At 63.6% G+C, this 183,193-nt stretch carries 174 protein-coding genes, 1 tRNA gene and 1 pseudogene; 89 read left to right on the forward strand and 87 right to left on the reverse strand.

From position 1 onward, the window contains the following. The 4 genes and pseudogenes from N430_RS15300 to N430_RS15315 all read right to left on the reverse strand — a co-directional run. The coding region (locus tag N430_RS15300) for a transposase (RefSeq protein ID WP_133248855.1) at window positions 1-267 on the reverse strand (267 nt) is incomplete at its 3' end. Between the two features lie 109 nt (window positions 268-376). Next, window positions 377-1,159, reverse strand: a complete 783-nt coding sequence (locus N430_RS15305; RefSeq protein WP_110637830.1) for a hypothetical protein — start codon at window positions 1,157-1,159, stop codon at window positions 377-379. Between the two features lie 44 nt (window positions 1,160-1,203). Continuing rightward, a pseudogene (locus N430_RS15310) lies at window positions 1,204-1,664 on the reverse strand (HipA domain-containing protein); the annotation flags it as partial. A 64-nt stretch (window positions 1,665-1,728) separates the two neighbouring features. Further along, window positions 1,729-1,980: a helix-turn-helix transcriptional regulator gene (locus N430_RS15315; protein ID WP_110637831.1), complete on the reverse strand. Its 252-nt coding sequence runs from the start codon at window positions 1,978-1,980 to the stop codon at window positions 1,729-1,731. 278 nt (window positions 1,981-2,258) lie between these two features. Between N430_RS15315 and N430_RS15320 the strand changes: the two genes are divergently transcribed. Further along, window positions 2,259-2,450: a hypothetical protein gene (locus tag N430_RS15320; RefSeq protein ID WP_054885888.1), complete on the forward strand. Its 192-nt coding sequence runs from the start codon at window positions 2,259-2,261 to the stop codon at window positions 2,448-2,450. A 211-nt stretch (window positions 2,451-2,661) separates the two neighbouring features. Here N430_RS15320 and N430_RS15330 read toward each other — a convergent pair whose 3' ends face one another. Next, entirely contained in the window at window positions 2,662-4,941 is a 2,280-nt protein-coding gene (locus tag N430_RS15330) for a TonB-dependent siderophore receptor (RefSeq protein WP_371922778.1), read from the reverse strand. A gap of 157 nt (window positions 4,942-5,098) precedes the next feature. Between N430_RS15330 and N430_RS15335 the strand changes: the two genes are divergently transcribed. From N430_RS15335 to N430_RS15345, 3 genes are all read left to right on the forward strand, one after another. After that, window positions 5,099-5,818 carry a response regulator gene (locus N430_RS15335; RefSeq protein WP_110637833.1) on the forward strand — a complete coding sequence of 240 codons (720 nt, stop codon included), beginning with the start codon at window positions 5,099-5,101 and terminating at the stop codon, window positions 5,816-5,818. A gap of 1 nt (window position 5,819) precedes the next feature. Continuing rightward, complete coding sequence (locus N430_RS15340; RefSeq protein WP_110637834.1) at window positions 5,820-7,187, forward strand: ATP-binding protein; 1,368 nt, start codon at window positions 5,820-5,822, stop codon at window positions 7,185-7,187. Between the two features lie 104 nt (window positions 7,188-7,291). Further along, the gene (locus N430_RS15345; RefSeq protein ID WP_110637835.1) at window positions 7,292-8,962 is read left to right on the forward strand and encodes an FMN-binding glutamate synthase family protein; all 1,671 of its coding nucleotides are present in this window, start codon (window positions 7,292-7,294) and stop codon (window positions 8,960-8,962) included. A 30-nt stretch (window positions 8,963-8,992) separates the two neighbouring features. Here the strand turns inward: N430_RS15345 and N430_RS15350 are convergent, their stop codons facing one another. Further along, a complete protein-coding gene (locus N430_RS15350; RefSeq protein WP_110637836.1) occupies window positions 8,993-10,282 on the reverse strand; it encodes an OprD family porin in 1,290 nt (429 codons plus the stop codon). Window positions 10,283-10,726: 444 nt separating this feature from the next. Here N430_RS15350 and N430_RS15355 point away from each other — a divergent pair, with 444 nt between their 5' ends. After that, a complete protein-coding gene (locus tag N430_RS15355) occupies window positions 10,727-12,829 on the forward strand; it encodes a TonB-dependent siderophore receptor (RefSeq protein ID WP_110637837.1) in 2,103 nt (700 codons plus the stop codon). Between the two features lie 506 nt (window positions 12,830-13,335). Here the strand turns inward: N430_RS15355 and aguA are convergent. Beyond that, window positions 13,336-14,442 (reverse strand): agmatine deiminase, encoded by a 1,107-nt coding sequence (gene aguA, locus N430_RS15365; protein ID WP_110637839.1) that lies wholly within the window; start codon window positions 14,440-14,442, stop codon window positions 13,336-13,338. 453 nt (window positions 14,443-14,895) lie between these two features. On the opposite strand from aguA, the gene rfbC reads away from it, so the two are divergent. The 5 genes from rfbC to N430_RS15390 are packed head-to-tail and all read left to right on the forward strand — an operon-like array spanning window position 14,896 to window position 20,006. Next, on the forward strand, window positions 14,896-15,438 hold the full coding sequence (gene rfbC, locus N430_RS15370; RefSeq protein ID WP_110637840.1) for a dTDP-4-dehydrorhamnose 3,5-epimerase: 543 nt from the start codon (window positions 14,896-14,898) through the stop codon (window positions 15,436-15,438). Next, the gene (rfbD, locus tag N430_RS15375; protein WP_110637841.1) at window positions 15,435-16,295 is read left to right on the forward strand and encodes a dTDP-4-dehydrorhamnose reductase; all 861 of its coding nucleotides are present in this window, start codon (window positions 15,435-15,437) and stop codon (window positions 16,293-16,295) included. Before rfbC ends, rfbD begins: the two co-directional genes overlap by 4 nt. A gap of 38 nt (window positions 16,296-16,333) precedes the next feature. Continuing rightward, entirely contained in the window at window positions 16,334-18,148 is a 1,815-nt protein-coding gene (locus N430_RS15380; protein WP_110637842.1) for an ATP-binding protein, read from the forward strand. Beyond that, window positions 18,145-19,554, forward strand: coding sequence for a sigma-54 dependent transcriptional regulator (locus N430_RS15385; RefSeq protein WP_110637843.1), 1,410 nt, complete (start codon window positions 18,145-18,147; stop codon window positions 19,552-19,554). The genes N430_RS15380 and N430_RS15385 overlap by 4 nt, the downstream gene beginning before the upstream one ends. Further along, window positions 19,551-20,006 (forward strand): YiiD C-terminal domain-containing protein, encoded by a 456-nt coding sequence (locus N430_RS15390; protein WP_110637844.1) that lies wholly within the window; start codon window positions 19,551-19,553, stop codon window positions 20,004-20,006. Before N430_RS15385 ends, N430_RS15390 begins: the two co-directional genes overlap by 4 nt. A gap of 156 nt (window positions 20,007-20,162) precedes the next feature. Here N430_RS15390 and cysQ read toward each other — a convergent pair whose 3' ends face one another. Then, entirely contained in the window at window positions 20,163-20,981 is an 819-nt protein-coding gene (gene cysQ, locus N430_RS15395; protein WP_110637845.1) for a 3'(2'),5'-bisphosphate nucleotidase CysQ, read from the reverse strand. Then, the gene (nudE, locus tag N430_RS15400; RefSeq protein WP_110637846.1) at window positions 20,978-21,544 is read right to left on the reverse strand and encodes an ADP compounds hydrolase NudE; all 567 of its coding nucleotides are present in this window, start codon (window positions 21,542-21,544) and stop codon (window positions 20,978-20,980) included. The genes cysQ and nudE overlap by 4 nt, the downstream gene beginning before the upstream one ends. A gap of 64 nt (window positions 21,545-21,608) precedes the next feature. Between nudE and yrfG the strand changes: the two genes are divergently transcribed. Beyond that, window positions 21,609-22,271, forward strand: coding sequence for a GMP/IMP nucleotidase (gene yrfG / locus N430_RS15405; protein WP_110637847.1), 663 nt, complete (start codon window positions 21,609-21,611; stop codon window positions 22,269-22,271). Between the two features lie 84 nt (window positions 22,272-22,355). On the opposite strand, the gene lysM is transcribed toward yrfG, so the two are convergent. Continuing rightward, entirely contained in the window at window positions 22,356-22,793 is a 438-nt protein-coding gene (gene lysM / locus N430_RS15415; protein WP_110637849.1) for a peptidoglycan-binding protein LysM, read from the reverse strand. Between the two features lie 178 nt (window positions 22,794-22,971). On the opposite strand from lysM, the gene fdhD reads away from it, so the two are divergent. The 3 genes from fdhD (at window position 22,972) to N430_RS15430 (ending at window position 26,843) form a co-directional block, all read left to right on the forward strand. Beyond that, a complete protein-coding gene (fdhD, locus tag N430_RS15420) occupies window positions 22,972-23,802 on the forward strand; it encodes a formate dehydrogenase accessory sulfurtransferase FdhD (protein WP_110637850.1) in 831 nt (276 codons plus the stop codon). A 5-nt stretch (window positions 23,803-23,807) separates the two neighbouring features. After that, window positions 23,808-26,153, forward strand: a complete 2,346-nt coding sequence (locus N430_RS15425; RefSeq protein ID WP_110637851.1) for an FdhF/YdeP family oxidoreductase — start codon at window positions 23,808-23,810, stop codon at window positions 26,151-26,153. Between the two features lie 213 nt (window positions 26,154-26,366). Continuing rightward, entirely contained in the window at window positions 26,367-26,843 is a 477-nt protein-coding gene (locus N430_RS15430; protein WP_110637852.1) for a glycine zipper domain-containing protein, read from the forward strand. A 56-nt stretch (window positions 26,844-26,899) separates the two neighbouring features. Here the strand turns inward: N430_RS15430 and N430_RS15435 are convergent, their stop codons facing one another. The 3 genes from N430_RS15435 to hslO all read right to left on the reverse strand — a co-directional run bounded on the left by N430_RS15435 (window position 26,900) and on the right by hslO (window position 30,192). After that, window positions 26,900-27,340: a thioesterase family protein gene (locus tag N430_RS15435; RefSeq protein WP_110637853.1), complete on the reverse strand. Its 441-nt coding sequence runs from the start codon at window positions 27,338-27,340 to the stop codon at window positions 26,900-26,902. Window positions 27,341-27,571: 231 nt separating this feature from the next. After that, the gene (locus N430_RS15445) at window positions 27,572-29,113 is read right to left on the reverse strand and encodes a phosphoenolpyruvate carboxykinase (protein WP_110637854.1); all 1,542 of its coding nucleotides are present in this window, start codon (window positions 29,111-29,113) and stop codon (window positions 27,572-27,574) included. Window positions 29,114-29,292: 179 nt separating this feature from the next. Next, window positions 29,293-30,192 (reverse strand): Hsp33 family molecular chaperone HslO, encoded by a 900-nt coding sequence (gene hslO, locus N430_RS15450; RefSeq protein WP_085678662.1) that lies wholly within the window; start codon window positions 30,190-30,192, stop codon window positions 29,293-29,295. Window positions 30,193-30,311: 119 nt separating this feature from the next. Here hslO and N430_RS15455 point away from each other — a divergent pair, with 119 nt between their 5' ends. Beyond that, complete coding sequence (locus tag N430_RS15455) at window positions 30,312-31,106, forward strand: phosphatase PAP2 family protein (RefSeq protein WP_110637855.1); 795 nt, start codon at window positions 30,312-30,314, stop codon at window positions 31,104-31,106. 112 nt (window positions 31,107-31,218) lie between these two features. Here the strand turns inward: N430_RS15455 and N430_RS15460 are convergent, their stop codons facing one another. Next, complete coding sequence (locus N430_RS15460; protein WP_110637856.1) at window positions 31,219-31,620, reverse strand: RNA-binding S4 domain-containing protein; 402 nt, start codon at window positions 31,618-31,620, stop codon at window positions 31,219-31,221. 109 nt (window positions 31,621-31,729) lie between these two features. Here N430_RS15460 and N430_RS15465 point away from each other — a divergent pair, with 109 nt between their 5' ends. Further along, window positions 31,730-32,212 (forward strand): ATP-dependent zinc protease, encoded by a 483-nt coding sequence (locus N430_RS15465; protein ID WP_110637857.1) that lies wholly within the window; start codon window positions 31,730-31,732, stop codon window positions 32,210-32,212. After that, entirely contained in the window at window positions 32,209-33,114 is a 906-nt protein-coding gene (gene rimK, locus N430_RS15470) for a 30S ribosomal protein S6--L-glutamate ligase (RefSeq protein WP_103448592.1), read from the forward strand. Before N430_RS15465 ends, rimK begins: the two co-directional genes overlap by 4 nt. A 58-nt stretch (window positions 33,115-33,172) precedes the next feature. Here the strand turns inward: rimK and N430_RS15475 are convergent, their stop codons facing one another. Both N430_RS15475 and ompR read right to left on the reverse strand, forming a co-directional pair. Beyond that, the gene (locus N430_RS15475) at window positions 33,173-34,486 is read right to left on the reverse strand and encodes an ATP-binding protein (protein ID WP_103448591.1); all 1,314 of its coding nucleotides are present in this window, start codon (window positions 34,484-34,486) and stop codon (window positions 33,173-33,175) included. Between the two features lie 13 nt (window positions 34,487-34,499). Next, on the reverse strand, window positions 34,500-35,240 hold the full coding sequence (gene ompR, locus N430_RS15480) for a two-component system response regulator OmpR (protein WP_085273867.1): 741 nt from the start codon (window positions 35,238-35,240) through the stop codon (window positions 34,500-34,502). Window positions 35,241-35,457: 217 nt separating this feature from the next. On the opposite strand from ompR, the gene N430_RS15485 reads away from it, so the two are divergent. From N430_RS15485 to N430_RS15500, 4 genes are all read left to right on the forward strand, one after another. Beyond that, the gene (locus N430_RS15485; protein WP_110637858.1) at window positions 35,458-37,782 is read left to right on the forward strand and encodes a Tex family protein; all 2,325 of its coding nucleotides are present in this window, start codon (window positions 35,458-35,460) and stop codon (window positions 37,780-37,782) included. Then, on the forward strand, window positions 37,782-38,165 hold the full coding sequence (locus N430_RS15490; protein ID WP_110637859.1) for a PaaI family thioesterase: 384 nt from the start codon (window positions 37,782-37,784) through the stop codon (window positions 38,163-38,165). Before N430_RS15485 ends, N430_RS15490 begins: the two co-directional genes overlap by 1 nt. 154 nt (window positions 38,166-38,319) lie before the next feature. Beyond that, a complete protein-coding gene (gene gshA, locus N430_RS15495) occupies window positions 38,320-39,897 on the forward strand; it encodes a glutamate--cysteine ligase (protein WP_165837360.1) in 1,578 nt (525 codons plus the stop codon). Continuing rightward, window positions 39,897-40,529 carry a TetR/AcrR family transcriptional regulator gene (locus N430_RS15500; RefSeq protein ID WP_110637861.1) on the forward strand — a complete coding sequence of 211 codons (633 nt, stop codon included), beginning with the start codon at window positions 39,897-39,899 and terminating at the stop codon, window positions 40,527-40,529. Before gshA ends, N430_RS15500 begins: the two co-directional genes overlap by 1 nt. Before the next feature lie 142 nt (window positions 40,530-40,671). Here N430_RS15500 and N430_RS15505 read toward each other — a convergent pair whose 3' ends face one another. From N430_RS15505 to N430_RS15535, 7 genes are all read right to left on the reverse strand, one after another. Continuing rightward, complete coding sequence (locus N430_RS15505; protein ID WP_008095172.1) at window positions 40,672-40,887, reverse strand: molybdopterin-binding protein; 216 nt, start codon at window positions 40,885-40,887, stop codon at window positions 40,672-40,674. A gap of 23 nt (window positions 40,888-40,910) precedes the next feature. Next, on the reverse strand, window positions 40,911-41,723 hold the full coding sequence (ssuB, locus tag N430_RS15510) for an aliphatic sulfonates ABC transporter ATP-binding protein (protein ID WP_110637862.1): 813 nt from the start codon (window positions 41,721-41,723) through the stop codon (window positions 40,911-40,913). After that, a complete protein-coding gene (gene ssuC / locus N430_RS15515) occupies window positions 41,720-42,517 on the reverse strand; it encodes an aliphatic sulfonate ABC transporter permease SsuC (RefSeq protein WP_110637863.1) in 798 nt (265 codons plus the stop codon). Before ssuC ends, ssuB begins: the two co-directional genes overlap by 4 nt. Before the next feature lie 10 nt (window positions 42,518-42,527). Continuing rightward, window positions 42,528-43,676 (reverse strand): FMNH2-dependent alkanesulfonate monooxygenase, encoded by a 1,149-nt coding sequence (gene ssuD, locus N430_RS15520; protein ID WP_103448583.1) that lies wholly within the window; start codon window positions 43,674-43,676, stop codon window positions 42,528-42,530. Window positions 43,677-43,704: 28 nt separating this feature from the next. Further along, complete coding sequence (locus N430_RS15525; protein WP_110637864.1) at window positions 43,705-44,670, reverse strand: sulfonate ABC transporter substrate-binding protein; 966 nt, start codon at window positions 44,668-44,670, stop codon at window positions 43,705-43,707. 285 nt (window positions 44,671-44,955) lie between these two features. Continuing rightward, entirely contained in the window at window positions 44,956-45,594 is a 639-nt protein-coding gene (locus N430_RS15530; RefSeq protein ID WP_110637865.1) for a peroxiredoxin, read from the reverse strand. 163 nt (window positions 45,595-45,757) lie between these two features. Then, entirely contained in the window at window positions 45,758-47,089 is a 1,332-nt protein-coding gene (locus N430_RS15535) for an OprD family porin (protein WP_110637866.1), read from the reverse strand. 500 nt (window positions 47,090-47,589) lie between these two features. Here N430_RS15535 and tauA point away from each other — a divergent pair, with 500 nt between their 5' ends. The 4 genes from tauA to tauD are packed head-to-tail and all read left to right on the forward strand — an operon-like array spanning window position 47,590 to window position 51,093. After that, the gene (gene tauA / locus N430_RS15540; protein ID WP_110637867.1) at window positions 47,590-48,561 is read left to right on the forward strand and encodes a taurine ABC transporter substrate-binding protein; all 972 of its coding nucleotides are present in this window, start codon (window positions 47,590-47,592) and stop codon (window positions 48,559-48,561) included. A gap of 24 nt (window positions 48,562-48,585) precedes the next feature. Continuing rightward, complete coding sequence (gene tauB, locus N430_RS15545) at window positions 48,586-49,374, forward strand: taurine ABC transporter ATP-binding subunit (protein WP_110637868.1); 789 nt, start codon at window positions 48,586-48,588, stop codon at window positions 49,372-49,374. Beyond that, on the forward strand, window positions 49,371-50,210 hold the full coding sequence (gene tauC / locus N430_RS15550; protein ID WP_110637869.1) for a taurine ABC transporter permease TauC: 840 nt from the start codon (window positions 49,371-49,373) through the stop codon (window positions 50,208-50,210). The genes tauB and tauC overlap by 4 nt, the downstream gene beginning before the upstream one ends. Before the next feature lie 49 nt (window positions 50,211-50,259). Next, window positions 50,260-51,093: a taurine dioxygenase gene (gene tauD, locus N430_RS15555; RefSeq protein WP_110637983.1), complete on the forward strand. Its 834-nt coding sequence runs from the start codon at window positions 50,260-50,262 to the stop codon at window positions 51,091-51,093. Window positions 51,094-51,212: 119 nt separating this feature from the next. On the opposite strand, the gene betT is transcribed toward tauD, so the two are convergent. Both betT and epsC read right to left on the reverse strand, forming a co-directional pair. Beyond that, window positions 51,213-53,174, reverse strand: coding sequence for a choline transporter BetT (betT, locus tag N430_RS15560; protein WP_178083393.1), 1,962 nt, complete (start codon window positions 53,172-53,174; stop codon window positions 51,213-51,215). 213 nt (window positions 53,175-53,387) lie between these two features. After that, complete coding sequence (epsC, locus tag N430_RS15565; RefSeq protein WP_110637871.1) at window positions 53,388-54,320, reverse strand: serine O-acetyltransferase EpsC; 933 nt, start codon at window positions 54,318-54,320, stop codon at window positions 53,388-53,390. Window positions 54,321-54,593: 273 nt separating this feature from the next. Between epsC and tcyJ the strand changes: the two genes are divergently transcribed. From tcyJ to N430_RS15610, 9 genes are all read left to right on the forward strand, one after another. Further along, on the forward strand, window positions 54,594-55,388 hold the full coding sequence (tcyJ, locus tag N430_RS15570) for a cystine ABC transporter substrate-binding protein (protein ID WP_110637872.1): 795 nt from the start codon (window positions 54,594-54,596) through the stop codon (window positions 55,386-55,388). Beyond that, window positions 55,385-56,053, forward strand: a complete 669-nt coding sequence (tcyL, locus tag N430_RS15575) for a cystine ABC transporter permease (protein ID WP_060507574.1) — start codon at window positions 55,385-55,387, stop codon at window positions 56,051-56,053. The genes tcyJ and tcyL overlap by 4 nt, the downstream gene beginning before the upstream one ends. A 1-nt stretch (window position 56,054) precedes the next feature. Continuing rightward, entirely contained in the window at window positions 56,055-56,816 is a 762-nt protein-coding gene (tcyN, locus tag N430_RS15580) for an L-cystine ABC transporter ATP-binding protein TcyN (RefSeq protein ID WP_110637873.1), read from the forward strand. Window positions 56,817-57,053: 237 nt separating this feature from the next. Then, complete coding sequence (locus N430_RS15585) at window positions 57,054-58,295, forward strand: SfnB family sulfur acquisition oxidoreductase (protein WP_110637874.1); 1,242 nt, start codon at window positions 57,054-57,056, stop codon at window positions 58,293-58,295. Window positions 58,296-58,437: 142 nt separating this feature from the next. Beyond that, the gene (locus tag N430_RS15590; protein WP_110637875.1) at window positions 58,438-59,619 is read left to right on the forward strand and encodes an SfnB family sulfur acquisition oxidoreductase; all 1,182 of its coding nucleotides are present in this window, start codon (window positions 58,438-58,440) and stop codon (window positions 59,617-59,619) included. Further along, window positions 59,619-61,010, forward strand: a complete 1,392-nt coding sequence (locus N430_RS15595; protein ID WP_110637876.1) for an LLM class flavin-dependent oxidoreductase — start codon at window positions 59,619-59,621, stop codon at window positions 61,008-61,010. Before N430_RS15590 ends, N430_RS15595 begins: the two co-directional genes overlap by 1 nt. Continuing rightward, window positions 61,003-61,803 carry a MetQ/NlpA family ABC transporter substrate-binding protein gene (locus N430_RS15600; protein WP_110637877.1) on the forward strand — a complete coding sequence of 267 codons (801 nt, stop codon included), beginning with the start codon at window positions 61,003-61,005 and terminating at the stop codon, window positions 61,801-61,803. Before N430_RS15595 ends, N430_RS15600 begins: the two co-directional genes overlap by 8 nt. A gap of 1 nt (window position 61,804) precedes the next feature. After that, window positions 61,805-62,914, forward strand: a complete 1,110-nt coding sequence (locus tag N430_RS15605) for a methionine ABC transporter ATP-binding protein (RefSeq protein ID WP_110637878.1) — start codon at window positions 61,805-61,807, stop codon at window positions 62,912-62,914. Next, entirely contained in the window at window positions 62,904-63,548 is a 645-nt protein-coding gene (locus N430_RS15610) for a methionine ABC transporter permease (protein ID WP_110637879.1), read from the forward strand. The genes N430_RS15605 and N430_RS15610 overlap by 11 nt, the downstream gene beginning before the upstream one ends. 32 nt (window positions 63,549-63,580) lie before the next feature. Here the strand turns inward: N430_RS15610 and dibA are convergent, their stop codons facing one another. Then, entirely contained in the window at window positions 63,581-65,476 is a 1,896-nt protein-coding gene (gene dibA / locus N430_RS15615) for a phosphodiesterase DibA (protein ID WP_110637880.1), read from the reverse strand. Between the two features lie 149 nt (window positions 65,477-65,625). Here dibA and desA point away from each other — a divergent pair, with 149 nt between their 5' ends. Both desA and N430_RS15625 read left to right on the forward strand, forming a co-directional pair. Next, window positions 65,626-66,810, forward strand: coding sequence for a delta-9 fatty acid desaturase DesA (desA, locus tag N430_RS15620; RefSeq protein WP_110637881.1), 1,185 nt, complete (start codon window positions 65,626-65,628; stop codon window positions 66,808-66,810). A 140-nt stretch (window positions 66,811-66,950) separates the two neighbouring features. Further along, a complete protein-coding gene (locus N430_RS15625; protein ID WP_110637984.1) occupies window positions 66,951-67,937 on the forward strand; it encodes a sensor domain-containing diguanylate cyclase in 987 nt (328 codons plus the stop codon). Window positions 67,938-68,049: 112 nt separating this feature from the next. Here N430_RS15625 and N430_RS15630 read toward each other — a convergent pair whose 3' ends face one another. The 5 genes from N430_RS15630 to N430_RS15650 form a co-directional block, all read right to left on the reverse strand. Next, complete coding sequence (locus N430_RS15630) at window positions 68,050-69,309, reverse strand: response regulator (protein ID WP_110637882.1); 1,260 nt, start codon at window positions 69,307-69,309, stop codon at window positions 68,050-68,052. A 137-nt stretch (window positions 69,310-69,446) separates the two neighbouring features. Beyond that, the gene (gabT, locus tag N430_RS15635; protein WP_110637883.1) at window positions 69,447-70,724 is read right to left on the reverse strand and encodes a 4-aminobutyrate--2-oxoglutarate transaminase; all 1,278 of its coding nucleotides are present in this window, start codon (window positions 70,722-70,724) and stop codon (window positions 69,447-69,449) included. 182 nt (window positions 70,725-70,906) lie between these two features. Continuing rightward, window positions 70,907-72,349, reverse strand: a complete 1,443-nt coding sequence (gene gabD / locus N430_RS15640) for an NADP-dependent succinate-semialdehyde dehydrogenase (protein WP_110637884.1) — start codon at window positions 72,347-72,349, stop codon at window positions 70,907-70,909. Between the two features lie 307 nt (window positions 72,350-72,656). Beyond that, window positions 72,657-74,333: an aryl-sulfate sulfotransferase gene (locus N430_RS15645; RefSeq protein ID WP_110637885.1), complete on the reverse strand. Its 1,677-nt coding sequence runs from the start codon at window positions 74,331-74,333 to the stop codon at window positions 72,657-72,659. 18 nt (window positions 74,334-74,351) lie between these two features. Next, entirely contained in the window at window positions 74,352-76,688 is a 2,337-nt protein-coding gene (locus N430_RS15650; protein ID WP_110637886.1) for a TonB-dependent receptor, read from the reverse strand. A 193-nt stretch (window positions 76,689-76,881) separates the two neighbouring features. Here N430_RS15650 and N430_RS15655 point away from each other — a divergent pair, with 193 nt between their 5' ends. After that, entirely contained in the window at window positions 76,882-77,796 is a 915-nt protein-coding gene (locus N430_RS15655) for a LysR family transcriptional regulator (protein ID WP_110637887.1), read from the forward strand. 123 nt (window positions 77,797-77,919) lie between these two features. Here N430_RS15655 and N430_RS15660 read toward each other — a convergent pair whose 3' ends face one another. Both N430_RS15660 and N430_RS15665 read right to left on the reverse strand, forming a co-directional pair. Further along, on the reverse strand, window positions 77,920-78,825 hold the full coding sequence (locus N430_RS15660) for a TauD/TfdA family dioxygenase (protein ID WP_110637888.1): 906 nt from the start codon (window positions 78,823-78,825) through the stop codon (window positions 77,920-77,922). A 35-nt stretch (window positions 78,826-78,860) separates the two neighbouring features. Continuing rightward, complete coding sequence (locus N430_RS15665; RefSeq protein ID WP_110637889.1) at window positions 78,861-79,898, reverse strand: ABC transporter substrate-binding protein; 1,038 nt, start codon at window positions 79,896-79,898, stop codon at window positions 78,861-78,863. Window positions 79,899-80,195: 297 nt separating this feature from the next. Between N430_RS15665 and N430_RS15670 the strand changes: the two genes are divergently transcribed. Beyond that, on the forward strand, window positions 80,196-81,791 hold the full coding sequence (locus N430_RS15670; RefSeq protein WP_110637890.1) for an ABC transporter permease: 1,596 nt from the start codon (window positions 80,196-80,198) through the stop codon (window positions 81,789-81,791). Beyond that, window positions 81,788-82,651 (forward strand): ABC transporter ATP-binding protein, encoded by an 864-nt coding sequence (locus N430_RS15675; protein ID WP_110637891.1) that lies wholly within the window; start codon window positions 81,788-81,790, stop codon window positions 82,649-82,651. The genes N430_RS15670 and N430_RS15675 overlap by 4 nt, the downstream gene beginning before the upstream one ends. Here N430_RS15675 and N430_RS15680 read toward each other — a convergent pair. The 6 genes from N430_RS15680 to N430_RS15705 all read right to left on the reverse strand — a co-directional run bounded on the left by N430_RS15680 (window position 82,648) and on the right by N430_RS15705 (window position 89,020). Continuing rightward, window positions 82,648-84,819 carry a dermonecrotic toxin domain-containing protein gene (locus N430_RS15680; protein WP_110637892.1) on the reverse strand — a complete coding sequence of 724 codons (2,172 nt, stop codon included), beginning with the start codon at window positions 84,817-84,819 and terminating at the stop codon, window positions 82,648-82,650. The two genes, N430_RS15675 and N430_RS15680, sit on opposite strands and share 4 nt — an antisense overlap. A gap of 64 nt (window positions 84,820-84,883) precedes the next feature. Next, window positions 84,884-85,165, reverse strand: coding sequence for a gamma-butyrobetaine hydroxylase-like domain-containing protein (locus N430_RS15685; protein WP_110637893.1), 282 nt, complete (start codon window positions 85,163-85,165; stop codon window positions 84,884-84,886). Then, window positions 85,165-86,142, reverse strand: coding sequence for a HEAT repeat domain-containing protein (locus N430_RS15690; RefSeq protein WP_110637894.1), 978 nt, complete (start codon window positions 86,140-86,142; stop codon window positions 85,165-85,167). The genes N430_RS15685 and N430_RS15690 overlap by 1 nt, the downstream gene beginning before the upstream one ends. Before the next feature lie 123 nt (window positions 86,143-86,265). Then, window positions 86,266-86,511 (reverse strand): ferredoxin family protein, encoded by a 246-nt coding sequence (locus N430_RS15695; RefSeq protein ID WP_008096634.1) that lies wholly within the window; start codon window positions 86,509-86,511, stop codon window positions 86,266-86,268. Between the two features lie 38 nt (window positions 86,512-86,549). Next, the gene (locus tag N430_RS15700) at window positions 86,550-88,274 is read right to left on the reverse strand and encodes a fumarate reductase/succinate dehydrogenase flavoprotein subunit (RefSeq protein WP_110637895.1); all 1,725 of its coding nucleotides are present in this window, start codon (window positions 88,272-88,274) and stop codon (window positions 86,550-86,552) included. After that, complete coding sequence (locus tag N430_RS15705; protein WP_110637896.1) at window positions 88,271-89,020, reverse strand: GntR family transcriptional regulator; 750 nt, start codon at window positions 89,018-89,020, stop codon at window positions 88,271-88,273. The genes N430_RS15700 and N430_RS15705 overlap by 4 nt, the downstream gene beginning before the upstream one ends. Window positions 89,021-89,217: 197 nt before the next feature. Here N430_RS15705 and N430_RS15710 point away from each other — a divergent pair. Together N430_RS15710 and N430_RS15715 are read left to right on the forward strand one after the other, a co-directional pair. Beyond that, window positions 89,218-89,294, forward strand: a tRNA-Arg gene (locus N430_RS15710). Window positions 89,295-89,477: 183 nt separating this feature from the next. After that, window positions 89,478-90,050 carry an RNA 2'-phosphotransferase gene (locus tag N430_RS15715; protein ID WP_110637897.1) on the forward strand — a complete coding sequence of 191 codons (573 nt, stop codon included), beginning with the start codon at window positions 89,478-89,480 and terminating at the stop codon, window positions 90,048-90,050. Here N430_RS15715 and N430_RS15720 read toward each other — a convergent pair. Together N430_RS15720 and N430_RS15725 are read right to left on the reverse strand one after the other, a co-directional pair. Continuing rightward, the gene (locus tag N430_RS15720) at window positions 90,026-90,424 is read right to left on the reverse strand and encodes a hypothetical protein (protein WP_110637898.1); all 399 of its coding nucleotides are present in this window, start codon (window positions 90,422-90,424) and stop codon (window positions 90,026-90,028) included. The two genes, N430_RS15715 and N430_RS15720, sit on opposite strands and share 25 nt — an antisense overlap. 6 nt (window positions 90,425-90,430) lie before the next feature. Next, a complete protein-coding gene (locus tag N430_RS15725) occupies window positions 90,431-91,768 on the reverse strand; it encodes a DUF6861 domain-containing protein (RefSeq protein WP_110637899.1) in 1,338 nt (445 codons plus the stop codon). Window positions 91,769-91,988: 220 nt separating this feature from the next. On the opposite strand from N430_RS15725, the gene N430_RS15730 reads away from it, so the two are divergent. Beyond that, a complete protein-coding gene (locus tag N430_RS15730; protein WP_110637900.1) occupies window positions 91,989-93,719 on the forward strand; it encodes a dipeptidase in 1,731 nt (576 codons plus the stop codon). A gap of 185 nt (window positions 93,720-93,904) precedes the next feature. On the opposite strand, the gene N430_RS15735 is transcribed toward N430_RS15730, so the two are convergent. Continuing rightward, window positions 93,905-94,417, reverse strand: a complete 513-nt coding sequence (locus tag N430_RS15735; protein WP_110637901.1) for a hypothetical protein — start codon at window positions 94,415-94,417, stop codon at window positions 93,905-93,907. Window positions 94,418-94,775: 358 nt separating this feature from the next. On the opposite strand from N430_RS15735, the gene N430_RS15740 reads away from it, so the two are divergent. Further along, entirely contained in the window at window positions 94,776-95,213 is a 438-nt protein-coding gene (locus N430_RS15740) for a CBS domain-containing protein (protein WP_110637902.1), read from the forward strand. 7 nt (window positions 95,214-95,220) lie between these two features. On the opposite strand, the gene N430_RS15745 is transcribed toward N430_RS15740, so the two are convergent. The 3 genes from N430_RS15745 to N430_RS15755 all read right to left on the reverse strand — a co-directional run bounded on the left by N430_RS15745 (window position 95,221) and on the right by N430_RS15755 (window position 96,691). Further along, on the reverse strand, window positions 95,221-95,859 hold the full coding sequence (locus tag N430_RS15745; protein WP_110637903.1) for an NADH:ubiquinone oxidoreductase subunit N: 639 nt from the start codon (window positions 95,857-95,859) through the stop codon (window positions 95,221-95,223). A gap of 69 nt (window positions 95,860-95,928) precedes the next feature. After that, on the reverse strand, window positions 95,929-96,171 hold the full coding sequence (locus N430_RS15750) for a DUF2789 domain-containing protein (protein ID WP_110637904.1): 243 nt from the start codon (window positions 96,169-96,171) through the stop codon (window positions 95,929-95,931). A gap of 61 nt (window positions 96,172-96,232) precedes the next feature. After that, entirely contained in the window at window positions 96,233-96,691 is a 459-nt protein-coding gene (locus N430_RS15755; RefSeq protein ID WP_027916942.1) for an aminoacyl-tRNA deacylase, read from the reverse strand. 98 nt (window positions 96,692-96,789) lie between these two features. Between N430_RS15755 and N430_RS15760 the strand changes: the two genes are divergently transcribed. Both N430_RS15760 and N430_RS15765 read left to right on the forward strand, forming a co-directional pair. Next, window positions 96,790-98,139: a nodulation protein NfeD gene (locus N430_RS15760; protein WP_110637905.1), complete on the forward strand. Its 1,350-nt coding sequence runs from the start codon at window positions 96,790-96,792 to the stop codon at window positions 98,137-98,139. Between the two features lie 2 nt (window positions 98,140-98,141). Next, the gene (locus tag N430_RS15765) at window positions 98,142-98,894 is read left to right on the forward strand and encodes a slipin family protein (protein ID WP_110637906.1); all 753 of its coding nucleotides are present in this window, start codon (window positions 98,142-98,144) and stop codon (window positions 98,892-98,894) included. 115 nt (window positions 98,895-99,009) lie between these two features. Here the strand turns inward: N430_RS15765 and N430_RS15770 are convergent, their stop codons facing one another. Together N430_RS15770 and N430_RS15775 are read right to left on the reverse strand one after the other, a co-directional pair. After that, a complete protein-coding gene (locus N430_RS15770) occupies window positions 99,010-99,642 on the reverse strand; it encodes a LysE family transporter (RefSeq protein WP_110637907.1) in 633 nt (210 codons plus the stop codon). Window positions 99,643-99,852: 210 nt separating this feature from the next. Further along, on the reverse strand, window positions 99,853-101,763 hold the full coding sequence (locus N430_RS15775) for an ATP-binding cassette domain-containing protein (RefSeq protein ID WP_110637908.1): 1,911 nt from the start codon (window positions 101,761-101,763) through the stop codon (window positions 99,853-99,855). Window positions 101,764-101,813: 50 nt separating this feature from the next. Here N430_RS15775 and N430_RS15780 point away from each other — a divergent pair, with 50 nt between their 5' ends. Beyond that, complete coding sequence (locus tag N430_RS15780; protein ID WP_110637909.1) at window positions 101,814-102,296, forward strand: TIGR02444 family protein; 483 nt, start codon at window positions 101,814-101,816, stop codon at window positions 102,294-102,296. On the opposite strand, the gene N430_RS15785 is transcribed toward N430_RS15780, so the two are convergent. Continuing rightward, the gene (locus tag N430_RS15785) at window positions 102,272-103,294 is read right to left on the reverse strand and encodes an AlgP family protein (protein WP_110637910.1); all 1,023 of its coding nucleotides are present in this window, start codon (window positions 103,292-103,294) and stop codon (window positions 102,272-102,274) included. The two genes, N430_RS15780 and N430_RS15785, sit on opposite strands and share 25 nt — an antisense overlap. A gap of 224 nt (window positions 103,295-103,518) precedes the next feature. Between N430_RS15785 and N430_RS15790 the strand changes: the two genes are divergently transcribed. Further along, the gene (locus tag N430_RS15790) at window positions 103,519-104,184 is read left to right on the forward strand and encodes an FKBP-type peptidyl-prolyl cis-trans isomerase (protein WP_110637911.1); all 666 of its coding nucleotides are present in this window, start codon (window positions 103,519-103,521) and stop codon (window positions 104,182-104,184) included. Window positions 104,185-104,193: 9 nt separating this feature from the next. Here the strand turns inward: N430_RS15790 and rsd are convergent, their stop codons facing one another. The 7 genes from rsd to N430_RS15825 all read right to left on the reverse strand — a co-directional run bounded on the left by rsd (window position 104,194) and on the right by N430_RS15825 (window position 110,569). Beyond that, complete coding sequence (gene rsd / locus N430_RS15795; RefSeq protein WP_110637912.1) at window positions 104,194-104,664, reverse strand: sigma D regulator; 471 nt, start codon at window positions 104,662-104,664, stop codon at window positions 104,194-104,196. A 232-nt stretch (window positions 104,665-104,896) separates the two neighbouring features. After that, window positions 104,897-105,403, reverse strand: a complete 507-nt coding sequence (locus N430_RS15800; RefSeq protein WP_110637913.1) for a disulfide bond formation protein B — start codon at window positions 105,401-105,403, stop codon at window positions 104,897-104,899. A 220-nt stretch (window positions 105,404-105,623) separates the two neighbouring features. Next, on the reverse strand, window positions 105,624-106,862 hold the full coding sequence (locus N430_RS15805; protein ID WP_110637914.1) for a heme biosynthesis HemY N-terminal domain-containing protein: 1,239 nt from the start codon (window positions 106,860-106,862) through the stop codon (window positions 105,624-105,626). Next, entirely contained in the window at window positions 106,859-107,959 is a 1,101-nt protein-coding gene (locus N430_RS15810; protein WP_110637915.1) for a uroporphyrinogen-III C-methyltransferase, read from the reverse strand. The genes N430_RS15805 and N430_RS15810 overlap by 4 nt, the downstream gene beginning before the upstream one ends. A 31-nt stretch (window positions 107,960-107,990) precedes the next feature. Beyond that, on the reverse strand, window positions 107,991-108,773 hold the full coding sequence (locus N430_RS15815; RefSeq protein ID WP_110637916.1) for a uroporphyrinogen-III synthase: 783 nt from the start codon (window positions 108,771-108,773) through the stop codon (window positions 107,991-107,993). Then, on the reverse strand, window positions 108,770-109,711 hold the full coding sequence (gene hemC / locus N430_RS15820) for a hydroxymethylbilane synthase (RefSeq protein WP_110637917.1): 942 nt from the start codon (window positions 109,709-109,711) through the stop codon (window positions 108,770-108,772). Before hemC ends, N430_RS15815 begins: the two co-directional genes overlap by 4 nt. A gap of 114 nt (window positions 109,712-109,825) precedes the next feature. Next, window positions 109,826-110,569 (reverse strand): LytTR family DNA-binding domain-containing protein, encoded by a 744-nt coding sequence (locus tag N430_RS15825; RefSeq protein ID WP_110637918.1) that lies wholly within the window; start codon window positions 110,567-110,569, stop codon window positions 109,826-109,828. A gap of 309 nt (window positions 110,570-110,878) precedes the next feature. On the opposite strand from N430_RS15825, the gene argH reads away from it, so the two are divergent. Next, on the forward strand, window positions 110,879-112,273 hold the full coding sequence (gene argH / locus N430_RS15830) for an argininosuccinate lyase (protein ID WP_027916957.1): 1,395 nt from the start codon (window positions 110,879-110,881) through the stop codon (window positions 112,271-112,273). A 35-nt stretch (window positions 112,274-112,308) separates the two neighbouring features. Here argH and N430_RS15835 read toward each other — a convergent pair whose 3' ends face one another. After that, window positions 112,309-112,971, reverse strand: a complete 663-nt coding sequence (locus N430_RS15835; protein WP_110637919.1) for a glutathione S-transferase — start codon at window positions 112,969-112,971, stop codon at window positions 112,309-112,311. A 147-nt stretch (window positions 112,972-113,118) separates the two neighbouring features. Here N430_RS15835 and N430_RS15840 point away from each other — a divergent pair, with 147 nt between their 5' ends. From N430_RS15840 to N430_RS15855, 3 genes are all read left to right on the forward strand, one after another. Continuing rightward, window positions 113,119-113,418, forward strand: coding sequence for a hypothetical protein (locus N430_RS15840; RefSeq protein WP_103448534.1), 300 nt, complete (start codon window positions 113,119-113,121; stop codon window positions 113,416-113,418). 69 nt (window positions 113,419-113,487) lie between these two features. Continuing rightward, window positions 113,488-113,733 (forward strand): TIGR02647 family protein, encoded by a 246-nt coding sequence (locus N430_RS15845; protein WP_103448533.1) that lies wholly within the window; start codon window positions 113,488-113,490, stop codon window positions 113,731-113,733. A 213-nt stretch (window positions 113,734-113,946) separates the two neighbouring features. Continuing rightward, complete coding sequence (locus N430_RS15855) at window positions 113,947-116,811, forward strand: class I adenylate cyclase (RefSeq protein WP_110637921.1); 2,865 nt, start codon at window positions 113,947-113,949, stop codon at window positions 116,809-116,811. A gap of 4 nt (window positions 116,812-116,815) precedes the next feature. Here the strand turns inward: N430_RS15855 and rnk are convergent, their stop codons facing one another. From rnk to cyaY, 3 genes are all read right to left on the reverse strand, one after another. Beyond that, complete coding sequence (gene rnk, locus N430_RS15860; protein ID WP_110637922.1) at window positions 116,816-117,226, reverse strand: nucleoside diphosphate kinase regulator; 411 nt, start codon at window positions 117,224-117,226, stop codon at window positions 116,816-116,818. 132 nt (window positions 117,227-117,358) lie between these two features. Further along, complete coding sequence (locus tag N430_RS15865) at window positions 117,359-117,571, reverse strand: DUF1289 domain-containing protein (protein ID WP_110637923.1); 213 nt, start codon at window positions 117,569-117,571, stop codon at window positions 117,359-117,361. A 1-nt stretch (window position 117,572) separates the two neighbouring features. Then, on the reverse strand, window positions 117,573-117,905 hold the full coding sequence (gene cyaY / locus N430_RS15870) for an iron donor protein CyaY (RefSeq protein ID WP_054886458.1): 333 nt from the start codon (window positions 117,903-117,905) through the stop codon (window positions 117,573-117,575). Between the two features lie 219 nt (window positions 117,906-118,124). On the opposite strand from cyaY, the gene N430_RS15875 reads away from it, so the two are divergent. Genes N430_RS15875 through N430_RS15900 form a run of 6 tightly spaced genes read left to right on the forward strand, consistent with a single transcriptional unit; the run spans window position 118,125 to window position 122,729 of the window. Next, a complete protein-coding gene (locus N430_RS15875) occupies window positions 118,125-118,328 on the forward strand; it encodes a lipoprotein (RefSeq protein ID WP_060507625.1) in 204 nt (67 codons plus the stop codon). A 9-nt stretch (window positions 118,329-118,337) separates the two neighbouring features. Continuing rightward, window positions 118,338-119,585 carry a diaminopimelate decarboxylase gene (gene lysA, locus N430_RS15880; RefSeq protein WP_110637924.1) on the forward strand — a complete coding sequence of 416 codons (1,248 nt, stop codon included), beginning with the start codon at window positions 118,338-118,340 and terminating at the stop codon, window positions 119,583-119,585. A 4-nt stretch (window positions 119,586-119,589) separates the two neighbouring features. Next, the gene (gene dapF, locus N430_RS15885) at window positions 119,590-120,420 is read left to right on the forward strand and encodes a diaminopimelate epimerase (protein WP_110637925.1); all 831 of its coding nucleotides are present in this window, start codon (window positions 119,590-119,592) and stop codon (window positions 120,418-120,420) included. A gap of 13 nt (window positions 120,421-120,433) precedes the next feature. Then, on the forward strand, window positions 120,434-121,138 hold the full coding sequence (locus tag N430_RS15890; RefSeq protein ID WP_110637926.1) for a DUF484 family protein: 705 nt from the start codon (window positions 120,434-120,436) through the stop codon (window positions 121,136-121,138). Further along, window positions 121,138-122,037 carry a tyrosine recombinase XerC gene (gene xerC, locus N430_RS15895; RefSeq protein WP_110637927.1) on the forward strand — a complete coding sequence of 300 codons (900 nt, stop codon included), beginning with the start codon at window positions 121,138-121,140 and terminating at the stop codon, window positions 122,035-122,037. The genes N430_RS15890 and xerC overlap by 1 nt, the downstream gene beginning before the upstream one ends. After that, window positions 122,034-122,729 (forward strand): HAD family hydrolase, encoded by a 696-nt coding sequence (locus N430_RS15900; protein WP_110637928.1) that lies wholly within the window; start codon window positions 122,034-122,036, stop codon window positions 122,727-122,729. Before xerC ends, N430_RS15900 begins: the two co-directional genes overlap by 4 nt. Window positions 122,730-122,910: 181 nt before the next feature. Here N430_RS15900 and sutA read toward each other — a convergent pair whose 3' ends face one another. The 3 genes from sutA to glnK form a co-directional block, all read right to left on the reverse strand. Continuing rightward, window positions 122,911-123,240 (reverse strand): transcriptional regulator SutA, encoded by a 330-nt coding sequence (gene sutA, locus N430_RS15910; protein WP_056794110.1) that lies wholly within the window; start codon window positions 123,238-123,240, stop codon window positions 122,911-122,913. Window positions 123,241-123,668: 428 nt separating this feature from the next. Then, window positions 123,669-125,003, reverse strand: a complete 1,335-nt coding sequence (locus tag N430_RS15915) for an ammonium transporter (protein ID WP_110637929.1) — start codon at window positions 125,001-125,003, stop codon at window positions 123,669-123,671. 47 nt (window positions 125,004-125,050) lie between these two features. Next, window positions 125,051-125,389: a P-II family nitrogen regulator gene (gene glnK / locus N430_RS15920; protein WP_002555808.1), complete on the reverse strand. Its 339-nt coding sequence runs from the start codon at window positions 125,387-125,389 to the stop codon at window positions 125,051-125,053. A 376-nt stretch (window positions 125,390-125,765) separates the two neighbouring features. Here glnK and N430_RS15925 point away from each other — a divergent pair, with 376 nt between their 5' ends. Together N430_RS15925 and N430_RS15930 are read left to right on the forward strand one after the other, a co-directional pair. Continuing rightward, window positions 125,766-126,029, forward strand: coding sequence for an accessory factor UbiK family protein (locus tag N430_RS15925; protein ID WP_103448521.1), 264 nt, complete (start codon window positions 125,766-125,768; stop codon window positions 126,027-126,029). 22 nt (window positions 126,030-126,051) lie between these two features. Beyond that, window positions 126,052-126,480, forward strand: a complete 429-nt coding sequence (locus tag N430_RS15930) for a molybdopterin-binding protein (RefSeq protein ID WP_110637930.1) — start codon at window positions 126,052-126,054, stop codon at window positions 126,478-126,480. Between the two features lie 106 nt (window positions 126,481-126,586). On the opposite strand, the gene N430_RS15935 is transcribed toward N430_RS15930, so the two are convergent. From N430_RS15935 to flgA, 4 genes are all read right to left on the reverse strand, one after another. Beyond that, window positions 126,587-128,599: a DUF4034 domain-containing protein gene (locus tag N430_RS15935; protein WP_110637931.1), complete on the reverse strand. Its 2,013-nt coding sequence runs from the start codon at window positions 128,597-128,599 to the stop codon at window positions 126,587-126,589. A gap of 152 nt (window positions 128,600-128,751) precedes the next feature. Beyond that, entirely contained in the window at window positions 128,752-129,183 is a 432-nt protein-coding gene (gene flgN / locus N430_RS15940) for a flagellar protein FlgN (protein WP_110637932.1), read from the reverse strand. A 39-nt stretch (window positions 129,184-129,222) separates the two neighbouring features. After that, window positions 129,223-129,519 carry a flagellar biosynthesis anti-sigma factor FlgM gene (locus N430_RS29460; protein ID WP_158288794.1) on the reverse strand — a complete coding sequence of 99 codons (297 nt, stop codon included), beginning with the start codon at window positions 129,517-129,519 and terminating at the stop codon, window positions 129,223-129,225. 88 nt (window positions 129,520-129,607) lie between these two features. After that, on the reverse strand, window positions 129,608-130,297 hold the full coding sequence (gene flgA / locus N430_RS15950) for a flagellar basal body P-ring formation chaperone FlgA (protein WP_110637985.1): 690 nt from the start codon (window positions 130,295-130,297) through the stop codon (window positions 129,608-129,610). A gap of 162 nt (window positions 130,298-130,459) precedes the next feature. On the opposite strand from flgA, the gene flgB reads away from it, so the two are divergent. From flgB to flgL, 11 genes are all read left to right on the forward strand, one after another. Next, window positions 130,460-130,873, forward strand: a complete 414-nt coding sequence (gene flgB / locus N430_RS15955) for a flagellar basal body rod protein FlgB (RefSeq protein WP_110637934.1) — start codon at window positions 130,460-130,462, stop codon at window positions 130,871-130,873. 14 nt (window positions 130,874-130,887) lie between these two features. Continuing rightward, on the forward strand, window positions 130,888-131,295 hold the full coding sequence (gene flgC / locus N430_RS15960; protein WP_110637935.1) for a flagellar basal body rod protein FlgC: 408 nt from the start codon (window positions 130,888-130,890) through the stop codon (window positions 131,293-131,295). A 2-nt stretch (window positions 131,296-131,297) separates the two neighbouring features. Further along, window positions 131,298-131,969, forward strand: a complete 672-nt coding sequence (locus tag N430_RS15965) for a flagellar hook assembly protein FlgD (RefSeq protein WP_110637936.1) — start codon at window positions 131,298-131,300, stop codon at window positions 131,967-131,969. Between the two features lie 22 nt (window positions 131,970-131,991). Then, window positions 131,992-133,140, forward strand: a complete 1,149-nt coding sequence (flgE, locus tag N430_RS15970) for a flagellar hook protein FlgE (RefSeq protein ID WP_110637937.1) — start codon at window positions 131,992-131,994, stop codon at window positions 133,138-133,140. 4 nt (window positions 133,141-133,144) lie between these two features. Further along, window positions 133,145-133,900 carry a flagellar basal body rod protein FlgF gene (locus N430_RS15975; RefSeq protein WP_110637938.1) on the forward strand — a complete coding sequence of 252 codons (756 nt, stop codon included), beginning with the start codon at window positions 133,145-133,147 and terminating at the stop codon, window positions 133,898-133,900. A 33-nt stretch (window positions 133,901-133,933) separates the two neighbouring features. Beyond that, on the forward strand, window positions 133,934-134,716 hold the full coding sequence (gene flgG, locus N430_RS15980; RefSeq protein WP_110637939.1) for a flagellar basal-body rod protein FlgG: 783 nt from the start codon (window positions 133,934-133,936) through the stop codon (window positions 134,714-134,716). A gap of 5 nt (window positions 134,717-134,721) precedes the next feature. Further along, window positions 134,722-135,399 (forward strand): flagellar basal body L-ring protein FlgH, encoded by a 678-nt coding sequence (locus N430_RS15985; RefSeq protein WP_218278059.1) that lies wholly within the window; start codon window positions 134,722-134,724, stop codon window positions 135,397-135,399. A 10-nt stretch (window positions 135,400-135,409) separates the two neighbouring features. After that, window positions 135,410-136,531 (forward strand): flagellar basal body P-ring protein FlgI, encoded by a 1,122-nt coding sequence (locus N430_RS15990; RefSeq protein WP_110637941.1) that lies wholly within the window; start codon window positions 135,410-135,412, stop codon window positions 136,529-136,531. Continuing rightward, window positions 136,531-137,430 carry a flagellar assembly peptidoglycan hydrolase FlgJ gene (flgJ, locus tag N430_RS15995; protein WP_178083390.1) on the forward strand — a complete coding sequence of 300 codons (900 nt, stop codon included), beginning with the start codon at window positions 136,531-136,533 and terminating at the stop codon, window positions 137,428-137,430. The genes N430_RS15990 and flgJ overlap by 1 nt, the downstream gene beginning before the upstream one ends. Before the next feature lie 76 nt (window positions 137,431-137,506). Beyond that, entirely contained in the window at window positions 137,507-139,117 is a 1,611-nt protein-coding gene (gene flgK / locus N430_RS16000) for a flagellar hook-associated protein FlgK (protein ID WP_110637942.1), read from the forward strand. Window positions 139,118-139,140: 23 nt separating this feature from the next. Continuing rightward, a complete protein-coding gene (gene flgL / locus N430_RS16005; RefSeq protein ID WP_110637943.1) occupies window positions 139,141-140,337 on the forward strand; it encodes a flagellar hook-associated protein FlgL in 1,197 nt (398 codons plus the stop codon). A 154-nt stretch (window positions 140,338-140,491) separates the two neighbouring features. Here flgL and fliR read toward each other — a convergent pair whose 3' ends face one another. The 13 genes from fliR to fliF all read right to left on the reverse strand — a co-directional run bounded on the left by fliR (window position 140,492) and on the right by fliF (window position 151,458). Next, window positions 140,492-141,277, reverse strand: coding sequence for a flagellar biosynthetic protein FliR (gene fliR, locus N430_RS16010; protein ID WP_110637944.1), 786 nt, complete (start codon window positions 141,275-141,277; stop codon window positions 140,492-140,494). Window positions 141,278-141,283: 6 nt separating this feature from the next. After that, on the reverse strand, window positions 141,284-141,553 hold the full coding sequence (fliQ, locus tag N430_RS16015; RefSeq protein WP_110637945.1) for a flagellar biosynthesis protein FliQ: 270 nt from the start codon (window positions 141,551-141,553) through the stop codon (window positions 141,284-141,286). 19 nt (window positions 141,554-141,572) lie between these two features. Then, a complete protein-coding gene (gene fliP, locus N430_RS16020; RefSeq protein ID WP_256592138.1) occupies window positions 141,573-142,322 on the reverse strand; it encodes a flagellar type III secretion system pore protein FliP in 750 nt (249 codons plus the stop codon). Next, on the reverse strand, window positions 142,319-142,735 hold the full coding sequence (gene fliO / locus N430_RS16025) for a flagellar biosynthetic protein FliO (protein WP_110637946.1): 417 nt from the start codon (window positions 142,733-142,735) through the stop codon (window positions 142,319-142,321). The genes fliP and fliO overlap by 4 nt, the downstream gene beginning before the upstream one ends. Further along, window positions 142,732-143,196: a flagellar motor switch protein FliN gene (fliN, locus tag N430_RS16030; protein WP_110637947.1), complete on the reverse strand. Its 465-nt coding sequence runs from the start codon at window positions 143,194-143,196 to the stop codon at window positions 142,732-142,734. The genes fliO and fliN overlap by 4 nt, the downstream gene beginning before the upstream one ends. Next, window positions 143,189-144,265 carry a flagellar motor switch protein FliM gene (gene fliM, locus N430_RS16035; RefSeq protein WP_110637948.1) on the reverse strand — a complete coding sequence of 359 codons (1,077 nt, stop codon included), beginning with the start codon at window positions 144,263-144,265 and terminating at the stop codon, window positions 143,189-143,191. The genes fliN and fliM overlap by 8 nt, the downstream gene beginning before the upstream one ends. Window positions 144,266-144,269: 4 nt before the next feature. Then, window positions 144,270-144,731 (reverse strand): flagellar basal body-associated FliL family protein, encoded by a 462-nt coding sequence (locus N430_RS16040; protein WP_110637949.1) that lies wholly within the window; start codon window positions 144,729-144,731, stop codon window positions 144,270-144,272. Between the two features lie 253 nt (window positions 144,732-144,984). Beyond that, entirely contained in the window at window positions 144,985-146,196 is a 1,212-nt protein-coding gene (locus N430_RS16050; protein ID WP_110637951.1) for a flagellar hook-length control protein FliK, read from the reverse strand. 8 nt (window positions 146,197-146,204) lie between these two features. Beyond that, on the reverse strand, window positions 146,205-146,654 hold the full coding sequence (fliJ, locus tag N430_RS16055) for a flagellar export protein FliJ (protein WP_110637952.1): 450 nt from the start codon (window positions 146,652-146,654) through the stop codon (window positions 146,205-146,207). A 12-nt stretch (window positions 146,655-146,666) separates the two neighbouring features. Beyond that, entirely contained in the window at window positions 146,667-148,049 is a 1,383-nt protein-coding gene (gene fliI, locus N430_RS16060) for a flagellar protein export ATPase FliI (protein WP_110637953.1), read from the reverse strand. Next, the gene (locus N430_RS16065) at window positions 148,046-148,753 is read right to left on the reverse strand and encodes a flagellar assembly protein FliH (protein WP_110637954.1); all 708 of its coding nucleotides are present in this window, start codon (window positions 148,751-148,753) and stop codon (window positions 148,046-148,048) included. The genes fliI and N430_RS16065 overlap by 4 nt, the downstream gene beginning before the upstream one ends. After that, window positions 148,746-149,744, reverse strand: a complete 999-nt coding sequence (gene fliG, locus N430_RS16070; RefSeq protein ID WP_110637955.1) for a flagellar motor switch protein FliG — start codon at window positions 149,742-149,744, stop codon at window positions 148,746-148,748. The genes N430_RS16065 and fliG overlap by 8 nt, the downstream gene beginning before the upstream one ends. Beyond that, window positions 149,737-151,458 (reverse strand): flagellar basal-body MS-ring/collar protein FliF, encoded by a 1,722-nt coding sequence (gene fliF / locus N430_RS16075; RefSeq protein WP_178083394.1) that lies wholly within the window; start codon window positions 151,456-151,458, stop codon window positions 149,737-149,739. The genes fliG and fliF overlap by 8 nt, the downstream gene beginning before the upstream one ends. Window positions 151,459-151,707: 249 nt before the next feature. Between fliF and fliE the strand changes: the two genes are divergently transcribed. From fliE to N430_RS16140, 12 genes are all read left to right on the forward strand, one after another. Then, the gene (gene fliE / locus N430_RS16080) at window positions 151,708-152,025 is read left to right on the forward strand and encodes a flagellar hook-basal body complex protein FliE (RefSeq protein ID WP_110637957.1); all 318 of its coding nucleotides are present in this window, start codon (window positions 151,708-151,710) and stop codon (window positions 152,023-152,025) included. A 118-nt stretch (window positions 152,026-152,143) separates the two neighbouring features. Next, window positions 152,144-153,541, forward strand: a complete 1,398-nt coding sequence (gene fliD / locus N430_RS16085) for a flagellar filament capping protein FliD (RefSeq protein WP_110637958.1) — start codon at window positions 152,144-152,146, stop codon at window positions 153,539-153,541. 24 nt (window positions 153,542-153,565) lie between these two features. After that, window positions 153,566-153,961 carry a flagellar export chaperone FliS gene (fliS, locus tag N430_RS16090; RefSeq protein ID WP_110637959.1) on the forward strand — a complete coding sequence of 132 codons (396 nt, stop codon included), beginning with the start codon at window positions 153,566-153,568 and terminating at the stop codon, window positions 153,959-153,961. A gap of 8 nt (window positions 153,962-153,969) precedes the next feature. Then, window positions 153,970-154,335 carry a flagellar protein FliT gene (locus N430_RS16095; protein WP_110637960.1) on the forward strand — a complete coding sequence of 122 codons (366 nt, stop codon included), beginning with the start codon at window positions 153,970-153,972 and terminating at the stop codon, window positions 154,333-154,335. Window positions 154,336-154,563: 228 nt separating this feature from the next. Further along, window positions 154,564-154,899: a flagellar transcriptional regulator FlhD gene (gene flhD / locus N430_RS16100; RefSeq protein WP_110637961.1), complete on the forward strand. Its 336-nt coding sequence runs from the start codon at window positions 154,564-154,566 to the stop codon at window positions 154,897-154,899. A gap of 3 nt (window positions 154,900-154,902) precedes the next feature. Then, the gene (flhC, locus tag N430_RS16105) at window positions 154,903-155,469 is read left to right on the forward strand and encodes a flagellar transcriptional regulator FlhC (RefSeq protein ID WP_110637962.1); all 567 of its coding nucleotides are present in this window, start codon (window positions 154,903-154,905) and stop codon (window positions 155,467-155,469) included. Window positions 155,470-155,554: 85 nt separating this feature from the next. Next, window positions 155,555-156,433: a flagellar motor stator protein MotA gene (gene motA, locus N430_RS16110; RefSeq protein WP_110637963.1), complete on the forward strand. Its 879-nt coding sequence runs from the start codon at window positions 155,555-155,557 to the stop codon at window positions 156,431-156,433. Beyond that, window positions 156,430-157,266 carry a flagellar motor protein MotB gene (gene motB / locus N430_RS16115; protein ID WP_110637964.1) on the forward strand — a complete coding sequence of 279 codons (837 nt, stop codon included), beginning with the start codon at window positions 156,430-156,432 and terminating at the stop codon, window positions 157,264-157,266. Before motA ends, motB begins: the two co-directional genes overlap by 4 nt. Window positions 157,267-157,516: 250 nt before the next feature. Beyond that, on the forward strand, window positions 157,517-158,686 hold the full coding sequence (gene flhB / locus N430_RS16125) for a flagellar biosynthesis protein FlhB (protein WP_110637966.1): 1,170 nt from the start codon (window positions 157,517-157,519) through the stop codon (window positions 158,684-158,686). Beyond that, window positions 158,683-160,782 carry a flagellar biosynthesis protein FlhA gene (flhA, locus tag N430_RS16130; RefSeq protein ID WP_110637967.1) on the forward strand — a complete coding sequence of 700 codons (2,100 nt, stop codon included), beginning with the start codon at window positions 158,683-158,685 and terminating at the stop codon, window positions 160,780-160,782. The genes flhB and flhA overlap by 4 nt, the downstream gene beginning before the upstream one ends. A 114-nt stretch (window positions 160,783-160,896) precedes the next feature. Next, window positions 160,897-161,589 carry an RNA polymerase sigma factor FliA gene (locus tag N430_RS16135; RefSeq protein ID WP_110637968.1) on the forward strand — a complete coding sequence of 231 codons (693 nt, stop codon included), beginning with the start codon at window positions 160,897-160,899 and terminating at the stop codon, window positions 161,587-161,589. A 26-nt stretch (window positions 161,590-161,615) separates the two neighbouring features. Beyond that, window positions 161,616-162,938 (forward strand): UDP-glucose/GDP-mannose dehydrogenase family protein, encoded by a 1,323-nt coding sequence (locus N430_RS16140; protein ID WP_110637969.1) that lies wholly within the window; start codon window positions 161,616-161,618, stop codon window positions 162,936-162,938. Here N430_RS16140 and N430_RS16145 read toward each other — a convergent pair. Both N430_RS16145 and N430_RS16150 read right to left on the reverse strand, forming a co-directional pair. Continuing rightward, window positions 162,914-165,667: a tetratricopeptide repeat protein gene (locus tag N430_RS16145; protein ID WP_110637970.1), complete on the reverse strand. Its 2,754-nt coding sequence runs from the start codon at window positions 165,665-165,667 to the stop codon at window positions 162,914-162,916. The genes N430_RS16140 and N430_RS16145 overlap by 25 nt on opposite strands. A 212-nt stretch (window positions 165,668-165,879) precedes the next feature. After that, window positions 165,880-166,932 carry a flagellin gene (locus tag N430_RS16150; RefSeq protein WP_110637971.1) on the reverse strand — a complete coding sequence of 351 codons (1,053 nt, stop codon included), beginning with the start codon at window positions 166,930-166,932 and terminating at the stop codon, window positions 165,880-165,882. Window positions 166,933-167,160: 228 nt separating this feature from the next. On the opposite strand from N430_RS16150, the gene N430_RS16155 reads away from it, so the two are divergent. Both N430_RS16155 and N430_RS16160 read left to right on the forward strand, forming a co-directional pair. Next, a complete protein-coding gene (locus tag N430_RS16155; RefSeq protein ID WP_110637972.1) occupies window positions 167,161-167,985 on the forward strand; it encodes a motility protein A in 825 nt (274 codons plus the stop codon). Further along, on the forward strand, window positions 167,982-168,848 hold the full coding sequence (locus tag N430_RS16160; RefSeq protein ID WP_110637973.1) for an OmpA family protein: 867 nt from the start codon (window positions 167,982-167,984) through the stop codon (window positions 168,846-168,848). The genes N430_RS16155 and N430_RS16160 overlap by 4 nt, the downstream gene beginning before the upstream one ends. A 15-nt stretch (window positions 168,849-168,863) precedes the next feature. Here N430_RS16160 and N430_RS16165 read toward each other — a convergent pair whose 3' ends face one another. Both N430_RS16165 and N430_RS16170 read right to left on the reverse strand, forming a co-directional pair. Continuing rightward, window positions 168,864-169,898: a nucleotidyl transferase AbiEii/AbiGii toxin family protein gene (locus N430_RS16165; RefSeq protein ID WP_256592139.1), complete on the reverse strand. Its 1,035-nt coding sequence runs from the start codon at window positions 169,896-169,898 to the stop codon at window positions 168,864-168,866. Further along, entirely contained in the window at window positions 169,888-170,307 is a 420-nt protein-coding gene (locus N430_RS16170; RefSeq protein WP_110637975.1) for a DUF6088 family protein, read from the reverse strand. The genes N430_RS16165 and N430_RS16170 overlap by 11 nt, the downstream gene beginning before the upstream one ends. A gap of 229 nt (window positions 170,308-170,536) precedes the next feature. On the opposite strand from N430_RS16170, the gene N430_RS16175 reads away from it, so the two are divergent. Continuing rightward, window positions 170,537-172,027, forward strand: a complete 1,491-nt coding sequence (locus tag N430_RS16175) for a YifB family Mg chelatase-like AAA ATPase (RefSeq protein WP_110637976.1) — start codon at window positions 170,537-170,539, stop codon at window positions 172,025-172,027. Between the two features lie 43 nt (window positions 172,028-172,070). Here the strand turns inward: N430_RS16175 and N430_RS16180 are convergent, their stop codons facing one another. Both N430_RS16180 and N430_RS16185 read right to left on the reverse strand, forming a co-directional pair. Continuing rightward, window positions 172,071-172,436: a response regulator transcription factor gene (locus N430_RS16180; protein WP_178083391.1), complete on the reverse strand. Its 366-nt coding sequence runs from the start codon at window positions 172,434-172,436 to the stop codon at window positions 172,071-172,073. After that, the gene (locus N430_RS16185; protein WP_110637978.1) at window positions 172,433-173,413 is read right to left on the reverse strand and encodes a response regulator; all 981 of its coding nucleotides are present in this window, start codon (window positions 173,411-173,413) and stop codon (window positions 172,433-172,435) included. Before N430_RS16185 ends, N430_RS16180 begins: the two co-directional genes overlap by 4 nt. 240 nt (window positions 173,414-173,653) lie before the next feature. On the opposite strand from N430_RS16185, the gene N430_RS16190 reads away from it, so the two are divergent. Further along, window positions 173,654-178,693, forward strand: coding sequence for an ATP-binding sensor histidine kinase (locus tag N430_RS16190; RefSeq protein ID WP_110637979.1), 5,040 nt, complete (start codon window positions 173,654-173,656; stop codon window positions 178,691-178,693). Between the two features lie 54 nt (window positions 178,694-178,747). On the opposite strand, the gene ycaC is transcribed toward N430_RS16190, so the two are convergent. Both ycaC and N430_RS16200 read right to left on the reverse strand, forming a co-directional pair. Then, window positions 178,748-179,374 (reverse strand): isochorismate family cysteine hydrolase YcaC, encoded by a 627-nt coding sequence (gene ycaC / locus N430_RS16195; RefSeq protein ID WP_004375560.1) that lies wholly within the window; start codon window positions 179,372-179,374, stop codon window positions 178,748-178,750. Between the two features lie 72 nt (window positions 179,375-179,446). Beyond that, the gene (locus tag N430_RS16200; protein WP_110637980.1) at window positions 179,447-179,809 is read right to left on the reverse strand and encodes an AraC family transcriptional regulator; all 363 of its coding nucleotides are present in this window, start codon (window positions 179,807-179,809) and stop codon (window positions 179,447-179,449) included. 132 nt (window positions 179,810-179,941) lie between these two features. Between N430_RS16200 and N430_RS16205 the strand changes: the two genes are divergently transcribed. From N430_RS16205 to N430_RS16215, 3 genes are all read left to right on the forward strand, one after another. Then, window positions 179,942-180,916: a GlxA family transcriptional regulator gene (locus N430_RS16205; RefSeq protein ID WP_110637981.1), complete on the forward strand. Its 975-nt coding sequence runs from the start codon at window positions 179,942-179,944 to the stop codon at window positions 180,914-180,916. Window positions 180,917-181,040: 124 nt separating this feature from the next. Then, window positions 181,041-182,828 carry a monovalent cation:proton antiporter-2 (CPA2) family protein gene (locus N430_RS16210; RefSeq protein ID WP_110637982.1) on the forward strand — a complete coding sequence of 596 codons (1,788 nt, stop codon included), beginning with the start codon at window positions 181,041-181,043 and terminating at the stop codon, window positions 182,826-182,828. A gap of 158 nt (window positions 182,829-182,986) precedes the next feature. Beyond that, window positions 182,987-183,193 (forward strand): transposase domain-containing protein (locus N430_RS16215; RefSeq protein ID WP_256592140.1); only part of this gene is annotated, 207 nt, incomplete at its 3' end.

Here is a 183,193-nt window from a genome sequence, read left to right on the forward strand (position 1 = left end):
AGCCTTTTTTAGTATCGACTTCTCGCGTTCAAGGCGCGTGATGCGAGCTTCCAGCTCTTGGATTTTTTGCTGCTCTGGCGTCAACGCTTTGCTGGCCGGCGTGATGCCGCCGCGCTCTTGCTGAAGCTGATTAACCCACCGGCGCAGGGCTGACTCGACCAAGCCGAGCGAGCGTGCAGCTTCGGCGTGGCTATAGCCTTGGTCGAGCACCAGGCAGGCAGCTTCGCGCTTGAATTCAGGAGTAAAGGTACGGCGTTGCTTGGTCATCAGACACCTCTCTGTGGCGAGCATTCTCGCCTAAATTGGTGTCCGGGGTTAGTAGACCACTACACAAATGGAGGAACAAAGGGTGAGGGGCACAATCACGAGCCGCTCATCAGTCGCTAGGGAGGTGCCGCTTGGGGCCGCTCCAGTTGAAGCAATTAAGTACCCGGATGAGCACGGACTGTAAACGCTCCATCGACTCTGGAGACACATCAACTTCGCCGTAGTGGCCGTCGGCCATGGTCGAGCCGTACTTCGATCCATTCAAGCAGTTCAACATCAGCACCCCGCCCGCGGCTTTTACTAGCGTGTTGTCGATCGGCTTGAGTTCTATTTTAGCCCCTCGCACTCCGAGCCCCCTCGCTCGATCCTCCTGATGCTGAGCTGAATTCCTGACACCTCGCAAATCAGGGAAATGCTCATTCATCTCATTGCTTAGTTGGGTGACCTCTGGGGGGACGCCGGCGGTTTTGCTGAGAACCGTGAGGAATTTGTCGAACGCATCCATTGCGTAGAGGAACGCTCTGGCGTAAATCAAAACGACGTTGTGTTTCAGTTCTCGGGGGATTCGGCCTTGAGACCATTTCTCCCGCTTATGAATCACCTCAGCCTCGAAATAGATCTCCATGTACTGATCTCGACTAAAGCCTCCCCTGGCCTGGGTCAGCGCGTCTTGTATCTCACTGCGGCGCGCCCTGTCCCTCTCCCAATCGTCGGGACTGAACGACGAATTTTGGGAATCGATTAGCCGGGCTTGGTGAAATAGGTTAAGAGCTGTATTGGCCTCAAAAAAACTCCCTTCGAGGTGCCGAAGCAGGCCCTCCAATTCCCAGGATAATTGACGGTCTTCCATCTCAAGGCGAACGCCAGGCACAGTCAACTCAAAAACCCACATACACATGCTCCTCATGCGCGGGAGAGATTGGTGTTCAATTGTAGTTACCTGATTCGCACAATAGTGGTTGCGAACCTTGCGTGCGAACCACCGATGCGAACTGGGCCGCCAAGGGCTATTAGCTGCTGCCTGATAACTTCCGCGGGCTGATCAACTCCACACGTTTCGGCAAACTCCAGCACCCCCAAACGTGAGGCGAAAAGCGATTTGTTTCCGGACAGCGACAAAGCCAGCACATTTTCCGGGATGTAGGTCGTGGTATTTACGATGTCATAGGCGGGAGTCAGGTAGGCATCGCGTTGCGTGGGGCTTGAGTACAGCAAGCCGAAAATCTTGAGGTGTGTATCGACATTACCGACGATGCAGCTGGGTGCCACCATCACGAACAGCTGCCTCAGCGAAGGCTATACCGCTTCTGGTGCGCAGAAAAGGCGATGGCTTTGGCAATTGCTGCGTAGCTTTTGCTGTATTTCGGGTCTGCCGAGAGCCCCATCAAAACAGATAATCACCAGCGCTTTTCAGGATCGTTCCGCTTATACCCTCAGGTGTAGAAACGGTTAGGGAAACACTCATTCAAAAATCCCCTGAATCTCGTCCAACGTAGGCAGCACGGCCGGCACCATTCTTAGCTCACAATCCAAGGCTCCCAAAACCCTTGCATAGGCACCTATCGATACCGAAAGGGCACCCTTTTCTATGGCAATGATTTTTTGCCGGGTCAGGAGCGCTCGATCTGCCAGTTGGCTTTGGGTGAGGCCGAGGTTCAAACGACGTGTTCGAATCTGCTCGCCCAAGCGCTTGGTAATGAGAATGTGGTCCATGTTCCATATTCGTGACAACGGCGGATGAATGTAACGTATACCAGACCATGCAAATGGGCTATCGAAATTTGCCCAGCGCCCAGGAAATCACTTAACCCATCGACGCGGTTCATCGCCACGACAAGCGCGGCTCCCGCATGCCTTGGAACATCGCTTGCCGACGATGGGCGGCACCGTGCGACGAGCGGCGAAGATCGAAAATGAGCAGGTTGGCATAATGGCATCGCGATTTACCCGCCCATCCATTTATCCAATCCGCCGTTGTGAGCCCCTCTGCAATGAATGCCGAAATCCGTTACTCGATCATCCTGGAGCACAACGCTGAAGTGCTGCTTGCCAATGCCTCCATGGCACAGGTCGAGGCATTCTGGGATGCCAACGACTCGCGCTATTTTGGCTTGCACATGGAAGACCCGTGCGGCTCGCATGTGCGCGTCATGGTCACTGATGAAATGCCAGAGGACGAATAGGCTGCACTGTTGCTCAGAGAACAATGCCAGCAAGGCCGCCGTGAATCCTGTGGCAGCGGCTTTAGCTGCGAAGCAGGAGACACGGTGGATGGCACCGGCTTTGCCGGTGTTCGCGGGCAAGCCCGCTCCCACAGGGATCTCGTCAGCTTTTAGAAATTGAGCAAGACAGCCGCTCCAACAAATTGGGGACGCAAAGCGCCCCCCCTATTGATCAGAACGCGGTGCTGACCGTCAGCGACATGTTGCGCGGGTCACCGTAGATCGCCCCGGCATAGAACCCGTACTGGGTGTAGTAGTGCTTGTCGAACAGGTTGTCGACATTGAGGCTCACCGAGGTGTCGTCGGTCAGCTGGTACTTGGCCATGGCATTCCAGATCGCATAACCCGACCAGTTCACGTCGGTCGCTCCAGCACTCACGCCGTTCACCGGCTGCCCCGCCGGGCTGGAAATCGCGCGGATGTTGCTCTGCGCTTTCACACCCGCGCCCAGCGTCAGGCGGTCCAGCGGGCCGGACAGGCGATAGGTGGTCGAAGCCTTGAACAGGTGCGACGGGTCGCTGCGCCCGTCGCTGTCGACGCGGCGGAAATGCAGGTAGGTATAACCGGCATACACATTCCAGTTCGGCGTCAGCGCACCAGCGATCTCCAGGTCGATACCGTCGGTTTCCTGCCCGGTACCGGCCTTGTAGGCGTCACCCCCGGTCGGCGTGGTCAGGCCGTCGTCGAGCACCGCCTTGTTCTGTTGCTTGGTGCGGAAGTACGCCGCCGAGGCGTTCAGGCGCCCGTCCAGCCACTCGCCCTTGATGCCGGTCTCGTAGCTCTGGCCGCGAATCGGCTCGACCTTGGTACCGCTTTCGGTCTCGGCCGTCTGCGGGTTGAAGATGTCGGTGTAACTGGCATACAGCGAGTAAGTGTCGTTGAGGTCGTACACCGCGCCCAGGTACGGGGTGACGATGCCGTTGTTCTGCTGGTTGCTGCGCACGCCGGCGACACTGTTGGTGGTTGCCGAGTAATCGGTGGTGCGCACGCCGACGATGACCGACAGCGGGTCGGTAATGCTCAACCGGGTCGCGGCGTACATGCCCTGCAAGCGGGTGGTGGTCTTGCTGTGGCGGCCGGTGCGCGAGGCAATCATGTCGTAGTCGCTGTCCACGCCGTTGTGCCAGTCGGTGAGCGGGAAACCGTTGTTGGCGCGGAACTGGCAGCCCACCGAAGGCGCGCTGACGCGGTCATCGCTGACCATGGTGCAGCTGTATTCCGGCGACCAGGCCACGGTGCGGCTGTCGTTGTAGCCGACCATCGCCTGGTGGGTGCGACCGAACAGCTGGAACGGGCCGGAAAGGTCGATCTGAGCGGACTGCTGGGTGGTGTCGCTGGAGCTGTGCAGGCCGTTGAGCACCGCGCCGCTGCCATCCTGGTCCCAGTAGCCGCCGTAGCTGCCACGGCCAGCCGAGTTGACCTTGGCCAGGCCACGGTGGTTGAGCACTTCGGCCGTGCTCTGGGCGGCTTTCAGGTCCAGGGTCCAGTCGTTGTCGAAGCGGTGCTCCAGCGAGCCGAAGGCGGTGCGGGTGGTGTACTCGCCAAAGCTCCAGCTCGGCACCACGTTGGTGCTGCGTGGCAAGTCGGTCTTGCTGCCGTCCTTGTACCAGATCGGGATGTTGGCACCCCAGCCGCCACCGACCACCTTGTTGTATTCGTACTGGTAACCGGCGCCAATCGTGGTGGCATCGTCGATATCGAATTCGAAGTTGGCCAGTGCCGCACGCGAGCGTTCGGACTGGTTGTCGCGGAACGAGTTGGCGTCGCCCTGGGTCATCACGAAGCGCGAGCGCAGGCGGCCGTCTTCGGACAGCGGCAGATTGAGGTCGGCGCCCAGGCGGCGTTTGTCCCAGCTGCCATAGGTGGCGTAGGCGCTGCCGCCAAACGTCCGGGTCGGTGCCTTGCGGATCAGGTTGACGGTGGCCGACGGGTCGCCTGTGCCACCGAGCAGGCCGTTGGCACCGCGGACGATGTCGATCCGCTCGTACAGGTCCATGTTCAGCGCGTTGCCGCCGCCGCTGAAGTCGGAGCCACCCTGGAACTGCAGGCCGTCGACCTTCCAGTTGCTGATCGAGTAGCCACGGGCTCGAAAGTCGGTACGCCCACCGACTTCGGACTTGGTCGTGCTCACGCCTGGTGTGGTGTCCAAAGCCTGCTCGATGGAGTGCACATCGCGGTCGTCCATCTGCTGGCGAGTGATGGTGGTCACCGACTGCGGCGTCTGCCGTGGGGTCAGCTTCAGCCCGGTGGAGCTGCGGGTGTTTTCCACCGTGTAGCCGAGCTGCCCGGTCTCATCTGCGGACACAAGTGCACTGTCCTCGATCTGCGTGGCATCCAGCTCCAGTGGCTGGCTTTCGGCAGCCAAGGCGCTGCCACTGATGGCGACGGCAACAAAGAAGGCAAGCGGGTGCAGGCGGCTACCGCCCCGGACAGCTGGAGTGAAGTCGTTCATGGCGCTCTTGTGATTCATTTGGGAAGGTTTCGTATTCGCAGATGATTTTTTGTTACGATTCTAGGGATCCGCCCTTTGGGCTCCATACCCGGCTTGTACGGGGATGTAATTGAACGTAACGAGCGCTGCCGGCCCTCCCCGAACAGGTGTTTTCCCGATGAGCACAACCTTGCTGGTTGTCGACGATGACGACGAAATCCGCGAACTTCTTTGCGATTACCTCACCGATGCCGGCTATACCGTACTGGCGGCAGCAGACGGTGATGGCATGCGCGAGCAACTGGCCGCGAGCAAGGTCGACCTGGTGGTGCTCGACCTGATGCTGCCAGGCGAGGACGGCTTGAGCCTGTGCCGGCAGTTGCAGGCGACGCCGGGCCTGGCGGTGATCATGCTGTCGGCCAAGGGCAGCACGCTGGACCGCATCATCGGCCTGGAAGTGGGTGCCGACGACTACCTGGCCAAGCCATTCGAACCGCGCGAGCTGATCGCCCGCATCAAGGCGGTGCTGCGCCGCCCGCAACGCCTGGATACTCCAGCCGAAGAGCCAGCGGCCGAAGCCCAGCGTTTCGCAGGCTTCAGCCTCGACCACGTCAAGCGCCTGCTGACCCGCCCCGACGGCGAAACCCTCACCCTGCCCCGCTCCGATTACCGGGTGCTGCGTGAACTGCTGGAGGCCAACAATCGGGTGGTCTCGCGTGATCAGCTGACACGCAGTGCGTTTGGCCGCGACCACCACCCCGACGATCGCTCGGTGGACATGTGTATCAGCCGCCTGCGCCAGCAACTGCGCCGTGCACCGGCCGGCGATATCCAGATCCTGACCATCCGCAACGAAGGCTATCTGCTGAGCATCGCCCGTGCCGAGGCCGACAGCTGACATGCGTTGGCTCCGTCGCCTGTGGCCACGCACGCTGTTTGGCCAGCTGTTGCTGATCATGGTCAGCGGCACGCTGGTGATCCAGTTGATGTCGAGCAGCATCTGGTTCGATGTGCGTTTCGCCCAGGTGCTCGAGGCACCGATCCGGCTCATGGCCGCACGCAGTGCTCCACTGATTGCCCAGGCCAATTGCCACACGCAAGACCTGCAGGTGCCCGCGCACTACCAGTTGCGTTGCGCCGAGAACGAACCTGTGCAGCAGGAGGATCAGCGGCGCGGGCGCCGGCGCGTCGAACTGTTGCTGCAACAGGCGCTCAAGTACGAACTGGGCCATGCCCAGGCAGTGCGCCTGCTGAAGGTGCAACTGACCGATGAGCTGGGTCAGCCGATCGTCTGGCGCAGCCTGTTCGGCCTGCGCACCGCCCAGGCGCATATCCAGTTCGCTGTGCCGTTGCCCGATGGCCATTGGTTGAGCATCGACGGGCAGGAGCTGCAGGGCTGGAGCGGCGAGTCGGCGTGGGTGCTGATCAGCGACTACCTGCTGCGGGTCTATGCGCTGCGGATCGTCGCCGTGCTGCTGGTCTGCCTGATCGCGGTGCGCCTGTGCCTGCGCCCGTTGCGGCGCCTGGCCGATGCCGCGCGCGGGCTGGGCAGCAACCTCGAACAGCCTGCGCTGGCCCTGGACGGCCCCGAGGAAGTACGCCAGGCCGCGCTGGCCTTCAACGCCATGCAGCAACGGCTGATCGCCATGGTCAACGACAAGGCCTACTTCCTGGCCGCCGTGTCCCACGACCTGCGCACCCCGTTGACCCGCATGCGCCTGCGCCTGGAGCGGCTGTCGGATGACGAGCAGCGCGAACGCCTGCGGCAGAACATCACCCAGATGGACAACATGATCGGCCAGGTGCTGGATTACCTGCGCGCTGGCGAGCAGCAAAACCTTCAGCAGGTCGACCTCGACCGCCTGGTGGCGCGGCTGTGCGCGGACCTTGCCAGCAGCGCGGAACCACTGCCTGTACATGGCAAGGCTGGTAGCCTGCGGGTCGATGCCCTGTTGTTACAACGCTGCCTGCAGAATCTGGTGGTCAATGCCCTGCGTTACGCCAGGCAGGTTTCGGTGACGCTGGAAACCGCCATCACTGGCGTTTACATCCACATCGACGACCGCGGCCCCGGCATTGCGCCCGGCCTGCTAACCACCATCACCGATCCGTTCGTGCGTGGCGAAGGGTCACGCAACCAGGCATCCGGGGGCTATGGGCTGGGGCTGAGTATCGCCCAGCGTATCGCCAGCAGCCATGGCGGCGAATTGCTGCTGCGCAATCGCGAAGGCGGCGGTTTGCGCGTCAGTGTCTTGCTGCCCAGGTGATCCAGCCCCTCACATTCAGGTAATAGTCTTTTACCAAAACCCCAGGTTTTCCCGACCTGGGGTTTGCCTATCCTAGGCCGCGTCATCCAGCCTGCGATGGACCCATGAAAGATTCGCTCCCCAGCCGTTATGCCTGCCTGGCCCTGTGCCTGGTATTCACTTTCGCCAGTATCCCGTTTCTTGCCCAGCACAGTTGGCTCTGGCCGCTGACGGTGGTCACAGCCCTGCTCAGCCTGGTCGGCCTCAACGACCTGCGCCAGAGCCACCATGCGGTGCGGCGCAACTACCCGATCCTGGGCAACATCCGCTACCTGATCGAGACCATCCGCCCCGAGATCCGCCAGTACCTGATCGAGGGTGACGACGACAAGCTGCCGTTCTCCCGTTCGCAGCGTTCGCTGGTGTACGCCCGGGCCAAGAACGAGAGCGCCGAGAAAGCCTTCGGCACGCTCAACGACGCCTACAAGCCCGGCTTCGAGTTCATCAGCCACTCGATGCTGCCGGTCGCCACACCCGACCCGGCGTCGTTCCGCATTTCCATTGGCGGGCCGCAATGTCGCCTGCCCTACTCCGCCTCGATCTTCAACATCTCGGCCATGAGCTTCGGCGCGCTCAGCGCCAATGCAATTGCCGCGCTCAACCAGGGCGCACGCCTTGGCCGCTTTGCCCATGACACCGGCGAAGGCAGCATCAGCCCTTACCACCGCGAGCATGGCGGCGACCTGATCTGGGAAATCGGCAGCGGCTACTTCGGTTGCCGCACCGAAGACGGTCGTTTCGACGCGCAACGCTTCGCCGAGCAGGCGCGCAGCCCGCAGGTGAAGATGATCGAAATCAAGCTCAGCCAGGGCGCCAAGCCCGGCCACGGCGGGATTCTACCGGCCCACAAGGTCAGCCCGGAAATCGCCGCCACCCGGGGTGTGCGCGTGGGCGAAGACTGCATCTCTCCCGCCGCGCACAGCGCATTCCGCACCCCAGTGGAGCTGCTGCACTTCGTCGCCAGCCTGCGCGAGCTGTCGGGCGGCAAACCGGTGGGGTTCAAGTTCTGCCTGGGCCACCCATGGGAGTTCATGGGCATCGCCAAAGCCATGCTGGTCACCGGCATCACCCCGGACTTCATCGTCGTCGACGGCAAGGAAGGCGGTACCGGCGCTGCGCCCCGGGAGTTCAGCGACAACATGGGCGTGCCGATGCGTGAAGGCCTGATGTTCGTGCACAACACCCTGGTCGGCCTGAACCTGCGTTCGAGCATCCGCATCGGCGCGGCGGGCAAGATCGTCAGTGCCTTCGATATTGCCAGCGTGCTGGCCATCGGTGCCGACTGGGTCAACTCCGCTCGCGGCTTCATGTTCGCCATCGGCTGCATCCAGTCGCAGAGTTGCCACACCAACAAGTGCCCGACCGGCGTTGCTACGCAAGACCCATTGCGTCAGCGTGCGCTGGTGGTGCCCGACAAGGCCGAGCGGGTGGCCAGCTTCCATCGCAACACGCTGCATGCTCTGGCCGAAATGCTCGCTGCCGCAGGCCTGGAGCACCCGTCGGAACTCAAGCCCAAGCACCTGGCGCGGCGTATCAGCACCAGCGAGATCAGCTTGTTTTCCGACCTGCATCAGTTCCTCAAACCCGGCGAATTGCTCAGCGGCTCGATCGAAAGCGAGTTCTATGCGCGGATGTGGCGGATGGCGCGCAGTGACAGCTTTGCGCCGGAGACGGGGGATGTTGCGGTGGCACCGGCAGTCGCCAGCGTGCGCCGCAAAGAAACAGCCCCGGCATAGGCCGGGGCTGCTCGAGACGCTCGGTCAGGATCAGAAGATGCTGATCGGGTACTCGACGAATACGCGGACTTCGTTGCCGTCGTCGTTGTAGCCGTTCTGCTGTACCGCGTTGTTGGTACGCAGCCAGGATCCACGCAACTTGACCGACAGGTCCTTGGCCGGGCCGTCCTGAACGACGTAGCGCAGCTGGTTGAAGATTTCGCGCTCTTTACCTTCGCCGAACCCGTGGGTGTTGATGTTGTCACCCGCCACGTAGGCGATCTTGTAGGTCAGGCCCGGCATGCCGAAGGCGCCGAAGTCCAGGCCGTAGGCGAGCTGCCAGGAGCGCTCGTCTTCGGCGTTGAAGTCGGACCAGTAGGAGTTGGCCAGGTAGATGGTCGAACCACCGTCACCCACGCCGCCACGGTCCTGGTACCAGCCGTAGTTGTAGCCGGTGCTGCCGGTGCTGCGCTGGTGCGCCAGGGTCACCGAGTGCGGGCCGAAGGCGTAGGTGGCCGCCAGGCTCCAGATGGTGTTTTCGTCACCGGTCAGCTCGGCTTTCTGGACGTACTTGCTGTTGATGTCCGACTTGTAGCCGTTGAAGTCCAGGGTCAGGGACTGGTCTGCCGCGATCGGGAAGACGTAGTTCATGCCCAGGTAGTGCTTCTTCATCACGTCTTCAATGTTCGACGTGTAGGCAGAGGCAGTGAAGTTGTCGGTGAACTTGTAGCTACCACCGAACACATCGATCGACTTCAGGTGGCCGCTGTCGCGACCTTCGGCGCTCTTGCGCGCTTCTTCGGTGAAGTGACCGGCGTTCAGCTCCAGGCCTTCGATCTCCTTGGAGGTGATGAAGGTACCGGTGTAGCTCTCGGGCAGCAGGCGGCTGTCGTCGTACTGCAGTACCGGCAGCTCAGGCATCATGTCACCGTACTTGAGCACGGTGTTGGAGACGCGGAACTTGATGGCTGCGCCACCGCGAGCCAGGTTGTGCGGCGAGTTCTTCGGGTCGTTGTCGCTGGCCTTGAAGAAGTCGATGCCGGCAGCGCCGTTGCGGCCTTTGCCGCCATCCAGGCGCATTGCATACAGGCCGAAGGCGTCAACGCCCACGCCGACGGTGCCCTGGGTGAAACCGGAGGAGAATTTGCCGATGAACGCCTGGCCCCATTCGCTCTGGTCGTTCTTGCCGTGCTTCTTGTCGCGGTTGATGAACGCGTTGCGCAGCAGAACGTTGGCGTGGCTGTCTTCGACGAAGCCCTTGCTGTCGGCCTGATCGTTGGCCTGGGCCTGGGTCGCGGCGATCATCGCCAGGGCGACCAGGCTGATCCTGGTTTTCAACATGTTGTTTTCCTTATTTCTAAATCAAAAACGCTTTGCACCATTACGCCAGGAACCAACGCCCCTTCGTAGGTTCGACGCTGTGCGGATCCGAACTGAAAAGCCCGCCGACAGTGGTGTGGCGGGCTTTAAGCAGCAGCATGGCCAGTCGTGGCCAGCAAGCGTTGGCCGAATCCTAGCTGCCCGCGATTACAAATGTCAAAAAGTCGTGAATTGCAGGTTGATATAACCAATTTCACTGCTATGACTGGTGCATTTTCATGCCACTTGAGGCAATCGGCAGTCATTTTGACTTCAAGCGGGCTTTTCTGGATCAAACCGTGGAAAAGCAGAGTTTACAAACTGATACATATGTAAAGACAAGGCTTTACAAATACCTGAGCAGCAGTAAATAACAAGCATTACCATTCGCGCCTGTTTTTCATTTACCCCTGCCCGGATGTTCCGATGCCCGTCCCCAATCGCCTGCCCTTCCTTGGCCTTGGCCTGTCACTGTTGATCAGTCCCAGCCTGGCCAGCGCCACCAGCACCACACTTCCCGAACTCTCGGTGACTGCCGAGAGCGAGCGCGAAAAAGACAACCCACAGGTCAAGGAGGTCAGCACCGCGACGCGTACATCGACGCCGGTGCGCTATGTGCCGCAAGCCATCGACACGGTGAAGACCTCCAACGTCATGGATTACGGCAGCAATACGCTGGGCAAGGCGCTGGAGGGCATTCCCAACGTCAGCAGCGGTGCCGATACGCGTTTCGACAGCATCCGTATTCGTGGCTTCGAGGCCAGCAACGACTTCTATCTGGACGGCATCCGCGACGACAGCCAGTACATTCGCGACCTGCATAACATCGAACGGGTCGAAGTCCTCAAAGGGCCTGCTGCCGTGCTTTATGGCCGTGGCAGCCAGGGTGGCATCGTCAACCGGGTGAGCAAGGCGCCAGAGCATGGGCGGCGCTCGTCAATCGAAGCCCAGGGCGGCAGTGAAGACCTGCGCAGCCTGTATGCGGACCTCAGTGCCGACCCCAGCGACACCATCAGCCTGCGCCTGAACATGGGCAACCAGGACAACAACAGTTTCCGCGATGGCATCGACGGCAGCCGGCAACTGTTCGCGCCGTCGATGAGCTGGCAGCTTTCCCCCGACCTCAACTGGCTGGTGCAGTACGAATACAGCCGCTACAACCGCACGCCTGACCGTGGCATTCCCGGTGTCGACGGGCGCCCGGCGGATGTCGGCCGCAGCACCACCTATGGCGACACCCAGCGCGACTACATCGATGACCGCGCGCAGTCGCTGCGCTCGCGCCTGAACTACCAGCTCAACGAAACCTGGCAATTGCGCCACACCCTCGGCCTGTTCAAGCTCGACAGCGACTTCGACAACACCTACCTGACCGGCTACAACGCCAGCAACCAGACGGTCACCCGCCAGCGTTGGCAACAAGACCTGACCACCCGCAATCTGTTCAACAACCTGGAAGCCGAAGGTGATTTCGCCACCCTCGGCCTTGAGCACAAGCTGTTGGTCGGGCTGGAGTTCGGCAATCAGCGCCGTGACCCGACGCTGTACACCGCCGCGCCGGTATCGGCCGGGGGCAGCCCGGTCCCCCCTTTGAATGTCTACAACCCCGACCGCAGCCTGCAGCACAATGGCCGCATGGTGGTGTCGAGCGACAACCACACCGTGGTCGACAGCCGCGGGCTCTACCTGCAGGACCAGATCCGCCTGAATGACCAATGGCAATTGCTGGCCGGGGTGCGTTTCGACCAGTTCGAGGTAGAGACCACCAACAAGGTCCGCAACCTGTCCGAGAAACAGGACAGCAACACCACCAGTCCGCGCCTGGGCGTGGTCTACACCCCCTGGCGCGACCACTCCTTCTATGCATCGTGGAGCAAGACATTCTCGCCCGTGGGCGGCGGCTTGATCGGCATTACCCCAGGCGCGCCGGGCAACACCAACGACACCAGCCCGGAGCTGACCCGGCAGAAAGAGATCGGGGTGAAGAGCGACTGGCTGGACGAACGCCTGAGCACCACCTTGGCCATCTATGAACTGGAACTCTACAACCGCCGCACCCGCGACCCGAACAACCCGGAGATCACCCTGCTCAGCGGGCTGCAACGCTCACGCGGCATCGAGCTGACTGCTACCGGCAATATCGTCGGCAACTGGTACGTGCGTGGCGGCATTGGCTTGCAGGATGCCACCATCGTCAAGGACAACAATGGCCTGGAAGGCAACCGCATCAACGATGTGGCCAAACGCAACGGCAGCCTGTTCGTGACCTGGAAACCCGAACTGGGCTGGTATGCCGAGACTGGGCTGACGCTGGTTGGCGAGCGCTACGCCGATAACCAGAACACCACGGTATTGCCAGGCTATGGCCGTTGGGATGCGCTGGCGGGGTTCCGCACCCATGACTGGGATGTGCGGGGCGCGCTGAGCAACATCACCGACAAGACCTACTACAGCTCGGCGACCAGCGCCGCGCAGATCCAGGTCGGCGACCCGCGCAGCCTGGTGGTGACCGGTACCTACAGCTTCTGACGCTGGCTGCCTGTACCGGCCTCTTCGCGGCTAAAGCCGCGAAGAGGCCGGTACAGGCTGTCCCTAAACGAAAACGCCACCGCAATTGCGGTGGCGTTTTTCATGGGGCGGGCTCCTGCCCTGGTCAGTGCCAGACCCCCAGCAGCGCATCCAGCTCAGCGTCGCTGATCAGCCCTTGAGGATAGCGGCCGTCAAGCAGACGTCGTGGGTCGGTCGTCCTGACCCGTTTGCCTCCATGGTGTTTCAACCACTGCGCCACAACCCTGAGCGATTGGTGATTGACTGCCGATGGGCGCAAAGCCGTCTCACTTGCTGCGTTCATGTCCACACGTACTCCCTGGGCCCGTGAGCGGCTAATTTACGTCTTGATTGTTACAGAACGGTGTGCCCGGCCTGCCTGGGTAACTCTCTGAAAAACAATACAAAACGTATGCCATCGAGCCTTCCGGATATCGTCGAAGCAAAAAAAAGCCCGTCATCTGACGGGCTTCTTCGCATGGCGGCTATCAGCGCTTGGCCGGTGCCGGCTGCTGCTGGGTCAGGCAGTGGATGTTGCCACCGCCGAGCAGCAGCTCACGGCCCGGGATCATCACCACTTCGTGGTCCGGGAAGACCTTGGCCAGAATCGCTCTGGCCTGGGCATCTGCCGGGTCATTGAAGCTCGGCGCAATGATGCCGCCGTTGACGATCAGGAAGTTCACGTACGAACCGGCCAGACGCACCGACGGGTCGCGCTCCTGGCTACCGGCTACCTGATCAACGCCCGCGCACTCTTCTTCAGTGGCGAACAGCGGGCCCGGGATCGGCATCTTGTGCACCACAAACTCGCGGCCTTTGGCATCACGGGTGTTTTTCAGCACCTCGTAGGCGGCGTGGCAACGGGCGTAGTTGGGGTCGTTGGAATCATCGGTCCAGGCCAGTAACACTTCGCCCGGGCTGACGTAACAGCAGAAGTTGTCGACGTGGCCGTCGGTTTCGTCGTTGTACAGGCCATCGGGCAACCAGACGATGGTTTCCACCGCCAGCTGCTCGCGCAGGATCTCTTCGATCTGCTCGCGGTTCAGGTGCGGGTTGCGGTTGCGGTTGAGCAGGCATTCTTCGGTGGTGATCAGGGTGCCTTCACCATCGACGTGGATCGAACCGCCTTCAAGCACGAAGCCTTCGGTGTGGTAGCGCTGGCAGCGCTCCATTTCCAGCACCTTGGCTGCCAGCTCCTCATCACGGTTCCACGGCGCATACAGGCCACCGTCGAAGCCGCCCCAGGCGTTGAAGCCCCAGTCCACGCCGCGCACTTCACCGTGGTCGTTGATCACGAAGGTCGGGCCGGTGTCGCGCACCCAGGCGTCATCGTTGCTGATTTCCACCACGCGAATGTTCGGCAGGTCGAGCTGACGACGGGCGTTTTCGTACTGAGCAGCGGAAACGGCCACCGTCACCGGCTCGAAGCGGGCGATTGCCTTGGCCAGGGTGACATGGGCCGCCTGCGCTGGCTTGCCGCCCAGGCGCCAGTTGTCCGAACGCTCCGGCCAGACCATCCAGACCTGGCTTTGCGGCGCCCATTCGGCGGGCATGTGGAAACCGTCGGCGCGGGGGGTGGAGTTTAGGGTCTTCATGGGTAACCTCTGCAAAGGCACTGGGCCGATGGTCGATGGATAGCAAGTGAATGTGACATTTCCGACGGTGCATCATGCCCGCCGCAGTTGGCTAATTTATAACCGATACATATCGACTTTAGAAGCCTTATAAACGATTTGAACCCAATAAAAAGTTATTTTTTACCGATATAGATCGACAAACGGTCAACCAGGATCTGTCGGGACTCCACGTTCGATATAATCGCTTGGCGCAGGCTGCATCAGCATGCCAAAAAGCCTCAAGATGAAACCTGTTTCATGTTTCTACTGAGGAAGCCGGGCTTGTGGCCGATAACCCGGTGCGAAGATGAAATCCACAGGTGGGCGCGTGCTGGCTCACCGCCAGCCGATCTAGGCTCAGTTTGCCAAGACGGCGGACGTAGAGCGGACCTTTCAAGGTCGGACCTTCAGCACACTGACCGAAGAATTTCCATGAACATCATAGCGACCGAGATACCCGACGTAGTCATCATCGAACCGAAGGTCTTCGGCGACAGCCGTGGCTTCTTCTTCGAAAGCTTCAATGCCCGCGAATTCAAGAAACAGACCGGGTTCGACGGCCACTTTGTCCAGGACAACCATTCGCGCTCCCAGCGCGGCGTGCTGCGCGGCCTGCATTACCAGATCGACAACCCTCAGGGGAAACTGGTGCGCGTGGTGCAGGGCGAAGTGCTGGACGTGGCCGTGGACATCCGCCGCAGCTCGCCGTACTTCGGTCGCTGGGTAGCCCGCCGCCTTACCGCCACCGACCACCTGCAGTTCTGGATTCCACCCGGGTTCGCCCATGGCTTCCTGGTGCTGAGCGAAACGGCCGACTTCCTGTACAAGACCACCGACTACTACAACCCCGCCGCCGAGCGCTCGATCCGCTGGGACGACCCTGACCTGGGCATTGACTGGGGTGTGGAGTACCCGACCCTGTCAGCCAAGGACCAGGCGGCAGTGCTGCTCAAAGACGCGGACCTGTTCCCATGAGAATTCTCGTCTGTGGCCACCATGGCCAGGTCGCTCAGGCACTGCAGGAGCAGTTGAACGGGCTCGGCGAAGTGCATCTGCTTGGCCGCGACCAATTGAACATGGCCAACCCCGAAGCGCTGCGCGAGCCGCTGCGGCGCCTGGCCCCGCAGCTGATCATCAACGCCGCCGCCCACACCGCGGTGGACCAGGCCGAAACCGAACCGGACCTCGCTTTCGCGATCAACGCAGAAAGCCCACGGATTCTGGCCGAAGAGGCGGTGCGCCTGGGTGCGCCGCTGATCCACTACTCCACCGACTATGTCTTCGATGGCGAAAAGGCCTTGCCCTACACCGAGTTCGACCGCCCCAACCCGCTGGGGGTCTACGGCCGCAGCAAACTGGCCGGGGAGCAAGCCATCAGCGCAGTGGATGGCGAACACCTGATTTTGCGCACCAGCTGGGTCTATTCACTGTACGGGCGCAATTTCCTGCTGACCATGCAACGCCTGCTGCAGGAAAAACCGCAGCTGCGAGTTGTCGACGACCAGATCGGTGCCCCCACCTGGGCCACCACCATCGCCGTCGCCACCCGGGCACTCATCGAGCGCTGGCAAGCCGGGCAGCGCGGCGCCTGGGGCACCTATCACCTGACCGCCCAGGGCGAAACCTCCTGGTTCGGCTTCGCCCAGGCTATTGGCGAACAACTCAAGGCGCACGGCCTGCCTTGCGCCGAACTGCTGCCGATCCCGTCCAGCGAGTACCCGACCCCGGCGCGCCGCCCGGCCAACTCACGCCTGGACTGCTCGCGCCTGGCCCGTGAATGGGACGTCCACCTGCCGCACTGGCAGCAAGCGCTGATCGACTGCCTCAAGTAGCGCATAATTGCGCCAGACCCATCTGGCGCACTTACGCGATGATTGCAAAACCCACGTCCCCTCGCCGTCCCCGCTGGCGCAGCCTGGCCCTGCTGGCCCTGTGCCTGGTGCCACTGCTGTGGCCACTGCACCATCTGGCCGAGCGCTACTACCAGGACGAACTGGCCTCGCAGAACCGCCAGACCCTCGACCTGTACGTCGCCAACCTGCTTGGCACCCTGCACCGCTACGAGACCCTGCCGCAGATCCTCGGCGACCTGCCGGCGCTGCGCGGCGTGCTGGCCGACCCGTTCCGCCTCGAGGCAGTCACCAACGCCAACCGCCTGCTCAAGGACATCGTCCAGCAGACCGGCGCCGAGGTGATGTACCTGATGGACGTCAGCGGCAACACCCTGGCCGCCTCCAACTGGGACAAGCAGGACAGCTTCGTCGGCCGCAATTTCTCCTTCCGCCCTTATTTCATCGAAGCCATGGCCGGCCACCTGGGCCGCTTCTTCGGCCAGGGCACCACCTCGGCCAAGCGCGGCTACTTCTTCGCGGCCGCCGTGCGCGACCGCGAGCGCATCGTTGGTGTGCTGGTGGTCAAGGTCGATCTGGACCATACCGAGACCCTCTGGGGCCGTACCCCCGAGCAACTGCTGCTGACCGACCACAACGGCGTGGTGATCCTCACCTCGCGGCCCGACTGGCGTTTTCGCGCCACCCGCGAGCTGACCGACGCCGAGCGCCAGGCGATCGTCGCCATCCAGCCCTACCCGACCCAGGCCCCGCAACCGCTGGTGCTGAACCAGGACGCCTGGCTCACCCAGACCCGCGACATCAAGGAAACCGGCTGGCAGGTGAGCATCCTCGCCCCGCGCCTGTTGGTCGATCGCTCGGTGCAGACGGTGATGGCCATCGGTGCCGGCGCGCTGCTGGTGCTGATGCTGTTCGCCGGCCTGGTGATGCAGCGGCGGCGCCACTACATCGACCGTATCGACTTCGAGGCCCGTGGCCGGCAGGAGCTGGAATCACGTGTGGCCGAGCGTACCGCCGCCCTCGAAGGCCTCAATACTCGGTTGAAAAGCGCCGTACTGGAGCGTGAAAACGCCCAGCAGGAGCTGGTGCGCGCTCAAGACGAACTGGTGCAGGCCGGCAAGCTGTCGGTGCTCGGCACCATGTCGGCAAGCATCAGCCACGAGCTCAACCAACCCCTGGCGGCGATCCGCAGCTACGCCGAGAACGCCGAAATCCTGCTCGACCACCAGCGCACCGAGGATGCCCGCGGCAACCTCAAGCTGATTGGCGAACTGACCGGGCGCATGGCCTCGATCATCGCCCACTTGCGCGCCTTTGCCCGTCGCGACCGCCACGCCCCGGAAAGCGTGGCCCTGCAACCTGCACTGGATGATGCCCTGGCCCTGCTGGCCAAGCGCCGCCGGGCGATGGCCGTGGAGCTGATCCGCGACCTGCCCGAGGCCACCCTGTGGGTGCAGGCCGGTGAAACCCGCCTGCGCCAAGTGCTCGGCAACCTGCTGGCCAACGCCCTCGACGCCCTGACCGAAAAGGCCAACCCGCGGCGCCTGTGGCTGAGTGCCGAAAAGCACGATGACTGCGTCTACCTGTACATTCGCGACAACGGCCCTGGCTTCAGCCGCCAGGCCCTGGAGCACGCCAAGGAGCCGTTCTTCACCACCAAGACCCGCACCCAGGGCCTGGGCCTGGGCCTGGCCATCTGCGAAAGCCTGATGCGCGCCCTGGGCGGTGAACTGCTGCTGGCCAACCACCCTGAAGGTGGCGCCCTGCTCACCCTGCAACTGCGCGTGGCCGCCCCCGGCGCTACCTTGCCCACTTCGGAGGACCCCTCGGCATGACGACCGAGCCTTACATCGACAGCCAGGCCCAGGTGATCCTGGTCGATGACGACCCGCACCTGCGTCAGGCCCTCAGCCAGACCCTCGACCTGGCCGGGCTCAAGGTGGTCGCCCTGGCTGACGCCCAAGGCCTGGCCGAGCGCATCGAGCCGGACTGGCCGGGCGTGGTGGTCAGCGATATCCGCATGCCTGGCATCGACGGCCTGCAGTTGCTGGAGCAGTTGCACGGCCGCGACAGCGAACTGCCGGTGCTGCTGATTACCGGCCACGGCGATGTGCCGCTGGCGGTGCAAGCCATGCGCGCGGGCGCCTACGACTTCCTCGAAAAACCCTTCGCCAGCGACGCCCTGCTCGACAGCGTGCGCCGCGCCATGGCCCTGCGCCGCTTGGTGCTGGACAACCGCAGCCTGCGCCTGGCCCTGAGCGACCGCCAGCAACTGGCCACCCGCCTGGTCGGCCACTCACCGTCGATGCAGCGTCTGCGCGAGCAGATCGGTGCCCTGGCGGGCACCCGCGCCGATGTGCTGATCCTCGGTGAGACCGGTGCCGGCAAAGAAGTGGTTGCCCGCGCCCTGCACGACCTGTCCAGCCGCCGCGACGGCCCGTTCGTGGCCATCAATGCCGGTGCGCTGGCCGAGTCGGTGGTCGAAAGCGAACTGTTCGGCCACGAGCCGGGCGCCTTTACCGGCGCGCAGAAGCGTCGTATCGGCAAGTTCGAGTTCGCCAATGGCGGCACGCTGTTCCTCGACGAGATCGAGAGCATGAGCCTGGACGTGCAGGTAAAGCTGCTGCGCCTGCTGCAGGAGCGGGTGGTCGAGCGCCTCGGTGGCAACCAGCTGATCCCGCTGGATATCCGCATCATCGCGGCCACCAAGGAAGACCTGCGCACCTCTGCCGACCAGGGGCGCTTCCGTGCCGACCTCTACTACCGCCTGAACGTGGCGCCGCTGCGCATTCCACCTTTGCGCGAACGTGGTGACGACATTCTGGTGCTGTTCCAGCACTTCGCCGATGCCGCCAGCCAGCGCCATGGCCTGGCACCCCACAGCCTGCAACCGGCCCAACGGGCCATGCTGCTGCGCCATGACTGGCCAGGCAACGTGCGCGAACTGCAGAACGCTGCCGAACGTTTTGCCCTGGGCCTGGAGCTGGCCCTCGATGGCCAGGCACCGCCTGCTGCGCCGACCGCGACGCCGATTTTGCTGGGCAACCTCAGCGAGCAGGTCGAGCAGTTCGAACGCTCGCTGATCGCCGCCGAACTGGCCCAGCCCCACAGTTCCATGCGCAGCCTCGCCGAAGCCCTGGGCATTCCGCGCAAAACCCTGCACGACAAGCTGCGCAAGCACGGCCTGCATTTCGAAGGCGGCAGCAGCGGCAACGACGACCACGAGGAAAACCGCCCATGAGCGCCGATAGCCAATACCTGCAGTCCGTACTGCACGGCGACATCCCACTGACCCGTGAGATGGGCCTGGAAGTCATCGATTGGCAAGCCCAGACCCTGCGCCTGCAACTGCCGCTGGCGGCCAACGTCAACCACAAGAGCACCATGTTCGGCGGCAGCCTGTACTGTGCCGCAGTGCTGGTGGGATGGGGCTGGCTGCACCTGCGTCTGCGCGAACTGGGTATCGACGACGGGCATATCGTCATCCAGGAAGGCCAGATCAGCTATCCACTGCCGGTAACCGGCGCGGCGGTGGCGCGTTGTGAGGCACCGGACGAAAAGACCTGGGAGCGGTTCCTGACGATGTACCAGCGCCGTGGCCGGGCCCGGCTGACGCTGGCGACCACGGTCAGCAACGCCGGCAGTGATGAGCCCGCCGTGACCTTCAGCGGGCAGTACGTCCTGCACCGCTGACAAGGCTGGCACGATCCCTGTGGGAGCGGCCTTGTGTCGCGAAAGGGGCGCGTAGCGGCCCCAGGTTTTCAGCTTCGCAGCAGAAATTGCCGGGGCCGCCTTGCGGCCCTTTCGCGACGCAAGGCCGCTCCCACAAGGACAGTGATCGGCTCGAAGTCAGATCAGGCTCAGGAACGCCTGGCGCCAGGCAGCCTTGGCAGGCAACGCCAGGAAGAACGGGTTGAGCAGCGATTCACGGGCCGGGTAGCGGAAAGGCTGGCCATCCACTTCGATTACCTCGCCCCCGGCACCTTCCAGCACACCCTGCGCCGCCGCCGTGTCCCACTGCGAAGTCGGCGCCAGGCGCGGGTAGCAGTCGGCGCTGCCTTCGGCCAGCAGGCAGAATTTCAGCGAGCTGCCGATATTGGCCAATTCCAGTTCACCCACGGCAGCACCCAGGCCAGTCAGCAGCGCCTCCTGTTGCGGGCTGGAATGACGACGGCTGGCCACCACGGTGAAGCGGCCACCGGCAGGCGGCGCATTGCGTACCTGCACAGGCTGCGCCTCGGCCGCCGCTTCAGAGCGCCAGGCGCCGAAGCCGCGGCCACCGAAATAGCAGCGCCCGTTGGTCGGCATAGACACCACGCCGAACACCACCTCGCCATTCTCGACCAGCGCGATGTTGACGGTGAATTCCTCACTGCCGGCAATGAACTCCTTGGTGCCGTCAAGCGGGTCAACCAGCCACCAGCGGCTCCAGCCCTGGCGCTCGGCCAGCGGAATATTGCAGTCCTCTTCGGAGAGCACCGGAATCTGCGGCGCCAGCGCCAGCAAGCCATCGGCGATGACCCGATGCGCCGCCAGGTCAGCGGCCGTCACCGGCGAATCGTCGGCCTTGTTGGTCACCGCCACGTCGGCGCGCCAGAACGGCAGGATGGCTTCGCCTGCCAATTGGGCAAGCTTGACCACTTCGTGCATCAGTTGCAGGTCGTTCATGCTTCGAGCAGCCCCCGCTGGATCAACAGGTCACGGGCCAGGTACAGCGCCGCCAACGCCCGCCCTTCAGTGAACTGCGGGTGCATGGCCAGGGCCGAAAGTTCGCGCAGGTTGACCTTGTCGACCCGCATCGGCTCCGGTTCGTCGCCCTCCAGGCGCTCCTCGTAGAGGTCGCTGGCCAGGACCACCTGGATTTTCTGGCTCATGTATCCAGGCGACAGCGACAGCTCGGTCAGGTGCTCCAGCTGGCGAGCACCAAAGCCCGCTTCTTCCTTGAGTTCGCGATCAGCGGCGGCCAGCACGTCCTCACCCGGTTCGATCAGCCCTTTGGGCAGCGACAGCTCATATTCGTCGGTGCCGCCGCAGTATTCCTCCACCAGCACCGCGTGCTCGGCGTCGAGCATGGCCACGATCATCACCGCGCCGTAGCCGTTGCCACGGCCGACCAGGCGTTCATAGGTGCGCTCGGTGCCATTGCTGAAGCGCAGTTGCACGGCCTCGACCCGGAACAGGCGGCTGCTGGCGACGATCTCGCGACTGAGGACGGTGGGTTTCTGGCGCATGGGGCAGCTCCTTGGCGTGAACGGGTTACTATACCGTGGCTTGCCGACTGATCGAGAGTTTCCCATGCCTGTTCTTCCCTGGTCTGCCATTGATACCGTCCTGTTGGACATGGACGGCACCCTGCTCGACCTGCACTACGACAACCGCTTCTGGCTCGACCACCTGCCCCAGCGCTACGCCGAGCTGCATGGGGTCAGCCGGGCCATGGCGGAAATGGAGCTGCAGCCACTGTTCGAGCGCAACGCTGGCACCCTCAACTGGTACTGCCTGGACTTCTGGAGCCGCGAGCTGAACCTGCCGATTCGCGAACTCAAGCGCGAAATCGCCGACCTGATCGCCCTGCGGCCCGATGCCGACACGTTCCTGGCGGCGATCCGCAAGGCCGGCAAGCGCGTGGTGATGATCACCAATGCCCACCGCGATTCGCTATCGCTGAAGCTGGAGCGGGTGGAACTGGCGCCGTACTTCGAGCGGTTGATCAGCTCGCACGATTACGGCTACCCGAAGGAAAACCCGCAGTTCTGGGACGCCTTGAAGGCAGATATCGGTTTTGACCCGCAGCGCAGCCTGTTCATCGATGACACCCTGGCCATCCTGCGCGGTGCGCGGCGCTTTGGTGTGGGGCATCTGCTGGCGGTGCGCCAGCCGGATAGCAAGGCGCAGCCGCGCGATACCGAGGAGTTCGCGGCGGTCGAGGACTACCGGGCGTTGCTGGTAGGCCTGTGAGGGCCTTTTCGCGGGCACGCCCGCTCCCACAGAGGATCGCAATCTTCTGTGGGAGCGGGCGTGCCCGCGAAGCTGCCATGCAGATCAGTCAGGAATACGCAGCACCTGCCCCGGATAGATCTTGTCCGGATGCTTGAGCATCGGCTTGTTGGCCTCGAATATCTTGTTGTAATCGGCCTTGCCATACGCGACCACAGCAATCGCTGACAGCGTGTCGCCCTTTTTCACGGTGACGAACCTTGCCGCCGCCACGACCGGCCCGGTCACGGTGATCTGGTCATCAACGCCGGCCACCCCTTCGATGTTGCCAGCAGCAAGAATGATCTTCTCTTTCTCCTCCTGGCTGGCCACCTCGCCCTTGAGAATGACCTTGTCACCCTCTACAGTGGCCGAGATGTTCGGGTTGCCCAGGCCGACACTTTCCACGTGTTTCTTCAGCTGCTCCTCGGCATTGGCATTGCCTGGAGTCAGCAGGTCGATCAACTTCTCGCCGGCTTCCTTCACGAAACTGAACAGGCTCATGACGCGCTCCTTGTTGACGTAAACCTCGGAGCCAGGAGTCTAGGCCAGGATTGCCCTGCCCGCCCCTCTGCGACCAATCGACGCGGTCTATCAAGGCATAGACCCTAGCGATTAGACGCGACCGGCCCACAAGCCTAGGCTTGGTGCTATCAAACAGCCGCCGGTAGTCAGCCTCCCGATGCAAAGCAAACCTCCGGTCTGCGCGGCCTCCATGCCTCTGGCCTTGCCCGCCGCCAGCAACACCTACGACTACGTCCAGCTCAGCGATGGCGAACGCGCCTGTACGCCATTGGCCGAAGAAGTCGCCCTGGCCATTGCCTACAACGGCCTGAACCAGGCGGTGATGCTGGTCAGCCCCACCGACCTCGAAGACTTCGCGGTCGGTTTCAGCGTTGGCAGCGGCATCGTCGAAGGCACTGCGGAAATCTATGACCTGAAGCTTTCCGGCAGCGGCTCGGCGATGTATGCCGACCTGGAGATTTCCAGCCGAGCGTTCTGGAACCTGAAGAACCAGCGCCGTCAGCTGGCCGGTACCAGCGGCTGCGGCCTGTGCGGGGTGGAAGCGCTGGAACAGGCGCTGCCGGAACTGGCCGCACTGCCTGGCGCACCGTTGCCGCCAGCGCAGTGGCTGGCGGGCCTGCGCGATCGCATCGATGCGTTCACCCCGCTGGGCCAGCACTGCGGTGCTGTGCACGCCGCGCTGTTCATGAACGCCCAGGGCGAACTGCTGATGGGCCGCGAAGACATCGGCCGGCACAACGCCCTCGACAAACTGATCGGCGCCCTGCTGCGCCAAGGCATCGGCACCGAGGGCGGCCTGGCCATCGTCACCAGCCGCTGCAGCCTGGAGCTGATCCAGAAAGTGCTGCGCGCCGGCATCCAGACCCTGGTCAGCCTTTCGGCACCCACTGGCCTTGCCCTGCAATGGGCGCGCAAGCACAACCTCAACCTCATTCATCTGCCCAAACACAGTGCACCGCGGGTCTACAGCCCAGCGGCGGAGTCGTAACAGTCGTGACCTCGTACCAGCAACTCCCGGACAACGCCCCTGCCTCCACCCCTCGCTACCAGCCCTACCACGGCCCCGCCGGTGGTTGGGGCGCGCTGCGCAGCGTGGCCAAGGCCTGGGTCGGCAGCGACAACGCGCTGAAGAACATCCGCGCCCTGCTCAAGACCAACCAGAACGGCGGCTTCGACTGCCCCGGCTGCGCCTGGGGCGATTCGCCCGAAAGCGGCATGGTCAAGTTCTGCGAGAACGGTGCCAAGGCGGTCAACTGGGAGGCCACCAAACGCCGCGTCGATGCAGCGTTCTTCGCCCGCTACAGCGTCAGCGCTCTGCTGCAGCAGAGTGACTACTGGCTCGAGTACCAGGGCCGCCTGACCGAGCCGATGGTCTACGACCCACAGAGCGATCGCTACCAGCCGATCGCCTGGGATGCCGCCTACGCTCTGATCGCCCGTGAACTGAACAAGCTGGCCACGCCCGACCAGGCGGAGTTCTACACCTCTGGCCGGGCCAGCAACGAAGCGGCCTACCTGTATCAGCTGTTCGTGCGCGCCTACGGCACCAACAACTTCCCCGACTGCTCGAACATGTGCCACGAAGCCAGCGGCGTGGCCCTGGGTCAGAGCGTCGGGGTCGGCAAGGGCACGGTCACCTATGACGACTTCGAGCACGCCGATGCGATCTTCGTCTGGGGCCAGAACCCGGGCACCAACCACCCACGCATGCTCGACCCGTTGCGCGATGCGGTGAAGCGTGGCGCCCAAGTGGTCTGCGTCAACCCGCTCAAGGAGCGTGGCCTGGAACGCTTCCAGCACCCGCAGAACCCGCTGGAGATGCTGACCAACAGCGACCGCCCGACCAACACCGCCTTCTTCCGGCCCGCGCTGGGCGGCGACATGGCCCTGCTGCGTGGCATGGCCAAGTTCGTCGTGCAGTGGGAACGCGAAGCCCAGGCCAACGGCGAGCCGGCAGTCTTCGACCATGTGTTCATCGCCGAGCACGGCCATGGCGTGGAGGAATACCTGGCAGCGGTGGACGCCACCTCCTGGGAGCACATCCAGGCGCAATCCGGCCTGACGCTGGCCGACATCGAGCTGGCTGCGCGCATGTATTGCCGTGGCAAGCGGGTGATCATGTGCTGGGCGATGGGTATCACTCAGCACCGCCACTCGGTGCCGACGATCCAGGAAATCGTCAACCTGCAGATGCTGCGCGGCAACATTGGCGTGCCGGGCGCCGGCCTGTGCCCGGTGCGTGGCCATAGCAACGTGCAGGGCGACCGCACCATGGGCATCAACGAGCGCCCACCGGTGGCCCTGCTCGATGCCATCGAAAAGCGCTTCAACTTCCGGGTGCCACGGCACAACGGCCACAACACCGTCGAGGCGATCCACGCCATGCTCGATGGCCGTTCGAAAGTGTTCATCGGCCTTGGCGGCAACTTCGCCCAGGCCACCCCGGACACCGAACGCACCGCGCAGGCCCTGCGCAACTGCGAGCTCACCGTGCACATCAGCACCAAGCTCAACCGCAGCCATCTGATCCACGGCAAGCAAGCGTTGATCCTGCCATGCCTGGGCCGCACCGACATCGACCTGCAGGCCGACGGGCCGCAGGCCGTCACCGTGGAAGACTCGTTCAGCATGGTCCATGCCTCCAATGGCCAGCTCAAGCCGCTGTCGTCCCAGATGCGCTCGGAGCCTGCCGTGGTCGCCGGTATCGCGGCTGCCACCCTGGGCAAGCACCCAGTGGACTGGCACTGGCTGGTGGCCGATTACGCACGCATCCGCAACCTGATCGGCGACACCATTGCCGGCTTTGCCGACTTCAACCAGCGCCTGGCCCACCCCGGCGGTTTCTACCTGGGCAACAGCGCTGGCAGCCGTCAGTGGAAGACCACCACGGGCCGCGCCAACTTCAAGGCCAACCTGCTGCCCGACACCCTGATCGACGAACGCGTTCGGGCCAGCGGCCAGTTGCCAGACCTGATCATGCAATCGATGCGCTCCCACGATCAGTACAACACCACCATCTATGGCCTGGACGACCGCTACCGCGGCGTGCGCGGCCAACGTGACGTGCTGTTCGCCAACGAGGCCGACATCATCCGCCTGGGCTTCCAGCCTGGGCAGAAGGTCGACATCGTCTCGTTGTGGGGTGATGAACACGTGCGCCGTGTGCAGGGCTTCACATTGCTGGCCTTCGACATCCCTGCCGGGCAGGCGGCGGCGTACTATCCGGAAGTGAACCCGCTGATCCCGCTGGAAAGCATCGGCGACGGCAGCCATACGCCGACGTCCAAGTTCGTTGCCATCAAGCTGGAACGCGCCCGGGACGACGGCCGAATCCTGTAAGTAGAAACGCATCGGCAAATACGAAAAAAGCCCTGAACCGCGAGGTCCAGGGCTTTGTCACAATAAGCTCAGACAAGCGAAAAACGATAAAGTTTCATAGCAAATACAGCAACTTAGAGAATTGTGTACAACTCGTGTTACTCGTCGGATTTTCGTTGCCAGCCGCCCGCCTTCGCTGCAAATTCGCCTCGTCATCCCTATGAGGCTTTCTCGATGAAGAAGTACTCCTCGATTCTGTTGTTGTCTTTCAGCTTGCTCAGCGGCGTTGCCATGGCAGGCGGCACCACCGAGGCCGGCATTGGCGGCGCATTAGGTGGGGTACTGGGCTCTGTCGTGGGCCAGTCCATTGGCGGTAGCACCGGTGGCGCGATTGGCGCCGGCCTGGGTGGCGCCGCAGGCAGTGCCGTAGGCGCCAACAAGCACCAGCGTGGTGAAGCAGCCATCGGCGGTGCCCTGGGCGCTGCGGGCGGTAACGTGGTAGGTCGCTCGATGGGCGGCACCACCGGTAGCTACATCGGTGCGGCCGCAGGCGGCGGCGCTGGTGGCGCGCTGGGTAACTACATGGGCAACAAAGCCGATGAAGACGAACGCCATGACGACCGTCGCTACCGTCGTGACTACGACGACCGTCGCCACTATGACCGTGGCCGCCACTATGGCCACCGCAAGCACCGTCACTGGCGTGACTGATACCTGAGGCCTGGCCTGCGGGCAAAAAGAGCCCTGCCCTCACCGGCAGGGCTTTTTCATGCCTGCGGATTCAGCTGTAGCCCAGCCAGGATCACCCGCAACGCCTCGGGCAAAGGTACCGGCCTGCTGCTGGCGCGCTCAATGAATACCTGCACCACCGTCCCCGCCGCGCACGCATCGGTTTCCCCCGGGCGGTAAAGCGCCAGCCGGTACTCCACGGTACTGCCTGCCAGCCGTGTCACCCCCAGCCCCACCTCCAGCACATCCGGGAAGCCCGGCAAGGCGAAGAAGTCTGCCGCCGAACTCACCACGAACGCTGCCAGTTCACCATCACGCAGGTCCAGGTCGGCCTGTTCGGCGAGGAAGGCCTGGATGGCGGTTTCGAAGAAGCCATGTACGGTGGCACCGGCGATGTGGCCGTTGACGTCGTTGTCCTGGGGGCGGGTGAGGATTGGGTGGAAGTGGGAGAAGGCCGTGCGGCTGGGGGATTCGGTCATCTGGTAGGCCCGTGTCTTGGCAGTGGATGCAGACAGTGAAACAGAAATTCCAGATCTTGGGTGCCTGTAAGGGCCTCTTCGCGGGCAAGCCCGCTCCCACAGGTACCCCGCAAGGTTCGAAACCAACGCTTTCCTGTGGGAGCGGGCTTGCCCGCGAAGAGGCCGGCACAGGCAACAGATAACAAAAAAGCCGCCCAAGGGGGCGGCTTTCTCGTTACGGCTGGGCTCAGCTTACAGCTGTGGGCCAGCAGCCTTGATGGCGTCGGAAACTTCGAACTTCTTGAAGTTTTCGATGAACAGCTTGGCCAGGCCTTGGGCGGCCTCGTCGTAGGCAGCCTTGTCAGCCCAGGTGGCGCGTGGGTTGAGCAGCTCGGTGTCAACGCCCGGAACGGCCTTCGGCACGTCCAGGTTGATGATGTCCAGGTGCTCGGTTTCGGCGCCGACCAGAGCACCGCTCTGGATGGCAGCGATCACGCCACGGGTGGTCGGGATGCTGAAGCGCTTGCCAACGCCGTAGCCACCACCGGTCCAGCCGGTGTTGACCAGGTAGACCTTGGAACCGAAGGCCTTGATGCGTTTGATCAGCAGCTCGGCGTAGACGCCAGCCGGACGCGGGAAGAACGGTGCGCCGAAGCAGGTGGAGAAGGTCGACTTGATGCCGCCGCCCGAACCCATCTCGGTGGAACCAACCAGCGCGGTGTAGCCGGACAGGAAGTGGTAGGCCGCCTGTTCGTTGTTCAGGATCGAAACCGGCGGCAGAACGCCAGTCAGGTCGCAGGTCAGGAAGATGACTGCGTTCGGCTCACCGCCCAGGTTCTTCTCGGAAACCTTGGCGACGTGCTCCAGCGGGTAGGCGGCACGGCTGTTCTGGGTCAGGCTGACATCGGTGTAGTCAGCGTGCTTGGCATCGTTGATGACAACGTTTTCCAGCACTGCGCCATGTTTGATGGCTTTCCAGATGACCGGCTCGTTCTTCTCGGACAAGTCGATGCACTTGGCATAGCAGCCGCCTTCGATGTTGAAGACAACGCCTTCACCCCAACCGTGCTCGTCGTCACCGATCAGGTAACGGCTTTCATCGGCCGACAGGGTGGTCTTGCCAGTGCCGGACAGGCCGAAGAACAGGGTTACGTCGCCGGCTTCGCCGATGTTGGCGGCGCAGTGCATCGGCAGTACGTCGGCAGCCGGCAGCAGGAAGTTCTGCACCGAGAACATGGCTTTCTTCATTTCGCCGGCGTAACGCATGCCAGCGATCAACACCTTCTTCTGGGCGAAGTTGATGATGACGCAGCCATCGGAGTTGGTGCCGTCACGCTCTGGCACGCACTCGAAGTTGGCGACGTTCAGAACCTGCCACTGATCGCGGCCAGCTGGGTTGTACTGCTCCGGGTTGATGAACAGGCAACGGCCGAACAGGTTCTGCCAGGCAGTCTGGGTGGTCATCTTCACCGGCAGGTAGTGCTCGGCAGCGGACCCTACGTGAACGTAGGAAACGAAGTGATCCTGGGCGTTGTTGAACGCCTCGACGCGGTCCCACAGGGCATCGAACTTGTCGGCCGGGAACTTGCGGTTGATCGGGCCCCAGCCAATCTGGTCCTGGGTGGAAGGTTCTTCGACGATGAAACGGTCAGCCGGCGAGCGGCCAGTACGGTGGCCAGTTTCGACTACCAGTGCGCCAGTATCGGCCAGCACGCCTTCACCGCGGGACAGCGCTTCTTTAACCAGCTCATCGACGCTCAGGTCGGTGTACACGGTGTTGTTGGCTTGCGTCATGAGATACCCCATCCGGCCCGAGGCCGAGTGCTCCAAACGTTTTGTAGTTGTCTCGAAAAAACTACTACAGCGAAAAAAGTGGCCGGATTATGCCAGAAACGCCCAAAAAAAGTAGGCCCCTCCTGTCAGAACTGCTCTTTTGCGCAATTCGACAGGAGATTCCCCTGAAATTAAACGTTTCAGTGGCGAGTTTCTGACGCCGCTTCCGTGCCGCCACCGGCAAACAGTTGTGCAACATCACTGGCATCGAAGAAATAGCGCTGGTTACAGAACTGGCAATCGATCTCCACCGTACCACCGCACTCCTCGACCAGCGCCTTGGCATCGTGCTCGCCCAAACTGACCAACGCATTGCCGGAACGTTCGCGCGAGCAGCTGCACTTGAAGCGCAGCGGCTGGATGTCGAACAGGCGCACGGCGTCTTCGTGGTAGAGGCGGTGCAGCAGGGTTTCGTTGTCTTCCGACCACTCTTCGGGCTTGAGCGTCTTGGCCAGAGCAATCACGTGCTGCCAGCTGTCTTCGCGCTCTTCATCGTCCGGCTGGCGATCGCGCGGCAGTTGCTGCAGCAACAGGCCACGGGCCTTGCCGCCTTCGGCGTTGAGCCAGAAACGGGTGTTGAGCTGCTGCGACTGCACGAAGTAATTAGTGAAGCACTCCGACAGGTTGGCACCGTCGAGGTCAACGGTGCCCTGGTAACGCTGGCCTTTGACCGGGTCGATGGTCAGGGTCAGGTGGCCACCTGGCATCAACTGCTCCAGGGTGGCATCGGCCGGGATCTGCTCCGCTTCATAGCGAGCCATTCCGCGGATGTCGCGCTCGCCCGAGCATTCGACCATCAGCAGCGGGATCGGCCCTTCGGACCGCGCCTGCAGAATCAGCAGGCCGTCGAACTTCAGCGCGCCCACCAGCAAGGCGGTGGCGGCCATCAGTTCGCCAAGGAGTGCCTGCACCGGCTGCGGGTACTCATGACGCGCCAGCACCGCCGCGTAGCTGTCATCGAGAGACACCCACTCGCCGCGCACATCGCGCTCGTCGAAGATGAAACGTTGGGTGAAATCGGTATCAGGCAAATCGCTCATAGGTTTTGGCTATCTAAAAATGATGACAAAATGGTTACACGGGATGTCGAACCACTGCGAGATCCCGTGGTAGAGCGCTCACGAGGCGCTCTGATTCCTGTTTGCAATAGAGGTATTCTATGGACAATCGACCACTGTTCCAAGCAAGGTGGTCCTTGGGGCCATTGGCAGCCTGTACGCTGCTTCCCATCGCTCTACTGTGTTTCTGGTTATGGCCTATTGGCCAGATCCTGTGCCTGACTTTCGACGAGTGGCTATTCCATAGCCTCAACACGCCACTGGCCGACCACACGGCCTGGCGCTACATCTGGACCGTCGGCAGCCTGCGCCCCTTCGACATCGTCGTCGGCCTGACCCTTCTGGCCGTGCTGATCCGTGGCAATTGGGTGTTCAAGGCCAGCCAGGTTCGTGAAGCCTTCTTTGGCTTTCTGGTCACGCTGCTCCTATTAGTGGTGATTCGCGCGCTGTTTTCCAAGTGGGTGGATGCAATGGGTTGGCAACATGACAGTCCATCGATGGTGTTCGACCACGTGGTGCACCTCAGCAGCTACTACCCGAACCTGGAAAAAGCCTGGGAGCTGAAGGACCGCTCCAGCAACAGTTTCCCGGGCGATCACGCCTCGGTGCTGCTGATCTGGGCCTTGTTCATGAGCCTGTTCAGCCGCCGCCTGGTGCAGCACCTGGTGATCTGGGGCCTGGCGTTCCTGTTCATGATGCCGCGGCTGGTGGCCGGAGCGCACTGGGGGCAGGACGATTATATCGGCGGCTTGCTGATGGCAGTGCTGGCGTTGGGCTGGAGTTGCCATACCCCGTTGGCGGCCAAGGGCAGTGCCTTGCTGCTGCGCTGGACGGCACCGCTGTTTGCCATTGCCAAGAAGTTACCGTTGGTCGGGCGACTGGCGGTAATCCGCTAGATCGCTGGGGCTGCTTTGCAGCCCTTTCGCGACACAAGGCCGCTCCTACAGGGGTTTGCGCGCACCTGTAGGAGCGGCCTTGTGTCGCGAAAGGGCCGCACAGCGGCCCCGGCTATTCAAAGCCCCCATGCAGCTGGTGAATCTGCCGCCGCTGCTTCTTGTTCGGCCGGCCATCGGTGGTCACCCCCATGGCCCCCGCCTTGCGCATCTCGGCCGCCTGCTCGCGGCGGCGCACACTTTCCTCCGTCTCTTCATACAGCGTCTGCGCTTCCGGCGCCCCACGCCGCACGATCGACAGTGCCTTGACCACCACCGTGCGCTCGTCGAACCCGGTGCGCAACACGAACTCATCGCCCACCCGCGGTTCCTTGCCCGGCTTGCAGCGCTCACCCCGGCAATGCACCTTGCCGCTCTCGATCGCCGCCTTGGCCAGTGCGCGGGTCTTGTAGAACCGCGCCGCCCACAGCCATTTGTCTAGGCGGACCTTGTCGTCGTCCTCGGCTTTTTGTGCCATCTCGTTTCCTCGAATTCTGTCTTTCATCGAACTGTACTACCGTAACTGACGGATGCAAAAAGTCCCCGCCGTGCTTACAGTTCACCACCTTATCCGCAGGGTGTGCTTCGTGAAGAAATTTGACCATCTGACAGTGATCGGCCTGCGTGAGTGGGTCGCCCTGCCCGACCTCGGCGTGGCGGGCCTGCGCGCCAAGATCGACACCGGCGCCAGCACCTCCAGCCTGCATGCCACCGAAGTCGAGCCGTTCGAGCGTGACGGCCAAACCTGGGTACGCTTCACCGCCCACCTCGGCTCGGTGGTGCAACTGCGCCACCGCCGCTGTGAAGCGCCGCTGGTGACCATGAAGACCATCAAGAGCTCCAACGGCCAGGCGCAGACCCGTTACGTGATCCGCACCACGCTGGCCTTGGGCGATGCAGTCTGGCAAGTCGAGTTCACCCTGGCCTGTCGCAAGAACATGCGCTATCGCCTGCTGTTGGGCTCCAAGGCGCTGATACACGGCCAGCTGGTGGTCAACCCCGGCCTGAAATACGTACAAGACAAACCGGCCTATCCGGCCACCCTCTCCCCTGTCACAGGTGCTGCATGAAGATCGCTGTGCTGTCGCGCAATCCGCGTCTGTATTCCACCCGCCGTCTGGTCGAAGCTGGTACCCAGCGGGGCCATGAAATGGTGGTGATCGACACCCTGCGGGCCTACATGAACATCGCCAGCCACAAGCCGCAGATCCACTACCGCGGCAAGCCGCTGGAGGGCTTCGATGCGGTGATCCCGCGCATCGGTGCCTCAGTGACCTTCTACGGCTGCGCGGTGCTGCGCCAGTTCGAAATGATGGGCGTGTACCCGCTCAACGAGTCGGTGGCGATCGCTCGCTCACGTGACAAGCTGCGCTCACTGCAACTGCTGTCGCGTCGCGGTATCGGCCTGCCGATTACCGGTTTCGCCCATTCGCCGGACGACATCCCCGACCTGATCCAGATGGTCAATGGCGCGCCGCTGGTGATCAAGGTGCTGGAAGGCACCCAAGGCATCGGCGTTGTGCTGTGCGAAACCACCAAGGCCGCCGAGTCGGTGATCGAGGCGTTCATGGGGCTGAAGCAGAACATCATGGTTCAGGAGTACATCAAGGAGGCAGGGGGTGCGGATATCCGCTGCTTCGTGGTGGGCGACAAGGTGATTGCCTCGATGAAGCGCCAGGCCAAGCCCGGGGAGTTCCGCTCCAACCTGCACCGCGGCGGGGTGGCCAGCCTGATCAAGATCACCCCCGAAGAGCGCATGACGGCCATTCGTGCCGCCAAGGTGATGGGGCTGAGCGTGGCGGGCGTGGATATCCTGCGCTCGAACCACGGGCCATTGGTGATGGAAGTGAACTCGTCGCCTGGGCTGGAAGGCATCGAAACGACCACCGGCAAGAACGTGGCCGCGATGATCATCGAGCACCTGGAGAAGAATGGCGGACCGAATCAGACCCGCACCAAAGGCAAAGGCTGATTCAAGCCTGCACCGGCCTCTGTGGGAGCGGCTTTAGCCGCGAAGAGGCCGGTGCACCTCACACCGCATTACGCGGCAGCAGCAATCCCAACGGCAAGCGCACTCGCGCCTCGATACCGCCACCGGACCGGTTGCGCAACTCGACATTGCCGCCATGCTGCGCCGCAATCCGCTTGACGATCGCCAAGCCCAACCCGGTCCCCTTGCCCCCACGGGCACGGTCCCCGCGAATGAACGGATTGAAGATGGTTTCCAGCTCCGATTCGTCGATCCCGGTCCCGCGGTCCAGCACGCTTAGCACCACATACGGCGCGCTCTCGTCCCCAGACACATAAGCCGCCACCTCGACGCCCTTGCCTGCGTGATGCAGGGCATTGCCGATCAGGTTGCCGAGCATGCGCTTGAGCGAAACCCTGCGCAGCGGGAACGGCGGAATCGGCTCCAGGCACAGGCGCACTCGTTCTTCCGGTTGGTTATAGGGCGCCACCACTTCGCGCACCAGGTCGGCCAGGTCGACCTCTTCGACCGGCTCGTCCCGCCCATCGCGAATAAAGGCGAGGAACTGGTCGAGAATCGCGTCCATGTCCTCGATGTCGCGGACCATGTCGTCACTCAGTTCGTTGTCGCTGTTCAATAGCGACAGCGACAGCCGAAGGCGTGTCAGCGGTGTACGCAGGTCATGGGAAACCCCTGCCAGCATCAGCTCCCGCTCACGACCGGCCTGTTCGACATCTTCGGCCATCTGGTTGAAGGCGCGATAAACCTCGGTCATCTCGCTGGGCGTGTCGCTGATTGGCAGGCGCACACTGCGCCCCTGGCCTACCTGCCGGGCGGCGAATACCAGGCGCTTCAACGGCTGGTTTAGCTGGCGCACGAAGATCCAAGCCGAGGCGGTGGACAGCAGACCGATGGCCAGGAACCAGCCCAGCACGTTCCAGATTTTCTGCCCACGCAACGGGTGTGGGTACAACGGCACCTTGAGCCAGCCCGGGCCCAGGCTCGGTGCGTTCACCCACAGCGCTGGCGGCGCATGGATGCGCAGGCGTACCTCGGTGTCTTCGCCCAGCTCGGCCTGCATCTGCCGCTGGTAGATCTCGCTGTAAGGCCAGTGCTGCTCACCCTCCGGCACGCCGGAACCGGTAACCCGGATCAGCCCTGCAGCCTCGGCGATCTTGTCGCGGTTTTCTTCATCCGCCGCCCAATAGGCGCGCAGGGTCAGCGCCACACCGTGGCTGTACTGCCGATCGACCAGCACGTCCTCGTTCATCAACAGGTAGACCAGCGTCAGTGCCTTGGAGAACAGGACAACGATCAGCACCAGCCACAGGGTGCGGGCAAAGAAGCTTTGCGGGAACCAGAGCGGCGTTTTCATCGACGACGAGGCATCATTTGCCAGCGTTTCCGTCTGGTACGAACACGTAGCCAACGCCCCAGACCGTCTGGATGTAGCGTGGCTTGGACGGGTCCGGTTCAATCATGCGGCGCAGACGCGAGATCTGTACGTCGATGGAACGCTCAAGCGCATCCCACTCGCGGCCACGGGCCAGGTTCATCAGCTTGTCGCGGGTCAGCGGCTCGCGGGCATGCATCACCAGTGCCTTGAGCACGGCGAACTCGCCGGTGGTGAGCATGTGCACTTCGTCGCCACGCTTGAGTTCGCGGGTAGCCAGCGACAGCTCGTAGTCGCCGAAGGTGACCGACTCGTCCTCGCTGCCCGGGGCACCCGGCACGCTCGGCGCCTGGCGGCGCAGCACGGCCTTGACCCGCGCCATCAGCTCGTCCGGGTTGAACGGCTTGCCCAGGTAGTCGTCAGCGCCCAGCTCAAGGCCCTTGATGCGGCTGAGCTCGTCACCCTTGGCGGTGAGCATGATGATCGGGATCTGGTTGTTCGACTGGCGCAGGCGCTTGCAGGCGGACAGGCCGTCTTCGCCTGGCAGCATCAAATCGAGCACCACCAGGTTGAACACTTCGCGCGCCAGCAGGCGGTCCATCTGTTCGGTGTTGGGCACCGCACGGGCGCGGTAGCCCTTGCTGGTGAAGAAACGTTCCAGCAGGCTGCTGAGCCCCGGATCGTCGTCGACGATGAGAATCTTGTCACCTTCAGCGGTGTTTGCGGTGCCGGTCATGAATAACTCCTCTGATATCGCCGCGCATTATGGCGTAGCCATTGCTGCACGTTGCGTGAGCATTGTTAGCAGATTTTTCCCCGGGCGCCAGTTCCGACTGGCCGGGCGCCATCACCGCAAGCCGTTTGCGATGGGTATAATGCGCGGCTTTCATCCAGCGCCACCGGGCCCAAGGCCCACCGGCGACCCCCGTATTCACAAATGTCAGGTGGTTTACATGGACAGCATCAACAGCCGTATCGCCGAGGAACTGGGCGTACGCCCCCAGCAGGTCGAGGCGGCCGTGGGCCTGTTGGACGAAGGCTCGACCGTGCCCTTCATCGCCCGTTACCGCAAGGAAGTGACCGGTAGCCTCGACGACACTCAGCTGCGCCACCTGGAAGAGCGCCTGCGCTACCTGCGCGAACTCGACGAGCGCCGCGCCAGCATCCTGTCCAGCATCGAGGAACAGGGCAAGCTGACTCCGGAGCTGGCCCGCGAAATCAAGCTGGCCGACACCAAGACCCGCCTCGAAGACCTTTACCTGCCGTACAAGCAGAAGCGCCGCACCAAGGGCCAGATCGCCCTGGAAGCCGGCCTCGGTGAGCTGGCCGACGGCCTGTTCAACGACCCGAACCTGGCCCCGGAAAGCGAAGCCGCGCGCTTCGTCGATGCCGAAAAAGGCGTGGCCGACGTCAAGGCCGCGCTGGAAGGCGCCAAGTACATCCTCATGGAGCGCTTCGCCGAAGACGCCGCCCTGCTCGACAAGCTGCGCAACTTCCTCAAGCAGGAAGCGGTGCTCAGCGCCCGCGTGGTGGCCGGCAAGGAAGAAGAAGGCGCCAAGTTCCGCGACTACTTCGCCCATGACGAACTGCTGCGCACTGCCCCGTCGCACCGTGCCCTGGCGATCTTCCGCGGGCGCAACGAAGGCGTATTGAGCGCCTCGCTCAAGGTCGGCGAAGAGCTGCCTGGCACCCTGCACCCGTGCGAACTGATGATCGGCAACCACGTCGGCATCGAGAACCGCAGCCGCCCGGCCGACAAATGGTTGGGCGAGGTGGTGCGCTGGACCTGGAAGGTCAAGCTCTACACCCACCTGGAAACCGACCTGTTCGGCGAACTGCGCGACAACGCCGAAGGCGAGGCGATCAACGTCTTCGCCCACAACCTGCACGACTTGCTGCTGGCCGCCCCGGCCGGCCCGCGCGCCACCCTGGGCTTCGACCCGGGCCTGCGCACCGGCTGCAAGATCGCCGTGGTCGATGCCACCGGCAAGCTGCTGGACCACACCACGGTCTACCCGCACGCGCCGAAGAACGACTGGGATCGCACCATTTCCATCATGGCCGCCCTGTGCGCCAAGCACTCGGTGGAGCTGATCGCCATCGGCAACGGCACCGCCAGCCGCGAGAGCGACAAGCTGGTGGCCGAGCTGGTCAAGAAGTACCCGGCACTGAAGATCACCAAGATCATGGTCTCCGAGGCAGGCGCTTCGGTGTACTCGGCGTCTGAACTGGCCGCCCGCGAATTCCCGGACCTGGACGTGTCGATCCGTGGCGCCGTGTCGATCGCCCGCCGCCTGCAGGACCCGCTGGCCGAACTGGTGAAGATCGACCCGAAATCCATCGGTGTCGGCCAGTACCAGCACGACGTTTCGCAAATCAAGTTGGCCCGTGGCCTGGACGCCGTGGTCGAAGACTGCGTTAACGCCGTCGGCGTCGACGTGAACACTGCTTCGGTGGCGCTGCTGACCCGAATTTCGGGCCTGAACGCGACCCTGGCGCAGAACATCGTCGCCCACCGCGACGCCAACGGCCCGTTCGCTACCCGTGCAGCGCTGAAAAAGGTCAGCCGCCTCGGTGAGAAGACCTTCGAACAGGCTGCTGGCTTCCTGCGCGTGATGAACGGCGACAACCCGCTCGACGCCTCCGCCGTGCACCCTGAGGCCTACCCGCTGGTGCAGCGCATCGCCGCCGGCACCGACCGCGACATCCGCTCGCTGATCGGCGACAGCGGCTTCCTCAAGCGTCTGGACCCGAAGAAGTTCACCGACGAGACCTTCGGCCTGCCGACCGTCACCGACATCCTCCAGGAACTGGACAAACCCGGCCGTGACCCGCGCCCGGAGTTCAAGACCGCCACCTTCCAGGATGGCGTCGAAGATCTCAAGGACCTGGAACCGGGCATGATCCTCGAAGGCGTGGTGACCAACGTCACCAACTTCGGTGCCTTCGTCGACATCGGCGTGCACCAGGACGGTCTGGTGCACATCTCGGCGCTGTCGGAGAAGTTCGTCAAGGACCCGCGTGAAGCGGTCAAGGCCGGCGACGTGGTCAAGGTCAAGGTCATGGAAGTGGACATCCCGCGCAAGCGTGTCGGCCTGTCCATGCGCATGAGCGACACCCCGGGCGAGAAAGTTGACGGCAACCGTGGCGGCAACCGTGGCAATGGCGGCAATCGCCAGCAGCAGGCGCCGCGCCAGCGTGAAACCGCCACTGCAGCCCCGGCCAACAACGCCATGGCCGCCCTGTTCGCCAACGCCAAGCAGCTGAAGAAGAAGTGATGGACATCCCCAAGGAAGTGGTGCAAAGCGCCTACAGCCAGCTCCTTGGCTGCCGCGTGCAACGCCTGGATACAGGCGTTGCCGAGGTGGCCCTGGCGCTCGAACCGCACCTGCGCAACCGCGGCCAGAAACTCCACGGCGGGGCGATCTTCAGCCTGGTCGATATCGCCATGGGCCTGGCCTGTTCGGCCAGCCACGGTTTCGACCAGCAGAGCGTGACCATCGAATGCAAGATCAACTACATGCGCGCCGTCAGCGACGGTGACGTGCTGTGCACGGCCCGTGTGCTGCACGCCGGGCGCCGTACCCTGGTGGTCGACGCCGACGTAGTTCAAGGCGACAAACTGGTGGCGAAAGCGCAAGGAACCTTCGCGGTTCTCTAGCTCACCAAGGGGTATCTGCGGTATTTTTCGGCAGTGCGCTGGCACTGCCGGAACCGCGTAAACCAGGCGACAACGCCAGTTCCTTTCTTCCTACCCTTGTAGACCGTCTTTGCTACCCCCATATTGGGGCGACTGACGCGTGAAGGAATACATCTTGAGCGACCTCCTCAACCGCCGCCTGAGCCTGCTCGGCGCCAATCTTCCCCTGCTCAAGCAGTGCCTGCACGGTATTGAGCGCGAATGCCTGCGCGTGACCGACGAAGGTCGCCTGGCCCAGACCCCGCACCCCGAGGCACTGGGGTCGGCGCTGACCAACGAGCAGATCACCACCGACTATTCCGAGTCGCTGCTGGAGTTCATCACTCCGGCCCTGGCCGACCCGGCCAAGGTGCTCGAAAGCCTCGAACAGACCCACCGCTTCGTCTACAGCAAGCTTGGCGACGAATACCTGTGGAGCCCGTCGATGCCTTGCACACTGCCGGCCGAGGAGGACATCCCGATCGCCGAGTACGGCACCTCGAACATCGGCAAGCTCAAGCACGTCTACCGCAAGGGCCTGGCCCTGCGTTACGGCCGCACCATGCAGTGCATCGCCGGCATTCATTACAACTTCTCGCTGCCCGAAGCGCTGTGGCCGTTGCTGCGCGATAGCGAAGGCAGCGAGGAAAGCGACCGCGACTTCCAGTCCTCGGCGTACATTGCGCTGATCCGCAACTTCCGCCGCTACAGCTGGCTGCTGATGTACCTGTTCGGCGCCTCGCCAGCCTTGGACAAAGGCTTCCTGCGCGGCCGCCCGCACCAGCTCGAAGAGCTGGACGCCGAAACCCTGTACCTGCCCTACGCCACCAGCCTGCGCATGAGCGACCTGGGCTACCAGAGCAACGCCCAGGCCGGCCTCACGCCCTGCTACAACAACCTCGCCAGCTACACCGACAGCCTGCGCAAGGCGGTGGGCACGCCCTACCCGCCTTATGTCGAGGTCGGTACGCATGTGGATGGCGAATGGGTACAGCTGAACACCAACATCCTGCAGATCGAGAACGAGTACTACTCGAACATCCGCCCGAAACGCGTCACCTATACCGGCGAGCGGCCAATCCAGGCGTTGACCTCACGCGGCGTGCAATACGTCGAAGTGCGCTGCCTGGACATCAACCCGTTCCTGCCGGTGGGCATCGACCTGACCGAAGCACGCTTCCTCGACGCCTTCCTGCTGTTCTGCGCCCTCGAAGAGAGCCCGCAGCTGGACAACGGCGAGTGCGGCCAGTGCACCAGCAACTTCCTTACCGTGGTCAAGGAAGGCCGTCGCCCGGGCCTGGAACTGCAGCGCAACGGCCAGCCTGTCGCCCTGCGCGAATGGGCCAGCGAGCTGATCGGCCGTATCGGCCAGCTGGCCGAGTTGCTCGACCGTGCCCAGGGTGGCGATGAACACGCCAAGGCCTTGGCCACCCAGCAGGCCAAGGTCGATGACGCCTCGCTGACTCCATCGGCCCAGGTATTGGCGCGCATGACCGAGCATGACGAAACCTTCGTGCAGTTCTCCCTGCGCCAGAGCCGCCTGCACGCCGAGACCTTCCGCGAGCAGCCACTGTCGGTCGAGCAGCAACAGGCCTTCGAGACTTTGGCTCGCGAGTCACTGGCCAAGCAGTCCGAGCTGGAACAAGAGGAAGTCGGTGACTTCGACCTGTTCGTCGGCGCCTACCAGGCCAGCATCCTGGCGATCAGCAACTGATGAACCGCACCGCTACCCCTCGCAAGCCTCGCGCCAGCAGCCAGGCCAGGATCGAAGCGATCCTGGCGGCCGCGCGCGAGTTGCTGGCTGGGCAAGGGGTGGCAGCGCTGTCGATTTACAGCGTGGCCGAGCGGGCGCAGATCCCGCCGTCTTCGGTGTATCACTTCTTCGCCAGCGTCCCGGCCTTGCTGGAGGCGCTGACCGCCGATGTGCACCGGGCATTTCGCGAGGCCTTGAGTGCGCCGATCGACAGCAGTGCCTTCGCTACCTGGCATGAGCTGTCGCGGTTGATCGAGCAGCGCATGCTCGACATCTACAACGAGGATGCGGCGGCGCGGCAGTTGATCCTGGCCCAGCATGGGCTCAGTGAAGTGGTGCAGGCCGACCGGCAGCACGACATGGAGCTGGGCGACCTGATGCAAAAGCTGTTCGATCAGCACTTCCACCTGCCGGTAATGCCGACGGATGTGGATGTGTTCGCCCTGGCGATGGAGCTGAGCGACCGGGTGTATGCGCGGTCGGTGCAGTTGCATGAGGCGATCACGCCGCGTATGGCCGAGGAAGGCAAGCGGGTGTTCGAGGCGTATCTGGGGCTTTATCTGCCGCCCTTCCTGGCCAAGCGTCAGGGCTGAAATGATTGGGGCCGCCTTGCGGCCCTTCGCGGGCAAGCCCGCTCCCACAGGGACCGCGCAAACGCTGAATGCTGCGCAGTACCTGTGGGAGCGGGCTTGCCCGCGAAGGGCTGCAAAGCAGCCCCAATATCCAGCAGCACCCTCACAGCTTGGCGATGGACACTTCAGTCGATTTCACAAAGGCAATCACTTCGCTGCCCACCTGCAGCTCCAGCTCTTTCACGGAGCGGGTAGTAATCACTGAAGTGACGATACCGGAGGCGGTCTGCACGTCGATTTCCGACAGTACCGGGCCTTCGAGGATTTCTTTCACGGTGCCTTTGAACTGGTTGCGGACGTTGATGGCTTTGATGGTCATGGCTTGATTCCTTCTCTTTGGCTTCAGTGCGCCCAACGCAGTTGCGTAGGCAAAGGGGCTACAGGGTCCGGCTCGGGCGCAGCGCCCGGTACCGACAGAACACGGTTGAGCACTTCGCTTTCCAGCGCGGCCAGGCGGTGCGAACCTCGCGCCCTTGGCCTTGCCAGGTCTACGGTGAGGTCCAGGCCGACTTCGCCGTCCTCGATCAGGATCACCCGGTCAGCGACGGCCACCGCCTCGTTGACGTCATGGGTGACCAGCAGCACGGTGAAGCCGTGCTGACGCCACAGGCGTTCGATCAGTTGCTGCATCTCAATGCGGGTCAGTGCATCCAGCGCGCCCAGCGGCTCATCCAGCAGCAGCAGGCGAGGTTGGTGGATCAAGGCCCGGGCCAGGGCCACGCGCTGCTTCTGGCCACCGGACAACGCCGCCGGCCATTCATTGGCGCGATCAGCCAGGCCGACCGCCTCCAGGGCGTCCAGTGCCCGCTGGCGCCAGTCCCCCCTGAGGCCCAGGCCGACGTTGTCGATCACCTTCTTCCAGGGCAGCAGACGCGCTTCCTGGAACATCAGCCGCGTTTCCTCGCGGGCCTCGCTCAGCGGTGCAGCACCGGCCAGCAACTGGCCGGCAGTCGGCTGGTCGAGCCCGGCCAGCAGGCGCAGCAAGGTGCTCTTGCCGCAACCGCTGCGGCCGACGATGGCGACGAACTGGCCGGCCGGGATATGCAGGTCGATGCCTTTCAACACTTCCCGCTGGCCGAAGGCCTTGCGCAGGCCGTTGGCGGCCAGCGGGATACCACGCAGCAGGCGTGGCGGCTGTTCCTTGAGCACGGTCATGCGCCCTCCTTCTTCGCCACTTGGTAAGCCGGGTGCCAGCGCAGCCACACCCGTTCCAGGCCGCGGGCGGCGAGGTCGGCGAGCTTGCCGAGCACGGCGTACAGGACGATGGCCAGTACCACCACGTCGGTCTGCAGGAATTCACGGGCGTTCATCGCCAGGTAACCGATGCCGGAGTTGGCCGAAATGGTCTCGGCAACGATCAAGGTCAGCCACATGAAGCCCAAGGCGAAGCGCACGCCGACCAGGATCGAGGGCAGCGCACCGGGCAGGATCACCTGGCGGAACAGGCCGAAACCAGACAGGCCATAGCTGCGCGCCATCTCCACCAGTGCCGGGTCGACATTGCGGATGCCGTGGTAAGTGTTCAGGTAGATCGGGAACAGCGTGCCCAGCGCGACCAGGAAGATCTTCGCCGACTCGTCGATACCGAACCACAGGATCACCAGCGGAATCAGCGCCAGGTGCGGCACGTTGCGGATCATCTGCACCGAGCTGTCGAGCAGGCGTTCGCCCCAGTTCGACAGGCCGGTGATGAAGCCCAGCACCAGGCCGATGCTGCCGCCGATCACGAAGCCCAGCCCGGCCCGCCAGCCACTGATGGCCAGGTGGGTCCAGATTTCACCGCTGCGCACCAGCTCGACACCCGCGCTGACCACCGCGCTCGGCGCCGGCAGGATGCGGGTCGACAGCCAGCCGGCGCTGACCGCCAGCTGCCAGGCTGCCAGCAGCAGCACCGGCAGCGCCCATGGCGCCAGGCGCTGGCTCAGGGTGGTGGAAGTTGCACGACTCATGGCCCGGCCCTCAGCTCTGCGCAACGGACTTGGGCAGGATGTCGTTGGCGACCATTTCGCCGAACGGGCTCACGTAGCCGCCAGCCTTGGCCTGCTCCGGGCGTTGCACGTCCAGATGCGGGAACAGCAGTTCGGCGACCCGGTACGACTCTTCCAGGTGCGGGTAACCGGAGAAGATGAAGGTGTCGATACCCAGCTCGGCGTACTCCTTGACCCGTGCCGCCACGGTCGGGCCATCGCCGACCAGCGCGGTGCCAGCACCGCCACGCACCAGGCCGACTCCGGCCCAGAGGTTGGGGCTGACTTCCAGGTTGTCGCGGTTGCCCTTGTGCAGGGCCGCCATGCGTTGCTGGCCGACCGAGTCGAAACGGGCCAGCGAGGCCTGGGCACGGGCGATGGTGTCGTCGTCCAGGTGCGAGATCAGCTTGTCGGCGGCAGCCCAGGCTTCTTCGTTGGTTTCCCGCACGATCACGTGCAGGCGGATGCCAAAGCGCACTTCACGGCCTTGGGCAGCGGCTTTCTCACGCACCTGGGCGATTTTCTCGGCAACGGCGCTCGGCGGCTCGCCCCAGGTCAGGTACAGCTCGACCTGCTCGGCGGCGAGGTCCTGGGCCGCGTCCGACGAGCCACCGAAATACAACGGTGGGCGCGGTTGCTGAATCGGCGGATAGAGCAGCTTGGCACCCTTCACCTGGATGTGCTTGCCGTCGTAGTCGACGGTTTCGCCTTCCAGCACCTTGCGCCAGATGCGGGTGAACTCGACCGAGGCTTCGTAGCGCTCCTGGTGGTTCAGGTGCAGGCCATCGCCAGCCAGTTCATCCGGGTCGCCCCCGGTCACCAGGTTGAACAGCGCACGGCCGTTGGACAGCCGGTCGAGGGTCGCGGCCTGGCGTGCGGCCACGGTCGGCGAAATGATGCCTGGGCGCAGGGCTACCAGGAACTTCAGGCGCTGGGTCACCGGAATCAGCGACGCCGCCACCAGCCAGGAGTCCTCGCAGGAACGCCCGGTAGGGATCAGCACACCACCGAAACCAAGGCGGTCGGCGGCCTGGGCGATCTGCTGCAGGTAACCGTGATCGACTGCGCGAGCGCCGTCGGAAGTGCCTAGGTACTTGCCGTCACCGTGGGTAGGGAGGAACCAGAAAATGTTAAGGCTCATTGGAGTTGTCTCCTCAAGGGGGGCTCGATCAAGGCGCGCTGGCGACCTTGGCGGGGGGAGTCCAGATCACGTCCTTGATGCTCAGCGGCTTGGGAATCAGCTTGAGCGCCTGAAAGGTGTCGGCGATCTTCTGTTGCGCGGCCACCACTTGCGGGGTGAGCGGCTGAGCACCGTAGCCTTGGCGTTTCACCGAGGTCAGGGTGATGTCGGCGGGCAGGCCGAGCAGTGGCGCGACCTGGTCGGTGACTTCCTGTGGGTTGGCCTGGGACCACTGGCCCACGGCACGCACTTCGTCGATCAGGGTGCTGATCACAGCCGGGTGTTGGGTGGCGTAGTTGCGGGTGGCCAGGTAGAACTGGTGGTTGTCGACCAGATCCTGGCCATCACGCAGGGTACGGGCTTGCAACTGTTGCTCGGCGGCGGCCTGGTACGGGTCCCAGATCACCCAGGCATCGACGCTGCCACGCTCGAAGGCGGCGCGGGCATCGGCAGGTGGCAGGTAGACGGGCTGGATATCGCTGTACTTGAGGCCGGCGTCTTGCAGGGCGCGGACCAGCAGGTAGTGAACGTTGGAGCCTTTGTTGAGGGCGACTTTCTTGCCTTTGAGTTCTTTCACCGACTGGATCGGCGAGCCTTTCGGCACGAGGATGGCTTCGCTGTGCGGCGCCGGTGGCTCGTAGGCCACGTAGAGCAGGTCGGCGCCAGCGGCCTGGGCGAACACGGGCGGGGTCTCGCCGGTGACGCCGAAGTCGATCGAGCCGACGTTCAGCCCTTCGAGCAGCTGCGGGCCGCCGGGGAACTCGGTCCACTGCACTTGTACGCCCTGCTCGGCCAGGCGCTTCTCCAGCGTGCCCTTGGCCTTGAGCAGCACCAGGGTGCCGTATTTCTGGTAACCGATGCGCAGGCTCTCGGCCTGGGCTTGAGTGATGGCGCCGAAGGACACAGCCGCCGCAAACAGGGCGACCAGACCACGACGCAAGAAGACTGTGCGCATGGCGCTCTCCTGTGCGATTGGGGTTCGGGTTGCACCTGCTTGCCTCGTTGGCGGGCGAGTAAGGTGGTGGAGCTTGTTTGCTGTTGAGGTGACATTACCAGTCAGTTTATATATCTAGAAATCATATTTCTTCATTTGTTTATTCCTTTATTGCATTACGTTTTGAAGGCCCTTTCGCGGGCGTGCCCGCGAAGAAGCAAGCACCTTGCAACAGGCATAAAAAAGGGCCGTCGAAACGGCCCGAAAATCCCTGCTATGGCTAAGAGCAATGCAACGAGGTATTCATCAACGGTTGGGTTGCGGGGTCAGCCGCAGATAGGGTTTCACTGCCCGATAACCTTTCGGGAAGCGCTGCCTGATTTCGTCTTCGTCCTTCAGCGAAGGCACGATCACCACCTCGTCACCGTCCTGCCAGTTACCTGGTGTGGCGACCTTGTGGTTGTCGGTGAGCTGCAGCGAGTCGATCACCCGCAGGATTTCGTTGAAGTTGCGCCCGGTACTGGCCGGATAGGTAATGGTCAGGCGCACCTTCTTGTTCGGGTCGATGACGAACAGCGAGCGCACGGTGAGGGTGTCGCTGGCGTTGGGGTGAATCAGGTCGTACAGGTCGGAGACCTTGCGGTCGGCGTCGGCGATGATCGGGAAGTTGACCACGGTGTTCTGGGTCTCGTTGATATCCTCGATCCACTTGTGGTGCGAATCGACCGGATCGACCGACAGGGCGATGGCCTTCACGCCACGCTTGGCGAAATCTTCCTTGAGCTTGGCGGTCAGGCCCAGTTCAGTGGTGCACACCGGCGTGAAGTCCGCCGGGTGGGAGAACAGCACACCCCAGCTGTTGCCCAGCCATTCGTGGAAGCGGATATTGCCTTCACTGGATTCCTGCTCGAAGTCCGGGGCGATGTCGCCGAGTTTGAGGCTCATGGGGTGCGGCTCCTGTGCTGTGTTCTGGCTTATGGGTTCAATGTGCCTGCATTCGCAGAGAAACAAAAAGAATAAATAATGATTTATTTATAACTTTTATGCATACGAAATTGCGGCCACAAAAAAGCCTCGCACTAGGCGAGGCTTTCTGTGTGGCTACGACTTACAGGAAGCTGTAAGTGTAGTTCACGATGAAGCGAGCCTGGTCCTGGTCGGCACTGGCTTCGTTGCTACCACCACGGTAGACGCCCTGGCGCAGGCTGAAGCCCAGGCCTTTGAGGGTGCCTTGCTGAATGGTGTAGTCGATGCGTGCGTCACGCTCCCACTCGTTGTAGGTGCCGTGGCCGCTCTTGTAACGAATGTCGTCACCGCGCAGGTAGGCAACCGAGGCCTTCAGGCCTGGAACGCCCAGCGAGGCGAAGTCATACGAGTACTGACCGAAGTTGGTGTTCTCACCAGCACGGGCAAACTGGTTGATCATGCTGTCGGTGAACAGGTAGAAGCTGGAGCCACCGGCACCTTCAGGACGGTTGTTGCCATCAACCACGTTGCCCTGGTTCAGCCAGACGAAACCGCCGTCATCGCTGACCTGCTGACGACCGAGCAGGAACGCGTGGCCACCGAGGGTGTAGGTGAACATGGCAGACCAGGTCTTGTTGTCGATCTTGCCGGTATTCTTGGCGTAGCCGCCGTTGTTGTTGAAGTTGTAGCCGCCGCCGTGACCGTTGTTGCCGTCGCTGCTGCTGTCAAAGTAGCGCAGGTCGGTCTTGAACGACTGGTCGTCAGCGATCTTGAACACGTGAGTCGCGCCCAGGAAGTGCTGCTTGTAGAAGTCTTCCAGGTTCGAGTAGTAGTACTGCAGGGTCAGGTCTGGAGTGAGCTTGTAGTCCAGGCCACCGAAGCGGAACTTGTTGCTGTCGGCAGTGGCGCCGGCAACGGACAGACCGGTGCGGTTACTCGAAGCACGGCCCATGGCGTGGGTCAGCTGACCGGCGTTGACGGTCAGGTTGTCGATTTCTTTCGACTGGATGGTGCCACCTTCGAAGGTCTGCGGCAGCAGACGACCGTCGTTGGAGACCAGGATCGGCAGGTTTGGCGCCAGGGCGCTACCGAAGTGAACTTCGGTCTTCGAGAAGCGGGCCTTGGCGTTGGCGCCAAAGCGTGCCCACTGGTCTACCGCCGAACCGTCGCTGTCGCTAGGGAAGAAGGTGCCGACGTCAGGGTGCTTGCCACGGCCGCCGTCCAGGTGAATACCCCACAGGGCCTGGGCGTCAACACCGAAGCCTACGGTGCCTGGAGTGAAACCGGAGATGTAGTCGAGCTTGAAGCCCTGACCCGACTCACGGTTGTCGGCACCGCCATCGCGGTTGTCGTTGTTGAAGTACATGGTGCGCGAGCTCAGCGACAGTTTGCTGTCCTCGACGAAACCGGCGGCACCTGCTGCTTGGGCGAAAACCCCCACGGCCACGGCCAGAGCCAGGCTGGACTTGTACATGTTTTGCTCCTCTACGTTCTAATTCTTGTGTATCTCTGGCGGCAGGATCTGTTGCCCCGCTCTACCGTGGATGGGCGATTAGCCCCAAAGCGTGACCATTTAGTCAATCGTTTCTAAACGTTTCTCGACTTTGGTCTAAGACGCCCCCTGCGCTACAGGATAATGACAATCCTATAAATCCAAAATGACCGTTTTATGAATTCGTCAGATTTTTAAGGAATATCGTAGGAACCTTTACTGCAAAAAGTTGTATCGGCGCCGTCAATCATACCTTTAGGTTATTTGCAAACGTTTGCCGACCAGCAACCGGTCACATCCCCTTACGAAGGGAAAAAAGATTAGCAGCGAATCGCCGTTGCGCCAGGTGCCTTTTCCGGCTATGGCCAGCGTTAAAGCGTTTGGCTCCTAAGCTAATTCTAAAAAGTTATTTATTTTCTATTTCTTAGATCATTTAGCCTTCTCGCCATCCAGTACATCGATTGCCTGACGAGAGGTTCACCATGATCCCGCACGCTCCGCTGCGCCTGTTCGCCGCCCTGACCCTCGCCAGCGCCAGCTGGTTGGCCCAGGCCGCCGACCTCACCGTTGCCTACCAGACCACCGTCGACCCGGCCAAGGTGGCCCAGGTCGATGGCAACTACGAAAAAGCCAGCAAGGCCAGCATCGACTGGCGCAAGTTCGATAACGGTGCCGACGTGATCACCGCCGTGGCCAGCGGCGACGTGCAAATCGGCTACCTCGGTTCCAGCCCGCTGGCTGCCGCCGCTACCCGCAAGCTGCCGGTCGAGACCTTCCTCATCGCCACCCAGATCGGTGCCGGCGAGGCCCTGGTCGCCCGCGACAGCATCAAGACCCCGCAGGACCTGGTCGGCAAGAAAGTCGCCGTGCCGTTCGTTTCCACCGGCCACTACAGCCTGCTGGCCGCGCTGAAAAGCTGGAACATCGACCCGTCCAAGGTGCAGATCCTCAACCTCGCACCACCGGCAATCATCGCCGCCTGGAAGCGCGGCGACATTGACGCCACCTACGTCTGGGACCCGGCCTTGGGCGTGGCCAAGGAAAACGGCAAGGTGCTGATCACCTCCGGTGAACTGGCCGAAAAAGGCGCACCGACCTTCGATGCCTGGATCGTGCGCAAGGACTTCGCCGCCAAGCACCCGGACGTGGTCAAGGCCTTCGCCAAGGTCACCCTCGACGCCTACGCCGACTACCGCAAAGACCCGCAAGCCTGGCTGGCCAACCCGGACAACGTCGCCAAGCTGGCCAAGCTGTCCGGCGCCAAGCCGACCGATATCCCGGTGCTGCTGCAGGGCAACGTCTACCCGCTGGCCGCCGACCAGACCAGGGAACTGGGCGCGCCCACCACCCAGGCACTGACCGACACGGCCACCTTCCTCAAACAGCAAGGCAAGGTCGACGCGGTGCTGCCCGACTACTCGCCGTACGTCAGCGCCCAGTACATCCCCAACTAAGACTGCAATCGCACGGAGCCTGCCATGGCCTTGCTCGAACTGGAGCGCATCAGCGCACAGTACCCCGGCGCCACCGCCCCGGTGCTGGCCGACATCAACCTGAGCCTGGGGCCGCGCCAACTGCTGGTGGCCCTGGGGCCATCCGGCAGTGGCAAGACCTCGCTGCTGAACCTGATCGCCGGCTTCGTCGCCCCGAGCGGCGGGCACATCACCCTTGATGGCGTGCCGGTACAGGGCCCGGGGGCCGAGCGTGGCGTGGTGTTCCAGGATGATGCCCTGCTGCCTTGGCAGAACGTGCTGGGCAACGTCGCCTTCGGCCTGGAACTGGCCGGAGTGCCCCGTGCCCAGCGTGAGGCCAAGGCCCGCGAGATGCTGGCCCTGGTCGACCTCGACGGCTTCGGCGAGCGGCGCATCTGGCAACTGTCTGGTGGCCAGAAGCAGCGCGTGGGCCTGGCCCGTGCGCTGGCCGCCGACCCGCGGGTGCTGCTGATGGACGAACCGTTCGGCGCCCTCGATGCCTTCACCCGCGAGCAAATGCAGGAACTGCTGCTGCAAGTCTGGCAACGCACCGCCAAACCGGTGTTCCTGATCACCCACGACATCGAGGAAGCGGTGTTCCTCGCCAGCGAACTGGTGCTGCTGGCGCCTAACCCCGGCCGTGTGGTCGAGCGCCTGCAACTCGATTTCGGCCAGCGCTATGCGGCGGGCGAGTCGGCCCGGGCGATCAAGTCCGATCCACGCTTCATCGAGACCCGCGAGCATGTACTGGCCCGCGTGTTCTCCCAACGCCAAAGCCTGCAGGAGCGCGCATGAGCAGCCTGGACCTGCCGGTCACCGGCAAACGCGTCAATCAAACCCGGCCCGCCCCCCAGGCCCGCCGCCCATTGTCTACCCGCTGGATCAGCGCCCTGACCCTGGCCAGCCTGCTGCTCGCCTGGTGGCTGGTAACGGCCGCCGGCTGGATCGAGCCGCTGTTCCTGCCCTCGCCCAGCGACATCCTGGCCAAGGCCTGGACCCTGCTCACTCAGGGCTACATGGACGCCAGCCTGTGGCAGCACCTGGGCGCCAGCCTGGGCCGTATCGGCCTGGCCCTGGTCGCCGCGACCCTGACCGCCATCCCGGTCGGCATCGCCATCGGTTACAACCGTGTGGCCCGTGGCATCCTCGACCCGCTGATCGAGTTCTACCGGCCGATCCCGCCGCTGGCCTACCTGCCGCTGATCGTCATCTGGTGCGGCATCGGCGAGCTGTCCAAGGTGTTGCTGATCTACCTGGCGATCTTCGCCCCGATCGCCATCGCCACCGCCACCGGCGTGCGCACCGTCGACCCGGCCAAGCTGCGTGCGGCGCAGTCGCTGGGCGCAACCCGGGTGCAGTTGATTCGCCACGTAATCCTGCCCAGCGCCCTGCCCGACATCCTGACTGGCATCCGCATCGGCCTCGGGGTCGGTTGGTCGACCTTGGTCGCCGCCGAGCTGATCGCTGCCACCAGCGGCCTGGGTTTCATGGTGCAGTCGGCGGCGCAGTTCCTGGTCACCGACGTGGTGGTGCTGGGCATCCTGCTGATCGCCTTGATCGCCTTTGCCCTGGAGATGGGCCTGCGCGCCCTGCAACGCAAGCTGGTGCCCTGGCATGGGCAGAGCCACTGAATTCCGACTGACCACGCCAGCAGCCTGGCGCCTGATTGAAGAGACCGACATGAGCCTGACCATCACTCCCCTCAGCCCGGCGCTCGGCGCACAGATCAGCGGCGTGGACCTCAGCCGCGACATCAGCGCCGAACAGCGCGATGCCATCGAGCAAGCGCTGCTCCAGCACCAGGTGCTGTTCTTCCGCGACCAGCCGATCAACCCGGAGCAACAGGCGCGCTTCGCCGCCCGTTTCGGCGACCTGCACATCCACCCGATCTACCCCAACGTGCCAGAGACGCCGCAGGTGCTGATTCTCGACACGGCTGTCACTGACGTGCGCGACAACGCCGTGTGGCACACCGACGTGACCTTCCTGCCGACTCCGGCGCTGGGTGCAGTGCTCAGCGCCAAGCAGCTTCCGGCCTATGGTGGCGACACCTTGTGGGCCAGCGGTATCGCAGCGTTCGAAGCCTTGTCGGCGCCGCTGCGCGAAATGCTCGATGGCCTGACCGCCACCCACGACTTCACCAAGTCGTTCCCGCTGGAGCGTTTTGGCACCACGGCCGAAGACCTGGCGCGCTGGGAAGCGACCCGGCGCAACAACCCGCCGTTGTCGCACCCGGTGGTGCGCACGCATCCGGTGAGCGGGCGCAAGGCGTTGTTCGTCAATGAAGGGTTCACCACGCGCATCAATGAGCTGAGCGAGCTGGAGAGCGAGGCGCTGCTCAAGTTGCTGTTCACCCATGCGACGCGACCGGAATTCAGCATTCGCTGGCGTTGGCAGGAGAATGATGTGGCGTTCTGGGACAACCGCGTGACCCAGCATTTTGCGGTGGATGATTACCGGCCCAATCGGCGGGTGATGCACCGGGCGACCATCCTTGGGGATGCGCCCTTCTGACAGGCCCCTGGGAGGCCTTCGGCCTCCTTTCGCGACACAAGGCCGCTCCTACAGGAGATCGCGTACCCCTGTAGGAGCGGCCTTGTGTCGCGAGAGGGCCGCAAAGCGGCCCCGACGATCTAGCGGACCAGATGCAGGAACTGCATGTGCCGCTCGTACTGGTCGAGGATGTCGTTGATGATCTGCTCCTTGCTGTAGCCCACCAGGTCATAGTTCTGGCTGCCTTCGCTCAGGTGCACCTCGGCGCGGTAGTAACGGCGGTTCTTCAACTCCTGCGTGCCCAGCCCACCCAGCGCGAACGACGGCGTGAAGTAACCACGCATCTGCACCTGGTAGATGAATGGCTGCTCCTCGCCATGGCCAACCTTCAGGCTGACGTTGTCATGGCTCGGGTCGTCCTGGGTCACCAGCACCAGGCCTTTCTGCTCGAACACCTCACGCACATCGGCAATCGCCGGGCGCACCACGTCGTCCATGAAGCGGTACACCTCGTCCCGCGACGGGAAATGCACGGCCTGGCTCAAGCGTTGACGCCAGCCACCGCGACCACGGCGTGACTGGGCGAACGGTGCCAGCGAGTGCATCTGCGCGATCTGCCGCTGGCTCTCCAGGTAGAAGGCCTTGTGCAGCCCCCACATCATGCACAGCAGGATCAGCGAGAACGGCAGCGAGGTCAGCACCACCGCCGACTTCAGCGAGTCGATGCTGCCGGCGAACAGCAGGCCGCTGGTGATCAGCGCAGTCATCGCGCCCCAGAAGATGCGCAACCAGTTCGGCCCGTCTTCATCGGCACCGCCGCCCTTGGCGGACAAGGTCGACAGCACCACGGTGCCGGAGTCGGCTGAAGTAACGAAGAACACAAAGCTGATGAACACCGTCACGGCGATCACCGTCTTGCTCCACGGGTAGGTTTCCAGCAGCAGGTACAGGCTCATCGACGGGTTGTCCAACGCCGATTGGCCGAGCGCAGTCATGCCGTGGTTGATCACCTGGTCCAGCGCGCTGTTGCCGAAGATCGACATCCACGCCAGGGTGAAGCCCAGCGGAATCAGCAGCACGCCGAAGACGAACTCACGGATGGTGCGGCCACGCGAGATGCGCGCAATGAACAAGCCCACGAACGGTGCCCAGGCAATCCACCAGGCCCAGTAGAACACCGTCCAGCCACCCAGCCAGTCACGTTGCTCGCCATAGGCGTACACGTCGAAGCTCTTGCGCGGCAAGGCGCCGAGGTAATCGCCGAGGTTCTGGATCAGGGTATTGAACAGGTGCTGGGTGGGCCCGGCGAACAGCACGAACAACAGCAGCGCACAGGCCAGGAACAGGTTGATGTCGCTCATCACCCGTACGCCCTTCTCCACGCCCGCCACAGCTACCGCCACTGCCGCGCCCATCATCAGCGCGATGAGGATCACCTGCACCCACTGGCTGTGGCTGATACCGAACAGGTAGTCGAGGCCGGCGTTCAGGTGCAGCACACCAAAGCCCATGTCGGCGCCCAGGCCGAACACCGTGGCGATGATGCCGAAGCCGTCCACGGCATAGCCGATAGGGCCGTTGATACGTTTGCCGATCAGCGGATACAGCGCCGAACGCAAGGCCAGCGGCAGGTTGTGGCGGTAGGCGAAGTAGGCCAGCGCCATGCCGACAAAGGCGAATACGCCCCAGCCATGCAGGCCCCAGTGCAGGAACAGGATCTCCATCGCCTGGCGCCCGGCCTCGGCCGTGCCCCCTTCGCCCTGGGGCGGGGTGAGCATGTGGGTCAGCGGTTCGGACACGCAGAAGAAGAACAGCGTGATGCTGATACCGGCGGCGAACAGCATGCCGGCCCAGGACAGGTAACTGAACTCGGGCTCGTCATGGTCGGCACCGAGCTTGATCTTGCCGTAGCCAGACAAGGCCGTGACCACCACGAACACCAGGTACAGGGTCATGGCCAGCATGTAGTACCAGCCGACCGTGTTGGCCGCCCAGTTCTGCGCCGCCAGCAGCCACTCACCGGCAGCCTGCGGGAAGGCGACGACCACGAGGCCAAAGATAAGAATGAAACTAGCCGCGAAGTAGAACACCGGCGGGTTCATGCGGATCTTGCCATTGGCAAGGGATGGGGACGGTGCACTCATGAAACAGGCACCTCGTCGATCGACGTGAGGTTCGGAATGAACGGGTTCAGCAAAGGAATCCTCCTGTTGAACACCGGCAGCGGACCAGCGTTTTTCATTGAACAAGCGTTCAAGTTAAACATGGATCGGCTTTCAAAGCGAACCGGGGCGCCGATTGGCGCCCCGGGTAACTCAGTTCTTGTCCTGGCAGTCCAGCTGCAGGTTGGCCTGGGTGATGTTGCTTTCGGCCGGCACGCTGCGGGTCAGCCAGACATTGCCGCCAATGGTCGAGCCCTTGCCGATGGTGATCCGTCCCAGGATCGTCGCCCCGGCATAGATCACCACGTCGTCCTCGACGATCGGGTGGCGTGGCAGCCCCTTGTGCAGCGTCCCCGACTCATCGCTGGGGAAGCGCTTGGCGCCCAGGGTAACCGCCTGGTAGATGCGCACCCGCTCACCGATGATCGCGGTCTCGCCAATCACCACGCCGGTACCGTGGTCGATGAAGAAGCTCTGGCCGATCTGCGCGCCGGGGTGAATATCGATACCGGTGGCCGAATGCGCCAGCTCCGAGCTGATACGCGCCAGCAGCGGCAGACCCGCCTGATAAAGGTGGTGCGCCAGACGGTGGTGAATGATCGCCAGGATCCCCGGATAGCACAGCAATACCTCGTCTACGCTGCGCGCCGCCGGGTCGCCGTGATAGGCAGCCAGCACATCGGTATCGAGCAACACACGCAGGCCCGGCAAGGCCGCCGCGAAGTCCTGGATCAGGCGCAGGGCCTGGGCGTCGATACCCTCCAGCCCCGTCTTGCTCTGGCGGGCGGCGTAGCGCAGTTCCAGCCGCGCCTGCGCCAGCAATGCCGTCAGCGCCGCGTCGAGGGTATGGCCGACGTAGAAGTCTTCACTTTCTTCACGCAGGTCGACCGGGCCCAGGCGCATCGGAAACAGCGCCCCGCACAGCTGTTCGAGAATCTGCCGCATGGCCTCGCGCGAAGGCAGTTCGCGCCCGCCCTGCTCGCCACTGCTGCGGCCATTGCGGCTGCGCCATTGCTCGCGGGCTCCGCGCAGGCCGCTGACGATGCTGTGCAGTTGCCAGTGCCCAGATGAAGGTTGTTCGCTCACGGTGTTCTCCTGCCGAAGGTGGCCAATCTGTCGTTATGCGATCCACTCTACGGCAAATCTGTCCCTTGGAAAAAACAACGCTTTATTCCATCCTGCGCTAAGTCGGGCATAAGCGGCGATGACGGCGGCACTATCCTGGCCTACCCTCAAAGCAGCCAAAACCTGGCACAGATCAAAACGGAAATAACAAAATAAGTTTTTATTATTTCCTGGCCTATGCAGCCAACTTTATAGTCGCCACCCACTACTTCAACAACAAGCGCGGGGTCTGACATGTCGAAATTCGCCAAACCGCTTCTCAACGCCAGCCTGGCCATCCTGCTGGGTGCCGGCCTGCTCGGCCAGGCCTTCGCCGGCGAGCAACTCAAGACCATCCAGGAAAAAGGCGTGATCAACGTCGGCCTCGAAGGCACCTACCCGCCGTTCAGCTTTCAGGATGAAAACGGCAAGCTGACCGGCTTCGAGGTCGAGCTGTCCGAGTTGCTGGCCAAGGAGCTGGGGGTCAAGGCCAAGATCCAGCCGACCAAATGGGACGGCATCCTTGCCGCGCTGGAATCCAAGCGCCTGGACGTGGTGGTCAACCAGGTGACCATCTCCGAGGAGCGCAAGAAGAAGTACGACTTCTCCGAGCCCTACACCATCTCCGGCATCCAGGCGCTGGTGCTGAAGAAGAAGGCCGAGCAGCTGAACATCAAGAGTGCGCAGGACCTGGCAGGCAAGAAAGTCGGTGTTGGCCTGGGCACCAACTACGAACAGTGGGTGAAGCAGGACGTGCCAAAGGCTGACGTGCGCACCTATGAAGATGACCCGAGCAAATTCGCCGACCTGCGCAACGGCCGCATCGACGCCATCCTGATCGACCGCCTGGCTGCGCTGGAATACGCCCAGAAGGCCAAGGACACCGAGCTGGCTGGCGACGCCTTCTCGCGCCTTGAAAGCGGCGTGGCCCTGCGCAAGGGCGAGCCTGAGCTGCTGGCCGCGATCAACAAGGCCATCGACAAGCTCAAGGCCGACGGCACGCTGGCCAAGCTGTCGGAGAAATACTTCGGTGCCGATGTCACCAAATGATCGCTGAAAGCCTGCAACTCGTTGCCGACTCCACGCCCTTCCTGCTGAAGGGCGCGGGTTATACGGTGCTGCTCAGTGTTGGCGGCATGTTCTTCGGCCTGGTGCTGGGCTTTGCCCTGGCGCTGATGCGGCTGTCGAAGATCCTGCCGCTGAACTGGCTGGCGCGCATCTACGTGTCGTTCTTCCGTGGCACACCGCTGCTGGTACAGCTGTTCGTGATCTACTTCGGCATGCCGCAGATCGGCATCGAGCTCGACCCGATCCCGGCCTCGCTGATCGGCTTGTCACTGAACATGGCAGCCTATATCTGCGAAATCCTGCGTGCGGCGATCTCCTCGATCGACCGCGGCCAGTGGGAAGCCGCAGCCAGCATCGGCATGACCCGTACCCAGGCCATGCGCCGGGCGATCTTGCCCCAGGCGCTGCGTACTGCGCTGCCACCACTGGGCAACAGCTTCATCTCGCTGGTCAAGGACACCGCGCTGGCAGCGACCATCCAGGTGCCCGAGCTGTTCCGCCAGGCCCAGCTGATTACCGCACGCACCTTCGAAGTGTTCACCATGTACCTGGCCGTTGCCGTGATCTACTGGATCCTCTGCAGCATCCTCGCGCACTTCCAGAACCGCATGGAAGCGCGGGTCAACCAGCACGACCAGGAGCAATGAGATGATCGTCGCCAAAGGCCTGACCAAGCAGTTCAAGGGCCAGACCGTGCTCAACGGTATCAACCTGACCGTGCAACCCGGTGAAGTGGTGGCCATCATCGGCCCCAGCGGCTCGGGCAAGACCACCTTCCTGCGTTGCCTCAACCTGCTGGAAACCCCGGATGCCGGGCAGATCCAGATCGGTGACATCAGCATCGATGCCAACCGCCCGCTCGGCGGCCAGCAAAGTGCGATCCGCCGCCTGCGCCAGCAGGCTGGCTTCGTGTTCCAGAACTTCAACCTGTTCCCCCACCGCACCGCGCTGGAAAACGTCATCGAAGGCCCGGTGATCGTCAAGAAGACGCCCCGCGAACAGGCCATCGAGCTGGGTCGGCGGTTGCTGGCCAAGGTTGGCCTGGCGGGCAAGGAAGACGCCTACCCGCGGCGCCTTTCCGGAGGCCAGCAGCAGCGCGTGGCGATTGCCCGTGCGCTGGCCATGGAACCTGAAGTGATCCTGTTCGACGAACCCACCTCGGCCCTCGACCCGGAGCTGGTCGGCGAGGTGCTGGCGACCATCCGCGGCCTGGCCGAGGAGAAGCGCACCATGATCATCGTTACCCACGAGATGAGTTTTGCCCGGGACGTGGCCAACCGGGTGATCTTCTTCGACAAGGGCGTGATCGTGGAACAGGGCGAGGCCAAGGCGCTGTTCGCCAATCCGAAGGAAGAGCGTACCCGCCAGTTCCTGCGCAAGTTCCTCGGGACCACTGCTGCGCAAGACTGAAAATCTCGGCTGGATTCTTCGCGGGCACGCCCGCTCCCACATTGATCGGTGTGGGAGCGGGCGTGCCCGCGAAGAGGCCGGCACATCCAATGCAAATCCCTCGTCTATAAATATTCCAAAAAGTTAGTTCATAAACTTTTAATAAGCCATTAGGGTATATAAACCGGACCACCGGACCAGCAAATGTCTGTCGCCATCAGCTGAAGCGACGCATCCACTTTGTGAGGTTCGGTTCTGATGACCACCCAGCCAAATACCCAATTCCACAGCGACCTCGACAGCTCGCCCTTGCTGCTGCCGGCCAAGGTCCTGCGCAACGACGCCGAGGCCCTGCAAGCCGCCCGCGAGCTGGCCGAAAGTGCCCGTGAGCAGGCCGCCCGCCGCGACCAGCACCGCAAGCTGCCCTGGGCAGAAATCGAACAGTTCACCCGCAGCGGCCTGGGCAGCATCAGCGTGCCCAAGGCCCATGGCGGCCCGGACGTCTCGTTCGCAACCGTCGCCGAAGTGTTCCGCCTGATCAGCGCCGCCGACCCGGCCCTCGGGCAGATCCCGCAAAACCAGTTCGGCATGCTGCAGTTGCTGCGCCTGACCGCTACCGAGGCCCAGCAGGCGCTGATCTTCCGCAATGTGCTGGACGGCTGGCGCATCGGCAACGCCGGCCCCGAGCGCGGCACCAAGGACACCCTGACGCTCAAGGCCAGGATCACCCGCAGCGGTGACGGCTATCGCATCAGCGGTGAGAAGTTCTATTCCACCGGCGCGCTGTTCGCCCACTGGGTAGCGGTCAAGGCCTTGGACGACGAAGGCCGCCAGCGCCTGGCCTTCGTCCGCCGTGGCAGCCCAGGGCTGCGCATCGTCGACGACTGGTCCGGCTTCGGCCAGCGCACTACTGCCAGCGGTACCGTGCTGCTCGACCAGGTACCGGTTGATGCCGAACTGGTCATCGACAACTGGCGCCAGCGCGATATCCCCAATATCCAGGGCGCGGCCTCGCAGCTGATTCAAGCGGCCATCGATGCCGGCATCGCCGAGGCCGCCATCGACGACGCCATCACCTTTGTCCGCGAAAAATCCCGGCCATGGATCGAGGCCAAGGTCGAACGCGCCAGCGATGACCCTTACGTGATTGCCGACATCGGCCGCCTGAAGCTTGAACTGCATGCCGCCGAGGCGCTGCTGCGCAAAGCCGCGCGCGTGCTCGACGAGGTCAATGCCGGGCCGATCGATGCCGCCGCCGCAGCGCGGGCGTCGATTGCCGTGGCCGAGGCCAAGGTGCTGACCACCGAGATCTCGCTGCAGGCCAGCGAGAAGCTGTTCGAGCTGGCGGGCAGCCGCGCAAGCCTGGCCGAGTTCAACCTCGACCGGCACTGGCGCAACGCCCGGGTGCACACCCTGCACGACCCGGTGCGCTGGAAGTACCACGCGGTTGGCGCTTACCACCTCAACGGCACCCTACCCGCCCGGCATTCCTGGATCTGAATTTGTGGCCATTGGGGCCGCTGCGCAGCCCTTCACGGGCACGCCCGCTCCCACAAGAACTGCATAGAACCTGAGATCAACACTGTACCTGTGGGAGCGGGCATGCCCGCGAAGGGCCGCACAGCGGCCCCCGGAGAACACCATGACAACATCGGTTATTACCAGCGACAGCCAGGCCCTGGCAGCCGCCGAACATATTGCCCAGCAACTCAAACGCGACAGCGCCCTGCGCGACCGCGAACGCCGCCTGCCCCACGCCGAACTGGAGCTGTTCACCCGCTCCGGCCTGTGGGCCATCAGCGTCCCCAAAACCTTCGGCGGCGCGGGGGTCTCCAACGTCACCCTGGCCCAGGTCATCGCCCGCATCGCCCAGGCCGATGGCTCCCTCGGCCAGATCCCCCAGAATCACTTCTACGCCCTCGAAGTGCTGCGGGTAAACGGCAGCCCCGAGCAGCAGCGGCGCCTTTACGCCGAAGTGCTGGCAGGCCGCCGCTTCGGTAACGCCCTGGCCGAGCTGGGCACGAAAACCGCCCACGACCGCACCACCCGCCTGACCCACGACGGCGCCGGTTACCGCATCAACGGCCGCAAGTTCTACGCCACCGGCGCGCTCTACGCGCAACGTATCCCGACCTCGGTGATCGACGACCAGGGCCGCCAGCAACTGGCCTTCGTCCCTGCCAACAGCCAGGGCCTGCAGGTGATCGACGACTGGAGCGGCTTTGGCCAGCGCACCACCGGCAGCGGCTCGGTGACCTTCGACAACGTCTGGGTCGATGCCGTCGACGTGGTGCCGTTCCAGAGTGCCTTCGAGCGCCCGACACCGGTCGGCCCGCTGGCGCAGATTCTCCACGCTGCCATCGACACCGGTATCGCCCGCGCCGCACTGGATGATGCCCTGCACTTCGTGCGCACACGCAGCCGGCCGTGGGTCGACTCCGGCCTGGACAAGGCCAGCGACGACCCGCTGACCCTGAAGAGCTTCGGCCACCTGGTTATCCGCCTGCACGCCGCCGAAGCCTTGCTCGAACGCGCCGGCGAATGCCTCGACCGCGCCCAGGCCGACAGCAATGCCGACACCGTGGCTGCTGCCTCCATTGCCGTTGCCGAAGCACGGGCAATCAGCACGGAAGTGTCCCTGGCCGCCGGCACCACGCTGTTCGAGCTTGCCGGTAGCCAGGCCACCCTGGCCGAGCACAACCTCGACCGCCACTGGCGCAACGCCCGCGTGCACACCCTGCACGACCCGGTGCGCTGGAAGTACCACGCCATCGGCAACTACTACCTGAACAACGCAAACCCACCACGCCGGGGGACCATCTGATGGCCAAGCAGATCCTGCTCAATGCCTTCAACATGAACTGCATCGGGCACATCAATCATGGCCTGTGGACCCACCCACGGGACACCTCGACCCGGTACAAGACCCTGGAATACTGGACCGACCTGGCGCGCCTGCTGGAGCGCGGGCTGTTCGACGGCCTGTTCATCGCCGACATCGTCGGCACCTACGACATCTACGGCAACTCCGTGGACGTAACCCTGAAGGAGTCGATCCAGCTACCGGTCAACGACCCGCTGCTGCTGGTCTCGGCCATGGCCGCCGTCACCCGCCACCTGGGCTTCGGCCTAACCGCCAACCTCACCTACGAGGCGCCGTACCTGTTCGCCCGGCGCCTCTCCACCCTCGACCACCTGAGCAATGGCCGGGTCGGCTGGAACATCGTCACCGGTTACCTCGACAGCGCCGCCCGCGCCATGGGCCTGGAGCAACAGCCCGAGCACGACCGCCGCTACGACCAGGCCGACGAATACCTGCAGGTGCTGTACAAGCTGCTGGAAGGCAGCTGGGCCGATGACGCCGTGGTCAACGACCGCCAGCGCCGGGTGTACGCCGAGCCGGGCAAGGTGCGCAAGATCCGCCACCAGGGCGAGTTCTACAAGGTCGAGGGCTACCACCTGTGCGAACCCTCGCCACAGCGCACACCGGTGCTGTTCCAGGCGGGCAGCTCGCCGCGCGGCCTGGCCTTTGCCGGCAACCATGCCGAGTGCGTGTTCATCAGCGGCCAGGACCAGGCCGCCACCCGCGCCCAGGTCGACAAGGTGCGCGCGGCTGCCCGGGCCGCCGGCCGCGACCCACAGGCGGTGAAGGTATTCATGGGCATCACGGTGATCGTCGCGCCCACCGAGCAGCAGGCCCAGGCCAAGTACGCCGAGTACCTGCAGCATGCCAGCGCGGAAGCCGGCGTGGCGCACTTCGCCGCCTCAACCGGCATCGACTTCGCTGCTTATGGACTGGACGACCCGATCGGTGCCAGCAAGGGCAACGCCATCCAGTCGGCCACCCGCCAGTTGCAGGAAAACGCCTGGACCCGCCGCCGCCTGCTGGAGCAGCACGCCCTCGGCGGGCGCTACGTCACCCTGGTCGGCGCGCCCGACCAGGTGGCCGAACAACTGATCGCCTGGGTCGACGAAACCGGCCTGGACGGCTTCAACCTGACCCGCACCGTCACCCCGGAAAGCTACGAAGACTTCATCGAACTGGTGGTCCCGCAACTGCAGCAACGTGGCCGCTACAAGACCGCCTACGCCGACGGCACCCTGCGCGAGAAGCTGTTCGCCAGCGATCACCCGCACCTGCCCGCCGACCACCCAGGTTCCACCTACCGCAACACCTCTACCCCTGCCCCGACTGGAGCCCTGCACCATGCTTGAGAAACTGTTCCGGCCCGTCGCGGCCATCGCCATCACCCTTGCCCTGACCACCAGTGCCTTCGCTGCCGAGCCGCTGAAGATCGGCACCACCGCGGCCTTCGCCATCCCACTGGAAGCCGCGGTGGAAGAAGCCCACAAGCAGGGCCTGGAGGTGAAGCTGATCGAGTTCAGCGACTGGATCGCGCCGAATGTCAGCCTCAACAGCGGCGACATCGACGTGAACTACTTCCAGCACATTCCCTTCCTGGAGAACGCCAAGGCTGCGGCCGGTTTCAACCTGGTGCCCTATGCCCCGGGCATCATCAACAACGTCGGCCTGTACTCGAAAAAGTACAAGAGCTTCGCCGACCTACCTGAAGGCGCCAGCGTGGCCATCGCCAACGACCCGATCAACAGCGGCCGCGGCCTGCAGTTGCTGGCCAAGGCTGGCTTGATCACCCTCAAGCCGGGGGTAGGCTACAAGGCCACCGAAGACGACATCGTCGCCAACCCGAAGCGGCTGAAGATCCTGCAGGTCGAAGCCGTGCAACTGGTGCGTGCCTATGACGACGCCGACCTGGTCCAGGGCTACCCGGCCTACATCCGCCTGGCCAACAGCTTCGATGCCACTTCGGCATTGCTGTTCGATGGCCTGGAAAACAAGGAGTACGTGATCCAGTTCGTCATCCGTCCGCAAAGCAAGGACGACCCGCGCCTGGCCAGGTTCGTCGACATCTACCAACACTCGCCTGCCGTGCGTTCGGCGTTGAACAAGGCCCATGGCAGCCTGTACCAGGCCGGTTGGGAAGGCTGACATGAGCCAGGCCAACGCGCTCCGGGCGCCCACCGCACAACCATTGTCGTCAACGGCCAGGGAGCAGGCCCTGCGCCCGGAGGTCAACGAAGCCCACGTGCGCTTCATCGGCCTCGGCAAGACTTACCCTGGCCAGCAGCAACCCGCACTGCACGGCATCGACCTGAATATTCGGCGTGGCGAGATTTTCGGCATCATCGGCCGCAGTGGTGCAGGCAAGTCATCGCTGCTGCGCACCATCAACCGCCTTGAGCAGCCGAGCCAGGGCCGCGTGCTGATCGACCAGGTGGACATCGCGCCGTTCGACGAAGACCACCTGGTGGCGCTGCGCCGGCGCATCGGCATGATCTTCCAGCACTTCAACCTGATGTCGGCCAAGACCGTGTGGCAGAACGTCGAGCTGCCGTTGAAAGTAGCCGGGGTGGCCAAGGCCGAGCGCCAGCGCAAGGTCCGCGAGCTGCTGGAGCTGGTGGGTTTGCAGGAGAAACATCACGTCTACCCGGCGCAGCTGTCCGGCGGGCAGAAGCAGCGGGTCGGCATCGCCCGGGCGCTGGTGCATGACCCGGAAATCCTGCTGTGCGACGAAGCCACCTCGGCGCTGGACCCCGAGACCACGGCGTCGATCCTCGAACTGCTGCGCGACATCAACCAGCGCCTGGGGCTGACCGTGGTGCTGATCACCCACGAAATGGCGGTGATCCGCGACATCTGCCAGCGTGTGGTGGTGCTGGAACGTGGCGCGATCGTCGAGCAGGGCGAAGTCTGGCGCGTGTTCGGCAGCCCACGCCATGAGGTTACCCGCACCCTGCTGGCACCGTTGCAGACCAAGCTGCCCGCGGCTTTGCAGGCAAACCTGCGCGCCAGCCCGGCGGGCCGTGACAGCGCAGTGGTGCTCAAACTCACCCTGCTCGGCGAGCCGGCGCTGTCCGACCTGTTTGCCGAACTGGGCGGGCGTGTGCGGCTGCTTCAGGGAGGCGTGGAGACCATCGGCGAACATGCCCTCGGGCAGTTGATCCTGTCGATCCAGGGCTCACCGCACGACACGCACCTATTGCTCGAACGCGCCCGCCGCTGGGCCGAAGACGTGGAGGTACTGGGCCATGTGGTTTGATCGCTTGCTCGATGGTCTGCTCGACACCTTGCTGATGGTAGGCGTGTCCTCGCTGGTCGCGCTGCTGGTGGGGGTGCCGATGGCGGTGCTGCTGGTCACCAGCGACAAGGGTGGCATCTTCGAGGCACCGTTGCTGAACCGGGTGCTGGGCGCCTTCGTCAACCTGTTCCGCTCGATCCCGTTCCTGATCCTGATGGTCGCGCTGATCCCCTTCACCCGGCTGGTGGTGGGCACCACCTACGGTGTGTGGGCCGCCGTGGTGCCACTGACCATCGCCGCGACGCCGTTCTTCGCACGGATTGCCGAGGTGAGCCTGCGCGAGGTCGACCATGGCCTGGTGGAGGCGGCGCAGGCCATGGGGTGCCGGCGTTGGCACATCGTCTGGCATGTACTGTTGCCAGAGGCGCTGCCGGGGATCGTGGGCGGGTTCACCATTACCCTGGTGACGCTGATCAATTCTTCGGCGATGGCCGGGGCGATTGGCGCGGGTGGGCTGGGGGATATTGCCTATCGGTATGGGTATCAGCGCTTCGACAGCCAGATCATGTTGACCGTGATTGCCATGCTGGTGGCCTTGGTGGCGCTGATCCAGTTGGGTGGAGACCGGTTGGCGAAAGGTTTGAACAAGCGTTGAAGGCCTGGGGCTGCAAAGCAGCCCCGGCAATCTCAGCCCCAATGCAGATCCGCAGCCGGCACCGGCCGCCCGAACCAGTACCCCTGCCCCAGCTGGCACTGCTGCTCCAGCAGGAAGCGCGCCTGCTCCGCCTGTTCGATCCCCTCGGCATGCACCTGCATGCCCATGCTCCGTGCCAACGCGACGATCACCCGCACGATGGCGATGTCATCGTCATCCTGCGGCAAGCCGGCCACGAAGCCCTGGTCGATCTTCAGTTTCTGCACCGGCAAGCGCTTGAGCCGCAGCAACGACGAGTACCCCGTGCCAAAGTCATCGATGGCCAGGTTCAGCCCCAGTTCGCGAAGGCGGTGCAGTTGCTCCAGCGCCACTTCCGGGTCTTCCATGACCGCACTCTCGGTCACTTCCAGCTCCAGCAGCGTCGGCTCCAACCCCGTCTGATGCAGCACGTCGGCCACCTGCCGGTACAACTCGCGCTGGCCAAACAAGCGACTGGAAATATTGACCGCAACGAACGCCAGCATGCGCCCATCCTCCCGCCACTGGACCATCTGCCGGCAGGCTTCACGCAACACCCAGGCATCGATCTCGGCAATCAGACCGGTGCGTTCGGCGATGGGGATGAAATCGCTCGGCGGCACCAACCCTCGCTGTGGATGCTGCCAGCGGACCAATGCCTCGACCCCGATCATCTTCGCCGTGGCCAGGTCATGCACCGGCTGGAAGAACACCCGCAGTTCGTCTTGGGCCAGCGCCCGGCGCAGCTCGCCCGCGGTTTCCACCCGGTGCTGGGCGTGGGCGGTCAGCTCCTCGGTGTACAGTGCATAGCAGGTGCGGCCATTGCCCTTGGCCTTGAACAGCGCCGAATCGGCATTGCGCAACAGTTGCTCGGCACTCAGGGCGTCATTGGGGAACAGGCTGATACCCACGCTGGCACTGATGAACAGCCGGTGGCCATCGAACTCGAAGGGCTCACGCATGCGCTCGATGATGCCCTGCGCCAGCTTGCCGGCCTGGCCAACGTGCTGGCAGTTCTCGGCCAGCACGCCAAACTCGTCCCCGCCCAGGCGCGCCAGGGTCACGTTGCTGCCCACTGTCTCACGCAGGCGTTCGCCAACCAGCTTGAGCAACTGGTCGCCGATGGTATGGCCAAGGCCATCGTTGATGCTCTGAAAGTGATCCAGGTCGAGCAACAGCAATGCGCAGCCGCGCTTGTTGGCCTGCGCCGAAGCCAGCGCCTGCTCGGCGCGATCATTGAACAACAGGCGGTTGGGCAGGCCGGTGAGCGGGTCATGGTGCGCCAGGTAGGCCAGTTCCTGCTCGGAGTGCTTGATCGCACTGATATCGCTGAACACCGCCACGTAGTGGCTCAGTTCACCGCTGTCATCACGAATGGCGCAGATCGTCTGCCATTGTGGATAGATTTCACCGCTTTTACGGCGGTTCCAGATCTCGCCGCTCCATTCACCCGTTTCGGCCAGCGCCGCAAAGATCTGCTGGTAGAACGGCGCGCCGTGGCGGCCCGACTTGAACTTGCTGGGGCGATGGCCCAGCACCTCATCCTGCTGGTAGCCGGTAATGCGCATGAAGGCGCGATTGACGTGCACGATCAGGCCTTGGCGGTCTGTGACCAAAACGCCCTCCAGGGTGCTGTCGAACACCGCCGCAGCCATGCGCAGGCGCTCGCGGTCCTCGCTGCGCAGGCGCGCGCCGATTCCGATGAAGTTGAGCAAACGGGCACGGGACACGAAGATCAGCAAGGCACTGACCAGAACCCACACCACCACGTTGATCTGCCGGCCCACGGTCAACGCCAGGGGGTCGTCAGACATACTGCGCAGGACCACCTCGGCCAGCACCAACCAGAGGAACGAGAGCACCACATACAGCGCGGCCATGCGCAAGGCGTCGCGAACGGAAACAGACATGTCGGGGGGGAAAGCCCATGAAAAAGGATGGGGCATTATAAGGGCATGAAACATGCCGTGACTTCCTATCTGAAAGGGTGACTGGTTTTATTTCCCCGCCAAGGGATAATCACCCCTTTCTCCCTGCATTCCCGAGGGCTTCTACATCTATGTGGTACAACGGTCTGCTCGACTTGTCGGCCTGGCAACTGGTTGGCGTCACCCTGCTGATGACTCACCTGACCATCGTCAGCGTCACCATCTACCTGCACCGCTACTCCGCCCATCGCGCCCTGGAGCTCAATGGCGCGCTCAAGCACTTCTTCCGTTTCTGGCTGTGGCTGACCACGGCACAGAACACCCGCGAATGGACGGCCGTGCACCGCAAGCACCACGCCAAGTGCGAAACCCCGGACGACCCGCACAGCCCGCTGTACAAGGGCCTGGGCACGGTGCTGCGTAAAGGCGCCGAGCTCTACCGCGAAGAGGCACGCAACCCCGAAACCCTGCGCATCTACGGCAAGAACTGCCCGGAAGACTGGATCGAGCGCAACCTCTACTCACGCTACAAGCTCGGCGGCATCGTGCTGATGGCGGTCATCGACCTGCTGCTGTTCGGCACCATCGGCATCACCATCTGGGCAGTGCAGATGATGTGGATTCCGTTCTGGGCCGCCGGCGTGGTCAACGGACTGGGCCATGCGGTCGGCTACCGCAATTTCGAATGCCGTGACGCCGCCACCAACCTGGTGCCGTGGGGTATCGTCATCGGCGGCGAAGAGCTGCACAACAACCACCACACCTACCCCAACTCGGCCAAGCTGTCGGTCAAGCGCTGGGAGTTCGACATGGGCTGGGCGTGGATCCGCCTGTTCTGCCTGCTGCGCCTGGCCAAGGTACAGCGCGTGGCGCCCATCGCCCACCGCGTCGAGGGCAAGGCCAGCCTGGACATGGACACGGCCATGGCCATCCTCAACAACCGTTTCCAGATCATGGCCCAGTACCGCAAGCTGGTGATCGGCCCGCTAGTCAAGCAGGAGCTGGCCAAGGTCGATGCCTCGGTACGCCACCGCTTCCGCCGTGCCAAGCGCCTGCTGTCGCGTGAAACCAGCCTGCTGGAAGACCGCCACCACGTGCGCATCGAGAGCATGCTGGCCCACAGCCAGGCACTGAAGACGATCTACGAGAAGCGCCTGGCCCTGCAACAGATCTGGGCCCGCACCAGCGCCAACGGCCACGATATGCTGGCCGCCATGAAGGACTGGGTACACGAGGCCGAGGCCAGCGGCATCCATGCCCTGCACGACTTCGCAGCACAGCTGAAAACCTATTCCCTGCGCCCCACCGGCGCCTGATAGCCGCTGATCGGCACGCCCTGCAATGGGGCGTGCCTGCCGGAACTTCCCCCCTGAAAATCCACTCAAACCCGCACATCGCCCGCGTGGCGGGCCGGTTCGTGGCCGCGCGCCTCATCAATGAGAACTGCTCCGTGCTCATGGCCAAAAACCTCCCTCCGTCGTTGTCAGGTACCCCGCCTCCCGAAGCTGCGCAAACCTTGCTGGCCCTGCTCCACGCCCAGGGCGAAGTCGCCCGCCTGAGTGAACGCGAACAGCTCTACAGCTCGCTGCTCGACAGCGTCAACGCCGTGCTCTGGGCCTTCGACTGGGAAACTCGCCAGGTGCTCTACGTCAGCCCCGCCTACGAACGCATCTTCGGTCGCCCGGCCAGCCTGGTGCTGGCCGACTACAACGAATGGCGCGACAGCATCTACCCCGACGACCTGGAATTCGCCGAACGCAGCCTGGCCCAGGTGCTGCTCAAGGGCGCAGTGGAGGACCGCGAGTACCGCATCCTCAACGCCAGCGGCCAGGTGCGCTGGCTCAGCGACAAGTGCTATATCAACCAGCAGAACGACGGTGACCGGGTGATCATCGTCGGCATCGCCGAAGACATCACCGAAAAGAAGCAGCTCGAAGGCGAGCTGCAGCGCCTGGCCACCACCGACGTACTGACCCAGAGCAGCAACCGCCGGCACTTCTTCGAGTGCGCCCAGCAGGCCTTCGACAGTGCCCGTGAAGACGGCACGCCACTGGCCTTCCTGCTGCTGGACATCGACGACTTCAAGCGTATCAATGACAGCTACGGGCACCAGGAAGGCGACCAGGTGCTGCAGCGCATCGCCGACAGCGGCAAGGCCGTGCTACGCCGTGGCGACCTGTTCGGGCGTATCGGCGGTGAGGAGTTCGCGGCTGTATTCCCGGGTTGCAATGCTCAGGTGGCCGAGCAGATTGCCGAGCGGTTGCAGCGGGAGATTCAGCGGCAGGGCTTCAGCCATGGCGATGAGGCGTACAGCGTTACGGTGAGCCAGGGGCTGACCGGGCTGACGGATGAGGACGAGTCGCTGGACAGCTTGTTCGCCCGTGCCGATGCGGCGATGTATCGGGCCAAGCGGCAGGGCAAGAATCAAATAGTCCGAGGCTGACTGGGGCCGCTTCGCGCCCCTTTCGCGACACAAGGCCGCTCCTACAGAAGTACGCGATCTTCTGTAGGAGCGGCCTTGTGTCGCGAAAGGGCCGCAAAGCGGCCCCAGGGTCTCAATTCGATGCAGGCTCTTCGGAAGCTGGCGGTGTCTCCTGTTCCTTATCCTCAGGATTCTCCACCTTGCGCAACCGGCTCAGCTCCGGCAGCCCAACCTTGAGCAAACGCGCGGTCTTGTTGTTGGCGATCTTCTCCAGCCCCTGATCCGCCGGCAGGCGCGCCAGTTGCCCGGCCAGGTTCAAGGCCAGGATCTCCCGCGAATACACTCCGCCACCCAGCTGGTAGATCGCCGCAATCAGCTCGCGCAGGCTCAGCGGCAAACGCCAGCGGGTACGCAGCGCCGAGCCGAACGCTGCGCCGAACTCATTGAGCGACAGCTGTACCCGGTCCTCGTCCAGCTCGCCACCGGCCAGACGCCACTCCTGCAGGCAGCGCAGCACCGCCAGGTCGCCCAGGCAATGCAGCAGGCCGGCACAATAGCAGCGCTCCTGATCCAGTTCGAGCATGCGCGCCAGCGTGCGGGCGTATTCGGCCGTGTGCAGCGACAGGTTCCAGTAATGCGTGGCATGTTGCGTCAGCAGCGGGTCGCTCAGCCGGGCACTGCGCTTGAGGGTAAGGCCGAGAATCAGGTTCATGCTCTGAGTGCTGCCGAGCTTGTTCAGCGCCTGCATCAGCGTCTGCACAGGTGCTTCACGGTGCAGGCCGGCGCTGTTGGCAGCGGCGATGAGCACCGCCGTGATCTGCGGGTCGTCGCGCACTTCCTCTTCAAGCACCTTGAGGTTCAGGCCCTGCGGGTTGAGTGCGCGCTTGATCGCCACCTGCACATCGGCAAACAGTGGCCCGCCGTCGGCAGTGGCCCGGCGCTGTTCGAGGTAAGCCGGCAGGTTGGCGCCCGGCTGCAACGGCGGCACCGGGCAGGCAATCTGCTCGCCCACGGCCAGCAGCAGCTCTTCCAGGCTCTTGCGCAGCTTGTCCAGGTTCAGTGGCTTGCTCAGGTAAGCCGTGGGGTGCAGCGGCAACGCTTCGCGCACGCTGGCGCTATCGCTGCGCTCGCTCATGAGAATGAACGGCAGCCCCGGGCCCTTGGCGCGCACCTTGCGCAGCAGGTCGAGGCCATCGAGCCCCGCCAGTTCCCGGGCCGCGATGATCAGGTCAGGTTTACTGGCCAGCGCCGTGAGCGCCTGCGAGCCGTCGGCGCAGACCTGCAAGCGGGCGTCGCAACGCACGCTGAGCAGCATTTCGCTCAGCATTTCGCGTACCCAAGGGTCGCCTTCGGCGATCAATACGCAAGGTGGGGTGGGGTCTGCAGCACTCATGGCCAACTCCTGGTTATCCCTGACACACAGTCCTTCGCAGCTTCCAAGGCAAATCCTTCCACCACCATAGCTTCACCCGGCTTTTCTGGGCACAAAAAAAACCCGCCTAGGCGGGTTTTTTCATGAAGCGCGTCACATCAGGCGAGTTCAGCGAAGCACTCTTCGATGATGGCCAGGCCTTTGTCCAGCAGCGCGTCTTCGGCGGTCAGCGGAACCAGGATACGCAGGACGTTGCCGTAGGTGCCGCAAGACAGCAGGATCAGACCCTTGTCGCGTGCCTTGGCCACAACCTGGGCAACGGCAGCAGCGTTCGGGGTGTGGGTGCCTTTTTCGAAGACTTCCACAGCGATCATCGAGCCCAGACCACGGACATCGCCGATGATCGGGTGCTTTTCCTGGATCTGGCGCAGGCCAGCGGTCAGGCGCTCACCGACAGCCTTGCTGCGGTCCAGCAGTTTTTCTTCCTCGAACACCTGGATAACGGCCAGAGCCGCGGCGCAGGCGATCGGCGAACCGGCGTAGGTGCCGCCCAGGCCGCCTGGAGCGATGGCGTCCATGATTTCGGCCTTGCCGCACACACCGGCCAGCGGGAAGCCGCCAGCGATGGACTTGGCGAAGGTGGTCAGGTCAGGCGCAACACCCATCTGTTCCATGGCGAAGAAGGTGCCGGTACGGCCAGCGCCGGTCTGCACTTCGTCGGCGATCAGCAGGATGCCGTGCTTGTCGCACAGTTCGCGCAGGCGCTTCATCAGCTCTTTCGGCGCTGGCAAGAAGCCGCCTTCGCCTTGTACTGGCTCGAGGATGATCGCGGCGATGTCGCGTGGCTCGGCGTCGTTCTTGAAGATGCGCTCGACCGAAGCGATGGCGTCGTCAACGCTGACACCGTGCAGTTCGCTCGGGAACAGGGCGCGGAAGATGCCGCCTGGCATCAGGCCCATGCCAGCGGAGTACGGCACGACCTTGCCGGTCAGGCCCAGGGTCATCATGGTACGGCCGTGGTAACCGCCGGTGAAGGCGATCACGCCAGCGCGGCCAGTGGCGGCACGGGCGATCTTGACGGCGTTCTCAACAGCTTCGGAGCCGGTGGAAACCAGCAGGGTCTTCTTGTCGAAGTCACCTGGGACCAGCTTGTTGATCTTTTCGCACAGCTCGACGTAAGGCTCGTAGGCCAGCACCTGGAAGCAGGTGTGGCTGACCTTGGTCAGCTGCTCTTGCACAGCTGCAACCACTTTCGGGTGCAGGTGGCCGGTGTTCAGTACTGCGATGCCGCCAGCGAAGTCGATCAGTTCGCGGCCTTCAACGTCGATCACGGTCGAGTTCTTCGCGGATTCGACGAAGATCGGGTGGATCTGGCCAACGCCACGTGGGACGGCGGCGACACGACGTTGCATCAAGGATTCGTTGGTCTTGCTCATAATGCCCTCATTTGCGCCGATCAGCGGCGCTTTTATTCGGGGGTGGCTGGGAGTGTTCGCGAACAGTATTCGTTGATCGACTGCCGTGAACGCCCTGGCCACCAGGTACTGCGATGTCAAAAAGGCCAGCGAGACGTCGCTCTCGCGCCCCGCTGGCAGAGGTAAAACCGTTTACCCGGCGATCAGACGCTGATGCACAGGTATTTGATTTCGAGGTAGTCCTCGATACCGTATTTGGAACCCTCGCGGCCCAGGCCCGAAGCCTTGATGCCACCGAATGGCGCGACTTCGTTGGAGATCAGGCCGGTGTTGATACCCACCATGCCGTATTCCAGGGCCTCGGCGACACGGAACACACGGCTCATGTCACGGGCGTAGAAGTACGAGGCCAGGCCGAACTCGGTGTCGTTGGACATGGCGATGACTTCGGCTTCGTCTTTGAAGCGGAACAGCGGCGCCAGTGGGCCGAAGGTCTCTTCCTTGGCGACAGCAGCGGTCTTCGGCACGTCGACCAGGATGGTCGGCTCGAAGAAGTTGCCTTCGATCAGCTTGCCACCGGACAGCACCTTGGCGCCTTTGCCAACGGCGTCGTCGATGTGTTCCTGGACCTTGGCGACAGCCTTGCCGTCGATCAGCGGGCCAGTGGTGGTGCCTTCTTCCAGGCCGTTACCGATCTTCAGCTTGGCGACAGCAGCGGCCAGCTTCTGGGCGAACGCGTCGTAGACGCCGTCCTGCACGTAGATACGGTTGGCGCAGACGCAGGTTTGGCCGTTGTTGCGGTACTTGGAGATGATCGCGCCCTCGACCGCCTTGTCCAGGTCGGCGTCGTCGAACACGATGAACGGAGCGTTGCCGCCCAGCTCCAGGGAAACCTTCTTGATGTCCTTGGCGCATTCTTCCATCAGCTGGCGACCGATTTCGGTCGAGCCGGTGAAGGACAGCTTGCGTACCAGGGAGTTGCCGGTCAGCTCGCCGCCGACTTCGCCAGCGCTGCCGGTAACGACGCTCAGCACGCCAGCCGGGATGCCGGCACGGTTGGCCAGCTCGACCAGGGCCAGGGCGGAGTACGGGGTCTGCGACGCAGGCTTGAGCACCATGGTGCAGCCAGCGGCCAGGGCCGGGCCGGCTTTACGGGTGATCATGGCGGCCGGGAAGTTCCACGGGGTGATGGCCGCGGTAACGCCGATCGGCTGCTTGATGACGATCAGACGCTTGTCTGGCTGGTGGCCCGGGATGGTGTCGCCGTAGACGCGCTTGGCTTCTTCGGCGAACCACTCGATGAACGAGGCAGCGTAGGCGATTTCGCCCTTGGCTTCGGCCAGCGGCTTGCCTTGTTCGGTGGTCATCAGGCGAGCCAGGTCGTCCTGGTTCTCGATCATCAGTTCGAACCAGCGACGCAGCTTGTTCGAACGCTCCTTGGCGGTCAGTGCGCGCCAGGCCGGCAGGGCCTTGTCGGCGGCTTCGATGGCGCGGCGGGTTTCCGCAGTGCCCATCTTCGGCACGGTACCGATGACTTCACCAGTGGCCGGGTTGGTCACTTTGATGGTCTGGCCGCTGTCCGCATCCAGCCACTCACCGTTGATGAAGGCTTGCTGGCGGAACAACTGAGCGTCTTTGAGCTGCATGTCGGCTTCCCGAATTGTTGATTGTTTGAAAAGCGCCCAAGGCAGGGCATCGAGCGTTTGAAATCTCAAACGAATGCTAAGCGGCTGCTGGGGTGTTGGACAATAGGCTGTTCGAAAAAAAGAACGAATGGTTGAACACCCCAGCGGAAATTTCACAATTTTGTGCTGTGGCCGCCGGCCTCTTCGCGGGCATGCCCGCTCCCACAGATACCCCACGGAGTTCAAAAGTGGTGAGATCCCTGTGGGAGCGGGCGCGCCCGCGAAGAGGCCAGTACAGGTTAGACGAACGAGCTGAAAATAATGTGAGTCAGAACGCCTTGGCCAGGTCGATCACCAGCGCCCGGTAGCCAACGGAACCCGGCTGGCGGCTGTGCACCTTGAGCTCCACCAACACCTCCTGGCTCCCACGGCGCACCTCATTGAGCACCGTGGTGGTCAGTTTCTCGGGCGTGAGGAAATTCACCGAAGCCGAATAGATGAACTGGGTATCGGTCTCCGGCCGGTAGGCCACCACCGAGGTCACTGGGCTGTACCACTCGTCGCCACGCTCCTTGCCGTACTCCCACACCTGCTCGACGGTGCCCTTGGCTTCGTCGATCTTGTATTCCACCGCCCGGCTGTAGTTGCCACTGAGCTTGGTCGGCTCAAAGTCGCGCCCCCAGCCGTTGTCGAACACGGTCAGCGTGCCTTTGCCGGTGAGCCAGGCGGTGTGCTGGGTCCAGGACCAGTCGAAGCCTTCGCTTGCCACCGGCGTCAGCACCTTCTCGCGCAGGTGCTGCGGCCAGCCTTGCGCAGAAGCGAGAATCCACTTCACCTGCTTGTTACGGCCGATCTTCGCCACCCCCTGATGGCGAGCTGAAACGATAATGCTGTCGTCATCGGCGTCGTAGTCAATGGCATTGACGTGCGCCCAGTTGCGCCCGGTGCCCACGCCCGGGGTATCACCGAATGGCAAGTCGCCTTCTGCCAGTTCGTTGGCCAGCCGATCATCCTGCTTCTGTACACCTGCGGGCAGCTGAATCGCCGCCTTGCCCAGGGTTTCCAGCAAATCGCCACGATAGGGATCGAGAATCTGGTTCAGGTCCCAGAAGTCCAGCACGTCGCCTGCTTCATTGACCTCGATGATGTGGTCACGGATCGAGCGCACCCGCTTGCCATCCGGGCGCCGGTAATCACTGGTGCCGACACGCAGCAGGTAGGTGCCGTTGGCGGTTTCGCGGATCTCGTGGGAGAAGTCGGCGAACTTGTCCGGCAGGTTGCGCTGCCAGATGCGCCGGCCCAGCAGGTCGAACTTGGAGTAGGTCTGGCCCTGCCCCCAGATCAGCTTGCCATCGCGGGTCTGCTGGAAGCCCATGGTCCCGCCTAGGCCGTCGCGGCGGTTGGAATCGTGGATCTGCTCGATATCCAGGTACCAGCGCACGTCGCCGTTGCTGTCAGCGATCCAGTTGTTGCCAACCTGGTCCCATTCGGCAGCGCCGCCCAGGCCGTTCCACTTGAAGGCGCGGCCACCGGGGATGTCACCTTGCAGATGGTTGAACAGGTACAGCCGCTGCTCGAAGCCTGGCGCCACCTTGACCGGCTCCACTTCCGGCAGCGCGGCGGTCTGTTTCGCCACCACCGGCAGGCGCACGGCCGGGGCGTAGATCTGGTACTGCTCACGGACCCGCTCGCCGTCGAGCTTGTAGGTCACTTCCACCTGGTTGACGTGATCCGGGTAGAGGCCGAATACCGGGATGCCGCCATAGGTCCACAGTGAGCGATCCGACACCTCATAGGCGATGTCCACACCGCGCTCGCCCTTGCCACGCACCCGCACATGGGCGGCGCTCAGGCTGCGCCCGCCGTCGCGGATGATCGCGGTCAGCGGCGCCAGGCGGTACGGGTTGACCACCACGTCACCGAGCAGCGCCTCGGCGCGGTCAGGGACCTTGGCCGTGAGGCAGGCACCTTCGGGCAGTACTGGGGTTTCAGTCTTGGCATTCATGGCAAAGCTCCTTTTTACTCAGAAGTCGTAACGGGCAGTGGCGCCGAAGGTGCGCGGCGTACCGAGCACGCCGGCATAACCACCGTTGGCGGAGTTCCACAGGCTGGTGAAATAGGTCTTGTCGCCGGCGTTCTTCACCCACAGCGACAGGTCGACCACGCCGTCGCCCTGGTCCAGGCGCACACCGGCGGAGAGGTTGACCAGCGCGTAGCTGGGGATCTGGCCGAAGTCGGAATCGTCGATGGTGCCCACCGCCCGCGAGCGGAACGCGTAGCTGGCGGTGACGTAGGGCTCGACGTGCTGGCTGGCCTGCCACTTGTATTCGCCGTTGAGGTTGGCGATGTACTTGGAGGCGCCGACCACCTGGTGGCCGGACAGGTCGCAGGTGGCCGTGGCATTGGCCAGGCTCACCTCTGGTGGGCATGGCGCGTCGTCGTACTTCAGGTAGCGCACGTCGTTCCACGAGCCGTTGAAGTTCACCGTCAGGCCTTTGATCGGCAGCGCCGTGGCTTCGAATTCCAGGCCGCGCGAGCGCACGCTGCCGGCGTTGGCCAGGTACTGCACGCGGTTGATCTGGTCGTAGACGTTGGCCTGGTAGCCATGCACCTCGGTCCAGAACAGGTTGGTGTTGAGTTGCAGGCGGTTGTCGAACAGCGTGCTCTTGAGGCCCAACTCGGCGTTGTTGGCCCGCTCGGTGCCGACCAGCAGTGAGTCGGTGCCCAGGCGTGGCGCGGCGCCGACGGTGAGGTTCACGCCACCTGACTTCTCGCCGTGGGTCAGGGTGGCGTAGCCGAGCAATTGCTCGTTGAAGCGGTAACTCAAACCGAGCAGGCCGGAGGGGCTGAAGCTGTACTGGTTGAGGTCACCCGAGTCGTACGCCCCTACCCTGCCCTGGCGCGCAGCAGCGGCAGCACCGGTCACGGCAGCACCGCCGGTTGGCGCGTCGCGGGTCACCCACGCGCTCTTTTCCTCGTAGGTGCCGCGGATGCCGGCGGTGAAGTCCAGGCGATCGGTGACGTGCCAGGTGCCCTGGGCGAACAGCGCGTAGCTGTCGGTATCGATATGGCCGTTGCCGATGGTGTTGACGTTGTTCAGAGCGCCAGCCGGCGTCAGGTTCCAGATGTCGGCCTGTGGCCCGTAATAAGTGAAGGACTTGTTGTCCAGGTCCTGCTTGAAGTAGTACGCGCCCAGCACATAGTCGAAGGGGCCACCGGTAGGCGACGCCAGGCGGATTTCCTGCGAGTACTGCTTGTCGCGCACCGATACCCCGGCGCTGTAGAACACCGGCACGTTGAGGCCGTCGTCGTTACGCGGGGTGAAGTCCCACCAGCGGTAGGCGCTGATCGAGGTCAGGGTGAAGTCGTTGGGCAGGGTCCAGTTGGCCTCCACCGAAGTACCGCCCTGGAATACCGTCACCTGCTGGTCGGCATCGAAGTTGACCTTGCGATCCTTGCCCGACACCAGCGTCGCGCCGGCCTGGGCCGCCAGGCTCTCGTAGCGGTTGACGCCATTGATGGTCGGCCCGGTGCTGTACAGGCTGAGGATGCCGTTGTTGGAGTCTTCTTCGTTGTACTCGCCGATCCAGCGCAGGTTGAAGGTTTCGCTCGGTTGGAACAGCAACTGGGTACGAAAGCCCTGGCGTTTGCCACCGTTGAGCTCGTCGCCGTTGTAGATGTTCTTCACATAGCCGTCGTCTTCGGTGTGGTAGGCGCTGATGCGCCCGGCCAGTGTCTCGGTGATCGGCCCGGAGTAACTGCCCTGGGTCTGCAGGTAGCCGTCCTCGCCAATCGATTGCTGGACGCTGCCTTCCGGGTGGAAGGTCGGCTTGCGCGTGGTGATGTTCAGCACCCCCGCCGTGGTGTTCTTGCCGAACAGCGTGCCCTGCGGGCCGCGCAGCACTTCCAGCTGCTCGACATCGAGCAGGTCGAACACGGCCATGCCCGGGCGGCCGAGGTAGACGTTGTCCAGATAGATGCCGACGCTGCCTTCCAGGCCATCACTGGCCGGGTTGTTGCCCAGGCCACGAATCGAGATGCTCGACTGCCGTGCATGCACGTAGGCGACGTTAGTGCTGGGCACCAGCTGTTGCAGATCCTGCACACGGTAGATGCGCTGGGTTTCCAGGGTTTCGCTGCTGAGCACGCTGATGGGCGTGGGCACGCTCTGCGCGGTTTCTTCGCGGCGGCGGGCATTGACCGTGACCGTGCCGAGCTTGGCTTCCTGCTCCACAGCCGGGGCAGCGCTGACGGGGTCTTCGGCGAAGCTGACGTTGGATGCCGCGAGCAACACGCCGGCGGCCAAGGGTTGCAAGGTGAAACGCGACGCGCGCGCAGGCCAACGGGAAAGTCCGGACATGCAAATGCTCCTTGAGGCATGGGCCCTGGGCGAGCATTTCCGTTGGCGGAACCGAATCGCGGTCAGTCGGGCTTATATTCTTTTAAGAGATATAAATATTTGCAATTCATATTTTGTGGAATAAGTGACTCCCTTTATAAGGGGACTCACCCTTGTCAGCAATTGCATTTGACCGAAGGTTTCAATGTAGAAAATGCATATCGATCTGCGTCAGCTGCGCCACTACATAGCCCTTGTCGAGCACCGCAGTTTTGTCGCCGCAGCCGCGGCGGTGAACCTGTCGCAATCGGCCTTCAGCCGCAGCATCCAGACCTTGGAGCACAACATCGGCTGCCGCCTGGTCGACCGTGCCAGCAAGGAGCTTTCACCCACCCGCCAGGGCCTGCTGGTGCTGGAGCACTCGCGGCGCCTGGTGCACGGGGCGCATAACCTGGTGAACGAGATCCACCAGTTCAATGGTGCCACCACCGGCGTGGTGCGCTTCGGCTCCGGCCCGGCACCCGCGGGAGGCCTGGTGCCACGGGCGGTGGCGCGCTTCGTGGCCGAGTATCCGGCGGCGCGCACCTGCTTCCAGGTGGATAACTGGCAGGTGCTGAATCGCAAGCTGATTGCCGAAGAGATCGAGTTCTTCGTGGCCGACACACGGCAGTTCGAGTCCGACCCGGATTACCGCGTTCACAAGCTGGCACCGCAACGCTGGCACTTCTGCTGCCGGGCCGGGCACCCGTTGACCGAACGGGCCGAGGTACGCGCACAGGATGTGTTCGACTACCCGCTGGCAACCACCTTCCGCCCGCCGAACATCCGCAAGACCCTCAGCGACCTCAGCGGCCGCCAGGACTTTCTGCCGACGGTGGAGTGCGAGCATGGGTATGCGCTGCTGAACGTGGTGATGCATTCGGACACCATTGGCATCGCCTGCAATGCCAACTTGCGGCCTTACCAGATGGAGCGGGGGCTGGTGGCGTTGCAACTGGTGGACCTGGCAGCGGAGCAGGAAGAGGCGTTCTATACCCGCTATGGGGTGGTGAGCCGGGTGGGATATGGCTTGTCGCCGTTAGCGCAGGGTTTGGTCAGGCAGTTGATTGCCTGTGATACCGAGGTTTAGCTGGCGGGGGCTTCGCCCCCGTATCGCGACACGAGGCCGCTCCCACATTTGATTGGCGTACGCCGTGCTTTTTGTGGGAGCGGCCTTGTGTCGCGAAAGGGCCGCAAAGCGGCCCCGGCGATATCAGCCTTTACGCGTGGTCAAGCTCAACTGACCATCAACCCCCACCGGCACTTCACCGGCCAGGGTCACTCGACGAACGATCCGCGGCTGGGTGCCGTAATCATCCACCGCATAATGCTGCGTGGCGCGGTTATCCCAGATCGCCACATCCCCCGCCTCCCAGCGCCAGCGCACGGTGTTTTCCAGCCGCGTCACATGCCCCTGCAGCACCGCGAACAGGTGCTGCGAGTCGGCCAGCGAATAGCCCTTGATGCGCTTCACGAAGTGACCGAGCTGCAATGCACGTTCACCACTGATCGGGTGCACCCGCACCACCGGGTGCTCGGTCTCGTAGACGGTCGAGGTGAACACCTTGCGATAACGCTCAAGCTTCGCCGGGTCGACATCGGGCTTGATGCTCGCGTAGTCATATTCGTTGCTGTGCACCGCCCACAGCTTGTCGGCCAGCTCGCGCAGCGGCTCGGGCAGTTCCTGATAGGCCGCCGCCGTGTTGGCCCAGACGGTGTCGCCGCCGGAAGCCGGCGCCACCACGCTGCGCAGGATCGAGGCCTTGGGGTAGGCATCGACGAAGGTCACGTCGGTGTGCCAGGAGTTGGCCCGCTGGCCTTCGGCACCGTCCAGTTGCAGCAGGTAGCTGGTGCCATCCACCACCGGTACGGTGGGGTGGGCGACCGGCTCGCCGAGCAACTTGGCGAAGCCTTCCTGGCTCAGGTCGTCCAGGTGGGTCTGGCCACGGAAGAAAATCACCTTGTGCTTCACCAGGGCAGCCTGGATGGCATCGATGGTGGCGGCATCGAGGTCGGCGGACAGCTTCACCCCACGGATTTCGGCGCCGATGCGGCCGGCAACCGGGTGGATGTCGAGTTCGAGGGCGTGTGGCGCTAAGGCCTGTGCGGCGTTGCTCATGGTCGTGGTCCTTGCGGTCATGGTCGGGTTTGGGTTCAGCGGGCGGCCTGCGCGGCCTGTTGGTGTTGCAGTGCGGCATCGAGGAAACGCGGTTCGATCCACTCGGAAACCTGGAAGCCACGGCGGATCAGGCGCTCGCGGGCAGCCAGGTCGACGCCCTGCTGCAGCTGGGCAACGAAATCGGCGTCCAGCCGTGGGTCGAAGTAATGGGCGAGGTCTTCCTGGGCCAGGTCATCGCTGAGGATGCTGCGCGGCCAGTTGGCGTTGCTCGCCACCAGGTCGACATAGGCCTCGCGGTTATGCTCGTCGCGCAGCCAGCTGGCGGCCTGCTCCTGGGCATTGACCAGGCGCTGCACCAGCTCGGGGTACTTGCGGATGAAATCGCCGGTGCCGAGCAATACCGCCTGGGTGCTGCCGGCGCCTGCCAGGTCGCGGGAATTGACGGGCAGCTCGACCAGCCCGCGCTCACGCAGCGACAGCAGGTTGGACAAGCCCCAAGTGGCGTCGATCTGCTTGGCGGCCAACGCGGCGTTGGCGGCGTTGAGGTCCAGGTTGATCACTTTCAGGTCACGCTCGGACAGCCCCTGGCTGGCCAGGGCACTGGCGAACGACAGCTGGTTGGCAGTGCCGCGGAACACCGCCACGCGCTTGCCCTTGAGGTCGTGCAGGGTCTTGATGCCGGAACCTGGCACCACCCCCAGATAGCTCTTCACCCCCCGCACACCGGCTGACAGCACGCGGGTATCGAGGCCGTTGGCCTTGCCGACGATCGCCGCCAGGTCGCCCAGGTAGGCGAAATCGGCCTGGCCGTTGGCCAAGGCTTCGTTGACCACCGGGCCTGCGCCCTTGAAGAAATGCCAGTCGATGCGGATGCCGTCTTTGGCAAATTCCTTTTCCAGCAGTTGCTGGTCACGCAGTACATCGACCACACCGCCAGCACTGTGCTTGCTGCCGGCGCTCAGATCGGGCACGGCGATGCGGATGCTGTCCGGCTTGGCCGGCTCGGCTGCGTGGGCGCTCAGGGTAAAGGCCAGACCGAGGGCGGTGATCAGGTGGCGCAGAGGGGTTTTCATGGCAAGGCTCCTTGGCAGGCTGCCACCGGCGATGGCCGGCGCTTTGGCCAGAAGCTAGGCAGGTCTGGTTAGAACCTACAAAGATCAAAACTTCATTTTTTAGTAACTGAAAGACATAAACGAGGATTGATGCGGGGCGCGGGGCGGCTTGCGGGAAACGCATCGAAAATATGAGGAAAACGCAATGGTGAGAGGGTTCCGCCTGCAAGGACTGCATGCTTTTATCTCTTGAAAGCCACTTTTGAGAATTTTTAATTCCATAAGTGAATAACATTGGAACGCTTCGAGAGATGGCCGATGAATGGAGTTCTGAGCAGAGGGCGGGGTTGGCTGCGGGGGCCGCTGCGCGACCCAATCGCGACACAAGGCCGCTCCCACAAAGGCCGCGTCTTGCCATGGGTAGTGCCGGTCCTGATTGCACTGCTGTGGATCGTGGCTAGCCGGCAGCACTGGATGAGCGAGCAGATCCTGCCGGCACCTTCGCTGGTGTGGCAAAGCGCGCTGGAGTTTGGCTCCGGTGAGCTTTGGGGGCACTTGTGGATAAGTCTGCAGCGGCTGTTCTGGGGGCTGCTGGCGGGCGTCGGCAGTGGCTTGCTGCTCGGCACCTGGCTGGGCACCTCACGCCAGGCGCAGACCTTGGTGCTGCCGACCTTCGTGGCCTTGGCACAGATCCCCACCCTGGCCTGGATTCCGCTGTTCATGCTGTTCTTCGGGATCGGCGAACTGCTCAAGCTGGTGGTGCTGGTAAAGGCCGTGGTGGTGCCGGTCACCCTGCACACCCTGGTCGGCGTGCGCGATGCCCAGCCCAAGCTGCGCGAAGCCGCCGCCGCGCTGCGCCTGCCACGTCACCTGCTGTTGCTGCGCCTGCTGCTGCCGGCCGCTCTGCCCGCGTTCCTCACCGGCGTGCGCCTGGCCCTGGCAACAGGCTGGACCTCGTTGCTGGCCGTCGAATTGCTGGCCTCCAGTGAAGGCATCGGCTACCTGATGGTCTGGGGCCGCCAGTTGTTCATGCTCGACCTGGTGCTGTTGTGCATCCTGGTGATCGGCCTGGTCGGTGCGTTACTGGAGCGTGGTTTCTCCACCCTGGAAAAGCGCCTGCTGTACTGGCCGCAACCGGCCACCGGCGAACAACAGCGCGGGCCCATTCCACGGGGCTGGCAAAGCCTGCTGCTACCGGCGGCGCTGGTTGCGCTGTGGCAGGCCAGCAACAGCTTCGGCTGGATCGACCCGAACATCCTCACATCCCCACTGGACGTTCTGCGCACCCTGTTCAGCGGCCTGGCCGATGGCTCGTTGCCAGAAGCCATGCTGCTGAGCCTGCAGCGCACCCTGACCGGCCTGCTCCTGGGTGGCGGCGCCGGCTTGCTGAGCGGGCTGTTGCTGGGGCTTTGCCACAACGCCGAACGCCTGTTCGGGCCAAGCCTCTCGGCCCTGCGGCAAGTGGCGCTATTCGCCTGGGTGCCCTTGCTCACGGCCTGGTTCGGCCTCGGTGAAGGGGCCAAGCATGTGTTCGTCGCGCTGGCGGCATTCTTCCCGCTGCTGATCGCCACCCAGCGCGGCATCGCCAGCCTCTCGCCGCAACTGGGCGAAGCGGCCCGCACACTGCGCCTGAACCTGTGGCAACGCCTGCGCCTGCTGGTGCTGCCGGGTGCAGCTCCGGCCATCTTTGCCGGCCTGCGCCTGTCACTGATCTACGCCTGGCTGGGCACCATCGGTGCCGAATACTTCATGCCCTCGGACGGTGGCATCGCCAGCCTGATGATCGGCGCGCAGCAACTGTTCCGCATGGACCAGGTGATGGCCGCGATGGTCCTGATCGGCCTGGTCGGCGCCCTGCTCGGCACCCTCGGCCAACGCCTCGAATCGCGCGCCACGCGCTGGAGAACCGCATGAATGCTTTCAATGCTTCACACCTGCTCGCGGCCAACCAGGCCGACACCACGCCGCCGCTGGTCAGCTTCGAAGGCGTCGGCAAAGTCTTCAGCGTCGATGGCCAGCCCTTCGAGGCCATCCGCAACTTCAACCTGGCCATCAACGAAGGCGAGTTCATCGCCATCGTCGGCGCCTCGGGCTGCGGCAAGTCGACCCTGTTGCGCCTGCTGGTCGGGCTGGATACCGACTTCAGCGGCAGCATCCGCGTCGATGGCGAGGCGGTCAGCGGCATCGGCGGCGAGCGCGGTATCGTATTCCAGGAGCATCGCCTGTTCCCCTGGCTGACGGTGGAACAGAACATCGCCCTGGGCCTGGTCAACGAACGCCTGACCCAGGGCGAGCGTGCCCGCCGCGTGCACGAGTTCGTGCAACTGGTGGGCCTGGTCGGATTCGAATCGGCCTACCCGCACCAGCTGTCCGGCGGCATGGCCCAGCGCGTGGCGATTGCCCGTGGCCTGGTGGCCAGCCCACGCATCCTGTTGCTCGACGAGCCGTTCGGCGCGCTCGATGCACTGACCCGCCAACAGTTGCAGGACGAATTGCTGGCCATCCGCGAACGTGCCGGCATCACCACGTTGCTGGTGACCCACGATGCCGAGGAAGCCACCTACCTCGCCGACCGGGTGGTGGTGCTGGAGCCACGCCCCGGGCGGATCAAGTCGGTGGTGGAGATCGACCTGCCGCACCCGCGCTTGCGTACCGGTGTGGCCCTGCACGGATTGCGCGAACGGGTTCTGCACCAGATCACCGGTGACGGCGGCTACCTGCCGCCGCCAGCACGTCGGGTGGAAGGATTGCGGCCCGAACTGATCGCCCTCTAGGTCCAATCCGCTGCGGGGAAGAAGCGCTCGACCACAGCGTCATGCTGCACCAGCTGCTGGTAGGCATGACGATCGAACGGCAGGCCGGTGCGCAGGGCGTAGACCGGTTTGCCGGTGGGCTTGGGCACTTCGCGCAAGCGGATGCGCAAAAAGCGGTAATGCGCACCGCTGATCTCGCCGGCGGACTCGATTCGAAAGTAGCGCCCGGGCGTGAATAGCACCTCAGCCTCCTGCCAGTTCAGCGACAGGGATGCCACCGGCACACCACTGGCCTGGCCATCGGCAAGCAGCTCGTACAACACTGTGTTGTCATCGAAATGCTCCGCCACCTGCGCCAACGGCAGGTCGACCGCCGCCTTGGGCAGCATGAACCGTCGGGGGATGTAGGGGCTCTCGGTAAACGACGTGATGTCGGTGCTGACCAGCACATCGCCTTGGCGGATTGCGCCGGCCCGCCAGCGCGCTCCGATGGTCACACGCGGGCCACGGCCTCCACGCCACAGCACCTTGGCGCCGCTGCCAGGGAGTTGCGCCATCGAGTCGAACAGGTTGTCGAGGTAAGCCCGCAACTCGTCTTCAGGTATCGCCGCCAGGCGCTGCCTGCCGATACTGAACACATCGTTGACCTTGGCCATGTGGCCACTGTATTGCTCGATCAGGTTGTTGTGCCCGTCACCTTCGTGCCTGAAGCTGTAGAAGCGCTCGCCTTGGCGCTCCACATGTGGGGTGCCGAATTCGTCCATCGGCGCCATGTGCCCTTCGAACTCAGGCAGGTCGGCCTGGTTCAGCAAGGTTCTGTGACGCTGGCGAACAGCGCGCGACACCAGGTCGCTGGAAGTGTCATCCACCTCCATGTAGGTATCCCACTGCTCAGGCGCCGCTTCCGTCAGCACCGAATATACGGAAAACGCTATCACCAACAGGTCGCACACGGCTGAAGTGAACGCTTCATTGCGCTGGACCTTGTCGGGAGCATTCACCAACGCATCAATATCCAGCCCCAGGCGAACGCTACCCAGCACGAACAGCACCAGGCCAAGAGGCTGCCACCCCAAGGCGAACACACTCAACACGGCGATCGCGATACCCAGCTCATGGCGCCAGTATTGTTTGTGCAGGTCGCTGTTGGAGACCATTATGCGATGGCTGGCCTCGACGTCATCCTTGACCCATTCGCTCATCTGTTCAAACAGCGGCCGAGCCACTTCGACGCCCAGGCCAAACGGCCAGTGTGGCGCCGGCCCGGTACCGCTGCGCTCGCGCAGTCGCTGCAGGCCGGCCTCGCGCTTGGCCTCGTCAACCTCGGCGTAGGGCTTGTGCAGGGCGTCGTACCAGTGCTGGCCATCTTCCCCGTGCAACTGCCTGGAAACCCAGACGCGCAAGGCTGCCACGTCGTCGAATGCCTGCAGTACCACGTCCGCAGTCGGGGTATACAGAAGAAACCGGCCATTGCGCAGAGCGAAGGTCAACAAGTGGCCTCCTCCGTGCATCGGGTAGTGCCGAACCGAGTAATCACCAGTGCCGCCTGGGCCACTCAAACTGGCCAGGCTCAGGCGCTTCCCGGCTTCCAGCCCCATCCACGCCCATAACCGCTGGCGATCCTCGGTGGTGATATGGCCAGCCTCAAGGCTGCTCTCGATGGCAGCGATGAAACTGACCTTGAGCAACACCGGCAGATCCTTGCCTTCATTGCTCCAAAACTGCTCCGTGCGCTCACGCACCCCATTGGCAAAGTTGAGCTCCCAGAAATGTTTCCTGACCTTCACCGGGTCAAGCTTCACTTCGTTCTGCGCATCGAATGCCTGCGCATCCGGCCCGTCACGGTAAAAACCGTTCAGGCGAAAGATCGTATCGGCATCTTCGTCCTGCAACTCGACATCGAGACGCCTGATCCACAGGTCGGTAAAGGTCAGTGAGCTGACCGGTGCGTGATGATGCGTCCAGCCGGTGAAACAGCGCGCTCGCCGGTTGTCCCCCTTACGAAAGTGGTGCCACCAGACCTGGTCCGGGTCGAGCGCCATGCCGGTTTGCATCGACAGGTAAGCGCTTGCCTGTTCATGTGCCAGTGAATGCAGGTCAGGGAATGCCTCACGGTAGCGCCTGGCCATTTCCGCAATGGCCTTGGCGTCCTTGAGCCACTCGAGGCTCTGCGCGTATGGATCGTTCATGCTCATGCTCCTCGGTTCGAAAGCCTTGAAACTGCTCCTGTCCGAGGTGATTAATGAGGTACAGCTATGCCACCCCCAGCCCGCGCAAGTATTTCCAAGGGTAGATACCTCGTTGGTGCCCATCGCTGAACAGCAGTTGCACGCCGTAACCCTGCGGTTCGATGCGCTCTACCCGCACATCGTCCTGCACCACGCCGATCGCACCGCGCAAACGGGCAGCGCGGCACTGCGAGCACGGGCAGGCACCGCGCAAGCGCGCATGGCTGATGACCTGCTCGGCATCCTGCCATTGCACGGTCAGCTGCCCGGCCTCGCGCTGGTTACGTATTGCGCTCGGGCTGTCCATCAAGCCGCTCCGCGCAGCTGCGCCAAGGCGATACGCACGGCCTTGCGCACTTCCGGATCGCTGTCCGCTTCTGCCGCCTGCAACGCCTGCAGGGCGCTGGCCTGGCCCAATTCGCCGAGCGCCAGCGCGGCTTCCTTGCGCAGGTTGGCGATGGCATGGCCCAGCAAGTCGGCCAAGGCATCGAGCGCTTGGGCATGACGCAGGCGGCCCAGTGAACGGGCAGCGCGCAAGCGCACCTGCCAGAAGCCATCACCCAGCGCCGCCACCAGTGCCGGGCCCGCCTGGGCATGGCCCACCTTGCCCAGGGTCGTCGCGGCTTCTTCGCGTACCTGCCAGGCCGGGTCGCGCAAGGCGCCAACCAGCGCCGGCAATACGGCGAGGTCACGCGCAAGGCCCAAGGCGCCAATCGCAGCGCGACGTACCTCGGTGTCGGGCTCGTGCTCGGCCAGCTTCGCCAAGGCAGGCAACGCGGGCGCGTACTTGAGCCAACCGAGCACAGCCACGGCTTCGCGCCGCACGGCTGCGTCCTGATCTTCCAGTGCCCGCAGCGCAAGCTCGGCTGCATCGTCCAGGCGCAGCTCACGCAGGGCACGCAAGGCACTGGCGCGAACGAAGGCATCGGCATGAGTCGTCCACGGCAGAATCCACTGACCGGCTTCCGGGCTCTTCAACTCGCTGAGGCTCTGCGCAGCAGCCAGGCGTACCGCTTCGGCGCCATCCGCCAGTGCGGCGCACAAGGCCTGCACCACTTCAGGTTCCTCCCAGGCTTCCAGCAGGCGCGCGGCCTCGGCGCGCACATCGTCAGCGCCATCGACCAACAGGGCATCGGTCAGCCATGGCAAGGCATCGGGGTCTTCCAGGTCGGCCAGCTCGATCAAGGCAATGCGCCGCACGCCCGCGTCGTCGGCTTCGAGGCGTGGCAGCAGGTCGAGAATCTCGGGGTTGTCGGTGCATCGTTCAGTTGCTACAAGGCGCATGGGTGTTTCCCCTCGAATCGTTTGAGTGCTGGAGTCGTCTCCGCCGCCCGGCGCGGGGGTGGGAAACGAGGGGCAGTGCAGGAAGGCGCGTCCGGTGGTGCTCCGGATGGCGGGGGGGTGGAATCAGCGCAGCAGGTAAGGGATGTCGACCTTGACCGCGCCGGTGGGGCAGTCTTTCTCGCAGGGCATGCAGTACCAGCACTCGTCGAAGGCCATGTAGGCCTTTTGCGTGGCCGGGTTGATCGCCAGCAGGTCCATGGGGCAAACCTCGACACAGACGGTGCAGCCTTTTTCGGCGATGCACTTGTCTTCGTCGATGGTTACCGGGGCGCTGCTGCGAAAGAATATTTCCTGGGGCTGGTAGGCCATTTCACGGGGTCCTTGGGGCCTTTGGCCCTCTGTTTTACTCAGGCGGCGTCGGCTTTCACCCGCAGCCGGTCATAGGCAGTCTGTTCCTGGGCATCCAACGCGATCAGGTACGGCTCGACCGCCTTCTTGAAGCTGGTCATTTCACCGTCTTCGCCCTTCTTCAGATGGCAATGGCAGAACCACTCGCCATCGTTGCGCTCGGGGAAGTCCACCCGGTGGTGGTAAAGGCCCCAGCGGCTCTCCTCACGGAACAGCGAGGCCCGCGCTGCCATTTCGGCACAGTCACGGATCACCGACACTTCCATCGCCCGCATCAGCTCATGCGGGTTAGCGGCTTTCATCTGTTCGAGGTCACGTTCGATTTCGGCAAAGCGCGCCAGGCCGATTTCCATCTTCTTGGTCACCTTCGGCGGCTGCAGGTAATCGTTCACCATGCGCCGTAGCTTGTACTCGACCTGCGCTGGCGGCAGGCCATGCTCACGGTGCAACGGGGCGAACACCCGTGCGCGTTCGCGCTCGACCTGCCCGGCATCGACCTCGGCCAGCTCCCGCCCGGCCACGTACTGCGCGGCGTTGACGCCAGCAAACCAGCCGTAGGTGAACGCGCCGAGCATGTAGTTGTGCGGCACCGCCGCCATGTCACCGGCGGCATAAAGGCCTTTGACGCTGGTCTCGGCTTTCTCGTTGACCCACACCCCCGAGGCCGAATGCCCCGAGCAGAAACCGATCTCGGAGATGTGCATCTCGACCATGTGCTGGCGGTAGTCGGTACCACGCCCGGCATGGAACTGGCCACGGCTGGGGCGCTCGTTGCTGTGCAGGATCTCTTCGATGTTCTGGATGGTTTCCTCGGCCAGGTGGTCGAGCTTGAGGAACACCGGGCCGTTGCCGCCTTCGAGTTCCTGGTGGAACTCCCACATCATCTGCCCGCTCCAGTAGTCGCACTCGATGAAGCGCTCACCCTTGCTGTTGGCGGTGTAGCCGCCCAGCGGACCGGTGACGTAAGCGCAGGCCGGGCCGTTGTAGTCCTTGATCAGTGGGTTGATCTGGAAGCACTCGAGGTTGGCCAGTTCAGCGCCGGCATGGTAGGCCATGGCATAGCCATCGCCAGCATTGGTCGGGTTCTCGTAGGTGCCCATCAGGTAACCCGACGACGGCAGGCCCAGGCGCCCGGCGGCGCCGCAGGCGAGGATCACCGCCTTGGCCCGCACCACACGAAATTCGCCGCTACGGCAATCGAAGCCCAATACACCGGCAGCGGCACCTTCGCCATCGAGCAGCACACGGGTGCAGACCATACGGTTGCTGATCTCGACCCGGGCGCGCTTGAGCTGGCGGTACAGCACCTTCTTGATGTCGTGGCCTTCGGGCATGGGCAGCACGTAGGCGCCCATGTGGTGGACCTTCTTCACCGCGTAGTCGCCGGTTTCGTCTTTCTCGAACTTCACCCCCCAGCGGTCGAGCTGCTCGATGGTTTCGAAGCTGTGAGTCGCGTAGGCATGCACGGCGGCCTGGTTGACGATGCCGTCATTGGCCACGGTGATTTCCTTGGTGTACTGCTCGGGCGTGGCATGGCCGGGGATGATGGCGTTGTTCAGGCCGTCCATGCCCATGCTGATGGCGCCGCTGCGCTTGACGTTGGCCTTGTCCAGCAACAGTACACGCAGGTGCTTGTCGTGCTCCTTGGCCTTGATCGCCGCCATCGGCCCGGCGGTGCCGCCGCCGATGACGATGATGTCGTAGTCCTGGGTCTCGATGCTCATGCCTTGCTCCCTTTCTGGCGGTCGATGCGCAGGCGGTACTGGAAGGCATCGCCACGGTAGTAGAGGTGTTCGAAGTCCAGCGGCGCGCCGTCGGCGGTGTGGGTCAGGCGTTCGATGCGCATGATCGGCGCGCCCTCCTCCACCTCCAGCGCCTGGGTCAGGTCGCTGTCGGCCAGCACCGCGTCGATGGCCAGGTCGGCATGCCCCAGGGCGATGCCGCAGTCGTTTTCCAGCAGCAGGAAGATGTCGCGGGTAACCAGGTCGGCCTTTTCCAGCTTTTCGCCGACGGCCTTGGGTAGCCAGGTCAGCTCCAGCGATACCGGCTCGCGATTGATCAGCCGCACCCGGCGAATCTCGGTGACCAGGCTGCCCTCCTCTACCTGCAGCCGCGCCGCCACCAGGGCATTGGCTGGCACATGGCGGAAGCTGCGCAGGCGGTTGATCACCTCGTAGCCCATCTGCGTCATGGATTCACCCAGGCCTTGCAGGGTGCTGACGTTCTGGAACGCCTTGGGCTTGGCGACGAAGGTACCTTTGCCGTGGATCTTGAAGATCAGCCCTTCTTTCTGCAGATCACCCAGCGCCTGGCGCACGGTGATACGGCTGACGTCGAATGCCTTGCCCAGTTCGCTTTCCGAGGGCATGCGGCTATGCGGTGGATAAGTACCGTCAAGGATGCGCTCGCGCAGCAGTTCCTTGAGCTGGGTGTAGAGCGGTACCGGGGACAGGGGGAGCAGTTCGGCCATGGGTCTCTTCGCTGATCGGTGACTTGTTATAACAAGTTGTGACCAGAGCATAGAGGGCATAAGAACTCGTAAGGAAATACTGATATCGCATATGGATAGATGCATTTCCGTTTCCCGGAGCCGAGCACGGTGGAAAAACTGTCACAGATCAAGGCGATGGACGCCGCCGAATCAGATGGGTATGATGCCTGCGCGTTGCACTCGTAGCTCAGCTGGATAGAGTACTGCCCTCCGAAGGCAGGGGTCGTGGGTTCGAATCCCGCCGAGTGCGCCATCCTCTCCCTCAACTGCACAGCGCATCTGCGATGTGCATAGCGAAAGCTAGCTCCTTCCAGCTCACGCCCGAGCGTACCTATTCTCCCCTACGCCAAGCAAATCGTGTTAAATATCACCTGTTTTGTTCAGTTTTCCGTCCCTGATTGGAAAACGATGAACTTAGGTGAGAGCAAAAATTGGCATGAATAAAAAAGAGTCGGAAGAAATCAGTAAGTTTTTGAGCTATGTGCTGAGGCACGAGCCGCAGTCGATTGGCTTGACGCTGGACGCCGAAGGCTGGGCGAGCATTGACTCACTGCTTGACTCGTCGCAAAAAGCGGGACGAATTCTGGATCTCTCGCTGCTGGAAAAAATAGTTGCTGAAAGCAGCAAAAAACGTTTTTCCATCTCGCCTGACAGGAAATTTATCCGGGCAACACAAGGTCACTCAACGGCAAGTGTATGTATAAAACACTCTGAGTTAACTCCGCCTGATCGTCTTTACCATGGAACAGCAACTCGTTTTCTGCAATCCATTCTGGATAATGGACTTGTCGCAGGGGCACGTCATCACGTTCATTTATCAGAAGACCTGGAAACCGCTAAATCTGTCGGGCAAAGGTATGGCAAGCCCGTGGTATTGGAAGTTGAAGCCCTACTAATGCACAACATGGGCTTCAAGTTTTTCCAAGCGGAAAATGGAGTTTGGCTTGTTTCCAGTGTTCCAGCGGAATTATTGAGCGTGAAGGCTCAACCGAGCACTTCGAAGGACTGAGCAACGACATGTATTGCCATACCTTCTGACTGCAGGTAAAGCCTGAAGTGCTTGTGCGCAGAAGGGCTACCTGCCTTGTTGATGGCCATCAGCAAATCCGAAACTTCATACTCCACAAGGCAGTCCAGCATAGGGTTATCACGGTCATCTGGGCAGTTGAAAAGGCTGTGCCCAGGAAACGGAGTTTTAACAAAGTAACTCGGCCAGACGAACCGAATAACCTTTTTGCTCTCTTCGCCTTCTGCGCTTTCCGACTCGTAATATACATTGACGTCCAACGCATCATCTGCATAAACCATCTCTACCCTGTCTTCACCCTCTGCCGGCAAGAATGATCCCAAGTCCAACCGACACAACGGCTTAAGCAATTTCATTCAACATCACCTTCTGGCTTTTTCAATTGACCCACCGTAGTTTTTTTCCAACTGATCTCTGACAAGCATGTCGAAGGTAATATTGTCATAGGCGATCACACCTGTCTTATTGACACCATACCATTCAGCCTTCGGTATGCCAGCATTAATAAGCGCCGTCGAACTCCGGGTATTTGCGATCACCTTGCGCCCATCAACCATAACGTAATCCAACGGGACTTGGCTAGGTTTCACCACGCCTTGTTGCAGCGCCTTGGTCAGATCATCCACAGTTTTAATCGGGCGCCCGGCGGCGGCTGTGTAGATTTCCCTTCCCTCTCTGCTAAATGCCTTTGTAGGCTTGGCGATAACCTGCGCAAAAACGCTGTCTTCCAGAACCCCACGCTCGCCTCCCCTGGGTGGATGTCTTTCAGACTTCTGTTCCGGTAGCTTTTGTTGTTTAACCTCGCGAGCAATGGGAGGTTCAACTTTAGCGCTGACAACCGGCGCAGTGTCATTCATACGCAAGTCAGGCCTGGCGAGTAATGCTTCTTCATTACGCGCCAACCAACCGGCGATTTGCCTGTTCGACATGCCGGCTTGTAGTTTTGCACTCCTCGCCGCGATACTGTCCAAACCACCCAGAACACCGGACTTGACCTGCCCACGCATTAAATACGCAACGATCGCCATGAGCAACAGCAAGACCAACTGTTCTTGCCCCCTAGCCAGTTGCCGCGCCGCCCGCTCTATATTCTCTTGGTATTCCGCTGAAGCCGCACCAGTGGGATCGAGCCCTGCAGGCCGGCTCCCATCCTCTGCACTCCAGGCAGTGGCCAAGCCTTCGTGCAATAAAGAAAGGCAAGCAGGCAACCCTTGATAGAAATAATCAGCAATTGCCGAAAGTCCTATACCCAAGAGAATTAGATTGCCGACCTGAAGTCCTATACCGGCACCAGCCACTGCCCCTGGCACAGCACCTGCACCCAATACGAATGATCCACCAATGCCGCCAGCAATCGTTCCAACAGCTACGCTGCCGCCGACAACCATCGCTACTTCCTTGACCAGTTGAAGCAAGATCGGAAGTATCTCGGATATGTTGATACTCGCCCATTTTTGCATCAAATCCGACTGGACAATCGGGTAAGACAGCGTCATCGCCAGTCTCACTGATTCAATCCGACTTCCTCCCACCTGCCCATAGGCATGGCTGGCCACGTCACCGATGCGACGGCTAAATCCATTCCAATGATGACTGAACTGATCCCAGCTCGCACCGACGCTCTGATTGAGATGGCTGAATTTTTGTTCGAGATTCCTTTCAACTTCGCCCCACGTCGGGACATTGGCCAATATGTCCATATTCCCTCTTGACTCCTCAAAGAAGGTGCATGCTCAAGTCCTTGAGCTATCCATTCAAGTTAGTCCTCAAACCGCCGCTAACGCAATCGTTGAGTGTTGGGCGCGTGATGACTCGCACAAACCACAGACTTACACTCAGCATTTCATTGGTGTTAGCTTGGATGCTTTCCCGTTCAAGACGGGTACCCAACAACAATGATTCGCGAAGGAATGCGTGCACATGCATCTGAAAAAGCTCACCTCCACCGCCTTGCTGCTGGCCGGCATCGGCCTGTTCACCCAACCGGCCCAGGCCAACCTGACCCAGCAACAATCTGCCGCCATCGTCAAAGCCTTCGACGGCAGCAACCCGGCCGACTTCAAGCAATTCCTCGGCAAACTCAAAGGTAGCGACCTGGCCAAGGCCGACAACCTCACCGCCACCCTCGACGCCTACCTGGCCTGCAAGCCGCTCGCCGCCGAGCAGCAGAACGAGATCAACCGCCTGCTCGGCCTGTACACCCGCATCAAGTACGCCAAGGCCGCCACGGAAAATCTGCGTGAACTGGTGGCCATTCCCACCTTCAGCGTCGACGGCGTGCCGCAGCACGAAAATCCCGAATTCCTGAAGGTCGCCGACAAGATCAAGGCCCTGGCCGAGAGCTTCGGCCTGGTCTTCCGCAACGTCGACAACCGCGTCTACGAGATTACGCTAGGGGAAGGCAAGGAAGTGGTCGGCATCCACGCCCACGCTGACGTGGTACCGGTCAACCCGGACAACTGGAAGCTGGCTGACGGCACCCGCCTCGACCCGTTCAAGGTCACCCAGGTCGGTGACCGCATGTACGGCCGTGGCACCGAGGATGACAAGAACGGCATCATCGTCGCGCTGTATGCGCTGAAAGTGGCCAAGGACGAAAACCTGCCCCTGGCCCGGCAGTTCAAGCTGCTGATCGACACCACCGAAGAAACCAGCGGCGACGCCATCCCCTATTACTTCGAGCGCAACCCGACCCCCGACTACAACCTGGCACTCGACGGCGGCTACCCGGTGGTGATTGCCGAAAAAGGCTACGGCACGGTCATGGCCAGCTTCAGCAAACGCCCGGCCACGGGCAAGGGCGCGGAAATCGTCAACCTGACCGGCGGCCTGGCGACCAACCAGATTCCGACCACGTCGGTGGCGACCCTGGTTGCCGACAACCCGGCAGAGCTGGCCAAGCACCTGGAGAAGGCCGGCGCCGACTACGTGAAGCGCAATGGCAATGATTTCAGCATCGACGCCAAGGTAGACGGCAAGAACGTACTGCTTGCCGTGACCGGCGTTTCTGCCCACTCTTCGGAGCCAGAGTCCGGCGTCAACCCGGTGGCCCGCATGCTCGACTTCCTCAATGGCCTGGGCCAGCAGGTGCCGCTCAAGCACAACCACTTCACCGATGCCGCCCGCTACGCCGCCGACAACTGGGGCCTGGACTACCTGGGCAACAAACTCGGCATCGGTTTCGAAGACAGCTTCATGGGCCCGCTGACCACCTCGCTGACCTTCGTCGGCGTGGATGCCAAGGGCCTGAAGCTGGCCGTGAACCTGCGCATTCCCAAAGGCAAGCCACTGGCCACGCTCAAGGACCAACTGGCCGACAAGCTGGGCAAATGGACCCGCCAGAGCCACACTTCGGTCGCCTTCGACTACAGCCTCGATGAGCCGATGTTCCGCAACCCCGAAGGCGAATGGGTCAAGGCGCTGCTCGATGTGGCCAGCGAAAACCTGGGCATGAAGCACGCGTTCGGCACCTCGGCCGGCGCCACCTCGGTGCACGACCTGCCCAACGGCGTGCAGTTCGGCCTGGCCATGCCGGATGTGAAGTACACCGGGCACAACGACAACGAGTTCAAGACCGTGGAACAGTTCATGCTCGACCTGCAGGTAGTGAGCGAGATGGTGGCGCGGATCGGACAGATGCCGAAGCTTTGAGCAATGCTTGCAGCGGCGTAGCCATCCAACTACCATTGGCCCTGACTACGACGACAGCAGAAAATTTGTCGGCGGTGCTGCGAAGGCCTCGGAATACTGGGGTCATATGAAGGGAGATTGCAGGCAACATGAGTCGTTCCACTTGAGTGTGGGAGATTCGCCTCCAAAGCCGTCCTTCCGCGTAGTCAGCTGATATTCCTGATCTTGGCCTCGGTTGCATGATATGCAGTAACCGGGGCCAAGTACTTTCTACCTCCCTGAACTCGTATCCTGACCACGGCGACTGCATAAAAGCTCGCCTTGCCAATGCGGACTTTCTGTCGCGTATTGAAGACGATCGCTTGTGCATGCTTGGGCTTGTTCAAGCCAACCTGGCTTAGAGGCGAATAGGCCGCAAGCAGAATTTCCAAGACCTCCTCAACCGTACATCGATCTTTGGTCATCCGCGCATCCAAAGGATGAGCGACCGCTTCCAGATCAATGAGAACGCCTCTTTGATTGGGCACATCCCAGCCCTTCTCCTTGCAGATCCTCCTGACACGATCAAACTGCTTAGGCGTGAGCAAGTACGAAAACGCAGGCACACCTTCATCATTTACCCTGTGGTCAGCGGAGCGACGGCGGGCTAGTGCAATTTCAACCAAGGCAATGAAGGCATCTTGCAACGCGCTACGCCTGGGTAATTGTGAGTTCTCCATGACTTCTTGTTTTCCATCGCGAGCATTCTCCACCCCAGAAAGATCAACGCCCGTGTGCGCGGCACCACGGGCGTCAGGATCTCAACTAGTACTGGAAATTAAGCCTTTGATTGCGATGGGTAAATTCGAAGTCCGATGCTGTGGGAGGGCAGCTTTCGTAGGCAAATTCTGAAAAATCTGAAGTCCGCCTATCCCTTTGCCTTCTCCAACGTGAGTACCCGCTCTCTCTTGCCAAAAGCGCCGCTCTAATGACGTTTTTCAATCGACTCCATGCCGTTTCCTGCATTGCCGTGCAAGCTGGCGTGCCGGATGCTTTATTTACTCAAAGCGCTCGTCTTTTCCACCCGCAGAGGCCCGTATGAAGACCGTCGAACAAATCCTCAAGACCAAGTCCCAGCACCAGACCGTGTATACCATCGGCCCGGATGACTCGGTGCTCGACGCCCTGAAACTGCTGGCGGAGAAAAACGTCGGTGCCTTGCCGGTCGTGGAAAACGACCAGGTGGTGGGGATCGTCAGTGAACGCGACTATGCGCGCAAGCTGGTGCTCAAGGGCCGCTCCTCGGCCGCCACGCCGGTGCGCGAGATCATGAGCGCACCCGTGATCACGGTGGAGCCGAAGAAGAACCTGGATTACTGCATGCAGCAAATGACCGACCGCCACCTGCGTCACCTGCCTGTCGTCGAGAACGGCAAGCTGCTCGGGCTGCTGTCGATTGGTGACCTGGTGAAGGAAACCATCGCCGAGCAGGCCAGCCTGATCAAGCAACTGGAGCAGTACATCCGCGGCGAATGATGGCGCCTCAGTGGTAGGCGCGCTCCAGTTCGTCCAGCTGATGGTCGAAACTGCGCAGGCGCGCCGACCAGGTGTACACCAGTACCTCCAGGTCACGGTTGAGCACGGCGGTATTGCCATGGCCGTTGCTCGACGGTTCGCACAAATCCAGCTGATACCGCTCGCGGGCCATGGCCGTGGCCACGCTGGACAGGTCGCGGGCATTGGCCAGCCAGTGATGGTGATGGTCGTGGATTTCTCGGTCGAGCGCCCGGCACTGGCGTTTCAGCGCATCCAGGCTTTGCTCCAGCGGAGTGCCCTTGAGCTCGCCCATCACCTCCTCGAAGGTGCGCCCGGAATGCCAGTAGCTGCCCCAGAAATAGCGGTCGAACACCGTCTCGACGCGACGTAGCGCGACCTTGGTGTTCCAGATGGTCAGCAACGTTCGCCCCTGGATCACCTCACGCTTGTTCAGGCGCAACTGCTGCCAGGCAATCCAGGTCAGCGCCAGCAACGCGACCGCGCCCGTGACGGCGGCGGCAGCGTAAAGGAACTGTATCGCCTGGTTCATCTGCTGGGTGTGGCGGATGCCGTAGAAGTAACCGGCCGTCAGGGTGCCCAGGATCGTCACGGAGCACCAGAAACCTGGTGCGTAGGGATCTTTCATCACGCTAACCCCTCTTGTTTTCCCTGAGCATAGCAACGGCCAATCACACGTCAGGTGCCGCTCGGCACTTTATTTTCGGGGGCGACGCAGCGCTTCGTTGAGTTGATCGAAAGGCACCGCCCAATCGGCATCTTCAATGATGCTTTCCTTCAGGAAGGTGCGCTGGGAGTCGGTCCAGAACGGTGCATCCACCAGCTTGGTCTCGTTCTTCAACGGTGAATGGCTGGTGATGAACTGGTCGATGCTCTGCGCATCGTCGGGTAGGCCCAGTTGCTTGAACAGTTCGGCGAATGGATGGGTCGGTGCGTCCATGGTTCCTCCTGTGTGCCGGGCTGGCCGTCCACGACGCCGGCCCGGCATTGGCTTGAGAACATCAGCACAGCTCGCGTACTTCGGCTTGCGGTACCAGTTTCAGGTACTGCTCCATGCTCATGTGGATCAGGTGATCGTGGTCACCCGCCTCCAGGTAGACATCGCCCTGGCGGGTAAGACTCGAATCGAGCAGCATCTTGATCTGATAGGCGTCACCCATTGCCGGGATGGCACCCCTTTCGCAGTCACCGAACAGCATCGGCAAGGCGCTTTCGCGGGTCAGTTGCCAGGCGCCGGACATGCGCACCTTGCTCATGTCCATGTGCCGGTTGGCCGGTAGCACGGCCATGATGTAATTGCCATGGCGGTCGTCGAGCATGACCGACTTGGCCACCCGCTCGGCAGGTACGCCAGCCGTGCGCGCCGACTCAAGGCTGGTGGCCGAGTGTGGATGGGGAATGATGTCGTAATCGCAGTTGGCCTGGTCCAGGCGCTGCTGCAGGGTCTTGGCCATACGCATGATGCACCTCCGGTTTCGCCCCCCAACTTCCAATTTTAGGCCTTGGGCCGGCAGGCATGGCTAAACTTCAAACAGAGAGGTCAACGAGGTGACGACAGGTGTTCACTCGATGTTGCCGCTGCTTGCTGCTGTTGCTGCTGTTTGGCCTTGCCCCGGCCAGCCAGGCAGCGCCCGGCAGTGTCTGGGTGCTGGGCATCGATGACGCCATCGGTCCGGCCAGCGCCGACTACCTGATTCGCAACCTCGAACAGGCCAAGGCCCAGGGTGCCCAGTTGGTGGTGCTGCGCCTGGACACCCCCGGCGGGCTGGACAGCGCCATGCGCCAGATGATCAAGGCGATTCTCGCAAGCCCGGTGCCGGTCGCCAGCTACGTTGCCCCCAGCGGCGCCCGTGCCGCCAGCGCCGGCACCTACATTCTCTATGCCAGCCACGTCGCCGCCATGGCCCCAGGGACCAACCTCGGCGCCGCTACACCCGTGCAGATCGGTGGCCCGCCCGGGGTGCCGAAGGATGACAAGGCCAAGCCCGGCGACGATGAACAAACCCTGGCCCGCAAACAGGTCAATGATGCCGCTGCCTATATCCGCGGCCTGGCCCAACTGCGCGGACGCAACGCCGACTGGGCGGAACAGGCGGTGCGCGAGGCGGTCAGCCTGTCAGCCAGCGAGGCGCTGCGCCTGAAGGTGATCGACCAGGTGGCCAACGACCTGCCCGACCTGATGCGCCAGCTCGACGGCAAGACGCTGGTTGCCGCTGGCCAGCCGCAGCTCCTGCAAACCCGGGATGCCGCCTTGATCGAGCATCTGCCCGACTGGCGCACGCGCCTGCTGGCCGTCATCACCAACCCCAGCGTGGCGCTCATCCTGATCATGATCGGGGTGTACGGCCTGCTGTTCGAGTTCATGAACCCAGGCTCGGCACTGGGTGGCGTGGTCGGTGGCATCTGCCTGCTGCTGGCACTGTATGCCCTGCAACTGCTACCGGTGAGCTTCGCCGGCGTGGCGCTGATCCTGCTCGGCATCGCCTTCATGATCGCCGAGGCGTTCCTGCCCAGCTTCGGCGTGGTCGGTCTTGGCGGCATCGTCGCCTTCGTGGTCGGCGCCGTGATCCTGATCGACACCGATGCACCGGGGTTCGGTATCCCGCTGGTGCTGATCGGCACCCTCGCCGTGCTCTCGGCGCTGCTGATCGGCGGTGTGCTGGGCATGGCCATCAAGGCGCGACGACGGGCGCTGGTCAGCGGTGACGCTGGCCTGGTCGGCAGCCTGGTGACGGTCACCCAGGTGATGGCGGACAACCCGTTCTGCGGCTCGGTCCAGGCCCAGGGCGAACAATGGCAAGCCCAGTGCGACACGCCGCTGCAGGCCGGGCAGAACGTCCGGGTCATGGCACGCCATGGCGTGATGCTGGAAGTGAGCGCCGCCGCGCCCGCGGCGCAAGGAGGCTGACGATGTTCATGCAAGTGGGTTTCGGTGCCGTGCTGATCGTGCTGGCCATGCTGTTGCTGTCGGCATTCCGCATCCTTCGCGAGTACGAGCGTGGCGTGGTGTTCCAGTTGGGGCGCTTCTGGCAGGTCAAGGGGCCGGGGCTGATCCTGCTGATTCCGGTCATCCAGCAGATGGTCCGGGTCGACTTGCGTACCGTGGTGCTGGATGTGCCGCCACAGGATGTGATCACCCGCGACAATGTGTCGGTGAAGGTCAATGCGGTGCTGTATTTCCGTGTGCTCGACCCGCAGAAGGCGATCATCCAGGTCGAGGACTTCCTCGTCGCCACCAGCCAGTTGGCGCAGACCACCTTGCGTGCAGTGCTGGGCAAGCACGAACTGGACGAACTGCTGGCCGAGCGCGAGCAGCTGAATCTGGATATCCGCCAGGTACTGGACGCACAGACCGATGCCTGGGGCATCAAGGTCGCCAACGTCGAGATCAAGCATGTCGACCTCAACGAGTCGATGGTCCGCGCCATCGCCCGTCAGGCGGAGGCCGAGCGGGAACGGCGGGCCAAGGTGATCCATGCCGAGGGTGAGTTGCAGGCGTCGGAGAAGCTGATGCAGGCCGCGCAGATGCTCAGCAAGGAGCCGGGGGCCATGCAGTTGCGTTACATGCAGACGCTGGGGGCGATTGCCGGGGACAAGAGCTCGACCATCGTCTTTCCGCTGCCGGTCGATTTGCTCAAGGGTCTGGTGGACAAGCAGAAATAGCTGGGGGCGCTCTGCGCCCCTTTCGCGACACAAGGCCGCTCCTACAGGAGATAGCGTTCCCTTGTAGGAGCGGCCTTGTGTCGCGAAAGGGCTGCAAAGCAGCCCCAGGGATTTGTCAGATCGGCGCCCGGCGCAAAGTGGCCAGGAAGGTGGCCGCACCAATGAACAAGCCTGCAAAGGTGCGGTTCAGACGCTTTTGCTGCTTGGGCGTGCGCAGCAGGCGCAACACCCGCGAAGCCAGCCCGGTGTAACCCGCCATCACCAGCATGTCGACGGAGATCATGGTCACGGTGATCGCGATGTACTGCGGCAGCAGCGGCGCGTGCGGGTTGATGAACTGCGGCAGCACCGCGAGCATGAACACCAGCGCCTTGGGGTTGCTGACGTTGACCAGGAAGCCACGGAACACCAGGCTCAGCGGCTTGCCGATCGGGCGCACGCCGGATTCGTCAGCCATGTCCATGGGCAGGGCGCGCCACTGCTTGTAGGCCAGGTAGACCAGGTAGCCCACGCCGAACCACTTGATGACCTGGAAGGCGGTGGCAGAAGCGGCAAGGATGGCGCCGACGCCGGCGGCAATGATGGCGATCTGCACGATCAGGCCCAGTTGCAGGCCCAGGGCATTCCAGTAGCCACGCCAGAAACCGTACTGTAGCCCGCTGGACATCGAGGCAATCGCCCCGGCACCCGGCGACAGGCTGATCACCCAGCACGCGGCAAAGAAGCCCAACCACACTTCCATCGACATCACACACCTCGCTCAACAATTGTTGCAAAACGTTAAGCTAAGGTTTTGGCGAAAAAATAACCAGCAAATTCTGCGGGCATTCTATTGCCGGTGCTGGCCTCTTCGCGGGCACGCCCGCTCCCACAGAAAAATCACCGACTTCAATGCCTGTGAAGTACCTGTGGGAGCGGGCGTGCCCGCGAAGGGGCCAGCACTGGCAACATCAATGGATCAGGACAAAGCCTCAAGCTCAGCCTGCATGCTCTCAAGCGTTTCCAGCGCTTCCATCCAGGCTTCCTCAAGCTCGCCTTCACGCTGCTTCAGCTTGGTCTGCCGAGCCAGCAGGTCGCGCAATTCATCCTTGCGCGCCGCCTCGTACACACCACCGTCACCCAGCGCAGTCTCGATCTCGGCCAACTGCGCATGCACCTGATTCAGCTCGGCCTCCAGCTTGTCGGCCGCCTTCTTGTGCGGTGCCAACTGCTGACGCAAGGCCGCTGCGGCCTGACGCTGGGCCTTCTTGTCGGTCTTGTCCGGGTTGGCCGGGGCGTTGCTGGCCGGCGCACTGCGCTGGCGGTACTCGACCAGCCAGCGGCTGTAGTCGTCGAGGTCGCCATCGAAAGTCTCGACCTTGCCATCGGCGACCAGCAGGAAGTCGTCGGTGGTGCTCTTGAGCAAGTGACGGTCGTGGGACACTACCACCACGGCACCGGCAAACTCCTGCAGGGCCATGGTCAGCGCCAGGCGCATTTCCAGGTCGAGGTGGTTGGTCGGTTCGTCGAGCAGCAGCAGGTTCGGCCGCTCCCAGGCAATCAGCGCCAGGGCCAGGCGGGCCTTCTCGCCACCGGAGAAGTTCACCACCGGCTCGTCGACGCGGTCGCCATGGAAATCGAAGCCACCCAGGAAGTCGCGCAGGGTCTGCTCACGCTCGGTCGGCGCGATGCGCTGCAGGTGCAAGAGCGGGCTGGCCTTGTCGTCCAGCGAGTCGAGCTGGTGCTGGGCAAAGTAGCCGACGGCGAGGTTTTCGCCACGCACCAGGCGGCCCGACAGCGGCTCGAGCTCACCGGCGAGGTTCTTGATCAGGGTCGACTTGCCGGCGCCGTTGGGGCCGAGCAGGCCGATGCGTGCACCCGGGACCAGCTGCAGCTTGACCTTGTCGAGGATCGCCTTGTCGCCATAGCCCAGGCGGCCTTCGGACAGGCTTAGCAGCGGGCTGGAGATTTTCTGCGATTCGCGGAAGACGAAGTCGAACGGCGAATCCACATGCGCCGCCGACAGCTCTTCCATGCGCTCCAGGGCCTTGATCCGGCTCTGCGCCTGGCGGGCCTTGGTGGCCTGGGCCTTGAAGCGGGCGATGTACTTTTCCATGTGCGCGCGCTGCGCCTGCTGCTTCTCGTAGGCCTGCTGCTGCTGCGCCAGGCGCTCGGCACGGGTACGCTCGAAGGCGGTGTAACCACCCTTGTACAGGTTGAGCTTGCGCTGCTCGACGTGCAGCACATGGTCGACCACGGCATCGAGGAAATCGCGGTCGTGGGAGATCAGCAACAGCGTGCCCGGGTAACCCTTGAGCCAGTCTTCCAGCCACAGGATCGCGTCGAGGTCGAGGTGGTTGGTCGGCTCGTCGAGCAGCAGCAGGTCGGACGGGCACATCAACGCCTGGGCCAGGTTCAGGCGCATCCGCCAGCCACCGGAGAAGTCACCGACGCGGCGGTCCATCTGCTCGTTGGTGAAGCCCAGCCCAGCCAGCAATTTACGCGCGCGGGCATCGGCGGTGTAGCCGTCGGCAACTTCCAGCTCACTGTGCAGGCGCGCCAGGGCGGTGCCGTCGTGGGCCTGCTCGGCCACGGCCAGTTCGGCCTGGACCTTGCGCAGGCGGGCGTCACCGTCGAGCACATAGTCCACGGCCAGGCGATCGAGGGTATCGACTTCCTGACGCATATGGGCAATGCGCCAGTCGCCAGGCAGCTGGCAATCGCCGGCATCGGGCGACAGCTCGCCGCGCAGCAGGGCGAACAGGCTGGATTTTCCGGCGCCGTTGGCGCCGATCAGGCCGGCCTTGTGACCGGCGTGCAGGGTCATCTCGGCGCCTTCTAGCAAGCGCTGCGGACCACGCTGTAAAGTGAGGTTGGATAGTCTGATCATAGTGGTCGCGGAGTCTACCAGCTTCCTCGGCCCGCAGCGTGAGTGGAATCATGTACACCGACCTGTGGAATCACGCCCTGGCGCTGTATGCGCGCCCGGGAGTCGAAACGGCTTGCCTGGATATTCAGGCGATGGGGGGCGACGTCTGCCTGCTGCTCTGTGCAACCTGGTTGCAGGCCCATGCAGTCGCCTTCAGTGAAGCGCGCGCCCAGGCACTGCAAGCGATTGCCGAACCGTGGCAAGACGAAGTGGTTATGCCGCTACGCAGCCTGCGCCAGCAATGGCGCACAGTCGCGCAGCACGATCCGCACCTGGCGGCGTTGCGTGAGCAGGTGAAGGGGCTGGAGTTACAAGCAGAGAAGCAGTTGCTGGAACGGCTGCAAACCTGTGCACAACAATGGCTCACAGGCTCGCTCGAGCCCACGGACGATTGGCTGGACCGGCTGGCACCGGACCAGGCCCGCGGCCACGACGCGCTGGTGAGCTTGCGCGTCGCGGCCGCAGCGCTTCAGGAGGCCGAAGACGGCGTCTGAGCTGGGGTGCTGGCGGGTGCCGAGGGAGCGGCTGGAGCTACCGAGTTGGTTGCTGGCGCACTGGCGGCTGGGGTAGCCGGTTTGGCGGCGACAGGTTTTGCTGGAGCCTTCGCTGCAGGTTTGGCTGCTGGCTTGGCGGCTGCAGGTTTGGCCGGCGCTTTGACAGCGGCAGGTCTGGCTGCTGGTTTAGCAGCTGCTGGCTTGGCTGGAGCCTTGGCGGCTGCAGGTTTGGCGGCAACAGGTTTGGCAGCTGGCTTGGCGGCAGCGGTTCTGGCCGGGGCCTTGGCTGCTGCAGACTTGGCGGCCACTGGCTTGGCAGGGGCCTTGGCAGCGGCCGTTTTTGCGGCTGGCTTGGCGGCAGGTTTGGCGGCGGCAGTTCTGGCCGGGGCTTTGGCTGCTGCAGGCTTGGCGGCCGCTGGTTTAGCTGCAGGCTTCGCAGCAGCAGCTTTCGCGGCTGGCTTGGCGGCAGGTTTGGCTGCGGCGGCGCGAGCTGGGGTCTTGGTTGCAGCCGGCTTGGCCGGGGCCTTGGCGGCAGGCTTGGCGGTGCTGCGGGCCGGTGCCTTGGCAGCAGCTGGCTTCGCGGTCTTGGCAGCCACTGCACGCTGATCGAGTGCCTTGCCAGCGGCCTCACGGACCTTGCCGACACCTTGAGCTAGTTTCAGGCTTTCCTGGGCATCGCGCTTGAGTTGCTGAATATAGGTACGCGTCTGGGTCTGGCGTTCCTTGAGCGAGTCGAGCAATGCTTCAAGTTCACCAATAACCTTTTGTGCCTTGTTCTGCGCCTTGGCTTTACCTGCCTTGGCCGAATCCTGCAACTTCAGACGACCGTTATGCAGTTTTTCCTGGGCTTTGCCGCGCTGCTTTTCCAACTTGGCCAGCAATTTCTCCGCATCAGCCAGCGCTTGCGAGCAGGCCTCTTCCAAGTGTTCGAGCAGGCTGCCCGAAAGTTGCTGGAGCAGGTGTAACGGCGTATTTACTGGCTTCTTTTTAGCCGACATGGTTTACCTCCTGGCTGACGAGATTGCGGCTCATACTATGCTTCTGCTGCTACCGCCGCTAGGGCATGTTGACAGTATTGATGGCGCCGCGTTGCATGCCTGGGCAAAGTTGTTGTCTTGCAGCTCCGTGCAAGTGTAGTTGCTTAACAAAACGTTGCTGATATTTACACATGTCGGGACAACAACGCTGGCATACTTCCCCGCTCATCGAGCTGGAGTTAGACATGCCGCGTTATCTTGCTTTCGGCCTGTGCCTGATGGCGCCATTCACCCTGGCCGCCAACGATACCGCCCCTGCCAACGATCAAGACCTGGCCTACAGCCTCGGCGCCAGCCTGGGTGAGCGCCTGCGTCAGGAAGTGCCCGGCCTGCAACTGGATGCGCTGGTCGAAGGCCTGCGCCAGTCCTATCAGGGCCAGCCATTGAAACTCGACAAGGCGCGGATGGAGGCGATTCTGCAGCAGCACGAAGAGCAGGCCGGCGCTGCCGCCGAGCAAGCTGAAGTGGCCAAGTTGCAGGCCGTGGAAACGCGCTTCATGGCCAACGAGCGGGCCCGTGCCGGCGTGCACGAGCTGCCGGAAGGCATTCTGTACAGCGAGCTGAAAGCGGGTAATGGCGCGCAAGCCAAAGCCGGCGGCAAGGTGCAGGTGCGCTATGTCGGCAGGCTGCCGGATGGTTCGGTGTTCGACCAAAACCAGCAACCGCAGTGGTTCAGCCTGGACTCGGTAATCGAAGGCTGGCAGGTCGCACTGCCACGCATGAAAGCGGGTTCGACCTGGCGCCTGGTGATCCCCTCGGCACAGGCCTACGGTGCCGAGGGCGCAGGTGACCTGATCGCGCCCTACACGCCGCTGGTATTTGAAATCGAGTTACTGGCGGTCGGCGACTGACGCCGACCTTCAGGCTTCGACCGCGCCCTCTTCCTTGTGCGCGTTGTGCAGTACCTCGATCAGGCAGTCTTCGAGTTCGAAGCGTTCGTGCAACAGGCTGCCCAACTTGCCGAGCTTCTCGGCGAAGCGCTCGGTGTCCTTGCATTCGCCCTTCTCGCAGTGGTCATTGAAGGCCAGTGCAATCTGGGTAATGTCGTTGATCCGCGGGTTGATCTCTTCGGCCAGCTTGAGCGCCTTCTCATCCCCGAATGCCTTGGCCTCGGTGACCAGCTGCTCACTGACTTCGAAGTGCCAGGCCGACACATAGTCGACCAGCACCGCGCAGAAATCGCGATTCTTGTCCTTGTCGGCAAAAGCCGGCTTGGCGTCGCGCAAGGTGCGGAAAGCCTGAACCAGCTCCTCGCGTTCCTCGAGCCAACGGTCGATCAGCTTGTGAACCCCACCCCAGCGTTCCTGGGCGTTCTGACAACTATCGAGCATGGCGATCTCTTCCCTTCTGGGTAGATGCCGCTGCACCTCGCACTACGACCGTGCAGCACAAAGGTGACATCAGCAGGACGGCATCGAGCAGTTGTGTTTTCGGTATGCGTGCTGGGAGATTATTCCCGCGCGTGCTTAGCATCAAGGTACGCAGAGGACAAAGTTCATACAAGTGTTTAATACCCCGATGCACCACCATTGGTCGCGCTATCGGCCGCCAGCCTGCGCCAGGTCAAGGATTGCCAAGCGAGCGGAAACGATACGCCAGCAGGCAGCTCAAGGGCAGCGCCGCCAGCAGCAGAAACGCCAGCAGGCTCCACTCCGGCAAGGTCAGGTCGAGGAAGCTCCAGGTCAGCGAGCGGCAATCGGGGCCGCCTAGCAGCAGTTGCCGCAAAGCTTCACGCCAGGACAGTTCGAACATGCGCCCGATGGGCAACGGGCACAGGTGACTCGCATCATTCGCGCCCTGCAACCACACATGCCGCGCCGCCAACACGGCACCGCTGGCCGCGCACAGCATTGCCGTTCGCGCGTAATGCCGAACCCCGGCAATACCCGGTGCATGCAGCGCCGCGCACAGGCAGACCAGCGCATAGACCCCCAACAATACCCGCTGGCTGAAACACAGCGGGCAAGGCACAAGCCCAAGGATACTTTCGAGATAGAAGGACGCGCCCAGCACCGCCAGCGAAGCAAGGCATGCCGGAATGAAAAGCGTGCGCAGACTGGCCGTCGGCATGGGAAGAAAGGTCCCGGGAAAGTTGAAGTGGCTTGGAACGGTAGAGGAAAGGCCGGGCTTTTTTCAAGGCACTACTGGAGTGACAAGTCGCTGTATTGCAAGGAAAGTCTCCATCCAAGCTGTAGGAAACTTCCGAAGAAGAGACTGTAGATCTAACTTATGACGCAGAACAAGTTACCAGGCCCATGAGCCCGCGCCCCTGCGCGGGCTCATGGAGCGCTTAGGCGCGTACGCCCTCTGGCAGTGGCAGTGCCAGAAGACGCTCATCGAGCAGGCCAAGGCCTTCCTCGAACAGCTGATTGCTGCGTTCGGTTTCGCCCAGGCTGGCAAGCAGGCGCGCAAGCTCGGCACAGGCTTCCGGATTGCGCTCCATGCGCAGGCTGCTTTCGAGATAGTCGCGCGCCTTGCCCCACAGGCGGTTCTGCAGGCTCAGGCGGCCGAGTGTCAGCAACAGGCTCGGGTCTTCTGGGTGGGCCTTCAGCCAGCCTTCGGCGGTCTGTAGCTGACGCGCCGGGTCATCACCACGCACCAGGCCATACAGGCGCGCCAGGTGGCTTTCGTACTCACGCTTGAGCGCAGTACGCAGTACCTGCTCGGCTTCGCCCTGGGCACCCACCTGGCGCAGCTGTTCGGCATAGGCCAGCACTAGTTGCGGCTCCTGGCGCTGGGCCGCTGTCAGCTGCTGCCAGGCGCGTTCAAGGGCCTGCCGGGCACTTTGCGAATCCTCGCCACGGGTGGTCGCCAGGCCAAGGTTCTGGCCCCAGGCGCGCTTCTCCAATGCGGCAAGCTCGTCGGCCGGCAACACTTTGCCCTTGCGCAAGTCTGGTAGCAGGCGGATCAGCGCCGACCAATCACCTTGCTCCAGGTGCAGGCGCTGCAACAGGCGAAGGACCTGGGTGTTGTGGGGATGGCGCTCCCGCATGGCCAGCAGCGTCTCCAGGGCAGCATCGCGCTCGCCACGGTCCATCTGCAGTTGCGCATGGGTCAGGGCAATGGCCAGCTCAGCCTGGGGCTGGCGTTCCAACGCGCGCTCCAGCAGGTTGTCGCTGTCTTCCTTGCGCCCCTGCTCGTTGGCGGCGCGAGCGGCACCGAGGTAATACAGCAGCGGCTGGCGCTCGGCCTCGGCGGCACGATGCAGGTGGCGCTGGGCACTGGCCCAGCGGCCCTCGGCCAGGTCCAGTTGGCCCTGCTCGATGGCGATCCGCACGCGTCGGCTGCGGTTGCGACGCGACCATGGGTTGACCACGCCACTGGAGGTCAGCACCAGGCCAACCAGGTAACGCAGCAGCAATAGCAACACGATTACGCCAGCCAGCGCTCCGAGCGCCGCCCACAATCCGGACTGGTACCGGAAACCACCGTAGGAGATCAGCACGTAACCACTGTGCTTGGCTACCGCGATGCCCAAGGCCGCGGCAATCACGATCGCCAGTACGGCCAGCAAGTAGACACGCTTCATGGCTTGCCCCCTTCTGCCTCGGCTGGCAGATGGCGGCGCTGGATGTATGCCTGCACCGCCGCCAGGCTTTCGCTCAGGTCCGGCGTCACTACCGAGACGGGCTGTTCAGCCAGCGCGTTGAGGCTGTCGAGCATCGCCTTGCTTTGCGGGTTGTCGGCATTGAAGTTGGCAAGCAGCACGCTGCGGGCATCATCCAGGGCCTGGCTGTAGACCTTGGCCTCACCATTGAGCGCAGCCCACTGCGCCTGCTCGATGGTCAGGCTCAGGGCCAGGCGCAGCTGGTTCAGCTGCTGGCCGGCCAGCAACGGCCGCACATTGTCGTCAGCGTTGAAGTCGATCTGGAAGTACTTGGAGATTTCTGCCCACCACTGCGACAGGCGACTGGCCCCATCACCCTCGGCAGTCAGCGCACCGAGCGCATCGGCGTTGCTGGCGAACTCGGGCGACTGGGCGCTGAGTTGCTGAACCAGTTCACGCTGGGCGGCGAGCTTGAGGAACAAACCGGTGCGGTCCGGCTGCTGGGTGCTGTTGAGCGTGGCCAGGCTGCGCGCCAGTTGCTCGCGGGCAGCAAAGGCGCCCGGGTCGCTCTGTTCGCGGAGGATTTCGTCGGCGCCTTCGACCAGGGCCTTGGCGCTGGTGATGTCCTGCAGCGCCGACAAGCGCAGGGTAGCCAGGCGCAGCAGGTGCTCGGCCTCGGCCAGGCGCCACTCCTTGCGGCTTTCGCCGAGTACGGTTTCCAGACGCTGGCTGAGACGCTGCTGGTCGCCTTGCAGCTGCGCCACCAGGCGGCGGCGGTCTTCCAGCTCGCTGGCGGCCGGCAGGCTGGCCAGTTGTGCACTGATCTGCTGCTCACGCTGCTGCAATGCCGCAGCGCGCTGGCTGAGGGCTTCAAGGTGCTGGCCCTGGTTCACTTCACTGCCTTGCAGCTGCCGCACCTGCCAGACACCCCAACCCCCTACCGCAACCCCGGCCGCACCCAGCAACAGCGCCAGCACGGCCAGACCACTGCCAGAGCGCTTTACAGGCTTGTCGGTGACGGGTTGCGTCGGCGCTTGCGCCGACGGCTGATCATTGTTGGACAAGACAGTTTCGCTCACGTATCCATCCTTTGCATGGGGGCGCCTCGCGCTAGTGCGAAGCGCCTTGAGAGGCAGGTGCAGCGCTGCGCTGCACGGCTGCCAGCAAGGCCGTGGCACTCGCGCCACGGCAATCCACAACCTGTTGGGCCCCGGCGGCCCGGGCCTGTTCGGCGACCCGCGGGCTGGGCACGAACAACGGCAGGCTGGCTACCCGCGGCCAGTCGGCGGCGGCCATCTGCTGCAAATGTTCAAGACCCTGCCCACTGCTGACCACCAGGCCATTGAGGCGTTCCGCTTCTATGCGGCGCATCAGCGTGCCCGCCGGGTACTCCGGCAGACAGCGGCGATACAGTTCCAGATATTCGACACTAGCACCTTGCTCTGCAAGACGCTCGGCCAGCAGTTCGCGACCTCCGACGCCACGCACGATCAGCACGCGCGCTCCAGGCGCCGCAATAGCCTGGCGCAGGGCCGGGAGCGCGAGCAAGGCCTCGCTATCGTCACCCAGCCCGGGAAATGTCACCTGAAGGCCCGCGCCCTGCAACACCGCCGCCGTTGCCTCGCCCACGGTAAACCAGCCTGCAGACGGTGCTTGCAGGCCAGCGCGCTGCAACTGCTCAAGCAGCAGCCGGGCCGCCGGTTTGCTGACCACGATGAACGCCTGGTACTGCGCCAGCCCGGCCAGCTGTTGACGCTGCTCAACAGCCAGCGTGACAGGCTCGATGGCCAGCAACGGCAAGCTACTGCTGGCCACACCGGCAGCGGCCAGGCTCTGCGCCAGTGCCGCGCAGTCCTCGACAGGCCGGGTCAGCAACAGGCGCCAGGGGCTCACGGATGCCCGGCCTCACCGTAGACTTCCTTGAGAATGGCTTCGGCGCCTTGGCCCAGCAGGGCTTCGGCAACCTGCACGCCCAAGGTTTCGGCAGCCTCACGCGGTGCGCGCGCATCCGCCACCAGCAGGGTACCGCCGCTTGGCTGGCCCACCAGGCCGCGCAGCCACAGCTGATCGCCTTCGAGCACCGCATAGCAGGCGATCGGCACCTGGCAGCCACCGTTGAGGCGCTTGTTCAAGGCACGCTCGGCGATGACACGGTCGGCGGTATCGGCATGGTGCAGCGGCGCCAGCAGCGCGTGGATTTCAGTGTCGGCGCTGCGGCACTCGATGCCCACCGCGCCCTGGCCACCGGCTGGCAGGCTGTCGTCGACGCTGATGGTATCGGTGATGCGGTCCTCGAAGCCCAGGCGGATCAGGCCCGCTGCGGCGAGGATGATGGCGTCGTATTCACCGGCATCGAGCTTGGCCAGGCGGGTGTTGACGTTGCCGCGCAGGAAGTGGATTTTCAGGTCCGGCCGGCGTGCCAGCAGCTGGGCCTGGCGGCGCAGGCTGGAGGTGCCGACGATGCTGCCGGCCGGCAGGGCGTCGAGGCTGGCGAAAGTATTGGAGACGAAGGCGTCGCGCGGGTCTTCGCGCTCGCAGATGCAGTACAGGCCCAGGCCTTCGGGGAAGTCCATGGGCACGTCCTTCATCGAATGCACGGCGATGTCGGCTTCGTTGTCCAGCAGCGCTGTTTCCAGCTCTTTGACGAACAAGCCCTTGCCGCCGATCTTCGCCAGCGGTGCATCGAGCAGCTTGTCGCCGCGGCTGACCATGGGTACCAGGGTCACCAGCAGACCGGGGTGGGCCTGCTCGAGGCGGGCTTTGACGTATTCGGCCTGCCACAGGGCCAAGGCACTTTTACGGGTGGCAATGCGGATTTCGCGAGTGGACATGAAACGCCCCGATCCAGAGAAATGCCGCTGATGATAACAGCATCACCGGCATCGCTAGCAGATGTGGGTCAGGATCCAGTTGTGGCCTGTACCGGCGAGAACGCCGGTACTGCGTCAAAGGGTCTGCATCATCTTGCGCACGCCCGCCACATGCCTGCGGCTGACGGTGAGTGCATCGCCGTCAAGGCCCTTGAGGAACAGCTGGAAGTGCCCCAATGGCGTGCGTTGCAGGCGTTCGATGCGTTCGCGCGCGACCAGCGCATTGCGGTGGATGCGCACGAAGCGCTCGCCGAACTCGTCCTCCAACGCCTTGAGCGGCTCGTCCAGCAGCACCTCCCCGGCTTCATGGCGCAAGGTCACATACTTGTGATCAGCAATGAAATAGATCACCTGGGGCAACGGGATCAGCTCGATCCCTTTGCGCGTGCGCGCACTGATATGGCTGCGCGGGCCGCCGCCTTCGCTGCCAGGCCGGGTCAACGCCGCCAGCTGACCACGATTGGGCTTCTCGGCCTTGCGCAAGGCATCGCGCAGGGCCTGGGGCTGGATCGGCTTGGTCACATGGCTGAGGGTGCTGTCCTTGAATGCCTCGGCACCGTATTCATCATCGCCGGTACAGAACACCACCGACGGTGGTGCCTCGCGCTCGCATAAGCGAGCGGCGACCTGCAGGCCATCCAGGCCTGGCATGCCGATGTCCAGCAGGACCACATCGGGCTTGAGGCTTTCGATCAGTGTCAGAGCCTCCTCGCCGTTGGTGGCGCTGGGCTCCAGCACGGTGTAGCCCTCCAGTTCAGCGAATAGCCGTGTGAGGCGTTCACGGGCTTGGGGTTCGTCATCAACGATCAGGACATTCATAATTGCTCTGGATTCCTGAGTGAGTCTCGCACAGGTATAGCGTAGACAAGAGCAGGTCGAGCGACACTGCGGTCACGCTCTAGACCGATACGAAGGCCAAAGATTCACTGAGCCGGCAGAATAGCTGCCAGTCCTCTGTCCAACTGTAGACGGTCCGTGGAACACTGCCGTTCAATCGTTGAATATCGTCTTCGCCCATCTTTACCGATGTTTTCCACCGGTTTCTGTCGACCGACGTCCTGCGGTGTCAGGCCCAACCCTGCTATTATCGGCGCCACTTTTTCGTTCACGCCTGCATAGAGTGAATCCATGAGCACCGACAAGACCAATCAGTCCTGGGGCGGCCGCTTCAGTGAGCCCGTCGACGCCTTCGTCGCCCGCTTCACCGCCTCGGTCGACTTCGACAAGCGCCTGTACCGCCACGACATCATGGGTTCGATCGCCCACGCCACCATGCTGGCGCAGGTCGGCGTTCTCAGCGATGCCGAGCGCGACACCATCATCGATGGCCTGAAAACCATCCAGGGCGAAATCGAGGCTGGCAGCTTCGACTGGCGCGTCGACCTCGAAGACGTGCACATGAACATCGAAGCACGCCTGACCGACCGCATCGGCATCACCGGCAAGAAACTGCACACCGGCCGTAGCCGCAACGACCAGGTGGCCACCGACATCCGCCTGTGGCTGCGTGACGAGATCGACCTGATCCTGGCCGAGATCACCCGCCTGCAGCAGGGCCTGCTCGAGCAGGCCGAGCGCGAAGCCGAAACCATCATGCCGGGCTTCACCCACCTGCAGACTGCCCAGCCGGTCACCTTCGGCCACCACCTGCTGGCCTGGTTCGAAATGCTCAGCCGCGACTACGAGCGCCTGGTCGACTGCCGCAAGCGCGCCAACCGCATGCCTTTGGGCAGCGCTGCACTGGCCGGCACCACCTACCCGATCGACCGTGAACTGACCTGCAAGCTGCTGGGCTTCGAAGCCGTGGCCGGCAACTCGCTGGACGGCGTTTCGGACCGCGACTTCGCCATCGAATTCTGCGCCGCCGCCAGCGTGGCGATGATGCACCTGTCGCGCTTCTCCGAAGAGCTGGTGCTGTGGACCAGCGCCCAGTTCCAGTTCATCGACCTGCCTGATCGCTTCTGCACCGGCAGCTCGATCATGCCGCAAAAGAAGAACCCGGACGTTCCGGAGCTGGTGCGCGGCAAGAGCGGCCGTGTCTTCGGCGCCCTGACCGGCCTGCTGACCCTGATGAAAGGCCAGCCGCTGGCCTACAACAAGGACAACCAGGAAGACAAGGAGCCGCTGTTCGACGCCGCCGACACCCTGCGCGACTCGCTGCGTGCCTTTGCCGACATGATCCCGGCGATCAAGCCCAAGCACGCCATCATGCGCGAAGCGGCCCTGCGCGGTTTCTCCACCGCTACCGACCTGGCCGACTACCTGGTCCGCCGCGGCCTGCCGTTCCGTGATTGCCACGAGATCGTCGGCCACGCAGTGAAGTATGGCGTCGACACCGGCAAGGACCTGGCCGAGATGAGCCTGGACGAGCTGCGCCAGTTCAGCGACCAGATCGAGCAGGACGTATTTGCCGTGCTGACCCTGGAAGGCTCGGTGAACGCCCGTAACCACATCGGTGGTACCGCGCCGGCCCAGGTGCGTGCTGCCGTGGTGCGTGGCAAGGCCCTGCTGGCTTCGCGCTGATCAAGAACCTGGGGCCGCTTGGCGGCCCCAGTCATTCAGCGCTTGCCGCTGCGAATCATCTCCATGAAGGCCGGCATCGAGGCCTCCTTGTCCGCTACGATCCGCGCCATGTGCGGGTTTTCGCCCATCAATTGCAGCAACGCCTTGGCCTGCGGGAAGTCCGCCAGGAAGTCGATGCCCAGCACTTTCTTGCCTACTGCGCACGCCAGGTCCACCGAGAAGCAGAACATCAGGTCGGCTACCGTCAGTTGCTCACCCGCCAGATAAGGCGCAAACCGCCCGTTGCGCTTGAGCGTGGCAAAGCCTGCCAGCAGCTCAGTACGCGCACGCTCCTTGATCAACGGCTCGACCGCCGCGCCAAAGAACGCCTCCGGGTAACAGGTCCGCGCCGGCAGCTCGATGTACAGTTCGATTTCCTTGAGCAGTTCGCGCACCTTGGCCTGGCCGAACGGGTCGCTCGGCAGCAGCGCCTTGCCACCCTGGGTCTGCTCGATGTAGTCGAGGATTACACTGGTTTCGCTGAGGAAGCCGTGTTCGGTTTCCAGCACCGGCACCTTGCCCCGTGGGCTGACTTCCAGCGCATGCGGTGCCTGCCCACCGTAGAAGGTGACTTCCTCGAAAGGCAGGCCTTTCTCCAGCAGGGCCAGCTTGACCATGTTGTAGTAGTTGCTGACCGAGAATCCGTGAAGCTTGAGCATGGGGTTACAGCCTCCAGGCCGTGTGGGGATGGCTCGGCTGTTATAGACCGTACGCCGGTGCCTGACCAGCGTCATGCACCGGGTCGATGATCGGGCATTGCCGGCGCGGGCATGGCAAACTGTGCGTCCCACCACAGGAGTAGCGCCATGAGCGAACACGACGAAATCGGCAATGACGACGAAGCCTTCGCCGAAGCGACACTGACCGAAGCCATCGAAAACCAGATCGAAAGCGGCGAGCCGCCAGCGGCCAAGGCCACCTTCAACAAACTGACCCTGGTCGGCTACGAGCGCGAAGACATCCTCAACCTCATGGCCCACGTACTGGCCTTCGAAATCGACAACATGCTCCAGGAAGACCGCCCGTTCAACGGCGAGTGGTATGAGACTGCCCTGCGCGCCCTGCCCGAGCTGCCGCCTGAGATGGATCAAGGCGACGACGAATAACCCGACTACACTCCAGGATCAGGCACCGCTGGCGGTGCCGCCATCCTCGTCTGGAAGTCAGGAGTCGCCATGTCTTTTACCCCCGAACTGATCGCCGAACTGGAAGTGCTCGCCCTGTTCAACCTGGACAACCACCAGGAAGGCATCAAAGTTGGCAGTAACGCGTCGCCCGCCCTGATCGCTGCGGCCAAGCGCCTTCATGAAAAAGAACTCACCGACCAGCCCGATGGTGGCTACCTCACCAGCCTTGGGAATGATGCGGCTGAAAGCGTCCAACTGTTGCTTAGCATCCTCAAGTCCACACAGCCCGCATAACCCTGTACCGGCCCTGTGGGAGCAGGTTTACCCGCGAAGCAAGCACCGCGGTGCATGGCAAGGGCTACGCCCTTGTTCGCGAGTGAACTCGCTCCTACAAAGTCCGCGCTGAAGGCGATAGAAAAATGGCGCCAATAATCCATATTCCGCTTATCCGACTGCCCCACTCAGGCTAAACTCGCCTCAGCTTCCCTGGCCCGCCCTGAGTGCGCAATGAACCACCCCCACGAAATCCGCCCAGACCTGGACGAAGGCATCGACCGCAAGGTGCTGGCGACATTGCGTGCACGCTTCCTGCACATCAACCAGTGCCGGCTCGAACGCGCGATGGAAGGCCTGTCGAGTCGCCAGCAGCTGGTCCTGACCCTCCTGCCGCTGCTGTTCCACGTCAACCACCCGCTGTTGCCCGGTTACGTATCCGGCGCCACACCGGCCGGGGTGGCAGGGTTCGAGCCGGATGCCGAACAGGTCGCCGATGCCCAGCGTCTGGCGCGCTCGTTCGCCTACAAGGCGCGCCACGGCAACCCGCCACGCCCGATTCACGGCCTGTTCCTGATGGGCAGCCTCGGCTCGCTGGCCCAGGCCGAACAGAGCGACATGGACCTGTGGGTGTGCCATGCCCCCGGCCTGACCGAGGTCGAGCGCGAGGAGCTGCGGCGCAAATGCCAGCTGCTGGAAGCCTGGGCGGCCAGCCAGGGTGCCGAGGCGCACTTCTTCCTGATCGACCCGCAAAGCTTCGCCCAGGGCCAACGCGACAGCCAGCTCAGTTCCGACGACTGCGGCACCACCCAGCATTTCCTGTTGCTCGACGAGTTCTACCGAACGGCTATCTGGCTGGCCGGGCGCACGCCGCTTTGGTGGCTGGTGCCAGTCTATGAAGAGCACAACTATCAGGCCTATACCGAGACCCTGCTGTCCAAGCGCTTCATCCGCAACCAGGACGCCTTGGACCTTGGCAACCTAGCCCATATTCCACCCGGCGAGTATGTCGGCGCCGGGTTGTGGCAGCTGTTCAAGGGTATCGATTCGCCCTACAAGTCACTGCTCAAGCTGCTGCTGACCGAGGTCTATGCCAGCGAGCACCCGACCGTGCGCTGCCTGAGCCTGGACTACAAGCAGGCGGTGTTCGCCAACCATCTCAACCTCGACGAACTCGACCCCTATGTGATGGTGTACCGGCGTATCGAGCGCTACCTGCAGCAACGCGGCGAAACCGCACGGCTTGAACTGGTGCGGCGCAGCCTGTACCTGAAGGTCAACAAGAAGCTGAGCGGCCTCGCCCGCAGCCGCAGCAACGGCTGGCAACGCCAGCTGCTGCAGCGCCTGGCCGATGAGTGGGGCTGGGACGAACGCCAGCTGGCCCTGCTCGACAGCCGCAGCCAGTGGAAGGTGCGCCAGGTCGCCGTCGAACGCCGTGAACTGGTGGCTGAGCTCAACCATAGCTATCGCTTCCTCGGCCAGTTCGCGCAAAACCAGGGCGCCAGCAGCCGCGCCGACCAGCGCGACCTGAACGTCCTGGGGAGGCGCCTGTACGCCGCCTTCGAGCGCCGCGCCGGCAAGATCGAGGTGATCAACCCGGGCATTGCCCCAGACATCGCCGAAGACACCTTGACGCTGGTCCAGTCGCCCAATCGCAAGGAGCCTGGCAGCCATCACTGGGGCCTGTACAACGGCAACCTGGGGGGGCACGAATGGGAGCATTTCAGCCCGATCAAGCGCTGCCGCGAACTGCTCGAACTGCTGACCTGGGCCCACCGCAACGGCGTCATCGACAGCACCACGCGCCTGGCCCTGCACCCGGGCGACAGCGACCTCAGCGAATTCGAGCTGTTCAACCTGCTGGGCAGCCTGCAGCAGAGCATCCCGCTGCCGCTGAACAGCGTCAGCGAAGAGCGCCTGCTGCAACCGAGCGCGGCTGACGAGATCCTGCTGCTGGTCAATGTCGGCGTCGACCCGCTGCGCCATCACCGCGACCTGAACATCCTGATGACCACCGAGCGCACCGACTCGTTGAGCTATGCCGGTGTTCGCGAGAACCTGGTACTGACCCTCGACCAGGTGACCCTCAACAGCTGGAACGAAGTGCTGGTGCAGCGCTACGACGGCGAGCACGCGCTGCTGCGCTGCCTGCGCGACTTCCTCAACAGCCTCGGCCAGCGCAGCCACCGCCCGCAGGTGCGGGTGCGCTGCTTCTGCCACAACCGCGCCCAGGCCATCAGCCAGCGGGTCGAGGAGATCTTCGACACGGCGCAATTGCTGCTCGACCAGGGCCTGGATCACCGCTACCTGCTGCAGGTGGCGCAGTACACCCACGTGCTGGATCTGTTGCCCGGCCAGGTCAGCCTGGCGACCCTGGCCGAGCACGATGCCGTGCTCGATCACCTGGGCGAAGTGCGCAGCCGCTACAGCCCGTTGCACCTGGATGGCAATGCGCTGCAGGACTTCGACCTGCCGCTGGTCCTGGCACAAGGCCGGCGCAATTGTATCCAGGTGTTCTACCGCCTGCTCGACGGCTGGGCCGACCTGTACGTGCTGGACGAGTACAACGCCCTGTGGCAACAGCGCCTGCCATTGTTTGACGAAAGCCACCTGCTGCTGCCGTTACAGCGTTTTCTGCGGTCGGTGGTGGTGCGCCATGATGCCCGCCTCCCGCTCGACCATCTGCAACAGGCGTCACTGGCCATCCACTATGCCCAGCTGCTGCCCTCCGGCCCGGGCAAGGCGCGCAGCATCGAGCCTCGCCCGGCGCCCAGCGCGGGTGTCGACCAACCTTATTACGAAGTGCAGGCCATTCTGCAGGCCGGCACGGGGGATGAGGTGCATGTGACGCTGTATTGCGACCAGCAGGAGTTTTCCGAGCTGGACCATGGCGACCAACTGTATGAAGTGGTCGCCCGGCAGATCCTTGGCCAGCGCCGCAGTGCCGGGCACTACCGCTGCTACATCACTGACCTGGACCTGTCCGAGCTGCTCGAGGATGAGCAGGGGTCGACCAGCCTGTACCTACGCTACAAGCGCGAGCTGGAGCAGGCATTGAACGATGGCTTGGCGCGGCTGCACGCAACCCTGGAGCCTTGAGCGATCAGAGGTCGAAGTCGCCAGCCGCTTCTGGCTGATATTCGACTTCCAGCAACTTCAGTTTCAGGGTCTTGCCCCCCGGTGCCGGCCAGTCGATCTGCTCGCCCACCGACAAGCCCAGCAGCGCACAACCGATCGGCGCGAGGATCGACACCTTGCCCTCGCCACCCGCATCTTTCGGGTACACCAGGGTCAGGTGGTAGTCCTTGCCACTGGCTTCCTCACGGCAATGCACGCGCGAGTTCATGGTCACCACACCAGCCGGCACTTCATCATGGCCGACCACCTGACCGGCACGGTCCAGCTCCTCCTGCAAGGCGAGCACACCCGGCGTACTTTCGTCGAGGCTGTCGATCAGGCGCTCGAGACGCTGTACGTCCAATCGAGTGAGGATGAGGGAAGGCTTGGTGCTCATGATCCAGTCAGACTCCTTTGAACAGGCGGTTTCCTGCAGGCAGATAAAGCAAAACCCCGCCCAAGGGCGGGGTTTGTGAATGCTTTTGCGTCACCGACGCACAACCCGACACTACCACAGCCGGGCAAATACTCAAGCCCGTGCGCGCAGGGCCTCGGCTTCGCGGCAGATCTGCCGACGCCGTTCGTCGTCAGCCGAGCGCCATTCGCGAATGTGCTCGACGTGCCGGTGGCAGCCGGTACACACGCGCTGCTCATCCAGCCGGCAAACACTGATGCACGGCGACTTCACCGCCGGGCTGACGTTGCTGTACAGCGGCTTGGGTGGCCGCGGCTGGCTGGTCATGTCAGATCTCGTCGAAGTCCAGCTTCTCGCCGGCCCGCTCCCAGACGATACGCTCGAGCATTTCGTTCAGCAGCTCTTCGCTCTTCTCGCACACCCACTTGCCGCTTTCTTCGTCGTAGTCGAAGTGGAAGCCGCCGGACCGGTCGGCCAGCCACAGCTGGCGCAACGGCTCCTGGCGGCTGAAGATCAGCTGGGCGCCGCCTTCGAACTTGACGGTCAGCACGCCGCCGGAATTTTCCATGTCCAGGTCCAGGCCGCTCTCGTCGAACAGGTCTTCCAGGGCCTGTTGGGTCGCGTCGACCAGATCATGGAAACGCGCTTCGCTCAAACTCATTGCAGGAACCTCGAAATTGGCTGCTTTACGGGCAAGCCGGGCAAGATACGGGCGCCGGGCCATGAATGCAAAGGTTTAGCCGCTCTCGGCACTGGTCCCATTACCGGTGGCGAGAACCCCTAAGCATAGCCCGCCCGACGGACCGGCTCTTGCATAGGCAATCCGCCGGTCGCTCGGTATACTCGGGCGCAATACTGCATATTTCAAAGGATTTCACCCATGAAGCGCCTGATTTCCTCGCTCGCGGCGCTGGTCGCGGTTGCCTGCCTCGTTTCGGCCTGCGGTCAGAAGGGCCCCCTGTACCTGCCAGAAGACGGCAAGGACGGCAAAGGCCCGAAAAAGACGCACCAGCACCAGCACGCTCCAGCGGTCCAGCCGCAAGAAGAGCAGCCAATCCAGCCCGAGCAGACGCCAGAGCAGTAAGGAATTCAGATGAACGCTTTCAACTACCGCGACGGTGAACTGTTCGCGGAAGGCGTGGCCCTGTCGGCCATCGCCGAACGTTTCGGCACCCCGACCTACGTGTACTCGCGCGCTCACATCGAAGCCCAGTACCGCAGCTACACCGATGCCCTGCAAGGCACCGAGCACCTGGTCTGCTTCGCCGTCAAGGCTAACTCCAACCTCGGCGTGCTGAACGTCCTTGCGCGCCTGGGTGCGGGCTTCGACATCGTTTCCGGCGGTGAGCTGGAGCGCGTGCTGGCCGCTGGCGGGCGTGCTGATCGCGTGGTGTTCTCCGGCGTCGGCAAGACCCGCGAAGACATGCGCCGCGCCCTGGAAGTCGGTGTGCACTGCTTCAACGTCGAATCCACCGACGAGCTCGAGCGCCTGCAAGTGGTGGCCGCCGAGATGGGCAAGGTTGCGCCGATCTCGCTGCGTGTGAACCCGGACGTCGATGCCGGCACCCACCCGTACATCTCCACCGGCCTCAAAGAGAACAAGTTCGGCATCGCCATCGCCGACGCCGAAGCCATCTACGTGCGCGCCGCACAGCTGCCGAACCTGGACGTGGTCGGTGTCGACTGCCACATCGGCTCGCAGCTGACCACCGTCGACCCGTTCCTCGATGCCCTCGACCGCCTGCTGGCCCTGGTCGATCGCCTGGCCGAGTGCGGCATCCACCTGCGCCACCTGGACCTGGGCGGCGGCGTTGGCGTGCGCTATCGCGACGAAGAGCCGCCACTGGTGGCCGACTACATCAAGGCCATCCGCGAGCGCGTCGGCACCCGTGACCTGGCCCTGGTGTTCGAGCCTGGCCGCTACATCGTGGCCAACGCCGGCGCCCTGCTGACCCGCGTGGAGTACCTCAAGCACACCGAACACAAGGACTTCGCCATCATCGACGCGGCGATGAACGACCTGATCCGCCCGGCCCTGTACCAGGCCTGGATGGGTGTCAGCGCGGTCACGCCACGTGCCGGCGAAGGCCGTGCCTACGACCTGGTCGGCCCGATCTGCGAAACCGGCGACTTCCTCGCCAAGGACCGCGTGCTGAACCTGGCCGAAGGTGACCTGCTGGCCGTGCAGTCGGCGGGTGCCTATGGTTTCGTCATGAGTTCGAACTACAACACCCGTGGCCGTTGCGCGGAAATCCTGGTCGACGGCGACCAGGCTTTCGAAGTCCGCCGCCGCGAGACCATCGCCGAACTGTACGCTGGCGAAAGCCTGCTGCCGGAGTGAGCCCATGCTGCTGCGCTTTACCAAGATGCATGGGCTGGGCAACGACTTCATGGTCCTCGACCTGGTCAGCCAGCACGCGCACATCCAGCCCAAGCACGCCAAGCAATGGGGCGACCGCCACACCGGCATCGGCTTCGACCAGCTGCTGATCGTCGAGGCGCCGAGCAACCCGGAAGTGGACTTCCGCTACCGGATCTTCAACGCCGACGGCTCCGAGGTCGAGCAATGCGGCAATGGTGCGCGCTGCTTCGCCCGCTTCGTGCTGGACAAGCGCCTGACCGCGAAGAAGCGCATCCGCGTGGAAACCAAGGGCGGCATCATCGAGCTGGACGTGCAAAACGACGGCCAGGTGTGTGTCGACATGGGCCCGCCGCGCTTCGTCCCGGCAGACATCCCGTTCATTGCCGACGAACAGGCGTTGAACTACCCGCTGGAGGTCGACGGCCAGGTGCATTCGATTGCCGCCGTGTCCATGGGCAACCCGCACGCCGTACTGCGCGTCGATGATGTGCACACCGCGCCGGTCCATGAACTGGGCCCGAAAATCGAAAACCACCCGCGCTTCCCGCAGCGGGTGAATGCCGGTTTCCTCCAGGTCATCGATCGCCATCGCGCCAACCTGCGTGTATGGGAACGTGGCGCCGGCGAGACCCAGGCCTGTGGCACCGGCGCCTGCGCCGCGGCCGTGGCCGCCATCAGCCAGGGCTGGATGGACTCCCCGGTGACCCTCGACCTGCCGGGTGGCCGCCTGAACATCGAATGGGCCGGCCCCGGCAAGCCCGTGTTGATGACCGGCCCAGCCGTACGCGTCTTCGAAGGACAGGTTCGTCTCTAAGCGAGTAACCGCCATGACCGATCAGCCAGTACCCCAGCAGCCCGATGAGCTCGATGCCGAAGCGGTGGTCGCCTACCTGCGCGCCCACCCCACCTTCTTCGCCGAGCACGACGAGTTGCTGATCGAGCAACGCATCCCCCACCAGCGCGGCGACAGCGTGTCGCTGGTGGAGCGCCAGCTCAAGCTGCTGCGCGACCGCAACATCGAGATGCGCCATCGCCTGTCGCAACTGATGGACGTGGCCCGTGACAACGACCGGCTGTTCGACAAGACCCGCCGGCTGATCCTCGACCTGCTCGATGCCGGCAGCCTGGAAGAAGTGGTGATGGCCGTCGAGGACAGCCTGCGCCAGGAGTTCCAGGTGCCGTTCGTCAGCCTGATCCTGTTCGGCGACAACGCAGCACCCGTCGGCCGCTGGGTCAGCAATGCCGAAGCCCAGCAAGCCATCGGTGGCCTGCTCGGCGGCGGCAAGACGGTCAGCGGCAACCTGCGCGAGCACGAATTGGCCTTCCTGTTCGGCAAGGAGCAGCAGCAGGAAGTCGGCTCCAGTGCGGTTGCCGCCCTCGAATACCAGGGGCTGCATGGCGTGCTGGCAATCGGCAGCCGCGACCCGCAGCACTACAAGAGCAGCGTCGGCACCTTGTTCCTCGGCTATATCGCCGAAGTGCTCGGCCGCGTGGTGCCACGCGTGACCCAGACCCTGCGTTCGGTGCGCTGATGGAACGCCAGCTGGAGGCTTATTGCGCACACCTGCGCAACGAGCGCCAGCTGTCGGAACACACCCTGCTGGCCTACCGCCGTGACCTCGACAAGGTCATCGAATACTGCAACAGCCAGGGCATCGCCGGCTGGGGCGCGCTGCAGATCCAGCAACTGCGCCAACTGGTCGCCCGCCAGCACCACCAGGGGCAGTCCTCGCGCAGCCTGGCGCGGTTGCTGTCGGCGGTGCGCGGCCTGTACCGTTACCTCAACCGCGAAGGCCTGTGCCAGCACGACCCGGCCAGCGGCCTGAGCGCGCCCAAGGGCGAACGTCGGCTGCCCAAGGTGCTGGACACCGACCGCGCCCTGCAGCTGCTCGATGGCGGCGTCGACGACGACTTCATCGCCCGCCGCGACCAGGCCATCCTCGAACTCTTCTATTCCTCCGGCTTGCGCCTGTCCGAGCTGAACAATCTCGACCTCGAGCAGCTCGACCTGGCCGCTGGCCTGGTGCAAGTACTCGGCAAAGGCAGCAAGACCCGCGTGCTACCGGTTGGCCGCAAGGCCCGTGAGGCCCTGCAGGCCTGGTTCAAGCTGCGCGGCATCGGCGGCCCGCGTGACAGCGCGGTGTTCATCACCCGCCAAGGCAATCGCATGAGCCCGCGAGCCATCCAGCTGCGGGTCAAGGCCGCCGGCGAGCGCGAGCTGGGCCAGCACCTGCACCCGCACATGCTTCGCCATTCCTTCGCCAGCCATGTGCTGGAATCGTCCCAGGACCTGCGCGCGGTGCAGGAAATGCTCGGCCACGCCGACATCAGCACCACGCAGATCTACACCCACCTGGACTTCCAGCACCTGGCCGCGGTGTACGACAGCGCCCACCCTCGGGCCAAACGCAGCAAAGGCACAGACTCATGAGCATCAAGCTGATCACCTTCGACCTCGACGACACCCTGTGGGACACCGCGCCCGTGATTGCCAGCGCCGAGGTCGTGCTGCGCGACTGGCTCGAAGCCAACGCCCCGATCCTTGGTGGCGTGCCGGTGGAACATCTGTTCGCCATTCGCGAACGCCTGGTGCAGGCTGAGCCAGGCCTCAAACACCGCATCAGCGCCCTGCGTCGGCGTGTGCTGTTCCACGCGCTGGAGGAAGTCGGCTACAGCGAAAAGCAGGCGCAGGAACTGGCCAACGAGGGCTTTGAAGTGTTCCTGCATGCCCGCCACCAGGTCGAAGTGTTCCCTGAAGTGCAGCCGGTGCTGGAGATCCTGCGCCATCACTACACCTTGGGTGTGGTCACCAATGGCAACGCCGATATACGCCGCCTGGGGCTGGCGGATTACTTCCGCTTTGCCCTGTGCGCGGAGGACCTGGGCATCGGCAAGCCGGACCCGGCACCGTTCATGGAAGCCCTCAAGCGTGGCGAGGCTGAAGCCAGTGCAGCGGTGCATATTGGTGATCACCCGGGCGACGACATCGCCGGGGCCCAGCGCGCCGGTTTGCGTGCGGTGTGGTTCAACCCGCAGGGCAAGGCCTGGGCCGGTGATCAGGCGCCGGATGCAGAGATCCAGCGGCTGTCCCAGTTGCCTGATGTCCTGGCGCGCTGGCGCTGACAGGGGCCGCTTCGCGGCCCATTCGCGGGCATGCCCGCTCCCACAGAGACCGCACAGGTCCTGAGGTCCATGGTGAACCTGTGGGAGCGGGCATGCCCGCGAAGAGGCCGGCACAGGCAAGCCAAACCTCACAGACACAAAAAAGCCCGCAGCGACGGCGGGCTCTTTTGTATTCAGCCACTTAAATAGGGCGGCTGCCGTACTTGTTGTCCGGCTTCTTGGGCGGGTCGGCGACCACGTTGGCCTCGACTTCCTGCACCTTGCCACCGCGCGAAAGGAATTCTTCCATCGCCTTGGCCAGGGCATCACGCTCCTTCTGCTTGGCTTCCATGCTCGGCATCTCGTCTACCGAGACAGCGGCCTTGGATTTGCCCTTGGCAGTCGGTGCCGGGCTGCTGTCGTCATCGCCAGCATCTTCAGCGCCATCGTCAGCCGCCGCTTCGAGGCCTTCATCAGCCTCGTCTTCGTCGCCTACTTCGAGGTCATCATTTTCCAGATCGTCGTCGCTCATGTTCTACCTCATGACTTGCGAAAAGCAGGTTAGTTATAGACCAGTGCAGCCGTAGACCGGCAGCCACCAGTGAAAATTCAACTGGCCGTGGGTTAGGCCACTGCCCTTGGGTCGGCGCTCCTGATGGGAGGCGGTACCCAGCAGGCCCTGCTCCTGGCAGGACCTGACAAATCCTTGAACCCTGCTGGCCACACGCTACTGGCAAGCCTAGCAAAGGCTGGTAAAGCGTGCGGACTACTCGTCAAACACCCTTTGGCGCGCATTCTAGCGCGCCCGTGGAAAAAGCAAAGCACCATAAACACCCCAATACTTGTAAGTTTTTGGCCTACGTCGCGAACGTGAGTGATAAACCGTTTGCACTGCGGGAAATGGCAAAAAACAGGCAAAAAAATGCCCGGCGAACCGGGCAAGTTTTTCCAGCGTCGCGGTTACAGGTTGTAGCCGCGTTCGTTGTGTTGAGCCAGGTCGAGGCCGACCGACTCTTCTTCTTCGTTGACCCGCAGGCCCATCACCACATCCAGCACCTTGAGGATCACGTAGGTGACGATGGCGGTGTAGACCACGGTGAAGATCACGCCCTTGGCCTGAACCCAGACCTGGGCACCGATGTCGGTGACTGCGCCGAAGCCGCCCAGGGCCGGTGCCGCGAACACGCCGGTGAGGATGGCACCGATGATGCCGCCGACGCCGTGCACGCCGAAGGCGTCGAGGGAGTCGTCATAACCCAGCTTGCGCTTGAGGGTAGTGGCGCAGAAGTAGCAGATCACGCCCGAGGCCAGGCCGATCACCAGGGCGCCCATCGGCCCCACGGTACCGGCAGCCGGGGTAATGGCGACCAGGCCGGCGACCACGCCCGAGGCGATGCCCAGGGCACTTGGCTTGCCGTGGAAGATCCACTCGGCGAACATCCAGCCCAGCGCCGCGGCGGCGGTGGCGATCTGGGTCACCAGCATGGCCATGCCCGCAGTGCCGTTGGCGGCGGCGGCGGAACCGGCGTTGAAGCCGAACCAGCCGATCCACAGCATGGCCGCGCCCATCAGGGTGTAGCCCAGGTTGTGCGGGGCCATCGGGGTGGTCGGGTAGCCTTTGCGCTTGCCCATGACCAGGCAGCAGACCAGGCCCGCGATACCGGCGTTGATGTGCACCACGGTGCCGCCCGCGAAGTCGAGCACGCCCCAGTCCCACAGCAGCGCGCCGTCACCGCTCCAGACCATATGCGCGATCGGTGCGTAGACCAGGGTGAACCAGATGCCCATGAACACCAGCATCGCCGAGAACTTCATGCGTTCGGCAAAGGCACCGACGATCAGCGCCGGGGTGATGATGGCGAACGTCATCTGGAAGGTGATGAACACCGCTTCAGGGAACAGCGCGGTGGCCGAAGTCAGGTTGGCCGGAGTAACGCCGCTCAGGAACGCCTTGGAGAACCCGCCGACGAAGGAATTGAAGTTGAGCACGCCCTTTTCCATACCGGTGGTATCGAAGGCCATGCTGTAGCCGTAGATGACCCAGAGAATGCTGATCAGGCCGGTGATGGCGAAGCACTGCATCATCACCGACAGCACGTTCTTGGAACGCACCATGCCGCCGTAGAACAGGGCCAGGCCCGGAATGGTCATGAACAGCACCAGCGCTGTCGAGGTGAGCATCCAGGCGGTGTCGCCGGAGTTCAGCGCTGGGGCAGCTGCTTCCTCTGCCAGGGCAAGCCCGGGCATTACGAGGGACAATAGGGCTCCTAGCCCTGCGATCTTACGCAGAGTCATGTTGTTTTCTCCTGGGGCGTTGGGTTTGGTGAGGCTTTTTTCGGCGCTTAGATCGCGTCGGTATCGGTTTCGCCGGTACGGATGCGGATCGCCTGCTCCAGATTCACCACGAAGATCTTGCCGTCACCGATCTTGCCGGTGTTGGCCGCCTTGGTGATGGCTTCGATCACTCGATCAAGGTCCTTGTCGTCGATGGCGACGTCGATCTTCACTTTTGGCAGGAAGTCGACCACGTACTCCGCGCCGCGATACAGCTCGGTGTGGCCCTTCTGCCGGCCGAAACCTTTGACTTCGGTGACGGTAATGCCCTGCACGCCGATTTCCGACAGCGACTCGCGCACGTCGTCCAGCTTGAACGGCTTGATGATGGCTGTGACTAGCTTCATGAAACTCTCTCCCGATTTGGTGGACTTGCCCCAGGAAAACAAACCCGTCTCAAGTCTAAGCGCAGCGGTTGGCTTTGTAACGCGTCGTCGGCATCCGGCTCCGCGTGCGCACTGCCTGGTCACAAGGAACTGCATCAGTGCATGGCTCGTACAGGTCTTTGCAGAAACCTTGCCAGTTCCGTTAAACCACCGGAAAACAGCGAGTTATGTGAATCAGTCAGGATTGGCCAGTCGCCAGCATGGCAAACATGCACAACTTCGGTGCAGGCAGGCCCGGGGAGTTGCTCAAAAAGCGTGCAATGGCCGCAGGTCAATGGTGCAGGTTTGCCCCGTGCTACACTGCGGGCCATTTCTCAGTATCAATGGACAGCCGCCCATGCTCGCGCCCAAAGCCCTTCTCGACGCCCTGAGCGACCAGGCCTCGCGCCTGTTCAGCAGCGATACCGCCCAGCCCCGCGCGGAACTGGAAAGCCAGTTCAAGGTGTTGATGCAAGGCGCCTTCAGCAAACTGGACCTGGTCAGCCGTGAAGAATTCGACAGCCAGATGGTCGTGCTGGCGCGCACCCGTGCCCGCCTCGAGGCCCTGGAGAAGCAGGTCGCCGAGCTGGAAGCCCGGATGGCGCCAGCGTCGCAGGAATAACAATCGATAAGGAGTAGTCACCATGAAAGTCAGTGCCCGTAACGTTTTCGAAGGCAAGGTCAGCAATGTTCAACCCGGCGCGGTCAATGCCGAAGTCGAGCTGACCCTGGCCGGCGGCGAGAAGCTGGTTGCCGTGGTCACCATGGCCAGCCTGCACACCCTCAACATCAATGTCGGCAAACAGGCCGTGGCCCTGGTCAAGGCACCTTGGGTGGTGCTGATGACCGATGCCGACGGCTACAAGCTTTCGGCACGCAATGCCCTGGAAGGTGAAGTGGTACGCGTGGGTGACGGTGCGGTGAACGCCGAGGTGGTTCTCAAGCTGGCTGGCGGCACCGAAGTGTTCTCCATCGTCACTCGCGAAGCCGTACAGGAGCTTGGCCTGGCCCCCGGTGTGAAAGCCACTGCGCTGATCAAGGCGTCGCACATCATCCTCGGCGCCAAGCCATAAAAACTCTGGGGCTGCGTTGCAGCCCTTCGCGGGCATGCCCGCTCCCACAAGGGCGGCGCCAGCTCCCAGCCTAGCGCTGATCCTGTGGGAGCGGCCCCGACTCTATTCAGGCCGAAGCCCTGTGCTGGCCGGTGGCCTTGGGCGGTAGCTCGCTGGCATGCAGGTCGCCACGGAACAACGCCGCCCCACACACCGTGAACAACGTCTTCACCCGACTGTGCGAATTGCGGATCTCGGCCTGAATTTCCTCGATAAGCGGATCGCTCGACTGCAGCGCAACCGCGCGATTGACCCATTCGATTGCCGCAAAGCGGCTCTGTTTGCGCGTACCGCTGCCCTGCATCCAGGCCAGCCCGAGCTCCGCACAGGCACGTGCGGCGGTCCAGGCATCGGGGTGCTCGGCCAGCCCCTGCAGATAGTCGACCGCCTCGACACGCTCCCGCGCATCACCGTACTGGCGCAGCAGGATGCCTAACTGCAACTGCGCCCTGGCATGGATTTTCGGATCGCCCAGTGCATCGAGCAGCAGCCGCTTGACCGCCAGCACTGCCTTGCGGTCCTCCAGGCCTTGTGGGGCACCCATACGCTGACGGGCCAGGTCGAGCTTGGCAAGCGGATGGCCAGATTCCGCCGCCCGCAACAGCCAGTGCTCGGCAGCCTTGACACTCAGATACTGCGTGGGGGTGTTGTCCAGCCATCCACGATGCAGGTCGTACAGCGCGATGGCCGCATCCGGCAGTTTCAGCTCCGCACAGGCTTCATACAGAAAGTGCGCGGCTTCATGCAGATTGGCAGCCCAGAGTAGTCGCGGCACATCGAGCACATCGAAGCCCTGCCCCTCTCGCCCGCACTGGCGCTTGACCGCCATGCGCAACCACGTGCCAGCCTGCTCGGCAGATTGCCCAAAGCCCCACAAGCCGAACTGGTGCCCCGCAGCCCGCAGAGCGCAGGCCGCCGCCTGTCGACGGTCGTCGCAGAGCCGCTCGATGACGGTACGCAATACCTGCGAATCGTCCTCGGACTCATTGAACAGCACCAGGCAGACAAGGCTATGGAAAGGCTCGCCAATGGCCGAGACAAAGCCGTGGTCTGGGTAGAGCGCGACGCTGTCGGCAAAGTCACGCATCGCACCGGCGTAATCACGCATCGAATAGCGCCGCAGGGCGCCACGCCGGGCCAGCAACGTGGCGCGCTCCTTGGGCCTGAGTTCGCGCTGTGCCCATTGGGCAAAGGTTCTTTGCCAGGCCGCGACCTGAGGCAGTTGCTTGGCATGTGGCAGCCAGAATGTCTCTTCCAGGGCCAGCCAGCGGATCGCATTGCGCTGTGCTTCAGACCAACCCTGGCAAAGCGGCCCGCTGGCCAGTGTGTCGATCGCCTCATCGCTGCCGCCCCAACCTGGCGTAAGGCTGGCGGCGTAGGCCTCGATTGCCTCGAAGCAACCGGGAAACCACGCCAACGCATGGCGCAGCCAGTAATCCCGGGCACTCTCGCCCTGCTCATGCAAACGCGCGCTCAACCTTGCGGGCAAAGTTTGCGGCAGCTCCAGCAACGGAGTCAGGCCGAACTTGACCAACAGTGGCGCAGCAGCCTCCTGCACCTCCACGTCGGCATGCGCGCTGGGCCGATAGCGCGCCACCTGGCCATCGAACAGCTCGACCAGCCAGCCAGGCTCGCGCAACTGTGAGCTGATCAGCAGCATGCCGATGGCTGCAGCAACAGGCTGTACGCCATGTTCCATGGCCCGCAGAAAATGCGCTGCGCCCTTTTCACAAGCCTGTTCGGCAGCGAGCCAACGTTCTTCGGACACATCAGGAGAACCGGCCTGGCCACGAATCTTGCAGGCATGGTTGAAGCAGTGAAAACCCATCACCACATGCGGGTGATAAGCCTTGGGGCAGGCGTCGATCCAGGCCTTGAGGGTGTGCGTCAGGGCTTTGCCGCCCTGGGTGTCCCAATCCAGCATGTAGCCTTGCAGGGCCTCCAGGTAGACGGGGCACTCACCGCGAGGCGCTTGCTGCCATTGCGCCTGGAGCGCATCGAAGAGGCGGTTGAGTTCGGCGTATTCATTGGCCTGCACCCGTTCTCGGATCTGCTGGCGGGTGCGAATGAGCGTTTGCACGGGCAGTACCTTAAGTCCATTTCAGGGTCGCGTTGCCATCCCATGGCAACAACAGTCGCTCTTGAACACTAAGCCATAGCCGCGCTCTTCGCAAAGTTATTGGATCCAGAATTTGTCAAATGGTGTGAAAAGACAGGGAAAACACCTGCGTTTCACAGCATGCCTGGCAGCGGCCGACCATTTGGGCCGTACAACCGGTCAGCGGTGATGCGGTCAAGGAAGTCCAGGATTTGCTGGTTGCCGTGCAGGCGCAGGCCCAGTGCGTCGCCGTTAGCCCGGTTGAGGGCCCTGGCACGCAAGGCGAACTGGCGCAGACGGCGCCAGGCATTCAGGCAATCAGCGTCGCGTGCAGCGCGCAGCGCGCCCTCTCGTCCCGGCCCATAGCCAAGCTTCAACTGCGCAGCTGCGCGGGTGGCCTCCAGTTGCTCCAGCCGCATCAGTGCGGCTTGCTTGCCCGCGACCAGTTCACGCAAGCGTTCGGCATCGACCCGCCCCTGGGCCAGCACCCGACGCTCCTGCTCCAGCAATTGCAGCAACTGCTCGACCACCTGCTGCTGCACATCCAGATGTTTGCCCAGGCTCATGAGACTTCCACCTTCAGGGCCTGCCTGCCGGGCTGGCGTTCATGTCGGCTCGCTGCCGGCCATTTCCCGGACGTCGGCGACCAGGCTGGTGTAAATGGCTTCGGCGTCGGTCTGCAGGCTACCGTCGGCAATCGACTGGCGCAGGGCAGCGACCTTTTCCAGGTCAACGTCCGCCGTCGCATCGGTGCCTGCGAGGTCGCCAATGTTCGAGATCTGCACGGTTTCTTCGGCAAGGCTGTCCAGCTCCTGTGGCACGGCCCGCGATGCGCTGGTGCCTGTCAGGCTGCTATCGGTCGGCGGCAGAAGGCTGGAGAGCGGGGAGCTTGTGATTTTCACGATAGAGGCTTCGTTGGCTGTGGTTGCAACACTATCGGCATCCGTGGGGGCACACTTTTGCCCGGCGATAGGGTTTCGATGAAAAAAATCAGTACCGCAGCAGCAACTCGTTGCTGCCGATGACCTGAGCGGTGTAAGTCCTGCCATTGCCGCCCTGCACCCGTACGCTGCTGCCCAGACCACCATTGTCCAGCGCCTTGCCGTCCCGGCTGAGGCTGAACCCCGGGCCCTGGGCATGCATCACCACCGGTTGATTACGCTCGACCAGCCAGCGCTCGCGCACGGCCTTGAGCGCAATCACCGCGCCAGCGTCCACACCGCGCGCGGCCTGCCGGCCAAGCAGCTGCTCGGCACGCAGTGCGCTGTCCTTGGGCAGGTCCTGCAGCGGGCCACGCCGGCTGATCAGCATCGGCGCCTGGAACACCTCCCCCGCCTCGATCCTGCGGGCGCTGACCACATAAGTGCCCAGCGCCCCCACCGACACCTGCAGGTAGCCCAAGAGTGCTTGTTCGCCAGCGCAGCGCACACCGAGCGCCACACGCCCGACGGGAAGCCGGCGCGGGTGCACCAGGTAAGGCCGCGGGTCGCTGCAGGCAGCAATGCGCGATGCCGGCTGGCCGATATCCAGCGAGGTCAACCGGCTGCCCGCAGGCAACCGTGGCTCGATCAGCTGGCGCACCCGCTGTTGCAGCACAGGCTCCCCGGCACACGCGATACCGGCCTGGAACAGGCAAAGCAGCAGGCTCAAGGCACAGGCAAATCGGGCAGGTCCTGGCATCGCAAGCGCCTTTTCGAAGGGGTTCAGGCGCAGCATTCTAGGCAGCCTGGCAATAACGCAAAGCTCGAATTGCTCGCCAAATAGCGGTCTGTTCCGGCCTTTGCCAGGCGCTCGCGGCCACTACTCTGCACGCCGTTCAACAGATGGCACGGGCCCGCAGGCATGATCGACAAACTCGACAACGAGCTGCGTTTTCAGCAGGACGCAATGAGCTTGCGCGCGGAGCGCCAGCAGGTGTTGGCCAACAATATCGCCAATGCCGACACGCCCGAATACCGCGCGCGGGACTTCGACTTTGCCGCCGAACTGGCCAGCTCCCTGAGCGAAGGCCGTTCGTCCAGCCGCGGCATGGCCCTGGCCACCACCTCCGATCGCCACCTGCAGGCCTCGACCCGCGGCAGCTCGGTGCACGAACTGCTGTACCGCGTACCCGACCAGCCGAGCCTGGACGGCAACACCGTGGACATGGACCGCGAACGCGCCCAGTTCGCCGACAACAGCGTGCGCTACCAGGCCAGCCTGACCTTCCTGAACAACCGCCTGCAGTCGCTCAAGACTGCAATGCAGTCCGAATAACCCGGAGATACAGCATGTCGATGTTCAGCATTTTCGATATCGCCGGCTCCGCGCTCAGCGCCCAGTCCGAGCGCATGAACGTGACCGCCAGCAACCTGGCCAACGCCGACACCACCAGCGGCCCTGATGGCGAAGCCTATCGCGCCCGCCAGGTGGTGTTCGAAACCCAGTACCAGGATGGCAGCGACATCGGCGGCGTGCGAGTAAGCCAGGTCATCGAGGATGGCTCGCCGATGCGCCAGGAATACCGCCCCGGCGACCCGCTGGCCGATGAATCGGGCTACGTGACCATGCCCAACGTCGAACCGGTGGGCGAGATGGTCAACATGATTTCCGCCTCGCGCTCCTACCAGGCCAGCGTCGAAGTCATGGCCACCAGCAAAGAATTGATGCTCAAGACCCTGACCCTCGGCGAAGCCTGACCATGACCAGCACCATCGCAAGTTCGGTCCTCTCGACCATGAACAGCTCCAGCAGCGACAACACCGCGTCCAGCGCCGACGAGCTGCAGGACCAGTTTCTCACCCTGCTGACCACCCAGCTGCAAAACCAGGACCCGACCGACCCGCTGGACAACAGCGAGATGGTCACCCAGCTGGCGCAGATCAGCACCATCAGCAGCATCGAAGAAGTCACCAGCACCCTGGAGGGCATCTCCAGCCAGATCAGCGCCTCCGAGACGTTGCAGGCCTCGGCACTGGTGGGCAACGGCGTGCTGATCGAAGGCAACACCATCCAGGTCGCCAGCGGCGTCGCCACCACCTACGGCGTGACCCTGGCCAGCGATGCCGACGATGTCAGCGTCACCGTCAAGGACAGCAGCGGCAACGTGGTCGCCACCCTCGACTACGGCGACATGAGCGCCGGCACCCAGACCCTGACCTGGGACGGTACCCAGGACGACGGCAGTACCGCCGCCGACGGCAGCTACACCTTCACCGTCAGCGCCACCAGCGGCGACGCCAGCGTCACCGCCACGGCCCTGAAGTACGCGCTGGTCACCGGCGTGACCACCGACAGCAACGACGAAGTGGCCCTGGATTTGGGCGGGGTCAACGACAACGTCGGCCTGGGCGATATCAAGCTGGTCCTCTGAACCCTGATCACGGAGAACAACCATGGGCTTTTCCCAAGCGCTCAGCGGCCTGAGCGCCGCATCCACCGACCTGGAAGTGGTCAGCAACAACATTTCCAACTCCCAGACCGTAGGCTTCAAGAGCTCGACGGTGCAGTTCGCCGACGTCTATTCGGGGGCCGACGTAGGCCTGGGCACCACCGTCTCGGGCGTGGTGCAGAACTTTGAATCAGGCAGCCTGACCACCACCGACAACAGCCTCGACCTGGCGATCAATGGCGAGGGTTTCTTCACCTTCACCGATGGCACCCAGACCGTCTACTCGCGCAACGGCCAGCTGACCCTGACGTCCGACGGCTACCTGACCAATGCCGCCGGCGACAAGCTGCTGGGCGTCAACGGCGTGATCCAGATCCCCACCAGCGGCATGCAGGCCAGCGCCAGCAGCGAACTGGACGCCGAGCTGAACCTCGATGCCAGCGAAGACGTCATCACCGATACCTTCGACGCCACCGACTCGTCGACCTACAGCTACTCGACCACCGCTACGGTCTATGACTCACTCGGCAACAGCCACACCTCGACGCTGTACTTCAGCAAGACCGGCGAAAACACCTGGGATGTGCATACGGCCATCGACGGCAACCTGCTGAGCGAGACCCAGACGGTGACCTTCAGCTCCAGCGGCCTGATCACCAGCGGCGAAACCGGCACCTACACCTACGACCCGGCCAACGGCGCCGCCGAGATGTCCATCGAGCTGGACCTGACCGGCACCACCCAGTTCGGCAACGACTCCGAAGTGTCGAGCATCTCGCAGAACGGCTACACCTCGGGCAGCCTGGTCAGCTTCACCATCGACGACACCGGCACGGTGATCGCCACCTATTCCAACGACCAGACCCAGAATATCGACCAGATCCAGCTGGCGACCTTCTCCAACGAGAATGGCCTGAAGTCCAATGGCGACAACACCTGGCTCGCTACCACCGCCTCCGGCCAGGCGCTGCTGGGCGTGGCCGGCAGTGGTTCGCTGGGCTCGATCCTCAGCGGCACGACCGAAGACTCCAACGTCGACCTCACGGCTGAGCTGGTGAACCTGATCATTGCCCAGCGCACCTTCCAAGCCAACGCCAAGTCGGTGACGGCCCAGAGCGAAGTGCTGCAACAAGCCGTGAACATCGGTTCCTGACGCCATGGACCGGATGCTCTTCACCGCCATGAGCGGGGCCAACCAGGCACTGGAACAGCAGGCGGTGGTGGCCAACAACCTGGCCAACATCGTCACGCCTGGCTTTCGCGCACAGCTGGTGCAGATGGCGTCTTCGCCCGTGGCCGGCGAAGGCCTGCCGACGCGGGTCTCGGTCAGCGCCACCGGCGTGGGTGTGGACTGGTCCGAAGGCCCCATCACCTATACCGACCGCAACCTCGACGTGGCCCTGGGCCAGGACGCCCTGCTGGCGGTGCAGACCGCCAGCGGCGAAGAGGCCTACACCCGGCGTGGCGACCTGCAGGTCGACGGCAACGGCGCCATGACCGTGGCGGGCTTGCCGGTCATCGGTGATGGCGGCCCGATCAGCGTGCCGCTGGGCAGCGAGGTGACGCTGGGCAGTGACGGCACCATCAGCGTGCGCGAGCAGGGCATGGAGCCTCGCGGCCTGAGCCCGGTCGGCAAGCTGAAGCTGGTCTCGGCACCACCGGGCACCGTCGAAGCAGGTGCGGACGGGCTGTTCCGCCAACCCGCCGACGCCAACGGCGTGGTCCAGCCGCTGGCCGCCGACGAAAGCCTGCGGGTAACGCCGGGCGCACTGGAGGGCAGCAACGTCAGCCCCACCGGCGCCATGGTGGCGATGATCGACAACGCCCGCCGCTACGAAATGCAGATGAAAGCCATCAGCGCCGCCGACGAAAACGCCAAGGCCGCCAACGCCCTGCTCGCCCTGCAGGGCTGAGCCGGCACCGTATGAACAATAGGTAACCGATCGATGATCAGATCACTGTGGACGGCCAAGACCGGCCTTGAAGCCCAGCAAGGGCAGCTCGACGTCATCGCCAACAACCTGGCCAACGTCAGCACCAACGGTTTCAAGCGCTCGCGGGCGGTGTTCGAGGATCTCGTCTACCAGAACGTACGCCAGCCAGGCGCCCAGAGCAGCACCGACACCCGCCTGCCTTCGGGTTTGCAGGTCGGTACCGGGGTGCGCCAGGTGGCTACCGAGCGCCTGCACACCCAGGGCAACCTGGAAGAGACCAGCAGCTCCAAGGACCTGGCCATCAACGGCCTGGGTTTCTTCGAGGTGGACATGCCCGACGGCACCACCGCCTATACCCGCGACGGCAGCTTCCAGCTCGATGCCAACGGTGAGATGGTCAACGCCAACGGCTACAAGCTCACCGCCGGCATCACCATCCCGGCCAACGCCACCTCGATCAGCATCAGCAGCGACGGCATCGTCTCGGTGACCCAGCCCAGCAGCAGCGCCTCGACCCAGGTCGGCCAGCTGAACCTGGCGCTGTTCGTCAACAACGCCGGCCTGCAGAGCATTGGCCAGAACCTCTACCAGGAAACCGACGCCTCCGGCGCGCCCACCGAAACCACCCCCGGCCTGAATGGCGGCGGCACGGTGAGCCAGGGCTACGTGGAAACTTCCAACGTCAACGTGGTGGAGGAAATGGTCGGCATGATCCAGACCCAGCGCGCCTATGAAATCAACAGCAAGGCCGTCGAGACCTCCGACGAAATGCTCCAGCGCCTGACCCAGCTCTGATCGCCATGACCCGACCCCGCCCAATGCCGTTTCGCCTGCTGCTGCTGGCCGTTGCCCTGTCGACGGCCGGCTGTGCCGAACTGGTGCGCAAGCCGGTGGTGCCCGACGAGGCCATGGACTTGCCGACCCTGCCCACGCGCCTGGCCAATGGCTCGATCTACCAGGGCCGGCACCTCTCGCAGCCACTGTTCGAGGACCGCCGACCGCGCATGGTCGGCGACACCCTGACCGTGGAACTCAACGAGCAGGTCAGCGCCAGTAAGAACTCGTCCTCCAGCGCCGACCGCAGCGGCAGCCTGGGCCTGTCGTTCGCCACCACCTCCAGCCGCGACTCCCAGGTCGGCAACTATGGCCTGTCGGCCTCGACCGACCATTCGTTTGCCGGCAGCGGCGGTTCGCGGGCCAACAACTCGTTCACCGGCACCATCTCGGTGACGGTGATGGAGGTGTTGGCCAACGGCAACCTGCGGGTACGGGGCGACAAGCAGATCGCGATCAACCAGGGCACCGAGTTCATCCGCTTCTCCGGCGTGGTCAACCCGCGCTCGATCACTGGCGACAACACCGTGTCGTCGAGCCAGGTCTCGCTGGCCCGCATCGAGTACGTCGGCGAAGGCTACATCAACGAGGCGCAGCGCATGGGCTGGGCCCAACGCATCCTTCTCAACCTGTCACCTTTCTAGCGAGTGAACCATGGCTGAGTCCCTCTCCTGCCGCCTGCTGCGCCTGTTGCTCGGCGGCGGCGCCCTGCTGCTGGCCGCGACCAGCCACGCCGAGCAGATCCGCGACATCGCCGACTTCGCCGGCATCCGCAGCAACAACCTGGTCGGCTACGGCCTGGTGGTGGGCCTGGACGGCACCGGCGACCAGACCACCCAGAGCCCGTTCACCGAACAGGGCCTGACCAACATGCTGTCGCAGCTCGGCCTGACCCTGCCGGCCAACGCCAACATGCAGATGCGCAACATCGCCGCGGTGATCGTCACCGCCGACCTGCCGCCTCTGACCCGCCCCGGGCAGCAGATCGACGTAGTCGTCTCCTCCATCGGCAACGCCCATAGCCTGCGCGGTGGTACCTTGCTGATGACCCCGCTCAAGGGCGCCGACGGCGACGTCTACGCCGTGGCCCAGGGCAACCTGCTGGTCGGCGGCGCCGGGGCATCGGCCAACGGCAGCAGCGTGCAGATCAACCAGCTCGCTGGCGGGCGCATCAGCCGTGGCGCGGTGGTGGAGCAGACGGTGCCGCTGAACCTCGGCGGCCAGCACGGCGTGCTCGAGCTGCAGCTGCACGAGCCCGACCCGGCCACCGCCCAGCGCGTGGTGTTCGCCATCAACAGCGAAATGCGCAGCACCGTGGCCTCGGCGGTGGACGGTGGCCTGGTGCAGATCCAGGGGCCGCTGACGGCCAATGAGCGAGTCAACTTCATGGCCCGCATCGACAGCATCGACGTGCTACCGATGCAGGCGCGGCCCAAGGTCATTCTCGATTCACGCACCGGTTCGGTGGTGCTCAATGGTTCGGTGAAGCTGTTCCGTGCCGCCGTGGCCCACGGTGACCTGTCGGTGACCATCGACACCACCAACAGCATCAGCCAGCCGGGCGCCCTGAGCGGCGGCCAGACCGCCGCCACCGCCAACAGCAACATCTCCATCGAAACCCAGGCCCGCGCCCTGCGTGTGCTGGAAGGCAGCGCCGATCTGATGGACGTGGTCAAGGGCCTCAACGCCCTGGGCGCCACGCCCCAGGACCTGATGGTCATCCTCCAGGCGCTCAAGGCCGCTGGCTCGCTGCGCGCCGAGCTGGAGATCATCTGATGAGCATGGCCGACGGTGCAGCGGGCTTCGCCTTTGACGTACAAGGCCTGCAACGGCTGCGCAGCCACGCCGGGCGCGAGGGCGAGGCCGGGCTGAAGGAAGCCGCCAAACAGTTCGAGGCGCTGTTCCTGCAGAACATGCTCAAGAGCATGCGCGAAGCCATTCCCAAGTCACAGATGTCCAGCGATTCGCAGACCGAGCTGTACACCGAAATGCTCGACCAGCAGTGGGCACAGAACTTGGCCGGGCGCGGCATGGGCCTGGCCGAGCAGCTGACCCGCAGCCTGTCCGGCCATGCGCTGGGCAACGGCGGCGGCAACCTGCTCGATCAGGCCGTCGCCAACAGCGATTCGCCGTTCGTCGGCCTGGCCCGGCAAGCACCGGCCTTCGAGGCCTGGAAGCGTTACGAAGTGCGCCCAGGCAATGCCGAGCGCGCCGAACACGTCGAAGATTTCGTCGCGCGCCTGGCCGACCCGGCGCGCCAGGCCGCACGCAGCAGCGGCGTGCCGGCCGAACTGATCCTCGCCCAGGCGGCACTGGAAACCGACTGGGGCCGGCGGCGCATCACCACGGCCAGCGGCGGCGACAGCCACAACCTGTTCGGCATCAAGGCCGGCGCTGGCTGGCAGGGCCAGACTACCGAAGTGCAAACCACCGAATACGTCGCAGGCGTTGCGCAAAAGCAGGTCGAGAGCTTCCGCGTCTACCCCGACGCCCGGGCCGCTTTCGACGATTATGCCCGGCTGATCCGCTCACGCCCGGGCTACGCCGCGGCCCGCAACGCCGCCGACAGCGCCCAGGCAGCCGTGGCCTTGCAGCAAGGCGGCTACGCCACCGACCCGCGTTACGCCGACAAGCTGATCGCCGTCATGGCCACCATCGGACCGTTAAAGCAGTAAAAAACAGCATCGATCGGGGTCAAGATGCCCTGCCCCGGGGCCGATGTTTCGCAACATGTAGCCCAGGAGCTTTTCGATGAGCCTCATCTCCATTGGCGTCAGCGGCCTCACGGCGGCGCAGATCGCCCTTGCCACCAGCAGCAACAACACCACCAACGCCTATACCGATGGCTACACCCGTCAGGTCGCCAATTTCAGCGAAGCGACTTCGGGCAGTGGCGTGCAGGTGTCCAGCGTCAGCCGTGAGTACAACCAGTTCGTCACCACCCAGCTCAATGGCTCGATCAGCGCCGAGAGCGCACTGTCCACCCAGCAGACCGAGGTCGACCAGATCGACAGCCTGCTGGCGGACAGCGATGCCAGCCTGGATGCGCTGCTGCAGAACTTCTTCTCGGCGATCCAGACCCTGACCTCCGACGCCAGCGATACCGCCGCCCGGGAAGAAGTGGTGGGCGCCGCAGAAACGCTGGCCAGCCAGTTCAACCAGCTGGGCAGCTACTTGTCGGCCATGTCCGATGACGTGAACAACCAGATCGACGACCAGGTCAGCCAGATCAACGACCTGAGTTCGCAGATCGCCACACTGAACGACCAGATCAGCCTCTCGCAGACCTTGGGCAGCGCCTCCAACGACCTGCTCGACCAGCGCGACTTGCTGGTGAGCCAGCTCAGCGAGCTGGTGGCGGTGGACGTCAATGTGCAGGACAACGGCAGCTATACCGTCTCGCTGAGCAATGGCATGGCGCTGGTTTCCGGCGGTGACAGCTTCTCGCTGACCACCGAAGCCTCTGCCAGCGACGCCAGCCAATCGGCCATCAGCTACGTCGATGCCGCCGGCAACAGCGTGACCCTGGACAACAGCGTGCTCGACAGCGGCTCGCTCGGCGGCCTGATCGAGTTCCGCGACACCACCCTGGCCGAAACCCAGAACCAGCTTGGCCTGATGGCCGTGTCGCTGACCCAGGCCTTCAACAGCCTGCAGGCCCAAGGCATCGACCTCAACGGCGACACCGGCACGGCGATGTTCTCGGTGGCCGACCCACTGGTGTACGGCAATACCGGCAATACCGGCGATGCCACCCTCAGCGCCACGTTCAGCGACGATGTCAGCGCCCTGACCAGCAGCGACTACACCGTGACCTGGTCCGACAGCGATGGTTTCAGCGTGACCCGCAACGATACCGGCGCCAGCGTCGACGCCAGCTATGACAGCGACAGCGGCACCCTCAGTTTCGCCGGCATGGAGCTGACCATCAGCGGCACCGCCGCAGATGGCGACAGCTTCCTGGTCCAGCCCACGCGCAACGCAGCCAGCAGCTTCACCTCGCTGCTCACTGACGGCGAGCAGATCGCCGCCGGCACTTCCAGCGGCAGCAGCGACAACACCAACGCCCTGGCCATGCTCAACCTGCAGACCAGCGACATCGTCGGCGGCAGCGCCACCCTCAGCGAGACCTACGCCTCGCTGGTCAGCGATGTGGGCAGCACCGCCACCCGTGTGGCGGCGCAACTGCAGACCCAGTCGGCACTCACCGAGCAGCTGACCACCCTGCAGCAGTCGGAATCGGGGGTGAACCTCGACGAAGAGGCGGCCAACCTGATCGTCTACCAGCAGTACTACCAAGCCTGCGCGAAGATCGTCGAGGTAGGCACCACGGTCCTCGACACCATCCTCAACATCGACTGATCGCCCCCCCAGGAGAACCCGCCATGCGCCTGAGCAGTGCGACCATCTACAACCAGAACCTCAATTCCATGCTGTCCCAGCAGGCCGCCTACCAGGAAGCCGCGCTGGAAGTCTCCAGTGGCACCCGTGTGGTCAACCCGTCGGACGACTCCCTGGCCGCCGCGCAGGCAGTGACCGTGCGCCAGTCGATTGCGGCAAACGAGCAATATGCCGATTCGCGCGCGGCGATCACCACTTCGCTGTCCCAGGAAGAAAGCACCCTGGACAGCATCAACGACGCCATCACCAGTGCCATGAGCCTGGTGGTGCAAGCCGGCAACGGCACCCTCAGCGATGCCGACCGCGAGTCCCTGGCCACGTCCCTGCAGGGCATCTACGACACCTTGGTGACCCTGGCCAACAGCACCGACAGCAATGGCAACTACCTGTTCTCCGGTTACCAGAGCCAGACCCCTGCCTTCGCCGAGAATGCCGATGGCGAAATGGTTTACCAGGGTGACGACAACGTGGTCACGCAACAGGTCAGCGCCACCCAGAGCATGGCCAGCGGCGACAACGGCGCGACGATCTTCCTCTCGGTGAGCAGCAGCGCCGGCTTTGTCGCCGAGGCTGGCGACAACACCGGCACACTGACCTTCGCCGGCCCCGACATTGCCGATACCAGCGCGACCAATTACGGCGAGGCCTTCACCCTGACCTTCAGCATCGCCGATGACGGTACTACCCAATACAGCGTCGATGGCCAGGACCCGGTGCCCTACACCGACGGCGACACCCTGGAAATCAACGGCCTGAGCCTGACGCTGAGCGGTACCCCGGCCGAGGGTGACAGCCTGACGGTCAGCGCTGCGGCCGATGCCGAACCGGACGTGTTCGCCACGCTACAGAACCTGATCACCGCCCTGCAGACACCGGTCGAGGACGAGGCCGACCAGGCGGCCCTGAGCAATACCCTGTCAACCTCCAGCCGCGAGCTGAGCAACGCCCAGGACAACGTGCTGACCGTGCTCACCTCGGTGGGGACCCGGCTAAGCCAGGTGGACGTGCTGGACACCATCGGTGATGACCTGGCGCTGAGCTACACCGAGCGGCTTTCCGGGCTGGTGGACGCCGATTACACCGAGTCGATCTCGCGCTATGTGACCCTGCAAGTGTCGATGCAGGCGGCCCAACAGACCTTCGCCAGCGTGCAGCAACTCTCGCTGTTCGAATACATTTAGGTCGGCGAACACCGACCCATGTGGGAGCGGCCTTGTGTCGCGAAAGGGCTGCGCAGCAGCCCCAGCGATTTCGGCTGCGAAGCTGATGACTTTGGGGCCGCTGCGCGGCCCTTTCGCGACACAAGGCCGCTCCCACAGTGATCGCGCAGGTTCCTCAGGCAGGCATGGCTTCGATAAACACCTGCATGAAATGCAGTGCCTGATACAGCAACCCCGCCAGAAACTGTCCCAAATCCCCCACCAGCACCGTCAGCAGCAACATGCCGACGAACAAGGTTGCCGGAAAGCCCACCGAAAACACCGTCAGCTGCGGCGCAACGCGGTTGAGGATGCCCATTGCCAGGTTAATGATCAGCAACGCGCCCACCATCGGCAACGCCAGCAACAACCCGGTCAGGAAAATGCTCCCACCGTGCCGTGCCAGCAAGTTCCAGGCCTGCGGATCGAGACCGAACTGGCCGACCGGCAGCAGGGAAAACGTCGCCGACAGCAACTCCAGCACCATCAGGTGCCCGTCCAGGGCCAGGAACATCAGGATCGTCACCAGGCTGAGAAAACGCGACAGCACCTGGCTGTTGGTGCCGGTATCGGCAGAAAAGAACGACGCGAAGGCCAGCCCCATCTGCATGCCGCAGATTTCCCCGGCCATTTCCACCACCGCCAGGGTGATGCGCATGACCATGCCCAGCGACATGCCAATCAGCACTTGCTCGACGATCACCCCAAGCCCGGCCCAGGAGATCAGCGGCACATCCGGCATCGGTGGCAGGTTGGGCGTGAGCAGCACCGCCAGCAGCAGCGAAAGGCCGACCTTCACCTGACTGGAGACGTTCTTGTGGCCCAGGATCGGGTCGCTCATGAAGAACGCCAGCAACCGGCAGAACGGCCAGAAAAACGCACTCACCCAGAGCTGCAACTGCTCCCAGCCAAACTCGATCAACGCCGTTCAACCCACCAGTTGCGGCAGGCTGGTGAACAGCGCGCGCGTGTAGTCCACCAGCATCTCCATGAGCATGGGCCCGGCGAGGATCAGCACCAGGCACACGCCGGCGATCTTCGGGATGAACGACAGGGTCGATTCGTTGATCTGTGTCGCGGCCTGGAACAGGCTGACCAGCAGGCCGATGCACAAGGTCACCAGCAGCAGCGGTGCGGCCACGGTCATGCTCATGCGCATGCCTTTGTAGGCCAGGTCCATCACCATTTCCGGGGTCATCTTGGCTGTCCTCGCGGGTTCATACCGGGTAGAAACTCTGCGCCAGCGAGCCCAGCAGCAACTGCCAGCCATCCACCAGCACGAACAACATCAGCTTGAAGGGCAACGAGATGGTCGACGGCGGCACCATCATCATCCCCAGCGCCATCAGCACACTGGCCACCAGCAGATCGATGATCAGGAACGGGATGAAGATGGTGAAACCGGCCTGGAAAGCAGTTTTCAGTTCGCTGGTGACGAAGGCCGGCAGCAGCACGCGCATGGGCACGTCTTCCGGGCCCTGCAGGCTGTCGATACGCGCCAGGCGGGCATACAGCGCCAGGTCGGTCTGGCGGGTCTGCGCCAGCATGAAGGTGCGAAACGGCTGGCTACCTTGGTCAAGAAACTGCTCGACGCCGATCTGGTCCTGGGAGAACGGCACCCAGGCCTTCTGATAGGCCTGCTCCAGGGTCGGCGACATGACGAAGAAAGTCAGGAACAGCGCCAGGCCCAGCAGCACTTGGTTAGGTGGTGCGCTGGTGGTGCCGATCGCGGTGCGCAACAGGCCGAGCACGATGATGATGCGGGTGAAGCCGGTCATCATCAGCAACACCGCTGGCAGGAACGCCATGGCGCTGAGCAGCAGCAAGGTCTGCAGGCTCAGCGACCACTGCTCGCCCCCGGCCTGCCCGGTGAACCCGGCCAATCCCTGCAGGGCCGGCGCCGCCTCGGCGGCCGGCAGCAGTGCCAGCATCAGCAGCGGCACCCAGATCATCCGCCCGGCGCTCATGGGCGCGGCTCCGGGTCGCGCTGCCCACCCTGCTTGAGCGCCTCGACCAGACGCAAGGCAAAGCCTCGCCCGGGCGCCTCGGCTTCGACTTGCGGCGCGGCCGACGGGGCTTCCAGGTCGCACAGGCAGCTCACCTGCTGGGCCGTGACGCCCAGCACCAGCCGGCGCCCCTGTACGTCCACCACCACCACTTTCTCGCGTTGCCCCACGCGGGTGCTGGCCACCACCTGCACCACCTTGGCCGAGGATGACGGCCGCGCACCGAAGCGCGCCACCAGCCAGCCGCACAGCAGCACGCAAGCCACCACCACACCCAAGGCCAGCGCCGTCTTGCCCAGCAGGCTCAGCCCGACCAGGTCGTCCGCTGGCACGCCGATGCTGGCGGGCACGGCCAGCGCATTGGTGGTGCTCATCGGTTGAGCTTCTGCACGCGCTCGGACGGCGTGATGATTTCGGTGATGCGGATGCCGTAGCGGTCATCCACCACCACCACTTCGCCCTGGGCGACCAGGTAGCTGTTGATCAGGATGTCCATCGGCTCGCCCGCCAGGCCATCGAGGGCCAGTACCGAACCCTGGGCCAGCTCCAGCAGCTGCTTGATGGTGATCCGCGTGCGCCCCAGCTCCACGCTGAGCTTCACCGGGATGTCCATGATCATTTCCAGCTCGCGCGGCGACGCCAGCGCCTGGGCCGCGCCCAACGGCTTGAACACCGCGCCCGGCGCCGGGCTGGCCGCAGCGGCCTGCTCGGCGTCGCCCTGCTCGGCCAGGGCTGCGGCCCAGGGGTCGTCAGCCTCGTCGGCCGCACCCTGCTCGGCCAGGGCGCTGGCCCACTCGTCGTCTTCGCGCGGTTCGGGGGTGTTCGGGTCACTCATGATCGGATTCCTTGGCTTTGGGCAGGTGGCCCTTGACGAATCGGCTGGAAGAAGAAGGCTTGCCGATGGAGTGATCGATCAACTCCTTCACCAGCAAAGCACGGGCGCCGTTGTAGCTGCCGTACTCGCAGGTCATCACCGGCACCCCGTCGACACGCACCTTGACGCTGTCGGGCAGTTCGATGGGCAGCACGTCACCAACCTTCAGCGCCATGACCTGGCCCAGGCGCGACTCGACCTCGACGAAGTCGGCGATCAGGTCGACCTGCGACTGGGTGATCTCGTCGGCCATGCGCCGGTTCCACTGGCGCTCTTCCTCGGGGTTGACGTCGGTCAGCGGGCCGCTGAGCAGCTGGCGCATGGGCTCGATCATCAGGTAGGGAATGACGATGTTGAAGTCGCTGGAGAGGTTGCCGACCTCCAGGTGGAAGGTGGCATTGACCACGATCTCGTTGGGAGAACCGGTGATATTGGCGAACTTGGCCTGCATTTCCGAGCGCAGGTACTCGATCTCCAGCGGGTAGACCGACTTCCAGGCATCGCGGTAGGCGTCCACCGCCAGCCCCATCAGGCGGCGGATGATGCGTTGCTCGGTGCTGGTGAACTCGCGACCCTCGGACTTGGTCACGAAACGCCCATCGCCGCCGAACAGGTTGTCCACCACCATGAACACCACGCTGGGCGGGAACACCACCAGGGCTGTGCCTCGCAGCGGTTTCATCGCCAGCAGGTTGATGTTCGAAGGCATCGGCAGGTGCAGCGAAAAGTCACTGAAGCTCTGGTAGCCGATGTTCTTGAAGGTGATGTCCACGTTGCGCCGGATCAGGTTGAACAGGCTCATGCGGAAATGCCGGGCAAAGCGGCCGTTGATGATATCCAGGGTATGCAGGCGCTCCTGGATGACACGGTGCTGGGTCGCGGGGTCATAGGGGCGTACCCGCTCGTGCGGCGCCAAGTCGTCGGGGAAGTCGAAACCGGCCTCGTCAGCGAACTCGGACGTGTCCAGGTCGTCACCGCCGCGCAGCAGCATGTCGATCTCTTCTTGAGAGAGCATGTCGTTGGTGGACATGGGCTTACTGCACGATGAAATCGGTATAGAGCACGCCGATCAACGCCAGGTCTGGCTGCTCGGTGCCCAGGGTATTTCGCAGCAGCGCGAGAATGCTCGCCGCCAGCGCGTCCTTGCCCGCCGGGGTGGCCAGCTCGCTGCTGTCCTGCCCGCTCAGCGCAGTCAGCAGCTGGCTGCGGATCTTCGGCATGTAGAGTTCGAGCAGCTTGCGCGTGGCTTCGTTGCCGACTTCCAGGTTGAAGCCCACGTAAAGCATGCTCGCTTCGTCATGCGCGCTGCGCAGGTTCACGGTCATCGGCGCGACGCTGACCAGCAGCGGGGCCTGCGGGGCCTTGAAGGTCGCGTGCGCCTGCTGGGCATTGGCCCGTTCGCGCATCACGTAGGCGTACACCCCCGCGGAACTGGCCGCCGCGGCAACCAGGGCAATGGGAATGAACCAGAGCCAGATTTTCTTGGAGGTGGGCATGGGCAGCGGCCTTGGAGAAGCGGTTCGAAAGGGCGCAAGTATGAACAGCCGGAGGAAGCAGCTAAGGCGGGATTAGCGAGGGTTAAGCGCCTCAACTTGTGGCTTTGCGTACTCCCGGCTCTTGTGGGAGCGGCCTTGTGTCGCGAAAGGGCTGCAGAGCGGCCCCAAGATTTCAGCAGCGCAGCAAATATCGCCGGGGCTGCTGCGCAGCCCTTTCGCGACACAAGGCCGCTCCCACAACGACCGCACCAGATCAGAGGTAAAGGTCGACCCCTGCGCCGGAGGTAGCGACCTGCTGCACCTGAACCGGCTTCTCCACCTGCACCACCCGCTGCTCCCGCGCCTCACCACCCGGCGACTCTCGCCGTGGCTGCTCGCCCATGGCCTGGCGCGAGGCCCCGTCATTGACCGACGCCTCGCCCAAAGTCAGGCCCTGCGAAGCCAGTGCACTCTGCAGCTGCGGCAACGCCTGCTCCACCGCCGCACGCACCGCGGCGTGGGCCGACTGGAATTGCGCCTGCACACCGCTGTCGCTGACGTTCAGGCTGATCGATAACGGCCCGAGATCGGCCGGGTGCAGTTGCATGTCCACCTGGCGATCACCGCGCCGGACCATGCCCAGCAACTGCTGGCCCAGATCGGACTGCCACTCGTCACTGCCCACGGTCGACGCAATCACCGGCGGCGTGGCGTCGTTGCCATTGTCGAGCACCGTCAGCGCCGACGCGTTGGGCAGCGCCGCAAGATCCCAGTCCGACGTCAGCGAGAACTGCCCGTCGCTTTTCCGAATAACGCCATCCTCGGGCTGCACTTCGGTCGCCACTGCCGCTTCTATCGCGTTATCCACAGGCAGGTAGGTATCAGTGGCCGTCTCAAGCGAATCACCGGCACCGCGCTCAACCTCAGGCTCCGGGCTCGCCCCCGCCGGCTGCGCCCAGGCCACGGGGGGCGTCACGACGAGCGCGCCGGAAGCCATCAGCCCCGCCGTGTCGATCAGTTCAAGGCGCTGGCGGATAGCCTCCAATGAATCGGCGCCCTGCTCTGTCTCGTCGTCTATCGCCAGATCATCGCCCGGCACCTCGTCGCCTGCTTGCAGCGCCACGAGGGCTGGCGCTGCCACGTCAGCGTCGACAGGCAGCGCCTCGGTCACCTCTGCAGGCGGCGGTGGTTGAGACGCCTGTTCGGGCTCAGGCTCAGGCACAGCCGGTATCGGCTCACTGGCGACCTCAGGAATTTCCGGTTGCGCCAACAGTGGCTGCTCCTGCACCACCGGTGCGGGGCTTTCGGCCACCTCGACGCTCGGGGCCGGCGTAACTTCAACAGGTACGACCGGCTCACTGTCGGCACTTTGCACCTGCTGCAAGACCGCATCGAAGGGTGTCGCCTCGCCAGCAATGGCGCTGTCGTCTGGTGCCGCCTGTGCGGCAACCGGTGCCGCAGGCGAAACAGCGGTGATGATATCCACGGGAAACCTCAGAATCCGATGTCGATGGAAGAACGGGCGCGCCCGGCCAGTTCGTCGGTACGCCGCTGTTCGGCACGCCCGGCCAGCAGGCGCTGTTCTTCAACACGCCGTGCCAACAAGGTTTCCAGGGCATTGACCTTGCGCCATTGCTGCCGCCAGTTGTCCTGGTGCTGCTGCAATTGCACACGGTGCTTGGCCAAGCCCGCTTCGGCCCGCTCGATCGCGCCTTCCAGCGACTTCAGGAAGCCTCGGTAGTTGGCCAGGGTGGACGGGGTCATGCCGTCGCCGATCAGCTCGCGCTGCAGGTTCTGGCGATACTCGCGCTGGTACTGGTCCAGCAGGCGCAACTGCTCGCGCATCTGCTGCTCGGCCCGGCGGCTCTGGGCCAGGGCGTTGGCCGCAGCCTCGCGAGCGCGGTCGGTGAGTTCGATCAGGAGCTGGAGTGATTCATGGGCCATGGCTGCTTACCGTCATTTGCCAGGGAACAGCAGGTTGAGCCCGGCCAGGGTGTCCTGCAGCGAACTGCGCTCGTGGGTCTGCTGCTGCAAGAAGCGTTCGATGTGCGGGTACAAGGTCACCGCCCGATCGAGCTGGGCATCGTGCCCTGGCGCATAGGCACCGACACTGATCAGGTCGCGGTTGCGCTGGTAGCGCGACAAGGCCTGCTTGAGCTTCTGCGCCTTGCGCTGCTGCGACTCGCTGACAATCGCGCTCATTGCCCGGCTGATCGACGCTTCGATGTCGATCGCCGGGTAATGGCCGCTTTCGGCCAATTTGCGCGACAGCACGAAGTGGCCATCGAGGATCGCTCGCGCCGAATCGGCAATCGGGTCCTGCTGGTCGTCACCCTCGCTGAGCACGGTATAGAACGCGGTGATCGAGCCGCCGCCACGGGGCCCGTTGCCGGCGCGCTCGACCAGTTTGGGCAGCTTGGCGAACACCGACGGCGGATAGCCCTTGGTCGCCGGTGGCTCGCCAAGGGCCAGGGCGATCTCGCGCTGGGCCATGGCGTAGCGGGTGAGCGAATCCATGATCAGCAGCACATCCTTGCCCTGGTCACGGAAGTCCTCGGCCAGGCGCGTCGCATACAGCGCACCCTGCAAACGCTGCAAGGGCGAGGCATCGGCCGGGGCGGCCACCACCACCGAACGGCGCAATCCCTCTTCGCCGAGAATGTTGTCGATGAAGTCCTGCACTTCACGGCCCCGCTCGCCGATCAGGCCGACCACCACCACATCGGCCTGGGTGTAGCGGGCCATCATGCCCAGCAACACCGACTTGCCCACCCCGGAGCCAGCGAACAGGCCCAGGCGCTGCCCCTTGCCGACACTCAGCAGGGCATTGATGGCACGAATGCCGACGTCGATCTGCCGCTCGATCGGTGCCCTTTGCAGCGGGTTGATCGGCTGGCCATGCAGGCTGGAACGATGGGTTGCCAGCACCGCGCCTTTGCCATCGAAAGGGTTGCCGCCGCTGTCCAGCACGCGCCCGAGCAAGCCCATGCCCAGCGGCACCGGGCGCACGCCGTCGCTGGCACCCGGCTCGTCGGCCAGGGCGAAGAACCGGGCCCCAGCCTGCAAACCGTGGATTTCTTCGAGGGGCATCAGGTACAGCAGCTCGCCAGCGAAGCCGATCACCTCGGCCTCGGCGTACACGGCAGGGCCAGCCGGCCCGGCGGCGACCAGCTCGATACGGCAGCCCGCGCCCAGCGGCAGGCGTAGGCCGACTGCTTCCAGAACGATCCCGGTCGCACGGGTGATACGGCCGCTGCGGCGATAGCCCGGCACCGCCGCTGGGCCCGCAACCAGGGCCTCGAGCCCTCGCCCCCAGCGCTGCAGATGCGGGTTGCTCATGCCGAGCCTTCCCCCGCTGCGGCCGCCACTTCGAGCAACCATTGGCCATTGCGTTCGAACAGGTCCTGACGGACCTGCCGCGTGGCGTCCAGTTCGCCCGCCGCGCTCAGCAGGCGGCAACCGCCCGGCAGGATCTGCGGGTCGGCCTGCAGGCTCCAGCCCGCTGCGGCAAGCTCGTCACCCAGGCAGCCCTGTACCCACGGCAAGTCATCGGCGCTCAGGTGCAGTGCAGGCTTGCCAGCCAGCGCGGGTTCGCAGGCCAGCATCTGACGCACCAAGGCCTCGACCTGCTCGGGCTGCACGGCCATCACCTGACCAGCCAGCCGAGCAGCAAGGTCGATGGCCACTCGCCCCAACTGCCCGGCGACCAGGCCGTCAACTTCGCGAAGCGCGGCATCGAAGCTCTGGCACAGGGCGCGCAAGGGCGCCAGGGTTTGCTGCAACTGCTGGCGCAACTCTTCGGCAGCCGTTTCGCGTCCTTCTGCCAAACCTTGGGCATAACCCTGCTCCTTGCCTTCGGCGTGGCCCTGTTGCAGCGCCTCGGCCCGGGTTTGCTCACGCAGGCGTTGCAGCTCCAGACGCTGCTCGAACGCTCGCTTGCGCGCCAGCTCGCGGCGCGCAGCACCGGCTTGCACCGCAGCGGACTCATTGCTGCCCAGGGGTTCCATGCTCCAGGGCTGCCAGGTTGCCTGGGCATCAGACATACGCGTCGTCGCCTCGTGCAGTCACCATGTCGCCGGTTTCGGACAGGCGCCGAACCACCTGCAGGATCGACTTCTGCTCGCTCTCGATCTGCGACATGCGAATCGGCCCGCGGGCTTCCATGTCCTCGCGGAACAGGGTCGCGGCACGCTGCGACATGTTGCGCATGAAGCGGTCGAGCAACGGCGCCGACGCACCTTTGAGGGCGATGGACAGCGAGTTGCTGTCGATGTTCTGCAGCAGCGTCTGGATGCTGCGGTCGTCGACCTCGGCGAGGTTCTCGAACAGGAACATCTCGTCGAGAGTCTTCTGCGCCAGGTCGGCGTTGTAGTTGCGCAGGTTCTCGATGGCCGAGGCCTCCTGGCTGGAGGCCATGAGGTTGAGGATCTCCGCCGCCGCCTTGACCCCGCCCATCTTGCTGCGCTTGAGGCTCTGGCCGTCGAGCATGCCGCCGAGCACTTCGGTGAGTTCGTGCAGTGCCACCGGTTGCACGCCACTGAAGGTGGCGATGCGCAGGATGATGTCGTTGCGCAGGCGCTCCGTCAGCAACTGCAGGATGGCCGAGGCCTGATTGCGTTCCAGGTGCACGAGGATGGTGGCGACGATCTGCGGGTGCTCGTCGCGGATCATCTCCGCCACCATCTGCGCTTCCATCAGGTTGAGCTTGTCGATGCCGGAAACGGTATTGCTGGTTTCCAGGATGTCGTCGATCAGGCTGGCCGCCCGCTCGGTGCCCAGCGCCTTGGTCAGCACCGCACGGATATGGTCGCTGCTCTGGATGTTGATGGCCGCGTACTGCTCGGTCTCGTCCATGAAGTCGGCCAGCACTTGGCGCATCTCGTCGTGGGACACCTGGCTCAGCCCGGCCATTTCGCGGCTGATGTCTTCCACCTCCTGCCCAGGCAGGAACTTGAAGACTTCCGCGGCACTGTCGGCATCCAGCGACAGCAGGAGGATGGCGCTGCGGCGTGCGCCCGTGAGCTTGTTAGTCATTTTTTTTCATCCAGCCCCGCACGATCATCGCGACCAGGCGCGGGTCATCGGTGGCCAGCCGTTTCAGGCTTTCCATGTTCTGTTCGTAGAGCGCCGACTTGCGTGGCAGGGCCGGGCGCGCCGGGCCGTCGATCAGGGCGTCAGCTGCCGTGCTGGCAGGCGTCAGCTCCATGTCAGCCTCGCCCAGCTCCATCAGGCCACGCTGCCCGGATGCTGCGGCGCGGCGCTGCATCGGCTTGAGCACCCGCTGCCAGAGCACGAAGGCAACGATGGCCACCAGCAGGTAGCGCAGCAGGCCCATGCCCAGGTTGTAGGCCTCGGGCGTGCGCCACCAAGGCAGTTCACCCAGTTGCGTCTGCTCGTCGACGAAGGGGCTGTTGAGCACCTGCAAGGTGTCGCCACGGCTTTCGGTGTAACCCATGGCCTGGCGCACCAGGTCATTGATGCCGGCCAGCTCTTCCTTGCTCAGAGGCTCGCTGCTGGGCGCACCGTCCTTCATGACCGTGCGGTAGTTGACCACCACGGCCACGGCCAGGCGCTGGATATTGCCCAGGCTCGACTTGACGTGCTCGACATCACGGTCGACCTCGTAATTGACCATGTGCTCGGTCTGCAGCGATTTGCCAGGCTCGGCAGTGCTGCTTGCAGCGGCAGTACTGGCGGTGTTGGTTGCGCTGCCAGGCGCTGGCGTGGGGGCGGTGGCGCGGGTTGGCGGCGGGGTGTTGGGCGGCGAGTTGGTCAGTGCCCCCGGCACGCCGCGTCCGGCATCGCTGCCTTGCAACATGCGTTCAGAGGTCTGCTGGCTGCGCACCGCCGCAGCGTTCGCGTCCTGGTTCGGTGCATAGCGCTCGGCCGTGCTCTCGCGGGTCGAGAAGTCCATCTGCGCGACCACCCGGGCATGCACGTTGCGGCTGCCCAGCAGCGGCGCGAGGATTTCTTCGATACGCCGCTGATAGGTGCCCTCGACCTCGCTGACGTACTCCAGCTTGGTATCGTCGAGCCCGTCGGCGGCATGGCTGCGCGACAGCAGGCGGCCGTTCTGGTCGACCACGGTGACCCCGTCCACCGCCAGTTCCGGCACGCTGGAGGTCACCAGGTGAATGATCGCACTGACCTGGCCCTGGCCCAGCTCGCGGCCGGGCTGCAACGCCAGGGTGACCGAGGCCCGCGCCGCCTCACGATCACGGGCGAAAACCGAGTCCTTGGCCATCACCAGGTGCACGCGGGCGTGGGCCACCGGCCCGAGGGATTCGATGGTGCGCGCCAGCTCGCCTTCCAGGCCGCGTTGGTAATTGAGGTGCTCGGCAAACTGGCTGATGCCGAAAGCCTGCTTGTCGAGCAGTTCGAAGCCAATGCTGCCGCCTTTGGGCAGGCCCTGTTCGGCCAGCTGCAGGCGCAGAGCGTTCATCCGGTCGGCGGGCACCAGGATGGTGTGGCCGCCTTCGCCCAGCCGATAGGGCACGTTGCGCTTGTCCAGCTCACCAATGACCTGGCCACCGTCGGCCTCGCTCAGGTTGGAGAACAACACCCGGTAATCCGGCTCCCTCGCCCACAGCAGCAGTGCTACCAGCACCGCCACCGCAGCGGCACCCGCGAGCAGCAAGGGCAGCATCGGCCGGCCACGCAGCAGCGCCGTGAGCGCATCCAGCGAAGGCACGGGGGTGGCAATCGGCAGGTTCTTTTTCGTGCCCTTGGCCTGGGCAGCAGTAGTCACGAACACCTCGAAGCTGGGGTTCTGGCCGGATGAAGGGGCATTACAGAGTCCGCTGGCAATGGTAATCGGCCCGCGACCCGCCGGCCGGAAGGCGCGCAGGCCCTGGCGGGATTGGCTCAGCGTCATTGTCGCGAAGCAGGCAGGCGGCAAAGGGTGGAAAAGCCCGCTGTTTTGCAGCCAATTGGGCAGATCCGCAGTGCCGGGGCCTTGTTAATCTGCGCGCATTCGCCAGCCACGAGCCCCATCGCCATGACCACCCAAGCCCTTGCCGATGCCTTGCAACAATTGAGCAGCCTCGCCGAGCAAGCCGAGGGGGTGACGGCAAGTCGCCCTGACCAGGCGGTGGGCAGCTTCGCCGGTGAGCTGGAGGCTTCGCTGCAACGTATCAACCGCCTGCAACAGACCGCCAGCAGCCAGGCCAATGCGTTCCAGGCCGGCAGCAGCGAGGTGTCGCTGAGCGATGTCATGGCCGACTCGCAGAAGGCCAGCGTCGCCTTCCAGATGGGCGTGCAGGTGCGCAATCGCCTGCTCACGGCCTACAAGGACGTCATGGCCATGCAGGTTTGAGAACACCGTCACAGATTTATCGGGCCAGCGCCTAAAGACGCAGTAACCGCATGCCGATGTTGCGCCACTACGCACTCAGCCGGCCGCACATGCTGCGCACATCAGGACGGATACTCCCATGACGACCACCACCAGCTCCACCGCCACCATCACCAGCCTGGGCGTCGGTTCGGGGCTCGACCTGGAAAGCATCCTGGAGAGCCTGGAGGAATCGAAAACCGCCAGCCTGCTGGACCCGATCACCACCCAGGAAGAGTCGGTCGAAGCCGAAATCTCGGCCTACGGCACCCTGACCAGCGCCCTCGACGCCCTGCAGACAGCGGCTGAGGCCCTGGCCGATTCCAGTTTGTACGACTCGTTGAGCACCAGCATTTCCGGCAGCGGCGTGTCAGTAAGCACCACCAGCGAGGCGGTGGCCGGCACCTACAAGATCGAAGTGACCCAACTTGCCCAGGCCCAGAGCCTGGCCACCGACGGCATCAGCGACACCAGCACCACCCTTGGCACCGGCACCCTGACCCTGCAGGCTGGCGACAACGAGGCGGTATCGATCACCCTCGACAGCAGCAACAACACCCTCGAAGGCCTGCGCGATGCCATCAACGCCGCCGATGCCGGCGTCACCGCGACCATCGTCAGCGACGGCAGCGACAGCCCTTATCGCCTGGTGCTGACGTCCAACAGCACCGGCACCGATGCTGCCATGACCGTGAGCTACAGCAGCGACGACAGCAGCGACCTGGCCTCCTCGCTGTTCGGCTATGCCGACGGCGAAGGCAACATGACCGAAACGGTCGCCGCCCAGGACGCCGAGCTGACCATCAACGGCATCGCCGTCACCAGCCAGAGCAACACCGTGGAAGGTGCGCTGCAGGGCGTCACCCTGACCCTGAGCGACACCGGCAGCTCGCAGACGCTGACCATCAAGCGCGACACCGACAAGATCGAGAAGGCCATCACCGCCTTCGTCGATGCCTACAACGACTTCGTCAGCACCGTCGACGACCTCACCGCCTACGATGCCGACGCCGGCACCAGTGGCGAACTGCTGGGCGACTCCACCACCCGCCGCATCAGCACCAAGCTGGCCAGCGACATCTACTCGCAGATCGGCAGCGGCACCTTCAGCTACCTGTCGCAGCTGGGCATCGGCCTGGAGTCGGACGGCACCTTGTCGATTGACGAGGACACCCTGGAAAGCGCCCTGACCGACAACATCGACGCGGTGTCGGAATTCTTCATCGGCAGCGATGGCAGCTCAGGCTTCATCTCGCGCATGACCACCGACCTGGACAGCTACCTGGATGAAGACAATGGCCTGATCGTCGCCAAGACCGACAGCCTGGAAACCAAGCTCGACCAGCTTGAAGAACGCTACGAAGACAAACAGGCCCTGATCGATTCCGAAATGGAGCGCTGGCGCGAACAGTTCACCGAACTCGACACGCTGATCTCCACACTGAACTCGACGGCCGATTACCTCACCGAACAATTCGAGGCCCTCAACAGTGATTAACGTTTCAGCGATGGAGCACGCCGGATGATCGCATCCCAAGATGCCAGCGCCTACGCCAGGGTTGCCCTGGAGAGCGCCATCCTGGCGGCTTCGCCCCATCAGCGGATCACCCTGCTGTTCGACCAGTACCAGGCGTCGCTGCGCCTGGCCAAGTTGCACCTGCAAGCAGGCAACATCCCTGAAAAGGGCAAGGCGATCACCCGCGCGATCAATATTGTCAGCCGCGGGCTGCGCGCCTCGCTGGACCTTGAGCAGGGCGGCGAGATTGCCCGGCAACTGGACGATCTCTACGACTTTGTCGTGCGCCTGCTGTTGCGCGCCAATCTTGAGAACAATGAAGAATCGCTGAATGCCGCCGGCAGGCTTCTGGGCACTATCGCCTCGGCCTGGACAGCGATCGGCCCGCAATCCGAGGAATGACGTTAGTTATGCTGCAAGCACAAGTGATCGCTGCCTACGAAGGGCTGCTTGAGCAATCGCGACGCATGCTGACGTGCGCGCAGAATGCCGATTGGGATGGTATTTTCGCACTCAAGTCACAGGGCCTTATCGACGCTGCGAGCCTGCGCCGCGCGGAAAGCCAGGCCGAACTCGACGAAGCCGGGCAACGACGCAAACTTGAACTCATTACTGAAATAGTTGCGCTGGACAATCAGGTCAGTGGCTTTCTGCAGGCGCGGCAGCACCACCTCGGTGAACTTTTGCAAGTAGGCCGACAAAAAAACGATCTCGATAATGCGTACCGCGTCACAAGTGCGCAGGTAATATCCATAGGCAATCGCTTGTACCAGTAGGTGCATTCGGCCATTATCAACGCGCCAACTAATACACCATCTGAATGTAAAGATCCATGTAAAGATGCGTGAATTTCTTAACACACAAAAAAATAAACGAGAAAAGTCCACCCTTATCTGTTATCGGTCGAATGCCTTGATAGTTTAGGAAAAATTTCTCGAATGCTCCTCACTGGAGCACGCCACACCACAACACATTGACAGGCCGCAAAAACGGAGGGGAGAACGTTGCCGCACACCAACAGCTACCTTGCAGACATTCAGGAACTCAACCTTTCCTATCTGCTGCTGGCGCAGAACATGTTGCGTAAAGACCGCGACGTCGCGATCTTTCGCCTGAAACTCAGCGAGAACATGGCGGACTTGCTGGCCAGCCTGAGCAGCAAGCAGATGACCCAGCTGTCGCGGGTCAACCAACTGATCTGCCGGCCCATCTTCGAAGAGGCCGACCGCATTTCCAAAGCCCTGGACAACTCGCGCGAGCTGGGCATGGTCGAGATTCACACGTCCCTGCTGATGGCGGCTGCCGACCGTTCGGATGGCATGCTCAGTAACGGCGTCTGAAGCATGTCGGAAAAAAGTCTGGTCACCGAGATGCAGCAGGTTCAGCTGGCCATCGAGCTGATCCAACTAGGGGCTCGCCTGCAGGTGGTGGAAACGGAAACGTCCCTCACCCGCGGCCGGCTCATCCGCTTGTACAAGGAAGTACGCGGCGCCCCTCCGCCCAAAGGCATGCTGCCTTTTTCCACAGACTGGTTTGTCACCTGGCTGCCGAACATCCATTCCTCGCTGTTCTACAACATTTACCGCAGCATGCTGGAAATCGGCGGCCACCGGATCGATGCCTTCATCAAGGCCTACCGACTGTACATGGAGCACGCCAGCGATGCCGATGGCGAACGGGTGCTGGGGCTGACCCGCGCCTGGACACTGGTGCGCTTCGTCGAGAACGGCATGCTCGAGCAGATTCGTTGCTCCTGCTGCTCGGGCGAGTTCATCACCCACTCTTATTCACCCACGCAGAACTACGTCTGCGGCATCTGCCAGCCGCCCTCCCGTGCCGGCAAGACCCTGAAAAAGCGCGAGGTCGAGCCGGACAACCTCGACAGCCTGCGCCCGGCCAGCCAGGGCTGAGCCTGTTCGCGGCAAGTTCTTTCAAGTCGCCCCTTGTCGTTGCCGATCTTCAGCGGACTTTCACTGAAACCTGAGGAGCGGCGACGTGCTCATTTTGTTAGGACTGTTCGTGGCCATGGCCTCGGCACTGGGCGGTTTCGTGCTGTCCGGCGGCAGCCTGGGGCCGCTGTACCAACCCACCGAGCTGCTGATGATCGTCGGCGCGGCGCTCGGCGCCTTCATTGCCGCCAACAATGGCAAGGCCATCCGCGCCACCTTCGCGGCAGTCGCGAAGTTCAAGCGCAGCACCGGCTACGACAAGGCCTTCTACCTGGACTTGCTGGGCATGCAGTACAACCTGCTGAACAAGGCACGCCGGGAAAGCCTGCTGGCCGTGGAGCGTGACGTTGACGAGCCGCAGCAGAGCCCGCTGTTCGCCCAGTATCCGCAGCTGCTGAACGACCCGCTGCTGATGGGCTTCCTGATCGACTACCTGCGCCTGCTGATCAGCCTGTCGCTGCAAGCCCATGAACTCGACGAACTGATGCAGCACGAGATCGAGGAATTCGAGAACGAGGCCCACCTGCCTGCCGACGCCCTGCACAAGATCAGCGACGGGCTGCCGGCCTTCGGCATCGTTGCGGCAGTGTTGGGCGTGGTCAAGGCACTGAGTGCGGTCGATGTCGGCCCCGACCTGATGGGGCAGATGATCGCCCACGCCCTGGTCGGCACCTTCCTCGGTATCTACCTGGCCTATGGCGTGGTCGCGCCACTGGCCAGCCGCATCGAACGGCAGGCCGGCGAATGCGTGAAGATGCTGCATTGCCTGCGCGTGACCTTGCTGGCCCATGTGAAGGGCATCCCCCCGCAACTGGCCGTGGAGTTCGGCCGCAAGGCGCTGCACAGCAGTGAGCGGCCCACCGCCGAAGAGTTGGAAAACCACGTGCGAGGGGGTAACGGGCAACCGAACCTGGCGACGGCATGAGCAGCGACCAGCCGATCATCATCAAGCGCCGCAAGAAAGCCGCCCGCGGGCATCATGGTGGTGCCTGGAAAATCGCCTTCGCCGATTTCATGACCGCATTGATGGCGCTGTTCCTGGTGCTGTGGGTGCTGTCCAACGCCGGCAAGGGCGACAAGGAGGCCATCGCCCAGTACTTCAGCACGCCGTTGCTGGTCGCCTTGAGCCATGGCGACCGCAACTCCGCGAGCACCAGCGCAATACCTGGCGGCGGTAGCGAAGCCAACCAGCCCCAGGGCGAAACCGTCCGCAAACCCCGCCCTACCCGCCTGTCGAGCGAAGAGCGCCGCCACCTGCAGGCGCTCAAGCAACGCCTGGAAGACGCCGTGGAACGTGACCCGAAGCTGCGCGAGCTGAAGCAACAGATCGCCATCGAGCTGAGCCCCGAAGGCCTGCGCGTGCAACTGCTCGACACCGACAAGCGGCCGATGTTCGAGCTTGGCAGCGCACGCGTCGCGCCTTACATGAGCCAGCTGCTGCGCACCTTTGCCCCGGTGCTCAATGAGCTGCACAACCAGATCCAGATCAGCGGCCACACCGACAGCCACCCTTATCCCGGCGGCGAGGCCACCTACAGCAACTGGGAGCTGTCCGCCGACCGCGCCAAGGCCTCACGCCAGGAACTGGTGGCCGGCGGGCTCGACCCGGGCAAGCTGCTGCGGGTTTCCGGCATGTCTGATCGCATCCGCCTCCCCGGCGCCGGGCCTTATGACGCAGCCAACCGGCGCATCGAGATCATCGTGCTCGATAGCCAGGTCGCGGCGCGGATCCTCAACCAGGATGAGTTCGGCAACTGATTGTGGGAGCGGCCTTGTGTCGCGAAAGGGCTGCGCAGCAGACCCAGGATCTCAGCTGCACCATCAAGATTGCCGGGGCTGCTTTGCAGCCCTTTCGCGACACAAGGCCGCTCCCACAAAAACTTGCAATTTCAGGCCGAGCTATGTTCATGCCTGCAATAGCGGGTTGTTTAGGCACCTTTTCGCCGGTTAGCCCCAACCAGCCGTTGGCCACAATAGCCCCCCCAGCATCACCCCGGGTGGCCGAGCCATGGCCGAAACCAGCACAGAAGACCGGACGGAAGCGGCCACCCCGCGCCGCATCGAGAAAGCCCGCGAAGAGGGTCAGATTGCCCGTTCCCGCGAGTTGAGCACCTTCATCATGCTGCTGGCCGGCATCGGTGGCCTGTGGAGCCTGGGTGGCCACCTGTATGACCGCCTGGGCGGCATCGTCGAAAAAGGCTTGCTGTTCGATCGCGCCCAGCTGTTCGACACCGCGCTCATGCTCGGCACGCTTTCGTCGCTTGCCGCCTCCGCGCTGCTGGCACTGGTGCCGTTCTTCGCCCTGATGCTGCTCGCAGCCATTGCCGCGCCCACCGTGCTCGGCGGGCTGGTCATCACCCTGGCTGCGGCAAAGCCGCGCTTCTCCCGGCTCAACCCGATCAGTGGCCTGGGGCGGCTGTTTTCCCTGCAGGTGCCGGTGGAACTGGCCAAGGCCGTGGCCAAGGCAACGTTGATCGGCACCGTGCTGTACCTGTTCCTGCATGCCCACATCGGTCAGCTGCTCGGCCTGCCCAAGTTGCCGCCACAACAAGCGCTGGTCACGCTGATGACACTGACCGCCAAGTCCTGCGCCACCTGCGTGGCGGCGCTGATCCTCGTGGTCGGCATCGACGCGCCGTATCAACTGTGGACCTATGCCAAGAACCTGCGCATGTCGAAGGAAGAAGTACGCCAGGAACACAAGAATTCCGACGGCGACCCCCACGTCAAGGCACGCATCCGCCGCCTGCAGCAGGCCCGTGCACGCCGGCGGATGATGAGCAAGGTGCCCAAGGCCGATGTGGTGGTGACCAACCCCAGCCACTTCGCCGTGGCCCTGAGCTATCGCAAGGACAAGGACAGCGCACCGCGGGTAGTCGCCAAAGGTGCCGATGCCGTGGCCGCGCGCATCCGCGAAATCGCCAGCGAACACCAGCTACCCATTCTCGAAGCCCCGCCACTGGCGCGGGCGCTGTATTTCCATGTGGATCTGGATCGACTGATCCCCAGCGAGCTGTACACCGTCGTCGCCGAGGTGGTGGCCTGGGCCATCCGCCTCAAACGCGTCGCCCAGCAAGGCGGCCCCGTGCCGCCCAGCCCCGTCAACCTCAACGTCCCTGAAGGCATGGACCAGCCTGGGCGAAGCAGAACCCGAACCGAGGACCCACCCAACCCATGAAAGGCCTGACCGCCCTGCTGCGCCGCGACAACTGGCCCGTTGGCGCCGACCTGAAGATCATGACCGGCCCGGTGCTGATCGTGCTCATCCTGTCGATGATGATCCTGCCGCTGCCGAGCTTCATCCTCGACCTGCTGTTCACCTTCAACATCGCCCTGGCGATCATGGTGCTGATCGTCAGCATGCTCACCGAGAAGCCACTGGACTTCTCCGCCTTCCCCTCGGTGCTGCTGTTCACCACGCTGCTGCGCCTGTCGCTGAACGTAGCGTCGACCCGGGTCATCCTGATGCACGGGCACACCGGCACCGATGCCGCAGGCAAGGTCATCGAGGCCTTCGGCGAGTTTCTGGTGGGTGGCAACTTTGCTGTCGGCCTCGCGCTGTTCCTGATCTTGGTGACCATCAACTTCATGGTGATCACCAAGGGTGCCGGGCGCATCGCCGAAGTCGGCGCGCGCTTCACCCTGGATTCGATGCCCGGCAAGCAGATGGCGATCGATGCCGACCTCAACGCCGGCCTGATCGGTGAGCCGGAGGCGCGCAAGCGGCGCCGTGAGGTGGCCCAGGAAGCCGACTTCTTCGGCTCGATGGACGGCGCCAGCAAGTTCGTCCGCGGCGATGCCGTGGCCGGCCTGGTGATCATGGGTGTGTGCGTGGTTGGTGGCCTGGCCATCGGTCTGCTGCAGCACGACATGAGCTTTGCCGATGCTGCCCACACCTACACCATGCTGACCATCGGCGATGGCCTGGTGGCGCAGATCCCCGGGCTGGTGATTTCCATCGCCGCCGGTGTGATGGTATCCCGGGTTAACACTGAGGAAGACGTCAGCCGGCAGATGATCGGCCAGCTGTTCAGCCGCCCGAAGATGCTGATGATGACCGCCGGGGTGATGGGCCTGCTGGGCCTGGTACCGGGCATGCCCAACCTGGTGTTCCTGCTGCTGACCGCCCTGCTCGGCGGCCTCGGCTGGTGGTTCTCGCGCCAGGAGCAGCAGGCCGAGCAGACCCCGGCCCAGGCCGCCCAGCCCAAGGCTGCGGTGCAGAGCAGCGAGGCCAGCTGGGATGACGTCAAACTGGTCGAAACCCTGAGCCTGCGCGTGGGCCACCGGCTGATCCCGCTGGTGGACGTACGCCAGCAGGGCGAGCTGAGCACGCGGATCAAGAGCCTGCGCAAGAAGTTCGCCCAGGACGTGGGCTTTCTGCCGCCCGTGGTGCACGTGCGCGACAACCTCGAACTGCCCGCCAACACCTACATCATCAGCCTCAAGGGCGTGGAAGTCGGCCGCGGCGAGATCTACCCCGGCAAATGGCTGGCGATCAACCCCGGCAAGGTCACCGGGCAACTGGAAGGCAAGGAAGCCATCGACCCGGCCTTCGGCCTGCCGGCCATCTGGATCGAGCAGAACCTGCGCGAGCACGGGCAGATCTACGGCTACACCGTGGTCGATGCCAGTACGGTGGCAGCCACCCACCTCAACCACCTGCTGCACCAGCACGCCAAGGACATGCTCGGGCGCAGCGAAGTGCAGAAGCTGCTGGACAAGCTCGGTGGCGATGGCAAAGGCCTGGTCGAAGAGGTGATCCCCAAGCTGCTGAGCCTGACCCAGCTGCAACGGATATTGCAGAACCTGCTGGAAGAGAACGTGCCGATCCGCGACCTGCGCACCATTCTCGATGCCCTCGCCGAGCATGCCGGCGCCCAACAGCCCGCCGACATCCAGGAGCTGACGGCGCAGGTCCGCGTGGCCCTGGGCCGCTCCATCGTCAACCAGTACTACGCCAACAAGCCCGAGCTGCGCGTGATCGGCCTCGATTTCAACCTGGAGCAGGTGGTGATGCAGGCAGTGGGCAATGGTGGCGCGCTGGAGCCGAGCCTGGCGGACACCTTGATGAAAGAGACCAGCCTCGCACTCAAGCGCCAGGAGCTGGGCAACGACCCCGCCGTGCTGGTGGTGCCCAACCGCCTGCGCCTGGTGCTGTCGCGCTTCCTGCGCCGGCGCCTGCGCCAGCTGACTGTCATCGCCCTGAGCGAAGTGCCCGACGACCGTACCCTGCGCATCACCAGCATCATCGGCGCGCCGGCATCGGCGGGCTAAGGGGCGAATACCCCTGCAAGTACAGGGTTGTTCTCGGCTTAGCCGATGGGGCGCAGCGCCGATAATCCCGGCGTTATTCCCCATCGCCACTCTTGTTCTTCACAGGCACGCACGATGTATACGGCACAAGGCAGGATGCACCAGCAGGAGCTGCTTCAGCAGTACTTGCCCTTGGTCAAACGGCATGCACTGAACCTCAAGACCAGGCTGCCGTCAGGCATCGACATGGAAGACCTCATCCAGGCCGGCAGCATCGGCTTGCTCGATGCCCTGACCCGCTATGACCAGAGCCTGGGCATACCCTTCGGCACCTTTGCCGCGCACCGCATCCGCGGCGCCATGATCGACGAGCTGCGCACCCGCGACTGGGCTCCACGCCGGGTGCGGCGCTACGCCCGGCAGCTGGAAGATACCCTGCACCGTCTGGAACAGAGCCTCGGGCGCCCGCCCCTCGAACGCGAAATTGCCGCAGCCATGGGCATGTCGCTGAGCGAGTACCAGCAGCTGTTGTGGGACATCAATGGCAGCCACATGCTGGCCATCGACCAGGTCCATGAAGACAGCCTGGAAACCCAGGAACCCCATGGCCGCAACCCGCTCAATGCGCTGCTCGACGAGCGCAACCATAGCGGCCTGATCCGCGCCATCGAGAACCTGCCCGAGCGCGAACGGCTGCTGATGGTTCTGTACCACCAGGAAAAGCTCAACATGCGCGAGATCGGCCTGGTGCTGGAGATCAGCGAATCCCGCGTCTGCCAGCTGCACAGCCTGGCCATCGCCCGCCTGCGTGCCTCGCTGGCCGCCTGACTATCCCTTCGCAACGGTAGCAAACCATGAAAATCAGTGTGTTCGGATCAGGCTACGTGGGCCTGGTGGCCAGCGCCTGCCTGGCTGATGTCGGCCACGAAGTGCTGTGCATGGACATCGACCCGCAGCGCATCGCCCTGCTGCGCAGCGGTGAAGTGCCGATCCACGAGCCCGGCCTGAACCTGCTGGTACAGGCCAACCTGCGCGCCGGTCGCCTGCAGTTCGGCACCTGCGCCGCCACAGCGGTGGCCTTCGCCGAGGTGCAGTTCATCGCGGTCGGCACACCGCCCGACGAAGACGGCTCTGCCGACTTGCGGCATGTGCTGGCGGTCGCCCGCGAGATCGGCCGCCACATGACTGGCTACAAGCTGGTAGTGGGCAAGTCCACGGTACCGGTCGGCACTGGCGAAAAGGTCCATGCCGCCATTGCCGCCGAACTGGCGGCCCGGGGCCTGACCCTGCCATTCGAGGTCTGCTCCAACCCGGAATTCCTCAAGGAAGGCGCCGCCATCGAGGACTTCACCCGGGGTGCACGGATCGTCGTGGGCACCGACTCCGAGCGCGTCATGCGCCTGATGCGCGAGTGCTATGCACCTTACAACCGCAACCACGACAAGCTGATGTTCATGAGCCTGCGCGCCGCGGAGCTGACCAAGTACGCGGCCAACGCCATGCTCGCGACCAAGATCAGCTTCATGAACGAAATGGCCAACCTGGCCGAGCACCTGCAGGTGGACATCGAAGAGGTGCGCCATGGCATCGGCAGCGACCCACGCATCGGTTACGACTTCATCTACCCGGGCTGCGGCTATGGTGGCTCATGTTTCCCCAAGGACATCCAGGCCCTGAGCCGCAGCGCTCATGAGGTCGGCTACGAACCGCAGCTGCTGAATGCGGTAGAGGCCATCAACCAGCGGCAGAAGGCGTCGCTGTTCAGGAAGCTGGCTCAAGCACTGGGCGGCGAGCTAGAAGGCAAGACCATCGCCATCTGGGGCCTGGCCTTCAAACCCGACACCGACGACATGCGGGCAGCGCCCAGCCGTGAGCTGATGGAAGCGTTATGGCGGGCCGGTGCGCGGGTGCAGGCCTACGACCCCGAGGCGATGGCCGAGTGCCGGCGCCTGTATGGCGAACGCGAGGACTTGCTGCTGGCCGGTGACCGTATCCAGGCGGTGAAAGGTGCCGACGCCCTGGTGATCTGCACCGAGTGGAAGGCCTTTCGCAGTGTCGACTTCCACTGGCTGCGCCAACAGCTGCGCAGCGCAGTGGTCATCGACGGCCGCAACCTCTACGACCCTCAGGCCGCGGCCAACGCTGGCCTCACTTACCGAGGCATCGGTCGCGGCTGAGCCGGGCTCAGCCGGCAATGCTGCAGGTAACCCTCGGCCGTGTCATCACCGAGGCCCTGCAGCACATGCAGGGCCACATCCTTGGCGTCGTACACCGAGTGCAGCAGGAACGCCAGCTTGCGCCGCTGGTTCTCGGCCAGTGCCGCCATGCGCTCGGCGTCGGGCAGGAACAAGGCGTCCGCATGCATCAGCTGTGACGCACCGAGCCCCTCGCAGGCCGCATCACCCTGGGCGAAACGCCGGTACTGCAGGTTGTGCAACCCGCACAGGCTGAAACCGAGCGGCGCCAAGTGCTGGCTGAGGCGGGTGACATCCACCTGGCCCTGGTGGGTCGGGGTGAAATTGACCCGCGCCTGGATCAACAAGGTATCGGCCAGCGTGCGGGCGCCGTGTTCCAGTATCGCCAGGCTGTCACTGAGGTTGTCGAGCAGCAGCCAGTCCAGCGCGCCCAGGCCGTCGATGTCATCCAGGCGCAACGACGGCTGCGGCAGGCGCGCCAGCACCCGTGCCGGGTCCAGCACTCCCGGCGCGGGCAAAGGTTCCAGGGTCGCGCTCAGTGCCGGATCAAGGCAGGCATGCAGGGTCACGGGCTGGCCATTGCCCAGCACCACATTGGGGTAATGGTGCAGTTCGCCCAGCTGAGCCAGCTGCCCGGCGTTGCCGACGCGCGCGGCGGGGTCGAAGGCGATGGTCGAGAGCACCCCCAGGCGCTGCAAGGCGACATAGCGCGGTGACGCCAGCAAGGTGGCGCCGTGGTCCAGGGTGACGATGCGGCCCCGGAAGCGGAAGCTGAAACCGTCATTGCCAGCGGGGGCCGCCGGGTGCTTGAAAATGACCGGCTCGCTGCTGTCGTCGAAGAATGCCTGCCCGGCCTTGTCCAGCATCAGCGCCGCCGGTGGCTGGCCCGCGCAATGGCGCTGCCAGATGGCACGCAGGGCGCTGCCCAGGTGCCTGGCGAAGCGTTGGTTGTCGCACACCGGCGAATTCATCAGCACCCCACGCAGCAGGCTGCGGATGGTGGTCAGGTTGTCCAGGTCGCGCGCCAGCCCGGCTGCACGCTGCTGGTACTCGTCCCAACTGCTCACCACCAGCTCGGGCAGCCCGGCATTGACCAGGTGCGTGGCGGAATGCCGACCGGCAAAGGTGGGCCCCGGCAAGGTCACCACCGGCACCCCCATCAGCAGCGCTTCACAGGTGGTCAGGCCGCCGGAATAAGGCCAGGGGTCGAGGGCGATATCGACACGGTTGTAGCTTTCCAGCAGGGCCTTGTGCCCCACCGGCCCTTCGATCTGCACGCGCTCGGCAGCAATGCCGTGCCCTTGCAACACGCTCATCACATGCTGGCACAGGTCAGGGTTGGCGAACGCGCCGCCTTTGAGCAGCAGGCGCGAATCAGCGACTTCATGCAGCAGCTCGGCCCAGCGCGCCAGCAGTTCATCGTTGAGCTTGGTCGGGTTGTTGAAGCAGCCGAACGTGACAAAGCCGTTGGCCCGCGCCGGCAACGCCTGCACGTCAGGTGCATAGGGCGGTGGGTCGTAGCAGATGTAGTCATTGGGCAGGCGGATCAGCTTCTCGGTGTAGTAGCCGTCCTCCCCGGGGGGTGACTCGATGGCATCGCTGAGCAGGTAATCCATGGCGTCCAGGCCGGTGGTGTTGATCAGCCCGCCGACCCACTTGACCAGCAGCGGCGCCGGCTGCAACGCCATGCAACCCATGCGGTTGCCGGCATTGTGGCCGCTCAGGTCGATGAGAATGTCGATCTGGTCGTCGCGAATCTGCTGCGCCAGGTGTTCGTCATCCATGTGCTTGATCACCCGCCACGCCTGCATGCGCGCGCGAATGCGCTGGGTCAGGTGGTCGCTGACCTGGCTGCTGCTGTAGGCGAACAGCTGGAACTGATACGTGGGCAAGCGCTCCAGCACGCCGACTATCATGTTGCCCACCGGGTGCTGGCGCAGGCCGTCGGAGACCAGGCCGATACGCAATTGCTTGTCCGGCGCCAGGTCGGCCATCTGCGGCCGGGGCGGCACGTTGCCTGGGCCGAAACGCGTTTGCCACTGCTTGCACACCTCGAAGATGTAGTCGCGGCTGCGGGTGGGGTCGTAGTGCAGGCTGGTCAGGCGGTTGGAGTACGGCAGCACGTCCTTGCGCCCGGCCAGCTCGACGGCACGGCAGTAATGCTCGTCGGCTGCGGCCAGTTGGCCGACGTCCTTGTACAGGTTGGCCAGGTTGTTCCAGTGGCTGTAATCGCCGGGTTCTTTCCTGACCAGCGTCTCGAACAGGGCAATGGCTTCGCCATGGCGGTCAAGGCGGCCGAGGATCAGGGCCTTGCGCGCCAGCATGTGGCAGTCACCCGGGCAGGCCTGCAGGGCTTGCTCGATATGCTCAAGCGCAGGGGCGAAGCGGCCCTTCTCGAAATATAAGGTCGCCAGGCGGTGATGGGCCGGGAAAAACTGCGGCGCCAGCACCAGGGCACGGTTTGCCAGCGACTCTGCACGCCCGTTGTCACCCAGCTTCTGGCTGGCCTTGGCCACCAGTTCCAATGCCTGCGGATCGTCCGGACGCAGCTGCAAAGCGTGCTCGAAACTGGCCAGGGCCTGTTCCGGTTCGAGGGTCAGTTGCAGGTTACCCAAGGTGTGCCAGGCACTGGCATCGCCGGGGCGGCGCTGACAGAGGCGTCTTGCCTGGGCGAGGTCGACAGGGGCTGCGGATCGGCGGGGTTTGGGCATGGGGGCGGCCTTGTGGCAGAGAGAGCTGCGTGAATGCTATGCCTGCATCGCGCTGTTCAAAGCCCGGATAAACCGCATAAAAAGCAAGGGGCCGCTTTGCGGCCCTTCGCGGGCAAGCCCGCTCCCACAAGGGCCACGCCGACCTGAAGGCAGCGCTGTCCCTGTGGGAGCGGGCTTGCCCGCGAAGGGCTGCAAAGCAGCCCCAGGCGGTATTACTGCAGCAGCGACAGCATCTGCTGTGGCATCGAGTTGGCCTGCGACAGCACCGAGGTACCGGCCTGTTGCAGGATCTGCGCGCTGGTCATGGCCGACACTTCAGTGGCGTAGTCGACGTCCTGGATACCGGAACGGGCCGACGTCAGGTTGGTCACCGTGGTGGAGATGTTGGTGATCGCCGAGTCGAAGCGGTTCTGGATCGCACCCAGGTCGGAACGCATGGAGTCGATGGTGTTCAGCGCGCTGTCCAGCGCCGTCAGGGTGTTGGTCGACTTCTTGGTCACTGCGTTGTCGGTGTCGATGGTGATGGTCGCAGTCGTGGTCGAGCCGCTGGTGGTGGTGTCCACGGTAGCCGCGTAGGTCTTGCCGCCGACGGTCAGGAAGTAGTTGCCGCTGGCGTCCTGCGACAGGGTGCCGCTGCTGACGGTGGTGCCGGAGCTGTCGACGTAGCTGGTGTTGGTGGAGGTGATCGCGGTGCCCGAATCGTCGGTCAGGGTGGTGGCGGTCAGGGTAGTGTCGTAGCCGTTGACGTTGAAGTCACCCAGGCCCAGGGTGGTGGCGTTGATTTCGCTCAGGGAAATCTCGATGGTCTCGCCGTCGTTGGCGCCAACCTGGATGCTGATGGTCTGGTCTTTGGCCAGGACGCTGACACCGTTGAACGAGGTCTGGTCGGAAATACGGTTGATCTCGTCCAGACGCTGGGTGATTTCATCCTGGATCGACTGCAGGTCGGACTGCGAGTTGGTGCCGTTGGCAGCCTGTACCGCCAGCTCACGGATACGCTGCAGGTTGTCGTTCACCTGGTCCAGCGCGCCTTCGGTGGTCTGCGCCAGGGAGATGCCGTCGCTGGCGTTGCTGCTGGCCTGGTTGAGGCCGGTGATCTGCGAGCTCATGCGGTTGGCGATGGCCTGGCCAGCGGCGTCGTCGGAAGCGCTGTTGATTTTCAGGCCCGACGACAGGCGCTCGATCGAGGTGCTCAGGCTGCTTTCCGAAGCGCTGAGGTTTTGCTGGGCGATGAGCGAGGTGATGTTGGTATTGATGACAGACATCGTGCAGTTCCTTTCGTGGTTGGGCAGTTGTCTTGCTGACAGCGCGAACATCGGCGCCTCGAAAACCCACCTTTAGCGCCCCGCCAAAAAAATTTTGCCCGCACCTGCCTGCCCGGTCGCTCAAGCTGAAGCGCAAAACTGCCTGTATTAGCGACTTTGCCCTCCCCGTCGTGGGGCTATAAAGCTGGCCATCATTGTCTACGGCCGGGTGCCGTCAACGGAGTGCCCATGAACCCATCGACCCTGACCGGCCTGGTCGCCAGCCTGATCCTGCTGAGCGTCCTGCTGCTGTTCACCGCACAGCAACCGTCGCTGCTCATCGACTTGCCGGGCCTTGGCATCGTGCTGGTGGGTACCTTCGCCGCCACCTGCATCAGTTACCCCATGGCCGAGTTGCGCTGCATTCCCGGCCTGCTCGCCACCGTGCTGCGCCAGGAGCAGGATCGCGCGCCGGGCGACATCGACGAGCTGGTCAGCCTGTCGCGCCGCTGGATCGAGGGCGATACCCGCGCTGTGGAGACTGCGCTGGCACAGACGCAAAACCCGTTCCTGGGCTCCGGCGTGCAGCTGCTGGTCGACCAGGTGGCCGAAGAAGACATCCTCGAACTGATGCAGTGGCGAATCACCCGGCTGCGTGCCAAGGAACGTGCCGAAGCCCAGATTTTCCGCACCATGGCCAGCTATGCGCCAGCGTTCGGCATGCTCGGCACCCTGGTCGGTCTGGTCAACATGGTCTTCGTGCTGGGCGACGGCGACCTGGGCAGCGTTGGCCGGCAAATGGCCCTGAGCCTGACCACCACCCTGTATGGCGTGCTGCTGGCCAACCTGCTGTTCAAGCCGATCGCGCTCAAGCTGGAGCGGCGCACGGAGCGGCGTGTAGTGATCATGAACATGATCCTGCAGGGTATTTCGATGATGGCCCGGAAACGCAGCCCCGGGCTGATGCGCGAAACCCTGAAGGCCTTCGTGGCGCACTACCACGATGAACTGCAGGACCAGGGCGCTCCCCGTGCCCGCAAGCCACTTTCGCTCGCCTGGCGGAGGCGCCCATGACCCTCCCTGCATCGCCCAGCAGCCTAGCCGATAACCGCCACTGGCTGGCGCATCAGCGCTCCCTGGAGCTCGAACTGACCAAGGCCCGTGAGCGCCAGAGCAATCTGAAGCGCTCGCCGGCAGACGGATTGGACGCAGACGCGGCAGACGCCGACAGCGAAGGCTGGATGCTGACCTACCTGGACCTGATGACCCTGCTGCTGGTCATGGTCCTGGCCATGCTGGCGAAAACCATGGTCAGCCATGCTGAGCCCGCCGAGACGCCAGCGGGCTTTCCGCTGGCTATCGACATCGCCAGCCTGACACGCGTCGACCCGCCAGGGTCGCTGCTGCTCGTGCCGCCCAGCGTTGCTGAACAAGAGCCTGTCGAACCGCTCATTGCCGAAGCGCCTCCTGTCGAAAAGGCTCCTGTCGCGCCAGAACCAGAACCCGACCCACTGGCAGGGCTGCCCGTGGACCAGCTGGGCAGCGATGTCGAGGTGATCCGCAACGAGCGCAGCGTCAGCTTCCGCATCGACAGCAGCATCCTGTTTCCGTCAGGGCAGACCGAGCTGGACCCCAAGGGCATGCAGGTGCTGCAGCGTCTGGCGCAGGTGCTGACCACAGTGCCGCACAAGATCGTCGTGGCCGGACATACCGATATCCGCACCATCCGTAATGCGCGGTATCCGTCGAACTGGGAGTTGTCCGGCGCACGGGCCGGGAGCGTGGTGCGCTTCCTGCAGCAGCAGGGGATTGCCGGGGAACGGCTGAGTGCCGTGGGGCTGGCGGATACGCAGCCGCTGGGGGATAACGGCACGGCTGAAGGGCGGGCGAAGAATCGGCGGGTGGAGTTGACGCTGGAGCAGCACAAGCAACTCTGAGCCGACTGTTTCTGCTCACTCAGGATGGTTCAATAGCAGTTCTGCGACAGCGGCGAATGCAACATAACAGGTATGAAAATCCGGCTTTTCGGCTGCGTAAAGCAATGGTGCCAGACGCAGTTCGAAGTTCGCTTTCAGCCCATCGTGGTTGCTAGCGGCAGCCAGGCTGCGTCGAAGCACACGGTAAGGCGCCTGATCAAACTCGGGATGCTGCCCTTTGAATTCCTCGACATCCTTGCGGACCAGCAAGGCAAAAATCTGGCAAGCAGGCTCGATGACGTCTGGCTGGCTTCCCGATATGCGCCAGACATCGTAGATATGCCGCACCAAGGCGGTATCAAAGGCGCCGCGTTGATGCCCATCCCAATACCAGGCGCAGCGACGCAAGAGCGACAGCACCTTCTCTGCCAGTGTCTCCGCCACTGTGATGCAGGCCATTGAAAAGCGATGTGGCACTTCACGAGGGATGAACTGGTCCAGCATGTAACCCATTTCACGGCGCTCGCAGTCCAGTATTGGAGGGCGATGAATCAGCTCGAGTTTGAGCTGGGGCCGAAGCACACCGGATACATCCTGGAAGGAGGCAGTGTATGACACCAGGAGGCAGTAATAGCGTCGACTGTCGCGCGACATCGGGTTTTCCTGGTCATCATGGACCACGTACTCGAAGCCCATTGCCGCCAACCGCTGCTCCACCTCTCGATGCAAATCCCCTAGGCGCGCCCGGTCCGTATGCCCTTTTGGCAGGCTGTAGCCTTCGGGTACCTCCTCCAGCAGGACCTTTATGTCGATGTCTTCGGACATCCGCTCGATCAGCCCATGGGCTTTTGAAAGGCAGGTACCACCCGCGAAAATCAAGCGTGTGGTTACAGTGACGGAAGCAGGCTCAGGATCACCTTTGCACCGATTTTTCTGATGCGCAGTGTGGATGACCTCGATTTTCGACAACGCGTGTAAAGCGTCAGTGATGTGATGGTCTTTCTCCGCGACTACAGCTGGCAGATTGCCCAACAACCCTGCTGTGGCGGCATCCTCGATATCAGACTTCAACTCGTCTGGAATTCTTCTCATAAGATATGGTGCTGTTTCCTACAGTCACTTTTCGCGTGATACGCCGTCGCCCCGTGTTGACTCTGGTCCCCATAGGTATCTGGGTCGAACTGCCGCTGTTGTACTCCGCAACGAGCAGGCTCGGCTCAACGGAAATCCCAAGCTTGCGAAAAAGCTCCGCAGCAATCATTTCCAGCGTTCCCGCTGGGCTGGGCTTTCCCGTGAACTTGTTAATGCGAGTCTTGGCGAACGCCCCTTTGCTCACGCGAATGAGGAGCCCTAACTCGACAAAGCGAGCGAGCACCCTCCCGACCTGGGAGTCGCTGCCCATGCTGGCGAATTCGGAACGCAAGACGACTACGCTAGCGCGCTGTTTGATCGAACGGCTCATGCGATCTTCAAGTTTCATACCTTACCTCCAACAGGACGCGACTCACCACCAGGTAACTGTAAGCTTAAATTACCACGTAATCCCTATTCTACAAGGCTAACACCGTACATAAACCACGCATGAATGCGCAGGTTTTGAAAAATTTTGAAAGACATGGAAGCACTTTTTCCCGACAGCCAGGACCTCCACTCACTAAGCTTCAGCAAGCCGCAGGAAGCGGCTCTACATTCACGACAACGGAGCGTCCATGTCCCTCGCCCTCGTTCACAGCCGTGCCCAGGTCGGCGTGCAGGCCCCGGCGGTCAGCGTCGAAACGCACCTTGCCAACGGCCTGCCCCACCTCACCCTGGTCGGCCTGCCGGAAACCACGGTCAAGGAAAGCAAGGACCGTGTGCGCAGCGCCATCGTCAATTCCGGGCTGAACTACCCGCAGCGGCGCATTACCCAGAACCTCGCACCGGCCGACCTGCCCAAGGACGGCGGGCGTTATGACCTGGCCATCGCCCTGGGCATCCTCGCCGCCGATGGCCAGGTGCCGTTGCCCGCCCTGACTGAAATGGAATGCCTGGGCGAGCTGGCCCTGTCGGGCAAGTTGCGCCCGGTGCAGGGCGTGTTGCCGGCGGCACTGGCAGCGCGCGAGGCTGGCCGGGCATTGGTGGTGCCGCGGGAGAACGCCGAAGAAGCCAGCCTGGCGGGCGGGCTGGTGGTGTATGCAGTGGGGCACCTGCTGGAGTTGGTGGCGCATCTGAACGGACAGGTGCCGCTACCGCCATTTGCTGCCAATGGCCTGGTCCTGAAGCAACAGCCTTATCCGGACCTCAGCGAGGTACAAGGCCAGGTCGCGGCCAAGCGGGCATTGCTGTTGGCTGCTGCCGGAGCGCATAACCTGCTGTTCACAGGGCCGCCCGGCACGGGCAAGACGCTACTCGCCAGCCGGCTCCCGGGCCTGCTGCCACCTTTGGATGAGCATGAGGCGCTGGAAGTGGCGGCGATCCAGTCGGTCAGTGGCCACACGCCGCTGAGCAGTTGGCCGCAGCGCCCGTTTCGCCACCCGCACCATTCGGCCTCGGGGCCGGCGCTGGTAGGTGGCAGCAGCCGGCCGCAGCCAGGCGAGATCACCCTGGCGCACCATGGCGTGCTGTTTCTCGACGAGCTGCCAGAGTTTGAACGGCGCGTGCTGGAAGTGCTGCGCGAGCCGCTGGAGTCGGGCGAGATCGTGATTGCGCGGGCGCGCGACAAGGTGCGTTTCCCGGCGCGCTTCCAGCTGGTGGCGGCGATGAACCCCTGCCCTTGCGGCTACCTGGGCGACCCCACCGGCCGCTGCCGCTGCAGCACCGAGCAGATCGCACGGTATCGCAACAAGCTGTCTGGCCCGCTGCTGGACCGCATCGACTTGCACCTGACCGTGGCCCGCGAGACCACCACGCTGAACAACCAGCCCAGTGGGGAGACCAGTGCCGATGTGGCTGTGAAGGTGGCCCAGGCTCGGGAGGTGCAGCAACGGCGGCAAGGCTGTGCCAATGCGTTTCTCAACCTGGAGGGGTTGCGCAGCCATTGTCAGCTGGCAGCGGCGGACCAAGCTTGGCTGGAAAGTGCCTGCGAGCGGCTGACGCTTTCTTTGCGGGCGGCACATCGGTTGTTGAAGGTGGCGCGCACATTGGCGGACTTGGAAGGTAGCCGGGCGATCAGCCGGGGGCATCTGGCCGAGGCCCTGCAATACCGGCCGGGCAGCAGTTAGATCTTTGGGGCTGCTTTGCGGCCCCAGGATTCATCGGGAAAACTCATTCACCTGCCAACGCCTCTTCAACCACCTTGAGCAGTACCTCTTCGGAAAACGGCTTACCCAGGCAAGCCTGCGCGCCATTGGCTAGCGCCGCCTGCACCGCACCTTCGTCCCAATGCGCCGACATGCCGATCACCGGCAAGCGCCAACCCCGCCGCGCCAGCTCACGCTGCACCTCCAGCCCGCTCATCCCCGGCATCTTCAGGTCGAGCAGAACGCACCCCGCCTCACGTGCCTGGCCCGAGGCCAGAAACACCTCCCCCGTTGCGAACGCCAGGCACTCGAACCCTGCTGAACGCAGCAGGTTGCCCAGGCTTTTGCGCACCGAAGCATCGTCATCGACGATGCACACCACTCTGCTCATGTGCCAGACCGAGCCTCGATGACGTTGTGCATGGCCACCAGCTCCAGCAGCGAGCGGGATTGCATCTTGTTCATGATGTTCTTCTTGTGCACCTTGGTGGTCACTTCACTGGTGCCGATCGCCTTGGCGATCTGCTTGTGCGACAAGCCGCCGACCACCAGCGAGAACACCTGCCGCTCGCGCTGGGTCAGGTGCTGGTACTTTTCTTCGACTTGCCGCGCGTGCTGCCATTTGCGCCCCTCGGTCACGGCGCGTGCGCGTACCGACTCAAGCAATGCCAACAACTGGTCTTCGTCGAAGGGCTTGGTCAGGAACTCCACGGCCCCGGCGCGCATGGCCTGGACCGTCATGGGGATGGTGCCGAAACCGGTCATGAACACGATCGGCCAGGGCAGCGCCAGCCGGCGCAGCGTAGCCTGAACCTCAAGACCGGTGGTTTCGGGCAGGTGCATGTCCAGCAGCAGGCAGGCGCAGGGGCTTTCCAGGCGAGCGTCGAACAGCTCCTCGGCACTGGCAAACAGACGGTGCGGAATGTCCTGCGAACGCAGCAGGCGGCCCAGTGCCGTGCGCACCGAAGGGTCGTCGTCCACCACCAGCACAGGAACGTTCACTGCGTCGTCGAACGGTTGGCTGGCATCAACCATAGCCCCAAATGGCGACTGGCCCAGGGCCAGGCAAGGCACGTCGAAACTGACCTGCGCAGCCAGACGATAACCCCGTCGCGGTACGGTCTGGATCAGACCGCGATCACCAAAGGCCTTGCGCAGCAGCGACACCTGCACCTGCAGGTTGTTGTCCTCGACCACGGTGCCGGCCCACACCTGGCTGAACAGCTCATCCTTGCCGACCACCCGGCCCTTGGCCTTGATCAGCGTGGCCAACACCTCGAATGCACGCCCGCCCAACGGGATCGGCTTGCCATCGAGAAAGGCTTCTCGCCGCTCCAGCGACACCTGGGCATTACCGATTCGGATCATGGTTTCCTCACGCGGGCACGGGCGTTTGCGCAGCCTCGGGCAGCCTAGGTGAGCAACCGCATTCAGACAATTATCCCGAGGGATAGGTTGGCCTCAGCACTATACAAGCGCCCTCCAGCCGCCAGGTATTGATAACGGACAACAGCGTGCCCGTTTCTGCCAAGCCGGCTGCAGGCCGCATTCTTGAAGGGGCTGCTGCGTATACTCGCGCGTCAGGATGTCGCTAGCAGGGGGTGCTTTATGCTCGATGAACGCCTCGCAAACAGGCCAATCGATTTCGACCAGTCGATCGACGACGACTGGCTGAATCGCTGCGACATCACGCAACTGGGCCAGGAGGGTGAGCTCAGCTACTTCCGCTTGCGCGACCCCGCCACCCGCCAGGCCTGGATCGCCGTGCGCGCACCGCTCGAGGCCCCCGCTGCCTGCCAGCGCCTGGAGCGTGACTACCGCCTGCAGCTGGACCCGCAATGGGCGGTAATCCCCTCGGCGTTCGTCCGTTCCGCCGAAGGCCCTTTGCTGGTGTACCCAGCCGGCCGCTCCATCGCCGACCTGATCAGCGAGGGCCCGATCGCCCTGACAGCCTTTCTCGACATCGCGGTAAACGCCGCCAACGCCTTGGCCCAAGCCCACGAGCACAACGTACTGCACGGTGCGTTGCAGCCCGAACACGTGTGCCTGCAGCCGAACCAGCGGGTGCGACTAGGCTGCTTTCGTGCCGATACGCCAGAACTGATCAGCGAACAGGGCAATGCGCTCGGCAACTGGGCCTACCTGGCACCGGAGCAGGTCTGCCCCCATGGCAGCAGCAGCGACCGGCGCAGCGACATCTATGCCTTGGGCGCAATCCTCTACCAGCTGCTGTTAGGCGAACTGCCGCTGGCCGGGCGCGATACCCAGCACTGGCGCCAGTTGCATGCCGGCGTCCAGCCACGCACGGCCTGTGAAGTCGACAGCCAGGTACCGCAGCCGCTCAGCCGGATCCTGGCCAAGGCCCTGGCAAAGGAACCTGACGCCCGCTACCAGAGCGCCCAGGCCCTGGCCGTGGACCTGTCCCACTGCCAACGGCAATGGGCCGCCAGCAAGACCATCGCCCCCTTCGAGCCCGGTTGCGCCGACCCGGTTTCGCCCAGTCGCGAGCGCCTGTACGGCCGCAAGGCCGAACAGAAGGTCATCGCCCTGATGCTCAATGCCCTGCGTCGCGACAGCAAGTCCCAGGTGTTGTTCATCAACGGCGCTGCTGGCATGGGCAAGTCCAGCCTGGTCGAAGCCGCACTCAAAGCCCATACCGAGGGCTATTGGGCTGTCGGTACGTGCAACAGCCCGGAACAGGCTGTGCCCTATGCCCCCTGGGTCGAGATCCTCGGTTCGCTGACCACCCAGCTGCTGGCCAAGAACAGCCAGGACCTGGACACCCTGCGCCGCGAGATCCTCCATCGCATCAAAGATCACGGTCGGTTGCTCGGCAAACTGGCCCCGGACCTGCAATTGATCCTCGGCCCCCTGCCCGACCTGCCGGAAAAACCCACGCGCCTGGCATTGCAGAAGGCTCAGCGGGCCATCGTCGAATTCCTGCAGGTGTTCAGCCACCCTGGCCACCCGCTGACGCTGTGTTTCGATGACCTGCAGTGGGCCGACGATGCCAGCCAACAGCTGCTGGCACAGTTGCTCGCCCAGGCTCCCGAGAACCTGCTGCTGATCTTCGTCCGCCGCAACGATGCGCACACCGCAGGTACGCCACTTGCCACGCCCGCGACGATGCGCAGCATCACGCTGAACCTGCGCCCACTGACCGTCGGTGCAGTCACCGAGCTGGTCGGCGAGCGCTACCACGTCAGCCCCGACCAGGCGTTGCAAGTTGCCGAGCTGATTCACGGCAAGACCGCAGGCAACCCGTTCTTCATCAACCAGATCCTCAGGGTCATGGTCGAGGACCGGCTGTTCACCTTCGATACCCAGGCCATGCGCTGGTCGTGGTGCCTGCAAGCCGTGGCCCGGCAACGCTATTCCGACAACGTCGCCGATCTGATGATCCACCGTCTGGCACGCCTGCCAGTGCCCCAACGGGATGTGCTGCGAATTGCCAGCGCGGCAGGCAGCCGCTGCGATGAACGCCTGCTGCTTGCACTGCTGCCGGGCAAACCGTTGAAGGCCTTGATTGACGCGGGCTTCCTGCTACCGGGCCAGAAAGGTCTGAGCTTCGCCCATGGCCGGGTGATGGAGGCTGCCTACCAGCTCACGCCTGCGCGTGATCGCGGCCAGCTGCATGCGAGCATTGCCCAGGCCATGCTCCAGGTCTGGCGCAACGACTTGCAGGAAGTTGTGTTCGAGGTCGCCAATCAGCTGCAACGCGCCAACCCACGCGGGTTTGCAGCGGATGACTGCGATCTTTTCCTGCAGCTTTTGCGTGATGCGGCGCTGCGCTCGCGCGACACGGGCGCCTGTGAACAATCTGCGGCCTACCTGCAAACGTGCGAGCAGTTGCTGCACCAGAGTGCCACGCCGCAAAGCCACGCCACGCATGCCTTTGCCATCGCCTGCATGGCAGCAGAGTGCGACCTGCAGCTGTCGCGCATGGCTGCTGCCGAAGAACGGGTGACGGAATGCCGCCAGCGCGCACGTTCGACGCTGGAGCGTGCACAGGTATGCCGGCTGCAGGCTCGCGTGCACACCGTGCGCGGCGATTACCAGGCCGCCATCAACACCGCCGTCGCCGGCCTGGAGCTGCTGGGAATCAACCTGACTTGCGGTGTCGACCCGCAGCAGGTGGAAGCCAGCCATGCGCATGTCCAGGCCCTGATCGAACAGCAGGGCCGCCATTGCCTGGCGTCGCTGCCGCGTGCCGAGTCGGAGGAAGTCGCGGTTGCCATTGGCTTGCTGGCCACCCTGTCGTCATCGTTTTTCGTAAAGGACGATATCTGCTTCCTGCACCTGGCCAAGCTCATGGAGTTATCGCTGTTGCACGGCGTAGCCCCAGGCAGCACCTACGGCCTGGCCTGGTACGGGGTGATGATCGCCGAGCGCTTCGGCAGCTACCACGACGGCCATGCCTGCTGCCTGGCCGCGCTCAAGCTGATCGAGCGACACGGTTTCGAGGGCGATCTCACCAGCGCGCTGCTGGCCCTGGACCAGGTCAGTGCCTGGACCTCGCCCATGGAGTTCGCCCGCCGCATGGCGCTGGAAGCGCTCGATTCGACACGCGTGAGCGGTGACGTGGCCATGACCTGCTATGCCTGCAACCATCTGGTTTCCGACTCCCTGTTCATGGGCCGCTATCTGCCGGAAGTGGCCGAGGAGGTGGCACAGGGCCTGGCTACCGTGCGCGGTTACGGCTACAGCGATATCGAACAGATCCTGCAAGCCCAGCAAGCATTCGTCGCCAGCTTGAGCGGCGCCCCCTGCACGATCCTGCCCGCGCCGGTGAACTCACCCACCACGTTGTTCTTCCAGCAGCTGTTCAGCGGCATGTCAGCCTTCTACCTGGGCAATGTCGCGCAAGCCATGCACAGCCTGAACGCTGCGGGCGAAAACGCCTGGGCAGCACCGGCACATATCAACCTGGCGGACTACCACCTGTTCCGCGGCCTGGCCCTGGGCAGCCCGGAAGCCCCCGGCAGCCTTGCCGGCAAGCTGGCCGAGCTGCAGGCCCTGCGCGAGCGCTTCGGCCGCTGGGCCGGCTTCAATCCGGTGACCTTCCGCAGCAAGCTCCTGCTGATCGAAGGGGCAATTGCCAAGCTCGAGGGCGACGGCCTCGCGGCCATCCGCTGCTTCGACCAGGCGCAGATCGCCGCAACCGCCGCCGGCTTCATTCACGAACAGGCCCTGGCCCACGAGCAACTGGCCGAGGTCTGCATCCCCAGCGGGCTGATCTCCGGCGCCAACCTGCACCTGCGTATTGCCCGCGACTGTTTCCATATCTGGGGAGCGACCGGCAAGGTGCAGCAGCTGGAGGCCTTGCATCCGTTCCTGCGCACGCAACCCGTCCAGGAGACCTACCGCGCCACCCAGCAGGCCAAGCTGGACCTCGAGGCCGGCATCGAGGCGGCGCGGGCGTTGTCCGAGGAAGTGCTGCTCGAAGGCCTGATCGAGACGCTGATGGGCCACCTCACCCAGCACTCCGGCGCCGATCATGGCGCACTGCTGATCGTCAGTGGTGCCGAGTTCCAGATGGCCGCCCTCGCCTTCATCGACGATGCCGGGCTGCACGTGAGCATGGACAACTGCCAGAAGTTCATGACCCAGGCGCCGCTGTCGATCATCAACGCCACCTTGCGGACCAAAAAGCCGCTGGTGCTCAATGATGCCCAAAGCGATTGCCCCGAGGCCTTCCGCCAGGAGCTGCACGCACGCAACGCCCGTTCGGTGCTGTGCCTGCCGCTGGTGATCCAGGGCGTGCTGATCGGCCTGGTGTACCTGGAAAACCGCCTGGTGCCGAACCTGTTCGGCAGCCAGCGCCTGGCAATGCTGGAGATCCTCGCCTCGCAGGCAGCCGTGTCGCTGCAGACGGCCAAGTTCTATACACGCCTGGCCGAGGACAACCAGGCCCGGGCGCAAATGGAAGAAGAACTGCGCCGATCACGCGCCGAACTTGCGCGCAGCGCCCACCTGCAGGTGATGAACGAGCTGTCGGCGTCCATTGCCCACGAGATCAGCCAGCCGCTGCTGGGCATTGCCTCCAACGCTGCGGCCAGCTTGCGCTGGCTCAAGCGCGCCAAGCCCAACCTGGAAGAGGCGGTTGCTGGCCTGGAAGATATCCGCAACGACAGCGAACGTGCCGCCAACATCGTCCGCGCACTGCGCTCGCTGGCCAAGCAGTCACCGATGCAGCTCAAGGCGGTAAAGGTCGATGAGCTGATTCGCGAGGTGCTGCGCCTGACCTCGGCCGATGCCGCCAAGCACCTGGTCGAGGTACAGACCCGATTGCAGGCAGGAGTGAGCGTGATGGCTGATCCGGTGCAGTTGCAGCAACTGGTATTCAACCTGATTACCAATGCGCTGGAGGCCCTGGCCGGGTATCGCAGTGATGGCGTGTTGCGGATTTCATCTTCAGTGGGCGCAGAAGTGGTGGAGATCTGCGTGGACGACAACGGGCCCGGCATCTCGATGGAAGAGCGGGCGCAGGTGTTTGACGCGTTTCATACCACCAAGGAGGAAGGGTTGGGGATGGGGCTGGCGATCTGTAGTTCGGTGGTGCAGGCCCATGGCGGGCAGTTGCAGGCGCTGGAGTCGGCGTTTGGCGGGTGCCGGATTCGCTTCACGCTGCCTGTGAGTTCTTCTTGACCTGTACCGGCCCTTTCGCGGGCGTGCCCGCGAAGAGGCCAGCACAGGCTTACATCAACGGGCGCTCAACGCTGCATAGCTGTTCATCAGGTTGCGGTAGTTGGGGATCCGCTGCGACAGCAGGTTACCCAGCCCTTCGATGTCGTTGCGCCAGTCGCGGTGCAGCTCACAGGCCACCGAGAACCAGTTCATCATCTGTGCACCCGCCTGGGTCATGCGCACCCACGCCGCCTGCTGCACGGTCTCGTTGAAGGTGCCCGAGGCGTCGGTCACCACGAACACTTCAAAGCCTTCAGCCAGCGCCGACAGGGTCGGGAATGCCACGCACACGTCGGTCACCACGCCAGCGATGATCAGCTGCTTGCGGCCAGTGGCTTTGATCGCTTTGACAAAGTCTTCGTTGTCCCAGGCGTTGATCTGGCCTGGGCGAGCAATGTACGGCGCGTCCGGGAACATCTCTTTCAGCTCCGGCACCAGCGGGCCGTTGGGGCCTTGCTCGAAGCTGGTGGTGAGAATGGTCGGCAGGCCGAAGAACTTGGCCAGGTCGCCCAGGGCCAGGACGTTATTCTTGAATTCGTTGGGCGAGAAGTCCTGCACCAGCGAGATCAGGCCAGTCTGGTGGTCGACCAGCAGCACCACGGCGTCGTCTTTGTTCAGGCGCTTGTAATCAGGTTGGCTCATGGGGGTGACTCCTTGGGTTGGGAAAACGGGCCGGGATTTGCTCAAGGGCTTATCCCAGCGGATAGATCCGGCTTAAGAAAATGCCTGCGCCTGGCGCCAGGCCTTGGGCGGCTGGCCGACCAGGCGGCTGAAGGCGCGAGTAAAATGGGCCTGGTCGCAGAAGCCGCACTCCAGGCTGACGTGGGTGATCGGTGCCTCGGTGACGAGCAGGCGCTTGGCCTTTTCCATGCGCGCCAGCAGGCGCCAGGCTTGGGGCGAAAGGCCGGTGTTGACCTTGAAGGCACGGGAGAAATGGCTGCGGGTGAGGTTGCACACAGCCGCGATCTCGATAATCGACAGCGAGCTGCGCAGCATCAGTTCCTTGGCCTGGCGCAACCTCGCGGGCGTCAGCGCGCCGGGGGTTGGCAGTGGCTCTTGGGGCGTCCCAGGGTGCATGGCGACTCTCCTGTTCAATGGAGAAAGTCTCGCCGCCGGCCTGTGACAAAGTCCTGAGCCAAAGCTGAATTGTTCTTAATTGTGCAGCGCTGCCCTAAGATGCAGTGCTCAGGACACGAAGGGCTATGGGGTATGCAGGAAATTCGCGCTCATCGAACCGTGGCCATGGTGCTGTTCAACGACGTGCTATTGCTGGACGTAACCGGGCCGATGGATGCCTTTGCCATCGCCAACCGGTTCTTGCCTGCAGACAAACATTATCGGTTGGTGACCGTGGCCGAAGGCCAAGGGACCATTCGCGGATCATGCGGCCTGAAGGTCGTGGCCGACCTGCGCCTGGAGCAATTGCCGGCCAGCGTCGACCTGTTGCTGGTACCCGGTGGGCCGGGGGCCTACCACGTCGCTCTGCCGGCGATCGAACGCTGGCTGCCCCAGGCCGTGCGACAGGCCCGGCGCTTCGGCGCGATCTGCACGGGGGTGTTTTTGCTCGGGCGCGCCGGGTTGCTCGGTGGCTATCGCTGCACCACCCACTGGAACTATGTGGAGCGCCTGGCCCAGGCGTTTCCCGAGGCCAAGGTCGAGACCGAGCAAATCTACGTGATCGACCGCTGCCTGATCACCTCGGGAGGGATCACCGCAGGGATCGACCTGGCGCTGGCGGTGGTGGCCGAGGACCACGGCAAGGCGCTGGCCCTGGAGGTCGCCAAGGTGCTGCTGGTCGCCCGCCATCGCCAGGGTGGGCAGACGCCTTACGGGCCGCTGCTGGCCGCCGTACCGCGGGATGATTCGCCGATTGCCCGGGTGCAGGCCTATATCGTCGACCACATCGACCAGGCGTTCACCGTGCAGAAGATGGCCGACCTGGTGGCCATGAGCGGGCGCAACTTTGCCCGAACCTTTCAGCGTGAGGTCGGGATCACGCCGCTGCAGTACCTGCAGAATGCGCGGATCGACCAGGCGCGCAAGCTGCTCGAATGCGGCGAGCTGCCGTTGAAAGTGGTGGCGGCGCGCTGCGGGTTTGGAAGTGACCGGCATATGAGAAAGGTGTTCTGCGAGCGGATCGGCATGACGCCGGCGCAGTATCGGGCGCAGTTTGGCGGGGCTTGAGTCTGTCAACCCAATCGGGACAATGTGTCTTCCCGGCAGCAGATTGTCTGACTCATGCTCAGCCTCCAGAATTGTCCGCCAAACTGTTCAAACGCTGCCCCGGCAGCTCATGGAGTACGAGCCAATGCCACACGAAGGCAGCCTTCTGCAAACCGCGGTGATCTTCCTGCTCGCCGCAGTCGTCGCCGTCCCACTGGCCAAGCGCCTGCAGCTGGGGGCCGTGATCGGTTACCTGCTTGCCGGCGTGGCCATCGGCCCGCAGGCCCTGGGCCTGATCCGCGACACCGAGAGCGTCGCGCACATTTCCGAACTGGGCGTGGTCCTGCTGCTGTTCATCATCGGCCTTGAGCTGTCGCCCAAGCGCCTGTGGCTGATGCGCAAGTCGGTGTTCGGCGTCGGCACCGCCCAGGTGCTGCTGACCGGCGCGGTGATCGGTGCCATCGCCCTGTTCGGCTTCGGCCAGTCGCTACCGGCAGCCATCGTGCTCGGCCTGGGCCTGGCGCTGTCGTCCACCGCCCTCGGCCTGCAAAGCCTGGCCGAAACCAAGCAGCTCAATGCGCCCCATGGCCGCCTGGCGTTCGCCATCCTGCTGTTCCAGGACATCGCCGCGATCCCGCTGATCGCCCTGGTCCCGTTGCTGGCCGCCAGTGGCCCGGACACCAGCCACGGCGACAGCCTGCAACACGGCCTGAAGGTTTTCGCCAGCATCGGCGTGGTCATCATCGGCGGCCGCTACCTGCTGCGCCCGGTGTTCCGCACCGTGGCCCGCACCGGCCTGCCGGAAGTGTCTACCGCCACCGCGCTGCTGGTGGTGATCGGTACTGCCTGGCTGATGGAAGAAGCCGGTATTTCCATGGCCCTGGGCGCCTTCCTCGCCGGCTTGCTGCTGGCCGACTCGGAGTACCGACACGAGCTTGAGTCGCAGATCGAGCCGTTCAAGGGCCTGCTGCTGGGGCTGTTCTTCATCAGCGTCGGCATGGGCGCCAACCTGAGCCTGCTACTGGAAATGCCACTGGTACTGCTGGGCCTCACCCTGCTGCTGGTGGCGGTGAAGCTCACCCTGCTGATTGGCGTCGGCCGCGTGGCCGGTGGCCTGAACAGCGCCAGCGCGCTGCGCCTGGGCATGGTGCTGGCCGCCGGTGGCGAATTCGCCTTCGTGGTATTCAAGCTGGGTAAGGACCAGGGCCTGTTCGACACCCAGACCTACGACCTGCTGCTGATGACCATCACCCTGTCGATGGCCATCACCCCGCTGCTGATGCTCGGCTGCGCCCGCGCCCTCAAACGCCCACAACCGGCGCGTGAAGTGCCCGAGCAGTACAAGACCATCGACGCAGGCACGCCACGGGTGGTGATCGTCGGCATGGGCCGCATGGGCCAGATCGTCGCGCGCATCCTGCGGGCGCAGAAAATTCCGTTCATTGCCCTTGAAACCTCGGTGGATACCATCGAAATGACGCGCATGTTCGAACAGGTGCCGGTGTTCTACGGCGACCCGCTGCGCCCCGAGGTGCTGCATGCGGCCAAGGTTGGTGAGGCGGAATACTTCATCATCACCATCGATGACCCTGAAGCCGCCATCCATACCGCTGAACGGGTGAAGCGCCAGTACCCGCACCTGAAAATTCTGGCCCGGGCGCGCAACCGCCAGCATGTGCACAAGCTGGCGGATGTCGGGGCCGAGCCGATTCGCGAGACGTTCTACTCCAGCCTGGAGATGACCCGTCGGGCGCTGGTCGGGCTGGGCTTGAGCGACGAGCAGGCGGCGGACCGGATCGAGTGGTTTGCCCAGCATGACGAGGAAGTGCTGGAGGCCCAGGGGCTTGTGCGCGATGACCGGGCCAAGGTGATGCAGACGGCCAAGGAGGCGCGGGTGGAGTTGGCGCGGTTGTTTGATTCGGATGCGGATTGAGGATTGGCGCAGCGATATGAGAAGAGGGCTTAGGCCTAATGCCAGTCAGTTAAGACTGACACTTTAAGCTTTAGCCCGTAGGCCGCAAAATCCGATGCTTGGAAACGAGCATCGGATTTTTTATGCGCCTAGCAAAAGCACTGTCCCTCACTCACGAAATGGCCTCAAGGCCAAATGCCCTTGAAGGACTAGGTGCTTTGCTTGATCCGGACATTGTGAAGCAGGCTTTTGAAGCCGCAGGTGTCTCGACCATCCGCAAGCGCCGCCTCCCGCTTGAAAGCCTGGTGTGGTGCATCATCGGCATGGCGCTGTTCCGCCGAATGTCGGCGTGGGACGTCGTTATCCACATGGACATCATGCTGCCC

The organism is Pseudomonas sp. CC120222-01a (assembly GCF_003097235.1).
In the GTDB taxonomy this organism is placed as follows: domain Bacteria; phylum Pseudomonadota; class Gammaproteobacteria; order Pseudomonadales; family Pseudomonadaceae; genus Aquipseudomonas.

Bases quoted from the DNA above. Each gene is read 5' to 3' on its own strand.
- N430_RS15705 (WP_110637896.1), bottom strand. From the start codon at position 89,020: ATGGCCGAACTGCTCCCCCTGTCCCCGGTACCGCTCTACACCCAGCTC.
- N430_RS15975 (WP_110637938.1), top strand. From the start codon at position 133,145: ATGGACCGGATGCTCTTCACCGCCATGAGCGGGGCCAACCAGGCACTG.
- hslO (WP_085678662.1), bottom strand. From the start codon at position 30,192: ATGAGCGATTTGCCTGATACCGATTTCACCCAACGTTTCATCTTCGAC.
- N430_RS15390 (WP_110637844.1), top strand. From the start codon at position 19,551: ATGAGCGCCGATAGCCAATACCTGCAGTCCGTACTGCACGGCGACATC.
- N430_RS15315 (WP_110637831.1), bottom strand. From the start codon at position 1,980: ATGGACCACATTCTCATTACCAAGCGCTTGGGCGAGCAGATTCGAACA.
- betT (WP_178083393.1), bottom strand. From the start codon at position 53,174: ATGAACCCGCCGGTGTTCTACTTCGCGGCTAGTTTCATTCTTATCTTT.
- fliQ (WP_110637945.1), bottom strand. From the start codon at position 141,553: ATGACCCCGGAAATGGTGATGGACCTGGCCTACAAAGGCATGCGCATG.
- N430_RS15500 (WP_110637861.1), top strand. From the start codon at position 39,897: ATGAACCGCACCGCTACCCCTCGCAAGCCTCGCGCCAGCAGCCAGGCC.
- N430_RS15790 (WP_110637911.1), top strand. From the start codon at position 103,519: ATGCCGCGTTATCTTGCTTTCGGCCTGTGCCTGATGGCGCCATTCACC.
- ompR (WP_085273867.1), bottom strand. From the start codon at position 35,240: ATGACCGGCACCGCAAACACCGCTGAAGGTGACAAGATTCTCATCGTC.
- flgC (WP_110637935.1), top strand. From the start codon at position 130,888: ATGTCGATGTTCAGCATTTTCGATATCGCCGGCTCCGCGCTCAGCGCC.
- N430_RS15320 (WP_054885888.1), top strand. From the start codon at position 2,259: ATGAATGCCGAAATCCGTTACTCGATCATCCTGGAGCACAACGCTGAA.
- fliS (WP_110637959.1), top strand. From the start codon at position 153,566: ATGATCGCATCCCAAGATGCCAGCGCCTACGCCAGGGTTGCCCTGGAG.
- fliP (WP_256592138.1), bottom strand. From the start codon at position 142,322: ATGAGCGCCGGGCGGATGATCTGGGTGCCGCTGCTGATGCTGGCACTG.
- N430_RS15645 (WP_110637885.1), bottom strand. From the start codon at position 74,333: ATGAATGCCAAGACTGAAACCCCAGTACTGCCCGAAGGTGCCTGCCTC.
- N430_RS15535 (WP_110637866.1), bottom strand. From the start codon at position 47,089: ATGTACAAGTCCAGCCTGGCTCTGGCCGTGGCCGTGGGGGTTTTCGCC.
- N430_RS15690 (WP_110637894.1), bottom strand. From the start codon at position 86,142: ATGCGCCTTGTAGCAACTGAACGATGCACCGACAACCCCGAGATTCTC.
- N430_RS15650 (WP_110637886.1), bottom strand. From the start codon at position 76,688: ATGTCCGGACTTTCCCGTTGGCCTGCGCGCGCGTCGCGTTTCACCTTG.
- N430_RS16160 (WP_110637973.1), top strand. From the start codon at position 167,982: ATGACCCTCCCTGCATCGCCCAGCAGCCTAGCCGATAACCGCCACTGG.
- ycaC (WP_004375560.1), bottom strand. From the start codon at position 179,374: ATGAGCCAACCTGATTACAAGCGCCTGAACAAAGACGACGCCGTGGTG.
- ssuD (WP_103448583.1), bottom strand. From the start codon at position 43,676: ATGAGCCTTAACATTTTCTGGTTCCTCCCTACCCACGGTGACGGCAAG.
- N430_RS16145 (WP_110637970.1), bottom strand. From the start codon at position 165,667: ATGCCCAAACCCCGCCGATCCGCAGCCCCTGTCGACCTCGCCCAGGCA.
- N430_RS15765 (WP_110637906.1), top strand. From the start codon at position 98,142: ATGTTCATGCAAGTGGGTTTCGGTGCCGTGCTGATCGTGCTGGCCATG.
- flgB (WP_110637934.1), top strand. From the start codon at position 130,460: ATGATCGACAAACTCGACAACGAGCTGCGTTTTCAGCAGGACGCAATG.
- N430_RS15785 (WP_110637910.1), bottom strand. From the start codon at position 103,294: ATGTCGGCTAAAAAGAAGCCAGTAAATACGCCGTTACACCTGCTCCAG.
- argH (WP_027916957.1), top strand. From the start codon at position 110,879: ATGAGCACCGACAAGACCAATCAGTCCTGGGGCGGCCGCTTCAGTGAG.
- N430_RS15865 (WP_110637923.1), bottom strand. From the start codon at position 117,571: ATGACCAGCCAGCCGCGGCCACCCAAGCCGCTGTACAGCAACGTCAGC.
- N430_RS15435 (WP_110637853.1), bottom strand. From the start codon at position 27,340: ATGACCGAATCCCCCAGCCGCACGGCCTTCTCCCACTTCCACCCAATC.
- N430_RS16065 (WP_110637954.1), bottom strand. From the start codon at position 148,753: ATGTCTGATGCCCAGGCAACCTGGCAGCCCTGGAGCATGGAACCCCTG.
- fliI (WP_110637953.1), bottom strand. From the start codon at position 148,049: ATGAGCAACCCGCATCTGCAGCGCTGGGGGCGAGGGCTCGAGGCCCTG.
- fliE (WP_110637957.1), top strand. From the start codon at position 151,708: ATGACCACCCAAGCCCTTGCCGATGCCTTGCAACAATTGAGCAGCCTC.
- aguA (WP_110637839.1), bottom strand. From the start codon at position 14,442: ATGAAGACCCTAAACTCCACCCCCCGCGCCGACGGTTTCCACATGCCC.
- gabD (WP_110637884.1), bottom strand. From the start codon at position 72,349: ATGCAGCTCAAAGACGCTCAGTTGTTCCGCCAGCAAGCCTTCATCAAC.
- N430_RS15455 (WP_110637855.1), top strand. From the start codon at position 30,312: ATGGACAATCGACCACTGTTCCAAGCAAGGTGGTCCTTGGGGCCATTG.
- N430_RS15445 (WP_110637854.1), bottom strand. From the start codon at position 29,113: ATGACGCAAGCCAACAACACCGTGTACACCGACCTGAGCGTCGATGAG.
- tauC (WP_110637869.1), top strand. From the start codon at position 49,371: ATGAGCAGCCTGGACCTGCCGGTCACCGGCAAACGCGTCAATCAAACC.
- N430_RS15595 (WP_110637876.1), top strand. From the start codon at position 59,619: ATGGCCAAGCAGATCCTGCTCAATGCCTTCAACATGAACTGCATCGGG.
- flgK (WP_110637942.1), top strand. From the start codon at position 137,507: ATGAGCCTCATCTCCATTGGCGTCAGCGGCCTCACGGCGGCGCAGATC.
- fliN (WP_110637947.1), bottom strand. From the start codon at position 143,196: ATGAGTGACCCGAACACCCCCGAACCGCGCGAAGACGACGAGTGGGCC.
- N430_RS15835 (WP_110637919.1), bottom strand. From the start codon at position 112,971: ATGCTCAAGCTTCACGGATTCTCGGTCAGCAACTACTACAACATGGTC.
- fliG (WP_110637955.1), bottom strand. From the start codon at position 149,744: ATGACTAACAAGCTCACGGGCGCACGCCGCAGCGCCATCCTCCTGCTG.
- rnk (WP_110637922.1), bottom strand. From the start codon at position 117,226: ATGAGCACCAAGCCTTCCCTCATCCTCACTCGATTGGACGTACAGCGT.
- N430_RS15625 (WP_110637984.1), top strand. From the start codon at position 66,951: ATGGCCAAAAACCTCCCTCCGTCGTTGTCAGGTACCCCGCCTCCCGAA.
- N430_RS16205 (WP_110637981.1), top strand. From the start codon at position 179,942: ATGCAGGAAATTCGCGCTCATCGAACCGTGGCCATGGTGCTGTTCAAC.
- N430_RS16155 (WP_110637972.1), top strand. From the start codon at position 167,161: ATGAACCCATCGACCCTGACCGGCCTGGTCGCCAGCCTGATCCTGCTG.
- N430_RS15385 (WP_110637843.1), top strand. From the start codon at position 18,145: ATGACGACCGAGCCTTACATCGACAGCCAGGCCCAGGTGATCCTGGTC.
- rfbD (WP_110637841.1), top strand. From the start codon at position 15,435: ATGAGAATTCTCGTCTGTGGCCACCATGGCCAGGTCGCTCAGGCACTG.
- N430_RS15685 (WP_110637893.1), bottom strand. From the start codon at position 85,165: ATGGACAGCCCGAGCGCAATACGTAACCAGCGCGAGGCCGGGCAGCTG.
- rfbC (WP_110637840.1), top strand. From the start codon at position 14,896: ATGAACATCATAGCGACCGAGATACCCGACGTAGTCATCATCGAACCG.
- N430_RS15930 (WP_110637930.1), top strand. From the start codon at position 126,052: ATGAAAGTCAGTGCCCGTAACGTTTTCGAAGGCAAGGTCAGCAATGTT.
- N430_RS15740 (WP_110637902.1), top strand. From the start codon at position 94,776: ATGAAGACCGTCGAACAAATCCTCAAGACCAAGTCCCAGCACCAGACC.
- tauB (WP_110637868.1), top strand. From the start codon at position 48,586: ATGGCCTTGCTCGAACTGGAGCGCATCAGCGCACAGTACCCCGGCGCC.
- N430_RS15305 (WP_110637830.1), bottom strand. From the start codon at position 1,159: ATGTGGGTTTTTGAGTTGACTGTGCCTGGCGTTCGCCTTGAGATGGAA.
- N430_RS15525 (WP_110637864.1), bottom strand. From the start codon at position 44,670: ATGCGCACAGTCTTCTTGCGTCGTGGTCTGGTCGCCCTGTTTGCGGCG.
- N430_RS16040 (WP_110637949.1), bottom strand. From the start codon at position 144,731: ATGCCCACCTCCAAGAAAATCTGGCTCTGGTTCATTCCCATTGCCCTG.
- fliD (WP_110637958.1), top strand. From the start codon at position 152,144: ATGACGACCACCACCAGCTCCACCGCCACCATCACCAGCCTGGGCGTC.
- N430_RS15700 (WP_110637895.1), bottom strand. From the start codon at position 88,274: ATGAGCATCGAGACCCAGGACTACGACATCATCGTCATCGGCGGCGGC.
- N430_RS16200 (WP_110637980.1), bottom strand. From the start codon at position 179,809: ATGCACCCTGGGACGCCCCAAGAGCCACTGCCAACCCCCGGCGCGCTG.
- tauA (WP_110637867.1), top strand. From the start codon at position 47,590: ATGATCCCGCACGCTCCGCTGCGCCTGTTCGCCGCCCTGACCCTCGCC.
- flgL (WP_110637943.1), top strand. From the start codon at position 139,141: ATGCGCCTGAGCAGTGCGACCATCTACAACCAGAACCTCAATTCCATG.
- N430_RS15630 (WP_110637882.1), bottom strand. From the start codon at position 69,309: ATGAGTGCTGCAGACCCCACCCCACCTTGCGTATTGATCGCCGAAGGC.
- N430_RS15770 (WP_110637907.1), bottom strand. From the start codon at position 99,642: ATGTCGATGGAAGTGTGGTTGGGCTTCTTTGCCGCGTGCTGGGTGATC.
- N430_RS15335 (WP_110637833.1), top strand. From the start codon at position 5,099: ATGAGCACAACCTTGCTGGTTGTCGACGATGACGACGAAATCCGCGAA.
- flhC (WP_110637962.1), top strand. From the start codon at position 154,903: ATGTCGGAAAAAAGTCTGGTCACCGAGATGCAGCAGGTTCAGCTGGCC.
- N430_RS15600 (WP_110637877.1), top strand. From the start codon at position 61,003: ATGCTTGAGAAACTGTTCCGGCCCGTCGCGGCCATCGCCATCACCCTT.
- N430_RS15900 (WP_110637928.1), top strand. From the start codon at position 122,034: ATGAGCATCAAGCTGATCACCTTCGACCTCGACGACACCCTGTGGGAC.
- nudE (WP_110637846.1), bottom strand. From the start codon at position 21,544: ATGCGCCAGAAACCCACCGTCCTCAGTCGCGAGATCGTCGCCAGCAGC.
- N430_RS15430 (WP_110637852.1), top strand. From the start codon at position 26,367: ATGAAGAAGTACTCCTCGATTCTGTTGTTGTCTTTCAGCTTGCTCAGC.
- cysQ (WP_110637845.1), bottom strand. From the start codon at position 20,981: ATGAACGACCTGCAACTGATGCACGAAGTGGTCAAGCTTGCCCAATTG.
- N430_RS15875 (WP_060507625.1), top strand. From the start codon at position 118,125: ATGAAGCGCCTGATTTCCTCGCTCGCGGCGCTGGTCGCGGTTGCCTGC.
- cyaY (WP_054886458.1), bottom strand. From the start codon at position 117,905: ATGAGTTTGAGCGAAGCGCGTTTCCATGATCTGGTCGACGCGACCCAA.
- N430_RS16190 (WP_110637979.1), top strand. From the start codon at position 173,654: ATGCTCGATGAACGCCTCGCAAACAGGCCAATCGATTTCGACCAGTCG.
- lysA (WP_110637924.1), top strand. From the start codon at position 118,338: ATGAACGCTTTCAACTACCGCGACGGTGAACTGTTCGCGGAAGGCGTG.
- N430_RS15915 (WP_110637929.1), bottom strand. From the start codon at position 125,003: ATGACTCTGCGTAAGATCGCAGGGCTAGGAGCCCTATTGTCCCTCGTA.
- desA (WP_110637881.1), top strand. From the start codon at position 65,626: ATGTGGTACAACGGTCTGCTCGACTTGTCGGCCTGGCAACTGGTTGGC.
- N430_RS15350 (WP_110637836.1), bottom strand. From the start codon at position 10,282: ATGTTGAAAACCAGGATCAGCCTGGTCGCCCTGGCGATGATCGCCGCG.
- N430_RS15925 (WP_103448521.1), top strand. From the start codon at position 125,766: ATGCTCGCGCCCAAAGCCCTTCTCGACGCCCTGAGCGACCAGGCCTCG.
- flgJ (WP_178083390.1), top strand. From the start codon at position 136,531: ATGAGCATGGCCGACGGTGCAGCGGGCTTCGCCTTTGACGTACAAGGC.
- N430_RS15965 (WP_110637936.1), top strand. From the start codon at position 131,298: ATGACCAGCACCATCGCAAGTTCGGTCCTCTCGACCATGAACAGCTCC.
- N430_RS15840 (WP_103448534.1), top strand. From the start codon at position 113,119: ATGAGCGAACACGACGAAATCGGCAATGACGACGAAGCCTTCGCCGAA.
- N430_RS15590 (WP_110637875.1), top strand. From the start codon at position 58,438: ATGACAACATCGGTTATTACCAGCGACAGCCAGGCCCTGGCAGCCGCC.
- tauD (WP_110637983.1), top strand. From the start codon at position 50,260: ATGAGCCTGACCATCACTCCCCTCAGCCCGGCGCTCGGCGCACAGATC.
- N430_RS15780 (WP_110637909.1), top strand. From the start codon at position 101,814: ATGTACACCGACCTGTGGAATCACGCCCTGGCGCTGTATGCGCGCCCG.
- N430_RS15380 (WP_110637842.1), top strand. From the start codon at position 16,334: ATGATTGCAAAACCCACGTCCCCTCGCCGTCCCCGCTGGCGCAGCCTG.
- flgE (WP_110637937.1), top strand. From the start codon at position 131,992: ATGGGCTTTTCCCAAGCGCTCAGCGGCCTGAGCGCCGCATCCACCGAC.
- N430_RS15680 (WP_110637892.1), bottom strand. From the start codon at position 84,819: ATGAACGATCCATACGCGCAGAGCCTCGAGTGGCTCAAGGACGCCAAG.
- fliO (WP_110637946.1), bottom strand. From the start codon at position 142,735: ATGAGCACCACCAATGCGCTGGCCGTGCCCGCCAGCATCGGCGTGCCA.
- N430_RS15845 (WP_103448533.1), top strand. From the start codon at position 113,488: ATGTCTTTTACCCCCGAACTGATCGCCGAACTGGAAGTGCTCGCCCTG.
- ssuC (WP_110637863.1), bottom strand. From the start codon at position 42,517: ATGAGTCGTGCAACTTCCACCACCCTGAGCCAGCGCCTGGCGCCATGG.
- flgG (WP_110637939.1), top strand. From the start codon at position 133,934: ATGATCAGATCACTGTGGACGGCCAAGACCGGCCTTGAAGCCCAGCAA.
- N430_RS15670 (WP_110637890.1), top strand. From the start codon at position 80,196: ATGAATGGAGTTCTGAGCAGAGGGCGGGGTTGGCTGCGGGGGCCGCTG.
- rimK (WP_103448592.1), top strand. From the start codon at position 32,209: ATGAAGATCGCTGTGCTGTCGCGCAATCCGCGTCTGTATTCCACCCGC.
- N430_RS15755 (WP_027916942.1), bottom strand. From the start codon at position 96,691: ATGCGTATGGCCAAGACCCTGCAGCAGCGCCTGGACCAGGCCAACTGC.
- N430_RS16095 (WP_110637960.1), top strand. From the start codon at position 153,970: ATGCTGCAAGCACAAGTGATCGCTGCCTACGAAGGGCTGCTTGAGCAA.
- ssuB (WP_110637862.1), bottom strand. From the start codon at position 41,723: ATGACCGTGCTCAAGGAACAGCCGCCACGCCTGCTGCGTGGTATCCCG.
- tcyL (WP_060507574.1), top strand. From the start codon at position 55,385: ATGATCGCTGAAAGCCTGCAACTCGTTGCCGACTCCACGCCCTTCCTG.
- sutA (WP_056794110.1), bottom strand. From the start codon at position 123,240: ATGAGCGACGACGATCTGGAAAATGATGACCTCGAAGTAGGCGACGAA.
- N430_RS15490 (WP_110637859.1), top strand. From the start codon at position 37,782: ATGGACATCCCCAAGGAAGTGGTGCAAAGCGCCTACAGCCAGCTCCTT.
- N430_RS16185 (WP_110637978.1), bottom strand. From the start codon at position 173,413: ATGATCCGAATCGGTAATGCCCAGGTGTCGCTGGAGCGGCGAGAAGCC.
- N430_RS15695 (WP_008096634.1), bottom strand. From the start codon at position 86,511: ATGGCCTACCAGCCCCAGGAAATATTCTTTCGCAGCAGCGCCCCGGTA.
- N430_RS15800 (WP_110637913.1), bottom strand. From the start codon at position 105,403: ATGCCGACGGCCAGTCTGCGCACGCTTTTCATTCCGGCATGCCTTGCT.
- N430_RS15825 (WP_110637918.1), bottom strand. From the start codon at position 110,569: ATGAATGTCCTGATCGTTGATGACGAACCCCAAGCCCGTGAACGCCTC.
- hemC (WP_110637917.1), bottom strand. From the start codon at position 109,711: ATGTCCACTCGCGAAATCCGCATTGCCACCCGTAAAAGTGCCTTGGCC.
- N430_RS15725 (WP_110637899.1), bottom strand. From the start codon at position 91,768: ATGGACATATTGGCCAATGTCCCGACGTGGGGCGAAGTTGAAAGGAAT.
- N430_RS16180 (WP_178083391.1), bottom strand. From the start codon at position 172,436: ATGAGCAGAGTGGTGTGCATCGTCGATGACGATGCTTCGGTGCGCAAA.
- N430_RS15890 (WP_110637926.1), top strand. From the start codon at position 120,434: ATGACCGATCAGCCAGTACCCCAGCAGCCCGATGAGCTCGATGCCGAA.
- gabT (WP_110637883.1), bottom strand. From the start codon at position 70,724: ATGAGCAAGACCAACGAATCCTTGATGCAACGTCGTGTCGCCGCCGTC.
- N430_RS15355 (WP_110637837.1), top strand. From the start codon at position 10,727: ATGCCCGTCCCCAATCGCCTGCCCTTCCTTGGCCTTGGCCTGTCACTG.
- N430_RS15460 (WP_110637856.1), bottom strand. From the start codon at position 31,620: ATGGCACAAAAAGCCGAGGACGACGACAAGGTCCGCCTAGACAAATGG.
- N430_RS15730 (WP_110637900.1), top strand. From the start codon at position 91,989: ATGCATCTGAAAAAGCTCACCTCCACCGCCTTGCTGCTGGCCGGCATC.
- fdhD (WP_110637850.1), top strand. From the start codon at position 22,972: ATGCAAAGCAAACCTCCGGTCTGCGCGGCCTCCATGCCTCTGGCCTTG.
- yrfG (WP_110637847.1), top strand. From the start codon at position 21,609: ATGCCTGTTCTTCCCTGGTCTGCCATTGATACCGTCCTGTTGGACATG.
- N430_RS15750 (WP_110637904.1), bottom strand. From the start codon at position 96,171: ATGGACGCACCGACCCATCCATTCGCCGAACTGTTCAAGCAACTGGGC.
- tcyJ (WP_110637872.1), top strand. From the start codon at position 54,594: ATGTCGAAATTCGCCAAACCGCTTCTCAACGCCAGCCTGGCCATCCTG.
- N430_RS15675 (WP_110637891.1), top strand. From the start codon at position 81,788: ATGAATGCTTTCAATGCTTCACACCTGCTCGCGGCCAACCAGGCCGAC.
- flgA (WP_110637985.1), bottom strand. From the start codon at position 130,297: ATGCCAGGACCTGCCCGATTTGCCTGTGCCTTGAGCCTGCTGCTTTGC.
- N430_RS16175 (WP_110637976.1), top strand. From the start codon at position 170,537: ATGTCCCTCGCCCTCGTTCACAGCCGTGCCCAGGTCGGCGTGCAGGCC.
- N430_RS15735 (WP_110637901.1), bottom strand. From the start codon at position 94,417: ATGGAGAACTCACAATTACCCAGGCGTAGCGCGTTGCAAGATGCCTTC.
- fliM (WP_110637948.1), bottom strand. From the start codon at position 144,265: ATGTCCACCAACGACATGCTCTCTCAAGAAGAGATCGACATGCTGCTG.
- N430_RS15330 (WP_371922778.1), bottom strand. From the start codon at position 4,941: ATGAACGACTTCACTCCAGCTGTCCGGGGCGGTAGCCGCCTGCACCCG.
- flhA (WP_110637967.1), top strand. From the start codon at position 158,683: ATGAAAGGCCTGACCGCCCTGCTGCGCCGCGACAACTGGCCCGTTGGC.
- N430_RS15345 (WP_110637835.1), top strand. From the start codon at position 7,292: ATGAAAGATTCGCTCCCCAGCCGTTATGCCTGCCTGGCCCTGTGCCTG.
- N430_RS15745 (WP_110637903.1), bottom strand. From the start codon at position 95,859: ATGAAAGATCCCTACGCACCAGGTTTCTGGTGCTCCGTGACGATCCTG.
- motB (WP_110637964.1), top strand. From the start codon at position 156,430: ATGAGCAGCGACCAGCCGATCATCATCAAGCGCCGCAAGAAAGCCGCC.
- N430_RS15660 (WP_110637888.1), bottom strand. From the start codon at position 78,825: ATGAGCAACGCCGCACAGGCCTTAGCGCCACACGCCCTCGAACTCGAC.
- N430_RS15775 (WP_110637908.1), bottom strand. From the start codon at position 101,763: ATGATCAGACTATCCAACCTCACTTTACAGCGTGGTCCGCAGCGCTTG.
- N430_RS15665 (WP_110637889.1), bottom strand. From the start codon at position 79,898: ATGAAAACCCCTCTGCGCCACCTGATCACCGCCCTCGGTCTGGCCTTT.
- N430_RS15505 (WP_008095172.1), bottom strand. From the start codon at position 40,887: ATGACCATCAAAGCCATCAACGTCCGCAACCAGTTCAAAGGCACCGTG.
- N430_RS16210 (WP_110637982.1), top strand. From the start codon at position 181,041: ATGCCACACGAAGGCAGCCTTCTGCAAACCGCGGTGATCTTCCTGCTC.
- N430_RS15990 (WP_110637941.1), top strand. From the start codon at position 135,410: ATGGCTGAGTCCCTCTCCTGCCGCCTGCTGCGCCTGTTGCTCGGCGGC.
- N430_RS15855 (WP_110637921.1), top strand. From the start codon at position 113,947: ATGAACCACCCCCACGAAATCCGCCCAGACCTGGACGAAGGCATCGAC.
- flhB (WP_110637966.1), top strand. From the start codon at position 157,517: ATGGCCGAAACCAGCACAGAAGACCGGACGGAAGCGGCCACCCCGCGC.
- N430_RS16135 (WP_110637968.1), top strand. From the start codon at position 160,897: ATGTATACGGCACAAGGCAGGATGCACCAGCAGGAGCTGCTTCAGCAG.
- flgN (WP_110637932.1), bottom strand. From the start codon at position 129,183: ATGAGCCTGGGCAAACATCTGGATGTGCAGCAGCAGGTGGTCGAGCAG.
- N430_RS16140 (WP_110637969.1), top strand. From the start codon at position 161,616: ATGAAAATCAGTGTGTTCGGATCAGGCTACGTGGGCCTGGTGGCCAGC.
- xerC (WP_110637927.1), top strand. From the start codon at position 121,138: ATGGAACGCCAGCTGGAGGCTTATTGCGCACACCTGCGCAACGAGCGC.
- rsd (WP_110637912.1), bottom strand. From the start codon at position 104,664: ATGCTCGATAGTTGTCAGAACGCCCAGGAACGCTGGGGTGGGGTTCAC.
- N430_RS16170 (WP_110637975.1), bottom strand. From the start codon at position 170,307: ATGAAACTTGAAGATCGCATGAGCCGTTCGATCAAACAGCGCGCTAGC.
- N430_RS15985 (WP_218278059.1), top strand. From the start codon at position 134,722: ATGACCCGACCCCGCCCAATGCCGTTTCGCCTGCTGCTGCTGGCCGTT.
- N430_RS15585 (WP_110637874.1), top strand. From the start codon at position 57,054: ATGACCACCCAGCCAAATACCCAATTCCACAGCGACCTCGACAGCTCG.
- N430_RS15715 (WP_110637897.1), top strand. From the start codon at position 89,478: ATGAATAAAAAAGAGTCGGAAGAAATCAGTAAGTTTTTGAGCTATGTG.
- N430_RS15805 (WP_110637914.1), bottom strand. From the start codon at position 106,862: ATGAAGCGTGTCTACTTGCTGGCCGTACTGGCGATCGTGATTGCCGCG.
- N430_RS15655 (WP_110637887.1), top strand. From the start codon at position 76,882: ATGCATATCGATCTGCGTCAGCTGCGCCACTACATAGCCCTTGTCGAG.
- N430_RS15530 (WP_110637865.1), bottom strand. From the start codon at position 45,594: ATGAGCCTCAAACTCGGCGACATCGCCCCGGACTTCGAGCAGGAATCC.
- N430_RS15340 (WP_110637834.1), top strand. From the start codon at position 5,820: ATGCGTTGGCTCCGTCGCCTGTGGCCACGCACGCTGTTTGGCCAGCTG.
- dapF (WP_110637925.1), top strand. From the start codon at position 119,590: ATGCTGCTGCGCTTTACCAAGATGCATGGGCTGGGCAACGACTTCATG.
- N430_RS15720 (WP_110637898.1), bottom strand. From the start codon at position 90,424: ATGAAATTGCTTAAGCCGTTGTGTCGGTTGGACTTGGGATCATTCTTG.
- fliJ (WP_110637952.1), bottom strand. From the start codon at position 146,654: ATGGCCCATGAATCACTCCAGCTCCTGATCGAACTCACCGACCGCGCT.
- lysM (WP_110637849.1), bottom strand. From the start codon at position 22,793: ATGAGCCTGTTCAGTTTCGTGAAGGAAGCCGGCGAGAAGTTGATCGAC.
- N430_RS15485 (WP_110637858.1), top strand. From the start codon at position 35,458: ATGGACAGCATCAACAGCCGTATCGCCGAGGAACTGGGCGTACGCCCC.
- N430_RS16150 (WP_110637971.1), bottom strand. From the start codon at position 166,932: ATGTCTGTCATCAATACCAACATCACCTCGCTCATCGCCCAGCAAAAC.
- dibA (WP_110637880.1), bottom strand. From the start codon at position 65,476: ATGTCTGTTTCCGTTCGCGACGCCTTGCGCATGGCCGCGCTGTATGTG.
- tcyN (WP_110637873.1), top strand. From the start codon at position 56,055: ATGATCGTCGCCAAAGGCCTGACCAAGCAGTTCAAGGGCCAGACCGTG.
- N430_RS15475 (WP_103448591.1), bottom strand. From the start codon at position 34,486: ATGAAAACGCCGCTCTGGTTCCCGCAAAGCTTCTTTGCCCGCACCCTG.
- N430_RS15605 (WP_110637878.1), top strand. From the start codon at position 61,805: ATGAGCCAGGCCAACGCGCTCCGGGCGCCCACCGCACAACCATTGTCG.
- N430_RS15610 (WP_110637879.1), top strand. From the start codon at position 62,904: ATGTGGTTTGATCGCTTGCTCGATGGTCTGCTCGACACCTTGCTGATG.
- glnK (WP_002555808.1), bottom strand. From the start codon at position 125,389: ATGAAGCTAGTCACAGCCATCATCAAGCCGTTCAAGCTGGACGACGTG.